At 71.2% G+C, this 228016-nt stretch carries 193 protein-coding genes and 9 pseudogenes (2 of these 202 cut by a window edge); 88 read left to right on the top strand and 114 right to left on the bottom strand.

Annotated elements, in window-relative coordinates; all coding sequences use genetic code 11:
* On the bottom strand, positions 1 to 1264 hold the 5' portion of the coding sequence (proP, locus tag KKZ08_RS31660) for a glycine betaine/L-proline transporter ProP (protein WP_223777681.1). The gene continues 218 nt to the left of window position 1, outside the view; only the first 1264 of its 1482 coding nucleotides appear in the window; the start codon lies at positions 1262 to 1264; its stop codon lies beyond the left edge, outside the window.
* Between the two features lie 265 nt (positions 1265 to 1529).
* Between proP and KKZ08_RS31655 the strand changes: the two genes are divergently transcribed.
* Positions 1530 to 3791, top strand: a complete 2262-nt coding sequence (locus tag KKZ08_RS31655) for an alpha-N-acetylglucosaminidase (protein ID WP_223777680.1) — start codon at positions 1530 to 1532, stop codon at positions 3789 to 3791.
* Between the two features lie 43 nt (positions 3792 to 3834).
* Here KKZ08_RS31655 and KKZ08_RS31650 read toward each other — a convergent pair whose 3' ends face one another.
* Entirely contained in the window at positions 3835 to 4521 is a 687-nt protein-coding gene (locus KKZ08_RS31650) for a class I SAM-dependent methyltransferase (RefSeq protein ID WP_223777679.1), read from the bottom strand.
* Positions 4522 to 4559: 38 nt separating this feature from the next.
* Positions 4560 to 5207, bottom strand: a complete 648-nt coding sequence (locus KKZ08_RS31645; protein ID WP_223777678.1) for a DUF4360 domain-containing protein — start codon at positions 5205 to 5207, stop codon at positions 4560 to 4562.
* Between the two features lie 240 nt (positions 5208 to 5447).
* Here KKZ08_RS31645 and KKZ08_RS31640 point away from each other — a divergent pair, with 240 nt between their 5' ends.
* Both KKZ08_RS31640 and KKZ08_RS31635 read left to right on the top strand, forming a co-directional pair.
* Positions 5448 to 6299, top strand: a complete 852-nt coding sequence (locus KKZ08_RS31640) for a chitosanase (protein ID WP_223777677.1) — start codon at positions 5448 to 5450, stop codon at positions 6297 to 6299.
* A gap of 177 nt (positions 6300 to 6476) precedes the next feature.
* Complete coding sequence (locus KKZ08_RS31635; RefSeq protein ID WP_223777676.1) at positions 6477 to 7400, top strand: hypothetical protein; 924 nt, start codon at positions 6477 to 6479, stop codon at positions 7398 to 7400.
* Between the two features lie 16 nt (positions 7401 to 7416).
* On the opposite strand, the pseudogene KKZ08_RS31630 reads toward KKZ08_RS31635, so the two are convergent.
* Positions 7417 to 8246, bottom strand: a pseudogene (locus tag KKZ08_RS31630) (IS5 family transposase).
* 213 nt (positions 8247 to 8459) lie between these two features.
* Between KKZ08_RS31630 and KKZ08_RS31625 the strand changes: the two are divergent.
* Positions 8460 to 9911, top strand: a complete 1452-nt coding sequence (locus tag KKZ08_RS31625) for an NAD(P)/FAD-dependent oxidoreductase (RefSeq protein WP_263303371.1) — start codon at positions 8460 to 8462, stop codon at positions 9909 to 9911.
* Between the two features lie 513 nt (positions 9912 to 10424).
* On the opposite strand, the gene KKZ08_RS31620 is transcribed toward KKZ08_RS31625, so the two are convergent.
* The 10 genes from KKZ08_RS31620 to KKZ08_RS31575 form a co-directional block, all read right to left on the bottom strand.
* Complete coding sequence (locus tag KKZ08_RS31620) at positions 10425 to 10826, bottom strand: carboxymuconolactone decarboxylase family protein (protein ID WP_223777674.1); 402 nt, start codon at positions 10824 to 10826, stop codon at positions 10425 to 10427.
* A complete protein-coding gene (locus KKZ08_RS31615) occupies positions 10826 to 12184 on the bottom strand; it encodes a pyridoxal phosphate-dependent aminotransferase (RefSeq protein ID WP_223777673.1) in 1359 nt (452 codons plus the stop codon). The genes KKZ08_RS31620 and KKZ08_RS31615 overlap by 1 nt, the downstream gene beginning before the upstream one ends.
* Positions 12185 to 12233: 49 nt before the next feature.
* Positions 12234 to 13631: an amidase family protein gene (locus KKZ08_RS31610; protein WP_223777672.1), complete on the bottom strand. Its 1398-nt coding sequence runs from the start codon at positions 13629 to 13631 to the stop codon at positions 12234 to 12236.
* Entirely contained in the window at positions 13624 to 14277 is a 654-nt protein-coding gene (locus tag KKZ08_RS31605) for a tryptophan 2,3-dioxygenase family protein (protein ID WP_223777671.1), read from the bottom strand. The genes KKZ08_RS31610 and KKZ08_RS31605 overlap by 8 nt, the downstream gene beginning before the upstream one ends.
* A gap of 111 nt (positions 14278 to 14388) precedes the next feature.
* The gene (locus KKZ08_RS31600) at positions 14389 to 15432 is read right to left on the bottom strand and encodes an alpha/beta hydrolase (protein ID WP_223777670.1); all 1044 of its coding nucleotides are present in this window, start codon (positions 15430 to 15432) and stop codon (positions 14389 to 14391) included.
* A gap of 707 nt (positions 15433 to 16139) precedes the next feature.
* Complete coding sequence (locus tag KKZ08_RS31595; protein ID WP_223777669.1) at positions 16140 to 16325, bottom strand: hypothetical protein; 186 nt, start codon at positions 16323 to 16325, stop codon at positions 16140 to 16142.
* Position 16326: 1 nt separating this feature from the next.
* Positions 16327 to 17136 carry a class I SAM-dependent methyltransferase gene (locus tag KKZ08_RS31590; protein WP_223777668.1) on the bottom strand — a complete coding sequence of 270 codons (810 nt, stop codon included), beginning with the start codon at positions 17134 to 17136 and terminating at the stop codon, positions 16327 to 16329.
* Positions 17133 to 18620 (bottom strand): AarF/UbiB family protein, encoded by a 1488-nt coding sequence (locus KKZ08_RS31585; protein ID WP_223777667.1) that lies wholly within the window; start codon positions 18618 to 18620, stop codon positions 17133 to 17135. Before KKZ08_RS31585 ends, KKZ08_RS31590 begins: the two co-directional genes overlap by 4 nt.
* A gap of 156 nt (positions 18621 to 18776) precedes the next feature.
* Positions 18777 to 19232 (bottom strand): hypothetical protein, encoded by a 456-nt coding sequence (locus KKZ08_RS31580; protein ID WP_223777666.1) that lies wholly within the window; start codon positions 19230 to 19232, stop codon positions 18777 to 18779.
* Between the two features lie 37 nt (positions 19233 to 19269).
* Entirely contained in the window at positions 19270 to 20664 is a 1395-nt protein-coding gene (locus tag KKZ08_RS31575; RefSeq protein ID WP_223779268.1) for a wax ester/triacylglycerol synthase domain-containing protein, read from the bottom strand.
* Positions 20665 to 21710: 1046 nt separating this feature from the next.
* Between KKZ08_RS31575 and KKZ08_RS31570 the strand changes: the two are divergent.
* The 4 genes and pseudogenes from KKZ08_RS31570 to KKZ08_RS31555 form a co-directional block, all read left to right on the top strand.
* A pseudogene (locus KKZ08_RS31570) lies at positions 21711 to 22628 on the top strand (IS481 family transposase); the annotation flags it as partial.
* A 1709-nt stretch (positions 22629 to 24337) separates the two neighbouring features.
* Positions 24338 to 25711, top strand: a complete 1374-nt coding sequence (locus KKZ08_RS31565) for a hypothetical protein (RefSeq protein WP_223777665.1) — start codon at positions 24338 to 24340, stop codon at positions 25709 to 25711.
* A 126-nt stretch (positions 25712 to 25837) separates the two neighbouring features.
* Positions 25838 to 26523, top strand: a pseudogene (locus KKZ08_RS31560) (IS5 family transposase); the annotation flags it as partial.
* Between the two features lie 133 nt (positions 26524 to 26656).
* Entirely contained in the window at positions 26657 to 27544 is an 888-nt protein-coding gene (locus KKZ08_RS31555) for an NAD(P)-binding domain-containing protein (RefSeq protein ID WP_223777664.1), read from the top strand.
* On the opposite strand, the gene KKZ08_RS31550 is transcribed toward KKZ08_RS31555, so the two are convergent.
* The 9 genes from KKZ08_RS31550 to KKZ08_RS31510 form a co-directional block, all read right to left on the bottom strand.
* Positions 27528 to 28937 (bottom strand): nucleobase:cation symporter-2 family protein, encoded by a 1410-nt coding sequence (locus tag KKZ08_RS31550; protein ID WP_223777663.1) that lies wholly within the window; start codon positions 28935 to 28937, stop codon positions 27528 to 27530. The two genes, KKZ08_RS31555 and KKZ08_RS31550, sit on opposite strands and share 17 nt — an antisense overlap.
* 135 nt (positions 28938 to 29072) lie before the next feature.
* Positions 29073 to 30440: a nucleobase:cation symporter-2 family protein gene (locus KKZ08_RS31545; protein ID WP_223779267.1), complete on the bottom strand. Its 1368-nt coding sequence runs from the start codon at positions 30438 to 30440 to the stop codon at positions 29073 to 29075.
* A 362-nt stretch (positions 30441 to 30802) separates the two neighbouring features.
* Positions 30803 to 32185: an 8-oxoguanine deaminase gene (locus KKZ08_RS31540; RefSeq protein WP_223777662.1), complete on the bottom strand. Its 1383-nt coding sequence runs from the start codon at positions 32183 to 32185 to the stop codon at positions 30803 to 30805.
* Between the two features lie 76 nt (positions 32186 to 32261).
* On the bottom strand, positions 32262 to 33680 hold the full coding sequence (locus KKZ08_RS31535) for a nucleobase:cation symporter-2 family protein (RefSeq protein ID WP_223777661.1): 1419 nt from the start codon (positions 33678 to 33680) through the stop codon (positions 32262 to 32264).
* Between the two features lie 64 nt (positions 33681 to 33744).
* Complete coding sequence (pucL, locus tag KKZ08_RS31530) at positions 33745 to 34677, bottom strand: factor-independent urate hydroxylase (protein WP_223777660.1); 933 nt, start codon at positions 34675 to 34677, stop codon at positions 33745 to 33747.
* A gap of 5 nt (positions 34678 to 34682) precedes the next feature.
* Positions 34683 to 35099 (bottom strand): hydroxyisourate hydrolase, encoded by a 417-nt coding sequence (uraH, locus tag KKZ08_RS31525; protein WP_223777659.1) that lies wholly within the window; start codon positions 35097 to 35099, stop codon positions 34683 to 34685.
* Positions 35096 to 35611, bottom strand: coding sequence for a 2-oxo-4-hydroxy-4-carboxy-5-ureidoimidazoline decarboxylase (uraD, locus tag KKZ08_RS31520; protein ID WP_223777658.1), 516 nt, complete (start codon positions 35609 to 35611; stop codon positions 35096 to 35098). The genes uraH and uraD overlap by 4 nt, the downstream gene beginning before the upstream one ends.
* A 168-nt stretch (positions 35612 to 35779) precedes the next feature.
* Positions 35780 to 36157 (bottom strand): helix-turn-helix domain-containing protein, encoded by a 378-nt coding sequence (locus KKZ08_RS31515; RefSeq protein ID WP_223777657.1) that lies wholly within the window; start codon positions 36155 to 36157, stop codon positions 35780 to 35782.
* A complete protein-coding gene (locus tag KKZ08_RS31510; protein WP_223777656.1) occupies positions 36154 to 36441 on the bottom strand; it encodes a thiamine-binding protein in 288 nt (95 codons plus the stop codon). Before KKZ08_RS31510 ends, KKZ08_RS31515 begins: the two co-directional genes overlap by 4 nt.
* 125 nt (positions 36442 to 36566) lie before the next feature.
* Between KKZ08_RS31510 and KKZ08_RS31505 the strand changes: the two genes are divergently transcribed.
* The 3 genes from KKZ08_RS31505 to KKZ08_RS31495 all read left to right on the top strand — a co-directional run bounded on the left by KKZ08_RS31505 (position 36567) and on the right by KKZ08_RS31495 (position 40025).
* Complete coding sequence (locus tag KKZ08_RS31505; RefSeq protein ID WP_223777655.1) at positions 36567 to 37406, top strand: TIM barrel protein; 840 nt, start codon at positions 36567 to 36569, stop codon at positions 37404 to 37406.
* Between the two features lie 52 nt (positions 37407 to 37458).
* Positions 37459 to 38349 (top strand): 2-hydroxy-3-oxopropionate reductase, encoded by an 891-nt coding sequence (locus KKZ08_RS31500; RefSeq protein WP_223777654.1) that lies wholly within the window; start codon positions 37459 to 37461, stop codon positions 38347 to 38349.
* Between the two features lie 218 nt (positions 38350 to 38567).
* Complete coding sequence (locus KKZ08_RS31495) at positions 38568 to 40025, top strand: catalase (protein ID WP_223777653.1); 1458 nt, start codon at positions 38568 to 38570, stop codon at positions 40023 to 40025.
* Between the two features lie 382 nt (positions 40026 to 40407).
* Here KKZ08_RS31495 and KKZ08_RS31490 read toward each other — a convergent pair whose 3' ends face one another.
* Both KKZ08_RS31490 and gcl read right to left on the bottom strand, forming a co-directional pair.
* Positions 40408 to 40992, bottom strand: coding sequence for a YdeI/OmpD-associated family protein (locus KKZ08_RS31490; protein WP_223777652.1), 585 nt, complete (start codon positions 40990 to 40992; stop codon positions 40408 to 40410).
* A 110-nt stretch (positions 40993 to 41102) separates the two neighbouring features.
* Complete coding sequence (gene gcl / locus KKZ08_RS31485) at positions 41103 to 42890, bottom strand: glyoxylate carboligase (RefSeq protein ID WP_223777651.1); 1788 nt, start codon at positions 42888 to 42890, stop codon at positions 41103 to 41105.
* A 291-nt stretch (positions 42891 to 43181) separates the two neighbouring features.
* Between gcl and KKZ08_RS31480 the strand changes: the two genes are divergently transcribed.
* Complete coding sequence (locus KKZ08_RS31480) at positions 43182 to 43877, top strand: hypothetical protein (RefSeq protein ID WP_223777650.1); 696 nt, start codon at positions 43182 to 43184, stop codon at positions 43875 to 43877.
* A 64-nt stretch (positions 43878 to 43941) separates the two neighbouring features.
* A complete protein-coding gene (locus tag KKZ08_RS31475) occupies positions 43942 to 44577 on the top strand; it encodes an alpha-ketoglutarate-dependent dioxygenase AlkB (protein WP_223777649.1) in 636 nt (211 codons plus the stop codon).
* A gap of 113 nt (positions 44578 to 44690) precedes the next feature.
* Here KKZ08_RS31475 and KKZ08_RS31470 read toward each other — a convergent pair whose 3' ends face one another.
* A complete protein-coding gene (locus tag KKZ08_RS31470) occupies positions 44691 to 45854 on the bottom strand; it encodes an MFS transporter (protein ID WP_223779266.1) in 1164 nt (387 codons plus the stop codon).
* 151 nt (positions 45855 to 46005) lie between these two features.
* Here KKZ08_RS31470 and KKZ08_RS31465 point away from each other — a divergent pair, with 151 nt between their 5' ends.
* Positions 46006 to 46590, top strand: coding sequence for a GNAT family N-acetyltransferase (locus tag KKZ08_RS31465; protein ID WP_223777648.1), 585 nt, complete (start codon positions 46006 to 46008; stop codon positions 46588 to 46590).
* On the opposite strand, the gene KKZ08_RS31460 is transcribed toward KKZ08_RS31465, so the two are convergent.
* Positions 46568 to 48193, bottom strand: a complete 1626-nt coding sequence (locus tag KKZ08_RS31460; protein ID WP_223777647.1) for an AMP-binding protein — start codon at positions 48191 to 48193, stop codon at positions 46568 to 46570. The genes KKZ08_RS31465 and KKZ08_RS31460 overlap by 23 nt on opposite strands.
* Before the next feature lie 79 nt (positions 48194 to 48272).
* Between KKZ08_RS31460 and KKZ08_RS31455 the strand changes: the two genes are divergently transcribed.
* Positions 48273 to 49292, top strand: a complete 1020-nt coding sequence (locus KKZ08_RS31455; protein ID WP_223777646.1) for a DUF5954 family protein — start codon at positions 48273 to 48275, stop codon at positions 49290 to 49292.
* 25 nt (positions 49293 to 49317) lie between these two features.
* Here KKZ08_RS31455 and KKZ08_RS31450 read toward each other — a convergent pair whose 3' ends face one another.
* The 5 genes and pseudogenes from KKZ08_RS31450 to KKZ08_RS31430 form a co-directional block, all read right to left on the bottom strand.
* Positions 49318 to 52065: an NHLP bacteriocin export ABC transporter permease/ATPase subunit gene (locus KKZ08_RS31450; protein WP_223777645.1), complete on the bottom strand. Its 2748-nt coding sequence runs from the start codon at positions 52063 to 52065 to the stop codon at positions 49318 to 49320.
* Positions 52066 to 52231: 166 nt separating this feature from the next.
* A pseudogene (locus KKZ08_RS31445) lies at positions 52232 to 54241 on the bottom strand (NHLP family bacteriocin export ABC transporter peptidase/permease/ATPase subunit); the annotation flags it as partial.
* Between the two features lie 198 nt (positions 54242 to 54439).
* Positions 54440 to 55246, bottom strand: a complete 807-nt coding sequence (locus KKZ08_RS31440; RefSeq protein ID WP_223777644.1) for an HlyD family efflux transporter periplasmic adaptor subunit — start codon at positions 55244 to 55246, stop codon at positions 54440 to 54442.
* An 89-nt stretch (positions 55247 to 55335) separates the two neighbouring features.
* Positions 55336 to 55563 (bottom strand): type A2 lantipeptide, encoded by a 228-nt coding sequence (locus KKZ08_RS31435; RefSeq protein WP_223779265.1) that lies wholly within the window; start codon positions 55561 to 55563, stop codon positions 55336 to 55338.
* 417 nt (positions 55564 to 55980) lie between these two features.
* The gene (locus KKZ08_RS31430; protein ID WP_223779264.1) at positions 55981 to 57522 is read right to left on the bottom strand and encodes an AMP-binding protein; all 1542 of its coding nucleotides are present in this window, start codon (positions 57520 to 57522) and stop codon (positions 55981 to 55983) included.
* A gap of 158 nt (positions 57523 to 57680) precedes the next feature.
* Between KKZ08_RS31430 and KKZ08_RS31425 the strand changes: the two genes are divergently transcribed.
* Positions 57681 to 58517: a helix-turn-helix transcriptional regulator gene (locus KKZ08_RS31425; RefSeq protein ID WP_223777643.1), complete on the top strand. Its 837-nt coding sequence runs from the start codon at positions 57681 to 57683 to the stop codon at positions 58515 to 58517.
* A gap of 57 nt (positions 58518 to 58574) precedes the next feature.
* On the opposite strand, the gene KKZ08_RS31420 is transcribed toward KKZ08_RS31425, so the two are convergent.
* Positions 58575 to 59747: a winged helix DNA-binding domain-containing protein gene (locus KKZ08_RS31420; RefSeq protein WP_223777642.1), complete on the bottom strand. Its 1173-nt coding sequence runs from the start codon at positions 59745 to 59747 to the stop codon at positions 58575 to 58577.
* 195 nt (positions 59748 to 59942) lie between these two features.
* On the opposite strand from KKZ08_RS31420, the gene KKZ08_RS31415 reads away from it, so the two are divergent.
* From KKZ08_RS31415 to KKZ08_RS31400, 4 genes and pseudogenes are all read left to right on the top strand, one after another.
* Complete coding sequence (locus KKZ08_RS31415; RefSeq protein ID WP_223777641.1) at positions 59943 to 61055, top strand: magnesium and cobalt transport protein CorA; 1113 nt, start codon at positions 59943 to 59945, stop codon at positions 61053 to 61055.
* A gap of 390 nt (positions 61056 to 61445) precedes the next feature.
* Positions 61446 to 61985 (top strand): annotated as a pseudogene (locus KKZ08_RS31410) (winged helix-turn-helix domain-containing protein).
* A pseudogene (locus KKZ08_RS31405) lies at positions 61982 to 62529 on the top strand (transposase). The pseudogenes KKZ08_RS31410 and KKZ08_RS31405 overlap by 4 nt, the downstream one beginning before the upstream one ends.
* A 224-nt stretch (positions 62530 to 62753) precedes the next feature.
* On the top strand, positions 62754 to 63398 hold the full coding sequence (locus KKZ08_RS31400) for an SMI1/KNR4 family protein (RefSeq protein WP_223777640.1): 645 nt from the start codon (positions 62754 to 62756) through the stop codon (positions 63396 to 63398).
* Positions 63399 to 63443: 45 nt separating this feature from the next.
* On the opposite strand, the gene KKZ08_RS31395 is transcribed toward KKZ08_RS31400, so the two are convergent.
* A complete protein-coding gene (locus KKZ08_RS31395) occupies positions 63444 to 65108 on the bottom strand; it encodes a hypothetical protein (protein ID WP_223777639.1) in 1665 nt (554 codons plus the stop codon).
* Positions 65109 to 66141: 1033 nt separating this feature from the next.
* On the bottom strand, positions 66142 to 67377 hold the full coding sequence (locus tag KKZ08_RS31390; protein ID WP_223777638.1) for an IS701 family transposase: 1236 nt from the start codon (positions 67375 to 67377) through the stop codon (positions 66142 to 66144).
* Positions 67378 to 68114: 737 nt separating this feature from the next.
* On the opposite strand from KKZ08_RS31390, the gene KKZ08_RS31375 reads away from it, so the two are divergent.
* On the top strand, positions 68115 to 68369 hold the full coding sequence (locus KKZ08_RS31375; RefSeq protein WP_223777637.1) for a hypothetical protein: 255 nt from the start codon (positions 68115 to 68117) through the stop codon (positions 68367 to 68369).
* A 290-nt stretch (positions 68370 to 68659) separates the two neighbouring features.
* Here the strand turns inward: KKZ08_RS31375 and KKZ08_RS31370 are convergent, their stop codons facing one another.
* Positions 68660 to 68935, bottom strand: coding sequence for a hypothetical protein (locus KKZ08_RS31370; protein ID WP_223777636.1), 276 nt, complete (start codon positions 68933 to 68935; stop codon positions 68660 to 68662).
* A 692-nt stretch (positions 68936 to 69627) separates the two neighbouring features.
* On the opposite strand from KKZ08_RS31370, the gene KKZ08_RS31365 reads away from it, so the two are divergent.
* The 3 genes from KKZ08_RS31365 (at position 69628) to KKZ08_RS31355 (ending at position 73390) form a co-directional block, all read left to right on the top strand.
* Entirely contained in the window at positions 69628 to 70359 is a 732-nt protein-coding gene (locus KKZ08_RS31365; protein WP_223777635.1) for a DUF2071 domain-containing protein, read from the top strand.
* On the top strand, positions 70356 to 71015 hold the full coding sequence (locus tag KKZ08_RS31360; RefSeq protein WP_223777634.1) for a hypothetical protein: 660 nt from the start codon (positions 70356 to 70358) through the stop codon (positions 71013 to 71015). Before KKZ08_RS31365 ends, KKZ08_RS31360 begins: the two co-directional genes overlap by 4 nt.
* 893 nt (positions 71016 to 71908) lie before the next feature.
* Positions 71909 to 73390 (top strand): peptide ligase PGM1-related protein, encoded by a 1482-nt coding sequence (locus KKZ08_RS31355; RefSeq protein ID WP_223777633.1) that lies wholly within the window; start codon positions 71909 to 71911, stop codon positions 73388 to 73390.
* Between the two features lie 61 nt (positions 73391 to 73451).
* On the opposite strand, the gene KKZ08_RS31350 is transcribed toward KKZ08_RS31355, so the two are convergent.
* From KKZ08_RS31350 to KKZ08_RS31315, 8 genes are all read right to left on the bottom strand, one after another.
* Positions 73452 to 74195, bottom strand: coding sequence for an alanyl-tRNA editing protein (locus KKZ08_RS31350; RefSeq protein ID WP_223777632.1), 744 nt, complete (start codon positions 74193 to 74195; stop codon positions 73452 to 73454).
* 132 nt (positions 74196 to 74327) lie between these two features.
* The gene (locus KKZ08_RS31345) at positions 74328 to 74627 is read right to left on the bottom strand and encodes an AzlD domain-containing protein (RefSeq protein ID WP_223777631.1); all 300 of its coding nucleotides are present in this window, start codon (positions 74625 to 74627) and stop codon (positions 74328 to 74330) included.
* Positions 74627 to 75385 carry an AzlC family ABC transporter permease gene (locus KKZ08_RS31340; protein ID WP_223777630.1) on the bottom strand — a complete coding sequence of 253 codons (759 nt, stop codon included), beginning with the start codon at positions 75383 to 75385 and terminating at the stop codon, positions 74627 to 74629. Before KKZ08_RS31340 ends, KKZ08_RS31345 begins: the two co-directional genes overlap by 1 nt.
* A 5-nt stretch (positions 75386 to 75390) precedes the next feature.
* Positions 75391 to 77691 carry a pyridoxal-phosphate dependent enzyme gene (locus KKZ08_RS31335; protein WP_223777629.1) on the bottom strand — a complete coding sequence of 767 codons (2301 nt, stop codon included), beginning with the start codon at positions 77689 to 77691 and terminating at the stop codon, positions 75391 to 75393.
* Positions 77681 to 78610: a kinase gene (locus KKZ08_RS31330; protein WP_223777628.1), complete on the bottom strand. Its 930-nt coding sequence runs from the start codon at positions 78608 to 78610 to the stop codon at positions 77681 to 77683. The genes KKZ08_RS31335 and KKZ08_RS31330 overlap by 11 nt, the downstream gene beginning before the upstream one ends.
* 28 nt (positions 78611 to 78638) lie before the next feature.
* Positions 78639 to 80123 (bottom strand): lyase family protein, encoded by a 1485-nt coding sequence (locus tag KKZ08_RS31325; protein ID WP_263303370.1) that lies wholly within the window; start codon positions 80121 to 80123, stop codon positions 78639 to 78641.
* A gap of 4 nt (positions 80124 to 80127) precedes the next feature.
* A complete protein-coding gene (locus tag KKZ08_RS31320) occupies positions 80128 to 80841 on the bottom strand; it encodes a class I SAM-dependent methyltransferase (protein WP_223777627.1) in 714 nt (237 codons plus the stop codon).
* Positions 80832 to 82724 (bottom strand): FAD/NAD(P)-binding protein, encoded by a 1893-nt coding sequence (locus tag KKZ08_RS31315; protein WP_223777626.1) that lies wholly within the window; start codon positions 82722 to 82724, stop codon positions 80832 to 80834. Before KKZ08_RS31315 ends, KKZ08_RS31320 begins: the two co-directional genes overlap by 10 nt.
* A gap of 501 nt (positions 82725 to 83225) precedes the next feature.
* On the opposite strand from KKZ08_RS31315, the gene KKZ08_RS31310 reads away from it, so the two are divergent.
* On the top strand, positions 83226 to 86375 hold the full coding sequence (locus KKZ08_RS31310; protein WP_223777625.1) for an LpqB family beta-propeller domain-containing protein: 3150 nt from the start codon (positions 83226 to 83228) through the stop codon (positions 86373 to 86375).
* Positions 86376 to 86464: 89 nt separating this feature from the next.
* On the opposite strand, the gene KKZ08_RS31305 is transcribed toward KKZ08_RS31310, so the two are convergent.
* Both KKZ08_RS31305 and KKZ08_RS31300 read right to left on the bottom strand, forming a co-directional pair.
* A complete protein-coding gene (locus KKZ08_RS31305; protein WP_223777624.1) occupies positions 86465 to 87220 on the bottom strand; it encodes a calcium-binding protein in 756 nt (251 codons plus the stop codon).
* Between the two features lie 148 nt (positions 87221 to 87368).
* Positions 87369 to 88520, bottom strand: coding sequence for a serine hydrolase domain-containing protein (locus tag KKZ08_RS31300; RefSeq protein WP_223779263.1), 1152 nt, complete (start codon positions 88518 to 88520; stop codon positions 87369 to 87371).
* A gap of 321 nt (positions 88521 to 88841) precedes the next feature.
* Here KKZ08_RS31300 and KKZ08_RS31295 point away from each other — a divergent pair, with 321 nt between their 5' ends.
* From KKZ08_RS31295 to KKZ08_RS31285, 3 genes are all read left to right on the top strand, one after another.
* Positions 88842 to 90140, top strand: coding sequence for a phosphatase PAP2 family protein (locus tag KKZ08_RS31295; RefSeq protein ID WP_223777623.1), 1299 nt, complete (start codon positions 88842 to 88844; stop codon positions 90138 to 90140).
* A 137-nt stretch (positions 90141 to 90277) separates the two neighbouring features.
* Positions 90278 to 90823 (top strand): hypothetical protein, encoded by a 546-nt coding sequence (locus tag KKZ08_RS31290; protein WP_223777622.1) that lies wholly within the window; start codon positions 90278 to 90280, stop codon positions 90821 to 90823.
* 254 nt (positions 90824 to 91077) lie between these two features.
* Complete coding sequence (locus KKZ08_RS31285; RefSeq protein WP_223777621.1) at positions 91078 to 92349, top strand: phosphatase PAP2 family protein; 1272 nt, start codon at positions 91078 to 91080, stop codon at positions 92347 to 92349.
* Between the two features lie 121 nt (positions 92350 to 92470).
* Here KKZ08_RS31285 and KKZ08_RS31280 read toward each other — a convergent pair whose 3' ends face one another.
* Positions 92471 to 93067 (bottom strand): hemerythrin domain-containing protein, encoded by a 597-nt coding sequence (locus KKZ08_RS31280; RefSeq protein ID WP_223777620.1) that lies wholly within the window; start codon positions 93065 to 93067, stop codon positions 92471 to 92473.
* Positions 93068 to 93078: 11 nt separating this feature from the next.
* Complete coding sequence (locus KKZ08_RS31275; protein ID WP_223777619.1) at positions 93079 to 94278, bottom strand: hypothetical protein; 1200 nt, start codon at positions 94276 to 94278, stop codon at positions 93079 to 93081.
* A gap of 324 nt (positions 94279 to 94602) precedes the next feature.
* Between KKZ08_RS31275 and KKZ08_RS31270 the strand changes: the two genes are divergently transcribed.
* The 3 genes from KKZ08_RS31270 (at position 94603) to KKZ08_RS31260 (ending at position 96829) form a co-directional block, all read left to right on the top strand.
* Positions 94603 to 96033: a Vms1/Ankzf1 family peptidyl-tRNA hydrolase gene (locus KKZ08_RS31270; protein WP_346657902.1), complete on the top strand. Its 1431-nt coding sequence runs from the start codon at positions 94603 to 94605 to the stop codon at positions 96031 to 96033.
* On the top strand, positions 95924 to 96187 hold the full coding sequence (locus KKZ08_RS31265) for a DUF2795 domain-containing protein (protein WP_346657901.1): 264 nt from the start codon (positions 95924 to 95926) through the stop codon (positions 96185 to 96187). Before KKZ08_RS31270 ends, KKZ08_RS31265 begins: the two co-directional genes overlap by 110 nt.
* Positions 96188 to 96361: 174 nt before the next feature.
* A complete protein-coding gene (locus tag KKZ08_RS31260) occupies positions 96362 to 96829 on the top strand; it encodes an SPW repeat protein (protein ID WP_223777617.1) in 468 nt (155 codons plus the stop codon).
* A 76-nt stretch (positions 96830 to 96905) separates the two neighbouring features.
* Here KKZ08_RS31260 and KKZ08_RS31255 read toward each other — a convergent pair whose 3' ends face one another.
* Positions 96906 to 97355 carry a DUF6098 family protein gene (locus tag KKZ08_RS31255; RefSeq protein WP_223777616.1) on the bottom strand — a complete coding sequence of 150 codons (450 nt, stop codon included), beginning with the start codon at positions 97353 to 97355 and terminating at the stop codon, positions 96906 to 96908.
* A gap of 228 nt (positions 97356 to 97583) precedes the next feature.
* Between KKZ08_RS31255 and KKZ08_RS31250 the strand changes: the two genes are divergently transcribed.
* Positions 97584 to 98078: a DUF5709 domain-containing protein gene (locus KKZ08_RS31250; RefSeq protein ID WP_223777615.1), complete on the top strand. Its 495-nt coding sequence runs from the start codon at positions 97584 to 97586 to the stop codon at positions 98076 to 98078.
* A 473-nt stretch (positions 98079 to 98551) separates the two neighbouring features.
* Here KKZ08_RS31250 and KKZ08_RS31245 read toward each other — a convergent pair whose 3' ends face one another.
* Together KKZ08_RS31245 and KKZ08_RS31240 are read right to left on the bottom strand one after the other, a co-directional pair.
* Positions 98552 to 98779 (bottom strand): hypothetical protein, encoded by a 228-nt coding sequence (locus KKZ08_RS31245; protein ID WP_263303369.1) that lies wholly within the window; start codon positions 98777 to 98779, stop codon positions 98552 to 98554.
* Positions 98776 to 99084 (bottom strand): hypothetical protein, encoded by a 309-nt coding sequence (locus tag KKZ08_RS31240; RefSeq protein ID WP_223777614.1) that lies wholly within the window; start codon positions 99082 to 99084, stop codon positions 98776 to 98778. The genes KKZ08_RS31245 and KKZ08_RS31240 overlap by 4 nt, the downstream gene beginning before the upstream one ends.
* Before the next feature lie 59 nt (positions 99085 to 99143).
* Here KKZ08_RS31240 and KKZ08_RS31235 point away from each other — a divergent pair, with 59 nt between their 5' ends.
* Positions 99144 to 99668, top strand: coding sequence for a DUF1360 domain-containing protein (locus KKZ08_RS31235; RefSeq protein ID WP_223777613.1), 525 nt, complete (start codon positions 99144 to 99146; stop codon positions 99666 to 99668).
* Positions 99669 to 99739: 71 nt separating this feature from the next.
* Here the strand turns inward: KKZ08_RS31235 and KKZ08_RS31230 are convergent, their stop codons facing one another.
* Complete coding sequence (locus KKZ08_RS31230; protein WP_263303368.1) at positions 99740 to 101398, bottom strand: catalase; 1659 nt, start codon at positions 101396 to 101398, stop codon at positions 99740 to 99742.
* Positions 101399 to 101499: 101 nt separating this feature from the next.
* Positions 101500 to 101643, bottom strand: a complete 144-nt coding sequence (locus tag KKZ08_RS31225; RefSeq protein WP_223777612.1) for a hypothetical protein — start codon at positions 101641 to 101643, stop codon at positions 101500 to 101502.
* A gap of 268 nt (positions 101644 to 101911) precedes the next feature.
* Here KKZ08_RS31225 and KKZ08_RS31220 point away from each other — a divergent pair, with 268 nt between their 5' ends.
* The 4 genes from KKZ08_RS31220 (at position 101912) to KKZ08_RS31205 (ending at position 104638) form a co-directional block, all read left to right on the top strand.
* Positions 101912 to 102730, top strand: coding sequence for an SDR family oxidoreductase (locus tag KKZ08_RS31220; RefSeq protein ID WP_223777611.1), 819 nt, complete (start codon positions 101912 to 101914; stop codon positions 102728 to 102730).
* Positions 102731 to 102993: 263 nt separating this feature from the next.
* On the top strand, positions 102994 to 103626 hold the full coding sequence (locus KKZ08_RS31215; RefSeq protein ID WP_223779261.1) for a nucleotidyltransferase family protein: 633 nt from the start codon (positions 102994 to 102996) through the stop codon (positions 103624 to 103626).
* Positions 103623 to 103877 carry a hypothetical protein gene (locus KKZ08_RS31210; RefSeq protein WP_223777610.1) on the top strand — a complete coding sequence of 85 codons (255 nt, stop codon included), beginning with the start codon at positions 103623 to 103625 and terminating at the stop codon, positions 103875 to 103877. The genes KKZ08_RS31215 and KKZ08_RS31210 overlap by 4 nt, the downstream gene beginning before the upstream one ends.
* A complete protein-coding gene (locus KKZ08_RS31205; protein WP_223777609.1) occupies positions 103874 to 104638 on the top strand; it encodes a metallophosphoesterase in 765 nt (254 codons plus the stop codon). The genes KKZ08_RS31210 and KKZ08_RS31205 overlap by 4 nt, the downstream gene beginning before the upstream one ends.
* Here KKZ08_RS31205 and KKZ08_RS31200 read toward each other — a convergent pair whose 3' ends face one another.
* The 3 genes from KKZ08_RS31200 to KKZ08_RS31190 are packed head-to-tail and all read right to left on the bottom strand — an operon-like array spanning position 104639 to position 107489.
* Entirely contained in the window at positions 104639 to 105649 is a 1011-nt protein-coding gene (locus KKZ08_RS31200) for a glycosyltransferase family 9 protein (RefSeq protein ID WP_223777608.1), read from the bottom strand.
* Between the two features lie 24 nt (positions 105650 to 105673).
* Positions 105674 to 106687, bottom strand: coding sequence for an NAD-dependent epimerase/dehydratase family protein (locus KKZ08_RS31195; protein WP_223777607.1), 1014 nt, complete (start codon positions 106685 to 106687; stop codon positions 105674 to 105676).
* 46 nt (positions 106688 to 106733) lie between these two features.
* Complete coding sequence (locus tag KKZ08_RS31190; protein WP_223777606.1) at positions 106734 to 107489, bottom strand: SDR family oxidoreductase; 756 nt, start codon at positions 107487 to 107489, stop codon at positions 106734 to 106736.
* Positions 107490 to 107997: 508 nt separating this feature from the next.
* Between KKZ08_RS31190 and KKZ08_RS31185 the strand changes: the two genes are divergently transcribed.
* Positions 107998 to 109284, top strand: a complete 1287-nt coding sequence (locus KKZ08_RS31185) for an MFS transporter (RefSeq protein WP_263303367.1) — start codon at positions 107998 to 108000, stop codon at positions 109282 to 109284.
* Between the two features lie 218 nt (positions 109285 to 109502).
* Here the strand turns inward: KKZ08_RS31185 and KKZ08_RS31180 are convergent, their stop codons facing one another.
* The 14 genes and pseudogenes from KKZ08_RS31180 to KKZ08_RS31115 form a co-directional block, all read right to left on the bottom strand.
* Complete coding sequence (locus KKZ08_RS31180; protein ID WP_223777605.1) at positions 109503 to 110489, bottom strand: glycosyltransferase family 9 protein; 987 nt, start codon at positions 110487 to 110489, stop codon at positions 109503 to 109505.
* Complete coding sequence (gene rfaE2 / locus KKZ08_RS31175) at positions 110486 to 111874, bottom strand: D-glycero-beta-D-manno-heptose 1-phosphate adenylyltransferase (protein WP_223777604.1); 1389 nt, start codon at positions 111872 to 111874, stop codon at positions 110486 to 110488. The genes KKZ08_RS31180 and rfaE2 overlap by 4 nt, the downstream gene beginning before the upstream one ends.
* A complete protein-coding gene (locus KKZ08_RS31170) occupies positions 111871 to 112527 on the bottom strand; it encodes an SIS domain-containing protein (RefSeq protein WP_223777603.1) in 657 nt (218 codons plus the stop codon). Before KKZ08_RS31170 ends, rfaE2 begins: the two co-directional genes overlap by 4 nt.
* Before the next feature lie 691 nt (positions 112528 to 113218).
* Positions 113219 to 114529: a glycosyltransferase gene (locus KKZ08_RS31165; protein ID WP_223777602.1), complete on the bottom strand. Its 1311-nt coding sequence runs from the start codon at positions 114527 to 114529 to the stop codon at positions 113219 to 113221.
* Positions 114526 to 115491, bottom strand: a complete 966-nt coding sequence (locus tag KKZ08_RS31160; protein WP_223777601.1) for a glycosyltransferase — start codon at positions 115489 to 115491, stop codon at positions 114526 to 114528. Before KKZ08_RS31160 ends, KKZ08_RS31165 begins: the two co-directional genes overlap by 4 nt.
* Positions 115488 to 116609: a glycosyltransferase family 9 protein gene (locus tag KKZ08_RS31155; RefSeq protein WP_223777600.1), complete on the bottom strand. Its 1122-nt coding sequence runs from the start codon at positions 116607 to 116609 to the stop codon at positions 115488 to 115490. Before KKZ08_RS31155 ends, KKZ08_RS31160 begins: the two co-directional genes overlap by 4 nt.
* Positions 116606 to 117208 carry an HAD family hydrolase gene (locus tag KKZ08_RS31150; protein ID WP_223779259.1) on the bottom strand — a complete coding sequence of 201 codons (603 nt, stop codon included), beginning with the start codon at positions 117206 to 117208 and terminating at the stop codon, positions 116606 to 116608. The genes KKZ08_RS31155 and KKZ08_RS31150 overlap by 4 nt, the downstream gene beginning before the upstream one ends.
* Positions 117209 to 117534: 326 nt before the next feature.
* Positions 117535 to 118666, bottom strand: a pseudogene (locus tag KKZ08_RS31145) (glycosyltransferase family 2 protein).
* Complete coding sequence (locus KKZ08_RS31140) at positions 118666 to 120357, bottom strand: carbamoyltransferase C-terminal domain-containing protein (RefSeq protein ID WP_223777599.1); 1692 nt, start codon at positions 120355 to 120357, stop codon at positions 118666 to 118668. The pseudogene KKZ08_RS31145 and the gene KKZ08_RS31140 overlap by 1 nt, the downstream one beginning before the upstream one ends.
* A 118-nt stretch (positions 120358 to 120475) precedes the next feature.
* Complete coding sequence (locus KKZ08_RS31135) at positions 120476 to 121447, bottom strand: NAD-dependent epimerase/dehydratase family protein (RefSeq protein ID WP_223777598.1); 972 nt, start codon at positions 121445 to 121447, stop codon at positions 120476 to 120478.
* Positions 121448 to 121702: 255 nt separating this feature from the next.
* Positions 121703 to 122119, bottom strand: a complete 417-nt coding sequence (locus KKZ08_RS31130) for a CBS domain-containing protein (RefSeq protein ID WP_223777597.1) — start codon at positions 122117 to 122119, stop codon at positions 121703 to 121705.
* Between the two features lie 239 nt (positions 122120 to 122358).
* Complete coding sequence (locus KKZ08_RS31125; RefSeq protein WP_223777596.1) at positions 122359 to 122721, bottom strand: DUF6479 family protein; 363 nt, start codon at positions 122719 to 122721, stop codon at positions 122359 to 122361.
* A gap of 146 nt (positions 122722 to 122867) precedes the next feature.
* Positions 122868 to 123551 (bottom strand): UdgX family uracil-DNA binding protein, encoded by a 684-nt coding sequence (locus KKZ08_RS31120; RefSeq protein ID WP_223777595.1) that lies wholly within the window; start codon positions 123549 to 123551, stop codon positions 122868 to 122870.
* 22 nt (positions 123552 to 123573) lie between these two features.
* Positions 123574 to 125019 carry an MFS transporter gene (locus tag KKZ08_RS31115; RefSeq protein ID WP_223777594.1) on the bottom strand — a complete coding sequence of 482 codons (1446 nt, stop codon included), beginning with the start codon at positions 125017 to 125019 and terminating at the stop codon, positions 123574 to 123576.
* A 160-nt stretch (positions 125020 to 125179) separates the two neighbouring features.
* Here KKZ08_RS31115 and KKZ08_RS31110 point away from each other — a divergent pair, with 160 nt between their 5' ends.
* From KKZ08_RS31110 to KKZ08_RS31100, 3 genes are all read left to right on the top strand, one after another.
* Positions 125180 to 125833, top strand: coding sequence for a TetR/AcrR family transcriptional regulator (locus KKZ08_RS31110; RefSeq protein ID WP_223777593.1), 654 nt, complete (start codon positions 125180 to 125182; stop codon positions 125831 to 125833).
* Positions 125823 to 127028 carry a cytochrome P450 gene (locus KKZ08_RS31105; protein WP_223777592.1) on the top strand — a complete coding sequence of 402 codons (1206 nt, stop codon included), beginning with the start codon at positions 125823 to 125825 and terminating at the stop codon, positions 127026 to 127028. Before KKZ08_RS31110 ends, KKZ08_RS31105 begins: the two co-directional genes overlap by 11 nt.
* Before the next feature lie 140 nt (positions 127029 to 127168).
* Complete coding sequence (locus KKZ08_RS31100; protein ID WP_223777591.1) at positions 127169 to 128743, top strand: phenylalanine aminomutase (D-beta-phenylalanine forming); 1575 nt, start codon at positions 127169 to 127171, stop codon at positions 128741 to 128743.
* Positions 128744 to 129036: 293 nt separating this feature from the next.
* Here the strand turns inward: KKZ08_RS31100 and KKZ08_RS31090 are convergent, their stop codons facing one another.
* The 6 genes from KKZ08_RS31090 to KKZ08_RS31065 all read right to left on the bottom strand — a co-directional run bounded on the left by KKZ08_RS31090 (position 129037) and on the right by KKZ08_RS31065 (position 135426).
* The gene (locus tag KKZ08_RS31090; RefSeq protein ID WP_223777590.1) at positions 129037 to 130008 is read right to left on the bottom strand and encodes an AMP-binding protein; all 972 of its coding nucleotides are present in this window, start codon (positions 130006 to 130008) and stop codon (positions 129037 to 129039) included.
* A 95-nt stretch (positions 130009 to 130103) separates the two neighbouring features.
* The gene (locus tag KKZ08_RS31085; protein WP_223777589.1) at positions 130104 to 131531 is read right to left on the bottom strand and encodes an FAD-binding protein; all 1428 of its coding nucleotides are present in this window, start codon (positions 131529 to 131531) and stop codon (positions 130104 to 130106) included.
* 55 nt (positions 131532 to 131586) lie between these two features.
* Entirely contained in the window at positions 131587 to 132600 is a 1014-nt protein-coding gene (locus KKZ08_RS31080) for an acyltransferase domain-containing protein (protein WP_223777588.1), read from the bottom strand.
* 6 nt (positions 132601 to 132606) lie between these two features.
* Positions 132607 to 132870, bottom strand: a complete 264-nt coding sequence (locus KKZ08_RS31075; protein ID WP_223777587.1) for an acyl carrier protein — start codon at positions 132868 to 132870, stop codon at positions 132607 to 132609.
* Positions 132871 to 132934: 64 nt separating this feature from the next.
* Positions 132935 to 134158, bottom strand: coding sequence for a ketosynthase chain-length factor (locus KKZ08_RS31070; protein ID WP_223777586.1), 1224 nt, complete (start codon positions 134156 to 134158; stop codon positions 132935 to 132937).
* Positions 134155 to 135426: a beta-ketoacyl-[acyl-carrier-protein] synthase family protein gene (locus tag KKZ08_RS31065; protein ID WP_223777585.1), complete on the bottom strand. Its 1272-nt coding sequence runs from the start codon at positions 135424 to 135426 to the stop codon at positions 134155 to 134157. Before KKZ08_RS31065 ends, KKZ08_RS31070 begins: the two co-directional genes overlap by 4 nt.
* A gap of 169 nt (positions 135427 to 135595) precedes the next feature.
* Between KKZ08_RS31065 and KKZ08_RS31060 the strand changes: the two genes are divergently transcribed.
* From KKZ08_RS31060 to KKZ08_RS31050, 3 genes are read left to right on the top strand one after another with little or no spacing between them, the layout of a single operon-like run.
* The gene (locus KKZ08_RS31060) at positions 135596 to 136399 is read left to right on the top strand and encodes an SDR family NAD(P)-dependent oxidoreductase (RefSeq protein WP_223777584.1); all 804 of its coding nucleotides are present in this window, start codon (positions 135596 to 135598) and stop codon (positions 136397 to 136399) included.
* 28 nt (positions 136400 to 136427) lie between these two features.
* A complete protein-coding gene (locus tag KKZ08_RS31055; protein ID WP_223777583.1) occupies positions 136428 to 137180 on the top strand; it encodes a class I SAM-dependent methyltransferase in 753 nt (250 codons plus the stop codon).
* Positions 137177 to 138379 (top strand): thiolase family protein, encoded by a 1203-nt coding sequence (locus KKZ08_RS31050; protein ID WP_223777582.1) that lies wholly within the window; start codon positions 137177 to 137179, stop codon positions 138377 to 138379. The genes KKZ08_RS31055 and KKZ08_RS31050 overlap by 4 nt, the downstream gene beginning before the upstream one ends.
* A 72-nt stretch (positions 138380 to 138451) precedes the next feature.
* Here the strand turns inward: KKZ08_RS31050 and KKZ08_RS31045 are convergent, their stop codons facing one another.
* Both KKZ08_RS31045 and KKZ08_RS31040 read right to left on the bottom strand, forming a co-directional pair.
* Entirely contained in the window at positions 138452 to 139231 is a 780-nt protein-coding gene (locus tag KKZ08_RS31045) for an enoyl-CoA hydratase/isomerase family protein (RefSeq protein ID WP_223777581.1), read from the bottom strand.
* Positions 139232 to 139257: 26 nt separating this feature from the next.
* Positions 139258 to 140862, bottom strand: coding sequence for an AMP-binding protein (locus tag KKZ08_RS31040; RefSeq protein WP_223777580.1), 1605 nt, complete (start codon positions 140860 to 140862; stop codon positions 139258 to 139260).
* A 199-nt stretch (positions 140863 to 141061) separates the two neighbouring features.
* Between KKZ08_RS31040 and KKZ08_RS31035 the strand changes: the two genes are divergently transcribed.
* On the top strand, positions 141062 to 141514 hold the full coding sequence (locus KKZ08_RS31035; protein ID WP_223777579.1) for a nuclear transport factor 2 family protein: 453 nt from the start codon (positions 141062 to 141064) through the stop codon (positions 141512 to 141514).
* A gap of 40 nt (positions 141515 to 141554) precedes the next feature.
* Here KKZ08_RS31035 and KKZ08_RS31030 read toward each other — a convergent pair whose 3' ends face one another.
* Positions 141555 to 142325 (bottom strand): AfsR/SARP family transcriptional regulator, encoded by a 771-nt coding sequence (locus KKZ08_RS31030; protein ID WP_223777578.1) that lies wholly within the window; start codon positions 142323 to 142325, stop codon positions 141555 to 141557.
* 491 nt (positions 142326 to 142816) lie between these two features.
* On the opposite strand from KKZ08_RS31030, the gene KKZ08_RS31025 reads away from it, so the two are divergent.
* The 4 genes from KKZ08_RS31025 to KKZ08_RS31010 all read left to right on the top strand — a co-directional run bounded on the left by KKZ08_RS31025 (position 142817) and on the right by KKZ08_RS31010 (position 146810).
* Positions 142817 to 144118, top strand: coding sequence for a hypothetical protein (locus KKZ08_RS31025; protein ID WP_223777577.1), 1302 nt, complete (start codon positions 142817 to 142819; stop codon positions 144116 to 144118).
* Positions 144119 to 144405: 287 nt separating this feature from the next.
* Positions 144406 to 145473: a UDP-N-acetylmuramate dehydrogenase gene (locus tag KKZ08_RS31020; protein WP_223777576.1), complete on the top strand. Its 1068-nt coding sequence runs from the start codon at positions 144406 to 144408 to the stop codon at positions 145471 to 145473.
* A gap of 111 nt (positions 145474 to 145584) precedes the next feature.
* Complete coding sequence (locus tag KKZ08_RS31015) at positions 145585 to 146346, top strand: polysaccharide deacetylase family protein (RefSeq protein ID WP_223779258.1); 762 nt, start codon at positions 145585 to 145587, stop codon at positions 146344 to 146346.
* Positions 146347 to 146375: 29 nt separating this feature from the next.
* On the top strand, positions 146376 to 146810 hold the full coding sequence (locus KKZ08_RS31010; RefSeq protein WP_223777575.1) for an SRPBCC family protein: 435 nt from the start codon (positions 146376 to 146378) through the stop codon (positions 146808 to 146810).
* A gap of 45 nt (positions 146811 to 146855) precedes the next feature.
* On the opposite strand, the gene KKZ08_RS31005 is transcribed toward KKZ08_RS31010, so the two are convergent.
* The 5 genes from KKZ08_RS31005 to KKZ08_RS30985 all read right to left on the bottom strand — a co-directional run bounded on the left by KKZ08_RS31005 (position 146856) and on the right by KKZ08_RS30985 (position 153634).
* Positions 146856 to 148049 (bottom strand): XdhC/CoxI family protein, encoded by a 1194-nt coding sequence (locus KKZ08_RS31005; protein ID WP_223777574.1) that lies wholly within the window; start codon positions 148047 to 148049, stop codon positions 146856 to 146858.
* 45 nt (positions 148050 to 148094) lie between these two features.
* On the bottom strand, positions 148095 to 149513 hold the full coding sequence (locus KKZ08_RS31000; protein WP_223777573.1) for an NCS2 family permease: 1419 nt from the start codon (positions 149511 to 149513) through the stop codon (positions 148095 to 148097).
* 224 nt (positions 149514 to 149737) lie between these two features.
* On the bottom strand, positions 149738 to 152125 hold the full coding sequence (locus tag KKZ08_RS30995; protein WP_223777572.1) for a molybdopterin cofactor-binding domain-containing protein: 2388 nt from the start codon (positions 152123 to 152125) through the stop codon (positions 149738 to 149740).
* Between the two features lie 4 nt (positions 152126 to 152129).
* A complete protein-coding gene (locus KKZ08_RS30990) occupies positions 152130 to 152741 on the bottom strand; it encodes a (2Fe-2S)-binding protein (protein WP_223777571.1) in 612 nt (203 codons plus the stop codon).
* The gene (locus KKZ08_RS30985) at positions 152741 to 153634 is read right to left on the bottom strand and encodes a xanthine dehydrogenase family protein subunit M (protein WP_223777570.1); all 894 of its coding nucleotides are present in this window, start codon (positions 153632 to 153634) and stop codon (positions 152741 to 152743) included. The genes KKZ08_RS30990 and KKZ08_RS30985 overlap by 1 nt, the downstream gene beginning before the upstream one ends.
* Positions 153635 to 153977: 343 nt before the next feature.
* Between KKZ08_RS30985 and KKZ08_RS30980 the strand changes: the two are divergent.
* Both KKZ08_RS30980 and KKZ08_RS30975 read left to right on the top strand, forming a co-directional pair.
* A pseudogene (locus KKZ08_RS30980) lies at positions 153978 to 155650 on the top strand (PucR family transcriptional regulator ligand-binding domain-containing protein).
* Between the two features lie 203 nt (positions 155651 to 155853).
* Positions 155854 to 156615 (top strand): hypothetical protein, encoded by a 762-nt coding sequence (locus tag KKZ08_RS30975; protein ID WP_223777569.1) that lies wholly within the window; start codon positions 155854 to 155856, stop codon positions 156613 to 156615.
* Between the two features lie 448 nt (positions 156616 to 157063).
* On the opposite strand, the gene KKZ08_RS30970 is transcribed toward KKZ08_RS30975, so the two are convergent.
* A complete protein-coding gene (locus KKZ08_RS30970) occupies positions 157064 to 157756 on the bottom strand; it encodes a GntR family transcriptional regulator (RefSeq protein ID WP_320589573.1) in 693 nt (230 codons plus the stop codon).
* A gap of 165 nt (positions 157757 to 157921) precedes the next feature.
* Here KKZ08_RS30970 and KKZ08_RS30965 point away from each other — a divergent pair, with 165 nt between their 5' ends.
* Positions 157922 to 158785, top strand: a complete 864-nt coding sequence (locus tag KKZ08_RS30965) for a (2Fe-2S)-binding protein (protein WP_223777568.1) — start codon at positions 157922 to 157924, stop codon at positions 158783 to 158785.
* A 207-nt stretch (positions 158786 to 158992) separates the two neighbouring features.
* Positions 158993 to 160048: a DUF2637 domain-containing protein gene (locus KKZ08_RS30960; RefSeq protein ID WP_223777567.1), complete on the top strand. Its 1056-nt coding sequence runs from the start codon at positions 158993 to 158995 to the stop codon at positions 160046 to 160048.
* Between the two features lie 52 nt (positions 160049 to 160100).
* Here the strand turns inward: KKZ08_RS30960 and KKZ08_RS30955 are convergent, their stop codons facing one another.
* A complete protein-coding gene (locus tag KKZ08_RS30955) occupies positions 160101 to 160586 on the bottom strand; it encodes an ATP-binding protein (RefSeq protein ID WP_223777566.1) in 486 nt (161 codons plus the stop codon).
* 177 nt (positions 160587 to 160763) lie between these two features.
* Here KKZ08_RS30955 and KKZ08_RS30950 point away from each other — a divergent pair, with 177 nt between their 5' ends.
* The gene (locus KKZ08_RS30950; RefSeq protein WP_223777565.1) at positions 160764 to 163847 is read left to right on the top strand and encodes a glycoside hydrolase family 38 C-terminal domain-containing protein; all 3084 of its coding nucleotides are present in this window, start codon (positions 160764 to 160766) and stop codon (positions 163845 to 163847) included.
* Positions 163848 to 163875: 28 nt separating this feature from the next.
* Here KKZ08_RS30950 and KKZ08_RS30945 read toward each other — a convergent pair whose 3' ends face one another.
* The 3 genes from KKZ08_RS30945 to KKZ08_RS30935 all read right to left on the bottom strand — a co-directional run bounded on the left by KKZ08_RS30945 (position 163876) and on the right by KKZ08_RS30935 (position 167895).
* On the bottom strand, positions 163876 to 165618 hold the full coding sequence (locus KKZ08_RS30945) for a pyruvate dehydrogenase (RefSeq protein WP_223777564.1): 1743 nt from the start codon (positions 165616 to 165618) through the stop codon (positions 163876 to 163878).
* 97 nt (positions 165619 to 165715) lie between these two features.
* Positions 165716 to 167341, bottom strand: a complete 1626-nt coding sequence (locus KKZ08_RS30940) for a protein phosphatase 2C domain-containing protein (protein WP_223777563.1) — start codon at positions 167339 to 167341, stop codon at positions 165716 to 165718.
* A 314-nt stretch (positions 167342 to 167655) separates the two neighbouring features.
* Positions 167656 to 167895 carry a hypothetical protein gene (locus KKZ08_RS30935; RefSeq protein WP_223777562.1) on the bottom strand — a complete coding sequence of 80 codons (240 nt, stop codon included), beginning with the start codon at positions 167893 to 167895 and terminating at the stop codon, positions 167656 to 167658.
* A gap of 561 nt (positions 167896 to 168456) precedes the next feature.
* On the opposite strand from KKZ08_RS30935, the gene KKZ08_RS30930 reads away from it, so the two are divergent.
* From KKZ08_RS30930 to KKZ08_RS30920, 3 genes are read left to right on the top strand one after another with little or no spacing between them, the layout of a single operon-like run.
* Positions 168457 to 169467: a LuxR family transcriptional regulator gene (locus tag KKZ08_RS30930; protein WP_223777561.1), complete on the top strand. Its 1011-nt coding sequence runs from the start codon at positions 168457 to 168459 to the stop codon at positions 169465 to 169467.
* 36 nt (positions 169468 to 169503) lie between these two features.
* Positions 169504 to 169986 (top strand): DUF456 domain-containing protein, encoded by a 483-nt coding sequence (locus KKZ08_RS30925; RefSeq protein WP_223777560.1) that lies wholly within the window; start codon positions 169504 to 169506, stop codon positions 169984 to 169986.
* A gap of 40 nt (positions 169987 to 170026) precedes the next feature.
* A complete protein-coding gene (locus KKZ08_RS30920; RefSeq protein ID WP_223777559.1) occupies positions 170027 to 170398 on the top strand; it encodes a PPOX class F420-dependent oxidoreductase in 372 nt (123 codons plus the stop codon).
* Here the strand turns inward: KKZ08_RS30920 and KKZ08_RS30915 are convergent.
* From KKZ08_RS30915 to KKZ08_RS30900, 4 genes are all read right to left on the bottom strand, one after another.
* Positions 170334 to 171794, bottom strand: a complete 1461-nt coding sequence (locus KKZ08_RS30915) for a DNA-3-methyladenine glycosylase 2 family protein (protein WP_223779256.1) — start codon at positions 171792 to 171794, stop codon at positions 170334 to 170336. The genes KKZ08_RS30920 and KKZ08_RS30915 overlap by 65 nt on opposite strands.
* A gap of 140 nt (positions 171795 to 171934) precedes the next feature.
* The gene (gene rsgA / locus KKZ08_RS30910; RefSeq protein ID WP_223777558.1) at positions 171935 to 173080 is read right to left on the bottom strand and encodes a ribosome small subunit-dependent GTPase A; all 1146 of its coding nucleotides are present in this window, start codon (positions 173078 to 173080) and stop codon (positions 171935 to 171937) included.
* A gap of 239 nt (positions 173081 to 173319) precedes the next feature.
* Positions 173320 to 174057, bottom strand: a complete 738-nt coding sequence (locus KKZ08_RS30905; RefSeq protein WP_223777557.1) for a class I SAM-dependent methyltransferase — start codon at positions 174055 to 174057, stop codon at positions 173320 to 173322.
* The gene (locus KKZ08_RS30900; protein WP_223777556.1) at positions 174054 to 174620 is read right to left on the bottom strand and encodes a GNAT family protein; all 567 of its coding nucleotides are present in this window, start codon (positions 174618 to 174620) and stop codon (positions 174054 to 174056) included. The genes KKZ08_RS30905 and KKZ08_RS30900 overlap by 4 nt, the downstream gene beginning before the upstream one ends.
* A gap of 230 nt (positions 174621 to 174850) precedes the next feature.
* Here KKZ08_RS30900 and KKZ08_RS30895 point away from each other — a divergent pair, with 230 nt between their 5' ends.
* Positions 174851 to 176116: a cytochrome P450 gene (locus tag KKZ08_RS30895; RefSeq protein ID WP_223777555.1), complete on the top strand. Its 1266-nt coding sequence runs from the start codon at positions 174851 to 174853 to the stop codon at positions 176114 to 176116.
* A 9-nt stretch (positions 176117 to 176125) separates the two neighbouring features.
* Positions 176126 to 176344 (top strand): ferredoxin, encoded by a 219-nt coding sequence (locus tag KKZ08_RS30890; RefSeq protein ID WP_223777554.1) that lies wholly within the window; start codon positions 176126 to 176128, stop codon positions 176342 to 176344.
* Positions 176345 to 176377: 33 nt separating this feature from the next.
* On the opposite strand, the gene KKZ08_RS30885 is transcribed toward KKZ08_RS30890, so the two are convergent.
* Complete coding sequence (locus tag KKZ08_RS30885; protein ID WP_223777553.1) at positions 176378 to 178921, bottom strand: polysaccharide lyase family 8 super-sandwich domain-containing protein; 2544 nt, start codon at positions 178919 to 178921, stop codon at positions 176378 to 176380.
* 191 nt (positions 178922 to 179112) lie between these two features.
* On the opposite strand from KKZ08_RS30885, the gene KKZ08_RS30880 reads away from it, so the two are divergent.
* On the top strand, positions 179113 to 180360 hold the full coding sequence (locus KKZ08_RS30880; RefSeq protein WP_223777552.1) for a hypothetical protein: 1248 nt from the start codon (positions 179113 to 179115) through the stop codon (positions 180358 to 180360).
* Positions 180348 to 181610 (top strand): hypothetical protein, encoded by a 1263-nt coding sequence (locus KKZ08_RS30875; protein WP_223777551.1) that lies wholly within the window; start codon positions 180348 to 180350, stop codon positions 181608 to 181610. Before KKZ08_RS30880 ends, KKZ08_RS30875 begins: the two co-directional genes overlap by 13 nt.
* Before the next feature lie 16 nt (positions 181611 to 181626).
* On the opposite strand, the gene KKZ08_RS30870 is transcribed toward KKZ08_RS30875, so the two are convergent.
* A complete protein-coding gene (locus KKZ08_RS30870; RefSeq protein ID WP_223777550.1) occupies positions 181627 to 182319 on the bottom strand; it encodes a pyridoxamine 5'-phosphate oxidase family protein in 693 nt (230 codons plus the stop codon).
* 185 nt (positions 182320 to 182504) lie between these two features.
* On the opposite strand from KKZ08_RS30870, the gene KKZ08_RS30865 reads away from it, so the two are divergent.
* From KKZ08_RS30865 to KKZ08_RS30850, 4 genes are read left to right on the top strand one after another with little or no spacing between them, the layout of a single operon-like run.
* Positions 182505 to 185414, top strand: coding sequence for a glycoside hydrolase family 2 TIM barrel-domain containing protein (locus KKZ08_RS30865; RefSeq protein ID WP_223777549.1), 2910 nt, complete (start codon positions 182505 to 182507; stop codon positions 185412 to 185414).
* Between the two features lie 52 nt (positions 185415 to 185466).
* Entirely contained in the window at positions 185467 to 186228 is a 762-nt protein-coding gene (locus tag KKZ08_RS30860; protein ID WP_223777548.1) for a hypothetical protein, read from the top strand.
* On the top strand, positions 186225 to 186983 hold the full coding sequence (locus KKZ08_RS30855) for a hypothetical protein (RefSeq protein ID WP_223777547.1): 759 nt from the start codon (positions 186225 to 186227) through the stop codon (positions 186981 to 186983). The genes KKZ08_RS30860 and KKZ08_RS30855 overlap by 4 nt, the downstream gene beginning before the upstream one ends.
* Positions 186984 to 187027: 44 nt before the next feature.
* A complete protein-coding gene (locus KKZ08_RS30850; RefSeq protein WP_223777546.1) occupies positions 187028 to 187750 on the top strand; it encodes a hypothetical protein in 723 nt (240 codons plus the stop codon).
* Here KKZ08_RS30850 and KKZ08_RS30845 read toward each other — a convergent pair.
* Positions 187740 to 188171: an NUDIX hydrolase gene (locus tag KKZ08_RS30845; RefSeq protein WP_223777545.1), complete on the bottom strand. Its 432-nt coding sequence runs from the start codon at positions 188169 to 188171 to the stop codon at positions 187740 to 187742. The genes KKZ08_RS30850 and KKZ08_RS30845 overlap by 11 nt on opposite strands.
* 100 nt (positions 188172 to 188271) lie before the next feature.
* Here KKZ08_RS30845 and KKZ08_RS30840 point away from each other — a divergent pair, with 100 nt between their 5' ends.
* Positions 188272 to 188709, top strand: a complete 438-nt coding sequence (locus KKZ08_RS30840; RefSeq protein WP_223779255.1) for a VOC family protein — start codon at positions 188272 to 188274, stop codon at positions 188707 to 188709.
* Here the strand turns inward: KKZ08_RS30840 and KKZ08_RS30835 are convergent.
* Both KKZ08_RS30835 and KKZ08_RS30830 read right to left on the bottom strand, forming a co-directional pair.
* Positions 188698 to 189426 (bottom strand): annotated as a pseudogene (locus tag KKZ08_RS30835) (DUF6597 domain-containing transcriptional factor); the annotation flags it as partial. The gene KKZ08_RS30840 and the pseudogene KKZ08_RS30835 overlap by 12 nt on opposite strands.
* Before the next feature lie 10 nt (positions 189427 to 189436).
* Entirely contained in the window at positions 189437 to 190375 is a 939-nt protein-coding gene (locus KKZ08_RS30830; RefSeq protein WP_223777544.1) for an AraC family transcriptional regulator, read from the bottom strand.
* Between the two features lie 80 nt (positions 190376 to 190455).
* On the opposite strand from KKZ08_RS30830, the gene KKZ08_RS30825 reads away from it, so the two are divergent.
* Entirely contained in the window at positions 190456 to 191295 is an 840-nt protein-coding gene (locus KKZ08_RS30825; protein WP_223777543.1) for an NAD(P)H-binding protein, read from the top strand.
* 31 nt (positions 191296 to 191326) lie between these two features.
* Here KKZ08_RS30825 and KKZ08_RS30820 read toward each other — a convergent pair whose 3' ends face one another.
* Positions 191327 to 192475, bottom strand: a complete 1149-nt coding sequence (locus tag KKZ08_RS30820; protein WP_223777542.1) for a YihY/virulence factor BrkB family protein — start codon at positions 192473 to 192475, stop codon at positions 191327 to 191329.
* Positions 192476 to 192492: 17 nt separating this feature from the next.
* Here KKZ08_RS30820 and KKZ08_RS30815 point away from each other — a divergent pair, with 17 nt between their 5' ends.
* The 16 genes from KKZ08_RS30815 to KKZ08_RS30745 all read left to right on the top strand — a co-directional run bounded on the left by KKZ08_RS30815 (position 192493) and on the right by KKZ08_RS30745 (position 207574).
* The gene (locus tag KKZ08_RS30815) at positions 192493 to 194127 is read left to right on the top strand and encodes an acyl-CoA dehydrogenase family protein (RefSeq protein ID WP_223777541.1); all 1635 of its coding nucleotides are present in this window, start codon (positions 192493 to 192495) and stop codon (positions 194125 to 194127) included.
* 264 nt (positions 194128 to 194391) lie between these two features.
* Positions 194392 to 195690 (top strand): GAF domain-containing protein, encoded by a 1299-nt coding sequence (locus KKZ08_RS30810; protein WP_223777540.1) that lies wholly within the window; start codon positions 194392 to 194394, stop codon positions 195688 to 195690.
* A gap of 65 nt (positions 195691 to 195755) precedes the next feature.
* Positions 195756 to 196343 (top strand): GNAT family N-acetyltransferase, encoded by a 588-nt coding sequence (locus tag KKZ08_RS30805; protein ID WP_223777539.1) that lies wholly within the window; start codon positions 195756 to 195758, stop codon positions 196341 to 196343.
* Between the two features lie 135 nt (positions 196344 to 196478).
* On the top strand, positions 196479 to 196562 hold the full coding sequence (locus KKZ08_RS39035) for a putative leader peptide (RefSeq protein WP_320591900.1): 84 nt from the start codon (positions 196479 to 196481) through the stop codon (positions 196560 to 196562).
* Positions 196563 to 196701: 139 nt separating this feature from the next.
* Positions 196702 to 198399, top strand: a complete 1698-nt coding sequence (locus KKZ08_RS30800; protein WP_223777538.1) for a nitrite/sulfite reductase — start codon at positions 196702 to 196704, stop codon at positions 198397 to 198399.
* Positions 198396 to 198575 carry a hypothetical protein gene (locus KKZ08_RS30795; RefSeq protein WP_223777537.1) on the top strand — a complete coding sequence of 60 codons (180 nt, stop codon included), beginning with the start codon at positions 198396 to 198398 and terminating at the stop codon, positions 198573 to 198575. The genes KKZ08_RS30800 and KKZ08_RS30795 overlap by 4 nt, the downstream gene beginning before the upstream one ends.
* Positions 198572 to 199288, top strand: a complete 717-nt coding sequence (locus KKZ08_RS30790; protein WP_223777536.1) for a phosphoadenylyl-sulfate reductase — start codon at positions 198572 to 198574, stop codon at positions 199286 to 199288. Before KKZ08_RS30795 ends, KKZ08_RS30790 begins: the two co-directional genes overlap by 4 nt.
* Positions 199285 to 199854: an adenylyl-sulfate kinase gene (cysC, locus tag KKZ08_RS30785; RefSeq protein ID WP_223777535.1), complete on the top strand. Its 570-nt coding sequence runs from the start codon at positions 199285 to 199287 to the stop codon at positions 199852 to 199854. Before KKZ08_RS30790 ends, cysC begins: the two co-directional genes overlap by 4 nt.
* A gap of 91 nt (positions 199855 to 199945) precedes the next feature.
* Positions 199946 to 200884 (top strand): sulfate adenylyltransferase subunit CysD, encoded by a 939-nt coding sequence (gene cysD / locus KKZ08_RS30780; protein ID WP_223777534.1) that lies wholly within the window; start codon positions 199946 to 199948, stop codon positions 200882 to 200884.
* 2 nt (positions 200885 to 200886) lie between these two features.
* Positions 200887 to 202239, top strand: a complete 1353-nt coding sequence (locus KKZ08_RS30775; protein ID WP_223777533.1) for a GTP-binding protein — start codon at positions 200887 to 200889, stop codon at positions 202237 to 202239.
* Positions 202240 to 202503: 264 nt separating this feature from the next.
* Positions 202504 to 203607: an aliphatic sulfonate ABC transporter substrate-binding protein gene (locus KKZ08_RS30770; RefSeq protein ID WP_223777532.1), complete on the top strand. Its 1104-nt coding sequence runs from the start codon at positions 202504 to 202506 to the stop codon at positions 203605 to 203607.
* Between the two features lie 36 nt (positions 203608 to 203643).
* Positions 203644 to 204435: an ABC transporter ATP-binding protein gene (locus KKZ08_RS30765; protein WP_223777531.1), complete on the top strand. Its 792-nt coding sequence runs from the start codon at positions 203644 to 203646 to the stop codon at positions 204433 to 204435.
* Entirely contained in the window at positions 204422 to 205360 is a 939-nt protein-coding gene (locus KKZ08_RS30760) for an ABC transporter permease (protein ID WP_223777530.1), read from the top strand. Before KKZ08_RS30765 ends, KKZ08_RS30760 begins: the two co-directional genes overlap by 14 nt.
* A gap of 6 nt (positions 205361 to 205366) precedes the next feature.
* Positions 205367 to 206131, top strand: coding sequence for a sirohydrochlorin chelatase (locus KKZ08_RS30755; protein ID WP_223777529.1), 765 nt, complete (start codon positions 205367 to 205369; stop codon positions 206129 to 206131).
* An 11-nt stretch (positions 206132 to 206142) separates the two neighbouring features.
* Positions 206143 to 207000: a hypothetical protein gene (locus KKZ08_RS30750; RefSeq protein ID WP_223777528.1), complete on the top strand. Its 858-nt coding sequence runs from the start codon at positions 206143 to 206145 to the stop codon at positions 206998 to 207000.
* 43 nt (positions 207001 to 207043) lie between these two features.
* On the top strand, positions 207044 to 207574 hold the full coding sequence (locus KKZ08_RS30745; RefSeq protein ID WP_223777527.1) for a GNAT family N-acetyltransferase: 531 nt from the start codon (positions 207044 to 207046) through the stop codon (positions 207572 to 207574).
* Positions 207575 to 207587: 13 nt separating this feature from the next.
* Here the strand turns inward: KKZ08_RS30745 and KKZ08_RS30740 are convergent, their stop codons facing one another.
* The 7 genes from KKZ08_RS30740 to KKZ08_RS30710 form a co-directional block, all read right to left on the bottom strand.
* Positions 207588 to 208220 (bottom strand): DsbA family protein, encoded by a 633-nt coding sequence (locus KKZ08_RS30740; protein WP_223777526.1) that lies wholly within the window; start codon positions 208218 to 208220, stop codon positions 207588 to 207590.
* Positions 208221 to 208330: 110 nt separating this feature from the next.
* Complete coding sequence (locus KKZ08_RS30735) at positions 208331 to 208699, bottom strand: DUF4440 domain-containing protein (protein WP_223777525.1); 369 nt, start codon at positions 208697 to 208699, stop codon at positions 208331 to 208333.
* Complete coding sequence (locus KKZ08_RS30730) at positions 208692 to 209243, bottom strand: DUF1697 domain-containing protein (RefSeq protein ID WP_223777524.1); 552 nt, start codon at positions 209241 to 209243, stop codon at positions 208692 to 208694. Before KKZ08_RS30730 ends, KKZ08_RS30735 begins: the two co-directional genes overlap by 8 nt.
* A 73-nt stretch (positions 209244 to 209316) precedes the next feature.
* Complete coding sequence (locus tag KKZ08_RS30725; protein ID WP_223777523.1) at positions 209317 to 210525, bottom strand: S8 family peptidase; 1209 nt, start codon at positions 210523 to 210525, stop codon at positions 209317 to 209319.
* Between the two features lie 350 nt (positions 210526 to 210875).
* Positions 210876 to 211868 (bottom strand): CDP-alcohol phosphatidyltransferase family protein, encoded by a 993-nt coding sequence (locus tag KKZ08_RS30720; RefSeq protein ID WP_223777522.1) that lies wholly within the window; start codon positions 211866 to 211868, stop codon positions 210876 to 210878.
* A 206-nt stretch (positions 211869 to 212074) separates the two neighbouring features.
* Positions 212075 to 213292, bottom strand: coding sequence for a macrolide-inactivating glycosyltransferase (gene mgt, locus KKZ08_RS30715; protein ID WP_223777521.1), 1218 nt, complete (start codon positions 213290 to 213292; stop codon positions 212075 to 212077).
* Between the two features lie 68 nt (positions 213293 to 213360).
* On the bottom strand, positions 213361 to 213762 hold the full coding sequence (locus KKZ08_RS30710) for a MarR family winged helix-turn-helix transcriptional regulator (protein ID WP_223779254.1): 402 nt from the start codon (positions 213760 to 213762) through the stop codon (positions 213361 to 213363).
* Positions 213763 to 213942: 180 nt separating this feature from the next.
* Between KKZ08_RS30710 and KKZ08_RS30705 the strand changes: the two genes are divergently transcribed.
* From KKZ08_RS30705 to KKZ08_RS30695, 3 genes are all read left to right on the top strand, one after another.
* Positions 213943 to 215016, top strand: coding sequence for a hypothetical protein (locus KKZ08_RS30705; protein ID WP_223777520.1), 1074 nt, complete (start codon positions 213943 to 213945; stop codon positions 215014 to 215016).
* A gap of 183 nt (positions 215017 to 215199) precedes the next feature.
* Positions 215200 to 215769, top strand: coding sequence for a hypothetical protein (locus KKZ08_RS30700; protein WP_223777519.1), 570 nt, complete (start codon positions 215200 to 215202; stop codon positions 215767 to 215769).
* Between the two features lie 184 nt (positions 215770 to 215953).
* A complete protein-coding gene (locus KKZ08_RS30695) occupies positions 215954 to 216337 on the top strand; it encodes a hypothetical protein (protein ID WP_223777518.1) in 384 nt (127 codons plus the stop codon).
* Between the two features lie 77 nt (positions 216338 to 216414).
* On the opposite strand, the gene KKZ08_RS30690 is transcribed toward KKZ08_RS30695, so the two are convergent.
* The 3 genes from KKZ08_RS30690 to KKZ08_RS30680 are packed head-to-tail and all read right to left on the bottom strand — an operon-like array spanning position 216415 to position 219469.
* Entirely contained in the window at positions 216415 to 217713 is a 1299-nt protein-coding gene (locus KKZ08_RS30690) for a sugar ABC transporter substrate-binding protein (protein WP_223777517.1), read from the bottom strand.
* A complete protein-coding gene (locus KKZ08_RS30685; RefSeq protein WP_223779253.1) occupies positions 217713 to 218546 on the bottom strand; it encodes a carbohydrate ABC transporter permease in 834 nt (277 codons plus the stop codon). Before KKZ08_RS30685 ends, KKZ08_RS30690 begins: the two co-directional genes overlap by 1 nt.
* Positions 218546 to 219469 (bottom strand): sugar ABC transporter permease, encoded by a 924-nt coding sequence (locus KKZ08_RS30680; RefSeq protein ID WP_223777516.1) that lies wholly within the window; start codon positions 219467 to 219469, stop codon positions 218546 to 218548. Before KKZ08_RS30680 ends, KKZ08_RS30685 begins: the two co-directional genes overlap by 1 nt.
* 170 nt (positions 219470 to 219639) lie before the next feature.
* Between KKZ08_RS30680 and KKZ08_RS30675 the strand changes: the two genes are divergently transcribed.
* A complete protein-coding gene (locus tag KKZ08_RS30675) occupies positions 219640 to 220503 on the top strand; it encodes an aminoglycoside phosphotransferase family protein (protein WP_223777515.1) in 864 nt (287 codons plus the stop codon).
* A 4-nt stretch (positions 220504 to 220507) separates the two neighbouring features.
* On the opposite strand, the gene KKZ08_RS30670 is transcribed toward KKZ08_RS30675, so the two are convergent.
* From KKZ08_RS30670 to KKZ08_RS30655, 4 genes are all read right to left on the bottom strand, one after another.
* Entirely contained in the window at positions 220508 to 221218 is a 711-nt protein-coding gene (locus KKZ08_RS30670; protein ID WP_223777514.1) for a 3'-5' exonuclease, read from the bottom strand.
* A gap of 112 nt (positions 221219 to 221330) precedes the next feature.
* Positions 221331 to 222581, bottom strand: coding sequence for an SAV2148 family HEPN domain-containing protein (locus KKZ08_RS30665; protein WP_223777513.1), 1251 nt, complete (start codon positions 222579 to 222581; stop codon positions 221331 to 221333).
* Positions 222582 to 222685: 104 nt separating this feature from the next.
* On the bottom strand, positions 222686 to 223996 hold the full coding sequence (locus KKZ08_RS30660) for a copper amine oxidase (RefSeq protein ID WP_223777512.1): 1311 nt from the start codon (positions 223994 to 223996) through the stop codon (positions 222686 to 222688).
* A gap of 79 nt (positions 223997 to 224075) precedes the next feature.
* The gene (locus tag KKZ08_RS30655; RefSeq protein WP_223777511.1) at positions 224076 to 224867 is read right to left on the bottom strand and encodes a Tat pathway signal sequence domain protein; all 792 of its coding nucleotides are present in this window, start codon (positions 224865 to 224867) and stop codon (positions 224076 to 224078) included.
* A 157-nt stretch (positions 224868 to 225024) separates the two neighbouring features.
* Here KKZ08_RS30655 and glgX point away from each other — a divergent pair, with 157 nt between their 5' ends.
* Complete coding sequence (glgX, locus tag KKZ08_RS30650; protein ID WP_223777510.1) at positions 225025 to 227133, top strand: glycogen debranching protein GlgX; 2109 nt, start codon at positions 225025 to 225027, stop codon at positions 227131 to 227133.
* A gap of 54 nt (positions 227134 to 227187) precedes the next feature.
* Here glgX and KKZ08_RS30645 read toward each other — a convergent pair whose 3' ends face one another.
* Positions 227188 to 228016 carry the 3' portion of an MFS transporter gene (locus KKZ08_RS30645; RefSeq protein WP_223777509.1) on the bottom strand. 458 nt of this gene lie beyond the right edge of the window, so the window shows 829 of its 1287 coding nt (coding positions 459-1287); the start codon falls outside the window, past its right edge; the stop codon is at positions 227188 to 227190.

Here is a 228016-nt window from a genome sequence, read left to right as displayed (position 1 = left end):
CGCCGAAGAGCGAGACCGAGATGTTGAAGCCGATGGAGAGCGAGCCGTAGCGCACGTCCGTGGGGAAGAGGGCCGGCAGCGACGAGGACATGGCGCCCAGGTAGCAGACCAGGGCGAGGCCGAGGATCAGCAGGCCGGTGAAGACCGCCGCCGTGCCGCCCTGCTTGATGAGGAGGAAGGCCGGCAGTGACAGGACGAAGAAGCCGACCGAGCCCGCCATCAGGACCGGCTTGCGGCCGACGCGGTCGGAGAGGCGGCCCACCGAGTTGATGAGCGCCATCAGGATCAGCATGACGAGGACGATGGACATCAGGCCGCCGGTCTCGCCGAAGCCGAGCTGCGTCAGGTACGTCGGCATGTACGAGAGCAGCATGTAGTCGGTGACGTTGAACGCGGCGACCAGCGCGATGCAGAGCAGCATCGCCCGCCACTGGCCGACGAAGGATTCCTTGAAGGACTTCTTCTGGCGTTCGGCGGCGGGTCCTTCGCCCTTCTCCATCTTCTGGAAGGCGGGCGACTCGTCGAGCTTCAGCCGCAGGTAGAGGCCGATGAGGCCGAGCGGGGCCGCGGCCAGGAACGGGACGCGCCAGCCCCAGGACTGCATGGCGTCGTCGCTGAGCAGCGCGGTCAGGGTGGTGACGAGGACGGCGGCGACCGTGTAGCCGATCAGGGTGCCGAACTCCAGGAAGGAGCCCCAGAAGCCGCGGCGCTTGTCGGGGGCGTACTCCGCGATGAAGGTCGCCGCGCCGCCGTACTCGCCGCCCGTGGAGAAGCCCTGCACCATGCGGCAGAGGACCAGGAGGACCGGCGCCCAGACGCCGATCGAGGCGTAGCCCGGTATCAGGCCGATCGCGAGGGTCGCGGTCGACATCATGATCATGGTGAGCGCGAGGATCTTCTTGCGGCCGACGCGGTCGCCGAGCGGGCCGAAGAACATGCCGCCGATGGGGCGCACCAGGAAGGCCGCGGCGAAGGTCGCGAGGGAGGAGAGGGTCTGCGCGGTGTCGTTGCCGGACGGGAAGAACTCCTTGCCGATGATCACGGCGAGATAGGCGTAGACGCCGAAGTCGTACCACTCCATGGCGTTGCCCAGGGCGGTCGCCTTCACCGCCCGCTTGACCTGGGCCTCCTCGGTGACGGTGATGTCCGACTGGCGCAGGCGGGGGTGCTTGCGGCGGTGGATCGCGCGGAAGAGCGCGCGGTGGCGGGCGACGGCTTCCGGAGCGGGCGGTGCGGGTGCTTCTGGTGTTTCGGGCGCGCTCACGGTGCAGTCAGTCACTTTCTCGTTCAGGACCGGTCGGTATCGGTTGGTATCGATCAGTTGTCGTGATCGTTCGCCTGCCCTGTCGGCGTCGATCAACACCCCCGGCCGTGCGACTGTCCCGTCAGCGCGCGTGCAGCTGCCGCGTCGGCACGATCTGCTCGGCTGAGTGGCGGCGGCGCGGGGGTGAGAGTCGGGGGCGCGCGGGGGAAGAGTCACTGCGGTACGCCCTCGCCCGCCCGCGCCCCCTTCGACCGACGGAGCCCCCATGCTTCTCCCCCGCCGTACGTTCCTCACCGGCCTCGCCGGCACCGCGGGCGTCGCCGCCGTCGCCTGCTCCGGCACCCCGGCGGACGGCACCCCCACGGACGGCACCACGGTACGCCCTTACGGACCGCGCCACCGCGGACGGCGCGCCGGCTCGCGCCGCGCCGCCGCTTCCGAGGCGGCGCGGCGGCTCCTGCCCCGCCACTGGGACCAGCTCACCTTCCGGACGGCCCGGCCGGAGCGGGGCGCCGAAGACTTCTTCCGGGTCGACGGGCGGCACGGTCACATCACCGTCACCGGGACCACTCCGGCGGTCCAACTCACCGGCCTCAGGCACTACTTGAAGCACACCGCGCACGCCAACATCACCTGGGCCGGCAGCCAGACCGACCTGCCCGACCGCCTCCCCGCCCCCGCCGAGCCCCTCACCGCCCGCGCCAACGCCCCGCACCGCTTCGTCCTCAACGACACCAACGACGGCTACACGGGCGCGTACCACGACTGGGACTACTGGGAGCACGAGCTCGACGTGCTGGCCCTGCACGGCTACAACGAAGTCCTCGTCTACATCGGCGCGGACGCCGTGTACCACCGGGTGTTCCAGGAATTCGGCTACGGAGACGAGGAGCTGAGGAGCTGGGTGCCGGGCCCCGCCCACCAGCCGTGGTGGCTCCTGCAGAACATGTCGTCGTTCCCGCACCCCGTCTCCCGGCAGCTCATCGACGCCCGCGCCCGCCTCGGACGCCGCATCTGCGACCGGCTGCGCGAACTGGGCATGACACCGGTCCTGCCGGGCTACTTCGGGACCGTGCCGCCCGGCTTCGCGGCCAGGAACCCGGGCGCGCGGACCGTCCCGCAGGGCGACTGGGTGGGCTTCGCGCGCCCCGACTGGCTGGATCCGCGCACCGGCCACTTCGCCCGGGTGGCCGCCGCGTTCTACCGCGTCCAGGACGAGCTGTCCGGACCGTCCACGATGTACAAGATGGACCTGCTCCACGAGGGCGGAAAGCCGGGTGACGTGCCCGTGGCCGACGCGGCCAAGGGTGTCGAGAAGGCCCTGCGGACCGCGCACCCCGGCGCCGTCTGGGTGATCCTCGGCTGGCAGCGCAACCCGCCGAAGGCGCTCACCGACGCCGTCGACAAGAAGCGCATGCTCGTCGTCGACGGCATCTCCGACCGCTTCCCGAACATCACCGACCGGGAAGCCGACTGGGGCGCCACGCCGTACACCTTCGGCTCCATCTGGAACTTCGGCGGCCACACCACGCTCGGGGCCAACACCCCCGACTGGGCCGCCCTGTACGAGAAGTGGCGCACCAAGGAGGGCAGCACGCTCAGCGGCATCTCCCTCATGCCGGAGGCGGCCGACAACAACCCCGCCGCCTTCGAGCTCTTCTCCGAACTGGCCTGGAGAACCGGCGACCTGGACCTCGAAGCCTGGTTCGCCGACTGGTCGACGTCACGGTACGGCGCCGCCGACCCGCACGCCGCCGCCGCGTGGGACACACTGCGCCGCACCGCCTACGGCACGACGCGCGCCGACCGGTGGGCCGAGGGCGCCGACGGCCTCTTCGGCGCGCGCCCCGACCTGGCGGCGAAGTCGGCGGCATCCTGGTCACCGCGGAAGATGCGCTACGAGCCCGCCGACTTCGAACCCGCGCTCGGCGAACTCCTCGCGGTCCGCCGCGGCCTGCGGCACTCCTCCGCGTACCGCCGCGACCTGCTCGACGTCGCCCGGCAGGCCCTCTCCAACCGCAGCCGTGTCCTGCTGCCGCGCGTCAAGGAGGCGTACGACGCGGGGGACGCGGCCCGCTTCGACCGGCTCACCCGGGTCTGGCTTGAGCTGATGGACCTGCTCGACCGGCTCGTGGCGACGGACTCCCGCCACCTCCTCGGCCGCTGGGTCGCCGACGCGCGGGCGTGGGGGGCCGACGAACGCGAACGGGACCGCCTCGCGTACGACCAGCTGTCGTTGCTGACGGTGTGGGGGCCGCGGTCCGGCGCGGACGCAGGGCTGCGCGACTACGCCAACCGCGAGTGGGCCGGGCTCGTCGGCGGCCTCTACCGGCTGCGCTGGGAGCGGTACTTCGAGGAGCTGCGGGACGCGCTCGCGACGGGCCGTACGCCCCGGAAGATCGACTGGTTCGCCGTCGAGGACCAGTGGATCCGTGATCCGGGGCGTCTGGCGACGCGGCCGACCGGTGACACGTACGACATCGCGGAGCGGGTGCACGCCCGGCTGGCCGCCACGCGCGGGGACTAGGCCGTGAGGACCGAGCCAGGAGGACCGGGCTACGAGGGCCGGACTAGGAGCCGGCCTGCGTCCGGGTCATCAGCAGGTGGCCCCGGCGGAACCGCTCCCCCTCCTGCGGCTCGCGCAGCATCCGGCCGACCTCGGTGAAGCCCGCCGTACCGGCCAGCCCCGCGAGGTCGTCGATCGGCCATCGGTAGGCCGTCGTCACCTTGTGGTCGAACGGCGTGACCGGCTCGCCCTCCGACTCGAAGAAGCCGAGGAGGAGCGTTCCGCCGGGTACGAGGACCCGGCGGAACTCGGCGAGGTACGCGGGCACGTCCTCCGGCGGCGTATGAATGAGCGAGTACCACGACACGATGCCGCGCAGCGCACCGTCGGCCAGGTCGAGGCCGTCCATGGAACCGAGCTCGAACCGCAGGTCCGGATAGGCCTCACGGGCGAGGTCGATCATCACGGGCGACAGGTCGACGCCGAACACGTCGAGCCCCAGACCCCGCAGGTGCGCGGTCGTGCTCCCGGGGCCGCAGCCCAGCTCGGCGACGGGGCCGGGACCGGCGGCCCGCACCGTGTCGGCGAACGCGGCGAGCACCGCGCGGTCCAGCGGAAAGCCGTCGAGCGCGTTGCGGGCGAGGTCGGCATAGACCACGGCGATGGCGTCGTAGGCATCAGCTGTCGCGCGGTGGTGCGAGGAGAGTCCCGAGGAGGGGTTCTGGGAGAGCTTCGAGGAAAGTTCAGTCACGAGTGAGGAGACTAGAGCCTCACCGCCAGGGGCGCGGCTCAGCGCCGCGGGCACTCCTTCCACGCCATGTGGTAGACGGTGCTGATGTCGCCGTCCGTGGAGTCCATCGTCATGAAGCTGGCCTTCGCGGGGTCCGAGGTGCCCGCGTCGACGCGCAGCTCGGTGTTGATGTTGAAGTTGCGCCGCTCGCCGCAGGGCGCCCAGACGAGCTGCGCCCAGTCCGTGGAGTCCGTGGCCTGCCAGTTGTCGTTGTAGGCGCCCTTGAACTCATGGGTCTTCGCGGCCGTGCTCGGGGAGCCCTGGAAGTAGTACGAGGCCTTCTCGATGCCCTTGGCACCCGGCTGGAGCGAGGCGTAGCCGCGGTAGTCCACGCTCGCGATGGCGTAGGTGAAGCCCTGCGGGACGTGCACGACGAGATTGAGCTGGCAGTTCTTGCGGAACGCGGTGGGGTCCGCGCCGCCGCCCGCTTGGGCGAGGTAGTCGCTGTAGGTGACCGTGAAGGCGGTGTTGTCCCCGGAGACGGCCACGGCGGCGGTCCCGAGGGGGCAGCCCGAGCCGTTCACCGTGGCGACCTCGATCACGATCTTGTCCGGGGGCGGCTCCAGGATCCCCGCCGGGCCGTGCGCCGGAAGCGTCGAGCCGAACAGCGCCGCGACGGCGCCGGACAGCAGCAGTGCACCAGCCATGGTTCTCCGTTCCATTGCGAGGAGGGCGAGGGAGGGGGGTGCCGGAGAAGAGGAGAAGTGCCGTGATGCGTGAGCGAGGGGGAGCGTACGGACCAGGAGGTTCCGCGGCCAGGGCGATCTCCGGCCATTCACCGGCACCGCACTCATCGCGTCTTGACGGGTATACGCCACATCAAAACTCTGGTAGGAAACCTTCCTAACAGTACGCGGAACGACCAACTCCCCCTCCTGGAGGCCCTCGTGCAGACCCCCCACTCCTCGCACACCCGCCCGCGACCCCTCACCTCCCGCCGCACCCTGCTCGCCTTCATCGGCGCCTCGGTCGTCGCCGGCCCGGTCATCGCCTCGCAGATGACCTCCGCCACCGCGGCCCCGCTGCGGGCCGGCGGGCTCGACGATCCGGCGAAGAAGGAGATCGCCATGAAGCTCGTGTGCAGCGCCGAGAACTCCAGCCTCAACTGGAAGAACTACTACCGCTACATCGAGGACATCGACGACGGCCGCGGCTACACCGCGGGCATCATCGGCTTCTGTTCCGGCACCGGCGACATGCTGGACCTCGTCGAGCTCTACACCCAGCGCAAGCCGGGCAACGTCCTCGCCAAGTACCTGCCCGCGCTGCGCGAGGTCGACGGCACGGACTCGCACGAGGGGCTCGACCCGACCTTCACGAGGGACTGGGAGAAGGCCGCCGAGGACCCGGCGTTCCAGAAGGCGCAGAACGACGAGCGCGACCGCGTCTACTTCAACCCGGCGGTCAAGCAGGGCAAGGCGGACGGCATCGGCGTCCTCGGCCAGTTCTGCTACTACGACGCGATCGTCATGCACGGTGACGGCAGCGACTCCACCAGCTTCCGCAACATCCGCAAGCGCGCGCTGCGTTCGGCGAAGACGCCCGCGCAGGGCGGTGACGAGGTGACGTACCTGAACGCCTTCCTGGACGCGCGCGTCTGGGCGATGAAGCAGGAGGCGGCCCACGAGGACACGAGCCGCGTCGACACGGCGCAGCGCGTGTTCCTGAAGAAGCGGAACCTCAACCTGGACACGCCGCTGGAGTGGAAGGTGTACGGCGACCCGTACCGCATCGGCTGACGGGTCCCTTCGGTCCGATGCCGTCGCGCGGGGCCCCTCCGGTCCCGCGCGACCGCGTGCTCCCACGCGCCTCTTGCCTCCGGTGGGCGGGGATGGGTACGGTCCCGGCCAACTCCCCGTCTACGCGCGTCCACACGCGTGGACGCGCACCGAGATGAGAGATCCATGTTCTTTCGCATGACCGTGCTGACCGCCGCCACCGCCGCACTCGTCACGGCGGGCGCCGCCACGGCCCCCGCCGTGGCCCCCACCGCCGACGGCGGCTGGCGACAGGTGGGCGCCGACATCACCTCCGGCGTCAGCGGCCTGGCGTTCACCTCCCGTACGCACGGCACCACGCACGCGCTGGTCGTACGCGACAACAAGAAGCCCGGCCAGAACCGCGTCGCCGCGCTCACCTACCGCCCGGGCCGTTCCGCCGCCGTCGAGCCGCTGACCTGGGCGGGCGGCAGCGAGCCCATCGACCTGGAGGCCATCGAGGCCGTGCCGGGCACCCCCGGCGAGTACGTGGCCCTCGCCAGCCGCGGCCTCGTGTACCACCTCAAGGTGACCGGCACCCGGGTCGAGGTCCTGGACACCTCTCCTCTCCCGGGGATCGCCGACGGCGACGACTACGAGAGCTTCGCGCTGACCTCGAAGCACGGCAAGACGGCCGCCGTCTGGGCCGACCGGGGCGCGGGCAAGGACCGCCCCTCGACGCTGCGCGCCGCCCCCTTCACCTTCGACAAGCACGGCAACGCCGACTTCGGCCCGGTCACCACCGCCGCCCGCTACCGCGCGCCCTACCCGGCCGGACCGGTCCGGCACGCCTCGGACATCTCGATCACGGCATCGGGCCGCCTCCTGATCGGCTCGGCGTCGGACCCGGGCGACGACGGGCCGTTCGACTCGGCGGTCAGCGACGCGGGCACGGTCTCCGTCACCCGCACCGGCAAGGTCCGCCTGAGCGTCAGCAAGTCCCCTGCCCTGCTTCGGAAGTTCGAGGGACGCAAGATCGAGGCCGTGGAGTGCGTGCCGAACTCCCGCACCGCCCTTCTCGGCACGGACGACGAGAACACGGGCGGCGCGGTCGGCTCCGCGAAGCTGTGCGGAAGCCGCTAGGTTCTGTCGTCAAATGTCACGCCCACATCAGGAGTGAGGCGAGGGTGACGGCTGCTTCGTAGGACTGGGTGGTCTTGTCGTAGCGGGTAGCGATGCCGCGCCACTGCTTGAGGCGGTTGAAGCACCGTTCCACCACGTTGCGGTGTCTGTAGACCCCGCGATCGAAGGCTGGCGGGCGGCCACCGCGGCTGCCTCGCCGGGCCCGGTTGCCGACCTGGTCGGCCCGCTCGGGAATCGTGTGCGGGATGCCGCGGCGGCGGAGCCAGGCGCGGATTGCCTTCGAGCTGTAGCCCTTGTCGCCCAGGACGTGATCGGGCCGGGTGCGGGGCCGCCCCGGTCCGATCCGGGGCACCCGGACCGCTTCCATCACGGCGGTGAACCGGGTGCAGTCGTTGATGTTGCCACCGGTGACGACGAAGCCGAGCGGACGGCCCCTGCCGTCACAGGCCAGGTGAATCTTGCTGGTCAGCCCGCCTCTGGAACGGCCGAGGGCCGGGTCGCGGAGCCCCCTTTTCGAGCTCCGGCCGCATGCTGGTGGGCCCGGACGACCGTGGAATCGACCGACACCAGCCACTCGATGCCGCCCGCCGCGTCCGCCTTCGCCTGCGCGGCCCGCAGCATCCTCTCGAACGTCCCGTCCGCCGCCCACCTGCGAAAACGCGTATGCGGCGTGGCCCACGGACCGTAACGCTCGGGCACATCCCGCCAGGCCGTCCCGGTCCGGAACTTCCACACGATCCCGTTCAGGACCCTCCGGTCGTCCAGCCGCTTCCGCCCCCGCAACGACACGGGCAGCAGCGGCCGGACGAACTCCCACTCGGCATCGGACAGTTCATGGCGACGTATCACGACACCATGATCCACCAGCCGTGATCATTTGAAGACACGGCCTGGGTGTATCGACCCGCAGCGTTGTTGACGCGGGTGATGGGCGGGTGTCCATCCAGTGCGGTGTGGCAGGGGCCGGAAGGCGCCTGGGCAGGAGGGTCCGCAACTGGGATGATGACCGGGCGGGACGCGGCGATCGCCCTTGGGGAGTGACAGCTGATGAGAGCGTGTGTGGTCGGGGCCGGCCCCGGGGGAATCGTTACCGCCAAGGTCCTGCTGGAGAACGACTTCGACGTCACAGTCTTCGACAAGTACCAGCAGGTGGGTGGGATCTGGTCATCAGAGGGCTGTTACGACGGGCTGGCCAACCAGTCCGCGCTCCGCATCTTCGAGTTCGCGGACCTGCCCAACCGTTTGCGCTTCGCCAGCGCGGTGGACACACAACGCTACCTGGAGAAGTACGCGGAGACCTTCGGTGTGCTGGACCGCGTTCGGCCCGGTACCGAGGTGATCGCCATCCGGCCGGTGGAGGGACCCGGGCGGGCGGGCGTCTCCGGCTGGTCGGTCGACTCCAGGCCGACCGGGGACAAGGCGGCGGACGTTCATCGCGAGACATTCGACTATGTCGTTGTCGCCAGTGGAGCCCATCACCATGCCCGACTGCCCGAGCTGCCTGGGCGTGAGTCGTTCCGCGGGACCGTGCTGCACTCCAACGAGGTGAGAGCCGGGACATTCACGGACCGGCGCGTGGTCGTCGTGGGCGGCGGCAAGTCCGCATTGGACTTGATCACCCGCGCCGCACACGAGGCGGCCTCGGCCACGATCGTGCAGCGCAAGGTGAACTGGATGATTCCCGAGCGGTTCTTGTTGGGTCTGGTCAACTACAAGTGGATCCTGTTCACCCGGCTCGGTGAGGCGCTCCTGCCCCGCTACCACGATCCGGCCTGCGTCCGCCCCATCGACCGCATCGACGAGCGGGTCAAGCGGGCTCTGTGGTGGCTCATCACCCGCGACGTACTGCTTTCCACCGGGCTGTACCGGCTGCCAAGGCAGCTGAGGCCCGCTCCCGCACTCCCCTTCCACCTGGTCCACGCGGGAGTGATGCCGCGCGGCTACGTGCGGGCCGTCCGCCGCGGTCTGATCGCCCCCAAAGTCAGTGCCGTCGAGGCGTATACCGAGAAGGGCCTGCGACTGGCGACCGGCGAGGAAGTGACGGCCGATGTCATCGTGTTCGCCACGGGGCACCACAAAGTCTTCCCGTTCCTGGACTCGAGCGTGCGCCTGCACGATGACGACGGGCGGCTGCGCCTCTACCGAGGTATTGTGCCACCCGGCGCCGACCGCCTGGGGCTCGTCGGTTTCCGGCAGGTCTTCAACAACATTATGGGCGTGGAACTCACCGCGCACTGGCTGACCAGCCATTTCCGGTCGACCCTGCGCGACACCCCGGGTGAGCAGGAGATGCTGAAAGCCATCGACACTCGCCTGGCCTGGCAGGAGCAGGTACTGCCGGGCTCCGGCGGCTACGACTTCGGCCCCTACAACATCCACTGCGCGGATGAACTCCTGCATGACATGGGGTTGCCATCCCGCCGTGCCGGCAATCTGTTGGCCGAGTACTTGCTTCCCGCCGCAGTTGCACACCGATATGCGGGCCTGACTCGATCGAGCTCGGCGAAATGAAGGCAGAGCATGAGCGGCCTGACGCTCGGCTCACTCCGCTGAGCTGCCGAGGAACGCCCACGAGTGTGGGTTAACGGCGCCCGCTTCGGCTGAGGTGGCTGGGTCGTTTTCAAACGCCTGAGTTTGAAGGCAAAGGACACGGAGGAGGTAGTTCGCCGGGGGCCGAGGGGAAAGACCGGCCTGCGTGGGGGAAACCATGTCGACGCTGTCGGCATACGCGTGAACGGGCTCTGTCGCTGATCTTGTGATGCCGTGCTGCTGAACTTGCTGTTCGACGCGAACGGACTGTTCCTACGGGGCGGGCGGTCGAGGCAGGTGGGTCATTGCATGCCCCATGTCGTGACTCATTCGCTACCACCGTCCCAACCACCACTACCAGCGGAGAACAGGCAACCACCTGGCCTTTCTCGGGCTGGTATCCGCCCCCTGCTGCTACAAGTGGTTCCTCAAACTGACTATGGAAGATATGGCGTAAGGTTCAGTAGACCTGGCAGGTGATCCGCCCGCACCGCATCACTCTGGGCGCTGATGGTGGAGATCAGCCTGTCGCATTGAGGCGAGGATCTGCAGGCTGGTGATCACGTGCGGAAACCCGGCATAGGGGAGCATTTGAAGGAACGCCTCGGCTATCTCGTTGACTGACAGGCCTATATGGAGTGCCGAGTCGATATTTGCCCTCATGGCGGTAGCAGGAGCGCCCAGGGCAGTCAGGGCGCCCAGGCGGACAAGTGCGCGATCTCGCAGGGGCAGGGTGGAGCGGTCCCAGACATCGGCGAAGGCGAAACCCACGAGCAGCTCCTCGAAGTCGGGTGCCACAAGACGCAGTTCATCAACGAGCGAATCACCGACCTGTGGGGATATCCTGCGCATCATGGCCCGCCCTCTCTCCATACGGGACGCCTCGTCGTGGTGCATCACTCCTCCATCGTCTTCGCAGCAGAGAGACCAGCGACCGAGGGCTGGTTCCAAGTCAGGCCCGCCTCCCGTATCCGGACAAGGGCCTCGTCGAGAACTTCCGGTGCGGTCCCGAGGTACAGCCGGACGTACCCTCGAGAGTCGTTCGGAAGGCGTCCTGGGGTAGTCATGTGCGCTTCCCCGAGCAGAACCCCCGTACGTGCGAGGCAATGAACCCGAAAGTCCCTCGGCTCCCCGTGCGGACCTCGGGCGCACCAGGGTGGGATGCGCATGAGAAGGTAGGCGGCACACTCCCCCGGGAAAAAGGCGCTCTGGGGATAGCCGAGGTCATGAGTGAGGCGCCGCGTGACGTGGAGGCGCTTGGCAGCGTATTCCGCACGCTGCCGGGCCAGATATGTCTCGCTGGAGACGTCGCAGAGCCAGGCGGCCATGGCTGCTTGCAAGGGTATGGCAGACACATAGGTGTACTGCGGTAGCAGGTGCGTGACGAGACGTTCCACGGTCTCGGATCCTGCGGTCAAGGCACCGATTCCCCAGCCATTGCAGTGGAATTGTTTGCCCAGCGACCGCACCGCCAGCCACCTCGGTCGGTGTTCCAGCGGCAGAGGGTTCAGCTCTTCCAGAAGGATGCGCAAGGTGTTGGTCGGCGTGGTGTCGGGGTTGTGCACGGCGTAGTAAGCGTCGTCTACGAGGATGCACGCTCCGGTGGCGACGGCGCTGCGAATCATCGCGCGTACGGTGCTCGGATACCAGTTGGCGCCAGTCGGGTTGTGCTGGGCGTTGACGACCAGCAATACGGGTCCATCGGTGTCTCCTCGAGCCTTCCGTAGGAGGCCGTGGATCTCCTCGTGATCGGGCTGGTAAGACGTATGGGAGGTCACGTTGAAGTAGCGCATCTCGAAGCCGAGCGCTGTGTAGACGCCCGTATAGTCCCAACCCGGAGTCGAGGCGATGACGATGCGCTTGCCCGCGTTGGCTTCTTGGCTCTCCTCCACCAGGAGGCGGCCGAAGTGGAACATCGTGTTTCGGGTGCTGCACTGGGAGACGGCCACTTCGTAATCCGTTCCCAGCTCGGCGACCGTTTCAAGTTGGTGCGTGTCGGTGATGTAGGTGCGCAGCACACTGTGGAGCGCCGGGAAGCCGTAGGGACTGAGGCTGTAACCATGGCAGTGCGGGGGAAGGCTCGCCGCGAGTGCGTTGCGTAGTCCGGGCGCGGCCCGGCACCAGGTTTCACCAAGGCTGAGATAGATCACCTCCGAGAGGTCACCACCGGCTTCCCTATAACGCCGCAAGATTCCCGCGTCGTCGTAGGGGTTGGGGAGCCCTTCGTCTCCTACAAGGTCCTTCACGTCACGCATAACGCCCTTCTCCTCCCCGTGTCGAATGCGGTGCACGTCCTTGTGTCGTTCACCGGTCTTCCCGCCACAACAGCTCACAGGCCTGAGCGACGGCGAGCAGAGCGTTGTCGCTTCCGGACGGAAACTGAAGGTCGATCCCGAACGGAAGCCCCTCTTCATCCTGGGTGGCCGGCACAGTGATGGCGGGCCATCCGAGGATGCTTGACGCGTCGGTGTTGCGGACCAGAAGCGGAAAGGCGGGGACACGCCGCTCTCCGACAGCGATGCGGTCACCGGCCAAGAGCCGAGGGGCCGTGACGGGGGCTGTGGGCACGATGAGCCCGCTCACTCTGCAGTACGTCAGGAAGTCGCGCAGTGCTCGGCTCAGACGTGCGCGGTCCACGAGCGCACGTTCGTACTGTTCATCTCTCATCCTGACGGCTGCCAAGGGACGCAACAAACCGGCGACATCCGGGCTGGCGATGTGCGCGGCGACGTCGGCGAAGCGGTAACTGAGCCCGTGGTGAGCTAAGTACCCGTCGATGGCGGGAGGTGTCTCGTACAGAGCTATGGGGAGCCCGCACGCCGACATCGCTTCGTCCACTTCCACGGGCAGCTCTCGTTCCACTATTTCCACCCCGGCGCGCCGCAACACAGTGAGCCGGGACTGGAACGCAGCACGCAGAAAACTCGACATGCCGTTCTGAAAAGGCCGGTGCGGGGCGGCTAGTCGTAATCCTCGCAAGGCCTGACACACACCGACCGAGGTCGATGAGTCCGGGCGGAGGACGGCATCCAGGATCCGAACATCAGCAACACTGTGGGCCAGTAGTCCAACCGTGTCCCGCGTCCAGGAGACCGGCACCACGCCTGCGACCGGGTATCCGCCTACCGTCGGACGGAACCCCACCAGACCGCAGAACGCGGCAGGCAACCGCACCGAGCACCCGGTCTCCGTGCCGAGCGCCGCCGACACGACGCCCGCCGCGACCGCGGCCGCCGAGCCCCCGCTGCTGCCACCTGCGAGGTGATCCGGCGCCAACGGGTTGCTCACCCGCCCGAAAACGGCGTTGTCACTGGTTACCCCGTAGGCGAGTTCGTGCATATTGCTCTTGCCCAGCACCACCGCGCCGGCCGCACGTAACGCCCCCACCACCGGTGCGTCAGCCCGCGGGCGGTGCCCGCGTAAAGCCTCCGTGCCCGCTGTCGTGGCGAAGCCCATCACATCGATATTGTCCTTGACCGCCAACACCACGCCCCGTAACGGTAGGAGCCGTTCGTGGGCCCTGCCGTCGATGTGCTCCGCTTCCGCGACCGCCGCGGCGACATCCACCTGGGTGAAGTCGTGCAACTCCCGCTGGGCATGGGCCTCGGCACTCCGGTGTACCTGCTCGACGGCGAGGCAACTGCTCCCCGTACCCGCTGCCGTGGTCGCCGCCACCACCGTCGGCGCGCCCGTGTCACTCATGACGGTAGGGCTCGGGTAGGCCGCGGAGCGTCTCATGGCCCAGCGACGTGACGCGGGAACTCAGGTAGCGGGCTCCGCTGGTGCCGCCGGTCCCGCGCTGCCCGCCGATCATGGTCCTGACCACCGATACATGGTGTTCCTGCCACTCGTGCACGGCTTTCTGTAAGGCGTGGAGCGCGTAGTTCAGCCGAGGTGAGTCCACCAGTGCCCGGTTCTCAGCGAGGTTGCCGCCGACGTCACCTGCGTGCGGTCCGGTTCCGGTACGGGAGAAGAGCTCCGCGAACTGGCTTGATTGTGCGCCGCTAGCGCCCTTGAGACGGGTACGGAAGGCGGCGAACACCTGTGGCGGCAAATGGTCGAACAGGTCGAGGTGGTGATGGAGCAGCCTGACAAGCGCTTCGACCCGGCTGAGACAGGCTTCCACCTGCTCGACACAGTGCAGAGGGGTGTGGCGCAGGTATTGGTCGATCGACGTGAGATCGAGGATTGCCTGGTGCAGCAGGAGTTCGCACGACTGATGAATGACGATGAAGAAGTGCTCGGCCGCCCAGATCGACGTATCGGTCCGGGGGGTGAGAGGGCGCTGGAGTGAGAGAAGTTCCGCCAGATTGAGGTATTCCTCGTAGGGGCTGTCGTTGGACGACATGAGTTGTGGGGTCCTTCCACCTGCTGGATTGGTGAAGTCATCGATCGCGCGAAGGAACGCATGGACGCCCGGGGTGGGCCGGGTTGCGGCAGACGACGTGAGGGCGAGCAGTCACACCCGGTCCAACCAGGAGTCCAGTTGTTGAACGGCCTGTTCCGCCTGCGGAGTGGCCGGCCGGGCGAGACAGGCGTGCCGGGCGTCAGGGATCCGGTAGTGGGCGGTGGTCACACCTGCGGCCCGTAGTCGCGTGACGAAGAGCTCACCGGAGGTGCGCAGGGAATCGTGCTCGCAAGTCAATACGAGGGTTGGTGGATGGTTCTTGTGGACAGGCGCCTCACCGGGAAAGGCCTGGGGCTCTGTCAGGTGGTCGGGGCCGGCGTAGTGGAGGCAGGCGTCGGCGATGACGTCGGGGGAGAGATAGAGGTCGCCCGCGGTGCGCCGTACGACGGCAAGTTCGGCAGGGTCCCAGGGGAAAAGCCTGCTGTGCAGTAGAGGGTAGGCGAGGAGTACCGAGGCGGGGTGAGGCAGGCCGTCGTCCAGAAGGCGGCGCACGACGGAGGCGACGAGAGTGCCACCAACGCTCGCGCCACCCAGGTGAAGGCGCCAGGACGGCACACCGAAGACGTCGTGGGCGTTCGCAACGGCCCATCGCCAGCCGACCATCACGTCGTTGCCGGGAAGGGGGTAGCGCACCCCGCCGATGGCCTTGCGGTACCCCACGGTGAGTACCGGGTGGCCACGGGCGGCCAGGGTCCGAGCCACCCAGTTGGCCTCATTGGCGTCCAATGTGCCGCTGACGAACGCTCCGCCGTGCGTCCATACCAGTGCGCCGCGGGGCGGGACACCTGGACGGGTGTACAGGCGGGCGGGTGGTTGCTCTGGTCCGAGGCACACCTTGCGGACGGTGACGTCGGCCAGCGCCGGGAATCTGCGTAACACCCCTGCGGTGTCTGAGGTGTCCAGCACGAAGGACGTGGCGGGACCACCGGCCTCCACGAACCGCAGCAGGTCCCCGAATGACACCCGGGCTCCGAAGTGACGGGGTGCGAGGCCCAGCAGATGGCGCCGGGGATACGAGGGCAGGTGGCGCATAATGCGTCCCGCGATGCCGAAGCGCAGTCGTCCAGGAGTGATACGGGCTTGAGGCTTGCTCATGACGTCCTCATGGGCGGGGATGCCGATTCGTGTAGGGGGAGGCATGTGGTGAGTCGCAGGGTGGAGACGTCGGAGAAACATGTGGGCGCACTGTTCGGGTGAGGGAGCCGGCATCGCTGTCACATCGGTTGAGCAGCGGATCGGCCGTACTCGATGGCGTTGGTCGCTGTGGCGAGGAGGAGGTCGCCGTCCCGGTGGGACACGGGGGCGGCAAGGTCGCAACGGGGACGGGAGTTGCGCTGCTGGGCCGCGTGCTAGGAGAGCCCGCTTCGGCCGTAGGGGAAATCAGATCTGAGAATGAGTGTGACTGCGTGGGTTCATGTGGTGGAGGTGCTGTCGCGGAGAGGCTGACGCAGGAGGAGGCAGAGGGGCGATCGGAGGGTGCGGCAGGAGGCGGAGGCGGAATGGAGGCCGTGGGCGAGGACGCAGGAGGGGTAACCACGAGGGTGGCAGTGGCAGGTGGGGCCGAGCTCGGGAGGGGGCGGGGGGAGGAACGCGGCGGCGGCGGCGTGGTGGACGGGGTTACCGCACTCGGTACGGTGATGTCCACAGCGACACCGGGCGTCGGCGGGTGCCGGAGCGAATAGGTCAACGCCGTGATCAGGCCGGTGACGGCGACCGCGAGCGCGATGAGGACCTTACCGAGTGCCATTGCACTCCCTTCCGGAGGATGAGAACGAGGGGACGAAGCCCGCGGGAGCGGCAGATCAAGCCCGCAAGCTGTCGAAGAAGCGCCCAACGGCGTGCAGGAAACGCACGATCGCCGCCAGTGAATCGGTAACGGCATCTGCCGTGTCTACCGGGCGGGTGGCGAGCAGGAACAAGAAGACGAGGAGGAGGGCCCAGAAAGTCAGGCCGCGTCCGCGTAGAAACATCATCGTCTCCTGAATCACATCAGAGCGTTTCGACGTAGTCCGACCGTCGCGCTATGGCCAGCCCCTTCGCGTATGGCAGATCCACGGGCTGCATCCGGCTGTCACTCCGCATATGCAGCAACACGTTTCGGGCGATCTCCTGCCCCTTACCGACGTGGGGTGAATGCGTGAGACGTACGACAACAATGCCGCCGGACCGCATACGGGGCACGAGCAGATCCCAGTAGCTACGGTGATTGACCCGCTCGGCATCAATGACTGCCAGGTCCAACTGCTGTTCCACCTCGGCAGTGAGACCGCGCTCCGGAAGGGAGCTGCGCAATCCCCGGCAACCAGTGTTTGCAGGGCGTCCGTTACGGAAGTCGATGCGATCACTGATACCTGCCATTTCCGAGGCTTCTCTGGCAATGAGCACCCACTCGTCGTTGGGAGCTTCTTCCCAACTGACCAGTCGGCCGCCAGGGCAAGCCCCCATGGCAAGCGCGAGGGTCGTATAACCGGTGAACCTTCCCACTTCCACGATGCGACAGGCACGACATGAGGCTGCGAGTAGCGTCAGCAGTGTCGCCTCCGCATGCGGTATCAGTGCGGTACTCGGCGCGGGCAATTGTCGCGTGCGGGCGATGAGCCAGCGCTGTGCGGGGGTACGAGGGGTGGAGTCGAGTATCAAGGACCGGTAAGCCGGCGGCACCAGGCCGAGCATCCTGACCCCTTCGCGTTGAGACTGGTACCGCTGATGCCGCTGACCTGCGGTCTCGTCGGCGAGCTCCTGAACGTGAATTCCGCTGTGCGGCATCAATGCCTGCACGACGTCATCGTGGCCGGTCACCTCGTCCTCCGTGTGCGCCACAACAGGTAGATGATGGCCAATGGCGTCAACTGCCTCGTTCGACGGCCGCTTACCCCTGCTTCGCCGTAATGTGTAAAGGTTCGGTACGTCACATCGCGGTTGGCGAGATCGCGGACGATGTCCTGTAGCTGGCCGGGCGCAGCACTGGCGGCGCTAAGGCCCTCAAGGAGGGTACGCGTGAGCTGTACCTCCGAGACGGACTCCTTGACCAGGGAGTGCACGATGCGGTCGAGGACTTCGATGAACACGTCGATCACGGATATTTCCGGCGTAAAGTAACGCACCGCGCCGTCAATATTGGCGAAGGATTTCCCGAGCACCGATACAAGCGGACTGGTCGCGATCCCCCGCTTCGTACTGTGCTGCAGCACAGTGGCAAACAACGTGCCGAAGTTCAGTTCCTCCATGGTCGCCGTGAACACATGTGGCGTCAGCAGACTGATATCGGAGTGGAAACCAGGAAGGTCGGCCCATGGAGTGGCCTTTCCCATGGCTGCCCACGCGCGAGCGGCACTCTGTCCGTCGTTCTGCGAAACACCCAGCAGGACCAGCATCAAATGCATACTCGTCCGGCGGTCGATCTTGCCGACTGAGCCCCAGTCAATGACCGCCGCACCATATTCTGGGTCAACGAGGATGTTGCCAGGGTGGGGGTCCGCGTGGAAAAAGCGATTCTCGAAATATCCCCGCAGCATGAACCCTAGGAGGTCCCGCCCGATCGCCTCACGGTCACCGTCCTTGAAGTCCGCGCGATCAGCGTCGCGGATGTTCACCCCAGGTGCGAGGCTCTGGACCATGACCCGCTCGGTGGCATGCAGCACCTCGGGGACGGTGAGACTCTCGAACTCATGCACGTGCCGCCGAGCTGTATCCATGTTCCGGGCTTCCGAGCGGAAATCGAGTTCCGGACGAATGGCATCGAATACCACGGCTAGCATGGCAGGGAGATCCACCGTCGCGTTGAAGCGGGGTGTGCAGCGCGCGACGTGCCTGCTCGCCCGGCGCAGCAGTCGCATGTCGGCGTTCATCACTGACTGGATCCCGGGACGCTGCACTTTGACGACCACGTTCTCCCCGTTGTGCAGCCGCCCCCCATACACCTGGGCCAGGGAGGCCGCTCCCAAGGGACTGGCCACATTCAGGTAGGCGAAGTGACTGCGCCACGCCGGACCCAGGTCTGCCGCCAGAACGGGTTCCATGACCGAGAACGGCAGGACGTCCGCCCGGTCGTGCAGCTTCTCCAGCTCTTTGGCAATCGCCGGGGGGACGATGTCCGGCCGCGTCGACAGGATCTGGCCGACCTTCATGTAAAGGGGGCCCAGTCGCTCGAACGCCTCCCTCACCGCGACTGCACGTCGCTGGACGACCTCCTGTCCGTCGGCCGAGGCCCTTCGTTCGCTGACCTCACGCTTCAACAGATCGCCGACGACCCGGGTGAGCAGCCGCAGTCGTCCACTGCTCATGACATCCGGCCGCACGCTTGCCCAGCAACACACCACTCGACTTTCGCGACCCTACTTGTCACAGCGTTACTCCTTCTCGGTGCGCGCTCCCGGACGGATGTTCCCCACCACCCGGGAGCGCTCTCGTCGCCTAGGAGCGGCGGCGCTCATGAGAGGTCACTTGCCGGACTTGCCGCCTGCCGCACCGGTGGACCTGCCGCCGGAACCACTGCCGGTCGTGCTCAAGCCGCGGTCTTCGTCGGACGCGACGACTTGCCGGTCGTCACGCTCCTCGTATCGACCACTCCGGTCTCCGCTGCCCCTGTCGTACCGCAGATCGCGCTCGGAGCGCCCCTGCCGGTCATCGTCGAACTCGATGATGATCCGGCCACCGCCCTTCTCGTAGTCCCCTTCGCGTTCGAAGCGCGCCGGACGATCGGCGTCCCGTCCACGGTCCGACCTACGGCGCCGCCGGCCGTCCACCCTCACCAGTCGGACGATGCCGCGCCTCAGATCCCGTTCTGCGTCGCCTGCCCGGTCGAGGGCGTCGTCCGTCAAGTCCCGTGCGCTGTCCAGTACTTCGTTGAGGAAGCGGGTGACCGGTGTACGCCGGCCTCGTCGTCGAGTGCTCATGTCCAGCCTTTCTTCGAGTGAGCGGGATCGCGGAATGTCAGTCAGTGTTTGGATGCTCATCCGTCTGTCCGTGGCCATCCGTTCCGGCCTCTGCGGGTTGAACCTGGCACCGGAGGGGTGAAGGAGCTTGGGTGCTCTTGCCGGCCTCAGCGGTAGTGGCTTCGACTGCGTCCAGGACACTTTTCCGGATGCACCGCGCCATCTGATCCGGATCTCGAATGACCGAGGGATCGATGGTCAGTGTGAGATGGCAGCGCCCGGCGTGGGTAACCATTGCCACGGTGACTCCGCATCCCATCGTGGGAGCGACGCCGTATACCTTCGAGACGGCCACCCCTGCGAGCACTGCTGTGCGCTTTGGGCCGGGAATGCTTGTGGTGAGAAAGTCGAACGTGGCGCAGAACCTGTGGAACACCACGGGGAACCAGCTCCCTGGGATGGGGCGGATCGCCTGTGCGCCAGCGCCGAACCAGTCCCAGGAGTTGGGATTGTAGGCCCGGATCGCTCCATTGCGGGCCGCACGCACGCGGTCGGTCCAGGAGCCTGCGGCGGGCAGCCCCATCCGGATGACGAACCAGTGATTGCCCACAGGGTCGGGGTTCTGCCGGGTCAACGGCGCCCGGGCGTAGGGGGCGAGAGTGTAGAGCCTGGGCCGGTCCACGCCGATGTGCTGGTGGTAGCGGTGACAGCCGTCGGCTATGGCCGCGACGAGTGCATCCTGTTCGTTGCCTCCCCCTGCGCCGGCGGCGGCGCGCAGTGCTGTGACCGACACTTCCATACCCCAGTACCGGCGGCCGACCCCGTCTCCGTGGCCACGGGGCAGCCGGGGTGAGTCCGCCACCTGCCGGATGATCTCCGCCGCCAAGAGGCAGCGGGTGCCCCAGCGCCCCAGCCTGGAGGAACGACGCGTCCGCCGTACCTGGGCCAGCCCGGTTACCGGAGTGGTCGCGGCTGCGGACGCCGTCGTCCTGGAGGTCATGTCGCTGAGGGGGTGGCGCAGGAACATGTCCCGTAGTCGCATGCCGTCGACGATGGTGTGAGAGATCTTGAGGAGGTAGGCAGTGCGCCCGCCCTGAAGCCCGTCGATGAGGTAGGCGTCCCACGGAGGCCGGTGAGGAACAAACGGCAAAGGCGCCACAGACTCGATGAGTTGGAAGAGATCGTCTTCAGTGCCTTTGCCGTCAAGGGTGTGCTGTCGGATGTGCCGTTCGGGAGCCGAGAGTTCGTCCGGGACCCAGTAGGGGGCGGCGAACGGGTTACGTGGGGTGATCACCTTGGCTGCCATCCGGGGCACGAGACGCGCAGCCTGTCGGTGCCACGCGTACAGAGCGGGAAGATCCACGGGGCCGTCGAGCAACACGAGTAGCACGATGACCGGATACACCCGAGGGTCCTTCTCCAGGCGCCACATGAGTTGATCCTTTGGACTCATACGGTCCTTCGCCGCACGGCTTTGATGACCGGACGCGATCCGAGTGGGCATGCGAGTCCCCTTACCGGTTCGACACAGGGCATGGGCATCGGTGTGCTGAAGTGAAGAGTGCACGGGACTTGGGCCTGCCACGCTGTAAAACCATGCCCACCCTGTTGCACGTGTTGAGAGGAATCCGCAGGAACCTCGCAAGGTGGTGGCCAGCGCCGCAGAGAGTGTGCGGTTCGCCGAATCGCAGAGTCGGTCTGGGATGTCATGGTCAGTTGGGCGCCCGAGGGATCTGCTCACCTGCGGGAGGGTGACCTGCATCGGCCCTCACTCGGCTGTGGTGGGTCGTCATTCGATCACCGGCGCATGGGGAGGGTGCCGGTTGGCTGGATGCTGTGTGTCTTTACGGAGCCGGTTGAGCGCGAGAGGGCGCCAGGGCTCGCACCAGCGGGGCGAACCCCTTTCGCCGGGTGTATACCAACAGACGCCCGCTCCGCTCATGGCTGATCACGTGGACAGCTCTGCACGGTCTGAGATCCCCGTTTGTGTGGGTAGGAGTTCAGGCACTGCTGTTACGCGTGGTCGCAGCGAGGCGAGCGGTACTTGCCCTCATCCCTTCGAGTGGTGTGTGTCGTAGGAATATTCATTCCGGACACGAACCGCCATCATGAAGGCATGGACGATCCATTGTTGACGGCTGAGGTGTTTCGTCTTGCGACGCGGCCGACGATCACGTTGTCCGGGCAGCCGGTCAACACGGCGGAAATGAACGGGTATTCGCGCCGAGTGCAGTGTGCGGGCCCAGAGTCGGAGGCTCAGGGGCGCCATCGCGAGCGTCCGGGCCCCGGGGCCTCAGCGCAAGGACAAGAAGACAACGGCCAGCGCGGGTGCAGGCCGTCGTGCAGCTTCTGGGCAGTGCTCAACAGCCATTAGCTCCCGAGGCACGTAGGTGTGTTGTCCCGGGACGTTGGTGACACGCGGGGCGGGTGCTTGAACTGGGTGAGGGCCTGCTGGCTCGATGTGGATTGCGATATCCGCACCGAGACCAGAAGGCCCTCGTGCCCCACCGTGACGCCCCGTTGACCGAGACCGGACGTCTTTGTCCTGCCCGCTGTGCCGTGGACGACGGCTGGCCGCTTCGCCGGGCTGCCGAGCGATTCCAGGTCAGCCACACCACCGCGGCCCGCTGGGCCACCCGGCGCCGGCAGCTTGGCATCGCCGGGATGAGTGACCGCTCCGGCCGACCAGCCCCGGAAGACCCCGGCCGCAGTCGAAGAACACGTCCCGCGCACCGCATCGGACCCCTGCGACTCGTTGTCCGATGCGGCATCGCAGCCTCCATCGCCACGGCCTGCCACTCCTGGCAGCCCTGGTCCGGTCCACGGGTGAACCCGTGCGACGCTACGAAAGCTCCCGGCCCGGCGAACTGCTCCACATCGACGCCGCCAAGAAGCTCGGACGCATCCCGGACGGCGGCGGCGCCAGAAGGTCCTCGGCCGGGCGGCCGACAGCCCGAACAAGGACCGCCGCAACGGCGTGGGATACGCCTATCTGCATACCGCCCTGGACGACCACAGCCGCCTGGCCTACACCGAAGACCTTCCCGACGAAACCGCCGCTACCTGCACGGGCTTCCTCACCCGAGCCGTGGCCTGGTTCGCCGGCCGCGCCGTCACGTCGAGCGGATTCTGACCGACAACGCCTGCAACGCCTGGACTTACACCAAGAACACCTGGCGCCAGACCTGTCATGAGCTGGGCATCAGCCCTCACTGGACCCTGCCCTGGCGGCCGCAGACCAACGGCAAGACCCACCCCTTCCACCGCGCCCTGATCGAGGAATGGGCCTACCGACGGCCCTACACCTCAGACGCCGAACGACAGACCGCTCTCACCGAGTGGATCGACTGGTACAACTACCACCGACCGCACCCAGGCATCGCAGGCCACACACCCGCCAGCCGCGTCACCAACCTGCCCGAAAGCACACCTAGACGTACTGACCAGAGCAGCGACGGCTCCCGCAGTCCTCTGATCGCTATCGCGGCGGGCGGTCCCGGCTCCCGTTCCAAGGTGCTCAACCCGGCCGAGATGAAGCGTACTTCAGGATGCGTGGCAGGGAGGTGTACCGCCAAGCCGTGCGACGTATGCACGAGTCGTCCCTGGCGGTGAATCTCACCGGGTCGTTGACGCAGGCGAGGGCAAGGCCGGAGTGAGGGCAGGCCGCAAGCAACACGGTCGTCTCCCGTTCGTCGGCTCCCCGGAGAAGCCTTGCGCCTGGGTTCTTGCCATGTACCGGGCGAGCCGACAGGAAATCCGGGCACGAGCGGCCACGTCCAGAGATCCGGCTGCCACCAGCGCCAGATTCTCGCCGAAACTGACGGCTTCCAGACGGCCCGGTGGCGGCCTGCGTGGCCCTTCACCGGGCTCTGTGCGCGGCACACACGTTCTCCCTCACTGCCCGCAGCAGAGTTCTGACTGAAAAGTCTCCTTGGCCGGGAACCGCTTGCACCACTTCTGGACGGCGTTCCTTTCTCACCGCAGTGGCCCATCATGTCGAGGGCAAGAGCGTTGACATTTCTATCTTCCAACCGCTCGCAACTTCGTGCGTCGCAGACCTGTATGAATCGGCGGGGCCTTCGCGGGAAGACCGAACAGTCGGCCGCCTGGTCATTTCCGCTATTGCAGCAATGTTTCCTGCCGTAAACGAAAAGTCAACATGCTTTTCCGCCCAATCGGACCTCCGTGCAATCGTGACCGACCACATGGGAGCAGATCTCGCCAAATCGGGTGCCCTCTTGCCCGATGCCCGGAGGCCTGGAATTCAACAGCCTCAACAGGTGTACGGGCTTCTGCAGAACAGCATGGGAACGGGATGTGAGACGGTCTCCATCAGATTTGCTCCTCGCGAGGGCATTTCGCCGAACCGACCGACAGGAGTGATCTGATGAGCTCTTCACTTCCCTACCGTCTGGATGGATCTCGTGCCTTGGTGACCGGCGCGTCGCACGGCGTCGGTGCGGTCATCGGCCGAAGCGTTCACCGCGGCCGACGCGAAGGTAGTGCTCGCGGCGCGGATTCGGGAAGCCACTCAGCGCACGGCTGATCGGATCCAGGAGATCGCACCGGCCGGCTCCGAGGCCCATCAAGTCGCAGAGGACCTCGCCGGTTCTGCTGTGGCGCCACGGCAGAACCGGCGAGGCAGCCGATAGTCTCCGGCCCGGCGACGGTCGAGGATTGGGGGCCCGTGCTCGTGGTGAGCCTCTCGACCACGGTCGCCCTGTGCCAAGCGGCCCACCCTCGCCTGCTGGCGACTCATCCGATTGTTCCGTGACCTCAGCCCCGCAGACCACTCCAGCAATGGTGTGGAACTCGGCGATATCGTCAACAACCCCCGGGGTCGGCCTGGCCCTCAAGCGGCCCCCCTCACACCCAAGGCTGACGGGACATGAAAGGCTCGCCCGCAACGGTTACTCCGTGTTGGCCGAGGCCGCATCAGGTACCTCACTTGTACCGCTCTGGCCCGATCGCATGCTTGGCCGGAGTATTCGCCCCTGCGAGCCTCGGAACCACTAAATGAGGGGCAGTACGCCTCGCACACCTCATCGCCCGAGCTCAGATCAGTAATCCGCTATCGCGCCGTAAAGGACTGAAACTCGCCCTACACGTGTTGTCGTGGAGGACCCGTGACCGTGAAGAAGCCTGCCAACCAGTACCTGCGTGCCCTGCTCGCTGAAGCCGCCTGGACAGGCCAACAGTTTGCCCGCGCGGTCAATTCGGTGGCTGCGGAGAACGGCGTTCAGGCGCGGTACGACCGAACCTCCGTGGCCCACTGGCTTCGAGGGGTGGTCCCGCGCCCGCGGGTCCGCGTCCTGGCCGCCGAGGCATTGGGCCGCCGATTGGGCAGACTCGTAACCCCCGTCGACCTGGGCTGGGCGGCCGAGTCGCCGGACGTGTCATCGGCCGAGCAGCAAGACTGGCCTCCTGACGCCGTCACCCGTCTTACGCATTTATGCAGGGCGGATACCGATCCTCTTCAAGGCCCACGCCTGCACTGGTCGGTCTACCAGGCGATCGCTGCCGCCCCGCAACGTCATGTCCCGGTGCCCTACACGTACGAACGCGACGTCCCGTCGACTCAGTACCCAGTCGATACAGGGGCCTTGGTCCTGGGCACGGCGATCCCGTTCTTCTCCATGGCACTGGAGATCGGCGGCACACACGCCAGAATGGCCCTCGCTGCCTATCTGGGCAGTGATGTTCCCACCGGACTGCGCAAGGCCATACCACGACCCCAATCGCGTTCACTCGTCACTGATGCGGCACGCCTGCTCTACCTACTGGCCCGGATGCACAGTGACGACGCCCACGACGGTCTTGCGCAACGGTACTTTCGTGTGGCCTTCGAGCTGGCTGGCACAGTCAACGATTCGACGACGCAGGCCACCGTATTACGGGCCATGAGCAACCAGGCCGGTGCGCTGCGCCACATCGGGGCGTCTCTAGCTCTCGCCGAACACGCCTGTGAGTTGCTCCCGTCCAGTGCCCCTCCAGGGGTGCATGCCTTCGTCACATCGCAACAAGCAGTGGCTTTGGCCTTGGCCGGACAGAAGCCCGCCGCACGCACCGCTCTGCATCGAGCCGAAGCGTGGCAGCAGCAGCGGGAGTCGGCCACGCCCACCTCCCCCTGTGGATCTACGCCGGCCGACTTCTCCACCTACACGCCGGCGGCATGGTGCTTCCAGCGGGGTAGAACCCTCGTCGCTCTCGGCGAACGCACCGCCGCCGCCGCCGCATTCCGCACATCACTCGCCCACAGATCGCCACACGCCCACCGGGCGCGTGCTCTCACCCAGGCGGCACTCACCCGCCTCCTCCTGCAAACGGGCCACGTGGACGAGGCATGTGCCAGCTACCACGAACTGCTGGACATCGCCCCGTACCCACAGTCGGCGCGTGTCCGCCAAGCCCTGCTCGATTTGAAACGCATGCTGCGCCCCTTCGGTAAAAGCCCCGCTGTCCGACGGCTCTTGGAACACGCGGAACACGTGAGCAGGTAGCGAACCGGCGACTCGATGCGTGGCACGGTGCCGTGCGCCGATGCCCACCGCCAGGGTGGGGGGCCTCCTCCGCCAAGCGCTGCAGCGGAGCAATCAGGTCCTGAATGTGGGCCAGCGCCGACTGGCATGGCTCCTCCTGATTACCTGGAGCAAGAACCGCACCTGTCCGATGCCGAGTGGGAGTTCGTCCGGCCCTTGCTGCCCAAGTCGTTGCGCGGGCGGAAGCGGCTGGACGACCGGAGGGTCCTGAACGGGATCGTGCGGAAGTTCCGGACCGGGACGGCCTGGCGGGATGTGCCCGAGCGTTACGGTCCGTGGGCCACGCCGCATACGCGTTTTCGCAGGTGGGCGGCGGACGGGACGTTCGAGAGGATGCTGCGGGCCGCGCAGGCGACGGCGGACGCGGCGGGCGGCATCGAGTGGCTGGTGTCCGTCGACTCCACGGTCGTCCGGGCCCACCAGCACGCGGCCGGAGCTCGAAAAGGGGGCTCCGCGACCCGGCCCTCGGCCGTTCCCGAGGCGGGCTGACCAGCAAGATTCACCTGGCCTGTGACGGCAGGGGCCGTCCGCTCGCCTTCGTCGTGACGGGCGGCAACATCAACGACCGCACCCGGTTCACCGCCGTGATGGAAGCGGTCCGGGTGCCCCGGATCGGACCGGGGCGACCCCGCACCCGACCCGATCACGTCCTGGGCGACAAGGGCTCCAGCTCGAAGGCGATCCGCGCCTGGCTCCGCCGCCGCGGCATCCCGCACACGATTCCCGAGCGGGCCGACCAGGTCAGCAACCGGGCCCGGCGAGGCAGATGTGGGCGTGACATTTGACGACAGAACCTAGCGCACTTACCTCCGGGTGAGCACGCACTATTTAGTGCGTACTTGTGGGGCGTGACGGGTTGTTCAAGGGTGAAGGGGTTCCCCTTCACCCACCCGTACAGGAGCACCCATGAGCAGCAAGCCGGCCGTCAGCGTCATCGGGCTCGGCGAGATGGGGCAGGCGCTGGCCGGGGCCCTGCTCGCCGCCGGGCATCCCACCACCGTCTGGAACCGCAGCGCGGAGAAGGGCGACGCGCTCGTGGCGCGCGGGGCGGTGCGGGCCGGGTCGGTCCAGGAGGCCGTCCTCGCCGCGCCGTTGGTCATCGCCTGCCTGCTGGACCACGACACCACGTACACCGTCCTGGAGCCCGCCGCCGGAGCCCTGCGCGGGCGGACGCTGGTCAACCTCGCCAACGGCACGCCGGACCAGGCCCGCCGCGCCGAGTCCTGGGCCGAGGGGCTCGGCGCGGAGTATCTGGACGGCGGGATCATGGCCATCCCCTCGACCGTCGCCACCCCGCAGGCGTTCGTCCTCTACAGCGGCCGGGAGCGGCACTTCACGGCGTACCGGGAGACGTTGGAGGCGCTGGGCGGGGCCGTGTACCTGGGCACCGACGCGGGGATCGCCCCGCTGTACGACCTGGCGCTGCTGAGCGCGATGGACATGATGTTCCACGGCTTCTTCCACGCGGTCGCGCTGGCCACCTCGCACAAGGAGGGCAGCGCGGGCGGGGTCACCGAGCTGCTCGTGCCGTGGCTGAGCAGCATGCTCCAGATGCTGCCGTCGCTCGCGGCCGACGTGGACGCCGACCGGGAGTCGGGCGCCGCTCCCGGCTTCGCGCAGGGCCTCGACGTCGTGCTCGCCGGTGCCCGCAACCTGGCGCAGGCGGCGCGGGACGCGGGGGTGCGGGCCGACTACTTCGAGCGGTCGGGGGCCGACCTGGAGGAGCAGATCGCGCAGGGGCTCACGCTCTTCACGGCGCCCGAGGCGGTGCGGCGGCTCAGGGTGAACGGGTGACGGCCGTGGGGGCCGGGTCCGCGGAGGCCGTCACGGGGGCCGGATCCGGCTTCGTACCCAGGTGGTTGAAGACCAGGTTCAGCGCCACGGCCAGCAGGCAGCCCGTGGAGATGCCGGAGCCGAGGACGATCTGGGCCCAGGCGGGGAACGCGTCGTAGAAGCCGTCCGAGAGGGCGGGGGCCAGGCCCGCGCCGAGGGTGACGACGACGATCAGGGCGTTGTCGCCACGGTGCAGGTCCGCCTGGAGCAGCGTCTGGATGCCGCTGACCGCGATGGAGCCGAAGAGGAAGAGGCTGACGGCGGCCAGGACCGGCATCGGGACGACGGAGATGAGCGCCGCCGCGGCCGGGCTGAGGCCGATCAGGACGAGGATGGCGCCGCTGAGCGCGACGACGAAGCGGCTGCGCACCTTGGAGATCACGACCAGGCCGATGTTCTGCGCGAACGCGCTGGCGTGGAAGGCGTTGAAGAGGGGGCTGAGCGCCGAGCCGAGTGCGTCGGCGCGCAGGCCGCGGGCGATGGTCTTCTCGTCGACGTCCCGTTCGACGATCCTGCCGAGGGCGATCATGTCGGCGGTGGACTCGGTGAGGATCACCAGCATGACGACGCACATCGAGATGATCGCCGGGAGGCTGAACTCCGGGGCGCCGAAGTGCAGCGGGGACGGGATGCCGACGGCGTCCGCGCCGTCGAGCTTCGAGAAGTCGGCGAGGCCCATCGGAATCGCGAGCAGCGTGCCGAAGACCATCGCGAAGAGCATGCTGATCTGCTTGAGGAAGCCGCGCGTGAAGCGCTGGAGGAGGAGCATGACGAGGACCGTGGCGCCCGCGAGGCCGATGCTCTTCGGCTCCGGGGTGCCGGTCGCCGAGTCGTCCACGATCCAGTCGTACGCGACGGGGATGAGGGAGACGCCGATGAGCGTGATGACCGAGCCCGTCACCACCGGCGGGAAGAAGCGCACGAGCCGTGAGAAGTACGAACTGACCAGGAATCCGAAGACACTTGAGACGATGATCGCCCCGAAGACGACCGGCATGCCCGCCTCGACGCCGCCCTGCGTGGCGATGACCGTCAGCATCACGCCGACGCCCGCGAACGAGACGCCGTTGACGAAGGGCAGCTTCGAGCCGATGAAGGTGCCGATGCCGAGCGTCTGAAGGAGGGTCGCGATGCCCGCCATCAGCAGGCTGCCGCCCATGAGTACGGCCGTGTCCGTCGGCGACATCTTCGCCGCGACGGCCACCACGAGCGGGACGGAGACCGCGCCGGCGTACATGGAGGCGACGTGCTGGAGGCTCGCGACGAGCATGCGGCCCGGCGGCAGGATCTCGTCGACGGGGTGGACCTCGGGGCCGGCCGCCCGCGCGTCGGGGACCTTCGCTTCAGAACTCATGGGTGGCGCTTCTTCCGTTGCGTGACGCCGGAAGTCGGCCCCGTGCCGTGGGAGTTCATGAGACACGGGCGGGGCCGACCGGATCCGACTGGAAAGTAACTTCCGCCATACGGGTGGCGGCGCCACGACGGTACGTCAGTGCACCCCGGCCGCGGAAGACCCCGTCGCCGAGGAGTGCGTACGCTGCTGCGCGATCTCCCCGCCCGGCTCCATCGGCGCCGTCACCTCGTCGTCGTCGCGGCCCTTGCCGATGTGGTTGAAGACGAGGTTCAGGAGTACGGCGGCCACACAGCCCGTCGAGATGCCCGAGTCCAGGATGATCTTCGCGGTCTCCGGGAACGCGTGGTAGAACTCCGGCGCCGCGATCGGGATCAGGCCGACGGCCAGCGAGACGGCCACGATCAGGACGTTGTTGTCCTTCTCCAGGTTCGCCTTGACCAGCGTCTGGATGCCGCTCGCCGCGACCGAGCCGAAGAGGACGACGCCCGCGCCGCCGAGCACCGGGCGCGGCACGACCGCGATCAGCGAGGCCGCCATCGGGCACAGGCCCATCAGGACGAGGAAGCCGCCGCCCGCCGCGACCACGTACCGGCTGCGGATCTTCGTCATCGCGACCAGGCCGATGTTCTGCGCGAAGGCGCTGCACATGAAGCCGTTGAAGAGCGGGCTGACAGCCGAGCCGAGGCAGTCGGCGCGCAGGCCCGCCGCGATGGTCTTCTCGTCCGCCGGACGGTCCACGATCTCGCCGAGGGCGAGCATGTCGGCCGTCGACTCCGTCATCGAGACGACCATGACGACGCAGAGCGAGACGATCGCCGCGGCCGCGAACTGCGGGGCGCCGAAGTGGAAGGGCGTCGGGAAGCCGACGATGTCCGCCTCGCCGACCGGGCTGAAGTCCGTGACGCCGAACGGGATCGCGACGAGCGTGCCGACGACCAGGCCGAGCAGGACCGCGATCTGCTTGACGAAGCCGGTGGTGAAGCGGCGCAGCAGCAGCACGATGACGAGCGTGATGCCCGCGAGGGCGAGGTTCTTGGTCGAGCCGTAGTCGTCGGCGCCCGGCACCGGTCCCTGCGCCCAGCCGAAGGCGACCGGCATCAGCGAGATGCCGATGAGGGTGATGACCGTCCCCGTGACCACGGGCGGGAAGAACCGCACCATCTTGGAGAAGAACGGCGCCGCGATGAAGCCGAGCACACCGGCGACGATCACCGCGCCGAAGATGATGGGGAGCGCGTCGTCCTTGTCCTTGGTGGAGTCGACGACGGCGAGCATGGGCGCGACGCCGGCGAAGGTGACGCCGTTGACGAAGGGGAGGCGGGCGCCGATCTTCCAGATGCCGAGGGTCTGGAGGAAGGTCGCGAGCCCCGCGGTGAACAGACACGCGCCGGTCAGGAAGGTGAGTTCCTTCGCGGAGAGGCCGACGGCGGCGCCGACGATGAGCGGCGGAGCGACGACGCCCGCGTACATGGCGGCCACGTGCTGAAGACCGGTCGTCGCCATCTTCAGGGGCGGGAGCTTCTCGTCGACCGGATGCACGGCCGGGGGTATGGCGGCTTCGCCGTCGCCCTCGGACGCCTCTGGGGTGGTGCCTTGCTTGGTGAACCTGGGCTGAGTGGCCACGGTGGCTCCTCCGGTTGTTTTCCAGCCCCGGCTGGGCGCCGGCACTTTTCGCTTCTGGGAGGTGGGGGGTGGTGCGTGGTGCAAGGACTTGCTCGGTATTCGGTTGTGGTGGTGCGCCCAGGTAGTACTGACCGCCCCGGGAACGTGAAGCTTTGGGCCACGTTCCGGGGCGGCACTTGAGCAGCCCGCTCGGCTGCTCAAGTCCGGTCGAGGGCCGTCCCCCCCGACCGGAGTTCTTGGGTTCAGCTCTCGGCGGCGATCCGCGCGAGACGCTGCGCCTGCTCCCGCGTGGAGCGGGCGATGGCGTCCTCGTCCGCGTGCAGCAGACGGCCGTTCTCGACGACCGGCCTGCCGTTGACGAGGGAGAGGGTGACCGGGGCCGCCGCGCCGAAGACGATGGCGGTCACCGGGTCGGCGATCGAGGCGTGCCCGATGCCGTCGGTCTTCCACAGGACGAGGTCGGCGAGCTTGCCGGCCTCCAGGGAGCCGATCTGCGTGGCCCGGCCGAGGACCTGGGCTCCGCCGTACGTGCCGAGCCGCAGCGCCTGGCGGGCGTTGAGCGCGGCTTCCTTGTGGGCGCCGAGGCGGTTGATCAGCAGGGCGTTGCGCAGTTCGGTGTGGAGTTCGCCGGACTCGTTGGAGGCGGTGCCGTCGACGCCGAGGCCGACGGGGACGCCCGCCTTCAGCATGTCGGGGACGCGGGCGATGCCGGCCGCGAGGCGCGCGTTGGAGGAGGGGCAGTGCGCGACGCCCGTACCGGTACGGGCGAACGCGGCGATGTCGGAGTCGTTCATGTGGACGCAGTGCGCCATCCACACGTCCTCACCGAGCCAGCCCGTCGACTCGAAGTAGTCGGTGGGGCCCATGCCGAACAGCTCGTGGCAGAACTTCTCCTCCTCGACCGTCTCGCTGCCGTGCGTGTGCAGCCGCACCCCGAGGCGGCGGGCCAACTCGGCGCCCTGCTTCATGAGTTCGGTCGACACCGAGAACGGTGAGCAGGGGGCCACCGCCACCTGCGTCATCGCGTCGAAGGAGGCGTCGTGGTGCTTCTTGACGGTCTCCTCGGTCGCGGCGAGCGCGCCCTCCAGGGTCTCCACGGCGAAGTCCGGCGGCAGACCGCCGTCCTTCTCGCTGCGGTCCATGGAGCCGCGGGCCAGGGTGAAGCGCACGCCCATCTCGGAGGCGGCGCGGATGATCGACCCGGAGAGGTCGCCGGAGCCCCGCGGGAAGACGTAGTGGTGGTCCATGGCGGTGGTGACGCCGCCGCGGGCCATCATGCCGAGGGAGCCCTGGGCGGCCGCGTACGTCATCTGCTCGTCGATGCGCGCCCACGTCGGGTACAGCGCGGTGAGCCAGTTGAAGAGGTTGTGGTCGGTGGCCAGGCCCCGGGTGATCCACTGGTAGAAGTGGTGGTGGGTGTTGACCAGGCCGGGCGTGACGAGGTGGCCGGTGCCGTCGACGCGGCGTACGACGTTCTCCAGGCCCTCCGGGGCCTTGCCCGCGCCGATGGACTCGATCCTGTTCCCCGCGACGACGACGTACCCCGAGGCGTACTCGGTGTCCTGGGCGTCCACGGTTGCGATCGCGGCGTTCTCGATGACGATGCGGTCTGCCGAAGGTGCCATGGTGCTTCCTTCATGAGTGAGTGGCATGGGGGTCCCCCCTGCTCTTCAAGAGCTCGGGGGAGGGCACGGCAGGACCCTAGGGAGATTTGAGTGCCGCGGCGGTGCTCTGCGCGCTGCCACGGGTGCCGAGATGGTGGAAGAACAGGTTGAGCGTGACCGCGACGAGCGCGCCGGCGCTGATGCCGGAGCCGAGGACGGTCTGTGCCCACGCGGGGAACTGGGCGTAGAAGGTGGGCGCGGCGAGCGGGATGATGCCCGCCCCGAGCGACACCGCCACCAGGATGATGTTGGAGCTGTCGTCCAGGCCCGCCTCGGAGAGCGTACGGATGCCGCTGACCGCGATGGAGCCGAAGAGCACGATGCCCGCGCCGCCGAGGACCGGCATGGGGACGACGTTGACGACCGCGCCGAGGACCGGGAAGGCGCCGAGGACGATGAGCGTGGCGCCCGCGACGGCGACGACGTAGCGGCTGCGGACCCGGGTGAGCGAGACGACGCCGACGTTCTGCGCGAAGGCGGAGGTCGGGAAGCCGCCGAAGACGGGGCCGACGAGCGTGGCGATGCCGTCGGTGCGCAGGCCCCGGGTGATGGTCTTCCCGTCGGTCTTGCGCTCGCAGATCTCGCCGAGGGCGAGCATGCCGGCCGCCGACTCGGTCATCAGGACCAGCATGACGATGCAGAGCGAGAGGATCGCGGCGGGCTGGAAGACCGGGGCGCCGGCGGCGAACGGCGTGGGCAGCGCGGCCAGCGGCGCCGACTGCACGGAGGTGAAGTCCGCCATGCCGAACGGGATCGCGGCCAGCGTGCCGATGAACATGCCTGCCAGCAGGGCGACTTGCCTCAAGAAGCCGCGCCCGAAGCGCTGGAACATCAGGATGACGACGAGCGTGAAGGCGGCGAGCGCGAGGTACTTCATGTCGCCGAACGTCGGGTCGGTGTCGTCGCCCCCTTGCGCCCACTTGACGGGCACGGGCATCAGCGTGACGCCGATGAGGGTGATGACGACGCCGGTGACCAGCGGCGGGAAGAAGCGCAGCAGCTTGCCGAAGAAGGGGCCGACGGCGAGGCAGAAGACGCCCGCGACCATCACCGCGCCGTAGATCGCGGGGAGTTGGTCGCCCTTGGCGTTGGTCTCGGCGATGGCGAGGATCGGTGCGATACCGGCCGAGGAGGCGGCGTTCACGAACGGCAGGCGGTTGCCGACGAATCCCTTGACGCCGAGGGTCTGCAGGATGGTGGCGAGACCGGCGATCAGCAGACCGGCGGCGATCAGCCGGGTCTGGGCCACCGTGTCCAGGCCGCAGGCCTGGCCGATGATGAGCGGAGGGGTGACCACACCCGCGTACATGGCGGCGATGTGCTGGAGTGCGGCGGGGACGAGCCGCGAGGGGTGGAGCTTCTCATCCACCGGGTGACAGTCGGGAGTTGACTCCCCGTCACCTACGGGTGGGGTGGAACACGGGCCTTCTGCCGGCCCCTTTGCAGGCTGTGCCATTGCTGTTCCCTCCGGTGTGGCGCGCCCCCGCCCACTGCGGTGGGGCGGGGGCGCGCGTCCCGCGTCAGAGGTTGGTCATGTCGACCGGGATCTTCGGCTCGACGCCGTCCCGCAGGATGGTGGCCTCGATGAGGCCGTAGGGACGGTCGGCGGCGTAGTAGACGGCTCCGTCCTTCGCCTCGTTGTCGAGGCCGAAGGGCGAGAGGTCCTGACGGAAGTGGTGCTTGTTGGGCGCGGAGAAGCGGATCTCGTCGATCTCGCTGCGGTTGTTGATGACCCGCGAACCCATCTGGTACAGCGTCTGCTGGAGGGAGAGCGAGTAGGTCTCCACGAAGGCGTGCAGGATGTGCTTCTTGGCCTGCTCGTACGACCGCTCCCAGCTCGGCATGCGCTGCTCGTCGCTGGTCCAGTTGTGCCGCCACCAGGTGGACAGGGAGGTGGCGAGGATACGGTCGTAATCCTCCTGGAGCGTCGTGTACTTGTCCTTGATGTAGCCCCAGAACTCGGAGTTCGTGGAGTTCATCACGGTCAGGTCCTTCAGCCCCGAAAGAACCTCGAACTGCTCGCCGTCATAGGTGATCTGGGCGAGCCGTGTCTCCTGCCCCTTGCGGACGAAGGAGTGCTTGACCTCGTCGGCGCCGATGAACTTGGCGTTGCTGTCGGAGCCGCCGATGCGCTCCCAGGAGTACTCCTCAATGCGGATCCGCGCGCGGTGGATCGAGGGCTGGCTGTCGACGAAGTGCCGGGCGAGGTGGATGCCGTACTGCTCGGCGGACTCGATGCCGTACTCCTTGGCGAACGCGAAGCAGGTGTTCTTCGTCGTGTCCGTCGGCAGGCAGTTGGCGTTCGAGCCGTTGTAGTGGACGTCGTCCAGGTCGCCGGAGAGGGCGACGGAGACGTTCAGGTCCTTGATGTGATGGGTGTCGCCGTCCCGCGTGATCTTTACGACCCGGTTCTCAGCCTTGCCGTACTGGTTCTGTCCCAGAATGGTGGGCATGTCTGCTAGCTCCCTCGGTAAACGGAGTAGCCGAACGGGTTGAGCAGCAGCGGTACGTGGTAGTGCTCGCCCGGCGTGACGGCGAACGTGATCGCCACCTCCGGGAAGAACGCTCCGTTCGTACCGCTGTCCCGATTCGCGGGGGCGTCCTGCTGCGCCTCGGCTTGCTGGTTCTTCGTGTTCTGCTTGGCCAGGAAGTACGCCTCGGTCTCGAAGTCGAGGCGTACGTGGGTGGTGCCCTCCGGCAGCGCCGGCAGGTCCTTGCAGCGCCCGTCCGCGTCGGTCGCGCTGCCGCCGAGCGCCTGCCACTGCTCCTGGGAGCCGCTGCGGGCCGACAGTGAGATGGCGACGCCCTCGGCGGGGCGGCCGACGCTGGTGTCCAGGATGTGCGTGGACACCGACGCGGTCGATTCCGTGCTCATGCGGTGACTTCTTCTTCCAGGAGGCGGGTCAGGCGGATGCGGTTGATCTTGCCCAGCTCGGCGCGGACGATCTCCCGCTCCTGTTCGGGCGAGTTGCCGATCCGTTCCTTGACCGCGTCCCGCATCTGCTCACCGGTGCGGCCGGTGGCGCAGATCAAGAAGACGTGGCCGAACTTCTCCTGGTAGGCCAGGTTCAGTTCGAGCATCTCGGCCTTGAGCTCCTCGGAGGCGCCGGCCATGCCCCGCTGTTCGCGGGAGGAGGTCGGGTCCCCGGGCTTCGGGCGGCCGATCGGCGGGTGCCCCGCCATCGCCTCGGCCAGGTCGTCCGCGGTCAGCTCGGCCATGGCGGCGTCGCTCGCGGCGAAGAGGTCCTCGGCGGTGGCGTAGGGGCGCCGGGAGAGAAGCCTGCTCCCCCAGGCCGAAGAGGCACAGGCCTCGTGGAGCGCGGCGGTGGCCGCCGACTCCTCCAAGGCGTTGAACCGGGCGATGCCCGGTGTCGTACTCGAAGTCACGGGAAGCCTCCGTGGCCTTGTGCTGGACGGGCTGCGGAACAGCTAAGACCTTCAACAACGCAGCGTCAACACTTTGTTGAAATAACTTGAACAAAGAAGCCGCCACCCGACGACACGGGTGACGGCTCGACCGCACTGAGTGACAGAAGGGTCCGGGGCGGGGCGCCCTTAGTCACCCTTCGCGGCATTCTCCCTGTTCAGGTAGTTGTAAACGGTGAAGCGGGAGACGCCGAGGGCGCCCGCCACCGTCTCGACGCCGTGCCGCACGGCGAAGGCGCCGCGCGCCTCCAGTATCCGCACGACCTCCTGCTTCGCCTTGCGGTCGAGCTCCGAGAGCGGCCGCCCCCGCTTGCGCTCCAGGGCGAGCAGGATGTGGTCCAGCGAGTCGGCGAGCTGCGGCAGCCGCACCGCCACCACGTCCTCGCCCTCCCAGGCCAGGACCACGTCATCGGTCCCCGCCTGGTCCGGCGGGATCATCTCGCCGCCCATGGCGTCCACCAGCGGCTTGACCGCGGTGACGAAGGGGTCGTCCCCGAAGCTGGTCACTTATCCGCCTCCCCCGGCAGGTCGCGGCCTCCCGGCCGGTCCGGCTCCCCGATCACGTTGACCTGGAGCGAGACCCGGGTGGCACCCGCTCCCAGGGACTGGCGCAGCATCGCGTCGACGGCGGTCAGGACCGCGTCGACGTCGCCCTCGGCGGTGTTGCCGAACGGGCCGACGTCCACCGCGTCCAGCGGGGCCCCCTGGATGACGTCGCGGGCCACCAGCGCGTGCGCCGGGGCCTCGTCGAGGTCGAAGGGCTCGGTCGTGAACTCCACTCTCAATCGCACGCGGCCAACCTACTGCCGCGTCGGGATTTTTCGGCAGCCCCCTCTTGACAGCTTCCGCGGATCGGAGGCAGTCTTCCATCAAGCAGAAATGAACTTCCGCAATACGGAAGGAGCGCGGAAGCCCCATGGGATACTCCGACCAGCGCTTCAATGTGAACCTGTCGATCCTCTTCACCGAGCTCCCGCTCCTGGAGCGCCCCGCGGCCGCCGCGAAGGCCGGCTTCGGCGCGGTCGAGCTGTGGTGGCCCTGGGTCGACGCCCCCACCCCCGAGCAGTCCGAGCTCGACGCCCTGAAGAAGGCGATCGAGGACGCGGGCGTGCGGCTGGTGGGCCTGAACTTCTACGCCGGTCAGCTGCCGGGCCCCGACCGCGGCGCCCTGTCGGTCCCCGGCGAGGAGAGCGAGAAGTTCCGCGCCAACCTCGCGGTGGCCGCGGACTTCGCCGAGTCGCTCGGCTGCACGGCGCTCAACGCGCTGTACGGCAACCGCGTCGAGGGCGTGGATCCGGCCGTCCAGGACGAACTCGCCCTGGAGAACCTGGTGCTCGCGGCCCGCGAGGCCGACCGCGTCGGCGCGATCCTGCTGATCGAGGCGCTGAACGCCCCCGAGTCGCCGAAGTGCCCCATCGTGAGCGCGCCCAAGGCGATCGAGATCGTCGACAAGGTGAACGCCGCGAGCGGCCTCGGCAACGCCAAGTTCCTCATGGACCTGTACCACCTGTCCATGAACGGCGAGGACCTGCCCTCGGTCATCGAGCGGTACGCCGCGAAGACCGGGCACGTGCAGATCGCGGACAATCCCGGCCGCGGCGCCCCCGGCACGGGTTCGCTGCCGCTGGAGGCGCTGCTCGACCAGCTGCGGGACGCCGGCTACAAGGGCTGGGTCGGCCTGGAGTACAAGGCGGGCGACCGCCCCAGCGAGGAGTCCTTCGGCTGGCTGCCCGCCGAGGCCCGCGCCGCGCGCTGAGCGCCAACTCATAGCCGTACGAAAGCTTTAGAGCAGTCAGAGAGGCACCCTCATGAGCACCCTTCCCAAGGTCGCGTGGATCGGACTCGGCATCATGGGCTCCCCCATGTCCGAGAACCTGATCAAGGCGGGTTACTCCGTCACCGGCTACACCCTTGAGCAGGACAAGCTGGACCGGCTCTCGGCCGCCGGCGGCACCGCCGCGAAGTCCATCGCGGAGGCCGTGAAGGACGCCGACGTGATCGTCACGATGGTGCCCGCGTCGCCGCAGGTCGAGGCCATCGCGTACGGCCCCGACGGCATCCTGGAGAACGCGAGGTCCGGCGCGCTGATCGTCGACATGTCGTCGATCACCCCGCAGACCTCCGTGGACCTGGCGAAGGCCGCCGAGGAGAAGGGCCTGCGCGTCCTGGACGCCCCGGTCTCCGGTGGCGAGGCGGGCGCCATCGAGGCCGTCCTGTCCATCATGGTCGGCGGTGAGCAGGCCGACTTCGACGAGGCCAAGCCGCTGCTCGAGGCCCTCGGCAAGACCATCGTGCTGTGCGGTCCGCACGGCTCCGGTCAGACCGTGAAGGCCGCCAACCAGCTGATCGTCGCCGTCAACATCCAGGCGTGCGCCGAGGCCGTGGTCTTCCTGGAGAAGTCCGGCGTGGACCTGAACGCCGCCCTCGACGTCCTCAACGGCGGTCTGGCCGGCTCGACCGTGCTGACCCGCAAGAAGGACAACTTCCTGAACCGGGACTTCAAGCCCGGCTTCCGGATCGACCTGCACCACAAGGACATGGGCATCGTCACCGACGCCGCCCGCAACGTCGGCGCCGCCCTGCCCGTCGGCGCGGTCGTCGCCCAGCTGGTCGCCTCCCTGCGCGCGCAGGGCGACGGCGGCCTCGACCACTCCGCCCTGCTGCGCTCCGTCGAGCGCCTGTCGGGCTCCGAGCTCTAGCCACCGGGGCTCCCCAAGACTTCCGGGCCGTGGCGGCGCTGACACCTGTCCTGTCGCGCCCAGGCGCCGCCGCGGCCCGGAACCAGCACGGCACCTCCGGCCCACCGGCCCACCCAGAAACTTCAACAAACTGTTGACGTAGCTGCTCAGGGGTCCTTACGCTCCCGAACACCGTCTGCAGTCGAAGCAGTTACGTACGGAAGGTCAACCTCGCCACCATGTCGAAGCGTGTGCTCACGACCGAGTCCGGCGCCCCCGTCGCCGACAACCAGAACTCCGCCACCGCCGGCGTCGGTGGTCCGATCCTGCTCCAGGACCAGCACCTCCTGGAGAAGCTGGCCCGCTTCAACCGTGAGCGCATCCCGGAGCGTGTCGTGCACGCCCGGGGCTCCGGCGCGTACGGCTACTTCGAGGTGACCGACGACGTCACCGGCTTCACCCACGCGGACTTCCTCAGCGAGGTCGGCAAGCGCACGGAGCTGTTCCTGCGCTTCTCGACCGTGGCCGACAACCTCGGCGGCGCGGACGCGGTCCGTGACCCGCGCGGCTTCGCGGTGAAGTTCTACACCGAAGAGGGCAACTACGACCTCGTCGGCAACAACACCCCGGTGTTCTTCATCAAGGACCCGCTCAAGTTCCCCGACTTCATCCACTCCCAGAAGCGCGACCCCTTCACGGGCAAGCAGGAGCCGGACAACGTCTGGGACTTCTGGGCGCACGCCCCCGAGGCCACGCACCAGATCACCTGGCTGATGGGCGACCGCGGCATCCCCGCCTCGTACCGCCACATGAACGGCTACGGCTCGCACACCTACCAGTGGACGAACGCCAAGGGCGAGGCCTTCTTCGTCAAGTACCACTTCAAGACGAACCAGGGCATCCGCTCCCTCTCCAGCGAGCAGGCCGCCGAGATCGCGGGCAAGGACCCGAACTCGCACCAGACCGACCTGCTCCAGGCCATCGAGCGGGGCGTGAACCCGTCCTGGACGCTGCACGTGCAGATCATGCCCGCGTCCGAGGCGGCGGACTACCGCTTCAACCCGTTCGACCTCACCAAGGTGTGGCCGCACAAGGACTACCCGCTCCAGCGCGTCGGCCGCCTGGTCCTCGACCGCAACCCGGACAACGTCTTCGCCGAGGTCGAGCAGGCCGCGTTCTCCCCGAACAACTTCGTGCCGGGCATCGGCCCCTCGCCCGACAAGATGCTCCAGGGCCGCCTGTTCGCCTACGCGGACGCGCACCGCTACCGCCTGGGCGTCAACCACACCCAGCTCGCGGTCAACGCCCCCAAGGCGGCGAAGGCCGACAACTACGGGCGTGACGGCCTGATGGCCTCCAACCCCTACGGCCGCGACCGCAAGAACTACGAGCCCAACTCGTACGACGGCCCCGTCGAGACCGGTCAGCCGCTCTCCGCGCCGCTCGCGATCGCCGGCTACACGGGCACGCACGCCACCCCGACCCACACCAAGGACGACGACTTCTTCCAGGCCGGTGAGCTCTACCGCCTGATGTCCGAGGACGAGAAGTCGCGTCTGGTGGCGAACATCGCCGGTGGCCTCTCGCAGGTCTCCCGCGACGACGTCATCGAGAAGAACCTCGCCCACTTCCACGCCGCCGACGCCGACTACGGCAAGCGCGTCGAGGAGGCCGTCCGCGCCCTGCGCGAGGACTGAGCGAGCGGTGACACCCAGGCTGCGCCGATGGGTTGACGGGAGGTCAGCCCGTCGGCGCTGAGCCCGACCCGCCGTCACGGACCCGGATGAGGGGTGGTACGTGACGCGGGCGGGCGGGCACGGTCCGCGGCGGCTCTGCGAGCCAGTGCGGTGGTCAAGGTCCGTCGGCTTCCCTCTCGACCTGAGGGAGAGGAACCGACGGCCCGTCGCACCCGCCGCGGTCCCGACCCCCCTCGCACGGGGTCCATGGACTCCGCCCGGCAGCACGTATGCATGTTTCGCCAGTCGCGCGCCGTCGGGCGGCAACAACTTCACACGCTTCACCCACACGGCCGGAGCGCCGGGTACGGACGGTCCCGTACCCGGCGCTCTTCCGTGCGCCTCAGCTCACCTTGTCACCGGACTCCAGGGCCGTGATCATCCGCTCCAGGCGGGCCGCTCGCGTGGCGGCCTTCCTCGCCGTCATCAGGCGGTGCAGCACCGTGTAGCGCTGAGACCTGGCGAGGCCGTCGAAGGTCCGCCGCGCCGCCGGACTCGCCGCGAGCGCGGCCTCCAGGTCGTCCGGCACCGTGGCGTTGCGCTGCGACTCGTACGCCGCGTCCCAGCGCCCGTCCGCCTGCGCGGCGGCGACTTCCGCGAGGCCCGGTTCGCGCATGCGGCCCTCGGCGGTCAGTTCCGCGACGCGGTCGATGTTCACCTTCGACCACAGGCTGCGCGGGCGGCGGCGGGTGATCTTCTGGAGGTAGTGGACGTCGTCGTACGACTTGCGGTGGCCGGTGATCCAGCCGTAGCAGAGCGCCACGTCGTTGACCTCCACGGCCGTCACCGAGGCCACGCCCGAGTTCTTCTTGGCGAGCCTCACCCAGATTCCCGGGGAGTCGCCGTGGTGCTCGTCCAGCCACGCCGTCAACTGCTGTTCGTCGGCGAAGAACACGACCTTCAGGCCGTCCAGTGAGTCCATTCCCATCCGGCCACGCTACGGGAACACGTGTGCGCCCGCAGGGCATCCGCCGGGGCACGGCGAAGGGGCGGCCCGCCCCTCTCGGGTGGACCGCCCCGGTCACTTCAGCCGCGGTCTCAGACCTTCAGCGGACGGATGGCAGTCGGCGCGTGGCCGGGCTCCGTTGCGATCTCCTCGAACTCCTTGACCGCGCTGATGTCGGCCGTCGGGCTCATCGAGATGTTCGTGATGCGCTCCAGGATCGCCTCGACGACCACCGGCACGCGGTACTCGGCCGCGAGCTTCTTGGCCTGCTCGAAGGCCGGCAGCAGCTCGTCGGGCTCGGTGACGCGGATCGCCTTGCAGCCGAGGCCCTCGGCGACCTTGACGTGGTCCACGCCGTAGACGCCGAGCTCCGGGGAGTTCTGGTTCTCGAACTCCAGGTTGACCTGGAAGTTGATGTCCAGGCCGATCTGCGCCTGGCGGATCAGGCCGAGGTAGGCGTTGTTGACCAGGACGTGGACGTACGGGATGCGGTGCTGTGCGCCGACCGCCAGCTCCTCGATCATGAACTGGAAGTCGTAGTCGCCGGAGAGGGCGACGACCGGGCTCTCCGGGTCGGCCTTGGCGGCGCCGAGCGCGGCCGGGATGGTCCAGCCGAGCGGGCCCGCCTGGCCGCAGTTGATCCAGTGGCGCGGCTTGTAGACGTGCAGCATCTGGGCGCCGGCGATCTGCGAGAGGCCGATCGTGGTGACGTAGCGCGTCTCGGGGCCGAAGGCCTTGTTCATCTCCTCGTAGACGCGCTGCGGCTTCATGGGCACGTCGTCGAAGTGCGTGCGGCGCTGGAGGGTCTCCTTGCGCGTGAGGTGGGAGGCGACCCACTCCGAGCGGTCGGGCAGCTCACCGGCGGCCTTCAGCTCCTTCGCGACCTCGACGAACAGCTCCAGCGCGGCCTTGGCGTCGGAGGCGATGCCGTAGTCGGGGGCGAAGATCTTGCCGATCTGGGTCGGCTCGATGTCGACGTGCACGAACTTGCGGCCCTGGGTGTACACGTCCAGCTTGTAGCCGGTGTGACGGTTGGCCCAGCGGTTGCCGATGCCGAGGACGAAGTCCGACTCCAGGAACGTCGCGTTGCCGTAGCGGTGGCCGGTCTGCTGGCCGACCATGCCGGCGTTCAGGTCGTGGTCGTCGGGGATGGTGCCCCAGCCCATCAGCGTCGGCACGACAGGCGTGTTCGTGATCTCGGCGAACTCGACGAGCAGGTCGGAGGCGTCGGCGTTGATGATGCCGCCGCCCGCGACGATCAGCGGGCGCTCGGACTCGACCAGGAAGCGGATCGCCTTCTCGATCTGGGCGCGGGTCGCGGCGGGCTTGTAGACCGGCAGCGGCTCGTACGTCTCCGGGTCGAACTCGATCTCGGTCTGCTGGACGTCGATGGGCAGGTCGATGAGGACCGGGCCCGGTCGGCCCGAACGCATCAGGTGGAAGGCCTGCTGGAAGATGCCGGGGACCTGCGCGGCCTCCAGGACGGTCACGGCCATCTTGGTGACCGGCTTGGCGATCGTCGCGATGTCGACGGCCTGGAAGTCCTCCTTGTGCAGGAGGTGCGTCGGGGCCTGCCCGGTGATGCAGAGGATCGGGATCGAGTCGCCGGTGGCGGAGTACAGGCCGGTGATCATGTCGGTGCCCGCGGGTCCCGACGTGCCGATGCAGACGCCGATGTTGCCCGGCCTGGACCGGGTGTAGCCCTCGGCCATGTGCGAGGCGCCCTCGACGTGGCGGGCGAGGGTGTGGTCGATGCCACCGCCCTCCTTGAGCGCCTTGTAGAAGGGGTTGATCGCGGCGCCCGGCACACCGAACGCGTTGACGACGCCCTCGCGCTTGAGGATCTCAACTGCCGCGCGGGCAGCGGTCATACGAGCCATGGGGTTCTCCTGCTTCGACAGCTTCGACAGCTTTTCGGCTGCCGGATACGGCTGGCGGATCCGGCTCCCGTCGCGCCCCGCGGTGAGCTCCTGTTTCCGCATTATGGAAAGAATGTTCTGCTATATGGAAGCAATGTAAGGGCGTGGGCCGGAGACCGTCAAGGGACATCCGCGATCCGGCCCACCGGCCGGGCGGCACATCCGGAACGGGCGGGCGGCTTGCCCGAACTCGGCCTCGCCGGGAGCCCGTCGGGTGGAGGATGGCGGGAGACGGCGCGAGGGGTGAGGGCCATGGCGGACGGCGGCATGCCGGTGCGGTGTCCCAGCTGCCGGCGCGAGCATCTGTACGTGCCCCCTTCCCTGCCGTGCGCGTGCGGCGCCCCGCTCACCCCGCCGATGGCCCGGGGCGCGCCGCCGACGCCGGTCACCGACCGGAACTGGGCGGACGAGTGGGTCACCGTGCACTGCCGGCCCTGCGGCCGCCCGTTCCAGTGGCCGCAACCGGAGCTGGCCTGCGCCTGCGGGGCCGTCCTGCGCCTGGCGGTCGTACCGGCGCCGCGAGTGCCCAGGGCGCCGCGTACACCGGCTCCCTCGGGGCGCGCCTTCCGGCCGCCGCCGATCCACGACGCTCGTGACGCCGTGACCGTGGCCGCCCTGTACCTGCGGTGGCTCGGCTTCCCCGACACCCGCAGCGCCGCGCGGCGCCCGCCCTCGGGGGCGCGGATCACCGCCCGCGGGATGCTGGCCCAGGTCGATCCCGGCCCGCGGCGCATCACGGCCCGCGACGTCGAATGCCTGTGGCTCACCGCGATGACGGCGGCGGGCGAGACCCCTGCCGCCTGCGCCTTCTTCTGCCTGGCCGGATATACGGACGAGGCGCGCGCCCGGGCGGACGCGCTGGGGGTCGCGCTGTTCACGGTGGACCTCACGGGCACGCCGCGGCCGGTGAACGGCGCGGCGGACGAACTCGTCGCGAGCGGCGCCTGAGGCGCGGGGCCCGGCCCCGCGTTCGAATTAGTACACACATTCGAAACGGGAGTACGCTGATGTCATGGCACAGCACCAGCTCCAGCTCCAGGGGTCACTCTTCGATCAGAGCGACGAACCGCGGCTGCGTCCCCTGGACCCGATCCGCAGGACGGTGCTCGGCGACGGGGCGTGGATCGACCTCCTGCCGGGCTGGCTCACCGGCGCCGACGCCCTCTTCGAACGCCTCGCCGCGGACGTCCCGTGGCAGGCCGAGCGCCGCCAGATGTACGAGAGGGTCGTCGACGTACCGCGCCTGCTCGCCTTCTACGGCGCCGGAGAGCCGCTGCCCCACCCCGTGCTCGACGAGGCGCGGCAAGCACTGTCGGCGCACTACGCCGCCGAACTCGGCGAGGAGTTCGCGACGGCCGGCCTGTGCCACTACCGCGACGGGCGCGACAGCGTGGCGTGGCACGGCGACCGCATCGGCCGGGGCGCCCGCGAGGACACGATGGTCGCCATCCTCTCCGTGGGTGCACCGCGCGATCTGCTGCTGCGCCCGCGCCGCGGCGGGGCGACGGTCCGCCACCCGCTCGGGCACGGCGACCTGATCGTGATGGGCGGCTCCTGCCAGCGGACGTGGGAACATGCCGTCCCCAAGTCGACGAGGGCCTCCGGCGGGCGCATCAGTGTCCAGTTCCGCCCGCGGGGCGTGCGCTGACTCGGCGCCCGGGCGCCGGCTGCCTCCGCGTTCCTGTCAGGTGCGGCTGCGTGGGGGCTGGTCGCGCAGTTCCCCGCGCCCCTTACGGGGCCCGGCCTTTCCCAGGGGCGGCCTCAGGCGTCGGAGGCAGGAGACCTCACGTGGAGCACATGGCGGGTGAGGGCCAGTGACGCCAGTAGTGCCACGAGGCCGCAGACTCCCGGCCAGCCGAAGGTGTCGTAGGCGTGCGCGCCGAGCCAGGAGCCGACGCTTCCGCCGAGGTAGCCGCATGTCATGTACGCCGTGTTGAGCCGGGAGCGCGCCTCGTCGCTCAGCGCGAAGATGCGTACCTGGTTGGCGATCATTCCCGACTGCATGGCGACGTCGAGCAGCAGTGACCCCACCGCCAGCGCCGTGAGTCCCGCCGCCCCGCCGGCGCCGCCGAACAGGAGGACGGCCGCCGCCGCGAGGACCGCGAGGGTGGCGGCGAGGTTGACCGCGTCGGGGCCGCGCCGGTCCACCTGGCGGCCCGCGAGCGGCGTACTGATCATCGTCCCGGCGTTGACGAGGGCCAGCAGTCCGACCGCCGAGGCCCCGAGCCCGTACACGGGGCCGGTCATCAGCAGCGCGACGCCGGTCCACAGTGCGGAGAACGCGCCGAAGAGCATCGCCTGGTAGAAGCCGGAGCGCCGCAGCTGAGGCTCGGTCCGCAGCAGCCGCAGCGACTCGCCGAGCAGCGTCGGGTAACTCTGCCGCGACGGCGCGGTCGTCTTCGGCAGCGCGCGGGCGAGGACGAGCGCGATGAGCAGGGCCAGGGCCGCCGACAGCAGATACGGGGCGCGCCAGCCCAGCCACTCGCCGAGGCTGCCGCCGAAGGCGCGGGAGAGCAGCATGCCGCCGATGGAGCCGCTGAGCAGGGTGCCGGTGACGGCGCCGCGCCGGTCGTCGGGGACCAGGCCCGCCGCCATGGGCGCCACGATCGGGGCGATGACGGTGGTGACGCCGACGAGAACGCTCGCGGCGACCAGCGGCACCAGGCTCGGCGCGAGCCCCGCGCCGAGCAGACCGAGCCCGGCGAGCGAGAGCAGCGCGGCGATGAGCGGCCGGTAGGGGATGCGGTCGCCGAGCGGTACGAGGAGGAAGATGCCGCCCGCGTAGCCGAACTGGGTCGCCGTGACCACCAGCGTGGCGGTGTCCGCCGACACGTGCAGTCCCTCGGCGACCAGCGGGCTGACGGCCTGCGGGAAGTAGACGTTGCCCACGGCCACGCCGCACACCACGGCGAGCAGCAGCACCATGCCGCGTCCGAGGCCGGTCGGTGCGCCGGGCGCCGGGGCCGGCCGCGCCTCGGGCCGCGCGCCGCGGCCGGTGGTTCTCTCGATCACCGGCACACGATCCCCGGCGAAAGGCCGCGGCACAACCGTATTTCGCCGGGGCATACTCGCACCCATGCTGATCCGCCCCGCCACCGCCGCCGAACTCCCCGCCCTCCAGGACATCGAACGCGCGGCGGGGGAAGCCTTCCGCGCGCTCGGCATGGACGCCGTCGCGGACGACGAGCCGCCGACGGTGGCGGAGTTGGAGCGGTTCCGCCGGGCGGGCCGGGCGTGGGTCGCGGCGGACGAGGCGGGCGCCCCGCTCGCGTACCTGCTCAGCGAACCTCTCGACGAGCCGGCGGGGTCACAGTGGTGCACGCACGTCGAGCACATCGAGCACATCGAGCAGGTCACCGTGCACCCGCGTGCTGCCCGGCGCGGCATCGGGCGCGCCCTGATCGACCGGCTCGCGGAGCGGGCACTCGCCGAAGGCAGGACCGCCCTCACCCTCACCACCTTCACGGACGTCCCGTGGAACGCCCCCTACTACGCCCGCATCGGCTTCCGCCCCCTCACGGAAGCCGAACTCACCCCCGGTCTCCGGCGCATCCGCGCGCACGAGGCCGGACTGGGCCTGGACCGCTGGCCCCGCCTCTGCATGCGCCGCGCCCTGACGGCGGGACCCACGGCGGACGTCACTCCCCGTACCGCTCCCTGAGCTCGATCTTGCGCACCTTGCCCGAGACCGTCATCGGGAAGGACTCCAGGATCCGCAGGGCCGCGGGCACCTTGTAGTGGGCCAACTTCCCCTTGCAGTACGCCTGGAGCTCCGCCAGCGTCAGCGTGTCGTCGGGGCCCCGCAGGATCACGCAGGCGAGCGGCACCTCTCCGTACCGCTCGTCGGGCACGCCCACCACCTGGACGTCGGCGATCTTGGGGTGGCCGTACAGGAACTCCTCGATCTCGCGCGGGTAGATGTTCTCGCCGCCCCTGATGATCATGTCCTTGATGCGGCCGACGATCTGGACGTACCCGTCCTCGCGCATGACGGCCAGGTCCCCGGTGTGCATCCAGCGGCCGGCGTCGATGACCTCGGCGGTCCGCTCGGGCTCGTTCCAGTAGCCGCGCATCACGCCGTAACCGCGGGTGCACAGTTCGCCGGAGGCGCCGCGCGGCAGGGTGACGCCGGTCGCCGGGTCGACGACCTTCACCTCGATGTGCGGCAGGACGCGGCCGACGGTGCCGGTGCGGCGCTCCAGGTCGTCGTCGCGGCGGGTCTGCGTGGAGACGGGTGACGTCTCGGTCATGCCGTAGCAGATGGAGACCTCCCGCATGTGCATCTCGGCGACCACCCGCTTCATCACCTCCACCGGGCAGGGCGAGCCCGCCATGATGCCGGTGCGCAGCGAAGTGAGGTCGTACGCCGCGAAGTCGGGGAGGTTGAGCTCCGCGATGAACATGGTGGGCACGCCGTACAGCGAGGTGCAGCGCTCCTGCTCGACGGCGCGCAGCGTGGCGGCCGGGTCGAAGGACGGGGCGGGGATGACGATGCACGCGCCGTGCGAGGTGGCGCCGAGGTTGCCCATCACCATGCCGAAGCAGTGGTAGAAGGGGACGGGCAGGCAGATGCGGTCCCGCTCGGTGTAGCCGACCGTGCGGCCCACCCAGTAGCCGTTGTTGAGGATGTTGTGGTGGGAGAGCGTGGCTCCCTTGGGGAAGCCCGTGGTGCCCGAGGTGTACTGGATGTTCACGGGGTCGTCGCACGACAACTCCGCCTCGCGAGCGGCCAGTTCCGCGGCCGTGACCGAGGTGGCGGCTTCGAGCAGCGCGTCCCAGGAGCCGTCCCCGATGTAGTGGACGGCGCGCAGCTCACGGCAGCGGGGCCGCACCTCGTCGACGAGCGCGCGGTAGTCGCTGCTCTTGTGGGCCCGCGAGGCGACCAGGAGCGAGACGCCCGCCTGGTTGAGCACGAACTCCAACTCGTGTGCGCGGTAGGCCGGGTTGATGTTCACCATGATGGCGCCGACCCGCGCGGTGGCGTACTGCACGAGCACCCACTCCGCGCAGTTCACCGCCCAGATCCCGACGCGGTCGCCCTTGGCCACCCCGGAGCCGAGGAAGCCGCGCGCCAACCGCTCGACGGCGGCGCCGAACTCCGCGTACGTCCACCGGGTGCCCGCGGCGACGTCCACGAGGGCGTCGCGGCCGGGCCAGGCGGCGACGGCCCGGTCGAGGTTGCGGCCGATGGTGTCGCCGAGGAGAGGGGTGTCATCGGTGCCGTGGGCGTACGAGAGTTCAGCGCTGTCACGTGGGCTTCGCATGTCTGTCCTCACTCCATCACTTGAGATCACTTGCGGCATTTCGGAGCGTTCCCTCCCCCGAAGCCACAACAATGTGCGCATGGGTGATGACTGGAAGCAACGACTGAACCAGCTCCACGCCGGTTTGGTGCGACGGGACGATCCCGCCGAGCTGGTGACCGAGGCCGACGCCGTCGACGCGTCGTACCGCTATCCGCATCTCGCGGTCCGCGGGCCCGTCTTCGGTCTCGCGACGCAGGATCCCGCGGTCGGGCCCGAATGGCGGGTGCTGAAGCCGATCGTGGACGGCATGCCCCAGCAGGCCAGGGACGCGCTGAACTCGGTGCTGTGGTTCAAGGCCAAGGACGACACCGACGACCCCGCCGCGCGCCGGGACCTGCTGGCCGCGGTCGCCGTCCTCGAACGCGAGCCGGTCGACGAGCTGGAGGTCCTCGGGGTGCGCTACCGCGTGGTGCGCGGCGACGAGTTCGCCCGCACCGGCCCCGACGGCCTGGAGCCGCCCCGCCCGACGGACCCGGAACCGGCCGACCGCTCCTGGGCCGGGCGCCACCGCGCCCCGTCCACGGACCTCGGTTTCGCGCTCGACCCCGGCGAGGAGGCTCCGGGGCTGATGACGAGCGCCCTGAAGCTGGGGCTGCGGGGTTTCGCCTATGCCGGCGCGCGGTTCCCCGCCGACGTCCGCGCGGACTCCGAGCGGGCCGTCACCACCCATCCCGACATCGCTCTGCTGCCCGTCGGCTTCGGCGTGGCCGAGCGCAGCGAGAAGGGGTGGCGGCCGCGGTCCGCCCTGATGCCCACCCCGCACGACGCCCGCCGGATGCTGTACGACGCGATGACGGAATCCTGGCCGATGTTCCACGAGTTCGACGACGAGGAGAAGGCGGCGTACGCGCGAGCCGCCGAAGAGTTCAAGGCCACCCCCCGCGCCAATGAGGCGCGCGTGGGTGACAGCGTGTACAGGATCTGCCGTACGGAACGGCTGGTGCGCTGTGGCCCCGACGGCCCGGAACCGCCCCGCCCCTCGGACGTCGACTCCTACGGCCCCATGAAGATGCACCCCACGATGGACGAGGACGGCACGCTGCACTACGACGACTGAGTCGGCGCCCGGGTCGGCGACCGGGTCAGCGCATCTGGCGCCGCACCAGTTCCCGCAGCCGCCCGTCCGGGTCCGCGAGGAGCTGTGCGGGAGGCCCCTGTTCGACGATGCGGCCCTCCGCCATGACGAGGACCCGGTCGGCGTCCATGACGGTGGACAGGCGGTGGGCGATGACGACGCGGGTGGCGTTCAGGGCGCGGGTGCTGTCGATGACGGTGCGCTGAGTCGCGTTGTCCAGGGCGCTCGTGGCCTCGTCGAAGAAGAGGACGCGGGGGCGGCGGATCAGCGCCTGGGCGATCATCAGCCGCTGGCGCTGGCCGCCGGAGACCGCGCCGCCGCCGGAGATCATCGTGTGCAGGCCCATCGGCATGCGCTTGATGTCCTCGGCGAGGCCCGCCATGGCTGCGGCCTCCCACGCCTCCTCCTGCGTGAACGACTCGGCGCCGCAGATGCACTCCAGGATGGAGCCGGTGAGCGGCTGGGCGTTCTGGAGGACGACGCCGCACTGACGGCGTACGGCCGCCTGGTCCAGGGCGGCGAGGTCCTGGCCGTCGTAGAGCACGCTGCCGGAGACGGGTTCGTCGAAGCCGATCAGGAGGCGCAGCAGCGTCGACTTGCCGCAGCCGCTCGGGCCGACGACGGCCACGAACTCGCCGGGCCGGATCGCGAGGGACACGTCGTCAAGGACCAGCGGGCCGTCGTCGGTGTAGCGGAAGGACAGGCCCCGTGCCTCGATCGCGCCCTGGAGCTCACCCGGCTGGGTGCTGCCGGCCCGCACCTCCGGCGCCTCGTCGAGGACCGGTTTGATCTGCTCGAACATCGGGAGGACCGCGGCCGCCGAGATCAGCGCGCCGGTGAGCTGGGTGACGGAGGTCAGCAGCATCGTCACGGCGGTGCTGAAGGTGAGGAACTCCCCCGCCGTGAGGCTGCCGCGGGCCGGGCCCGCGAGGAGGACGAACATGACGAGCGTACAGAGAGGCAGGTAGACGGAGTTGAGGACCGTGGTCGCGTTCTTGATGCGGCCCGCGCGCCGTTGCAGCTCCCGGCTGCGCGCGAACTGTCCGGCCCACGCCGCGTACGCGAAGCTCTCCGCCCCGGCCACGCGGAGTTTGGGCAGGCCGCGCAGGGTCTGGAACGCCTGGTTGTTGAGCTTGTTGCCGAGCTCTATCAGGCGCCGCTGCCAGCGCAGTTCGGCGAGTCCGAGCGCGAGGAACACGGCGGCGATGACGGCCAGCATCGCCAGCGCGGCCAGGGCGAGGGGCACGCTGTAGAAGAGCAGCAGGGCGAGGTTCATCGCGCCGATCGTGCCGGCTTGCAGCGCGACGGGGCCGATGCCCGACAGGACGCGGCGGATGGCACTCACGCCCAGGGCCGCGCTCGCCAGCTCACCGGTGGAACGGGACGCGAAGAAGCGCGTGGGCAGCCTCAACAGGCGGTCCCACACAGCCGGTTGGAGGGTGCTCTCCATGCGGCCCTCCATCCGCAGGACGGTGAGGTTCTGGAGCAGCATGAACGCCGCGGAGACGATGCTGGTGATCATGACGGCCAGGGAGACCTGGACGATGAGGCCCTTCTCGCCGTTCGGGACGAGGACACCGAGCACCTGGCCCGTCGCGACCGGCACGAGGGCGCCGATCACGACCGTCACCAGACCGGCGAGGGCGAGGTTGCGCAGGTCGCCCCGGGTGCCCCGCAGACCGAAGCGGAACAGCCGCCACGGCGTCAACGGCCGGTCGGGCAGCGGCCGGTAGAACATGACGGCCTGCGGCTCGAACTCGTCGGCGTTCGCACCGTCGACCCGGGTGCGCCGCCCGGACGTGGGGTGCACCGCTTCGTAGCCGCCGCGCCGCCACAGCAGGGCGACCGGCGCTCCGCTCGCCGCGCGGTGGCCCACCAGCGGGCCCGCGTTCTCGCGCCACCAGCGCCCGGCGAGCCGGACGGCGCGGGTGCGCACCCGCGAGGCCACCGCGATCCGCTCCACCGGGTCGATCCGGTCGCTCACCGCACCGCTGTCCGAGAGGCCGGCCAGCGTGATGCCCGCCGCCTCGGCGACCAGCCGGCACGCGGCGTACGTGGCGTCGTCACCGCCCCGGGACGCGGTGCGGCGCGCGTCGCCCCTGCCCACGCGGCCGATGGAGGCGACCAGGGTGCGGTCGGCCTGCTCGCGGACGCTCTCGCCCGCCTTGATGCCGGCCGCCGTGCGGTCCTCGTGGGCGCGCTCCAGGCGTTCGATCCAGCGGTCGAGCGTCGAGAGCAGCCGGTACTGCTGGTTGACCATGCGCTGCCACAGCGCGGCGTCGACGAGCAGGTCACCCGCGGCCTCGGCGCTGTAGGCGGCGCCGTACTGGACGCTGCCCGGCGCGACCGGCATCCAGAGGATGTCGTCGTCGGTGACCACCTCGTCGCCCACGGTGCGGCCGTCGAGCGGCGCTTCGAACAGGACCCGGTGGCCGCGCCCGATGCCGAGCGCGAAGGCGTGCTCCAGCAGGCTCAGCGCGGTGTCCTCGGAGTCGTACTGGGTGTCGTACCGGCTGGGGTACTGCTGATCGTGGGACCAGGTGTCGCCGTGGTCGGGGCGGTACAGCTCGCGCAGCGGGACACGGCGCAGCTCGCAGCCCGCCAGGGGGCGGCCGACCAGGGTGTGCTGGGGGCCCTCGACGGGGCCGAGGAGCAGGGCGCCCGGCTCCAGGCGGCCGAGGTAGTGCCAGTGGCCCTGCTGCACGGCGTCGACGGCGAACAGGTCGAGTGCGCCCGCCACCACGAGCCACAGCACCTGCGGGCCCTCCAGGTGCACGCTGCGCAGGCCCGCGCAGTCGAGCTGCGCCCCTGACGCTGCGCAGGCCCGCGCAGTCGAGGTCCCGGCACCTGCATGTGCTGCTGACCAGCTCGGCGTACGGACCGCCCGCGGCGACGAGGTGTTCGTGGCGGCCTCGCTCCACGACCTGGCCGTGGTCGAGGACGACGATCTCGTCGCTGTCGCGCACGGTGCTCAGGCGGTGGGCGATGACGACGCAGGCGCAACCGCGGCGGCGCAGGTTGTCGATGATGAGCTGTTCGGTCCCGGCGTCAAGGGCGCTGGTCACCTCGTCGAGTACGAGGATGCTGGGGCGGCGGACCAGGGCCCGCGCGATCTCCAGGCGCTGGCGCTGCCCGCCGGAGAAGTTCCGCCCGTCCTGCTCGACGCGGCCGTGGATGCCGCCGGGCCTGCGGGCCACGACCTCGTACAGGCAGGCGTCCTTCAGAGCGGCGACGACGTCCTCGTCGGGGATGGAGGGGTCCCACAGTGCGACGTTGTCGCGGATCGTGCCCTCGAAGAGGAAGACGTCCTGGTCGACGAAGGACACGGAGGCGGTGAGCGCGCCGCGCGGGATGTCCTCCAGGCGCTGCCCGTCGATGCGGATCGTGCCCTCCCACGGGCTGTAGAGGCCCGAAAGGAGCCGGGAGACGGTCGACTTGCCGCTGCCCGAGCCGCCGACGAGCGCGACCTGCCGGCCCGGCCCCACCGACAGGGAGAAGCCCGTCAGGAGAGGCTTGTCGAGGGGGCTGTAGCCGAAGGTGACGTCTTCGAGGGTGACGTGGCCCTTGAGGCGGCGGGTGCTCGCGGCCGGTTCGGGGCGGGAGTAGAGGGGGTCGGCGGGGAAGTTCTCGACGTCCTTGAGGCGGGCGACGTCGGCGGCGAAGTCCTGGATGCGGCCCGCGACGCCGTTGAGGCGGGTGATGGGCGCGGTGAAGCGCGTGACGAGCGCCTGGAAGGCGACGAGCAGCCCGATCGACAGGTGCCCCTCGACCGCGCGCAGGCCGCCGATCCACAGGATCAGCGCGCTGTTGAGGGTCGCCAGCGTCGGCGCGACGACACCGAGCCAGGCGCTCGGCACCCCGAGGCGCTGCTGCTCCTCCAGGGTCGTGGCGTGCTGCCCCGCCCAGCGCCGGAAGTAGCCGTTCTCGCCCCCGGTCGCCTTCATGGTCTCGATCAACTGGAGGCCCGTGTAGGAGGTGTTGGTGAGCTTGGCGCTGTCGGCGCGCAGCTTCTGGGTGCCGGTGGCGCGCAGCCGTACGAAGACGCGCATCGCCACGACGTTCAGCAGGGCGATGCCGACGCCGACGAGGGTGAGCTGCGGGTCGTACGTCCACAGCAGGGCCGCGTAGAGGAGTACGACGATGCCGTCGACACCGGCGGCCGTCAGGTCGCGGGCCAGGGTCTCGGCGACCGCGTCGTTGGAGGCGAGGCGCTGCACGAGATCGGCGGGGCTGCGCTGGGCGTAGAACGTGACGGGCAGGCGCAGCAGATGGCGGAAGAAGCGGGCGCTGCCGAGGGTGGAGGAGATGATGCGGCCGCGCAGCAGGTTCGCCTGTTGCAGCCAGGTCAGCACCACGGTGAGCGCCACCATCGCGCCCATCGATGCGAACAGCGCGCCGAGGAGCGAGGTCTGATGGCCGATCAGGAACAGGTCGATGTACGTGCGGCTGAGCGCGGGCAGGGCTGCGCCGACCGCGACGAGCAGCAGGCTGGCAAGGAGCGCGGCGAGCATCGTGCCCGTGGTGCCGCGCAGCCGGGCCGGGAGGGCCTTGAGGACGCCGGGCCTGCGGCCGCCCGGCGTGAAGCCCTCCCCCGGTTCGAGGACCAGGACGACCCCGGTGAAGCTGGTGTCGAAGTCCTCCGAGGGCACGAAGCGGCGGCCCTTGTCCGGGTCGTTGACGTAGACGCCCCGGCGGCCGAGGCGGCGTCCCATGCCGTCGTAGACGACGTAGTGGTTGAACTCCCAGAAGAGGATGGCGGGCGCCTTGACGTCGGCGAGCGCGGCGGGCTCCATCTGCATGCCCTTGGCGGTGAGGCCGTAACCGCGGGCCGCCTTCAGGACGTTGCTGGCCCGTGAGCCATCGCGGGAGACGCCGCACGCGATGCGCAGTTCCTCCAGGGGCACGTGCCGTCCGTGGTGGGCGAGGACCATGGCGAGGGCGGCGGCGCCGCACTCCACGGCCTCCATCTGGAGGACGGTGGGCGTACGGACGGCCCTCGGCCGTCCGCCCTTCGGCGGGGCGCGGCGGCGTGGCGCGGCGGCGGCCGCGCCGCGGGGCTCGGGCGGTGCCTGCGGCGGCCGCCGGGGGCGGCAGCTGCTGCTGGTGTTCCGGGGAGGGGTGCGGTGCGGTCACGGAAGCAGCCAATCGATCGGGCGCTGCTCGGCGAGGTGGACGGCGCCGGTGGCGAGGGTCATCGACTCCGGTGTGAAGGGCGGTCCCTCGCCGGTCGACCAGGCGTAACCGGACTCGGTGCCGGGCGACTTGTCGAGCCGTACGAGCACGGCCACGGGTGGACCGTCCTTCGTGAACTGCCCGGCCAGTTCCTTGTCGCCGAGGAAGCCGGTGATCTTCTGCCGGGTCTGCGCGGCCCGCCCGATCGCCTTCACACGGCCGCGCAGCGTCCCGTACCGCTGGGTGGGCACGGACTGGACGGTGAGGTCGACCGGGGCGCCGACGGGCACGGTGGCCGCGCTGTCGGCGGGGACGTACAGCATCACGAGGAGCGGGTCGTCGATGCCCGCTACGCGCTCCACGCTCGCGACGTCGGCGCCGGTGGTGACGACGGTGCCGATCCTCGCGAGGAGGGTGGTGACGCGGCCGGCGGCGATCGCGCGCACCGCCTTGTCGCCGTGGTCCGTACGGACCTTCAGCACGGGGGCGCCCGCGTCGAGCCGTTCGCCCTCCTTGGCGTAGACGCCGGTGACCTGTCCGGTGACGGGGCTCTGGAGGACGTAACTGCCCTGGCCGTGGGTGAGGATGCCGGGCGCCCGGAGTGTCGAGGCGACCGAGCCGGTCACCGCCCAGACGCTCGCGGCGGCCATGACGACGAGGGTGACGGCGAGGACGAGCAGGCCCTGGGGGCGGGCGTAGCGCACCGGAAGGTCGAGTTCCTCGGGCGACTGCAGCTTGGACAGGGCCTGTTGGCGGAACTGCACGGAACGCTTTCCTTAAGGTGAGGCGTCCGTGAGCCCCGGGACCAGTGGTCCCGGGGCTCACGGATCACGCGTCTCGGTGAGCCGAAGGCTCAGAGACCGGCGGTCAGGCCGGAGGCCAGGCCCGTGACGACGCCGGTGTTCACGCCCGTGGCGCTCTCGACGGTGCCGACGACACCGGCCACGACGCCGGAGACGGGGGCGATGGAGTCGACGGTGCCCGTGACGTTGCCCGCGACGCCGGCGACGAGGCCACCGGAGACGTTGTCGAGGTCGGCGTCGGAAATCTCGAGGGTCTCGACCTGCGGGGTGTTGTTCATGGTGTGAGCTGCCCTTCTCATGAAAGTCATGAATGTTGCAAAGGTGTTTCCAGCAATGCGGAACCTGCGGTGCGAATTCCGCGTCGGCCAGGATCAAAGCACGTTCGCAGCTCGCACATCCAATCGCCCGAGCACCGGTCAGCCGCGGTTGTGACAGCGCATCACCGCTGCGTGCAGGCGGTTTCACCGCTCGGGGGCAGCTCCTTCACAAGATTCACAGAACGAAATCGAGGGCACGACGGGACTCCCTTCAACAAATCGGACACGGGCACGGCGAAAAGCACGCCACGTACCCCCTGTACGGGAATTCATGTGGGATACCCCGTGAATGGCGTGACCGGGGTGCGCATTCGGTGTGCAGGTTCATTGAAGGCGTGCCGAATCGTGGCCGAAGGGGACACCGGGGGTGCTGCGCGGTCAGTTCACGCCGCGCTCGCGCCCCGCCCAGTACGGCTCCCGCAGCTTGAACTTCTGGATCTTGCCGGTGGCCGTGCGCGGGATGGCGTCGCGGAACTCGACGCTCGTCGGGGCCTTGTAGCCGGCGATGCGCTCCTTGCAGTGGGCGATGATGTCCTGCTCCCGCACCGTCGCCCCCTCCACGAGGACCACCAGGGCCTTGATCGTCTCGCCCCACTTCTCGTGCGGCACCCCGATGACCGCGACCTCGGCGACCTCGGGGTGGCTGAAGATCGTGTCCTCCACCTCGATCGACGAGACGTTCTCGCCGCCCGTGATGATGACGTCCTTCTTCCGGTCGGAGATGGTCAGATGGCCGTCGGCCTCGTCGAACGTGCCGCCGTCACCGGTGTGGAACCAACCGTCCTCGAGCGCCGCGGCCGTCTCCTCCGGCTTCTCCCAGTAGCCTTCGAGCACGACGTTGGACCTGGCGAGGACCTCACCCGCGTCGGAGATCCGCAGCTTGACGCCGAGCGCGGGCACTCCGGCACGGGAGAGCTTGCGGGCCCGCTCCTCGGCCGGAAGCTCCAGGTCCGCGGGCACGGCCCGGTTGAAGGTGAGCATGGGGGACGTCTCGGTGAGCCCGTAGAGCTGCGTGAACTCCCAGCCCAGCTCGGCCTCCACCCGCTGGATCATCCTGCTCGGCGGCGGGGCGCCCGCGCAGACGATCCGCACCCGGTCACGGCCGGGCACCTCGCCGGACCAGGCCGCCGCCGCGTCGAGGACCGCGTTCCACACCGCGGGCGCCCCGCACATGAGCGTGACGCCGTGCTCCTCCACCCGGCGCAGGATCTCCGCGCCGTCCACCTTGCGCAGCACCACCTGCTTCACGCCGAGCCCGGCCATCACGAACGGCATGCCCCAGCCGTTGCAGTGGAACATCGGCAGGGTGTGCATATAGACGTCCCCCTCCCACACACGGGTGTGCAGGCCGAACGTCAGGCCGTTCACCCAGATGTTGCGGTGCGTCAGCTGCACTCCCTTGGGGCGCGCCGTCGTTCCCGACGTGTAGTTGATCGTGGCGGTGGCGTCCTCGTCGGGGTGGGCCCACGGGCGCGGTTCCACGCCGAAGCGCATCAGCTCGGTCTCGGTCCGCTCGCCGAGCACGAAGCGGTGCCGCGCCTTGACGCCCGACAGCGCGTCGTCCAGCTCGGGGTCGACGAGCAGGACCGAGGCGCCGCTCTGCCGCACGACGTACTCCACCTCCTCCGGCTTGAGCCGGAAGTTGACGGGCACGCAGATCCGTCCGCTCATCGGCACGGCGAACAGCAGCTCAAGGAGGCGGGCCGAGTTGTGGCTGACCACCGCCACCCGCTCGCCCTCGCCGACACCCAGCGCGTCGAGGCCCGCCTGCCAGGCGCGGACCCGCTCACCGAGGCGTCCGTACGTCGACTCCGGGACCACCGGGGCGGGTTGGAGCGGCTCGTCGACCACTCCGGGGCAGGCGGCGAAGCCCAGCTCCGCCCGGTCGAGGAAGTCCGTGACGGTCATCGGTGTCCGCATCGCGCTCTCTCCTGACATCTGGGACCACTGCTCGGGCCGGCCCGGCCGTACCGCCGTACTCATTGCCGGACGCTACGTAACATCGTGTAATCCGTGATGCGGGTCTCACTACCCCCGGACGGGGGTGTCGCAAGCCGAAGGGCCGAAGGGAGGGGCACGTGCCGGCTGACGGTGGCGAGACGTCGGAGGTGCGGGCCGCTCTGCTGCGGCTGCGCCGCGGCACGGGGCTCCCGGTCGCCTTCGGAGGCCTCCTCGAAGGGCAGCGCCAGGTGCGGATCGGCGAGCTGAGCGGCACGGAGACATACGCGCTGCACGGGCTCGCGGTGTCCTCGGGCAACGGCCTCGGCGGCAAGGCGCTCGCCCTCTCCCGGCCGTGCGCGGTCACCGACTACAGCGTGTCGCGCCACATCAGCCACGAGTACGACGCGGCGGTCGAGGCCGAAGGCCTGCGGTCGGTGCTCGCGGTGCCGGTCGTGGTGCGCCGCCGGGTGCGGGGCGTGCTGTACGGCGCGCTGCGCACCGCCCGGCCGCTCGGCGACCGGGCCCTGTCGGTGGCGGTGGCCGCGGCGCGGGACGTGGAGCAGGCTCTTGTCGTACGCGATGAGGTGCGCGCGCTGCTTGCGGCGGTCCGCGAGCCGGTCGCGGGCCCCGGGGCGTGGGAGCAGGTCCGCGAGGCGCACGGCGCGCTGCGTACGCTCGCCCCGCGCATCGCGGACCCCGCGCTGCGGGCGGACGTCCTGTCGGTGTGCGGCACGTTGGCGTCGGCGGCGACGCTCCCCGAGCGTGACCGCGAGCGCCCGGTCGCCCTCGCCCCACGGGAGGTGGACGTCCTGGCCTGCGTCGCCGCGGGCGTGACGAACGCGGTGGCGGCGGAGCGGCTCGGCCTGCGCCCAGAGACGGTGAAGGGCTACTTGCGATCGGCCATGCGGAAGCTGGGGGCGCATACGCGCCTGGAGGCGGTGGTGGCGGCGCGGCGGGCGGGGTTGCTGCCGTAGGGGGCACGGCGGCGCGGTTCCCCCACGGGGATGCGTACGCACATGTACATGCGGAGGTCAACGGCCGATGACGGCCCCGAACCGGATGTCGTACGAGGAAGGGGCCTCGGCCGCCCCGGTGATCCGCGTCAGCATCAGCTCGGCCTCCCGCGTCAATTCCTCCCGCGCGGCGCGCCCCGGGCCCCCGAACGGCTCGATGGTCAGCACGGCCTCCCCGCTCCTGGCGTCCTCCACCAGCCGCCACACCCCCGCGAGGAAGCCGTCGAGCAGGAAGACGCAGTACGCGAAGTTCCCCTGCCAGGTGCGTCCCCTGTACTCGGCGGGCACGACACGGGTCCGGTCGGCGTGGGAGAGGAGGAGGTTGTCGTACTCGGGAAGGAAGCGGGGCGGAGCCGGCGTGTCCGGGTCGGGGCGCGGCGCGTCGGGGAGGTCGAAGAGTTCGACGCCGTTCTCGTCGCGGAACGTCCGCAGCCGGGGCCGCAGGCGTTCGAAGACCTCCCGCATGCGGGTGATCCGTGCCCAGGTCTGCATGTCCTTGACGGAGGCGGGCCCGAAGGCGGCGAGATAGCGCAGCACGACGTCTTCGGGCGCCGGGGGCCGCGCCGCGTCCGCTCGCGTGTCGGGGCCGAGCCACTTCTCGACGGTGGTGAGCGCGACCTGCCCGCTGCGCCGCCACAGCCCGCGCGGGGTGACCTGGACCAGCGGCAGCGTGCACCGCGCGGCGATCGCGAGGGACTGCGGGTCGGCGTCGGGCCACCGCACGAGCAGCGTCTCGCGGAGCTGCTTCATGGTGCGGGGCTCCGCCTCGACGGCCTCGCGCGCGATCTCGGCGAGTTCCCGCAGGTCGACGCCGGCCAGTCCGGCGCGGAACACGCCCAGCTCGCGTTCGAGCGCGTCCTGAGTGAACGGCCGCAGGACGCGGGCGTCAGCGGCGGTGTGCAGGTGGATGGTGGAGCGCATCGTGACCATGCGGACCAGTTCGCGCGACTCCAGGAGCGCGGACAGCTCACGCGGGTCGAAGTCCTCAAGGCGCGCGGCGAGGGCGTAGTAGGGCGGCTTGACGTTCTGCGCCTGGAGCCCGACGAGGTGGGTGACCGCGTCCGTGACGGACAACTCGCGGGAGCGGCGCAGGAGGAGCTGCCGGTCGAGCGTGGCCCGGTTCAGCGCGCGTGTCCGGAGTACGGGGGCGGCGCCGCCGGTCAGGGCCGGGGTCCTGGTCGTCTTGGTCATGGGCCGACGCTAGCGGGCCTTGCGGACATGTACGGTCCGCGATTCATGGGGCCCGTTCGCGTCGCCGCCACTCCTGAGTCTTTTGGGGCGTATATCCTGCTCCGTGGCCATCTAGACATACGTTCGACACGACCTGGAGGCGGCCAGCATGGCGGAGCGCCGAGCCCGTCCGGCATCGACCGCGAAGAAGCACACGTGGCGGCGCACGACACGGTCCGCGGCGGCCCCGCCCCCGCGGACCCCGGCCCTGCGACGCCCGCCGGGGCCACCGCGGAGCAGCGGGAGGCGGACAGCGTCATCCAGGCCGCGCTGTACGAGGGCGGAGTCCGCGTGGCGACGCCGTCCTCCCTCGCGGACACCTTCCGGGAGCTGCGCGAGCAGCGGGACGGCATGGCCTGGATCGGCCTCGCCCGGCCGACGGAAGCCGAACTGCTCTCCCTCGCCGCCGAGTTCGACCTGCACGAGCTGGCCGTCGAGGACGCGATGGAGGCCCACCAGCGCCCGAAGCTGGAACGGTACGGCGAGACGCTCTTCGTCGTCCTGCGCGCGGCCCGCTACCTCGACGCCCCGGAGGAGGTCGACTTCGGCGAGCTGCACGTATTCGTGGGCCCCGACTTCGTCATCACCGTGCGGCACGGCGCGGCCCCCGACCTCTCGGCGGTCCGCCGCCGCATGGAGGCGAGCCCCGAGCTGCTCAAACTCGGCCCCGAGGCGGTGCTCTACGCGATCCTCGACGCGGTGGTGGACGGCTACGCCCCGGTGGTCGCCGGCGTCCAGAACGACATCGACGAGATCGAGACCGAGGTCTTCAGCGGCGACCCCGAGGTCTCCCGCCGCATCTACGAACTCTCCCGCGAGATGGTCGAGTTCCAGCGCGCCACCCGCCCCCTGGTCGGCATGCTGCACGCCCTGATGGCGGGCTTCGCGAAGTACGGCACGGACGAGGAACTCCAGCGCTACCTGCGCGACGTCGCCGACCACGTCACCCACACCAGCGAACGCGTCGACGGCTTCCGCCAGGCCCTGACCGACATCCTCACGGTCAACTCGACCCTGGTGACGCAGCAGCAGAACGCGGAGATGCGGGCGCTGGCGGAGGCGGGCTTCGAACAGAACGAGGAGATCAAGAAGATCTCGTCGTGGGCGGCGATCCTGTTTGCACCCACGTTGGTGGGAACGATCTACGGGATGAACTTCGAGACCATGCCAGAACTACGCTGGGTGTTCGGATATCCCTTCGCCGTTGCCTTGATGGGGGTTGTTTGCACCGCTTTGTACCTTGTGTTCAAACGACGAGATTGGCTCTGAGTAACCACGTCAACAACAGGGATCGTCCGTGTGCAAGATGCGGATCTGCCGCGCTCAGGCACCCCTGGGGCCCGCTGGGGAGAATCTGGGGAGAATCGGCTGGAGCCGCGGCGGCTGCAGTCGTCGCCACGGCCCCAAACCTCCAGGTGTCACTGCGTCCCACCGGGCTGTGGGTGCGGGTCATCCCGGCGTCATCGACGTCGATGGCCCAGATGTCCGGGTCCGTGTAGCGCCGCACCTGGCCGGTGGCATCACGGACCCATCCGGTCAGTGTGCCGTCCGGGGCCTGATCGAGCCACGCCTCCTCGCCGTCGGCGCCCTTGTTACTGACGTTGAAGTCGTCTTGTCGTAGGGGCTGACGGTTGATGATCGTCGCGGTATGCCGGTGGTATGAGGTATCCGCAGGGTGGGGGTCTGACCGCGGAGAGGCAAGTGTTCCGTGAGCGGGTCCGGATGGAAGCGGTCGGTATGTTCGCCGATGGGCGGGGCAGTACGGAGATCGCCAAGGAGTTACGGGTCAGTGTCCGGTCGGTCCAGCGGTGGCGGCGGGCCTGGCAGGAGGCGGGCGAGGACGGGGTTCGTTCGCGTGGTCCGGTGTCCCGGCCGAAGCTCAGCGATGCGCTCTTCGCCGTGCTCGAGGAGGAGTTGGCCAAAGGTCCGGTCGCTCACGGGTGGCCTGATCAGCGGTGGACACTCGCCCGGATCAAGACCCTGATCGGGCGGCGGTTCCACAAGTCCATGACGCTGTCGGGGATCTCCCAGATGCTGCGGCGGCATGGCTGGAGCCACCAGGTTCCAGCACGTCGGGTCATCGAGCGTGACGAGAAGGCCGTGGCTTAGCTGGGTCAGGACGTGTGGCCACACGTGGAACCACCGCGGCGGCGCTCGGGGCCTGGCTCGTCTTCGAGGACGAAGCCGGATTCTCGATGACGCCGCCGACCTCCCGCACCTGGGTAAGCCGGCGCGGAACCACACCGGTCATCCGGGTCCGCGGCCGTTCCCAACGCCGCTTCTCCATCGCAGCCCTGTGCTGCCACAAACCGGGCGAGCGTTCCCGCCTGATCTACCGGCCCAGACGGCATACCGACCATAAGAGCGGCGGCCGCAAGAGCTTCGCCTGGACCGAGTACCGCGACCTCCTCATAGCCGCCCACCAGCAGCTCGGCGGACCGATCGTCCTCATCTGGGACAACCTCAACGTCCACAAAGACCGCCGCATGCGGGCCTTCATCGACACACGACTGGATCACCGCCTACCACCTACCGCCCTACACCCGACCTCAACCCCGTCGAAGGCATCTGGTCGATCCTCCGCCGGACCAGTCAGGCCAACACCGCCTTCACCAACTCCGACCATCTCATCAGCCGACTCCGACACGGCCTCCGCCAGATCCAATACCGCAGCGACATCATCGACGGATGTCTCACCGCGACCGGCCTCACACTGACGACACCACGCCTACAAACTCAGTAGCGGCGAACGCGACGGCAGGGTCAGTCTCGTCGCCCTCGTCGTACATATCGCCGGACCATGGAGGTGCGTCATCCTCCTGACTGGGCACCATGCCCGGAGCGGGCTTGCTGCCCTTGGATAGTGCCTTAATGGCCAATCCATATCCGGTCACGACGCGCACCCTGGAGCACGACCGAATCTTGCGTCCCCTGCTGCACATGAACAGTTGGCGGTAGCGTGCTGGTATGGATGGACATGCGGCACGCGAGCAGAACATTGAGTGGCGGCAGATAGACGACGCCTGGCAGCGTATTGAATCCTGGCTTGAACGGAACGCTCCGGCGACATTCGCGAGCCTGTTGCCTGGCGCTTCCGAGGCAGAGCTCGACGAACTGCAGGAGTCCTTGGGCGTACGTCTGCCCGTTGGGCTGAGGGCGTTGTGGAGTCGGCGAGCAGGTGTGGGACCCGATTCAACGCCTTGGTTCATGCCGGAGGAGTGTGTGCTGATGTCGTTTTCCGGCGTCCGCCGCGTCTACCAGCGACAGATGTTTCTGCGTCAGCAAGATCTAGAGGACCAGCGGAGGACGGGTAGTACAGAAGAGATCACGGTGTGGCGTCCCTCCTGGGTTCCCTTTGCTGCGATGGATGCAGATGCTCTGACCGGTCTTTGCGTGGACGCTGAGACCGGAAGGATCTGGTATTGGTGTGAGTATGCGGAGCGCAGGGTTCAGTTCGAGTCTCTGACGGACTACTTGGAGGAGATGGCTGACGTCCTGGAGATTCCGGAGCTCGCAAAAGAGGCGCGGGTTGGCCTGATGAACGGGTTCTTGGTGTGGGGTGTGCCGCTGGACGAGGCCGAGCGAGCGGCATGGGAGCCGTTGGGTGGTTGACGGTGTGGGGTGAGCGTGCGTACTCACCCCACACGTCACGAGGATTTAGCTGATCTTCTTCCACGCGCAGGTGCTGCTGGTGGTGGTGCAGTGTTCGAAGCCAGGGTTACTGAGGTAGAAGGCGTCGTTGTCGAGCATGCGCCAGGCGGGGGCCGGAAATTTGTGGAAGGCCCCCTCGTTTTGAGTTTCGGAGATTGTGGCGCGGCCGCACTTCTCGGTGTTGGAGGGGCCGTTCTTGTCCTCGCGTGTGTCGGCGAAGAGGCCGAAGGAGCTCCCCGAGGGGTTGGCGTAGAGCTGTGCGCACTTGTCTCCTGAGGAGACCTGGTACTTGTTGCCGGGGTCGGGGTAGCCGCCACTTTCGTGGGTTGAGGCCATGGCGAACTCGTCGCAGGATGGTTCCCCCATTGAGGCGGCCGTGGGGTGTTTCGGCCAGGAGGTCGGGCAGACCACGTTTCGGCTGTCTTTACTAGTCCACGGTTTGCCGCTTGGGGTGGTCTTGGTGGTGTCCGGGCCGAGGTAGTGCATGGGTGCGTCGCCGGTACCGGGCTTTCCGGTCATGCGTTGCTGCATGAACCAGTAGTAGGCGCCGGCTGCCGGGTAGAGGTTTGTGTCCATCGTGTAGGTCGGGGTGTAGTACGGAAGTACACACCCGGGTGTGGCGCTGCCCGTGCTGAGATCGTCGCAGCGGACCTTGAGTTCGTTGCCACTGGTGCCGAAGTTCGCACTCGCGGCGAGGTCAAGATCGACGTCGACAGCGGCGGTGCTGTCCCAGGTGAGGCTGATAATTTCCTTGCCAGTGCCCGTCCACTTCGTGGTGGTGCTGGCCACCTGTGTCTGGCCGACCTCGTTGTCCAGCCAGTAACCCCTCTCGGGCTCTCCCGTCTTGTAGTCCGTCCAGGCCACCCGGGTACTGGTGCAGTGGTCACAGACCGTTCCTGCGTTCCAGGTGAGGCGGACGCCGAGAAGCTGTGGGTCGATGGAGGTGGGAGTGACGAACAGCTGCTGATCGAACTCCGCGAAGTCGCTGCCTCCGGATGACTTGTTCGGGTAAGTCTTCAGCCGCTGCTGGAAGTTGAACGTCGCCACTCCGAAGGGGGGCTTGGTCTGGTCTCCGCCGGAAGTGAAGATCAACGTGGCGCTGCCGACATCGTTCAGGCAAGCGTCGGTGCGGTTGATGTAGTCGTGGCCCGACGGCTTGTCGGAGCACCACGGGACGAGGTCCGGTACCTCTGCCCTGGAGGAGGGCAAAGACTTCTGCTTCTCGGATGCCGGGTGGAACTTGAGGCACATCTGGCGGCCTTGAGTATCGGCCTTCGAGCAGTTCGTTCCCCCGGGCTTGCGGATAGCCAGCGCGCCGGGGTCGCTGCGGAAGATCTCCTGTGGCTTCTGGGCTACCGGATCGATGCTTGAACTCGCCTGAGGTGCAGGGAAGGTCACATAGGGCGCGATGCGGAATTTGGCCCACGGGGACCATTTGGTCTCATACAGAGAGCCGTCGTACGCGGACGTGTGGAAGGTGTAGGTGACGCCCGGCTTCAGCTTGCCGACGGGAACGGTGACCTCGGCCGTGCTGCCGGAAGCGACATAAGGGGAGACGAGCACTCCGTGCTCATCGTCTTTCAGCTTGACTTGGTCCTTCGGCTTACCGTCGGCGTCAGTCGTCCAGACCTCGAAAGTCTGGGTGCTCTTGTCGCCGTCGGCGTCGGTCACAGTGTTGCGGAGGACCGTCTCAGGGCTGGTGACATTCCACACGCCGTTGGTCTGCTTGAACTCTGGTCCGGCCTTTGGAGTCTTGCCGGATTCTGGCCTGGCGCCTCCAGGCACGGCGCGGGACTCGGGGCCTGCTGCGGGGCGACTGGAAGGTGCCGCATTGGGGTCGATGCTTCCCTCGGCTCCGGCGGCGAGCGCCGGACTGGAACCGAGAAGGAGGGCGAGGACAGCGCCTATGGCTGCCCTTCGTAAGGATTTCGTCATTTGTATGTGTCTCAACCCATGTCTCCTCACTGGTGGGCGAGTTGTGCGGTCCTCGCCATGAGCCGTTCTATGCGGGCTGAGAGGGTCAGAGCAATGCCACAAAGTGGCCAATGGGCTTATTACTGCCGCGTGTTAGCTGTGATCGATGTCACGGTTGCCTGTGATTGCGTGAACTTCCCGTGATTGCTTGGCACCCGAAGCGCGTCACTCAGCCACCTGTTGCGACGCGTGCAACGCAACTCCATAACGTGCCGCGCGGCTGTTGACGCCGCGCACGGTCGTGAGTCCGGGCCTGTGTGTCACCGCCCTGCCCCTGCCTTTCTGTGTCAGCAGATTCCGCCCGGTTCACGCCTACGACGGGCTCTCTCCTGGTGCCACTCCTGGAGGAGCACTTTGCGGTGCGTGCTGTTCTGAGGCCACCCGCACGAATGATGAGGCCGCTCCGAACACCAGATGGCGAGCACGATGACAGCAAAGACAGCCCCCCACGGGGCCGCGTCCGGCAGGGAAACATGATCTGAGCCTTCCGACCTTGCTTGGTCGGCGGTCACTCAGGCCACAAGTACGGCGCTCCCCAGCGCACTGCGGCGGTGCCCGCCCCGGTGAATCAACACGGGGAAGGCAAAGTTGGGTCCTCTAGTAGTGCTTCGTTAGGTTCTGGGCTGTCTGTGGCTGCTCCGGGGACTGGGCAGGCGCCGACCACAGGTGGTGCAAGTACCGGTCCAGCACCTCAGCAGGTCCTGAAGAACGTCGAGGACCTGGTAGAGGGTCAGGCCGGTGTGCGGACTTTTGGGTCGAGCCGCCTGAGGGTGAGGAAGGCCTGGGCGGCGGTGACGAGGGTGACATGGTGGTGCCAGCCGCGCCAGGTGCGGCCCTCGAAGTGGTCCAGTCCCAGGCCATGCTTGAGTTCGCGGTAATCGTGCTCGATCCGCCAGCGCATCTTGGCCCACCGCACCAGGTCAGCGGCCGGTGTGGTGGCAGGCAGGTTCGATATCCAGTAGTCCGTCGGAGCATCCTGGCCGTGCGGCCATTCGACCAGGAGTGTCTGGACGGGCAGGACGCCGTCCCAACGGTTGCGGCCGCCGCCCGCCTCCTGGGCTGCGGCCAGGGACTGCTTGCCCGCGGGCCGCACTGTCAGCACCGCGAACCGTGAGGTCATCGCGCCTTTGCTGCCCTGCCTCCAGGTCACCTCGGTGAACCGCTTTGCGCCCGCCTCCGCCGCGAGGACGGAGACGGCTCGCGGTGGGGTTCGGTAGCGGGCAAGGGTGGGCGGTCCGAGCCCGCCATAAGCAGGCCGGTGCGGCTCAACATCTGCCGGGTGAGCGACTTCCTTCCCGTTCAGGGCCAGGACATAGGGCAGCCCTCGCTCCTGCAGACCGAGCCGGAAGGGGGTGCTGACGCCGTAGCCGGCGTCGGCGACCACGACCGGCGCCTTCAACTGCCAGGCCGCGAGTGTGTCCAGCAGGCCGAGCGCGATGTGCCACTTCTCCCGGTGCACCACGTCGTCGGGGACTCCTGCCCCGCGGCGCCGGTCCGGCTCGTCCGTCCACTCATGCGGCAGATACAGCTCCCAGTTCAATGAGCACGAGGCGGTGTCGGTGGCGGCATGGACACTGACCGCGACCTGGCAGTTCGCCCGCTTGCCGACCGCTCCGCAGTACTGGCGGGCCACCCCGACCGACGCCTTGCCGCACTTGGGGAACGACACATCGTCGATCACCCACACCTCAGGCGTGATCACCTCGGACAGCCGCTCGGCGATCCGCTGCCTGACCGGCAGCGGATCCCACGGCGACTGGTTCACGAACTGCTGCAGGGCCTGCATATTTCCGTCCGGCAGACGCTCGGCCATCGGCTGGATCGACTTGCGCCGACCGTCGAGCATCAGGCCCCGCAGATAACACTCGCCCCACCGCCGCTGATCCCGCCGCGGGAACGACCCGAACACATCGGCAACGAACTCCGCCAACTCACCCCGGAGCCGCCCCACTTCTCCCAACCTCACTCCGGGAAGCTGCCCACGATCAGCCGAGATCACTCAACGTGACGAAGCACTACTAGGCGGTTTCGTTTGGATCAGTGGGGCGTTGTCCGGGTATGCCGTTGGCTGTCACGCAGTGGGCGCGAATCGAGCCACTACTTCCGGACCGGACGGCGAAGCGTGGTGGCCGCTGGCGGGATCACCGTGATTTGATCGACGCCATCGCCTTCAAGTTCCAGCCGGGTACGCATTGGGTTCATCTGCCGGAGAAGTACGGCAACTGGCGTGGCATCTACAACCGGTTGCGGATGTGGGCCATCGACGACACATGGGAGCCGCGCTGATGGCCCAGGCCGACGCCGACGAGGCCGTCGGCCTGGGCCATCAGCGGACTGACCACAAAGACCCACCTCGCCGCCGATGCCCGCTGTCGGCCCCTGGCGTTGTTCCTCACCGCCGGCCAGGCCGGCGGCGCGCCTGCCTTCACTGACGTCATGGCCCGCTTGCGCGTTCCCCGATACCGTGGACGACCTCGCACCAGGCCGGACGTGGCCCTGGCCGATAAGGCGTACTCTTCCCGCACGATCCGCGACCACCTGTGCAAACGTGGCATCCGGGCAGTAATCTCCGTGCCGGCGGACCAGCAAGGTCACCGACGGCGTCGCGGCAGCCGGGGCGGCAGGCCACCGGCCTTCGACCGGGAGACCTACAAACAGCGCAACACTCGCCGACCGCCGCGCCGAGCTGACGACGACACCGACGTGCTTCGCTCGCTCGAAGCGCACCGCCTCGACAGGCTGTTCTCCGTCGCCTACAAGAAGGCCGTACGGGACCAGGGCCTCACCGCGGTGGGACCGGACACTGCGGATCATGGAACGCACGCCCGCTTCCTGGGTCTGGACATACCGTTCAAGACCGAGGTATCCGGCCCACAGGGCGGCCCCGTCCAGGTCGAGAACGTCACCACGGATGAACTAGACGCACTCATCGACCTCACCGACCCTGTCACCGCGTGACACCCCGCGACCACGAGGGCGTCGTCGCCCGCTACAAGACCCTGTCCGCTGCGCGCAAGCGCGCCATCGCCCGACAGGCAACGCCGACGCTGTGGGCAGAGCTTGCCCGCGCCGAACGCCAGCGGGCTATGGACCGCTCACCGGGCCCCTGGTCGCCCTACTCACCGGCGGCCACGAGAGAAAGCCGCACCTGGACTTGATTGACCAGACCTTCATCGACATGGCTGACGGCCGCTGCGACCGCGTCATGCTCACCATGGACCCCACGGCACGGGAAGAGTCGAGGGGCCTCACGCTGGGCCACGCTCTGGTACCTGCGGCGCAACGCCGGGCATCGCATGATGATCGCCAGCTACTCCACCGACCTGGCCGACGACCACGGCCGGTGAATCAGGGACGCCATCTACACATGGGGCGACGACCTCGGCATCCAGCTGAAGACCGGCAGCCATGCCGCCAACCGCTTCGACATCGTCGGCGGCGAGGGCGGACTCCTGGCCGCGGGTATCGGCGGCGGCCTGACCGATCGCAATGCTCACATCGCCATCATCGACGACCTCGTCCATACGGACTGGTGGCAACCCGCTCGACTGCCTCATCCAGACCCGCTGACACGAAGACGACCTCGCCAGACGCGTCCTCGCCACCGAATGCGAAGCCTGGCGCGTCGTCAACCCGCCAACCCTCGCCGACAGCCGCGACGACCCCCTTGGCCGCGCGCCCGGACGGCCGCTGTGGCCACACGCTTCGATACCACCCACCACGCCAAGACGGGTCGGCGAACGCGTCTGGGGACGCCCTCTACAGGCAGAAGCCGCGCCCCCCAGAGGGAGGTGTCTGGCAGCGCGATTCGACATGCACGCATCGTGGTCGCCGTCGACCCCGCCGGCGGAGAATCCACCGTTGACGACGAGACCGGAGGCATCGGTGTCGCCCGCGACTTCGACCGCCAGCTCTACGTTCACGCCGACCGATCCGGGCTCGACGGGCGCCAACGACTGGGGCCTCGCCGAATGCCATCTGGCCCTCGAACTCGAAGCCGACGCCATCGTGGTGGAGAAGCTACGGCGGAGACATGGCGAGACAGATCGTCACCCAGGCATGGGAGCAGCTGCGCCGCGAAGGAGAGACCGAAAGGCCTGCTGATGCCGGTGACCCTCGAAGCCACCGCAAAGGTCGGCAAACGCCTGCGCGCTGCGCCCGGCCCGAGCCTGTGCGCTGTGTGTTTCGGCGGCCGCACCAGGGGCATGGGCCCCCTATGGCGGGATACAGCCCGAATCGCCGGGTGCGCCTGCCCGCGCTGCGGGCCGCCTGGCTGACGCAGACATTCGTCCACTGGCCCTTCCGGCCGTCGGCCGTGCGGGCTCTGGTGCCCGAGGAGTTGGCCCTGGACGAGTACGAGGGGGCCGCCTGGGTGGGCCTCACCCCCTTCGTCATGGCGGATGTGCGCCTTCCCGGTGTACCCGCGGCGCTCCCCGGACTCCCGGCGTTCGCGGAGACCAACCTGCGGACCTACGTCCGCCACCGCAACGGCCGGGACGGGCTGTGGTTCCTGTCCCTGGACGTCGCCTGCCCGCTGATGGTGGCGGCCCGCACGGTCGGCGCGCCGTACCATCCGGGCACCCTCAGCGTGTCCGCGGTTGGGGACACCGTCTCGTACGCCGGTTCGCGGTGGGCCGACGGGGCTTCGTACCGCGTGGTCGTCCGCCCCGGCGACCCGATCCGGCAGGCGGAGAGGGACGTATGGATGACCGCGCGCTGGCAGGCGTACACACGCCGGCTGGGCGTGCTCTGGGACACCCCCGTCGAGCACGAGCCGTGGCCACTGGCCGACGCCGCCGTCGAGGCACTGGACGAGACGCTGACGGCCGCGGCGGGCCTGCCCGCCCCTCTCGGCCGCCCCGTGGTCCACTTCTCCCGAGGGGTCAGGCATGTACGGCTCGGCCCTTCCCGGCCGTCGGCGGCACTCCGAGCGGAGAAGAGCGGATGAGCCGCGTGTCCAGCGGGGCCGCACGGCGCCCGCTGCTGCGCTTCGAGGGCTGGATCGCGGGCATGGGCACCTCGTCCGGGACCCGCATCGTGCTGGGCCACTGGCGCCGGTCGCCGTTCGGGCCGTTCAGCGATGTGATGCTCGAACAGCCTGACGGGGAGCGACTGTTGCTGGCCCCCACCCGGGAGACAGCGGGCTTCGTCGGTGACACCTACACCTTCGACACGGTACGCGTCGTCCCGGTGGAGGTCCGCGTCGACGCCGACACGTGGACCGTGACCGCCGGCCCCCTCGGTCTGTACTTCACCGTCGGCCGTCGAGGGCTGCTGGGATTGCTGCTGCGTGCCGTTCCCGGCGCTCTCGCCCGCCGCCCCGCGTGGAGCGCCCTGACAGACCGGCCCGCCGGTCTGCTGCTGCCCGGGGTGCGCACCCGCGGCAGCGCCGGTGCGGGACGCCGCGAGTGGTACGGCGCCCGGGACCTGCGGCCCATCCGCGCGGTATCGGCGGCGTTCGAGGGCACTGACCTCGGTACGGCGGCCCCCGTTGCACCGCCCGTGCGCTTCGGGTTCAGCTCGGTGCCGAGAGAGCCCGCCCTCGTACGGGTCACCACCGTGATCGCGCTCGGTGCGGCCGCCGCACCGCCGCGACCTGCTTGAAAGCGACCTGGAGGCTGAAGGTCCCGCGAGCGCCGGCCTCGCCGGGCCACCCAGCTGAACTGGTAGTGGCTGAGCTGACGGACACGACGAACTCGCCGACCGGGCCGCGAGCCATACCTACTACGGCGTATCGGCCGGCGTCCGTGCCGCCGCCGGGTGTCCGGTGCGGTTCGACTTTGCGGGCGCGTGTCGACCCCCGGGTTTGCAGGTTCGTCGCGCGCGGTGGATGCGGAGCCCAGGAGCGGTGGGGGTACGCGGGACGCGTGAACGCCACGGTACGGGCCGCCCCGGTTCCGCCCCGGTTCCGCCCCGAACCGGCGCACCGACGCGCCTAGCACGGCACCATCCGCACGCAACGGGAACCACGCACCCACGACGAAGCCGAAACCCTGCGCCACCTGGCCCGTACCCGACACGCCCGCCCCCAGCGGCACGTCCAGTTCCGCGTCCTGCTCGACGCCGCGGTCCCCATACCGACGAACCTCGGCCTGCCGCGGCGAGCAGCGACACGACCTGTGGCACGTCTTCGACGGCGGGGCCGCCGGCGCCCGGGTGGCGTGCGGGGACAGCTGTGGCGGCGGCGCGGCGAAGAGGTCGGCCGCTCGGGGACGGCCCGCTCCTCTCGCCCGTCACAACAATCACCCCTGATAACGTACGCTCTGCGTTCGCGCCGTAACAGACAGTCGCCAACTGCTACTGCTTTTCCGTCCCTTCGGCATCGCGGCGCGCGTTTTTCTCCTGTGACGGAGAGGCCTTGTGGAGGAGAAGATCGTGGAAGCCAAGCACTCCCTGCCGGTCAACGACCCATCCGTCGGCGCGGCGGCATGACGGCGGCGTCGCGCCCTCGCCCGGCTCATGTCCACATCCAGAGCCGGGAGTGCGACCCGGAGATCTTGAAACGGCTGACCGGTGCCGCGTACTTCCCTGAGCGGCTGCTCGGTTCGGCGATCATCGACACTGTGTGCCGGTCCGAAGGTGACCTTCTGTACGTCGCCGCCCCGAGGATGGTGGACGCCGACGAACAGGTGGGCTACTACCTGGGGCTGCTGGGCGCCGACTGTGGCGAGGCTCGGGACCGGGTGCGCATCGTGAGTCTGGACGACGCGGGTTCCCGGTGGCTGAGCGAGAAGGTCCTCGATGCGGAGAACCCCCAGGCCGCACAGGTCCGCGCGGCCATCCGCGCTTTCGTGAGTGACCGTCAGCGCGCCGGTGCCGACGTCCGGCTGTGCTACTTCGAACCCTCGGCACCGCTGGAGCGCTACGCCCGGGAGCTGGGAGTGCCGGGCGACCAGCCGCATTCGTCCCGCATCCCGCTGGGCTCCAAGCACACCGGCCGCCGGCTCTTCGCCGAGGCGGGCGTGCCCGTCCCCGCCGGTTCCCCCGCACCCCGCGACACCCTGGACGGCCTCGCCGAGGAAGTGGCGCGGATGGTACGGGAGGGACACCGTGCGGTCATCGTCAAACGCGACGACCCCACCTCCGGAGCCGGCCTCGGCAACGCACTGCTCGACCTCGACGACGTGGCACCCTCGCTCGGCGCCGACGCGGATGACGACACGCTGGTCCGACGCCTGCTCGACGTACTGCCCCTGGCCACCCTGGTGGACACCAAGATCGCCTGGGATGACTACGTACGCACCCTGGAGCGAACCGGCGCCGTCGTGGAGGAGTGGATCCAGGACGACGCACTGCGCAGCCCCAGCTTTCAGGGCAGGATCACCGACGCGGCCGAGGTCGAGGCGGTCTCCACGCATGACCAGGTGCTCGCCAACTACGGCCAGAGTTACGTGGGTTGCCGGTTCCCGGCGAGCGCCGAGTACCGGCACACGCTAATCGACCACGGGTTGCGCATCGGCCGGGCGTTGCGGGACCGGGGAGTGGAAAGGGGCGACTACGGGGTCGACTTCCTGGCCAGGCGAACCGGCGACTCCTGGCAGCTTCTCGGATGTGAGATCAACCTGAGGTCCACAGGAACCAAACACGCCTTCGGCATGGTCACGGGACTCCTGGGGACACGCGCCACGCGAGACGGCCGACTGGTCGTCAGCGGCTCCGCGAGCAACGGCGGGCCCGGGGAACATGAGCGTGTCTACGAGGCATCGGACAGCATCATGGACCCGCGCTACACAGGCCTGCGGCCGGCCCAACTCATCCGCGCCGTCACCCGCTCGCCCCTGGGTTACGACCCCGAGCGTGCGACCGGCGTGGTGCTGCACATGATGAGCCCCGTCGCCGAGGTGGGAAAGTTCGGCGCCGTGTGCATCGGGGCCGACCGGAACGAGGCCGCATCGCTCATGCGGAAGCTGCGCGAACTGGCGGACTCCCTCGCCGCCGAGCCCCGCCCGGGGTTGCCGGTCGGACGTTCCCGCCGGTAGCCCTGCTGGACGGGGGCGGCGTCCATGTCCGGCGCGGGCCGCTCCCGAGTCCCCCGCCCCCTCAAGCGTCGAGCCGGATCCGCACCCTACGGTTCTGGCGGCCCTTGCTCTCCACCTTGGTGACGGTCACGTGCCCCACCTGACGGGTGGACGCCACGTGGGTGCCGCCGTCGGCCTGGACGTCCAGGCCGACCACGTCGACCACGCGGACCTCCGGCAGGTCCGGCGGCGCCACGAACTGGGTGCGGACCAGATCAGGGATCACCTGCGCCTCGTCCCGGGACAGGACCCGGACCACGATCTGCCGGTCGGCCTCGATCTCCGCGTTCACCGCGTCCTCCAGGCTCTGCTTGAAGCCGGGCGGCACCTCGGGCAGGTTGAAGTCCATCCGGGCCTCGCCCGGCTGCATGTTGCCGCCGGTCACCAGCGCACCGAAATCCCGGAACACGGTGCCGCAGAGCACATGAAGGCCCGAGTGCGTCCGCATGAGAGAGCTCCTGCGCCCGTCGTCGAGCGCGCCGGTCACCCGGGCGCCCACCGGGGGCACGGGATCTCCGGGAGCAGGCAGCAGGTAGAGGTCGTCGCCCTTACGGGTGCCGACGACGCGGGTCTGGACCCCCTGCCAGATCAGTACGCCGTGGTCCGGCGGCTGGCCCCCGCCGCCCGGGTAGAACGCGGAGCGGTCCAGGACGACCCCCGCTTCGGGATCGGCCGGGTCGGACCACAGGACGGTGCACTCCCATTCCCTGAGTGTGGCGTCTTCCCAGTCCAGACGATGTGTGCGGCCGTGATGACTGATCCCCATCGATGGTCGGAGGCGCGGCGCCCGTCGAGCGGGCCCGCCCCCCTCTCCTTTCCGTGCTCCTGTGCTGATCCGCCTGTGCGAGATGCGCACGCTGCATACCGAGAAGGCCCCGCCTTGGTTACGCCTCGCAGGTCACCACCAGAGCCTGACGAGCGCGGCGCTCCCCGCACCCAACGCCACCACCAGCAGGAAAGGCGCCCGCAACAGGGCCGCGACGAAAGCGACACCGAAGCCGAGCGCACGGGCGTCCAGCGCGAGACGCTGGTCGGTGGTGAAGGTCTGCACCGCGACGAGAGCGGCGAGCAGCCCCACGGGAAGCAGTGCGGAGACCGTCTGAACCTGCCGCCTCTCCAGGACCGAAGCCGGTACGTACAGTCCGGCGAGCTTGAGGAGGTACACCCCGGCCACCCCGAGGACGATCGCGGTCCACATCAGTTCTCACGTCCCTGTTCGCCGGCGCGGGTATCCGCCGCGTCCGCGCGGCGCCGCTTCATCAGCAGCCCGGTGAGGCACGCGACCAGCCCCGCCACCAGCACCGGCACCCCGGCGGGCAGGACGAGCGTGGTGGCGACGGCCGTCACCGCGGCCCCCACGGCCACCGCCCACAGGCGCGGCCCGCGCAGTCGGGGCATCAGGAGCGCGATGAACGCGGCCGGCGAGGCCACGTCGAGGCCGAGGACCGCCGGGTCGGGCAGCGCCTCGGCACCGATCGCGCCCGCGAGCGTGGCCAGGTTCCAGAAGACGAAGACCGCCACGCCCGTGCCGTAGAACGCCAGCCGCGACGCGCGCTCCGTCGGCCGGCCCATCGCCATGCCGGCACTCTCGTCGAGGACCAGGTGCGCGGCGAGCACCCGCCGCGCGCCGCGGACCCGCAGCAGCCGGGACAGCGACAAGCCGTACAGACTGTTGCGCACCCCGAGCAGGGTCGCCGTGGCGGCGCCGGTGAGTGCGCTACCCCCCGCTCCCAGGACCCCGATCACCGCGAACTGCGACGCTCCGGAGAACATCAGCAGCGACAGCACGCAGGACTGCGCGACGGTGAACCCCGCCGTCACGGCGAGCGCGCCGAACGAGAGCCCGAGGGCGCCGACCGCCAACCCGACGCCGACCGAGTCCCGCAACAGCGCGCTCCGCTGCCGGGGCCAGTCCGCTTCGGTCCCCCCGGGGGCGTCGACCTCGGTGTTGCTCACCAGCATCACGTATCCCTGTCCTGCACCGCGCTCGGGCCCTCCAACACCACTTCGAGTTCGGTCTGCGCCTTCGCGCAGGCCGCCACGGCTTCCTCTGCGGTCCCGGCCCGGGCGATCACGAACCCCAGCCGATGGTAGGCGTTGCGCGCGGGCCCCACCCGCTGATCCGGCGAGGCCGTCACCGTCACCTGCTGGACGCCCTCGACCGCGCGGGCCGCCTCGACTCCGTCCACCCGGGCCAGGATGCCGGACCTGTCCGTGAGAAGGAACTGGATCGCCGCGACGCCGTCCGGCTCGGGCACGGGGTGCGGCTTCCGCCCGAGTGCGATCCGCAGCTGCTGCTCCTGCATCCGCAGCCCGGTCGTCAGCCGGACCAGTTCGGGGATCATGCCGCCGGCGGGACGCGCGTTGATCTCGATCACGACGGGCCCGTCGGCGGTGAGCCGTATCTCGGTGTGCGCGGCGCCGTCGGTGAGACCGACCGCCTCCAGGGCGCGCAGGGCGGCACCGGTCAGGTGCTCCGCCGTGCCCGGGGGGAGCGGGGCGGGGAAGACATGGCCGCGTTCGACGAAGTACGGGGGCCCGGCGAGGTGCTTCTCCACGATGCCCAGGCAGTGGGTCTCGCCGTGCCGGCTGATGGTCTCGACACTGAACTCGGGCCCGTCGAGGTACTCCTCCACCAGTACGGCGCCCGCGGTGCGCTGGCCGCGTACGTTCGTCTCCTCGGCCAGGATGACCCGGGCCTGGGAGAGGGCCTGCGACACCTGCGTACAGAGCAGCACGTGGTTCGAACCGCTGTCGTCGAGGGGCTTGACGACACAGGGCAGACCGGTGCGGGCCACGGCCTCGGTGACCGCCTTCTCCAGCTGATCGCCGCGGGTCACCACGGCGGAGCGGGGCTGCCGGATGCCCGCGTCGGCCAGCCGCCGCCTGCTGCGGGACTTGTCCCGGCAGACGGCCACCGCGTCGGCCGGACTGCCCGGCAGGCCCAGCCAGTCGGCGACCTCGGCGGTGGGGAAGAGGTAGAAGTCGCTCGTGGTGGTGATTCCGGCGATCTGCTCCCGGCGGAACTCCCGCAGGATCGTGCCCCGCAGTTCGGCCGGGGAGTTGGTGTCACAGGTGATCACCTCGGCGCCGGTGTCCGGCAGGCCCCGGTACCGTGCGGGGTCGTTGGTGAGCAGGGTGGGGCGCAGGGCGAACTCCTGGGCGAGTTCGAGGGCGAGCATTCCGGTGCCGGTGGTGTTCGACTCGATGAACAGCAGCCGCTGCTTGTCGTCCGAGCGATCGATGTCCGCGGCGCGGGACCAGGTCTCGCTGACGTCCCCGGCCCGCGCCGAGATCGGTGCGGGGGACGACGACCTGGGCAGCGCGTCGATTTCCTGCGCGGCCCAGTAGTCGTCGTCGTAGATGGTGTCGACGTACCGGTCGCCGCGGTCCGGGAGGATGCCCACGATCCGGGTGCCGGGCTCGGCGTGCGCGGCGACGTGGCGCACGATGTGGTAGACGGAGCCCGAGGTGTTGCCCGCGAAGATCTGTTGCTCCCGGGCGAGTTCACGGGTGGCGGTGAGCGCCTCCCGGTCGTTGAGCCAGTGCACCTCGTGGATGAGCCGCCGGTCGAGATTGCCGGGCAGCAGACTGTTGCCGAGCCCGCTCTGCCGCCGTCCCGGCCGGTCGGGCTGGCCGAAGAGGACGCTCCCTACGCTGTCCACGCCGACCACCTTGAGATCAGGCATCGTCCTGGCCAGCGCGCGTGCCGTGCCGCAGAGCGACCCGCCGCTGCCCACGGACCCGACGAGGACGTCGAAGTCGTGCAGGTCCTGGCGGAGTTCGGCGGCCAGCGCGCGGTACGCGGCGGGGTTGTCGGGGTTCTCGTACTGGTCGGGCCAGAACGCGCCGGGCAGGTCGGCGCGCAGCTGGTGCAGGAGTTCGAGGCGGGCGCTCTGCCAGCCGCCGCCCGTCATCGCCTGCACGATGTGCACCTCGCAACCGAGGGCGCGGAGCTTGGCCAGGGTGATCCGGTCGATCCGGGGGTCGGTGACGATGTGGACGTGGTGTCCCAGCGACGCGCCGACCAGGGCGACGCCCAGGGCCATGGTGCCGGAGGAGCTTTCGATGATGGGCGCGCCCTCGGTGAGGACGCCGCGCTCGCGGGCCCGCATGATGATGTTGCGGGCGACGCGGTCCTTCATCCCGTACAGGTTCTGGAACTCCAGCTTGAAGTACACCTCCACGCCGTCCGCCGCGTCGACGGCGGCCCGAACCAGGGGGGTGTGTCCTATGGCGTCCGTGACGCTCTCAAAGAGCATGTTCGTCTCCAGCGTGGCAGGCGGGGTGCAGGGCGGATGAGGGTGCGGTCGCGTCCGCGCCCAGCGAGCGGAAGACGCTGACGGTGCCGGGCAGTTCGGCGCACCAGGCGCGGGCCCGCTCGATGCGCGCCGGGTCCTCGTCGCGGGCCTCGCCGAGCAGGATGCCGAGGTAGGTGCCGCTGTGCGCGATCACCAGGCCGAGCCCGCCCACCTCGCGGCAGATCTTCCTCATGCGGTCGAAGCGGAAGTCGGGCTGGGGCCCCAGGTGCAGCCTGGCGCCGAGGGTCGTGATCCGTCCGACCGCGGGCAGGTCACGGGAGCGGATCGCCGCGGACAGTCCGTCGAGCAGGGAAGCGTACGTGCGTCGTGTACGCCGGTCGGGTGTCGGCGCCGCACGGTTGAAGCGGACCGTGTCGACCATGCCGCCCGCGTCGTGGGCGATCACGGTCAGCGGCGGGAGGAAGCCGAGGCGCTCCCGCAGGCGCACTTCACGGTGGTGGTAACTGACGATGCCGGCGTACATCACGCCGTCGGACGGTTCGATGCCGCGCAGGAACTCCTCCGTCGTCTCTTCGTCCAGGTCCACGTCGAGGGCGTCGGCGACGGCCCGCGCGGTGGCGACCAGGTCCGCGGAGGAGCTCGCGAGGCCTTTGCCCTCCGCGAGGCCGCCGCTCAGTTCGAGGGTGCCGCCGACGTCATGTCCGTAGGCGCGCAGCATGCGGGTGGCCAGCAACCGCGACTTGGCCTTGCCCGGCGGGTACACCGAGACGCCGCCGCCTTTCGCGGCCGGTCTGAAGACGGCGGTCGACCAGGTGTCGAGGGGAAAGGTCACCAGGAAGCGCTGCGCGTCCGGCAGCATCCCCTGGAGCAGCTCGCCGAAGGTTCCGTTGGCGGCGCCGAAGCCCGCGTCTTTCAACACTGCTGTGCCCTCCCCCCGTCCGCCGTGCTCAGGCGATGCCCAGCCGGCGGTCCGTCTCGGTCATGGAGTCCTGTACGCGCCCTTGCCTCGTGTCCCATGCCGTTGCCGTGTCCCGCCAGAAGTCCGCCTGCGCCGCGAGCAGTTCGCGGACCTCGGCGGGCCGGGTCGAACCGGAAGAGCGCTTCTGCCGGATGCTCGCGGGGACGTCGAACGCCTGCGCGAGCGCCTGTTCGGGGGCGCTCAGTTCGTGGCCGTGCTCCTTGGCGACCCGTTGGAGGAGGTCGGGGCGGAGCTCCTGAGGTGCCGCCGCCTGTTCGAGCGCGGCGAGGATGTACGCGCCCGCCACCACCTGTGCGGTGCGCCAGGGCACCCCCTCGTCGAGTGTCAGCCGGTTGGCCAGGGTGAAGCCGCCGTAGTAGTCGCGGGCGCAGGCCGCGGACATCCGGTCGGTGCGGAAGCGCAGTTGCTCCATGACGGCGGTGGCCAGGGCCAGGGTGGAGCGTGCGGTCAGGAAGGCGGGCAGGATGTGGGCGCCCGCCTCCTTGGACACCTCGACCGAGTTCGAGTACGCCGTGTTCCGCTGTCCGGTGAGGGCGTCGACGTGGAACGCCGTCAGGTGCCCGGTCCTGCCCCGGATGCGTTCGAGGAGGGGGAAGTTCTTCTTCTGCGGCATCGCGGACGAGATGCCCGCGTAGGCGTCGGGCAGGTCGATGAAGCCGTACTCGCTGCCGCCCCAGGCGATGAGATCGGTGGTGAAGCGGCTCAACACCGTCCCGAACTGCGAGAGTTCACCGGTGATCCGCAGTGCCCAGCTCCGTGAGGCCACCGAGACAAGGGCGTGCGGCTGCGGCCCTTCGAACCCGAGCAGCTCGGCGGCGCCGCCCCGGTCCCAGTCCAGCTCCTGGCCCGCCATCGCGCCGGCTCCCAGCGGGCAGCGGTTGATGTCGTCGTAGGTCGCGAGCAGCCGGCGGGAGGCCGCCGTCACCTCTTCGGACAGAGCCGCCAGGTAGTAGCCGACGGTGATGATCTGGGCCGCCTGGCCGTGGGTGTATCCGGGCATCACCGTCTCGGTGTGCCTCGCGGCCACCCGGTGGACGGCCCGGCCGAAGTCCAGCAGGGTGCGCGCGGTCAGGGCCAGTTGGTGGCGGGCGAACATGACCTGCGCGCAGGCCTGGAGGTCGTTGCGGCTGCGGTCGACGTGCCAGGCGGGGACCGGGGAGGCCAGGTGGGAGTCCACCTGGCGCTCGATGGCGAAGGCGATGTCGGACATGTTGCGCTCGGGGTCGGCGGTGAGCGTGTCGGCGGTGACCCCCTGGAGGGCCACGCCGATGAGGCGGGCCTGGTCCGGCGTGAGGATGCCCATGCGCCGGTACTCGACGGCGAGGACCTTCTCGATGGCCACGTACCACGGCAGGAGGTGTTCGACCTCGAAGGCGAACTGCGGAGCGAGCACCTCGTCGTGGAGCAGCCGGTGGGGCCCGGAAGCGATCCGTCCGGTGAGTGGCGTGTCCAAGGGACTACCGGCTCCTCTTGCGGAGGGTGAAGGCGAGGCTCTCGTGCTCGTGGAAGTAGGGGCGGTACCCGGCGTGCGGGGGCTCCATCCAGCGCAGTTGCTCCACCGCGCTCACCTCGTCGCTCAGCCCGCACGCGGCGAGGTAGGCGTCCAAATCGGGGCGGTCGTAGAACTTGCAGTAGAAGTCGGCGTGGTCGCGGTACTCCTTGGGGCCGATGGCGACCATGCCGGGGTCGGCGACCTGGCAGTCCCCCATGGTCCACATGTTGGCCACGATGTGACCACCGGGCCGGCACACGCGGTGCAGTTCCTGAAGCGCCTTCTCCGGTTCGGTGAGGTGTCCCAGCAGGTCCCAGCAGAAGATGCCGTCGACGGAGTCGTCGGGCAGCCCGGTGGCGAAGACATCGGTCTCGTGGAAGACGACGTTGTCGGCGGCGGCCTTGGCGACGACCGTACGGGCGATGCCCATGGCGTTGAGGGAGGTGTCGCCGCCGAGCACCACGGTGGCGGCCTGCGCCAGCGGCGGCAGGTTGCGCCCGTCGCCGCAGGGCAGGTCGAGGACGACGAAGGCCGAGTGATCGGCGAAGAGCTTGGCGGCGTTGACCACGTAGGGAACCGGCGGGTCGCCCCAGAGGTTGGCGTGCCCGTCGAGGCGATAGGCGTCGTTCCACTGGCCCTTGGCCAGCTCGTCGGGGGCGGACGCGGAATTCACAGGCACGATGTCTCCTTGGGCGCGGGGCGTACGGGGGTGTCCGCACGCTGTTCTCGGGTGAACTGGCCGAACATGTCCGCGACGCAGCGATGGGCGTCCACGAAGGCCCGGGAGTACCCCGGGGTCGGGATGAGGTGGTTGTAGAACGTGGCCCCCTCGGTCAGCGGGCCGATCAGCCAGAGCCGCCGGTGGCTTGTGCCGTCCGGGCCCACGGGGTGCAGCGCCTCGTCGACGTCGGCGGTGGCTACCCGGTCGCTGCCGGGCAGGAGCGGGCTGAGCACCCGGCGCCGGTGCAGCGAGCGCACCAGCGGGCTCGCCGACGTCTCCAGGGCGGGCCAGGGCGCGTTGCCCGCGCACAGCCAGTCCACGCTCTCGTGGTGCGGGTCTTCGAGGCGGGTTGAGGCGAGGGTCCAGCGGCCGGTGTCCTCGCCTTGTCCCGGGGCCACGAGCGGGGCCGGCCCGAGGGGGAAGCGGACGATTCCGGCGTCGGCGAGCGCGAGGAGTTCGGCGTAGCGATCCCTCTGCGGGCCGACCACCGCGCGGTTCATCAACGGCACCGTGCGGCACAGGAACTCTTCGAGTGAGGAACCCGTCAGGCCGCGGAAGTTGACCGCGTCGCGCAGGATGTCACGTACCTCGCGGAAAGCCTCCAGGGCCGCCTTGACCGGACTGAGGGTCAGCCCCTTGTCGGCTTCGGCGAGATCGTCGCGCACGGTGTCGGTGAACCACCGCTGGTACGAGGCGCTGTCACGCCGGTCCATGGTCGCGGAGGGGTCCCAGAGGGTGGCCGGGTCGAAGGCGCCGTGCACCTGGTCGAGCAGGTCGAGCGCCGCGGTGAGTTTGCCCGAGGCGGTCGCCTGGACGAGGTCGGCGGCCACCGCCTCCTCGGCGGCCGGCCCCTCCTCGACCAGGGTCCGGCAGCGGTGGTAGGCGATCCGCATCTCGCTCATCAGCAGCGGCAGGAGCCGCTCGTCGAAGTCCAGCGGGCCGGCCGAGCGCAGCGACGCCACGACCTCACGGGTGAGGGCGACGGGCTGGAAGCGGCTGGTCATCTCCGGGCGCTTCGGCCGTACCCGGAAAGGCATACCGGACCGGGAGTACAGCACAATGCGCGGCTCGGCTCCACCGGCCAGATAGCGGACCCGGCCGGATTCCCGCGAGAATGTTCCGCCTCGCCCGACCGTCAACGCGGCGACCGTGTCCATGGCCGAGAGGCCGAATCCGGCGACGGCCACCGAACTGCCCGGTTCCACGCCCGCGACGCTCTCCGGCAGCGGATAAGGATCGGTCACGCGGCGCAGTACGGTCCCTGGATTTCCCCGCAGCTTTCCCGGCCGTTTATTGCCGACGTGCCCGAGGGTCAGAAACGCGAAGTCCGTCTCGATGAGTGTCCCGTCCGCGAGAGTAATTCTCGTGGTGTCTGTCTCCTCATCCGGTTCCAGGTCGACCGCCGCGGAACGGTGCAGTCGTATGCGTACGTTCGCAGGGGCCAGGCGGCAGGTCCGCTCGAAGAACCACTGCAGGTACTCGCCGAGCAGGCGGCGGGGCAGGAAGTCGTCCGGAGCGATGGCGCGGCCGCCCGTCGTGCTCACCGTACGGCCGTCCGGGCCCAGTCTCAGGCCGCGCTCCGTGACCCACTCGTACAGCCCCGGGCCGTCCTTGCCGGTCTCCGCGCCCACGGATTCCTCCCCCGGGAACATGGATATCTCGCCGCAGAGAGTATTGAGGAGGAGGTAGTCGGGCTGGTCGGTCGCGTGCAGCCCCTGTCCCGAGGAGGCGGGATCGACGACGTCCACACACACGGAGGAGAGGGAAGTGGAATTCTGCGCCAGAGTGCTGATCCGTTCCAAAACACTGCACCCTCGGGACCCCAACCCGACAATGCACACCCTTAACTCGGCCGCCACTCAAACCCCCCGCGATCTGGAATACCGAGAAGTAACCGAATGTCGAGAACCCGTGCACCCCACCGTACACACCGGCCTCGTCGGCGTTCAATGCCGCGATCGCACTCAGGCGCATTCGGTACCCTCGACCGGTAAATGATCTATGCCGTCGGTAAATGATCTATGTCGTCACCGTAAAGCCGACACAGTCAGCGGATACTTCCGGTACTGCCCGCCGAAATCAAGTACTCGGATTCGGCCAGAGTGGCTCCACACTCCGCTCCGGCAGGACCCAGCGGTCTCTTCCGCGAGGTCATCGCGGAATGCGCGGGTCTCCCTCCGGTCGCCCGCCCGCAGACGGATCCGGCCATACCCGGGCCGAGGGGGCCCGGAGGCGGCGCGCGGGTTCCGCCGTTCGTGGCGCTCCCCCTACCCTCCCGACTTGTCCCTGCGCCAGTGGGCAGTAGCGCACCACACGAGACCCCGGGAGCAACGTTGCCATCGATGCCACGCAGACATTTCCTCCAGAGCGCCGCGGGCACGGCGATCGCGGGAGTGGCCGTGCCCGCCGTCCCGGCAGCCGTCGCGGCCGCCGCCCCCCAGGACGCCGCGGGACGGACCGCCCGACTGCGCTTCACGGCCGCCACCAACGGCGCCGCCGCCCCGGCCCGCGAGCGGTTCCTCGCCGAGGTGCAGAACGTCCTCTGGTCGTTCGCGGACGACGGGCGGCCCGCCACCGCCCTCACCCCGCCCGACCTGGAGCCCACCCGCCCCGCCGTCTCGCCCGACGGCCGCCAGGTGGCCATGGCCTGCTTCAAGGGCGGCCAGTTCCACATCTGGGTCATGGCCGTGGACGGGACGGGACTGCGGCGGTTGACCGAAGGACCCTGGGACGACCGGGGGCCCGCCTGGTCCCCGGACGGGTCGAGGATCGTGTTCTCCTCCGAGCGTGGCGGCGACCCCGTCAAGGGCAGCCCGTACCGCATCTGGACCGTCGATCCGCACGGCGGGAACCTGACCCAACTCACTGGCCTGAAAGGGCAGTCGGGTCCCGGACAGGACGTTCCGTACGAGGACTTCGATCCCACCTGGTCCGCCGACGGCGGCCGGATCGTCTTCGTGCGAGGGCGGCTCGACCAGACGGTGCTCAGGTCCAGGACGCTGGCCGCCGTGCCCGCGGACGGCGGGCCCGTCACCGTCTGGCACGCCGAGACCGAGCCGGGCAACCTCCAGGTCCCGGTCTTCTCCCCCGCCGGCCGCAGCGCCTGGCTTCGCACGGTGCAGCTGGTCGGGAAGTTCGAGCAGGTCATCCTGGTCGTGGACGGGAAACCGGTCCCCGTCGACGGCGAGATCTCCGTGGCCCCGCCCCGCTGGCTGGACGACGAGCGGGTCCTGCTCACCGTCGACGGACGGTTCCGGATCGTCCGCACCCGAACGGGCGGTGGCGGGCACGTGCTGCCGTTCGACGCGACGCTTCCCGTCGGGCGGCCCTCCTACCGCGTCAAGAACTACGACTTCGAGCCGCGCGGCACCCGCAAGGTGCGCGGCATCCAGCAGCCGGCCCTCGCCCCCGACGGACGCTCCTTCGCCTTCGTCTCGCTGAACACCCTCTGGGTCCAGCCGGTTTCGGGCAACGGACAGCCCCGGAAGGTCGTGAGGGCGCCGGCCGGTTCCTACGTCCAGGGGCCCGCCTGGAGCCGGGACGGACGTTCGCTGCTGTACGTGGATGACCGCGACGGGCTCAATGCCGTGCGCCGCCACGACCTCGCCACCACCAAGGACACCGTCCTCGCTTCCGGCGGCCGCGTCCACGGCGCGCTCTCCCCGGACGGGACCCGGCTCGCCTGCCTCGACATGGTCGGCAACCTGCTCGTACGCGACCTCGGCAGCGGTACGGAGAAGGTGCTCGCCGCGCCGATGGGCGGCGGCGGGCTGCCGGGGCCGCCCAGCTGGTCCCCGGACGGGCGGTACGTGGCGTACTGCGACCGCAACCGCCTCAACCTCCGCTTCCGCGAGGGCTACAACCTCATCAGGGTCGTCGACGTCACGACCGGAGCCTCCCGGCTCCACCCGCTGGCCCCGTTCGCCTCACTCTCCGACCGGTACGCGTCGGGGCCCGCCTGGTCACCGGACGGCAAGTGGTTCGCCTGCGTCAGCGAGTCCGCGCTCTGGGTGCTGCCCGTGCGCCCCGACGGCACCCCGCACGGCGAACCCCGCCGCCTCGGCGACGAGGGCGCCGACCACCCCTCATGGTCCGCCGACTCCAGGACCCTGCTCCATCTCGCGGACGGCAAGCTGAAGTTGACCCCCATCGACGGGGGCGGCGGACGCACCGTGCCCGTGCGCGTCAGCTATCGGCGCCCCACACCCGTCGACACCCTCGTCCACGCCGGACAGCTCTGGGACGGCACCGGGTCCAAGCCCCGCGAGGACATCGACATCCTCATCCGTGACGGCCGCATCGCCGCCGTCGAACCGCACCGGGCAGGCCGCCGCGCCACCCGCGTCATCGACGCGTCGGACCGTACGGTGCTGCCCGGGCTCTGGGACGCGCACACCCACCCCTGGCAGTACACCTACGGCGCCCGCCAGTCCGCGCTGGAACTCGCGTACGGCGTCACCACCACCGTCTCGCTCGCCGGTTTCTCCTACGAACAGGCCCGGTTGAGGGAGGACGTCATCGCCGGCAGGCTCGCCGGGCCGCGCCTGCTCACCACCGGCGAACTGCTCGACGGTCCGCGCGTCGCGTACTCCATGGGCCGCGCGCACCGCACCCCGGAAGGGCTGCGCCGCTCCTTCGCCCGGGGGGCCGCGCTGGACTGGGACTTCGTGAAGACGTACGTCCGGGCGCCGTTCGCGTACATGGCGGCCGCCGCTCGCTTCGGCCATGACCGGCTCGGGGTGCGCTCCGGCTCCCACCTGTGCTCCCAAGGGGTGCAGAGCGGCCAGGACCTGACGACCCACCTGTCCGCCACCGAACGGACCGAGTACGGGCACGGCGCCACCTCGGGGAACCGCACCCACCAGGACACCAGGGAGAACTACACCCACGGCCGCTTCAACCTGGTGGCGACGCCGTTCAGCGCCCTCCCGACGATCCACGACCACCCGGATCTCGTCGACGACCCCCGCGTGACCGAGATGATGCCGCCCTGGGATCTGGCCACCATCCGCGCGCAGGCGGCCAAGGAGCCCACGGACGCGGAGCGGCTGATCCACCGACGGGAGCTGGCGTCCTACCGTGCGGTGGTGAAGGAGGGCGGCCTGATGGCACTCGGCACGGACACCCCGCTGACCCCGGTCGGCCTCCATCTGCATCTGTCCCTCCGCGAGCTGGTGGCCCACGGTTTCAGCCCGACCCAAGCCCTGCTGAGCGTGACCGCGGCGCCCGCGCGGGTCTTCGGCGCCGAGCGGGACCTGGGCTCGGTGGCAGCGGGGAAGCTGGGAGACCTCACGATCGTCGACGGCGACCCGTTCACCGAATTCGCCACACTCGTACGGGTCACCCAGGTCCTGGTCGGCGGCCGCCTCCACGAGCGCGCCGAGCTGGCGGCGCCGTACAGGAAGACGAAGGCCCTGAAGGACGAGGCGCCGGACGCCACGGACTGGAAGGCGGTGGGAGAGCAGATGCGCAGAGACGGGTGCTGCGAATGACGGGGGCGTCCCGGTGGCAGTGCGGAGCAGCAGGCGCGGACGAAGACGTCCGCGCCTGCCGGAAGGTCGAGCGGGTTGCCGCCCGGTGATCAGCGCACGTCGACGTAGTCGCCGGTCGTCTTGACCGGGGACGTCGTCGAGTTGCCGGCGAAGTTCCAGCGGAAGTAGCCGTCGGTGGCGGCCTTGACCGTGGTCTTCAGGTTGCCCTTGGTGTCGGACTTCGCGGTCTTCACGGCCGTGTAGGCCGAGGCGCCCTTCTTCTTGAACTCCAGCGTCACGGACTGGTTGGTGTAGCCCGCGTACTTGTGGGTCTCCCAGTTGGCGCGGGTCAGCGCGCCGGTGATGGTGAGCGTCTTGCCCTTCTTGATCGGCTCCGGCGAGGCGTTGGCCGTCAGCTTGGAGAGGCGCTGCACCTTAAAGGCACCGGCCTTCTCCGCCAGGATGGTGTCGATGTCGTTCGCCGTCACCATCGCGTCGACGTACCAGGCGCCGGCCGGGCTGTTGTCGTAGAAGTCGGTGTCGGGGTCGAGCGTGAACTTCGCGGTGCACGTCGAGGTCGTCGCGCTCGACGCCTCGCACGTGGGCGCCGACGCCGGCAGGGCCACCGCGGAGCTCGGGCCGTACAGCGTGATGTCGGCCTCGTCGATGCCCGAGTCATCCGACGCCGTCACGGAGACCGAGAAGGTCTGCGCGGCGGTGGTGCCGAGCACGATCGGCTTGCCGCCGTTGACGGTGACCTTGTCGATCGTCACGTCGCTGGTCGGGGCGGCGAAGGCGGCAGGCGCCGCGAAGCCGGTCACGGCCAGGGCCGAGCCGAGCACGGCGATACGGATGCGGTGTCGCATGGATCCCCCCACGGGATGACGCCGGGCCCCAAGTAGGCGGCCCGGCCAGGTGGTTGTGAACGCAATGACCATACGTTCTTCACCGGGACTTCATCATTGTGTTGATCGCCACGCGTGTCCCGTACAACCTTGGGTCGTACCCGCTGCCTCAGCGGTTGGTCTTCTTCCCGCAGAAGGCCGCCTCCAGCGTCCCGCCGAGCGCCGTGTTCGCCGCGCCCCGGTTCGAGGTGTTCGCCATGGCGGAGAGCGCACGGCGGCCGTCCCGGGTGGCGAAGGCGTAGGTGTAGTAGCCCTGGACGGTGCCGGTGTGTCCGTAGACCTGGGTTCCGCACGACAGGTCGTAGCGGCGCAGTCCGAGCCCGTAGAAGCGGGTGCCGGCGGTGTCGGTCGGGGTGACCGTGGTCATGGCGTCCAGCATCCGGGGCGAGAGCAGCTTGCCCCGCATCAGGGCGGTGGTGAAGGTGTTCAGGTCGGCCGGGTCGGAGATGACCGCGCCTGCCGTCTGCGCCCAGGAAGCGGTCTGCTCCGTGGAGTCCACGAGCGGTGCCCCCGCCTCGTCGGGGTGGAGGTAGCCGCGCACGTGCGTGCCCTCGATGCGGGCCCGCGGGTGGACGTAGGAGGTGTGGCTCAGTCTCAGCGGCTTGATGACGCGCTGCTCGTACTGCTTGGCGGCGGAGGTTCCCGTGATCTTCTCGATGAGCATGCCTACGACGACGAAATTGGCGTTGGAGTACTTGTAGGCCGCGCCGGGCTCGGTGGTGCGGGGTTCGGCCAGCGAGAGGTCGAGCAGCTCCTGGTAGGTGAAGACGCGGTTGCGCACGGCTTCGAAGCCGGGCACGGTCTTGGCGAACATGGCGTCGGTGTACTCGGCCAGACCGCTGCGGTGGGTGAGCAGGTGACGGACCGTGATGCGGTCGTCGGGCAGCAGACCGGGGAGGTAGCGGTTGACCGGTGCGTCGAGCTCCAGCCGTCCCTCGTCGACCAGTTGGAGCAGCACGACACTGGAGAACGTCTTGCTGACGCTGCCGATACGGAAGCGGGCGGTGGTGTCCATGGCCGCGCCGGAGACACGGTCGCGGACACCGGCGGCGCGCGTCCGGACACCGTCGGGGCCGGTGAAGCGGGCCATCGCGCCCGGAGCTCCGTTGGCCATGGCGGCGTTCAGGGCCGCGGTCACGCCGGCCATGTCGGGAGCGGGAACAGCGGGAGCTGTTGGGGCCGTGGGGGCCGCCGGTGCCGCGGAGGCCGCGGTGGCGGGGGCGAGAACGCCGGTGAGGGCGGCGAACAGGGTGGCGCTCATGAGCAGACGTCTGTGCGTCAACTGGGGCACGTGACTTCCTCGTTCTCGACTCGGCGGGACGACGGCACACGTGTGCGGTGTGCCGCGCGGGCCGGGGAGAGACGATCACCGCGTACTGCCCCGGTCCCATGGAGCATGAGTGCCAACGCCTCACGCCGGTTCCTGTCACGGGGAGCCGGTATCTCGTCCGCCAGTGATTCAATGCTCGTGCTGAAGGAATACATCTAACAAAACGGCCATACATTGATACCTATATCTGCGCGGAAAGCTCCGCGAACAGACCGCAGTGGCAGCGGGTCCGCCGCGCGGTGCGCGCCACGCGTGCTCCTGTGGGCCACGGCGGGCCTGGTGGCCCTCGGCTTCCTGATCGCCCTGGAGATCGTCGCGCGCCGCCACGGCGTGCCGGGGCCGATCACCGCCCAGGCCCGCGAGGTGATCTTCGCGCCGAAGCCGGGGCCGCTGTACGGCGGCCTCGCGTTGATGATGGTCGTGCTCACCTGGCGGCAGCGGTTCATCGCGGCTGCTTTCGCGGTCGGCGTCGACGTCGTCTTCGTGCTGGTGCGGTGGGCGGTCGACGCCGACGTGCCCGAGGACCAGTACTTCGGCAACGGCGCGCTGTGGGCGATGCTGGGCTGCGCAGTGGTCGCGATCACGCGCCGCACCGGCAAGGAACGCGTCCTGATGCTGAAGGGCGTCGGCCTCGGCCTGCTCCTGGTGACCGGCCGCAAGACCGGTGACACGTGGCTGCTCATCACGTCGAAGACCCGCCCCACCGTGCTCGATCCGTACGTGGCGATGGCCGATCACGCGCTGGGCAGCCCCTCGTGGCTGGCCGGGCGGATCCTCAGGGCCACCGGCCCGGTCGGCACCCACGTACTCGACCTGGTCTACGCCCAGCTCGCGGTCGCCGCGGTCGTCGTCGCCCTGTACCAGCTGCGCAAGGTGGCGGCCGAGCGCCGCTTCCCGCGCCACCACCTGGTGCGCACGTTCCTCGTGATCGGCCTGCTCGGGCCGGGCATCTACATGCTCTTCCCGGTGGTCGGGCCGATCTTCGCCTACGGCCCGGGCACCTCCGGCACGGGCGGCGTGGAGTGGGCGGTGGCCGACCTGTGGCCGCACACGCCGCCGCCGCTCGACGTCCCGCATCCGGTGCCGTACGACGGGATCACCCCGCGCAACTGCATGCCGAGCCTGCACACCGCGTGGGCCACCGCGATCTTCATCCACTCCCGCAAGGGGCCCCGCGTCCTGCGCTGGGCGGGGGCGTTCTGGCTGGTCGCCACGGTCGGCGCGACGCTGGGCTTCGGTTACCACTACGGCGTGGATCTCGTCGCCGGCGTGGTGTTCACGCTCACCGTGGAGGGGGCCCTGCGGGCGTTCGACCGCGGCTGGGACCGGTCGGGGATCCAGCTCGTCGCGTACGGCACCGCGGTCTTCGCCGCGCTCCTGGTGTCGTACCGCTGGCTGCCGATGGAGATGGCCGCGCACCCGTGGGTGGCCGGTCCCCTTGTCCTCCTTTCGATGGTTTCAGTGATCTACGGATACGTACGGACCACCAGAACGTGGGAACCGAGGGCGGCGCCGGTCCTGCGGGCGAAACCGCAGCCCGAACTGGTCTGATCGTGGCGGGCCGCGGGTCCGTGGCCCGCCCCGCCCCGCCGGTGAACCTTCAGGTACCGCCGCGCGTCTGATACACCACGACCGTGTGCCGTGGCTCTCCGGCGGCTCCGGCAGGAGGAGCGGAAGGACTGGGAAGTATGGCGAGGTTCGACCCGATCATGCGCAGGCTCCGGCAGCTCTTCGCCGTCCTGGACACCGACGACGACGGATTCGTCGCGTGGGAGGACCATCAGCGGATGGTGGACGCGTACGCGGAGCACTACTCGCTCGCCCCGGACGACGCACGCCTCGCGGCGCTGGCGGCGGCGTACTGGGCGCAGTGGCTGGGCCTGCTTGCGAAGTCGACGCCGGGGCGCTTCCGGCTGTCCCAGGACGAGTACGTCGCGGCGCACCGCGCGGTGGGCTACGACACGGACCGCCCCGACCTGCTCGAGAACCTGGCGAAGGCGCTCTTCGCGGTCCTGGACTCCGACGGCGACAAGAGGATCAGCAGCGACGAGTTCGCCGCGTACCTCGCCTTCCGAGGCGTCTCGGGCGAGGACGCGCCGCTGGTCTTCCAGCGCCTCGACCTGGACCGCGACTCCTACCTCTCGCAGCGCGAGATCGCCCGCTCACTGCGCGCCTTCCACCTCAACAACGACGGTCTCCACGCCCCGGGCGGCATCTTCCTCGGCATCCACTGAAGCGGCGGCCCGGCCGCCGAGGGCAGCCACCGGCCCAGGCAAACCCGCCGGGCCGCTCCGATAGCATGATCTAAGTCACGATGCCCACCCCGGCCCGCCGCCCTTCACCGGAAAACCATATTATCTGGCACGAAGAGTGAGCCATTTAACCGACATCTAACACATCGGCCATACAATTGCTAACTACATCGTCGCGAATACTCTCGCGTAAAAACTTCAGAAGTCTGTTCGTCGCATGGCGCAAGCCGAAGCCGATGCTGTGGACCGCGGCGGGTGTGGTGACCCTCGCATTCCTCATCGCCCTTGAGTTCGCCGCGCGTCATTACGGCCTGCCCGGGCCGATCACCAATCAGGCGCGAGAGGTCATATTCGCTCCGAAGTCGGGGCCGCTGCTGTACGCCAGCATGGCGCTGATGCTGGTGGTGCTGCCCTGGCGGCAGCGGTTCATCGCGATTGGCGCCGCGGTCGGCATCGACATCGTCTTCTTCCTGGTGCGGTGGGCGGTCGACGCCAAGATGATGTTCGGCAACGGCGCCCTGTGGGTGATCATCGCCTGCGCGGTCATCGCCGTCACCCGCCGCACCGGCCCGGAACGCGTCCTGCTGCTGAAGGGCGTCGGTCTCGGCCTGCTGCTCGTGGCCGGGCGCAAGACCGGCGACGCCTGGCTGCTCATCACGTCCAAGACCCGCCCGCAGGTGCTCGACCAGTATGTGGCGACCGCCGATCACGCGCTCGGCAACCCGTCGTGGGTGGCGGGCCGGATCGTCGAGGCCACCGGCGCGGTCGGCGCCCACGTCCTCGACTACGTCTACATCCAGCTCGCGGTGGCCGCGGTGGTCGTCGCGCTCTACCAGCTGCGCAATGTCGCGTCCGAGGGCCGCTTCCCCGGCCACCACCTGGTGCGCACCTTCCTGGTGATCGGCCTGCTCGGACCCGGCATCTACATGATCTACCCGGTGGTCGGACCGATCTTCGCCTACGGCGCCGACGGCGGGCACTGGGCGGTGGCGAACCTGTGGCCGGACACGCCGCCCTCGGTCGTCACACCGCAGCACATGCCGTTCAACGAGGTCACCCCGCGCAACTGCATGCCCAGCCTGCACACCGCGTGGGCCACGACGATCTTCATCCACTCCCGCAGGGGTCCACGCCTTCTGCGGTACGCGGGCGTCTTCTGGCTGATAGCCACGCTCGGCGCGACGCTGGGATTCGGTTATCACTACGGCGCCGATATCGTCGCCGGTGTGGTGTTCGCGTACACGATCGACGCGGCGCTGCGCGCGTACGACCGGGGCTGGGACCGGGCGGGAATTCAGCTGGTCGTCTACGGCACGGTCGTCTTCACCGCGTTCCTGGTCTCCTATCGCTATCTGCCGATGGAAATGGCCAGGTATCCGTGGCTGTTCGGGCCGCTGCTCATTCTGGGGATGGCCTCGGTGGTCTACGGCTATATGCGGACCGCCAGGCTGTGGGAGCCGAAGGCGGTACCGGCGAAGCCGCTCGAACCGCAGCCCGAACTCGTCTGAGTCAGGCCGGCTCAGGCCGGTTCCAGGTGTCGGGGCGAGCACTTCCGGAGGGGAGTGGGGCGTGAGCCGTCCCACTCCCCTCCACTGCGAAGCCACGACGCCACGAAGCCACGACGGGGCGTCAGCCGTCCTTCTTGGCCATCGCCTTGCGCACGGCGTCCTTCGTGCGGTCCATCAGCGCGGCGACTGGACCGAGCGCCATGTTCGCCGCGCCGGACTCCACACCGGGGTGGGGACGGGTCGGAGCCATGGCCTCCGCCGCCTTGACGGCCTTGGCCATGGCGGCGAGATTCGTGGCGTCGGTGCTGCGCCTGATGTGCGTGAACTCGTAGCGCTCCTCGGCGCGTGCGTGCTCCTGCACGTCCTTGCGGAGCTTCATCAGCTGCGGCATGAACTTCGGGTCGTCCGTGTCGGCGTCGTCGAGCGCGGCGAGTGTCTCCTTGGCGGCCCGCTCCTCGGCGAGGCGGTCCTCGACGATCTGCTCACCGCCGGGCAGCGAGCGCCGCGAGAACGGGTGGACGACCTCCTCCTCGGCGGTCTCGTGCACGGCGAGCAGCCGCACCAGGCGGCGGAAGGCATCCCGCCGCTCCTCCCCCGTGGCCGCCTCCACCTCGTCGAAGAGGTTGCGGATGTCACCGTGCTGACGCATGAGCAGCGAGACCACGTCGTTGTCGGCGGCGCGGTCGTCCCCGGCGTGGGGCGTGTGGAGCTCTGACATCTGCCGGCCCCTCACTTCTCGCGCATGGCGGGGTCGGGGTGCTCCCCCTCGGACTGGACGCGGTACTCGCGGCCGAACATCTCGTCGTGCTGCGCCATCACCCGCTCGCTCGGCGGCTTCTCGCCGCCGTGGATCTGCTCCTGCATCGCCTCGAACCGCTCGTGCGCCTCGCGGACGTAACCGGATCCGAGCGTGGTCAGGTCCATCTGCGTGTCGAGCAGCTCGCGCAGGTACTGCTTGTTCGGCTCGAAGGTGAGGACGTTCGGCAGCTGCGGCGCGAGCACTTCCTGCGGTTCGCGGCCGTCGTGCCGGCGCATCAGGTCGCAGGCGATGTGCAGGTGCTCCAGCTCCATGTTCAGGTGCAGCTCCCAGATCGCCTTGACCTTGGGATCGCTCTCCTGCTCCATGAAGGAGTAGTAGAGGTAGCACTCGTTGTACTCGTGGTTGACCAGCTGCTCCCACCACGTCTCGCCGGGGTCGACGAGCGATTCGTAGTGGGTGACGTGCTCCTCCTCGATGAGCCCGATCTCCTGGTAGAGCTGGCGGGCGATCGGCTCCATGTAGGTGGGGCCGGTGTTCATGTAGAAGTTCATCGTCTGCTGCTCGGCCGAGAGCACGGTCAGGGCGTGCAGCTTGGAGAGCGGGTCGGTGGCGTCCTTGTCGTACGGGTCGCGGACGTTGTCGACCGGGTCGCGGTGGTGGTACTTCGTCGGCCGGCCCGGCATGACCTCAGTCAGCCCATCGACGATCGACTCCGCCTTGCGGTGCTCGATCATCTCGTACAGGTTCGCGTACCGGTACAGATGGTCGAAGTCCTCCAGGACGCCGAACTGGTAGGCCTGCTTCAGGTATGGGTCCGGCTCCATGCGGGCGATCCACGCGGTGAGGTCGACGGCCACCTGCTCGTAGGCGATCGTCGTCTCCAGGACCGACGACACACCGGGCAGCAGCCAGTTCACCGCTTTCTGCTGCTGTGCCTCGATGTAGCGCACGCTCGCCAGTTTCCGCTTGACCTCCGGGTCCACGGTGTTGCGGGCGAGCTGGTGGCTGAAGAGGATCGCCTCGACCTCGATGCCGTTCATGGTGATGATCCGGCACCGGGTGTACGGGTCGCAGTGATCGGGGTCGATCGGCTGGACATTCAGCTCACGCCAGCTGCGCAGTTGACGGTCCAGGGGGATGCCCCGCTGTTCCAGGGGGTTGAACGTCATGGCACGGTCTCCTCGGTGAGAGATGTGGAGGGCGGAGTACCCCTCGCTCCGGAGATCCACCCCGGAATGTGCGGGAAGTCCGTTGTCATGCCTGCCCTCGCGTGGCGGTGACGGTCGATCGAGCGCGACAATTGACCCGACCGGTGTGGCCCGTGGGCCGCTTGCACCGCTGCCCCGGTCTCCACCGGTGGGCGAAACCGTCGGGGTATGTGAGGTAGTTTGCACCCTTTTGCGGGGGGTACCGGCTATGCAGGAGGCGATCATTTCGCTCCCTGGCCCTACGGCCAGGAGAAACGACACCACCGACTGGAACCCGGAGCCACCATGCGCCTTTCGTTTCTGCAACCGCTCCTGGACCACCCCGGCCCCTGGGCGACCGTGTACTTCGATCCCGGACAGGCGGACGAGTCGGGCGCCAAACGGCGTGAGCTCTCCGTACGGGACGTCTGCCGCACCCTGGAGCAGCAGGGCGCCGACGAAGCCACCACGGAAGCCGTCCGTGCCGACCTGACGGAGCGGTCGCCCGCGCAGGACCCGGCCGGCCGCGTGCTCTTCGCCACCGGCGGTGAGGTCGTGCTCAGCCACCGCCTGTCCCGGCGGCCGCAGTCACCCTCCGCCTCCTGGGCCCCGCTGCCGCGCCTCGCGCCCCTGCTGGAGCTGTCCGGCCAGGACCCCGTGTGCCTCGTGGCCTACATCGACCGCACCGGCGCCGATTTCCAGCTGCGGGAAGCGGGTGGCCGCCCGCAGGACTCCGGGCACGTGGAGGGCGAGCAGTGGCCGGTGCACCGCACGGCGACGTCCGACTGGTCGGAGCGGCACTTCCAGCTCAAGGTGGAGAACACCTGGGAGCACAACGCCGCGCAGATCGCCGAAGCGCTGGCCGCCGCCCATGAGGAGTCCGGCGCCGATGTCGTGGTGCTGGTCGGCGACCCGCGTGAGCGGCGCTCGGTGCACGACAAGCTCCCGGAGGAGGTCAAGGCCGTCACGGTCGAGACCGAGCGCGGCGGCCGGGCCGCGGGTTCGGGCTCCGCGGCGCTGGAAGAGGCCATCGAGAACGCCCGGCAGGAGTGCCTGCGGCGGCACATCGAACAGGCGCTCGACCGTTTCCGGGCGGGCAGGGTCGGCACCGACCGGCCGACGGACGCCGTGGAGGGTGTGCCCGCCATGGTGGACGCCGCCCGGCAGCACCGCATCGACACCCTCCTCGTCCGGCCCGGCGGCCCCGATCTGCACCAGGAGATGTGGGCGGGCCCCGAGCCGGACCAGGTGGCGGTGCGACGGACGGACGCGGAGGCCCTCGGTGACGGCTCCCCCGCCCCCGTACGCGCCGACGACGCGCTGCTGCGCTCCGCGGCGGCCACGTCCGCCGACGTGCTGATCATTCCCTTCGAGGAGGTGAGCGACGACATCCCGGCGGGAGGGCTCGCGCTGGTCGTACGAGCCGAGTGCGGCATAGGGAGACCCGGGAGACCCCGGACCCCCGTGCCCGCGAGAAAGGGAGGTGCTTGTCGTGGACCGAGGCAGCAATCCGGTGAGTCCGCGCAAGGACGACGAGTTGAAGCACGAACTGGAGGGCTACTTGCGCTCCGGTCAGCACACACACGTCGAGGAGGCGAACGACCCCGAGCCGCCGGCCGACGACGACGTGGTCGTGGACCCGGGCGGTCCCGTCCCGCCGCCGGGCGAGGAACGGGAGCGCGCCCGCTCCTTCGCCGAGGCCGAAGCCACGCGTCTGGAGCTGAGCCGCCATCTTGAGCGCAGCACGTTCCCGGCCGACCGGCAGACACTGCTGGAGACGCTGGAATCGCACCATGCGCCGGACTCCGCACTGCAAGCGGTGCGGCGGCTGCCCGAGGGTGAGACGTACGACAACGTCACCGACGCCGCACGCCCCCTCGTCGCCGGATAGTCCCGACAGCCCGGGCAGCACGGGCACGCGAGAGCCCGCACGCTGCTCCTTCAGTCCCCGTCCTGGTCCGGCCGCGCGGCGATCAGTTCGCGCGTCCCCCCGTCCGCACCATGAACCACCACTCAGCTGGAGGTGGACGTCATGTCATCAACGTCCCCCAGGACCCAGTCCTCCATGGAAACGCACCCCGACATCGTCGACATACGCGAACGCCACGAGATGGCGGAGCGCGCGGCGAGCACTCCCAAGATCCAGGCCGTCGAGACGATGGCCTTCCTCACCGGCCTCTACCTGGCGGCCTCGCCGTGGATCGCGGGCTTCAACGGCCTGACGCGCCTGTCGGTCACCAACCTGATCGTCGGCATCGCCTACGCCCTGCTCATGAGCGGCGGCTTCGGCCGGGCCTACGAGCGCACCCACAGCATGGCGTGGGCCTGCTGCGCCCTCGGCGTGTGGACGATCGTCGCCCCGTGGGTCATCGCCGGTGACGTCAGCACCACCAGGTCCGTCGTCAGCAACGTCATCACCGGTGCCGTGATGCTGCTGCTGGGCCTGGCGGCCAGCGCGGCCGCCAAGGCGGGAGGGAAGTCCGACTCCGCCGGGCACGGCAGGGCGCGGGCCTACCGGGCCGGCCCCCGCTGACCGCGCGGCGGCCGGACCACGGCGCGCCCGGCACCGCGCGTGCCGGGGGCGCGCCCCTGTCATTCGAGCTCCCCCGTCATTCGCTCGTACGCCGCAGCGGCCCCCAGGGGCCCGCCTCACGGGCCACTTCCTCGCGGGCCTCGTCGATCATCTTCCCGTCGATCCAGGCCAGCGGCTCGACGTCCCGGACCAGCGGTTCGTTGTCCGGGCCGCGGGCGCACTCGTGGCCGAGCAGGACCCAGGGGCGCACCCCGGGCCCCTTCTCGCGCGGCAGGTGCGAGTAGTCGTGCAGTCGGCGCGCCACCCACAGCTCGGCGGGCCTCTCCCACCAGGGCTCGATGTCGAGGGGGTTGGCCGAGAGGCCCGGCATGCGTACGCCCGTCAGGTCATCCCTGCTCATCACCTTGCCGAGGTCCGTCGCGGGGCCGCGGGACCAGCGCACGTACAGGCCCTGGTGCCGTGCCACGAGGCGGGCCAGCTCCCGCAGGGTGTGCAGGACCGGCAGGTCGTCGTCCGAACTGCTCATGCGAGGGGTCGCTTTCCTTGTTCCGATACGTTCACATATAGCCCGTTACGTTCCCGCGTATGTCCCGATACGTTCTCGCGTCCATGTGCGAAGAGTGCCCTGATCATCGAGAGGCAGACCTCGGGCCCGGATCGTTTGGAGGGGTGTGTCGCGGGCACTTCGGAAGACCGGCGCGCGACCATCAGTGGGCGAGCGCGACCATCCGGAACACACAGCACGAGGTAAGTCATGAGCGACCAGAACATGGCGGACGACGCCTACCAGCCCACCGGTGGCAACGAGGAGCAGGAGGACGCGGCGCCGCTGGACCTCCAGGACGCGCTGGACGAGCGCACCTACGACGACATGCTCGACGAGGGCTACTCGCCGCCGGAGAAGCCGCTGGGCGTCACCAAGACCGGCACCACGGCGGCGGAGCAGCACGAGGGCGAGACGCTCGACGAGCGGCTGCGGCAGGAGGTGCCCGACACTCAGGTGCCCGAGGGGGACGACGTCGGCGATCTGCCGGGCGGTGAGGGCGAGCCGCTCGACCCGGAGGCCGGCGGGGACCGTGCGGGCCGTCTGGTGGCACCGGACGAGGGCGCGCGCCCCGACACCACCAAGGAGGTCGTCGCCACGGACGAGGGCATCGACGGCGGCGCGGCGTCCGCCGAGGAGGCGGCGGTGCACGTCGTCCCCGAGGAGGACCTACCGCTGGCTCCCGAGGACCGGGACCGGGGCTGAGGGCCCCGGTGCGGGCGGTGGGCTTCGGCGTTTCGGGCGCTGGCGTTTCCGGCGCTGGTGTTTTCGGCTCGGGCATCCCTGGCTCGGGGGTCCCTGGCTCGGGGGTCCCTGGCTCAGGCGCCTGCGGCTCAGGCGTCCCGGGCCCGGGCGCCTACGGCTCTCGCGTCCCCGGCTCAGGCGCCTGCGGCTCTCGCGTCCCCGGCTCGGACGCCCACGGCTCAGACGCCCACGGCTCGGGCGTCCCCGGCTCAGGCGTCCCCGGCTCGGGCGCCTGCGGCTCTGGCGACCCTGGCTCAGGCGCCTGCGGCTCTCACGTCCCCGGCTCAGGCGTCCCTGGCTCGGGCGCCTGCGGCTCTCACGTCCCTGACTCGGGCGTCCCTGGCTCGGGCACCTGCGGCTCTCGCGTCCCCGGCCCAGGCGCCCGCAGCTCCGGCGTCCCCGGCTCGGGTGTCCCCGGCTCAGACGCCCACCGCTCAGGCGCCCCCGGCTCGGGCATCTCCGGCTCCGACGTCCACGGCTCCGGCGCCCGCGTCCCCCGCTCCGGCGTCGGCTCCGGCGTCGGCGTCGGCTCCGGCGTCGGCTCCGGCGTCGGCTCCGGCGTCGGCTCCGGCGTCGGCTCCGGCGTCGGCTCCGGCGTCGGCTCCGGCGCCCACAGCTATCACATCCCCGGCTCCCCGGTGCCGGTGGGCGATGTCGTTCACGGGCGCGGGTTCTCGCGTCGCCACGGGGGCCGTGCGTCGGTGCCGGTTCGGCCGGCCACGGAGGCGCACCTGCGGCACAGCCGCTGTACGCGGTCGGCGGCGCCGCCGGACTCCGGGATGGCGTCGGTCCACGGCACGTGCGGGAAGCGCGTGAGCTGCGACTTGGCGAGGGAGAGCCCGCAGACGGTTTCGTTGCGGCCGGGCTGCCACGCGTGCGCCTCGCCCGCGGGCAGCCGCCGGCGGCCCTCCTCCTCGTCGATCCACTGCCCGGAGGCCGCCACCGCGTATGTCGTGCGCCGGGCCATCGGAACCACCTCTCATCGATCGTGTCCTTGCTGAATCCACCGCACTTCCTGGAGGCGCCATGACGGCCGACGACGAAGCCCCTGAACACCGCTGCCACGGCTACCGGCGCTACGACGAGCAGGGCACCGTGCCCCTCGCGGGTTATGCCACCCTCGCCACTGCCTTCGCGGCGGCCACCGGCACCCTCACGGTGCTTGCGCGCCGACGCGGGGTCACGCTGCCGGAGCGGGTGCCGCCGTGGGACGTGCTGCTGCTCGGCGTCGCGACGTACAAGACGGCCCGGCTGCTCACCAAGGCCAAGATCACCGGCTTTCTGCGGGCGCCCGTCACCCGCCGCGTGGAGGACGCCAAGGCGGGCGAGGTCATGGACGAGCCGCTCGGCGGCAACGCCGTCAAGCAGGCGGTGGGTGAGCTGGTGACCTGCCCGTTCTGCGCCTCGACATGGTCGGCGACGGGCCTTGTCGGGGCCTACGTCCTCGCGCCTCGCGGCGCCCGGCTGGTGGGCGCGGCGCTGAGCGCCATGACGCTCGCCGACTGGCTCCAGTACGCCTGGACGTGGACCCAGGAGAACGCCGAGGGCTGAGAGAGGGCCGAGACGCGCCCGCGGCCGGCCGCATCGGCCGGCCGCGGGAAGCCCACGGAGCCCGAGAGGGCTCAGCGGGTGACGGTGTGCCGTTCGTTCGGGACGCAGTGCGTCATGGTCAGGCCGCTGACGTCGCGCGGCGGGTTCTCGCCCAGGTTCGCGAGGCGCTTGCGGTCCTCGTCGGTCAGGTCCTGGCTCGCCAGCGGCTGGAGGTGCGCCACGTCCTTGGGACTGATGCCGATGCCCTCGCCGACCTTGAGGCCCAGCTCGTTCTCCACGAGCAGGAAGTGCCAGACCATCCGTTCCTGGATCTCGCGGGGGCACTGGGAGAGCAGGTCGATGAAGTTCCGGACGAGGTCGTCGCGCTCCCACTGCTCCATCAGGCAGTAGCGCTGGCCCGCCTGGAGGTAGTCGTTGGTGAGCGGGATGCGCTTGCGCGTGAGCCTGCCGTGGATCTCCGGCCCCTGCTCGTCGTGGGTCGGGTACTGCGCCTCCTTCAGGCCGCCGGTGATGGACGGCTCGTAGTTGACGATGGGGTTCTCGCCGGCGCCGTCGACGTGATACGTCATCAGGCCGTCGCGCTGGTTGGTGCGCACGTCGGCGTTCTTGGCCTGGTTGACGGGCAGTTGGAGGTAGTTCGGGCCGACGCGGTAGCGCTGGGTGTCGCTGTAGGAGAAGGTGCGGCCCACCAGCATCTTGTCGTCGGAGAAGTCCAGGCCGTCCACCAGCACGCCGGTGCCGAAGGAGATCTGCTCGTTCTCCGCGAAGAAGTTCTCCGGCATCCGGTCGAGCACCATCCGGCCCACGGGCTTCGGCGGGAAGTCCTGCTCGGGCCAGGTCTTGGTGTCGTCGAGCGGGTCGAAGTCCAGCTCGGGGTGGTCGCCGTCCTCCATCACCTGGACGAGCAGCTCCCACTCGGGGTGATCGCCGCGCGCGACCGCCTCGTACAGGTCCTTCGTGGCGTGTCCGAGGCCCTCCGCCTGTACGTTGGCCGCGTCCTCCTCGGTCATGCTGCGGACGCCCTGCTTCGGCATCCAGTGGTACTTGACGAGGAGGGTCTTCCCCTCGTCGTTGACCCACTTGTACGTGTTGACGCCGAAGCCCTGCATGTGGCGGTAGTCCGACGGGATGCCGCGCGGGCTGAAGAGGTTGACCAGCATGTGCATCGACTCGGGCGTCTGCGACATGAAGTCGAAGATGCGCCGGGGCTGCTGCTCGAAGGTCACGGGGTCCGGCTTCAGCGCGTGGATGACGTCGGGGAACTTGATGGCGTCCCGGATGAAGAAGACGCCGAGGTTGTTGCCGACCAGGTCCCAGTTGCCGTCCTCGGTGTAGAACTTCACCGCGAAGCCGCGGGGGTCGCGGGCCGCCTCGGAGGAGTCACGGCCGCCGATCACCGTGGAGAAGCGCACGGCGACGTCCGTGCGCTTGCCGGGCTCCTGGAAGAGCTTGGCACGGGTGAAGCGGCTGATCGGCTCGTCGCCGAACTTGCCGTACGCCTCGAAGTAGCCGTAGGCGGTCACGCCGCGGGCGTGCACGACGCGCTCGGGGATGCGCTCGCGGTCGAAGTGACTGATCTTCTCCAGGAACTGGTAGTTCTCCAGCGTCGCCGGGCCACGGGCGCCGACGGTGCGCTGGTTCTGGTTGTCGTAGACCGGGTGGCCCTGCCGGTTGGTGAGCGTCCCGCGCTCGTCGCCCGGAGCGGGGCCCTTGCTCGATACGTCCGTCACGATCTGTCGACTCCTTCAGCCCGGTTTGTTCCTCTTGCTGCTGTTTTAGCGTTCTTTTGCTGCTGTTCGTCACGCTAAGCGCGTTACCGGCCGGACGCCGCTCAGCCGTTCGCGTCATCCGTGTCGTCGCGCGCCTGCTCGTCGTCGCCCTCGGCCTGTGAGGGCGTGGTGCGCTCCGGCGTCTCCCCCTCCTCACCGGTGGGGTCGCGGTCGCCTTCCGCCTGGGACGGTGTGCTCTCACTCATGTGTCCTGCCTCCGCTTCTCGCCGCTGCGGGGTCCTCTTACCTCCCATGCTCACCCCTGGACGCGTTCGTGTCCGTTCGTGGCGGAGCCACCCGGGTACCCGCCCGTCGTCCACCCATCCACCCTCCGCGTCGAGGCCGGCGCTCCCGAAGGGCACCGCGGGCCGTCATGGCCGACGCTGGACGCAGGGCGACGGGTGATCCGTCCGGCGACTCGACCCGACGCCGCTTCCCGGCAGCAGGCCGGGGCACGGCACAGAAGGAGGTTCCATGACCGCGCCCAGCGCTTCCACCGCTTCCACCGCCAAGGTGGCCGTCGTCACCGGCGCCGACTCCGGCATCGGGCGGGCCACGGCCGTCCGGCTCGCCGAGGCCGGGATGGATGTCGGGATCACCTGGCACAGCGACCGGGAAGGCGCCGAGCGGACCGCCGAGGAAGTGGGCAAGCACGGCCGTCGCGCGGCCGTCGCCCAGATGGACCTGACCCGGCTGCCCGATGCCGCACGGGTGGTCGACGACCTCGCCGAGCAGCTCGGCCGCGTCGACGTCCTGGTCAACAACGCCGGTACCGGCACCGCGACGCCCTACCTCGACCTGGGGCACGAGGACGTACGGCGCGTCCTGGACGTCGACCTCGTCGGCCCGTTCCTGTGCGGCCAGCACGCCGCGCGCCGCATGATCCGGCAGGGCGACGGCGGCCGCATCGTCAACGTGACCTCGGTCCACGAGCACCAGCCGCGCGTCGGCGCGGCCCCGTACTGCGCCGCCAAGGGCGGGCTCGGACTGCTGACCCAGGTGATGGCCCTGGAGCTCGCGGAGCACGGCATCACCGTCAACTCCGTCGCGCCAGGCGAGATCGCCACGCCCATGACCGGGCAGGAGGACACCGACGTGCACGAGGAGTCCCGGCCGGGGATCCCGCTCGGGCGGCCCGGTGACGCCCGGGAGATCGCCGCCGTCATCGCCTTCCTCGCGGGGCCCGACTCCTCGTACGTCACCGGCGCGTCCTGGGTCGCCGACGGCGGGATGGTGCGGATGGGCCCCCAGGCCGGATCGCACCTGCGCAGCGACGAGTGGCGGCGGCCCTGAGCCGTGCCGCGCGAAGAGGCGGCGCACCGGCGGCAGCGGTATAAGGGAGGTCCGGCACCCCACGCACCGGCGCGACATGGTGCCGCACAGCAACTGGCCCGTGTCGAACCCGCCGGTCCGGGTACCGGAGCTGCCTGGAGCAGGGATCGTCGGAGACCGCCGGCCCGCACGCCCGGTGCGGCGCCCGGCATCCGGAAACGGAGCAGCAGGTGACGCCGAACGCAGAAGACACCACCCCGAAGGACCGGAAGCCGATCACGGAGCTGCCACCGACGGGCGGAGCGGCCGGGGGCTCCCCGCACCACGTGGTGCCGGTCGAAGAGCTTCCGCCCGACCTCAACCAGGCCATCCTGGAGGCCACCAAGCAGGTCGCCGCCGTCCTCAAGAGGAACGACCACGACTTCGCCCTCGCCGGCAGCGTCGCCGTCTACGCGCACGGCGGGACCGGCAACCTCCAGCACGACGCCGACTTCTGCATCAAGCCCGAGGACGCCGAAGCCGTCGCGGCCACCCTGGAGCAGGCCGGTCTCGCGGTGTACGCGCCGCCGGAGGACTGGCTGCTCAAGGCCAAGTGCCTCGGCCAGGACATCGACCTCATCTTCGAGCTGGCCCATCAGCCGGTGACCGCCGAGCTGCTGGGGCGGGCCACGGAGCTGCCGGTGGACTCGGTGCGCATGCCGGTCCTGGCGCCGACCGACCTGATGCGGGCCCTGCTCGCCGCCTTCTCCGAGCATCACTGCGACTTCGGCGCCGTGCTGCCGATCGCGCGGCAGCTGCGGGAGATGGTCGACTGGGAGGCCGTGCGCGACGAGTGCGGGGACGCGCCGATGCCGGCCGCCTTCCTGTATCTCCTCGAGCGCCTGGACGTCATCGCACCGCGAGGAGGAGACCGATGAACGACCATGCCAACGTCGAGTACCGCATCGCCCACCTGAAGGAGCGGCTCGCCGCGGAGGAGCTGGGCGAACTGGGCATCCGCATCGAGCACCGCGGCTCGTCCGTGAACGTCGTCGGGACCGTGCCCACCTCGCACTGCCGCGAGGAGCTGCTGCGGACCGTGCACGACCAACTGGCCGGTCTCACGGTCCACTGCGACATCGTGGTGGCCGATGCGGCGGCCCCCGACCACCCGGAGGAAGTCGTATGATCCGCATCGCTGCCGTGGGCGACATCCACATGGGCCTCGACAGCAAGGGCCTGCTCAGGCCCGCCTTCGAGACGCTTGACGACTGCGCGGACCTGCTGCTCCTGGCCGGGGACCTCACCCGCCACGGCACGGTGGAGGAGGCGCGGGTGGTCGCCGAGGAGGTGGCCGGTCTGCCGGTGCCGGTCATCGCCGTGCTCGGCAACCACGACCATCACGACGAGCGGCCCGAGGAGGTCACCGACGTCCTGCGCGACGCGGGCGTACGGGTCCTCGAAGGGGAGGGCACGGTCGTCGACGTCGACGGGGCGCGGGTGGGCGTCGCGGGCACCAAGGGGTTCGGCGGCGGGTTCGTCGGGCGCAGTGGGAGCGAGTTCGGCGAACCGCTGATGAAGGAGTTCATCCGGTACACCCGCCGCTGCGCCGATGGCCTGCGGACCTCGCTGGACGAGCTGGCCGGGCAGGGGTGCGACACGCGGGTGGCGCTCACGCACTTCGCGCCGGTGGCGGACACCCTCGCGGGCGAGCCCCTGGAGATCTATCCGTTCCTCGGGAGCTATCTGCTGGCGGAGGCGGTGGACGGGGCGGGCGCGGACCTGGCCGTCCACGGCCACGCGCACGCGGGCACCGAGCACGGCATGACCAGCGGCGGCGTCCCGGTGCGCAATGTCGCGCAGCCCGTGATCCGCAAGGCCTTCAACGTCTACCACCTGAAGGGCGGCCGAACCGCCGGGACCGCGGCGGCCACCACCGGCAGCGCGTAGTCAGCCGCTCCTCCCGCTCAGCAGTTTCTGTACGCCGCGCACCACGTCCTGGGCGGTGACCTCGGTCAGGCAGGGGTGGCCGGGCACCGGGCAGTGACGGGCGCGGGTGGCGGCGCAGGGGCTGTTCTGGTCGCCGAGGAGGACGGTGGGCACGCCGTAGGGGCCCCGGCGTTCGGCGGGGACGACCGGGGAGAAGACGGAGACCACCGGGGTGCCGGTCGCGGCGGCGAGATGGGCCGGGCCGGTGTTGCCCGCGATGACGACGTCGGCCGCCCGCAGCACGCCCGCCAGGGTCCGCAGGTCGGTGCGCCCGCCGAGGTCCACGGCCGTGCCGCCGCTGACCTCGTGGGTGAGGGCGGCCTCGCGGGGGCCGCCGGTGACGACGACGCGGTGGCCCGCGTCGGCGAGCAGTGCGACCGCCTCGGCCGCGCGTTCGGCGCCCCAGGAGCGCGCGGGCGTGCCGGCCCCCGGGTGCAGGACGACGTAGGGGCCGTTGCCGGTGAGGCCGGTCGTGTCGGGGGTGGGCAGGACGCGCAGCCGCCCGTCGTCCGCGGGCCTCGGCAGGAAACCCAGGGCGGCGGCCGTGTCGAGCGCCGCCTCGGCGTCGTGGCGGCCGGGCAGGCGCCGGTGGGGGCCGTCGATGAGGCTGCCGGCGTCGTCGGCGCTGTCGGCCCCGATGTGGCGCACGTACGCCATCCGCAGCAGGAGCGCGGCGGGCAGCGGGCTCTGTTCGAAGGACGTGAGGACGAGTCCGACGTCGTACGACTCGTCCCGCAACCGCTCGAGGAGGCCGTCGACGTCCGCCTCGTCCACGGTCGGGGGACGTGGGCCGGTCCACGGCGCCTCCCATACGAGGACGTCGTCGACGTGCGGCAGCAGCCGCGCGGCCTCCGCGCCGCGCGGCCCGCACATCAGGGTCACGTGGTCGGCCCGGGTGGCGAGAGCGCGGACGGCCGGACCGGCCAGCAGGACCCCTGTCATGCCGTCCAGGCAGACGACGAGCGCCTTCACCGCGCCGCCTCCCCGCGGGCATCGTCACCATGAGCAGGCACGGTGTACGCCTCCCTCGGCGCTCGGCACGTTCCAGGGCCCGCTCCGCGCGGGCCGGTCGATGAGGTCGGCGACGGTGCGCTTGAGGCCGTCGCCGAGGGAGACCTTGGGCGTCCAGCCGAAGATCTCGTGGGCGAAGCCGGTCTGGGGCCCGAGTTGCTCGGCTGCGGCAGCGTCGTCGTGGGCACCGGTGAACTCCAGGCGGGCGTCGGAGCCGGTCAGGTCGAGCACCCGGCGGGCGATCTCCTCGACGGTCGCCGTCGGCTCGCCGCCGATGTCGACCGGCCGCACCGACCGGCTCGCGGCGACGAGGAGCACGCCCTCGACCGTGTCGTCGACGTAGCACAGCGAGGGTCTGCGGCTGCCGTCGCCGGGGATGGTGACGGGCCCGCCGCTCAGGGCCTGCCGGACGAGGTCCGGGATCAGCGGGCCGTCGTCGGGCGCCATGCGCGGTCCGTACGCGGGAAAGAGGCGCACTATCCCCGCGTCGGTCTCCCGCGCGCTCACGAACGCGGTGGTCAGCGCCTCCGAGAAGCGCTGGGAACCGCCGTCCGGTACGGGGCGGTCCCCGCCGGGGTGCGCTCCGGCGTGACAGGTGGAGACGAGGAGGAAGCGCGCGCCGTCCCGGTCGGCCAGGGCGAGGGCGTTGCGGGTGCCCCGGGTGCCGGCGTCGGGCGGGTTCGAGGGGCGGGGCGCGAAGACGGCCCGGGGGGCGGGGCAGGCGGGGTGGAGCACCAGGTCGTACGGTCCGGCGAGGGTGCCGGGGCAGCCGGGCCGCGCGATGTCCCGCTCCAGGTAGCGGAAGCCGGGGTGGCCCGCCAGGTGCTCGACGTTGTGCGCCGAGGCGGCGGGCACGTCGTCGACACAGTCGACGTCGACACCCGCGTCGAGCAGGCGTTCGCACAGGTGGGAGCCGAGGAAACCGGCGCCCGAGGTCACCACGGCCTTCTCCCACGGGGGCGGGACCACCGGCGCCATGGAGAACATCGCCGATGTCATGGGACGACCTTCCTTCCGCCGACGAGACGTGCGCGGTCCGGGCGCGTCACGGCCAGGACGGCTCCTTGCGGGGTACGACGACCAGCTCGGACACGGCGCTGCCGGCCGGGACCGACAGGGCGTACAGGACCGTGTCGGCCACGATGTCCGGGCTCTGCAGCATGGACACGTCGGCGTCCGGGAAGCGCTCCATGATGAACGGGGTCTCCATGCCGCCGGCGATGATCCCGGTGACACCGATGCCGACGCAGTCGCGCTGCGCCTCCTTGAACAGCGTGTGGGTGAAGGCGCGCAGGCCCGACTTGCCCGCCGCGTACGGACCGGCCTCGGTCCAGGTGCGGTTCGCGGCGGTGGACAGGATGTTCACGATGTGGCCGCCGCCGCGGGCGATCATGCGCCGGTACGTCTCCAGGCACAGGTACATCGGCCCGAGCAGGTTGGTCTCGATCACCCGGGTCACCTCGGTCGCCGTCAGGTGCTCGATCGGCTTGGAGACGTCCACGGCGGCGTTGTTGACCAGAATATCGATGGCCCCCCCGGCTTCCCCGGCCTCCTCCAGGTCCCGGAAGACGGCGGCGACCGCGGCGGCGTCGCGTACGTCCATCTCCACGAAACGGGCGTCGAGACCGTCGCGGCCCAGTTCGTCGCAGAGCTCCTGGGCCAGGTCCTTGCGGACGTCGGCGACGACGACCGCCGCGCCCGCCCCGGCCAGTCTCCTCGCGATCGAGGCGCCGAGGCCCCGGGCGGCGCCGGTCACCAGCGCCTGCTTGCCATGGAGGTCGACCTGCGCTCCGCCGCCCATGCCTGTGCCTTCCTTCGTGCGCCTGGCGGCGGCTCGCTCCCGGCCACCGCTCCGCTTCCCACTGTGACGCCGAGCGGGCGCTCCGGCACCTCGGGCCGGGCCACCCGGCGCACGGCGCGCGACTGTGGCCCCCGTCACCGGCACGGGCCCCGCACCCGTGCGCGGACCCCCGCCCGGGACCGTGTGAGCAAGCACACCAGAACCGCCAAATCGCGTACGTGACCGATGACTTGGGGCTGTCCGCCGTGGCGTCGGGCCGAGCGGCGCCCGGGCTCGTGAGCACCGTCTGTCAGCATGGTCAACGCCGTACATCCGGAACGTCCGCCCGCCTCAGCGCGCCGAGAAGACGTCCTTCCGGCGGCGCGGCGCCCCCCCTCCCAGATCCGGTGGAGCGACCGCGCAGTGCTGCCCGGTGTCCGTGCTCCTGCCGATCCTCCGCCTGGGTCCCTGCGGACCGCTTCCGAGTCTCCGAGTGCCTGTGTCTTCCTCTCCTGTCCCTGCCGCCGCCGTGGACGCCTCCCGTTCGCCGTGGCGCTCCTTGAAGTACCGCAGCATGCGCTGGTGGTCCGTCGCCAACTTCGTGTCCAACGCCGGTACGTGGATGCAGCTGACCGTGCAGAACCTCCTGGTCCTGCAGATCACCGGGTCCGCCGCCGCCACGGGTCTGTCCATGTCCGTGCAGGCCGCGCCCGCGCTGCTCATGAGCCTCGTGGGCGGCGCCGCCGTCGACCGCTGGCCCCGCAAGGCCACGGCCGCCGTCAGCCAGGCCGTCCTGGGCGCCATCGCCTTCACCACGGCCGTCCTCGTGGCCACCGGCGGGCTCAATCTGACCGTGCTCATGGCGCTGGCGGCCGTCACCGGTGTCGTCGCCACGGTCGACGGTCCCGCGTGCGCCCTGCTGGGCAATGACCTCGTGCCGCCGGAGGACGTGCCGTCCGCCATCGGCGTGGGCTCGCTCGTCCACAGCGCGGGCCGCCTCGCCGGCGCGGCCCTCGGCGGTGTCACGGTCGCCTTCCTCGGTACGGCCGCCGCGTACGCCGCCAACGGCCTGTCCTTCCTCTTCGTCGCCTCGGTGATCCCCTTCCTCCGGCCGGCGTACGGGGCGCTGCGGCAGGCAGCGCCCGCGCGGGGCGGGGCCGAGACCGGGGGCGAGGACACGGCGGCCGACATGACCGTGCGGCAGGGCCTGATGTTCTTCCTGCGGCGGCCCCGCCTGGTCGCTCTCGCGGGCGTCACCGGCATCAGCGCGGTCTTCGGACGGAACTACACGCTCACCCTGGCCGTGCTCGTCACCGGGCCGCTCGCCGGGGGCGCCGGGTCGTTCGGCACGGTCTCCACGGTCCTCGCCGTCGGCGGCATCATCGGCGCGGTCCTCGGGGCCCGGCTGCGGCGGCCGTCCGTGCGGCTCGTGGGGCTGCTGGCCGCCGCGGGCGCGCTGCTGCAGGTGGTGGCGGGGTTCTCGCCGTCGTTCGCCGTGCTGCTCGTCCTCGTGCTGCCGATGGCCGTCGTCGAGTCCGTCTCGGACACCGCGGGGAAGACCGTCCTCCAGACCGACCCGCCCGCGCATCTGCGGGGCCGGGTGCTCGGTGTGTGGGGAAGCATCAGCACGGCCTGGGGGCTCGCGGGGCCGCCCGCGCTCGGGCTCCTCATGGAACTGGCCGGTGCGCGGGGCGCGCTGGTCTCCGGGGGGCTGATCATCGCCGGGTCCATCGGAGCGGGGTTCCTTCTCCGCGGGCGCCGGAATGTCGCCGCGCCGGTGCTCCTGCGCAAGGAAGAGCTGGGCACCGCGGCCTGATCCCTCCGGGGGTTCGGCGGTCCTTGCGCGGTCGCGTCTGCGGGGTGGGGGTCTGGACTGCGGGTGCGTCGTGGTTGCTCGCGCGGTTCCCCGCGCCCCTGAAGGGGGCGATGCCGACGCCCCGTCAGGGGCGCGGGGAACTGCGCGACCAGCCACAGACATACCCGCACCCGCAAACCACGCCCCGACCGGCAGACGCGGCGGCGCCCGGCGGGGCGTCAGGCTGTCGGGGCCGGGGCCGGTAGCTCCCCTACGGCCTCCAGTACCTCCGCCACCGTGATCCGCAACAACCGCTGATCCGGGCGGAGCCCATGCGCGTTGCCGGGACGCACCCTCCCCCCATCGCCATCGGGATGCCACAGCACCCGGTGCCGCGGATCCGTCGGCGGACCCCAGAGCCGCGGTGCGACAGGACCGAACAGCACGACCGACGGAGTCCCGAGCGCCGACGCCAGGTGGGCGAGCCCCGTATCCCCCACGATCACGCACCGCGCGTACGCCACCAGCGCCGCCAGCCGGTCGAACGGCACGTCCTCCGCGCCGCCCAGCACGGCACTCGCCGGCAGCCCGGCCTCCGCCGCCACGAAGCGCGCGGTGCCCTCCTCCCCCGCCCCCGCCGTCACGACGACCTGCTGCCCGCCCCCGGCCAGCTCCCGCGCCACGGCGGCGAACCGCTCCGGGGGCCAGCGCCTGGCCCCGGCGTCGGCTCCGGGATGCACGACGACCGCGCCGGGCGCCGGGGAGGGCGTGTCCGGCACGGGGATGCCCAGGTCCGCGGGGTCCGCCGGGACGCCGTACCAGGAGAGCAGGCGGCACCACCGCTCCCGCTCGTGCTCCTCGTCCCGCCAGGCGGGGCCTTCGATGTCGGGGGTGCCCGGATGCGCGTACGCCATGAGGCGCCCGGGGCGCAGCCGCTGGAGGAGCAGGTGACTCGGGGGGCCGTTGCCGTGCAGGTCCACGGCGAGGTCCGGCGGCGGTCCCGGCCACGGCAGGGTGCCCGGCACCGCGCGGCCGGGCGCCGAGACGGGCAGCAACCGGTCCACCAGGCCGGTCGCGGCGGCGGGCGCGGCCAGCCGTTCGGGCGCCGCCAGCACGATCTCGTGGTCCGGCAGCCGGCTCCGCAGGGCGCGCAGCGCGGGTACGGCGGTCAGCAGGTCGCCGAGGCCGAGCGCCCGCAGCACCAGTACTCGGGGGCGGTCGCTCACGGCCGGGTTCCCGCCGCCGCGGCGGCCCGGCGGGCCAGCAGGGTGGTGGAGCGGCCGTCGAGGTACGGCAGGACGACCGCCTGGCCGCCCCACGCGTGCAGCGCCTGCGCCTCGGGCAGATCCTGGACGGAGTAGTCGCCGCCCTTGACCCACACGTCGGGCCGCAGCCTGTTCAGCAGCTCCTGCGGAGTGTCCTCCTCGAAGACGGCGACGGCGTCGACGCTGCCGAGCGCCTCCAGGACCCGTACGCGGTCCGCCTGTTGGTTGAGGGGGCGGCCGGGGCCCTTGCGGCGGGTCAGGGACGCGTCGGAGTTGAGGCACACGATCAGGCAGTCGCCGATGCGCCGGGCGCTCTCCAGGAGGCCGACGTGGCCGGCGTGCAGCAGGTCGAAGCAGCCGCCGGTCGCCACCACCGTGCCGCCGCGCGCCCGCACCCGCTCCGCGACGGCGAACGCGTCGGTGCCCGGTGTCTCCCGCGGACCCGAGGCGGGCATCGTCCGCCACAGGGCCGGGTTCGTGGCGCCGCCCGCCGACACGAACGCGGCGGCCTCCGCCACCGCCCGCTGGAGCGCCTCCTCCGGGAGCGAGCCGTCCGCGAGCGCCGCGGCCGTCGTGGCGGCGAAGCAGTCCCCCGCGCCGCAGGGGTCGCCGGTGGCGTGGTAGGGCGACGGTATGAGCATCGGCGTACCGGAGCCGGGTCTGGTCAGCAGGACGCCGCGCTCGCCCAGGGTCACGGCGACGCCGGCGGCCCGCCAGCGGTCGGCGAGCTCTGTGCCCCGCTCGGCGTACGAACGCAAGGTCTCGCCGTCACCCGGGCACAGGAGGCGGGTCTCCGCCGCGTTGGGGGTGACGAGGCGGGTGCCGGGGACGGGGGCGTCGCCCTTGGGGTGCGGGTCCCAGACCAGGGGGATGCGCGGGGTGACGGCCGCCAGGTGATCCCGTACGGCGCTCGCCGTGTGGCGTCCGTAGTCGGCGACGAGCACGGCGTGGGCCTGGGCCAGTGCGTCGCGTACGGCGGCGTCGGGCTCGCCCGGTGTGCCGCCGCCGCGGTCGATGCGCACCAGGGGGCGGCCGGACGCCATGACGCGGGTCTTCACCGGCAGGGTGCCGTCCAGCGGCAGCTCCACCAGCCGTACGCGCCCCTTCAGTTCGCGGCGGACGGCTTCGCTCGCGGGGTCGTCGCCGAGCGCGGTCACGAGGATCACCTCGCGGCCGCCGCGGGCCGCGAGCGCCGCGGCGAGCCCCGCGCCGCCGGGGTGGCGGCGGTCGGCGGTCACGTCGACGACCGGGGCGGGGGCGTCCGGGGAGAGTCGGGTGGCGACCCCTTCGATGTCCTCGTCGAGCAGGACGTCCCCGACGACGACGAGCGGCTTCGGTCCGGTCACGGTGTCCTCCCGTTGACGGGGACCGCGGTGGGCGGCGCGGTGCGGATGGTGGTGGTGACGGTGGCGGGTCGCTCGGTGAGCGCCGCGTCGAAGGCCTCGCAGAGCAGGTGGACGGCGACGAGGTGGGCCTCCTGGACGGTCGCCGTGGTCTCGCCGTCGACGTAGAGCCGTTCGTCGGCGGCTTCACCGAGCGGGTTGGGGCCGGGGCCGGTGAGCGCCCAGACGCGCAGCCCCGCCTTCCGGCCCGCCACGGCGGCGGTGATGAGGTTGGCGCTGCGGCCCGAGGTGGACAGCAGGATGAGGATGTCGCCGGGCCGGCCGTGCGCGGAGACCTGACGGGCGAACACGTGGTCGAAGCCGTAGTCGTTGCCGATGGCGGTCATGCTGGAGGTCTCCGCGTGCAGGGAGATGGCCGAGTACGCAGGCCGCTCCTGCCGGTAGCGGCCCACGAGTTCCGCGGTCAGGTGCTGGGCCTGGGCGGCGCTGCCGCCGTTGCCCGCGGCCAGCAGGCGGCTGCCGGTGGGCAGCGCGGCGGCGAGCCGGCCACCCCACTCCGTGATCCGGCCGAGGCTGTCCCGGCGCAGTCGGCGAAGCGCGTGCTCCAGTGACCGGCAGTGCAGATGCGCGGCATCGAGTGCAGGGGATTCATTCATGCTGATCGGGCCGCCGCGCGTCCCTGGGGACAGCGACGGGCCCGCACCTCCTTCAGCTGTCGGTGCTTCCGCGGTCGGTCGGGAACGGGGGCCGGGTCCTCCGGGGGTGCGGGGGGCTCCGAATCGGCGTGGCGGAGGCCGGAGGCGCGGCCGAGGCCGCCCGGGAGTGGCAGGGCATGCGACCTGGACCGGCGGCATATGGGGCCCACCACGGCGCCGTGGCGCCCCACGTCGGCCTGGCGGAGGCCCCGAGGCACCGAGGCTGCCCCGGAACGGCAGAGCACGCGGCCCGAACCACCGGCGCGCGGGGCCCTCCGAGGCCACGTGGTGCGGACGGACGCCCAAGGCACCGAGGCTGCCCCGGAACGGCAGAGCACGCGACGCGGACCGTGGGCACACGGGGCTCCCCGAGACCCGGTGGTGCCCCGTGTCACCCTGGCGGACGCCGGAGGCGCCGGGGCCCGCCCGGGAACGGCGAAGCACGCCGCCCGTGCCACCGGCACGCGGGGCTCCCCGAGGCCCCGTGGAGCCGCGCCCCGCCCGAAGGCGCCAAGACCGCCCCCGAGCGGCAGAGCACAGGGACCGGGCCGCCGGCCACCCACGCAGCTACGACGGCCGGGCCCATGAACCCGGCCTCCTCGGGGTGGCGGCGGCAGGACGCTCGGCGCGGTGGTGCGGGCGGGGGGCGGGGTCATACCACCCCCGCGCCCGTCGCGACGTACTGCGTGTCCAGGACGTCGCAGTACGCCGCCTCGGTGGCCGCCGCGACCCGTCCCCAGCCGAACCGGCGCAGGGTCCGGCGGCGGCCCGCCTCGCCGCACGCCTCGCGTGCCGCGGGGTCGGCGAGGAGTTCGGCGACGGCGGCGGCGAGGGCCTCGGGGTCGCGGGGCGGCACCAGGCGGCCGGTGGCCGGATCGGCGACCGTGTCCAGCTGGCCGCCGACCGCGCTGGCGACGACGGGCCTGCCGCACGCCATGGCCTCCAGCGGGACGATGCCGAACGGCTCGTAGTCCGCGGGACACAGCACCACGTCGGCCGCGCGCAGCAACGGCGGCACGTCGGTGCTCGGCACGCCGCCGGTGAAGCGGACCCGGTCGGCGACGCCCGCCTTTCTGGCGAGCGCGCGCAGCCGCTTGACCTCCGGGTCCTGGTCGAGCCGGTCCGCAGAGGGGCCGCCGACCACGACCAGCTCCGTCTCCGGCAGCAGGGCGAGCGCGGCGATGGAGACCGCGGCGCCCTTGCGCGGGACGAGGCGGCCCAGCTGGAGCAGTTGGTACCGCTCGGTGCCGCGCTCGGCGACCGGCCCGCGCGGCGTGAACAGCTCGGTGTCGACACCGCACGGCACGATGCCCGCCTTGGTGGCGGGGATGCCCATCCTGCCGAGCTCGACGACCTCGTCCCGGCACGTGGCGATGACCCGGTCGCAGCCGAACCCCACCTCCGTCTCCAGGGCGATCCGCTGCGGCGGGCTGGGGTCGGCGAGCTGCTGGTGGCGCCGCTTCACGGTGCCGAGCGCGTGATACGTGTGCAGGAGGGGCAGCCCCAGTTCACGCGTGGCCCACAGGGAGGCGAGCCCCGACATCCAGAAGTGCGAGTGCACCAGGTCGGGCGGGCGGCCGCGCCAGGCGCGGGCCAGGTAGCGGCCGAAGGCGCCCATGTGGGGCAGCAGTTCGTCCTTGGGGATCTGTTCGGGCGGGCCCGCGGGCACGTGGTGCACCTCCACGCCGTCGCGCAGCGGGACCCGTTCGGGGAGGTCGCGCGCGTCGCGGCGGGTGTAGACGGTGACGCGGTGGCCGCGGTCGGCGAGCGCGCCCGCGAGGCAGGCGACGTGCACGTTCTGTCCGCCCGCGTCGACGCCGCCGAGCGCGGCGAGGGGGCTCGCGTGCTCGGAGACGAGGGCGATGGACAGCCGCCCGGGAATGACGGGTCCGGCGCTGAAGGTCCCGGGGCGAGCGGGGGTGCCGTTGGCGCCGGGATCGAAGGGGCCGAGGGATGAGGTCATGAGCACGCCTCCGTCATCACGCGCTCCCAGTCGTGGAGGAAGCGCTTGAGTCCGTACCGTTCGAGAGCGGCCTGGCGGGCGCGGGCCCCGTCCTCGGCCGCGGCCTCCGGTTCCTCCAGATAGCGCCGGGCGGCCCGCGCCAGGACCTCGGGCCGGGTGGACAGGGTGCCCGCGCCGGGCGGGACGGCCTCGACCGCCTCCGTGGTGGCGAGCGCCACGACGGGCATGCCCAGATGCATGGCTTCGAGGAGGGAGAGGCCGAGGGAGGTCCAGCGCACCGGGTGCAGGTACAGGCGCCGTTCCGCGAGCGCGCCGTGCAGCTCGCTCTGCGGCAGGTCGGCCGAGCGGCACCGGTCCTCGGGCAGCCCGAGGTGCGCGGCGAGCCCTTCGGTACGCATGCCGAAGACGTCCAGCGGGGCCGCCTCGCTCAGGGCGGGGAGCAGGTCCGTGCCGGTGTAACGGCCGCGCCGCACGGGTTCGTTGACGACGACGGCGGCGCGGGCGAGGCGTCCGGTGTACCGGTGGCCGGGGTCGACGATGCCGTGCTCGACCACCTCGGCGCGGGTGCTGCCGCAGTCCCAGAACAGCCGGTTGAAGTGGGTGACGTGCACCAGCGTCAGGTCGTCGCGGTCCTTGCACGGGTGCCGGGTGTCGGGGACGTCGCCGTCCGGCGCGTTGTGCTCCAGGTACACGGCGGGCAGGTCCCGCCCGGGGCGGCGCCCGCCGAGCCAGCGTTCGGCCAGCTCCAGTTCGTGGGGGCGCTGGAGGACGACGAGGTCCACCTCGGTCTCCCGCAGCTGCTCCGGGGTCAGCTCCCGCACCGACGCGGGCCAGGAGAACGTCCGGGCCCGGCCGAGGCCGTCGGGGCCGCGGTCCGGGGTGACGGGAACGAGGTAGGTGTGTGGGCCCTGGACGAACGCGGTCGTCCAGGAGCCGTGCACGTGCCACAACAGGATGTTCATACGCTTGCTCCTCGTTCCCGTTCCGTCCCGGGCGTGCGGCCCGGCGCGGTCATCGGACCGGTGGGTGTCGCCGGCCGGGTGCGGCCCGCCGGGCCGGGCGCGCGGTCGGTGAGCCTTGCCACGGCGGCGAGCACCTCGGCGTCGTCGACTCCGTCGAGGCAGGGATGGCCCGGCAGCGGACACTCGCGTGCCCGGGTGTCCGCGCACGCCGCGTGCTGGTCCCCCAGGAGGACGTGCGGCACGCCGTACGGCGCCCAGCGCTCGGCCGGCACCACCGGCGCGAACAGGCAGACGACGGGTGTGCCCACGGCGGCGGCGAGATGCGTGGGCCCGGTGTTGCCGGCCACCACCACCCGCGCCCGGGCCATGACTCCGGCCAGGCGCCGCAGGTCGGTGGCCCCGCCGAGGTCCAGGGCGTGCCGCCCGGCGACCTTCGCGGTCAGGTCCCGCTCGTCGGGGCCGCCGGTGACCACGACCCGGTGACCGGCTTCGCTGAGGGCCGCCGCGGCGCGCTCGGCACGCTCGGGGCTCCAGGCGCGTGCGGGGACGGCGGCGCCGGGGTGGAGCACCACGTACGGTTTGCCGCCGGTCAGGGGCAGGGTGTCCGGTGTCGCCTCCACGCGCAGCGCCCCGTCGTCGCCGGGCGGCAGCGCGAAGCCGCAGGCCTCGGCGAGGTCGAGGGCGGCCACGGCCTCGTGGCGGTGGGGCAGCCGCTGGTGGCGCAGGTCGAGGAGGGTGCCCGGGTAGTCCTCGCTGTCGGCGGCGGTCCAGCCGACGCCGGCGAGCTTCAGCAGCAGGGCGGCGGGCAGCGGGCTCTGGTGGTAGGAGACCAGCACCAAGGCCCGGTCGAACCGGCCCTCCGTCACCTGTGTCAGCAGTTGCTGTGTCGCCGCGTGCGACACGGGCGCCGGTTCGAGTCCCACCCACGGGGCGTCGTACACGAGGACGTCGTCGACCTCGGGCAGGAGCCTGCCCGCCTCCGCGCCCTGCGGACCGCACAGCAGCGCGGTGTAGGAGGAACCGGCCGCGACGGCGCGCACGGCGGGTCCGGCGAGCAGCACGTCGCCCGCGCTGTCCATGCGTACGACGAGGCTGCGCGGCTTTCGGAACGCGGTCATCGCTCCTCCACCTCCAGCGGGCGGCGGCACGCGCCGCCGGGATCGGCGCCGAGCGCCAGGCGTACGGCGGTGAGCAGGTCGGGGGCCACGGTGTCGGCGGCCTCGATCTCCTCGGGGCGCGTGACGGGGGTGGGGACGAGGACGCCGCGGGCCCCGGCGGCGCGGGCGGCCGTCATGTCGGCCCCGATGTCGCCGATGACGGCGGTCCGCGCGGCCGGGACGCCGAGCCGCTCGCAGGCGGCGATGACCAGGCCGGGCGCCGGTTTCCGGCACCGGCAGCCGTCGTCCGGGCCGTGCGGGCAGACGGCCCAGACCTGGAACGGGCCGAGGAGTTCCTCCACACGCCGCCGCACCGCCTCGACCTGACCCCGGCTCAGCAGGCCCCGGGCGACGCCCGATTGATTGCTCACGACCCCGACCGGCAGCCCCGCCGCCCGGGCGGCGTCGACGGCGTCCCGCGCGGTCGGCATGAGCCGCACCCGGGCGGGATCGCCGTTGTAGGGCACGTCCACGACGAGCGTCCCGTCCCGATCGAAGAGAACAGCCGCAGGCAGGCCACGACGCGAGGCCGCCCCCCGCGCAACGGGCCCCCCGACCAGCCAGGGCCCGTCACCGCCGACCGCGAATCCGGCCGGGCGGAGGCCGCGGCCGAGAGCGGAGGCAACCGGGCCACCACCCGACGCGGAAGCAACCGCGACGCCGGGCGACCGGGGCCAGCCGCCGGGGGCGGAACCGACGGGCGGGCAGGACCCGACAGCACCCGCAGCCGTACCGAACGGACCACCGGCCAGCCGATGACCACCCCCGCCACGAGCGGAGGCAACCAGACCGCCACCTGGAGCAGAAGCGATCGCGACGCCGGGCGACCAGGCCCAGCCGCCGGGAGCCGTCGCCCCCGGGAACGATGTCGTCCTCGGGTGCCCGCTCATCGGCGTATCCGTTCGTCGCGGAGCGCGCGCTGTGGCATGCCCGGGGGGTGGCCCGGCGTGCCCGCGTATGGGTCGAGCGGTGCCGCCGTGCGGTACGCGATCTGGCCGCGCAGCCAGTGCCAGACGGCGGCCGGTGGGATGAGCACGCTGGTCGCGGCCATGGTGAGCACCTCTTCCCGGTCGCGTGGGCCGGGCAGGATCCTCGCCAGGGCGAATTCCGCGGTGCCTGCCAGCCAGGCCGTGGCGCATACGGTGGCGGCCGCCGGCTTGCGCAGGGCGGCGCAGGCGAGGGCCGCGGCGGCCGCCGCCGTGACGGCGAGGTGCCGGGCAGCTGCGGGGCGCGGCGGCCCTGGTCCACCAGTCGCGGCCGTGCAGGCGGGTCATGAGCACGTCGTCCGCGTTGCCCCTCTGGAGGCGTACGGAGATCCAGCGGTCGGCCGGGCGCACCGGGTGGGCCGTGGTGCGGGTGCCCGCGGTCACCGACCAGCCGGCCGCGAGCGCCCGCAGCGCGAGGTCTGCGTCCTCCCTGAAGGCGCGCCGGAACCGCTCGTCGAAGCCGCCGACGGTCTCCAGCGCCTCGCGCCGGTAGGCCATGTCGGCGGTGATCCAGCGCGCGGTGGTCAGCCCGGCGGTGTTGCGTTCCCAGTCGGTGGGCCGGCGGCCGACGGGCAGCGGGACGTCGATGCGGGCGGTGACCGCACCCACCGTGCCCGTCGTGCCCACCATGCTCGTCGTGCCGTCCTCGGCCGTCGCCGCGGCGAGGTCGAGGGCGAGGTCGTCGCACCAGGTGGGGCCGGGAACCACGTCGTCGTCGAGGAAGACGATCCACGGCACCCGGCCGGCCGCGCGCCAGCCGGTGTTGCGCGCGGCCGCCGGGCCGCGGGCCTCGCCCCTCACCACGGTGGTGAGGGGGCGCAAGGCGGCCGGGATCTCGACCGGCAGGGGTGTCGTGCCGTCCGTTCCGGGGCGGTCGTCGACGAGGACCACGCGCTCCGGCTTCGGCCCCTCGGCGTCGGCGACCGCGCGCAGGGTCGCGTTCAGGCTCGGCCTGCCGAGTGTCGGTATCACCACGGCGTACGCGCTCTCGGCGGCGCCGGTGTCGTCGGGGCCCATCGCGTACTCGGGCATCAGGCTCCCCCTCCCTCGGACGCCTGGAGTTCCGACGCCTGGAGTTCCGACGTTTGGAAGAGGTCGCGGCGGCGGATCGCGTACGGGCCGATGGCCAAGAGGTCGACGGGTGAGGAACCGAAGCACTCCAGCGCGTCGCGCGGATCGTCGACCATGGGGCGGCCCGCCGTGTTCAGGCTGGTGTTCACGACGACCGGCAGACCGGTGAGCTTCTCGAACTCACCGAGCATGCGGGCCACGAGGGGTTCGCGCGCCGGGTCCACGGTCTGGATGCGGGCCGTCCCGTCGACGTGGACGACGGCCGGGATCCGCTCCCGCCAGGCCTCGGCCACGTCGTGCACGAAGAGCATGTACGGGCTCGGCATCGGCCCGTCGAAGATCTCGGGGGCGCGGTCGGCGAGGACCATCGGGGCGACGGGCCTGAACTGCTCGCGGCCCTTGACGTCGTTGAGCCGTTCGAGGTTGCCCGCGTGACCGGGGTGGGCGAGCAGCGAGCGGTGGCCGAGGGCCCGCGGGCCGTACTCGGAGCGCCCCTGGAACCACGCGACGATACGGTTCTCCGCCAGCGCCCGCGCGACGGTCGCGGCGATGTCCGGCGGCCGCTCGAAGGCCACGGCGGCCGTCTTCAGCCAGGCTCCGAGTTCCGCCTCCGACCAGTCGCGGCCGAGGTCGGCGCCGGTCATGGGCTCCGGGTCGTCCCCGTGTCCGGCCGCGAGCAGCAGCGCGCCGCCGAGGGCCGTGCCCGCGTCACCGGCCGCGGGCTGCACCCACACCTGGGAGAAGGGTCCCTCGCGGGCTATACGGGAGTTGGCGACGCAGTTGAGGGCGACGCCGCCGGCGAGCGTCAGGACGCGGTGGTGCGTCTTGCCGTGCAGCCAGCGCGCGAGGTCCAGGAGCGTCTCCTCCAGGACGGCCTGGGCGCTGGCGGCCACGTCCGCGTGGGCCTGGGTCCACGGCTCGTCGGCGCCGCGCGGCGGGCACAGCTCGCGCCAGGGCACGGCGGTGGCGCGGAAGCCGCCGTCGCCCGTCGGGTACACGTGCCGGCGCAGCTCCGCCAGCATGCGCGGGGTGCCGTGGGAGGCGAGCGCCATCACCTTGAACTCGTCGGAGGAGCGGAGGAATCCGAGGTGCGCGGTCAGCTCCTCGTAGACCAGGCCCAGGGAGTGCGGCAGGTCCTGCGCGTACAGCGGCTGCAGCTCGTCGCGGACCCGCCGCGCCGCGAGGTGCGAGGCGCGCTCGCCCCGGCCGTCCAGGACGAGGACGGAGGAGTCCTCGGCGTCGGGCGCGGCGAAGGCGCTCGACGCGGCGTGCGCCATGTGGTGCGGTACGAAGCGCACGATGCCGGGATCGAGGCCGGGCAGCGCGGCCTTGAGGAAGCCGGGGGCCTCGCGTGCGTACGTCTGCCGCAGGTGGTCCCAGGGGTCGTCGAGCCCCATGTCGCCTGCCGGGCGGGCGAGTTCGGGGTCGTAGGAGTACGTGACGGCGTCGAGGTCCTCGGGCCGCAGATTGGCCCGGCGCAGGCACCAGGCGGCGGCCTGCTCGGGCAGTTCCCAGGCCGAGAACGGCACGGGGCGTTTCCCGTGCTTGCGTCGGGAGAACCGCTCCTCCTCCGCGGCGGCGACGGTGCGGCCGTCGATCACGAGGGCGGCGGCGGGGTCGTGGAAGAGTGCGTTGATTCCGAGGATGCGCATGAGGGGGAGCTCCCGGGCTTCTGTTGGCGGGAAGGGCGGGTCAGGGCACGGGACCGGTGCGAGGAGGCCGGGGCCTGCGCGGGTCAGTGCCCGGCAGGGAGGCCGTCGCCGGTCCGGGTCAGTGATCCGCCGTGGCGCGGAACCAGTCGATCGTGCGGCGCAGGCCTGTCACGGCGTCCACACGCGGTTCCCAGCCGAGCTTGTCGCGCGCCAGCGTGATGTCCGGGCAGCGGACGGCCGGGTCGTCCGTCGGCCGGTCGATGAAGCGGATATCCGAGCCGGCGGAGTCGGGGCCGGTGAGGCCGATGATCAGGCGCGCCAGTTCGAGCATCGTGATCTCGGCGGGGTTGCCGATGTTGACGGGGCCGCGCATGCCATGGGCGGCCACCGCGAGGATGCCGTCCACGGTGTCGTCGACGTAGCAGAGCGAGCGGGTCTGCTGTCCGTCGCCGGTGACGGTCAGGTGCTCACCGGCCAGGGCCTGGCGGACGAAGGTCGGCACGGCGCGGCCGTCGTGGCCCCGCATGCGCGGCCCGTAGGTGTTGAACAGCCGCACGATGGCGGTGTCGGTGCCCTCGGCTTCGGCGTGGGCCGTGGTGAGCGCCTCGCCGAACCGTTTCGCCTCGTCGTACACGCTGCGCGGGCCCACCGGGTTCACATGGCCCCAGTACCGCTCGTCCTGCGGGTTCTGCTGCGGGTCGCCGTAGACCTCGGAGGTCGAGGCGAGCACGAAGCGGGCGCCGGAGCGGTGGGCGAGCCGGAGGGCGTTGCGGGTGCCGAGGCTGCCCGTCTCCAGGGTGTGCAGGGGCAGGCGCAGATAGTCGGCAGGGGAGGCGGGGGACGCGAAATGGAGCACGAGGTCGGGCGGCCTGTCGATGTCGATCCCTTCGGCCACGTTCGCCCGTATCAGCCGGAAACCGGGGCGGTCGAGCAGCGGTGACACGTTCTCCGCCCGTCCGGTGCTGAAGTCGTCCACGCAGGTCACCGCAGCGCCCGCGGCGAGGAGTGCGGTGCACAGGTGCGAGCCGACGAAGCCCGCGCCGCCGGTGACGACGGCGTGTTCCCAGGTAGGCGACACAGGTGCGGTCATGCAGCTCTCCTCCGTACGCGGTGACGGCGTGCGGCGCCGGCCACCGGCCGCTCCGACGGCGCCGAGGCACCGTCCAGTCCCGCAACAGCCTCTGTCACCCGAGCGGTGACGGCTCGGCGGTGTACGGCATCCGGGTGACTCACGCGGAGTGAGGACGGGGCGGTGGCGGACGGCGGGCCGGGGGCCGGCGCGGGGCCGCACAGCGGCGGGACCCGGCGGTTTCGCCGGGTCCCGCGGGCGCCTGGAGGCGGTGGCTCAGTCGGTGGAGAGCGCTTCGAGGAGGTCGCCCACCTGGGGGTCGGGGAGGCCTCGGGCGACGTCCGCCTGGGCGACGACGCCGACGAGGTCGTGGCCGTCGATGACGGGCAGCCTGCGGACCTTGTGGGTGGTCATGGTGCGCATGATCTCCGCCGCGTCGTCGTCCGCGCCGATGGTGACGGCCTCGCCCTGGGCGAGCTCACCCGCGGTGGTCGTTTCGGGGTCCTTGCCCTTGCCGAGGACTTTCACGACGATGTCGCGGTCGGTGAGCATGCCCTTGAGTTTGTTGTCCGTACCGCAGATCGGCAGCGCGCCGACGCCGAGTTCGGTCATCTTCCGGGCGGCCAGCAGGACGCTTTCATCGGCGCCGATGCACTCCGCGCCGCCGGTCATGATGTCTCTGGCGGTTGCCATGTCACTCCATTGCTGTGAGCGGCCCGAAAAGGGCCTCTTGGGGGGGTGTGCGACGGCTTCTCGTGGGGCACGCCGCCGTGCGACTATTCTCCGGCGTGATGACGGCAGGGGAGAAAAGAAGGTCCGCCGAACGCGGCGATTCGCCGCCCCGGGTCAGGCTCACCATTCGGCGCCCGGGCCGCAATCAGTTTCCCGGACCGCAATGATTCCCAGTCCGTATTCGGCTTCCCGGGCCGTATTCAGCTGCCGAGGCCGCCGCTGCCGAAGCTGCCGCCGTCACCCTTGCGGTGGTCCTTCGGGTCCTGCGAGTCACAGCGGTGCGTACTCGACTGGCCGTACCCCTCCTTCAGTTCATGCGGCAGGAGCCGACCTCCGTCCCGGGGTACCTCGTCCGGCTCACGGTATTCCCGCTCTTCCCTGACCGGGCCTTCGTAAGGCCGTTTCGGCTGTTCCTCCGGGCTCGGCGGGCGGGATTCGCGGGCACGAACCCGTTGACCCCAGAGAAAGGCGCCGAGAAGGACAGCGACCACGACGAGACCGGCGGCCCACATCAGAAGGGAGCCGGTGTGCCCGTCAGCGAGTTCCCACTCCATGGTTTCCATACGAGTGTTGTACCCGCCCTGTCCGAAAAATAGCTGACGGTGAGAGCTGCCGATACATCCGGAAGATTCGCCCGGACGATTCGTCCGGACGTTTCAACAGGTGGGTTCAGCCGGTCACGCCGGGAAATCCCGGCGGGCGGATGTTCTCAGCCGAGAAAGCGGGAGGCCACCCGCAGGTCGGACACGAGTCCCGCGAACGCCTCGTCCCTGTCCTTCGACCGGAGTACCGCCGAAGGGTGCACGGTGGCGAGGAGGCGGCGGTCGCCGTCGCTCTCGTCCCCGGTGGCCGGCGGCAGGTCCGTGCCCGGCGTCAGGGAGAGCAGGGCGCCCCGCGACTCGGTCACCTTGAAGGAACCGCCCAGCAGCGACTTGCCGGCCGTGGCGCCGAGGGCCACGACCAGTTCCGGATCCACGCGCCGCGGCTCGGCCGCGAGCCAGGGGCGGCAGGCGGTCAGCTCCCCGAGGCTCGGCGCCTTGTGGATGCGCCGCTTGCGGCCCTCGGTGACGGGTGCGAACTTGAAGTGCTTGACCGCGTTGGTGAAGTACGCCTGGTCCTCGTCGAGCCCGGCCTCGCCGAGCGCCGAGCGCAGCAGCCGGCCCGCCGGACCCACGAAGGGCTCCCCGGCGCGGTCCTCCTGATCGCCGGGCTGTTCCCCGACCAGCATCAGGCGCGCACGGGCGGGACCGGCGCCGAACACCGTCTGCGTGGCGTTCTCGTACAACGGACAGCCGCGGCAGTCGGCGGCGGCACGGCGCAGCGCCGGGATGCCGCCCCGTGCGGGGACGTACGGCAGTGCCCCGTCGGATGCCTTCTGGTCCGAGCCCGGCATGGCGCCTCCTGCCGAAAGCGTCTCACCGCGCCCGCTTCCCGGCCATCGGACGCCCGGCCCCCGCCCCGGTCCGCTCGCGCGTCACCGGCAGGGCGAGCGCCCCCACGACCACCGCGACGAGCATCGCCGCCATGGCGAGGAACGCGCGGCCGTAGTCGTCGGAGAGGGCGGCGGGCGTGTGCCCGGAGCCGGCCGCGATCGCGACGAGTACGGCGAGGCCGACGGAGCCGCCGATCTGCCGCGTGGCGTTCATCAGGCCGGAGGCCGCGCCCGCGTCGGCATCGCTGATCCCCGAGGTCACGGTGGTGGTGATCGGGGTGATCAGCAGGCCCATCCCGGCGGACATCACGACGGCGGGGCCGAGCAGGCCGACGAGGTAGCCGCTGTCGGGGGTGGCGCGGCTCTGCCACAGGAAGCCGGCGGCGGAGAGGGCCGCGCTGAGCACGATGAGCCGCCGGGCGCCGATGGCCTCCATGAGGCGCGGCGCGAGGCGCGCTCCGGCGATGCCCACCAGGGTGTGCGGCAGGAAGCCGAGGCCGGCCTCAAGGGCTCCGTAGTGCAGGACGTTCTGCATGTAGAGCGAGAGGAAGTACCACATCGGGATGAAGCAGGCTCCGGCCAGCAGCATCACCGTATTGCCGACGGAGATGGCGCGGATGCGGAACAGGCGCGGCGGCATCAGGGGGGCCCGCGCGAATCGTGCCTCCACGGCGGCGAAGGCCGCAAGGGCGAGGACGCCGACGGCGAGCGCCACCGCGGTCGTCGGGCCGGACCAGCCGCGGCTCTCGATCTGCGAGATGCCGTAGGTGAGGGAGCCGACGCCCACCGTCGCGAGGACGGCGCCCGGGACGTCCAGGCGCTGGCCCCGTCCGCGCTCGCGGTCGGGGGTGAGGAACGCCAGGGCGGCGGCGAGGGCGAGGGCGCCGATCGGGACGTTGATCAGCAGGATCCAGCGCCACGAGAGGGAATCGGTGAGGACTCCGCCGATGAGGTTGCCCGCCGCACCGCCCGCGGAGCTGACGGCCGTCCAGGTGGCGACGGCCCGGGTGCGCGCGGCGCCTTCGGAGAATGTGGTGGTGAGGATGGTGAGGGTCGCCGGGGCCAGCACGGCCGCGCCGAGGCCCTGGACCGCGCGGGCGGCGACGAGCAGACCGGGGCTGTCGGCCAGGCCGCCCACCAGGCTCGACGCGGTGAAGAGCAGGAGGCCGAGGACGAAGACGCGCTTGCGGCCGTAGAGGTCGGCGAGCCGGCCGCCGAGCAGGAGGAACCCGGCGAAGACCAGGGCGTAGGCGTTGACGACCCACTGGAGGCCCGCGGAGTCGAAGCCGAGGGCGTTCTCGATCGAGGGCAGTGCCACGTTCACCACCGAGACGTCGAGCACCACCATGAACTGTGCCGCGCAGGCCAGGGCCAGCACGGCCGAGGCCGCCCCGCGTCGCCCGCCGCCACCGCCGCCCTCGTCGATCAAGGGGGTGGCCGCCCGTAATGAGTCGTCCGGTGAGTCGTCCGGTCCGCGCTGTGTCATGGGCCCTCTTGTCTCGGGGTCGGTCGAGCTGTCCGGGGTCGGTCTGGCGTCATTTTTAGGGTACAGGCGTATCCTAAAAGCCCCGCCACCCCGGAGGAAGACCATGCCGAAGATCGTCGACCAAGCCGAACGCCGCGCCGTGATCATCGAGGGGCTGGTGCGCCTGGCGGGCCGCTCGGGGCTCCACGCGGTGACGATGCGGTCGGTGGCGGCCGAGGCCGGGGTCTCGCTCCGCGTGGTGCAGTACTACTTCGAGAGCAAGGCCGAGCTGATGCACGCGGCGCTGCGGTACCTGGAGGAGCGGAGCGGCGCGCGCTGGGCGGCACGCCTCGCGCGGCTGCCGAGCCCCACGAGCACGCGTACGTACGTCGAGGCGCTGCTCGCCGAATCGCTGCCCACGACCGAGCAGAGCCGCGACTTCCGCCTCGTCTGGACCTCGTACGCGGTGCTGGCGATGACCGATCCGGAGCTGGCCGCTAAGCCGTTCGTCGAAGGACCCAACCGCTTCGAACGGCAGCTGGCCGACGTGCTGGGCCGGGCCCAGGCCGGGGGCGAGCTGGCCCCGGGCCTCGACGTGTCCGCCGAGGCCGCGCGGCTGCTCAGCCTGAACCACGGCCTCGGCACCAGCGTGCTGGTCGGCCAGCGCACCGCCGAGGCCGCGCTGGAGGTGCTCGGATACCACCTGGACAGCGTCTTCGGCCCGTCCGAACGGCGGGACGACACCGGGGCGCGGGAGGGGGGCGCGCATGTCCGCTGACGGGTCGTCGCTCCGGAGCTTTCCCTTCACGCCGGTCGAACGCCTGGAGGAGGAGGCGTTGTTCGCGGCCCTGCGCGAGCGGGAGCCCATCTGCCGGGTGCGCCTGCCCTACGGCGGCCCCGCCTGGCTCGTCACGCGCTACGACGACGTCAGGACGGTGCTGAGCGACCCCCGGTTCAGCCGCGCCGCCACGGCCCGCCCCGACGCCCCGCGCCTCCAGCCGGCCCCCGCGAGCGAGGGGCTCCTGATGTCGCTGGACCCACCCGAGCACACCCGGCCGCGCAGGGCCGTGGCGCGCGCGTTCACCGTGCGCGGGGCCGAGGCCCTGCGGCCCGCCACCGAGGCGATCGCGGCGAGTCTGCTGGACGGCATGGCGTCCGCGGGAGCCCCGGCGGACCTGGTGCGGTGCTTCGCCCTGCCGCTGCCGGTCCGGGTGATCTGCACGCTGCTCGGGGTGCCGGAGGCCGCCCAGCCGCAACTGCTTCGCTGGTCGGACGCGTTGCTGACGACGGCGGACGGCGGGGAGCGGGCCGTGGCCGCCGCCACCGGAGAGCTGACCGAGTACCTGCTCGCTCTCGTGGAGCGGCGGCGGAGCGAACCCTCCGATGATCTCCTCGGGGAGCTGGTGCGCGGACACGACGCCGGTGACGGACGGCTCCGTGAGGACGAGATGGTGGCCCTCGCGCGGGATCTGCTGGTCGCCGGACACGAGACGACGGCGGCCCAGATCGCCAACTTCACCTACGTCCTGCTCCACCATCCCGGCCACTGGGACGAGCTGTGCGCGCGCCCGGAGCTGATGGCGTCGGCGGTGGAGGAACTGCTGCGGTACGTGCCCCTCGGTTCCGGGGCGTTCCGGTCCCGGGTCGCCACCGAGGAGGTGGAGCTGTGCGGGGTGCGGGTCCGGCCCGGAGAGGCCGTGTTCGCCCCGACCGTCTCCGCCAACAGGGACCCCCGGGTCTTCGAGGCGCCCGCCCGCCTCGACCTCGGGCGGCGGCGCAACGCACACCTCGCCTTCGGCTTCGGCCCGCACCACTGCCTGGGCGCGCAGCTGGCCCGTATGGAGCTGCGCGTCGCCATGAGCGCGCTGCTCGCCCGCTTCCCCGGCCTGCGCCTGGCGGCCGACGAGGCGGGCATCGAGTGGCGGACCGGGCTTCAGGTGCGCGGGCCGCGGCGCCTGCCCGTGCGCTGGTGAACACGTGGCACGCTTGCTCCCGCCTTGCGCACCCCTGGATCACGTGGCGACACATTGCCGTGAGACGCACGCGGACCGAGAACCTGCAACCGGTCCTCAGCGCAACTCACCGGTCCTCACCGCAACTCAAAGGACGCAACGTGACATTCGTCGTAGAGTCCGGGGAACGTGTCCGGCTCCATCAGCTCGAGAACATCGTCAAGCAGCGCGTTCCCGTCGACCTGGCCGCCCCGGTCCGTGCGCGGGTCCGCTCCTCCCGCGAGGTCCTGGAGAAGTTCGTCGACGACGAGCGGGTCATCTACGGGGTCAACACGAGCATGGGTGGCTTCGTCGACCATCTCGTCCCGGTGTCGCAGGCCCGGCGGCTCCAGGAGAACCTGATCAACGCGGTCGCCACCAACGTCGGGGAGTACCTCGACGACACCACCGTCCGGGCGATCATGCTGTCGCGGATCGTCTCCCTGGCCCGCGGCAACTCCGCGGTCACACCCGCGAACCTGGACACGCTCGTGGCGGTGCTCAACTCCGGGATCGTGCCCTGCGTACCGCAGAAGGGGTCCCTGGGCACCAGCGGTGACCTCGGGCCGCTCGCCGCGATCGCGCTGGTCTGCGCCGGACAGTGGAGGGCCAGGCTCGGCGGCCGTACGCTCCCCGGCGCCGAGGCCCTCGCCGAGGCGGGCATCGAGCCGATGGTGCTCGGCTACAAGGACGGTCTCGCGCTGATCAACGGCACCTCCGGGATGGTCGGTCTGGGCGCCATGGTCCATGGTGCGGCCCAACGCCTCGTGGACACCTACCAGTTGATCTCCGCCCTGTCCGTCGAGGGCCTGGCGGGCATGACGAAGCCCTTCGACCCCCGGGTGCACACCGTCAAGCCGCACAAGGGGCAGCGGCTCATCGCGCGCAGGCTCTGGGAAGGACTCGCCGATTCCCGGCTCGCGGTCAACGAGCTGGAGACCGAGCAGACGCTCGCCGGGGAGATGGGCACCTCGGCCAAGGCGGCCTCGCTGGCGATCGAGGACGCGTACTCCATCCGCTGCACGCCGCAGGTGCTCGGCCCGGTCGTGGACTGCCTCGCCCGGATCGGCGAGACCCTGGAGGACGAGCTCAACTCCTCCAACGACAACCCGATCGTCCTGCCCGAAGAGGCCGAGGTGTTCCACAACGGCCACTTCCACGGACAGTACGTCTCCATGGCCATGGACCACCTGTCGATCGCGCTGACCACGGTGACGAACCTGGCCAACCGGCGGGTGGACCGGTTCCTTGACAAGAGCAACAGCAACGGCCTCCCCGCGTTCCTGTGCGACACCGATCCGGGGCTGCGGCTCGGGCTGATGGGCGGCCAGTTCATGACGGCCTCGCTCACCGCGGAGACCCGGGCCCTCACCGTCCCGATGTCCGTGCAGTCACTCACCAGCACCGCCGACTTCCAGGACATCGTGTCCTTCGGGTTCGTCGCCGCGCGGCGGGCCCGCGAGGTGCTGACCAACACGGCCTACGTGGTGGCCTTCGAGCTGCTGTGCGCCTGCCAGGCGGTCGACATCCGCGGCGCGGACAAGCTGTCCTCCTGGACCAGGCCGCTGTACGAACGGACCCGCGAGATCGTGCCGTTCCTCGACCACGACGAGACCATCACGGACTACGTGGAGGCGCTCGCCGCGGACCTGCTGACCGGTGAAGGGAGTGGCCATGGCGACCACCACCGCGGCTGAACAGCCCCTGCTCGACCTGGTGCGCGAGTGGAGCGCCGCCGAACTCGCGGGCGACTGCGTGGCGTTGGGCGACCTGCTCACCGGCGACTTCGTGGGCGTCGGGCCGCAGGGCTATCTGCGCACGCGGGAGCAGTGGCTGGCCCGCTACAGCTCCGGGGCGGTGCGCACCACCTCCTTCACGGTGGACGAGGTGCGGGTGCGCCTCTACGGCGACACCGCCGTCCTCATCGTGGCCCAGACCCAGCGGAGCACCAACAAGGGCGACAACGCCGACGGCGCCTTCCGCTTCACCCTCATCGCCGTACGGGAAGAGGGGCGCTGGCTGCTGGCGGCGCTGACAGCCCGCCGATCTTGCCGCGTCGCGGCGGTCGCGACCTGCGCACATCGCGGTCGCTGTCGCGCCGGCCGTCCCGCACAGCCAGGGACGACAGGTCCCGCCGCCGCGCCTGTGGGGTGCGCAGCATGGCGCTGTAGAGCGTCGGCACGGAGAAGAACAGCGTCGGGCGGAACCGCTCGACGGTGTCGAGGACCGCCTCGGGGGTGGGCCTGCCGCGCATCAGGACGGCCGAACCCCCGTGCCACAGCGGGAAGGTGAGCCCGTTGCCAAGACCGTACGCGTGGAAGAGCTTGGTCGAGGAGAAGTGCAGGTCCTGCTGGGTGGCTCCGAGCACCTGGCCCGCGTACCGCCGGCAGGTGGCCACGGCGTCCCGCTGGAGATGGACCACGCCCTTGGGCCGCCCGGTCGACCCGGAGCTGTAGAGCCAGAACGCCACGTCCTCGCCGTGGGTGTCCAGCGCCGGCAGCTCCCCGTCGTGGGCGTCGAGCAGCTCCGGCAGGCAGAGGGCCGCGTCGCCCCGCTCCGCGCCCGCCGCCTCGATCACCCGGACACCCGAGCGCCCGAGCGCCGCCGAGAGCGTCTCGCCGAGACCGGCCTCGGCCACGACGGCCTTCGCGTAGCTGTCCTCGGCGAAGAAGCGGAAGTCGCCGATGCGGGAGCGCGGATTGACCGGGACCGGCACGGCCCCGACGCGGAGCGCTCCGAGGAAGGCGGTGACGAAGTCCGGTGAGTCGTCCAGGGCCAGCAGGACGCGTTCCTCGCGCCGTACGCCGAGCGCGCGCAGCGCACGGCCCATCGCGCACATGCGCCGGAACACGTCGGCGTAGGTGACCTGTTCGTCCCCGCAGTGGAAGGCGGTGCGCTCGCCTCGGCCGACGTCGAGGTTCCGGTCGACGAGCGTGGAGAGGTTGAAACGCGCCAAGGGCATGGGGGCTCCTCACGGGTGGGCGGCGTGCACGAGGCCCCGGGCCGGAGAGGGAGGGGTCTCCCGCGGGCCCGGGGCGGCAGTGCGGTCCCCGGCGCCTAGCGCGGGGCGGGGACGATGTTCGCGTTGAGGCGGAAGAGGTTGGCGGGGTCGTACTCGGCCTTGAGCGCCTGGAGCCGGGCGAACTTGGGGCGCCCGTAGGAGTCCTCGGTCCGGCCGGCCTCCCCCGGGTTCATGAAGTTGACGTATCCGCCCCGGGACAGGTGGGGGCCGAAGGCCTCGAAGCCCTGGCGGGCCCAGCGGATGTGCTGCTCGTCCTCGGTGGGCTTCATCCAGGCCGAGGCCAGGTTGATGACGAAGGGCGAGCGGCGGTTGGCGTAGGCCGTCGCCTCGTCCGGGACCCGCGCCACCGCGCCCGCCAGATAGAGCAGTTCGAGCTGGGAGAAGGGCGAGGTGAGGCGTGAGGCATGAGACAGGGCGACGTCGATGGCGTCCTCGGTCAGCTCCGTCATGTACCCGCTCTTGGTGTAGATGCGGTCGGGTACGACGGCGCCGGGGAAGGAGTACGCCTGAAGCGCCCGGTAGGGCAGCGTCGCCTTGGTCAGTCCGTACGGTTTGCCGCAGGTGAGGAAGGTTTCGAGCTGCCGCTCGCCCTCGTGCGGGTCGCCCACCCAGCAGCCCATGGCACAGATGACGGGCTTGCCCCGCAGGTCTTCGGGCAGCTCGGGCAGGGGCGGGGCCAGCCGCAGGTAGCACTCCCACGACAGCTCGTCCGGGGCCTTCGCCATGTGGTCCCGCCAGGCGCGCAGCACGTGCCGTCCCTCGTCGAGGGAGAAGTAGGCGCTGGTGAAGCGGACGGGGCCCACCTCGTGGAGCGCGAACTCGAACTCCGTCACCACGCCGAAGTTGCCGCCGCCCCCGCGCAGCCCCCAGAACAGCTCGGTGTTCTCCGTGTCGGAGGCGGTCAGCACGCGGCCGTCGGCGGTGACCACCTCCGCCCGCACGAGGTTGTCGATCGAGAGGCCGTACTTGCGGCTCAGCCAGCCGAAGCCGCCGCCGAGCACCAGGCCGCCGAGGCCGGTGTGGGACACCACGCCGGCCGGGGTGGCCAGCATGTGGGCCTGTGTCGCGGTGTCGAAGGCGCCGAGGAGGCAGCCGCCCTGGACCCGCGCGCGGCGCCGGGCGCGGCTCACCCTGACCGTGCTCATGGGCGAGAGGTCGATGACGATGCCGCCGTCACAGGTCGAGTGCCCGGCCATGCTGTGCCCGCCGCCGCGCACGGCGACCAGCAGGCCTTGGGTGCGGGCGAAGCCGACGGCGGCCACGACGTCGTCCGTGCCCGTGCAGCGGGCGATGAGCGCGGGGTGCTTGTCGATGGTGCCGTTCCAGATGCGGCGGCCTTCTTCGTAGTCGGTGTCACCGGGCAGGATCAGCTCCCCGCGGAACGCCCGCCGGAATGCGGCGAGGGCCGCGTCGTCGATCGTCGTGGACGGCGTGTCTGTGGCCGGCGTGTCTGTGGACGGCATGTCTTGGGTGTCCTCCTGGGCTCGTCCCCGCGCTCGGCGGGAGGGGGGTCCGGTGTCAGCCGAGCGGGACCGGCGTGCGGGACGCGTGTCCGTGCGCCCGCAGCTGGTCCACGGTGGCGGTGAACATGTGCAGGTCGGCGCCGGGGTGCTCGCGGCGGGGTGGCAGGGTGGGCAGGGCCAGTGAGCGCCCGGTGGCCACGGCGCGGGTGCGCCTGGCCAGCGCGGTCAGGCTCTGCCCGGGCCCCGCCTCGACGAGCAGATGGTCGCCGCGGGCCAGCAGCCGCTGGAGGGCGGGGCCGAACAGCACGGGTTCGGCGGGCTGCTCCCTCCAGAACTCCTCATCGGCCGCGGTGGCGTCGGCAAGGATGTGTCCGGTGCGGGCGGAGTGGACGGGGATGCGCGGCGCCCGCGGTCGCAGCCGTGCCTCGCGGGGCCCGCTCTCCTCGGCCACGGTGCGCATGACGGGGCTGTGGAACGGCTGGAGCGCCCGCGCCCGGGCGCAGGTGAACCCGTCCTCGCGCAGCCTCTGTTCCACGTCGTGCAGCGCGGGATCGGGGCCGGCGAGCAGGAGTTGGCGCGGGCCGTTCTCGGCGCCGACCACCACGTCGTCCGTCAGGTACGGGGCGACGCGCTCCCGCGTCGCGGCGACGGCCAGCATTCCGCCGCGCGGCGCCCTGCCGTAGATCGCTACGAACTCGCGCAGATGGCGAAGGCCGCTCTCGAAGTCGAAGACCCCGGCGAGCGTCGCCGCGGCGAGTTCCCCGACGCTGTGGCCCAGCAGGACGTCGGGCCGGACCCCTGCCTCCAGGAGCAGCGTGCCCATGGCGTAGTCGATCGCGTACAGGAGGGGCTGCGCGCGGGAGATGTCGTCGTACGAGGAGGACGGCGCCGCGGCGAGCCAGTCGTCCCGGATGGCCCGGCCCGACGCGCCGAACGCGTCGAAGGCCTGGTCCATGATCTCGGTGAAGCGCGGCGAGACGCCGTACAGGTCCGCGCCCATGCGCGGGTGCTGGGCGCCCTGGCCGGGGAAGAGCAGCGCGACCTTCCTGGTGGTCGGTTCCGGCGTCATGACGCGTCAGTCCGCGGCCGTCGCCGTAGGGCGGGCCGTCGTCCTGATGTGGTCGAGGACGGCCCGCGCGGACTTCGACTCCCGGATGACGTCCTCCGGGATGTCGATGCCGTGACGGTGCTTGAGCTGCGCGGAGGTCTCGAGCAGCACCAGCGAGTCGTAGCCGAGCTCCTCGAAGGGACGGTCGGCGAAGTCCTCACCGGCGGACTCCTCGGGCTCTTCCCCGGCACATTCGGCGAGTATCAGACGGAGCTCTTCGAGGGTGATCATGGGGTGTCCTTCCGGGCGGGGGGGCAGTTGCGGGTGGGTCGGTGCCGAGACGGGTCGATCGAGGTCAGGGCATCGCCTCGGCTATGAGCGCCGTGTTGAAGCCGCCCGCGCCTCGGGCCAGTACGAGGACCGACGCGATGTCGCAGGGGCGTGGCTCCGTCAGGACCAGGTCGATGTCGTAGTCGTCGACGACGCTGTCGACGTGTACGGCCGGTGGGATGACGCCGTCCCGCATGGCGAGCAGTCCGTACACCACGTCGAGGGGGCCGGCGCCCGCCATGAGCCGTCCCACCATGGTCTTCGGGGCGCAGACCGGGACCGCGCGGGGGCCGAACACCGCACGGAGCGCGGCGGCTTCCTCGGCATCCAGGGCGGCCGTCCCCGCGGCGTCCGCGACCACCAGGTCGATCTGGTCCGGCCGCAGCCGCGCGTCCGCGAGGGCCGCGTCGATCGCCCTCCGCAGCCCGCCGGGGCGCCCCGAGGCGGGCGGCGGGTCGAAGGTCGCCGCGTACCCGGTGATCCGCCCGTACGGTGAGCGGCCGGTGCGCCCGCGCGCGGCGCCCGCGTCCTCCAGCGCGAGGATCGCCCCGCCCTCCCCCGGCACGTAGCCGTTGGCCCGGGGGTCGAACGGGAGGTACGCCTCGGTCCTGTCCCGCGCCTCGCTGACCGTGCCGGACGCCAGATGTGACACCCAGCCCCATGGGTCGAACGAGGACTCGACGCCGCCGGTCAGCATCAGCCGGGCCCGGCCCCGGCGCAGGACGCGGCGCGCGTGGCCGATCGCGTCGAGGCCGCCCGCCTGCTCGGCGACGAGGACGCCGCCGGGGCCGCGCATGTTGTTGCGGATCGAGATCTGCCCGGTGTTGACCGCGTAGAACCAGGCGAAGCACTGGTACACGCTGACGTGCCCGGGCCCCTGGGTCCACAGCTTCCGCATCTCGCGGTGCGAGAACTCGAAGCCGCCCGTCGCGTTGGAGGTGACGACGCCGCAGGTGAACTCGTCCAGCTCCGCCATCGTCACCTCGGCGTCGGCGAGGGCCCAGTCCGCGGCGACGAGCGCGAGCCGCGTGACCCGGTCGGTCTGCGGCATGAGCCGCCCCGGCAGGTGCTCCCGGGGGGCGAAGTCCCGGATGCGGCCCGCGAGGCGGGCGGAGTACGCGCTCGCGTCGTACTCCTGTGGTTCGCCGATGCCGCAGGTGCCCTCGAGGGTGGCCTTCCAGAAGTCGTCGGTGCCCAAGCCGTTGGGTGCCACCACCCCGAGTCCGGTCACGACCGTGTCGCTGCTCATCCGCGCCTCCTCGGCCGCTTCTCCAGGAGCATCGCGCTCTGGAACCCGCCGAAGCCGCTGCCCACCGTGAGCACGGCGTCGAGCCGCTTGTCCCGCGCGTGCAGCGGAACGTAGTCCAGGTCGCACTCCGGGTCGCTCTCGTGCAGGTTCGCCGTAGGGGGCACGGTGTCGTGACGCATCGCCAGCGCGCACGTGGCGACCTCGATGGCGCCGATCGCGCCCAGCGAGTGCCCGATCATCGACTTGATCGAGCTCACCGGGATGTCGTACGCGTGCCCGCCGAGGCTCCTCTTGATGGCCCCGGTCTCGTGGCGGTCGTTCTGCTGGGTCCCCGAGCCGTGGGCGTTGACGTAGTCGACCTCGGTGGGGTCGGTGCGCGCCTCGGCCAGCGCCGCGTCGATCGCGCGGGACATCTCCGTGCCGTGCGGGGTCAGGCCGGTCATGTGGTACGCGTTGGAGTGCGAGGCGTAGCCGGTGATCTCACCGTAGATGTCGGCGCCGCGGCGCTCGGCCCGCTCGCGCTCCTCAAGGACGAGCATCGCCGCTCCTTCCGCGATCGCGAAGCCGTCGCGCGTCCGGTCGAAGGGCCGGGCCGCGTTGTGCGGGGTGTCGTTGCGGCGGGTGGTCGCCGCGATGGCGTCGAAGCAGGCGACGGCGATCGGTGTGATCGGGGCGTCCGTCGCCCCGGCCACCATGACGTCCGTGCTGCCTTCCTGGATCAGCTGGTAGGCGTGCCCGATCGCGTCGATGCCCGAGGTGCAGCCGGCGGACACGACCGAGACCGGGCCCTCGGCGCCCACCGCCCAGGCCGTCTCGCGGGCCATGGAGCCCGGGACGAAGTAGTCGAAGAGGTGCGGGGACTTGTACTGCTCGTCGACGAGCCACTCCCGGCCCTCGTCGGAGAGGACGACGTACTCCCTTTCGATGCTGGTGGCCGAGCCCACCGCGGTTCCGACGGTGACGCCCAGCCGGCCCGGGTCGGTGTCCTCGCCCGCGTGGATGCCCGCCTCGGCCGTGGCACGTCGGGCGCAGGCCACGGAGAACAGGCTCGCCCGGTCGAGCCGCCGTATCTCCCTGCGGCTGAACCCCGCCGCCGACGGGTCGAAGTCGATCTCCCCGGCCACTTGTGAACGGAAGGCCGCGGGATCGAATGCCGTGATTCTGCGTATCGCACTCCTGCCTTCCGTGATCATTTCCCAGAAGCCCGCGGTGTCCGCCGAGCCCGGTGCGAGAACGCTCAGACCAGTAATGACAACTTGTCGGCTCACGGTGGGAGACCCTGCCGGGGCCCGCTAGAGCCCTGATCCAGGCGGGGTCCGGCGCAGAGCAAGGCGGTGCACGCCGCCCACCGCAGGCACACCACCCGCCGCTCACCGCTCAAGGGCGGCACGAGCGCCACTGGACCGCCGCTGCATCGCCCGCGCCGACCCTGTCCCCATGCCTACATCAGCCGAACACAGCCCGAGGGACGTCGCCCTGGTCACCGGTGGCACGAGCGGCATCGGGTTCGCCATCGCCCGCGCCCTGCTGGCGGACGGCCTCACCGTGGTCGTCGTCGGACGCGACCCGGGCAGGCTCCACTTCGCGCTCTCCTCGCTGCGCGCCGAGGACGACGCCTTCGATGTCGCCGGGTACACCTGCGACGTACGCGACCGGGAGGCCGTACAGGCCATGGTCAAGGAGGTCGTGCGGGACCACGGCGCCCCGCGGGTGCTGGTCAACAACGCCGGCCGCGGGGGCGGCGGCCCCACCGCGGAGCTCTCCGACGACCTGTGGCTCGACGTCATCGACACCAACCTCCACAGCGTCTTCTGGGTGACCCGCGCGGTGATCAACGCCAGCGAGCCGATCAGGCGTCCCGGTGGGCGCATCATCAACATCGCCTCCACGGGCGGCAAACAGGGCGTCCCCTTCGGCGCCCCCTACTCCGCGTCCAAGGCCGGGGTCATCGGCTTCACGAAGGCCTTGGCGAAGGAGTACGCGGCCACCGGGCCGACGGTGAACGCGGTGTGCCCCGGCTATGTGGAGACGCCCATGGCGCAGGACATCCGCAAGAGCTACGCGCGGCTCACCCACGTCAGCGAGGAGCAGGTGCTCGCGGACTTCGAGGCGAAGATCCCGCTCGGCCGCTACTCGACGCCCGAGGAGGTCGCCGCGATGGTGCGCTACCTCGTCGGCCCGGCGGCCGGCTCGGTGACGGCCCAGGCGCTGAACGTCTGCGGCGGACTCGGCAGCCACTGATCTCCACGACCGCAAGGGGTATGGACATATGACCGTTCAGGTACCGGCATCGTCTCTCTCGCCGGGCGAGGAGTTCGAGGGCCAGCCCTACTACGAGGAGCGGCGCCTGAGGCTGTACGACGCCGTGGTGGTGAAGGCGTCGAACCGCCTGCTGTGGCGCTGTCCCAAGGCGCGCCTGCTGGGGCACTACAACTCCTGGATCAGCTCCTCCCATCTGGAGGTGGGCCCGGGGTCCGGCTACTACCTCGACCACTGCCGTTTCCCGACGGCCGATCCCGACATCACCCTGCTGGACCTCAACCCGGACCCGCTGCGGTTCGTGGCCCAGCGGCTGAGCCGCTACGCGCCGCGCACCCGGCAGGCGGACGTGCTCGAACCGCTGCCGGACTTCGGCGGGCCGGGCTTCTCCTCGATCGCCTTCAACTACGTGCTGCACTGCGTGCCGAACCCTCCGCAGGGCAAGCAGCTGGTCTTCAAGCACCTGCGGCAGGCCCTGGCGCCGGGGGGTGTGCTGTTCGGCAGCACCGTCCTGACGCGCGGTGTCCCCCACACCCCGGTCTCGCGGGCGTTCAACCGGCTCTACCAGCGCCAGGGTTCGTTCCACAACCAGCTGGACAGCGTGCCGATGCTGCACGACGCGCTGGAGCGGTACTTCGACTGGCACTGGCTCGAAGTCAGGGGCAGCGTCGCCCTGTTCGTGGCGAAGGCGTCCCCGGCCGGCGCGGACGGCCGGGGCGGCTCCGTGCGCAACGCCCCGGGTGGCGGAGGCGGGCGCCCGTGACGTCCGGGGTGGCGTATCAGGACGTGGGGATCCCGCTCGGCGGGCTGTGGTCCTCGCCGTTCGTGAAGTGGGGAGGCTCTCTCGCCGCGGTCTCCGGCCTCGACCTCGCCGTCTGCGTCACCGACAGGGCGCTGGCGCAGCGGGGCATCGACCGGGGCGAGGTGGACGGTCTGGTCCTGGGCTGGACGGTCCCGCAGCCCGCCATCTTCTACGGTGCCCCGACCGTCGCCACCCGCCTCGGCCTGCCCGGCGTCTCGGGGCCGATGGTCAGCCAGGCGTGTGCGACGTCGGTGGCCGCCCTGCACCAGGCCGCGGGCACGGTCGCCGGCGGCGCGGGTCCGCAGCTGGTGGTGACGGCGGACCGTACGAGCAACGGGCCCCGGCTGACCTGGCCGGTGCCGGGCGCAGGGCGGGAGCCCGTGGCGGAGGACTGGGTCAAGGACAGCTTCGCGCGTGATCCCTGTACCGGCGAGAACATGCTGGCCACCGCGGAGACGGTGGCGGCGGAGTGCGGATTCACGCGCCGCGACGCGGACGCGCTGGCCGTCCTGCGCTCGCAGCAGTACGCGGCGGCCCTCGCCGACGACCGGGCCTTCCAGCGGCGGTACATGGTCGATGCCGCCGTCACTCCGGCCGACGACGGGGAGCCGGTGGTCGTCTCGGCCGACGAAGGGGTGCGGCCGGTGGAGCCCGGCCGGGCGGGGCGACTGCCCGCGGCCCGGCCGGGCGGCGTCCACACGGCCGCCTCCCAGACCCACCCGGCGGACGGCTCGGCGGGCGCACTGGTCACCACGGCCCGGCGGGCGAGGGACCTGTCCGGCGGCGAAGGGTACGTACGCCTGCTGGCGGCCGGTTTCGCGCGGGTGGCGCCGCTGCACATGCCGCAGGCGCTGGTGCCCGCGGCGGGGGCGGCGCTGAAGGCGGCGGGCCGGGAGATCACGGACGTCGACGCGATCACGACGCACAACCCCTTCGCGGTCAACGACCTCTACTTCGCCCGCGAGACGGGGGTGGCGCCGGAGGCCATGAACGCGTACGGCAGCAGTCTCGTCTTCGGCCATCCGCAGGGCCCGACGGGGCTGCGTTCCGTCGCCGAACTCGTCGAGGAGCTGCGGCTGCGCGGTGGTGGCGTCGGGCTGTTCACGGGGTGCGCGGCCGGGGACACGGCGGCCGCGCTGGTCGTCGAGGTCACCGGCTGACACGCCCGCCCCGTCCAGGGACACGAGGCAATGGTGTGGCCTCCGCCGACTCCGGCGGAGGCCACACTCCTGCTACCGGCGGGCGTCCCGCGCCGCGATGAACCGTTCGATGCCCGCTCGCGCGCTGCCGGTGTCCTCGGTGTGCCGCACGGCCCGCGTCTCCCGCCCGAGGGCGGCCTCGACCAAGTCCGGCGAGGGGCGCAGCAGGGCGAGATGGGCGGCGGTGGCCGCGCCGGGCCGGCCCCATCGGCGTACGAGGCGGATCGCGGCCGGCAGCAGATCGTCCGGTGCCACGACGTCGTCCAACAGGCCGATTTCCCGGGCCTGTTGGGCGTCGACACGTGCACTGTCCAGGACGAGCCGCAGCGCTTCGGCCGCGCCCACCAGGCGCGGCAGAAGGACGCTGGCCGCGTTGGTGACGGTCAGGCCGATGTCGTTCTCCGGGAAGTGGTACGCGGCCTCCGGGGTCCCGAGCCGGGCGTCGAAGCAGAGCGTCATCTCACCGGCGCCGCCGACGGCCACGCCGTTGAGTGCGGCGACGGTCGGGACGCGCGTCCGCAGTGCCGCGCGGGTGATGTCGTGGAACAGTTCGGCCTCAAGGACCATCCCGTTCGGCCCGGTCGCGGCCGCCTCGCGCAGGTCCTCCCCCGCCGAGAAGGCCCGCCCTGTGCCCGTGAGGACGACGCCGCACACCTGTCGGCCGTCGCCGAAGTGCCGTAGCAGCGCGGCGAGTTCGCGGCGCATGTCCCCGGTGAGGGCGTTCAGTTTCTCCGGCCGGTCCAGGGTGACCACGGCCACGCGGTCGCGTACGGATACGTCGATGTGGCCGGACCGGGGCTCCCAAGCCGTCATGGAGCACCCCCCTTTCGTGTCGGTGGTCACGCCCACGCGTCGCGGGCGGCGTCGAAGGAACCCGCGCGCTGGTCCCGTGCCGGTTCCAGCAGTTTCCGCTTCTGGATGCGCGCCGAGGGCGTCATCGGGAAGGCGTCGACGAACTCCAGGTAGGCGGGCACCTTGAACCGTGCGAGGCGCCGACGGGCGTGGTCGAGCACGCTCGTGGCCGTCCCGGCGTCGGGAACGCGGCCTGGCCGCAGCTGCACGAAGGCCTTCGGCAGCTCCTCGAAGAGCGGGTCGGGGATGGCGACGACGGCTGCGGCCAGCACGGCGGAGTGGCCCTCCAGTACGGCCTCCACCTCGGCGGGCGAGATGTTCTCGCCGCCCCTTCGGATCATGTCCTTGAGGCGTCCCGCGTGGTGGATGTATCCGGCCTCGTCACGGAAGCCCAGGTCCCCGGTGTGGAACCGGCCGCCTCTGAACGCCCGCGCCGTCGCCTCCGGGTGGTTCCAGTAGCCGTCCATCATCGGTTTGCCCCGGACGACGATCTCACCGGCCTCACCGGTCGGCAGCTGACTGCCCGCGCCGTCGACGACCAGGACCTCCTTGCCCTGGGGAGGCAGCCCCATGGCGCCGCTGCCGACGGTCTCGGCGGCGTACGGCGGGACGAACAGGTCGAGTCCGCTCTCGGTCGAGCCGTAGACCTCCCGCCACGGCGCGCCCCAGCGCTCCTCGAAATCGCGGTGCCGTTCCCGGGCGATTCCCGAACAGAGAACCAGGCGCATGGAGTTGTCGCGGTCCAGCGGATGCCGGGGCTGCTTGGACATCAGCAGGGGCATCGTGCCCAGTACGTAGGTCAGCGTCGCCCCGTGTTCGCGTACGGCGCCCCAGAAGCCGGAGGCGGAGAACCGCGGGAGCACGACGAGGGGCACGCCGCCCATCAGGCACATCAGCGCGTTCCACTGCGGGTCCATGTAGGAGAAGGCCTGTGCGGTCAGGACGACGTCGTCGGCGTGGAGTTCGGCGGCCAGCGCCATCAGCCAGGCGGTCCTGAGCCAGTAGTCGTGGGAGAGCATGCAGGCCTTGGGGAAGCCCGTGGTCCCCGAGGTGTACTGGAGGTTGGCCAGGTGCGAAGGCGCGACGCGGACGCCGGGGTCGTCGGGCCGGGTGCCGGCGAGTTCGGCGGCGAGGCCGCCCAGGGTGCACACCTCGGTGAGGGTGCCGATGTCCGCCGCCACGGCCCGCATCAGTCCGGCGCACTCCTCCGAGGCGAGCGCGAGGACGCTGCCGGAGTCCGTCAGCACATGTCTGAGGTCGGCCTCGCCGCAGCGCGCGTTGACGGGTACGGCGATGGCCCCGGCCCTGGTCACGGCGAGCCAGCTCAGCGGCCATCCGGGCACGTTGCCCATCATGATCGCCACGCGGTCACCGGGGCGCACGCCGTGCGCCATGAGGACCCGGGCCAACCGCCCGGTGTACGCCTCCACTTCGACGAAGCTCAGGGACTTCCCCGGGAAGCGCAGGAACTCCCAGTCGCCGTAGCGGTCGGCGGAGTCGCGCAGCAGCTCGCCGATGGTGTTCCAGCGCGGCTGCGCGGCGGCGCGTGCGCGGTCGAAAAGCATCGCGCCTGCGATGGGTGACGGGCTCACGGGAATACGCCTTCCGTCGCTCGAAAGGCCTGGCGGGCGGCAGGCCTCGGTTGTCCGGCACTGCATCACGCGGCGGTCGAAAGCCGAGCAAGCGCGCCTGGACCAGGCGGCGAGATCCGCCCTGTACCGCCGCTCGACCGTGCGGTGCGACGGTCACCGGGACAGCAGCCGGAATCTGGCTTCGAGGGGAGCAGGCGGCATGACAGCAGTGGAGGGTTCGGCGGGCCACATCGACACGACCGCGCTGTACGTGGAGCTCCAGCAGTTCTACGGACGCCATATGCGTGCCATGGACGAGGGCCGCGTGGCGGACTGGACGGGCGACTTCACCGAGGACGCCGTCTTCAGGACCAACGCCCGCCCCGATCCGCAGACGGGCCGCGCCGCGATCGCGGACGGGGCCGCGGCGGCGGCGCGCAAGCTGGTGGAGCAGGGGGTGCTGCGGCGGCACTGCGTGAGCGCCCTGGAGGTCGGGGCGGGGCCCGACGGGACGGTGGTCGCCAGGACCTACGCGCAGCTCATCAGGACTCCCCGGGACGGCGCTTCGGTCCTGGAGCTGTTCTGCACGTGCGAGGACGTCTTCGTCCGCGAGGAGGGCCGGCTGCGCATCAGGCACCGCCAGGTGTACCGCGACGACCTCCCGAAGGACTGACTCGGGGCGGCCGCGCGGTACGAGCGGCGTGGGCTCCGGCTCAGCCGCCCACGGTCGCCGGCCGCTCCGGTCTGCTGAGCCGTGGGTCGGCGGCGAGGATCGCCCGCTGCAACCGCTGGAGTTCCGCGGAGGGCTCCAGCCCCAGGTCCTCGACGAGCGCGCGGCGGAGCCGGTTGAAGACGTCGAGGGCGTGTGGGCGGCTGCCGCACCGGTAGAGGGCCAGCATCAACTGGCGGTGGAAATTCTCGTGTTGCGGGTGGCGGGACGCCAGTCCGCTCAGTTCGCTGAGGAGTTCATGGTGCTTTCCGAGGGCGAGCTCCGCCTCGATGCGGATTTCCAGGGAACCGGTCCTTGCCGCTTCCAGCCGTACGGTTTCCGCCTGGAGATGACAGCCGGGACGGATATCCGCCAGCGCGGGTCCAGTGAAGAGCCGTTCGGCCGAGCGGAGGCATTTCGCGGCGTTCTCGTGGTCACCGGCGGCGAATGCGCGCCGCCCGCAGCCCACGAGGTCTTCATAGCGGTGGAGATCCAATTCCCCGGGGCCGACATGGAAGACGTAACCGTTCGGCGTGGTGGCGAGTATGTCCTTGGGGGATTCCTCTGGGAGCAGATGGGCGATAAGCCTGCGCAGCTGGAATACATAGGTCTGCAAAGTGCTGACGGCGGTGGCGGGCGGGTGCTCGTCCCAGAGTTCCTCGATGAGGGTGGGCAGGGTGACCAGATGATTGGCGTTGACCAGAAGGAGGGTCAGCACCTGTTTGGTCTTCGCGGCGCTCGGCGTGACGCGCTGTCCGCCGGCGGCGAGTGACACGTGTCCGAGAACGTCGATTTCCATGGAACTCCTGATGCGAGGGGCCAATTGGGCCCTGACGGTCGAAGAGGTCTGTCAGCGCTCTGTCAGTGCAGGGGTTCTTGTCAATCTTTCGAGCAATATGAACAACTTCAGCACATCGCCGATCACTTGGTGAAGGCGGTCCAGCGGTCAGCTCGGTCAGATCGGTCAGGCCGGTCAGATTCACCGGCCGGGGTTTGGACCGGGCCCGCCATGGGGAGCAGCCGTGCCGGTTGAATTCAGTTGAATGCAAAAACACCTGGTCCGCGCCGCATCGACTACTTGCACACCCCATGTGTCCCTGATCACAGATTGACCGCATTTCCTCATGGGCAGGGCCCTTGAGGCACAGAAACCTGAGCGGGGGAGCACCGCACGCGGCCCCTTGCGCGGGTCCGCCCCCACCCCCCACCTGAACCTGTCGGCGTTCGCACCTCTGCCGAGCGCCTTGAGACCAAGGTCTGCGATCGATGAGTGATGCATCGGTGTTAGCGAGATGTCTGTCCCGACTGGCCTGGTCACCCGAGCGACTCGCCCGCGAGATCAATTACCTGTGCGGGCCGGGGACCATCAGCAGCAAGGCGCCGTACAACTGGCTCCGCGGCTCCTGCCCGCGGCGCCAGCTCCCCCACGTGGTGGCGAAGATCCTCTCCGAGCGGCTGGGGGAACCCGTCGAGGTGGAGACGATCTGGCCCCAGCACTTCGCGGCCGGCTCCCACCGCGCGAAGCCGGCGCCGCCATGCTCCCCGGGCGGCCCGACGCCGCCTCAGGTGTCGGGACGGCAGCTGGTCTCGACGGCCGTGGACTGGCTGGTGACCGAGGGACCCGCCGCGCCGTCGCGCTCCCGCGGCGAGGAGGTCACCCCCCTCGACCTCGACGTCCTGGGCGCCCGCATCCGCCAGCTGCGCCGCCTGGACGACGACCGCGGCGGACACCTCGTCCTGGACTGGACGAGACAGGACCTGCGGTGGGCGAGGCGGTTGACGGCCGAGTACGCCTACGACACCGACGTCGGCGCCCGGCTCCACCGGGCCGTCGCCGAACTCGGCCAGCTGGCCGGGTGGCTGGCCGCCGACCTAGGCCTGGAGCGGGAGAGCAGGGCCCACTTCCTGCGGGCGCTCCAGGCGGCCCGGACCGCGGGCGACCGCGGGCTCGGTGCGTACATCGTGTCCTGCATGAGCTACCGGGCCGTCTGGGCCGGGCAGGGCCATGACGCGCTGCGCCTGATCCGCATCGCCCGCAAGGGGGCGGCCGAGGGGGCGCCCGGCATCCGGCAGGCGCTGCTCGCCACCCGCGAGGCCAGGGCGCACGCGGCACTCGGCGATCAGGCGAGCTGCCAGCGCGCGCTGGACAACGCGGCGGAGCTCAGCCAGTACGACGGCGGGGAGGGCGAGCCCTGGGCCTACTGGCTGTCTCCCGGCGTCATCGTGGCCGACGCCGGGCGGGCCTGGCTCGAACTGGGGCGACCCGAGCGCGCGGAGTGGCACCTGCGGCGCGGCCTGGAGATGTTCGGCGACCAGCAGCCGCGCAACAGGCTGCTGCACTCGGCCTCGCTGGCCGAGGCGCGGCTGGCCCGCAGAGACGTCGACGGCGCGGCCACGGCGGCGATGGGCGCCCTGGACCTGGCCGAGAGAATCACCTCCCTGCGGGCCACGACCCGGCTCGCGGGGCTCCGCCGACGACTCGTCGGCCTCGACAGCGCACCGGCCCGGCACGTGGTCCAGCGCATGGACCATTTGCTCGCCCCGGCCGAACTCCGCCGCGCGAGCTGACCACCGAGTACCGCGCGGTATGCATGTGACGCACGGGCCCCGCCCGCCCCACCGTCGACTTACCACCGAGCACCGCACCGTATACATGCGACACACAGGGCCCCGCCCGCCCCACCGACAACCCTGAGCCTCGACAGCACACCAGCCCAACACGCCGTCCAACCCACGGCCCACCTACTCGCACCCGGCCCGACTCCCAACTCCGCCACGCGAGCTGACCGCCCCCGAGACCACCCGCACCGCCCCGCCGACCCCACCAACCGCCACACGAGGGAGAACCGCACCGTATGCATGTGACGCACGGGGCCCCGCTCGCCCCCCTGACGACTCTGGGCCTCGGCGGCCCGGCCGCCACGCTCGTGGAGCTGGCCGACCCGGCGGACTTCCCCGAGGTCGTCGCCCTCGTCACCGGCGAGGTGGGGCGCGCCGGGCCCCCGGTCTGTCTCGGTGCGGGCAGCAACACCCTGGTGCACGACTCCGGTTGCTCCACTCCCGTGCTGCGTATGGCCACCCGAGGCATCCGCTTCCTGGACGGCCCCCGGGCGGACCCCGTCCGGATCGAGGTCCAGGCGGGCCACGCGCTGGCGGACCTGGTGGAGGCCACCGTCGCCGAGGGCCTCAAGGGCATGGAGATGCTGACCGGCATCCCCGGCACGGTGGGGGCCACGCCGGTCCAGAACGTCGGCGCGTACGGCCAGGAGATCTCCGACTCGCTCGTCGCGGTGCGGGCGTGGGACTGGCGGACGCGCCGTCACGTCACGCTGGCCGCCGCCGAGTGCGGCCTCGGCCACCGCACCAGCATGTTCAAGCGGTCCCGGCGCTGGACGCTGCTCGGGCTCGTCTTCGCCCTGCGCCGTTCACCGCTCAGCGCCCCCGTCGGCTACCGCCAGGTCGCGGCGGAGCTCGACGTCCCGCTCGGCAGCAGCGTGCCCCTGGCCGAAGCCGCCCGGGCGGTGCTGTCGGTCCGGCGCGGCAAGGGGATGGTGCTCGGCTGCTCGGCCGCGGACGAGCGTTCGGTGGGCAGCGTCTTCCTCAGCCCCGAGATCAGCCCCGCGCAGGCCGAGCGGCTGCGGGCGCGCGACGCGCCGGTGAACAGCTTCCCGGACGGCTCCACCCGGGTGAGCGCGAGCTGGCTGATCAGGGAGGCGGGCTTCGAACTCCGCCGGCCCATCACCCCGGGTGTCCGGGTCTCGTCCCTGCACTACACGCTGGTGGCGGAGGAGCCCACCGACGGCGCCGGCGCCGCCCGCTTCCGCGCGGCCGTGGAGATCGTGCGGCGGCGGGTCGAGGGGCGCACCGGGGTGCGGCTCTCCCCCGAGATCGACTTTCTCGGCGACTGGGATTGCGCCCAATGAAGCAACGGATTGCCCATCAAGGAAGCGGATTGCTCACTATGAACTGACTGTATACGCGGCGTGTATAGTGCTCGCATGCCTGCCCTGAACACGCCTTTCGCTGCCTTGAAGATGACGCGCGGACCGAGAAGGTTGCCTCGCACCGCCTCCGCCCTCGCGGCGGGGGCGGCCCTCGTCCTCGCGCTGACCGGGTGCACCAGGCTCGACACCACCTCGCCCAGCACCGTCCGCAAGGAGGGCGCGGACCAGGGGACGTTCGGCACGGTCGACTGCCGCAAGGCCAAGTGCGTGGCGCTGACCTTCGACGCGGGGCCCAGCGAGAACACGCCCGGGCTGCTCGAGATCCTCAAGAAGGAGAAGGTCCCCGCCACCTTCTTCACGCTCGGCAAGAACCACATCGTGAAGTACCCCGAGCTCGTCAAGCAGATGGACGCCGAGGGCCACGAGGTGGCGAGCCACACCTGGTCGCACAAGATCCTCACGAAGATCGACCTGGCCGAGGCGCGCGAGGAGCTGGAGCGCCCCAACAAGGCGATAGAGAAGCTCATAGGCAAGAAGCCGACGCTGATGCGGCCGCCGCAGGGCCGCACGAACGAGGACATCAACAAGCTCTCCAAGGAGCTCGGGCTCTCGGAGGTCCTGTGGACCGTCACCGCGAAGGACTACACGACCAATGACTCCAAGCTGATCCAGCAGCGGGTCATCGACCAGACCAAGCGGGACGGCATCATCCTGCTGCACGACATCTACAAGGGCACCGTGCCGGCCGTGCCCGGCGTCATCGCCGAGCTGAAGAAGCGGGGCTACGTCTTCGTGACGGTCTCCCAGCTGCTCGCACCGGGCAAGGCCGAGCCCGGCAAGGTCTACCGCTAGCCGCAGGCAGGGGCATTAGCCTCGGTGGCGTGGCACTCTTCCGGTTCACCAGGGAAACGGCCCTGCCGCCCGCCGAGGCATGGCGCCGCCTCACCACGTGGGAACGGCACGGCGAGGCCGTCCCGCTCACCCGCGTCACGGTCCGCACTCCCCCGCCCACACGCGTGGGCACGGTCTTCGTCGCCCGCACCGCGCTCGGCCCCATCGGCTTCGACGACACGATGGAGGTCGTCGACTGGCGGCCCCCCGAGGGCGCCACGCCGGGCCGGTGCCGCCTGGAGAAGCGGGGCGGGGCCGTCATGGGCTGGGCGGAGATCGAGGTGGGGCCGGGTCCCGCCGGCTCCCGGATCGTCTGGCACGAGGAACTGCGGCTGCGGCTGCTGCCGCCGCTCTTCGACGGCGCGCTGTCCGCGGTCGCCCGGCCGGTGTTCGCGCGCGTGGTCACGCGCCTCACCAAGGCGTGACCGTGTCCGACCGCCCAGGCGGCGCCCGGACCTGCCTCCGTCGGCTCAGGCCACCGACCCGATCCGCCCCGCCGGCTTGTGCGCGCCGTCATGGTGGATCGGCGTGTGCGCGCCGGTGAGCGAGACACCGCTGCCGCCACGCCGGTTGGCAACGATCTCCGCGGCGATGGACAGGGCGGTCTCCTCGGGCGTACGGGCGCCGAGGTCCAGGCCGATGGGCGACCTCAGCCGCGCCAGCTCAAGGTCGGTGACGCCGACTTCGCGCAGCCGGGCGTTGCGGTCCTCATGGGTGCGGCGCGAGCCCATCGCGCCGACGTAGGCGACGGGCAGCCGCAGCGCGAGGCGCAGCAGCGGTACGTCGAACTTGGCGTCGTGGGTCAGCACGCACAGCACGGTGCGGGCGTCGACGCCGGTGGTCTCGAGGTAGCGGTGCGGCCACTCGACGACGATCTCGTCGGCGTCGGGGAAGCGCGCGGCCGTCGCGAAGACGGGGCGCGCGTCGCACACGGTGACGTGGTAGCCGAGGAACTTGCCGATGCGTACGAGCGCCGAGGCGAAGTCGATCGCACCGAAGACGATCATGCGGGGCGGCGGCACGCTCGACTCGACGAGGACCGTCAGCGGCGATCCGCACCGTGACCCGTCCTCGCCGATCTCCACGGTCGCGGTGCGCCCCGCGTCGAGCAGGGCGCGGGCCTCCCCGGCGACCGTGCGGTCCAGCTCCGGATGTCCGCCCAGGCCGCCCTCGTACCCGTCCTCGTACTCAGCCCCGTAGTCGCCGGAAGGTCGAACCTCGTCCAAAGGACGTACGAGAAGGGCGCGGCCCAGCAGCTCGGCCGGCCCGGCGGTGACGCGGGCGACCGCCGCCGCGCGCCCCGAGGAGGCGGCGGCGAGGGCGGCGGCGAGCACTGGTCGCGACGGGGTGTCCGCGCGGACCGGGGTGACGAGGATGTCGATGACGCCGCCGCAGGTCAGACCCACGGCGAAGGCGTCCTCGTCGCTGTAGCCGAAGCGTTCGAGGACGGTCTCGCCGTCCTCCAGCGCCTGCCTGCACAGTTCGTAGACGGCGCCCTCCACACAGCCGCCGGAGACCGAGCCGATGGCCGTGCCGGACGCGTCGACGGCGAGTGCGGCGCCGGGCTGCCGGGGCGCGCTGCCGCCGACCGCCACGACCGTGGCGACGGCGAAGTCACGTCCCTGCCCGATCCACCGGTGCAGCTCGTCGGCGATGTCCAGCATGTCGGCCTCCTCAAGGCTCTACGGGTGTGCGGAGGGCCCGGCGCCTCAGTGGACGCCCAGCCATCCTTCGATGGGGTTGAGGGCGAAGTAGACGAGGAAGACCAGCGTCAGGCCCCACATGAAGGCGCCGATCTCCCTTGCCTTCCCCTGGGCGATCTTGATGGCGACCCAGGCGATGACGCCCGCCGCGACACCGGTGGTGATGGTGTACGTGAAGGGCATGAGGACGACGGTCAGGAAGACCGGGATGGCGGTGGCCCGGTCGGCCCAGTCGACGTGCCGGGCGTTCATCATCATCATCGCTCCGATGACGACGAGCGCGGCGGAGGCGACCTCCTGGGGCACGATCGCGGTGATCGGCGTGAAGAAGAGGCAGGCCGCGAAGAACAGGCCGGTGACGACCGAGGCGAGGCCGGTGCGGGCGCCTTCCCCGACGCCGGTCGCGGACTCGACGAAGACGGTCTGGCCGGAGCCGCCCGCCACGCCGCCGATGGCGCCGCCGGCGCCGTCGATGAACAGTGCCTTGGACAGGCCCGGCATGCGGCCCTTGTCGTCGGCGAGGTTGGCCTCGGTGCCGACGCCGATGATGGTGGCCATCGCGTCGAAGAACCCGGCGAGCACCAGCGTGAAGACGATCATGCCGACCGTCATCGCGCCGACCTCGCCCCAGCCGCCGAACTCGACGTCGCCGAAGAGCGAGAAGTCGGGCGAGGAGACCGCGCTGCCGTGCAGCTCGGGGGCGCCGTTGGCCCACTGCTTGGGGTCGATGACATCCAGGGCGTTGAGGATGAGGGCGACCACCGTGCCGGTGATGATGCCGATCAGGATCGCGCCGGGGGTGTTGCGCGCCTGGAGCATGAAGATGAGGAGCAGGGTGCCCGCGAAGAGCAGGACGGGCCAGCCCGAGAGCTCGCCGGCCGGGCCGAGCGAGAGCGGGGTCGCCTTGCCGGGGTGGACGAAGCCGCCCTTGACCAGGCCGATCATGGCGATGAACAGGCCGATGCCCATGGTGATGCCATGTTTGAGGGCGAGCGGGATCGCATTCATGATCATTTCGCGGAGCCCGGTGACCACAAGGAGCATGATCACGACGCCGTACATCACGCACATGCCCATGGCCTGCGGCCACGTCATCTCGGGTGCGACCTGTGAGGCGATGACTCCGGACACGGAGAGTCCGGCGGCCAGGGCCAGCGGCACCTTGCCGACGAAGCCCATCAGGAGGGTGGTGGCCGCGGCGGCGAGCGCCGTCGCGGTGACCAGTGCCTGATGGCTCATGGTGTTGCCCGCCGCATCCTTGCCGGACAGGAGCACGGGGTTGAGCAGGACGATGTACGCCATCGCCATGAAGGTGGTGATTCCGCCGCGCACCTCGCGCGCGACCGTGGATCCTCTCCGGGATATGTGAAAGTACCGGTCGAGCCAAGACCCGCTTCCGGGACGCGTGCCACTCCCAAGGTTCACAGGGGCACCCGCGAAAGTTTGCGGGATTTGGGATGGTGCGTTGGCTGCACGACCCGGGGGACGGCCCGAGACGAACGACATCTCCCTCATGACGGACATCACGAGGGACGACGGCATCTCCCTCGTCACGACGGGGAGTTGGGTTCCGAGCGGTGTGGGCGGCGGGAAGTGTGACGTTCCTGGGAGGCACACACCGCTCGGAGGCTCTGCGTGATCCGGACGGATCAGGTACCGGTGAGGTGTTCGGGCCGTACCGGCGTCTTGGTGAGCTCAAGACCCGTCGCGTTCCTGATGGCCGCGAGGACCGCCGGGGTGGACGAGAGGGTCGGGGCCTCGCCGATCCCGCGTACTCCGTAGGGAGCGTTGGGGTCGGCCAGTTCGAGGTAGTCGACCGGGATGGTCGGCGTGTCGAGGAGGGTCGGGATCAGGTAGTCCGTGAAGGAAGGGTTCTTCACCTTCGCGGTCTTCGGGTCGACGATGATCTCCTCCATCACCGCCACGCCCAGGCCCTGGGTGGTGCCACCCTGGATCTGGCCGATGACGGAGAGCGGGTTGATCGCCTTGCCGACGTCCTGCGCGCAGGCCAGCTCGATGACCTTGACCAGGCCGAGCTCGGTGTCGACCTCCACCACCGCGCGGTGCGCGGCGAACGCGTACTGGACGTGGCCGTTGCCCTGGCCGGTGACGAGGTCGAAGGGCTGGGTGGGGCGGTGGCGCCACTCCTCCTCGATCTCCACGGCCTCGTCCTCCAGGACGTCCACCAGGGAGGCGAGGGCCTCGCCGCCGTCGGTGACGACCTTGCCGCCCTCCAGGAGGAGTTCGGCACTCGCCCACGCCGGGTGGTACGAGCCGAACTTGCGCCGGCCGATCTCCAGGACCTTCTCGCGGACGATCGAGCAGGAGTTCTTGATGGCGCCGCCGGTCATGTACGTCTGGCGGCCCGCGGAGGTCGAACCGGCCGAGCCCACCTGGGTGTCGGCGGGGTGGATGGTGACCTGCTGGACGCCCAGCTCGGTACGGGCGATCTGCGCGTGGATGGTGACGCCGCCCTGGCCGACCTCCGCCGCGGCGGTGTGCACCGTGGCGACGGCCTCGCCGTTGATGACCTCAAGACGGATCTTGGCGGTCGAGTAGTCGTCGAAGCCCTCGGAGAAGCCGACGTTCTTGATGCCGACCGCGTAGCCGACACCGCGGACGACGCCCTCGCCGTGCGTGGTGTTGGACAGACCGCCGGGCAACGCGCGGACGTCGGCGCCCTCGCTGGACTCCCACTGGCGCTCGGGCGGCATCGGGCGGGCCTTGACGCGGCGCAGCAGTTCGGCGACCGGCGCGGGCGAGTCGACCGGCTGGCCGGTCGGCATGATCGTGCCCTGCTCCATGGCGTTCTTCTGCCGGAACTCCACCGGGTCCATGCCGAGCTTCGCGGCCAGCTTGTCCATCTGCGCCTCGTAGGCGAAGCACGCCTGGACCGCGCCGAAGCCGCGCATGGCGCCGCAGGGCGGGTTGTTGGTGTAGAGGCCGATCGCCTCGATCTCGACGTCGTCGACGACGTACGGGCCGACCGAGAGGGACGCGGCGTTGCCCACGACCGACGGTGTGGACGACATGTAGGCGCCGCCGTCCAGGACGATCTTGCACTTCATGTGCGTGAGCTTGCCGTCCTTGGTGGCACCGTGCTCGTAGTAGAGCTTCGCCGGGTGCCGGTGGACGTGGCCGAAGAAGGACTCGTAGCGGTTGTAGACCATCTTCACCGGCTTGCCCGTGCGCAGCGCGAGCACGGAGGCGAGGATCTGCATCGAGATGTCCTCGCGGCCGCCGAACGCGCCGCCGACGCCGGCCATCGTCATCCGCACCTTCTCCTCGGGCAGGCCGAGGCAGGGCGCGATCTGCTTGAGGTCGGAGTGCAGCCACTGGGTGGCGACGTACAGGTCGACGCCGCCGTCCTCGGCGGGGACCGCGAGGCCGGACTCGGGGCCGAGGAAGGCCTGGTCCTGCATGCCGAAGGTGTACTCGCCGGTGACGATGACGTCGGCCTTCTTGGCGGCCTCGGCGGCGTTGCCCCGGATGATCGGCTGGCGGTGCACGATGTTCGGGTGCGTGACGTGGCCGGCGTGGTGGTCGCCGCGGTTCTCGTGGACCAGGATCGCGTCCGGCGCGAGCGCGGAGGCCTCATCGGTGACGAGGGGCAGCTCGCGGTACTCGATCCTGATCTTCGCGGCGGCGCGGCGCGCGGTCTCCGGGTGGTCGGCGGCCACGAGGGCTACCGGCTCACCGTGGTGGCGGACCTTGCCGTAGGCCAGGACGGGGGTGTCCTGGTACTCCATGCCGTAGTTCTTCGCGGCGGGCAGGTCCTCGTGCGTCAGGACGGCGTGGACGCCGGCCATCGCGAGGGCCTCGGAGGTGTCGATGGAGACGATCTCGGCGTGCGCCACGGTGGAGCGCAGGATCTGGCCCCACAGCATGTCCTCGTGCCACATGTCCGAGGAGTAGGCGAACTCGCCGGTGACCTTCAGGGTGCCGTCGGGGCGGAGCGTGGACTCGCCGATGCCGCCCTTGCTCTTGGCGCCCTGGGTGACCTTCGCGGGGATACCGGTCGTACGGGTGTCGGCCATGGCGTCAGGCTCCCTGGCTCGGAGCGGTCTCGGACTGGCGCGCGGCGGCGAGGCGTACCGCGTCCATGATCTTCTCGTAGCCCGTGCAGCGGCACAGGTTGCCCGAGAGCGCCTCGCGGATGTCCGCGTCGGTCGGGCTCGGGTTGCGCTCCAGCATCTCGTCGGCCGCGACGAGCAGACCGGGGGTGCAGAAACCGCACTGGACGGCGCCCGCGTCGATGAACGCCTGCTGGATCGGGGACAGTTCGCCGCCCTCGCCGGTCTGCGAGTCCTGCGGCTTGGCCTGCCACTGCTGGGCGTCCTGGAGCGACGTACCACCGGGGGTGCCGCACGCTCCGGTGCCGCAACCGCCGTGTTCCGCGCGCTGCTTGGCGTAGTCGGCGAGGCCCTCGACGGTGACGACGTCCCGTCCCTCGGCCTGTCCTGCGGCAACCAGACACGAACACACCGGCACGCCGTCCAGACGGACGGTGCAGGAACCGCACTCGCCCTGCTCGCAGGCGTTCTTGGAGCCGGGCAGGCCCATGCGCTCACGCAGCACGTACAGCAGGGACTCGCCCTCCCATACGTCGTCGGCTTCCTGCGGACGGCCGTTGACCGTGAAGTTGACACGCATTACGCGACTCCCTCCGTGCTGCCGCGGCCCGTGCCGCGGTACGACTCCCAGGTCCAGCCCAGCGTGCGGCGGGCCATGATCCCGACGGCGTGGCGGCGGTAGTTCGCCGTGCCCCGTACGTCGTCGATCGGGTTGGCGGCTCCGGAGGCGAGCTCCGCGAACTGCTTGGCGATCGAGGGGGTGATGATCTTCTTGCTGTCCCAGAAGCCGCCCTCTTCGAGAGCCGCGTTCAAGAATTCCTCGGCGGCCTTCGCGCGGATCGGGGTCGGCGCGGCGGAGCCGATGCCGGTCCGCACGGTCCGGGTCTCGGGGTGCAGCGCGATGCCGAACGCGCATACGGCGATGACCATGGCGTTGCGCGTGCCGACCTTGGAGTACTGCTGCGGCCCGTCGGCCTTCTTGATGTGGACGGCCCTGATCAGCTCGTCCTCGGCGAGGGCGTTGCGCTTCACGCCGGTGTAGAAGTCGTCGATCGGGATCAGGCGCGAGCCGCGCACCGACTCCACCTCGACCTCGCAGCCCGCGGCGAGCAGCGCCGGGTGGGCGTCACCGGCCGGGGACGCCGTGCCGAGGTTGCCGCCGACGCCGCCGCGGTTGCGGATCTGCGGCGAGGCGACGGTGTGCGAGGCGAGCGCCAGGCCGGGGAGCTCGCTGCGCAGCTCCTCCATGATCTGGGTGTACGGGACGGAGGCGCCGAGCCGGACCGTCTCCTCGCCCGTCTCCCACTCGCGCAGCTCGGCGACGCGGTTGAGGTCAAGCAGGTACTCGGGACGGCGGTGGTCGAAGTTGATCTCGACCATCACGTCGGTGCCACCCGCAATCGGCACAGCCGTGGGGTGCTCGGCCTTGGCGGCGAGCGCCTCCTCCCAGCTGGCGGGGCGAAGGAAGTCCATGAGGCTCTCTTCTTCGTGTCGAGGGTCGTTCGGTGCGAGGGACGGGACGGAGGCGTTCCGTATCGGCCACTCGGGCCCTTGGTCCCTCGACTGCTCGTTCATCTGCTGTTAACGCGGAGTGGGGCAAGTACACCGCCCGCTGCTCCCATGGGGTCAGTCACCGAAACCATGAAGGAGTTGGCTGGCCAAGCCGCGCGTCTTGTAGATTCGTATGAAGAACGGGTCTCAGTAACCTCGCGGAATCCCCCGGGAAACCACGGGCCCCCGGCGGCACACGGCCCCGGCCCTGACGAGCCCACCTACTTGTAGATGACATTCGAGACAGATCGGCGGCGACGACACCATGCGGCTGCGCGCACTCCTGGACACCGACGCGCTGGGCCTGCGGCTGCTCGGCGGCGAGGACGAGCTGGACCGCACCGTGCGCGGTGTGATGACCACGGACCTGCGGGACCCGAGCCGCTATCTGGCGGGCGGCGAGCTGGTCCTGACCGGCCTCGCCTGGCGCCGCGACGCCTCCGACACCGAGCCGTTCGTCCGCATCCTCGCGAGCGCGGGCGTGGCGGCGCTCGCCGCGGGCGAGGCCGAGCTGGGCGACGTCCCCGCCGACATCGTCGAGGCCTGCGCCCGCCACCGCCTGCCGCTCTTCGCGGTCAACGAATCCGTGGCCTTCGCGACGATCACCGAACACGTCGTACGCCAGGTCTCCGGCGAGCGCGCGGGCGACCTCGCGGCCGTCGTCGACCGGCACCGCCGCCTGATGACCTCGGGCCCGGCGGGCGGCGGCCCGGACGTCGTCCTCGACCTGCTCGGCACCGACCTGGACCTGCGGGCCTGGGTGCTCTCGCCCGCCGGGCGCACCATCGGGTCCGGCGCCGCGGGCACAGCCCTGCCGCCACCGTCTGCGCGCGGCTGGCCGGGGAGCACCTGGCCGCCGCCCGCACCGGGCGGCGCAGGCCGCACCGCGTGGCGGTGGAGGGGGTGACGTACTCGCTGTTCCCCGTTCGGACCAGCGGCCGGGGAGCGGGCGGCGCCTCGCGCGACGTGCGCGAGACGGTGCTCTCCGACTGGGTCCTCGCCGTCGAGGCCGACGCGGGCGACTGGCCCGAGGAGCGGCTCGACCTGCTCCAGGGCGTGACGCAGCTGATCGCGGTGGAGCGGGACCGGCGGGACGCCGCCCGCACCGTGCGGCGCCGCCTGGCCCAGGAGGTCCTTGAGCTGGTGCAGACCGGCGCGGCCCCGGCGGAGATCGCCGCGCGGCTGCGCGTCGCCGCGCCCGTGCTGCTGCCGGGGCTCGGCGCGGCCCCGCACTGGCAGGTCGTGGTGGCCCGCGTCGAGTGGGACGGCGGCGACATCGAGGGCGGCGCGGTGGCCCAGGCCCTCCTCGAGGAGATCCTCGTCGACCCCGGCGCCGCGGGGCCCGAGCCGTCCGACCGGATCGCGGTCGCGCACACCGGCGACGAGGCCATCGCGCTGGTGCCGCTCCCCGCGGTCTCCACCGAGCACGACGGCTCCGAGTCGGGGCTGCTCGCCGACGCCCTCCTGGAGTCGGTCCGCGCCCCGCTCTCGGCGGGCCTCGACGGCGACGGCCGCCTCACGCTCGGCGTCAGCGCCTCCGTCCACTCGGCGGAGGGGCTGCGCGGCGCCCTTGAGGAGGCACGGCACGCCCGCCGTGTCGCCGCCGCCCGTCCCGGCCGGGTCTGCGCGGCCGGGCACCAGGAGCTGGCCTCGCACGTGCTGCTGCTGCCCTTCGTCCCCGACGACGTGCGCCGGGCGTTCACGGCGCGGCTCCTGGACCCGCTGCGGGAGTACGACCAGCGGCACCGGGCCGAGCTGATCCCCACCCTGGAGGCGTTCCTCGACTGCGACGGTTCGTGGACGCGGTGCGCGGCGCGGCTGCACCTGCACGTCAACACGTTGCGCTACCGGGTGGGCCGGATCGAGCAGTTGACGGGCCGTGACCTCTCGCGGCTCGAGGACAAGCTCGACTTCTTCCTCGCCCTGCGGATGAGCTGAGGAAATCCGGGCGGGGCGCCCGGGAGGTCCCGGCGCCCCGAGGCCCTCCGTCGCCCGCCCTTTGTGAATTCTTTCACCCAGCCTCTTGGCCGGACGCCGCCATCCATGCTGAGATTCGCCCACGGCTCAACGCCTCTGTCTCAACGGCTCTGACTCAACAGCTCAATGGCGTGCTCGGGGAGGGCAACGTGGCGCATACCGCCATGTCTGGTACCGGAACGATTGCAGGGAACGATCCACTCCAGACCGCGGTATGGCGGCTGCGCTCGCGCGGCTGCTGGACCGACGCGGCCGCGCTGCTGGCCTCACGGACCGGGCCGACGCCGGCGCTCCAGCGGGCCTCGCTCCTCGTCGAGCGCTGCCTGTTCACCGGGGACGGCTGGGCCGAGGCCGAGGACGGGCTGCGGACCGCGGAGGCGCTGGCCGAGGACGACGACGACCGTGGTGCGGCGGCCTGCGAGCGGGGCCAACTCGCTTACGCCTCCACGGTGTTGGGGGTACGTGACCGGGCCGACGAGGCGCGTACGGCGCTCGGCAGGGCGGCCGCGCTGCTCGCCCCCAACGCTTCGGGGCGGCCACTGCTCGACTTCCGCCGGGGGCTGATCGCCGAGCACCTCGCCGATTCGCCGCAGGCCGCGAAGGCCGCGTACCGGCGGGCGCACGCGGGGGCCACGGCGCGCGACGATTCCCTGCTGCTCTCCTTCACCTGGCGGCACCTGGCCGGACTCGCCCTGCGGGACGGGGAGCTGGCGGAGGCGCGGCACGGCTTCGCCGAATCGCTGCGGATCCGGGAGGAGTTGGGGTACCTCGTGGGGACGGCACCGGCGCTGGCCGCGCTGGCGGGCGCGGAGCCGGAGCCGGAGGCCACGCGGTTGCGGGCCGAGGCCACGCGGTTGTTCCGTCTCCTCGGCGGTGTCCCCGCCTGGCTCTCCCCCCACCTCACGCCTCCGGCACCGGCGGTCTGACCTCGGGTCCCGGCGGCGGTGCGGGCCGGGCGTTGCGTGGCGTGGCGTCCCCGGGGGCGCGGAGGGCTCGGCATGGCCTTGCGTCCTGGGGGCCCGGCCGCGCGGAAGGCTCGGCGTGGCCTTGCGCCCCGGGGGCCCGGGGCCGTTGCGGGCTCGGCGTGGCGTTGTTCGGGGCGGCCTGGCCTCTCGGTCCCGGCGGTGCTGCCGGCTCGGCCCGGCGTTGTCTCCCGGCAGGCCTTTCCCACCCACCCGTTTACCCGGCAGCTTCAAGGCCGCACCCACACAGCACTCTCGAAGCCCCCCTCTAACGGGCGGGTGGGTGGGAGAGGCCCCTGCGGGAGCACACGTGACCGCACCTCACAACCCGGCCCAAGCCCCCGCACAGGCACCCGAAAGCACACGTGACCGCACCTCACCACCCCGCCCAAGCCGCGACGCCCACGCGCCCTCACCCCTCCGCCCCCGCAAAGTGCTCCCCCACCAACCTCCGGACCACCCCGAGATCCTGCGCGACCAACGCCTCCAGCAACGCCATGTGCTCCGCCGCATCCGCCACCAGATCCGCCCGCCGCCCCGAGACGGGCCCACTGACCAGCGGCCACTGCGACCGCCGGTGCAGATCGTCCGCCACCTGGACCAGCTGCTGGTTGCCGGAGAGGGAGAGCACCGCCCCATGGAAGGCGCGGTCGGACTCCGCGTAGCGCGCCAGGTCACCGCAGGCCGCCGCCGTCACGGTCGCCTCGGCCAGCGGCAGCAGCCCGGACCAGCGCGCAGCGGGCACCGTACGGGCGAGCCGCAGCATCACCGGCACCTCGATCAGCGCCCGCACCTCCGCCAGCTCCGCCAGCTCCCGGGCGCCGCGCTCGACGACCCGGAAGCCGCGGTTGGGGACGACCTCCACCGCGCCCTCGATCGCCAGCTGCTGCATCGCCTCCCGCACGGGCGTCGCGGAGACCCCGAAGCGCTCGCCGAGCACCGGCGCCGAGTACACCTGGCCGGGCGTGAGCTCACCGCCCACCAGCGCGCTCCGCAGGGCGTCGAGGATCTGGCCGCGTACGGAGTTGCGCCGTACGACCCCGGTTCCAGCCCCGGGCCCGGCCTGCTGCGGCACCCGGACCCCCCGCACTCCGGCCTGCTCCACGACGTCCACCCGCGTCCACTCGCTCCGACCCGGAGCCCCGCCCCAAAGGTCTGCACTTGAAAGGTACGACAGGCACCATAGGCGGACAGGACCGCGGTTGAAACCTCGATCACGTCGGGTAAGGTAAGGCTAACCTGCAATCGATCGCGATTCGGTGGTCCCCGCATGTCCGTTCCCACCTTGGCCGCGCCCGCCCGGAGCGCCTCCAGCGCCGTCGCGGACTCCTATGCCCGCCTCACCGAGGTGTTTCCCGGACTGCGCGTCATCGAACTCGGCCCCGAGGAGCAGGCCCCACAGGGCGGCGGCTGGGTCAGTGCCGCCCGGCTCGCGGAGGGCGGGGCCGACCTCGACGCGTTCCTCGCGTGGGACGACGCGCAGGTCGTCAAGGACTACGGCACCCGCGCCCGGCCGGACGTCGTCGCGGGCTTCGGCCTGCACCGGTACGCCTGGCCGGCCACGCTGCTGATCACGGTCCCGTGGTTCCTGCACCGCCGCGTCCCGCGCTTCCCGGTGGCGAACGTCTCCTTCCAGCGCGCCCTCGGCCGGATGGCCGTGCGCGCGGACGGCTTCGCCTGCCTGCCGGACGACCCGGCCGCCGCGCTGCCCGGCGCCCGCGTCGTGGCCGACGAAGAGGCGCTGCGCGCGGAGGTACGGGCGGCGGTCGCCGAACACCTGGGCCCGCTCCTGGACGGCTTCGGGCCGAGGATGCGGCGCCGCTCGCGCGCCCTGTGGAGCGTCGCCACGGACGAGATCGTCGAAGGCCTGTGGTACATCGCGCACCTCCTCGGTGAGGAGCGCCGTGCGATGACCGAGCTGGAGCAGCTGCTGCCCGGCGCGACGAAGCCGTACGTGGGCACGGCCGGTTTCCGGGAGCTGACGGGCCCCGACGGTCAGGCGCTGGCGACCCGTGACCGGGCGAGCTGCTGCATGTTCTACACGCTGCGCCCCGAGGACACCTGCGTCACCTGCCCGCGCACCTGCGACGCCGAGCGCGTCGCGCGGCTGAGCGCCGCCGCCACGGCCGGCTGAGCCACTCGCGAATCACTCCAACGCGTCGTTTTCCTCGAATTGATCGAACCCAACGACCGCTCCCCATAAGTCAGTTCGAGCGAAATCGGGTCCTGTGCGCTCCCTCGCACCCCCTTGGCGTTCTCTTGCCCCGAAACCCTCTTGAGTGCCGCTCCGATCGGGTCACTATGGCGCCGAAACGCCCTACCGCGACGCAAGGGACCCCAGATGAGACTGACCGACATATCGCTGGACTGGCTGCTCCCCGGCGGCGTCCTGCTCCTGGGCATGCTGGTGGCGGTGGCCGTGCTCGCGCGCGGCAGGCGAGGCCACGACAAGACGGCGAAGGCGGTCGACGACTCGTGGGAACGCACCGAGGAGCGCCGCAGGCGTAAGGAAGCCATCTACGGCACCGCGTCCTACGTCCTGTTGTTCTGCTGCGCGGCGGTCGCCGCCGCTCTCTCCTTCCACGGCCTGGTCGGCTTCGGCCGGCAGAATCTCAGCCTCTCGGGCGGCTGGGAGTACCTCGTGCCGTTCGGCCTCGACGGCGCGGCGATGTTCTGTTCCGTCCTCGCCGTGCGCGAGGCCAGCCACGGCGACGCTGCGCTCGGCTCGCGGCTGCTCGTGTGGACGTTCGCCGGCGCCGCGGCCTGGTTCAACTGGGTGCACGCTCCCCGGGGGCTCGGCCACGCCGGCGCCCCGCAGTTCTTCGCCGGGATGTCGCTGTCGGCGGCGGTGCTCTTCGACCGCGCGCTGAAGCAGACCCGCCGGGCGGCGCTGCGCGAGCAGGGCCTCGTGCCCCGCCCGCTGCCGCAGATCCGTATCGTGCGCTGGCTGCGCGCGCCCCGCGAGACCTTCGGCGCCTGGTCGCTGATGCTCCTCGAAGGCGTACGCACCCTGGACGAGGCCGTGGAAGAGGTGCGGGAGGACCGCCGCGAGAAGGAGCGCACCCGGCTGCGCAGGCGCGACCAGGAGAAGCTGGACCGCGCCCGGCTGAAGGCGATCAGCCGCGGCCACCGGGGCTACGCCCGCGGCGGCCGTCAGGTGGAGGTGCAGGCCGTCGCCCCGGCCGCGGGGTCCGCGCAGGTCGGCGCGGACCCTGTCATAGCGGCGCAGGAACCGTTGCCGGTACGCACCCGTCCCTCCCTCCAGGCCGTCAAGGCCGACTCCGAGGCCGTCGCCCCCGTCACCGTCGACCTGACGGCGGAGGACGACACCCAGGCCCTGCCCCGGCTCGACTCGCTGGAGCGGAAACTGAAGGACCTTGAGCAGCAGTTCGGCTGAGACCGGGCAGCAGTTCGGCCGAGACGCGGCGGTGGCAGGGCACTGAGCCGGTTCACGCCATGCCGCCGCCGTTCAGTTCGAACCACACCACCTTCCCCACCCCGTGGGCGCGCACGCCCCACGCGTCGGCGAGGGACTGCACGAGGACCAGCCCCCGGCCGTTCGTACCGCTGTCGGCGTCCGGTACGCGCGGCTCGGGGCGGCGTCCCACGAAGTCCCGCACCTCGACGCGCAGGCCGCGCGGGCTCAGGGTCGCGGTGACGATCGCGTCGTGATCGGTGTGCACCAGCGCGTTGGTGACCAGCTCGCTGGTGAGCAGCTCGGCTATGTCGGCCCGGGCCGGTTTCCCCCAGCGTCTGAGGAATTCCCGCAAGGCGCTCCTGACCTCGGACACCGCCGACAGGTCGGACCTCCCCAGTCTGCGCCTGAGCTGGACCCGGTCAGGGCCCGGCTGCGCTCCCTCGGCGAATTCGTCCCGTACGTTCGGTGAAGAGGCCCCGATTCCCCCGGGGCCGCCCCCACGTGACTGCCTCGTCATGACCCCCGCCCACAAAGCGATGACCGTGCCTCCCTGCTCGAACAACCTCACGCAATGCATGCCCCGGCCCAAAGACGGCACTCCTGTCGAATCATCAAACAATGGCGCGGGTGTGTCGGAGCCCTGGGGGGAAGTGAAGCGGTGGACCCCCGCCACCGAGCGTTCCGAGGAGCCCGAGTGCACGACGACAGACTGCTGGTGGAAGGCCGCCTGGAGCGGGCGCTGCGCCAGTTCATCCGCCCCGCCCAGTACCCGCACAGGGCGCCGCTCGCCCTCTCCGTCTGGCATGTGCCGGGCATTGGGGCCTCCCCTGCTCGAGCGGAGCCGAGAGCTTGGGGAACCGTGCCCGTCTCGGCCGCCCTGGCGGCCGCCTATGAGCCCTTCGAGACCGGTGCGGAATGGGGAAGTCCCTGGTCGACCAGCTGGTTCCGGCTGCAGGGGCGGGTGCCCGAGGAGTGGCGCGGGCGCCGTGTCGAGGTGGTCGTCGATCCCGGTTTCACGGGGGAAGGGCCGGGGTTCCAGGCGGAGGGCCTGGTGTACGACGCTTCGGGCGTGCCCCTGAAGGGAGTTCACCCTCGCAATCGGCATATTCCGGTGGCCTCCCCCGCCCGGGGTGGCGAGCCGGTGCATCTACTCCTGGAGGCGGCGGCCAACCCTGCCGTTCTGCACGACTTCGTGCCGACGCCCCTGGGCGACGTACTGACCGCGGGTACTACTCCGATCTACCGATTCGCGTCTGCCGATCTCGTCGTACTGGATGAGGACGTCTGGCAGTTGACGCTGGACATCGAGGTCCTGTCCGAGCTGATGGACGAACTGGAGGCGGACCGTCCGCGTCGGCACGAGATCCTCCGGGCGCTGGAGGACATGCTCGACGCGCTGGATCTGCATGACGTGCCGGGCACGGCGGCCGCGGGGCGCGCGGCTCTCGCCGGCGTCCTCGCGAAGCCCGCGCACGCGAGCGCGCACCGCGTATCGGCGGCCGGGCACGCGCACATCGACTCGGCGTGGCTGTGGCCCCTGCGCGAGACGGTGCGCAAGGCGTCACGGACCTTTGCCAATGTGACGGCGCTGGCAAAGGAGTATCCGGAGCTGGTCTTCGCCTGTTCGCAGGCCCAGCAGTACGCCTGGGTGAAGGAGCACCAGCCGCACATCTGGGAGCGCATCAAGGAGGCGGTGGCGGACGGCAATTGGGCGCCCGTGGGCTCGATGTGGGTCGAGTCGGACGCCAATATGCCGGGTGGTGAGGCGCTCGCCCGGCAGATCACGCACGGCATGCGGTTCTTCCGCGAGGAGCTGGGCGTGGAGACGGAGGAGATCTGGCTGCCGGACTCCTTCGGATACACCGCCGCGTTCCCGCAGTTGGCGAAGCTCGCGGGCATCCGGTGGTTCCTGACCCAGAAGCTGAGCTGGAACCAGTCCAACAAGATGCCGCACCACACCTTCTGGTGGGAGGGCATCGACGGGACCCGGGTCTTCACCCACTTCCCGCCCGTGGACACCTACAACTCGCAGTTCCACGGCGCCGAACTCGCCCACGCGGAGCGCAACTTCGCCGACAAGGGCCGGGCTTCGCGCTCCCTGGTGCCGTTCGGCTGGGGTGACGGCGGGGGCGGCCCCACCCGCGAGATGATGGAGCGTGCGCGGCGGCTGCGCTCCCTGGAGGGCTCGCCGCGCGTCGAGATCGAGAAGCCGTCGGCGTTCTTCGCGGCGGCCGAGGAGGAGTACGGCGCGCGGGCCCCGGTCTGGTCGGGCGAGCTGTATCTGGAGCTGCACCGCGCGACGTACACCACCCAGGCCGCCACCAAGCGCGGCAACCGCCGCAGCGAACACGCCCTGCGCGAGGCGGAGTTGTGGTGCACGGCGGCAGCGGTGCGCGACCCGTCGTACGTCTATCCCCACGACACGCTCGACCGCCTGTGGAAGACGGTCCTGCTCCACCAGTTCCACGACATCCTGCCGGGCTCGTCGATCGCGTGGGTGCACCGGGAGGCCCGCGAGACGTACGGACGCGTCCTGGCCGAACTCGACGAGCTGACCTGCGCGGCCGTACGTTCCCTCGGCGCGGGCGGGCCAGCGGTGCTGAACGCCTCGCCGTACGCCCGCGACGAGGTCGTGGACACCGGGGACGGCACGCTGGTGCGCGCCTCGGTGCCCGCGCTCGGCACGCGCGGTCTGGACGGCGCCGGAGCGCCGGGGCCGGGCGCGGTCGCGCACACGACCGGTGACACGATCCTCCTGACCAACGAGCACCTGAGCGTGACCGTCGACGCCGCAGGGCTGCTGACCTCCGTACGGGACCTGGCGGCGGACCGCGAGGTCCTCGCGGCCCCCGGAAATCTCCTCCAGCTGCACCCCGACCACCCCACGCACTACGACGCCTGGGACCTCGACCGGCACTACCGGCACCGGCACACCGACCTCACGGACGCCGAGTCCGTCGAGCTCGTCGAGGACGGGCCGCTGCGGGTCGCGGTGCGGGTGGTGCGCTCCTTCGGGGCGTCGCGGATCACCCAGCAGATCCGGCTCGCGGCGGGCAGCCGGCGCGTCGACGTCGTGACGGACGTCGAGTGGCGGGAGTCGGAGAAGGTCCTCAAGGCCGCCTTCCCGCTGGACGTGCACGCCGAACGGTCCGCCGCCGAGATCCAGTTCGGCCACGTGCACCGGCCCACGCACGCCAATACGAGCTGGGACGCGGCACGTTACGAGATCTGCGCGCACCGCTGGCTGCGGGTGGCCGAGGAGGGCTATGGCGTCGCCCTGCTCAACGACTCCACGTACGGCCACGACGTGACGCGCACGGAACACGGCGGCGCGCTCGGCACCACCGTGCGCCTGACGCTGCTGCGGGCCCCGCACAGCCCGGACCCGGAGACCGACCAGGGCACGCACCGCTTCACGTACGCGCTGCTGCCCGGGTCGAGCACGGGGGACGCGGTGGCGGAGGGGCTCGCGCTCAATCTGCCGCTGCGGGTGACCGCCGCGCCCGTCCTCGCGCCGCTGGTGAGCGTCGACCACCCGGCGGTCACCGTCGAGTCGGTGAAGCTCGCCGACGACCGCAGTGGCGATGTGATCGTACGGCTCTACGAGTCGCGCGGCGGCCGGGCCGCGGCGACGCTCGGCACGTCGTTCCCGGTGGCGCGGGCCGAGGTGACCGACCTCCTGGAACGACCGCTCCGGGAGGCGGACACGGGCGAGGCCGGCCTGGCGCTCGCCCTGCGCCCCTTCCAGATCGTCACGCTGCGGCTGCGGCCCGCCTGAGCGGCGTGGGTGCCGGGGCCGACGGGCCTCACGGCCTCGGCACGTTGCGCAGGTTCGAACGGGCCATCTGGAGCATCCGGCCCACTCCCCCGTCCAGCACGATCTTCCCGGCGGAGAGCGCGAAGCCGGTCACCATGTCGGAGCTGATCTTGGGCGGCATGGAAAGGGCGTTCGGGTCGGTGACGATGTCGACGAGGGCCGGGCCCTTGTGGGCGAAGGCGTCCTTCAGGGCGCCAGCGAGCTGCTTCGGCTTCTCCACGCGGACGCCGTACGCCCCGGCGGCGCGGGCCACGGCGGCGAAGTCGGGGTTGTGGTTGGTCGTGCCGTGGTTCGGCAGCCCGGCGACCATCATCTCCAACTCGACCATGCCGAGGGAGGAGTTGTTGAAGAGGACGACCTTCACCGGCAGGTCGTGCTGGACCAGGGTGAGGAAGTCGCCCATCAGCATCGAGAAGCCGCCGTCGCCCGACATCGAGACGACCTGCCGCTTGCGGTCGGTGAACTGCGCGCCGATCGCCTGCGGCAGGGCGTTCGCCATCGAGCCGTGGCTGAAGGAGCCGATGATGCGGCGCCTGCCGTTGGGGGTGAGATAGCGGGCCGCCCAGACGTTGCACATGCCGGTGTCGACGGTGAACACCGCGTCGTCGTCGGCGACTTCGTCGAGGACGGAGGCGACGTACTCGGGGTGGATCGGGGTGTGCTTCTCGACCTTGCGGGTGTACGCCTTGACGACACCCTCCAGGGCGTCGGCGTGCTTCTTCAGCATCTTGTCGAGGAACTTGCGGTTCGACTTGGGCGAGACGCGGGGCGTGAGGCAACGCAGTGTCTCGCGGACGTCGCCCCAGACCGCGAGGTCCAGCTTCGAGCGGCGGCCGAGGTGCTCGGGGCGCACGTCGACCTGGGCGATCTTGACGTCGTCGGGCAGGAAGGCGTTGTACGGGAAGTCCGTGCCGAGCAGGATCAGCAGGTCGCACTCGTGCGTGGCCTCGTACGCGGCGCCGTAGCCGAGCAGGCCGCTCATGCCGACGTCGAACGGATTGTCGTACTGGATGAACTCCTTGCCCCGCAGCGCGTGGCCGACCGGGGACTTGATCTTCTCGGCGAACTGCATCACCTCGGCGTGCGCGCCCGCCGTGCCGCTGCCGCAGAAGAGCGTGACCTTGCCGGCCTCGTCGATCATCTGTGCGAGCTTCTCGATCTCCGCGTCGCCGGGGCGCACGGAGGGCCGGGAGGTCACCAGGGCGGTCTCTGCGGCCTTCTCCGGGGCGGGCTCGGAGGCGATGTCGCCGGGCAGCGACACGACGCTGACACCCGATCGGCCGACGGCGTTCTGGATGGCGGTCTGCAGCAGGCGGGGCATCTGCTTCGGGCTGGAAATCAGTTCGCAGTAGTGGCTGCACTCCTGGAACAGCCGGTCGGGGTGGGTCTCCTGGAAGAAGTTGAGACCGATCTCGCTGGAGGGGATCTGCGAGGCGAGGGCGAGCACGGGCGCCATGGAGCGGTGCGCGTCGTACAGGCCGTTGATGAGGTGGAGGTTGCCCGGCCCGCAGGAGCCCGCGCAGGCGGCCAGCCTGCCGGTGATCTGGGCCTCGGCGCCGGCCGCGAAGGCGGCGGTCTCCTCGTGCCGTACCTGGACCCAGTCGATGCCCTTCGTCCGGCGGATCGCGTCCACGACCGGGTTGAGGCTGTCGCCGACGACTCCGTACATGCGCTGGACGCCCGCGCGGACGAGGATGTCGACGAACTGCTCGGCGACGTTCTGCTTGGCCATGCTGCACGCACCTCTTCATCCTTGGAACTCTCGGACCCGGTACTCGCTGTGATCGCGTTCAAACGCCGTCGGATCCATGAATTCACAGGTGCGGCGGTCATGCCTCCCAAACGGCGGCGGCCGTGCGGTCGTCCGCGTAGCCCTTCACCCGCACCTGGATGTCCGCGAGGAAGGCCGCGAGTCCCGGCGCGGGGCCCTTCAGCCACCGGTCCGTGAGGTGCTCGGCCAGCGCGGGTTCGCCGCGCAGCGGCTCGGCGAGGCCGCCGCTGCACAGCAGGAGCGTGTCACCCGGCCGGGCGACGGAGGCGCGGAAGCGGAACGGGTCGCGGGGTGGTTCGGGCGCCGGTTCGTAGGGGCTCGGGGGCGTGGTGATGCCGAGGTCCATCGTGAGGTGGTCGCCCTCCGGGGTCCGGGCCGGCGGGGAGCCGAAGCCGACCACGGCGTCGCCGGTGGCCTCGGCGACGCGGGGCTCGATGTCCTGCCAGGCGCCGTCGCGCAGCCGGAAGAGGCCGCCCGCCCCGACGCCGAAGAAGACGCGGGTACGGCACTGGGGGTCGGCGGGCAGGAGGAGGCAGCGCAGGGAGGCGGCGTACTCGTGCGGGGCGAGGCCGAGGTCGGTGGCGCGCGCCCGGAGCTTGCCGAGGCTGCGGTCGGTGAGGCGGTGCAGGCCCGACTTCAGGTCACCGCGCCGGGCGGCCCTGATGTCCTCGGCGAGCCGCTGGTGGCTGCGGCCCACGGCCCGGCCGATCCACGCGCAGGCCTCGGCGGCGGCGCGGTGGGCGCCGGGGGTGGCGCGGGCGCCGGTGGCCATGGCGACGAGCACCAGGGCGTCCTCGCCGACGCCGAAGCGGGCGGTCAGCAGGGAGTCGCGGCGCGGCTCACCGCGGTACCGGGCGGAGTCGCCGCGTACGGAGGCCGCGCGCAGGGTGGCTGTTCCGTACCGCGCCCCGTCGAGCACGGTGTCGGCGACGAGCTCGCCGAGGTCGTCCGGGTCGGCGGCGGGCAGGGCGGTGGGCTCGGCCTCGTAGGTGGGCGGCCCGTCACCGACGTGGCCGGGCACGGCCTTGGGCGTGGCGCCCCCCGAGGCTCCCGACGCCTCACCCGACCCCCCCGCCCCAAAGGTCACCGGCCCACTGGGCCCTCTGGGCGGCTCCCAGGGAGCGGGCCTCAGCGGGGCGCTACGGGCCGCGGCTGGCCGGCGTGGGCTGGGCAGGGCGGCCGCGCCTGGCGCGGCGGAGGAATTGTGGCCCGGTGGAGTCGCCGAGGCCGACCGACCCTCCCCGGCGGGCGGGTCCGGCGTCCCGCCGGGACCGGGACCGGATGAGCCGGCCGCGGCAGGCGACGTTGGCGGCCGGTAGCGGGCCGAGGGACGCGGCGGCTCGGACGACCCAGGTGAGCCGGACGGAGCGGATCGGTAAGCCCGGCGCGGCGAGTCGGCCGCACCGGGCAGGTCGGACGGCGCGGATCGGCCGGCAGGAAACGACAGGCCGGACGGCGCGGATCGGCCGGTCGGGGCCGCCGGGGCGGGCGGGCCGGATGGCGCAGATCGACCGGCCGGGAACACCGAGACGGGCGGGTCGGACGGCCCGGGCGGCGGGGACCCGTCGGCCGGAACCGGCGAGCCGGACGAGCCGACGGACGGCGTGGATCCACCAGCAGGAAACGACGAGCCAGAAGAACCGGACGGGTCGGACGGCGCGGGCCGGCCGGCCGAGGAGGACAAGTCGGACCGGTCAGCCGGGCCGGACGGCGCCGATCGACCGGTCAGGAATGGCGAGCCGGACGAGCCAGACAAGTCAGACGGCGCGGATCGGCCGGTCGGAAACGACGACGCAGATGGATCAGGTGAGCCGGACGGCCCGGGTCGGTCGGTCGGGAATGACGAGACGGACGGGTCGGACGGGCCGGAGGGCGCGGAACGACCGTCCGGGAACGGCGAGCCGGGTGGCGTCGGCCGGCCGGGTGGGGACGGTGGTGTCGGCGGGGGCAATTGGCCTTGGGGGGTGGGGGGAACCGGCGGGGCCGGTGGGCCGGATGTCATCGGTGGGGTGGGCAGGGTTGGCGGTGGGGGGGATGTGGTGTCGGGAGCGGGCTCGGGGGGCGGGGGTGGCCTTTGTCCTCCAGCGGGGACCGCTTCACCGTGTCCGCCGCCGAGGCGAACCTGTCGTCGAGGGTGTCCGGTGCGGGTGTCGGGCCCGTGTCCTGTGCGGCGTCGTCGTACAGCTGCCCCCACCAGTCGTCGTCGCGGCCGGTGCGCCTCTCCCCCTGCTGGCTCATGCCCCTATTTTCCACCGCGGAGGCCGTACGAAAACGGTGCATCCGGAAATTTTGGCCGTCTTGGCGACGAAAGGGGCCGCCGGGCGGGCCCACCCCCCACAGGAGGACCGCCCGGCGGTGTCCATGTGGCCAGCGCACGTCGTAGGCGCGGGCCACGGTCTGTGTGACGGAGCTGCCCTGAGCGTCCGTCAGGCGGGCCTGCGGCCACACCCGTTCACCGGAGGCACCCGCGTGGTCCACGGTCGCGCTCCACTCACCGGCGTGCTCGGCGGTCATCGCCGCCTTCCCTGTGTCGCCCTCGTCGTAGGAGTACGACAACTTCACCTCGGTGAGTGCACCCGGCCTGTAGCCCGCGTGCCCAGTAGCGCCGAGTTCAATCCGCCGGCCGTCACAAGCGGCCGCGGTTGGTGCCGCGGTGGCGTCACCCTGTCATCCGGCAGGGCGATGCGGGGATGATGTCCCGGGGCGGGTTCACGCCGTGGCCGTTTCCCGCCACGGCGCTGTCGGGACGGAGCTTCACGGCGCCGTCGCAACGGGAGCTTCGAGGAGGGACGTCGCCGCATGCTGGCAGCGATAGGTCTGGACGAGACGCACGAGGCGGCGTACCGCGCGCTGGTGTCGGTGGGCGCGGCCGACGTCTCCGATCTCGCCCGCAGGCTCGCCCTGGGGGAGCCGGAGACCGAGCGGGCGCTGCGCCGCCTGGAGCGGCACGGCCTGGCCGCGCAGGCGTCCGGCAGGGCGGGCCGCTGGGTGGCCGCGCCGCCCGGCGTCGCGCTCGGCGCACTGCTCACCCAGCAGCGGCACGAGCTGGAGAAGGCGGAGCTGGCGGCGACCCTGCTCGCCGAGGAGTACCGCGCGCAGGCCGCCGAGCCCGCCGTCCACGACCTCGTCGAGGTGGTCACCGGGGCGGCCGCCGTCTCACAGCGCTTCCTCCAGTTGCAGCTGGGGGCGAGCGCCGAGGTGCGCGCGCTGGTGACCGGCAGCCCCGTCGCGGTCACCGGCATGGAGAACAGTGCCGAGGAGCAGGCCGCAGGCCGTGGCGTCCGCTACCGCGTGGTGGTCGAGCGTGCCGTCCTCGACCTGCCCACCGGCCTGGTGGAGCTGTCGACGGCGATCGGCCGCGACGAGCAGGTACGGGTCGTGGACCGCGTCCCGACCAAGCTCGTCATCGCCGACGGCTCGCTCGCGATGGTGCCGCTCACCTCACGGACCGCCGAGCCCGCCGCCCTCGTCGTGCACGCCAGCGGGCTGCTCGAATCGCTGACGGGGCTCTTCGAGGCGGTCTGGCGGGAAGCGCTGCCGCTGCGCCTCGGCGAGGACCGCGGCACGGTGCGCGAGGACGCCCCCGAGGGCCCGGACGGCACGGATCTGGAGATCCTCTCGCTGCTCCTCGCGGGCCTGACCGACGCGAGCGTCGCCAAACAGCTCGACCTCGGGCTGCGCACGGTGCAGCGCCGGGTGAAGCGGCTGATGGAGCTGACGGGCGTGACGACACGGCTCCAGCTGGGCTGGCACGCGTACGAGCGGGGCTGGGTGGCGCGCCGCTCCCGCGCGCCGCAGGGGCTAATCTGACCTGCGGTTTCGCCGGATCTGCGGCACTCTGGGCAGATGGGAGCGTGGGAACTCCTGCTGGTCGGTGTGGTCATGCTGCTCGGCCTGTGCGGAGTGCTGGTGCCCGGAGTGCCGGGGCCGTGGCTGGTGTGGGCCGCCGTCCTGTGGTGGGCGCTGCAGGATCCGAAGGGGCTGGCCTGGGGTGTCCTCGTCGGCGCGTCCGTCGTCCTGCTCGCGGCGCAGGCCGTGCGCTGGCAGCTGCCGCCCCGCAGACTGCGGCAGAGCGGCGCCACGCGGCGGATGGCCGTCTTCGCCGGCGCCGGGGCGCTGCTGGGCTTCTGCCTGGTGCCGGTGATCGGCGCGGTCCCGGGTTTCATCGGCGGCATCTACACCGGGGAGCGGCTGCGGCTCGGCGGCCACGGCGAAGCGGTGGCGGCCACGCGGACGGCGATGCGGATGGGCGGGACGAGCGTGTTGACCGAGCTGTTCGCGTGCCTGCTGATCCTTGGGGCGTGGCTCGGCGCTGTCTTCTGGGGCTGATGGGCTGCTCTCGGGGAGGACGGCGTGCGAGGCTCGCCGCATGACCGAATTCAGCGAGGCCGAGCGCGCGTATCTGAAGTCCCAGCGGCTGGGGCGGATGGCCACGGTCGACCCGAAGGGACAGCCGCAGGCGAACCCCGTCGGCTTCTTCCCGCAGGACGACGGCACGATCCTGGTCGGCGGTCATGCCCTTGGCACCACCAAGAAGTGGCGCAACCTCCAGGCGAACCCGAAGGTGTCCCTCGTCGTCGACGACATCGTGACCCTGAAGCCCTGGGCGGTGCGGGGCATCGATATCCGGGGCGAGGCCGAACTGCTCACCGGTCCACACGAGTTGGGGCCCGATTTCAGCGAGGAGCTGATCCGGATCCATCCCCGGCGGATCCACAGCTGGGGCCTCGGCGAGGCGTGAGCGCCCGCTCCGCCCGCAGGTGCCACAGGGCGTACGAGCGCCAGGGGCGCCAGGCGTCGCGGACCGGCTCCGGTTCGCCGGGCAGGGCCACGTCGGGGTCGCCGAGGGCCCGGGTCCTGATCAGCGCGGCGGTACGCGCGTCAAGGCCGGGCAGGGCGAGCAGCGCCGCCTCGGAGTCGTCCCGGTCGGCGCCCGCGTCCAGGCGCAGGGCGCCGTCGGCGAGCGCCGTCGCCAGCGTGCCGAGCGGGCCGGGTTCGGCGGCCAGTTCGGCGGGTGTCGGAAAGACGTGGGTGAGCCGCCCGCACGCGGCGTCCAGCGCCTTGCCGTGCCGCTCCACGAGCCGTTGCGCGGCGGCCCTGCCGACGAGGGCCCGCACCGCGAACTCCTCCGGGTCGGCCGTGCCAGGCGAGCGCAGTCCGGGGCGGGCGGCGACCAGCGGGGCGAGGCGGGGGTCGCCGCCGAGCCGCTCGTCCACGGCGTACGGATCGGCGTCCAGGTCGAAGAGGCGGCGCAGGCGCTGCACGGCCGTGGTGAGGTCGCGCAGGTCGGTGAGGTGCAGCCGGGCGTCGAGCCACCCGCCTCGGTGCACGGCCGCGGAGCCCGAGCCGTCCCCCGCCCCCGGTGGCGGGTGCGCCTCCTCGACGGCCACGATGCCCGTGCCGTGGGGCAGCCGGAGCGTACGCCGGTAGGTGCGGGCGCCGCGCTCGCCGGTGACCTCCTCGATGCCGGACACCGCCTCCTGTCCGAGCAGGTCGAAGAGCGGCGCGGCCTGGTAGGGCCCCCGGTGGGCGAGGCGCAGCGGGATGCCGGCGGCGGGTGTGGCGCGGGCGGTGCCGCGCTTGGGGGCGGCGGCGCGCAGGGCGGTCGGCGTGAGCGCGTACACGGCCTTGATCGTGTCGTTGAACTGCCGGACGCTGGCGAACCCGGCGGCGAACGCGATCTCCGTGATCGGCAGGTCCGTGGTCTGGAGCAGTACGCGCGCGGTGTGGGCCCGCTGCGCACGGGCGAGCGCGACGGGGCCCGCGCCCAGTTCGGCGGTGAGCTGGCGCTGCACCTGCCGGGCGCTGTAGCCGAGACGTACGGCGAGTCCGGGCACGCCCTCGCGGTCGACGACGCCGTCGCCGATCATGCGCATGGCGCGGCCCACGACGTCGGCGCGGACGTTCCACTCGGCGGAGCCGGGGACGGCGTCCGGGCGGCAGCGGCGGCAGGCGCGGAAGCCCGAGGTCTGGGCGGCGGCGGCCGTCGTGTAGTAGCGGACGTTCTGCCGTTTGGGGGTGACGGCGGGGCAGCTGGGGCGGCAGTAGATGCCGGTCGTCTCGACGGCGAAGAAGAACTCTCCGTCGAAGCGGGCGTCCCGGCTGCGCACGGCCTCGTACCGGGTCTCCTCATCGATCACGCCTCCATTGTGGAGCCGCGAGGACGCCCCGGCTGGCGGAATTCGGACACGGCGCTGAGGCCGTCGGCGGGGGCGCGGGGAACTGCGCGCTCAGCCACGACCGGCCCGCAGCTCCCCGCACCCTGACCCGCCCGCGCTCAGCGCACGCGCCCCCGCTTGATCTCCATCGCGGCGCGCCCCTCCGCGCCCCGCAGCCGCCACTCGCGCCGCAGCTCCGCGCGGACCCGCGCGTCGGTCTTGGCGACGATGCGCTGGTTCTCGCGGATCAGCTTGCGGTAGCTGTCGAGGCGGCGTTCGGGCAGCGTGCCGTCCTCCGCCGCGGCGAGCACCGCGCAGCCGGGCTCCGCGGTGTGGGCGCAGTCGTGGAAGCGGCAGTTCTCCGCCAGTTCCTCGATCTCGGCGAAGACCTGCCCGACGCCGGTCTCGGCGTCCCACAGGCCGACGCCGCGCAGCCCCGGCGTGTCGATGAGGACGCCGCCCGCGGGCAGCAGCAGGAGGTTGCGGGTCGTCGTGGTGTGACGGCCCTTTCCGTCGATGTCACGGATCGCCCGGACCTCCATGATGTCGGCCCCGGCGAGCGCGTTCGCCAGCGTCGACTTGCCCGCGCCGGACTGGCCGAGGAGCACCGACGTGCCGCCCGAGACGACCGCGGCGAGCACGTCGACGCCCTGCCCGGACGTGGCGCTGACCGCCAGCACCTGCACGCCGGGCGCGGCGGTCTCGACGTCCTGGACGAGGTGCGCGAGCGTGGCGCCGTCCGGCACGAGGTCGGCCTTGGTGAGCACGACGACCGGCTGCCCGCCCGACTCCCAGCCGAGCGCGAGGAACCGCTCGATCCGCCCGAGGTCGAGTTCGGCGGCGAGCGAGACCGCGATGATCGAGTGGTCGACGTTGGACGCGAGGATCTGCCCCTCGGACCGCTTGGACGAGGTGGAGCGTACGAAGGACGTGCGGCGCGGCAGATACGCGCGTACGTAGCGGGGGTCGCCGCCGTCCGGGTCCACGGCGGCCCAGTCGCCGGTGCAGATGACCTTCAGCGGGTCGCGTGGGGTGACGAACTCGGTGTCGGCGCGCACGGTTCCGTCGGCGGTGACGAGGTCGCACTGCCCGCGGTCCACCCGCACGACCCGCCCGGGCAGCAGCCCCTGCGCGGCGTACGGCGCGAACTCGGCCTCCCACTCCGCGTCCCAGCCGTAGGGGGCCAGGGGGTGCGGGGCGGACGAGGACGAACCCAGAAGAGAGGAGGAAGAAAGAGAAGAAGACGGACGAGAGGAGGAAGACAAGGGGGACCCTTCACAGGGTGGCCCCGGCGCACGCGTACGGGGACGCGCGGAGAAGATGTTCGGTCAGCCGGTGGCCACGGAGGTGTACTTGATGAACTTCCGGATACGGGCAGCGCCCGTCGCGACGACAGCCATCGGTCACACCTCCTGGTCCTGCAATGCCGGCACCGGCGGCCGTGGAGCGGCCACCGAGGAACGAGACGCAGCTTAGATCCGGCCCCCCGCGACACGCCATCGATTTATCGGCGCGCCGGCCGCCGCGCCACGAAGACGAACTCCCGGCCCGGCCGGTCAGGGGCGTCGCGCACGTCCTCGACCACGTACCCCTGGGCCGCCAGGTCCGCCTCGATCTCCGCCCGCTCCCGGAAACGCAGCGTCGAGTCCGAGGTGAGCACCTCCCCGTCCGCCGCGAACACCAGGGTCCAGCGGAACGTCACCAAGGGGCCGTCGACTGCGGTCACCTCAAGCCAGCGTTCGAGGGCGCCTGCGCCCGCGACCTCCGTCACCTGGTGCGTGGCCTCGCGGTTCCACTCCTCCCAGGCGCGCTGGGCGGGGTCCCTGGTCTCGAACACCAGGCGTCCGCCCGGCCGCAGCGCCTCGTACGCGCCCCGCAGGGTGCCCTGCCAGTCGGCCGGGTCCGCGATGGCCTGGGCGACGTTCGCCGTCATGGTCGCGAGGTCGACCCGCAGCGGCGGGAGCGCCGTCGCGTCGCCGACGAGCCAACGCACCCGCTCCGCGCCCGGTTTGGCGCGGGCCACGTCGACGGACGCCCCGGCGGGGTCGACGCCGACGACCTCGATCCCGCGCCGGGCGAGGAGCAGCGCGAACACGCCCGTCCCGCAGCCGATGTCCAGTACGCGGCGCGCGCCGAACTCCTCGGCCATGCGCAGGTACGCGTCGAGATCGCTCCGGTCCGGGTCGAGCGGGTCGTACAGCGCGGCGAGCCGCGGGTCTCCGTAGGCGTTGTCGACGTTCACCGGAGCGCTCCCCCGGACCGCGCGGCGCGCCACTCGGGTGCGAGGACCGACCAGATCTCGGTGTCCTGCCGCACGCCCCGGTAGGGGTCGTTCTCCCGCTGTACGCCGTCGAGGCTCATGCCGAGCCGCTTGGCCACGTTGATGCTCGGGCGGTTCTCGGAGGCCACCAGCCACTCCACGCGGTGCATCCCGCGCACCTCGACCGCCCAGTCGACGACGACGCGCACGGCGCGGGTCACCAGGCCGCGGCCCGCGGCGGCCGGTTCCAGCCAGCAGCCCGCCTCACAGGTGCCGGACGCCGTGTCGAAGACCCGGAAGAGGACACCGCCGACGAGACGTCCGTCGAGTCGGATGCCGTACAGGCGGCCGGTGTCGGCGGCGGCCTTGTCGGCGTACACCTGTAGCCAGTCGCGTGCGGCCTTCAGGTCTGCCGTGGTGTCGGGAAGCCCCACGTAGCGGCCGATGAAGTCACGGCCGCGGTCCATGTGGGCGAGGAACTCCTCGGCCTGCCAGGGCTCCAGCGGGCGCAGTTCGGCTCCGTCGCCGAGGGGTATCGCGAACATCCTCTTCGTCCTCCACAGTGGCCGCCACGTGATCCTCCCGGATACTCGCACGCCCAAGAAGCGGGCACGGCGCTCGGAGGGGGCAATTCCGGACAGTTCCGCCGGCGGCGGCGATCTGGCCGGTCTTGGCGTGGACGAGATAGATGCCTGAGGCATCGAATGAGGGAACGGGCATATGCGTGAACGGGCATATGCGCATACGGAAACAGCTGCGCTTGCGAGGTACGTCCATGACGGAGTCGACCAGGTCCGGACCCATCACCACCAGCCCCACCCCCACCCGCATCCCTGACCCAGCCCCCACCAACGTCCACTTCCCTCAGGACCGCTCCTGCCCCTACCACCCGCCCACCGGTTACGCGCCTTTGCGGGAGGCCCGCCCGCTCGCCCGCGTCACCCTCTTCGACGGGCGGCCCGTATGGCTGGTGACGGGGCACGCGGTGGCCCGCGAACTCCTCGCCGACCCACGGCTCTCCACCGACCGCGAGCACGAGGACTTCCCCTCGCCGACCGAACGCTTCGCCCGCGTCCGCAAGCGGGGCGTCGCGCTGCTGGGCGTCGACGACCCGCGCCACAACGTCCAGCGCCGGATGCTGATCCCGAGCTTCTCGGTCAAGCGGATCGCCGCGCTGCGCCCGCGGATCCAGGAGACCGTCGACCGGCTCCTGGACGCCATGGAGGCCGAGGGGCCGCCCGCCGAACTGGTGAGCGCGTTCGCGCTGCCCGTGCCGTCCATGGTGATCTGCGCCCTGCTCGGGGTGCCCTACGCCGACCACGACTTCTTCGAGGAGAGGTCACGGCGGCTGCTGCGCGGCCCGAGGGCCGAGGACACGCAGGCGGCGCGGGACGAACTCGACGCCTACTTCTCCGCGTTGATCGACCGCAAGCGGCGGGAGCCGGGCGACGGGCTCCTCGACGAGCTGATCCACCAGCAGCTCGCGGAGGGCGCGGTGGACCGCGAGGAGCTGGTCAGCCTGGCCACGATCCTGCTCGTCGCGGGGCACGAGACCACGGCGAACATGATCTCCCTCGGTACGTTCACCCTGCTCCAGCACCCCGAGCGGCTGGCCGAACTGAAGGCCGGCTTCGACGCCGACGAGCCCCTGACGCCCGCCGTGGTCGAGGAGTTGCTGCGCTATCTGTCCATCGCGGACGGGCTGTTGCGGCTGGTGAAGGAGGACATCGAGATCGCGGGCAGCACGCTGCGCGCCGGTGACGGCGTCATCTTCTCCACCTCCCTCATCAACCGCGACGACGCGGCCTACGAGTTCCCGGAGGAGCTGGACTGGCACCGCGCGACCCGCCACCACCTCGCCTTCGGCTTCGGCGTCCACCAGTGCCTTGGCCAGAACCTCGCCCGGCTGGAGCTGGAGATCGCCCTGCGGTCCCTCTTCGAGCGCCTGCCGGGGCTGCGTCTCGCGGTGCCCGCCGAGGAGATCCCTTTCAAGCCGGGCGACACGATCCAGGGGATGCTGGAACTCCCCGTCACCTGGTAGGGACAGACCATGGCGGACGAGACGACGAGCAAGGTGGTACGCGTCGACGGTGACCGGTGTGTGGGTGCGGGCATGTGCGCGCTCACCGCACCGGCCGTCTTCACGCAGGACGACGACGGCTTCAGCCAGGTGCTGCCGGACCGCGAGGACGGCGGCGGCGACCCGATGGTGAGGGAAGCCGTACGGGCGTGCCCGGTACAGGCAATCAGCGTGGAGGAAGTCATCTGACCGGACATCAAGAAATCGCCCAGTAGCGGCTGTTCAGCCTCGCAGCGTCACCGTGAAGCTTCTGCCGTACGCGTGATGGGTGTCGACGTCGATCCGTGTGCCGCCGGGATCCCGGCTCACCCGCACGCCGTCGTCCGCGGTGACCTTCCGGAGGCGGCGGCCGCGGAGCAGGACCGTGATCCTGTCCCGGTCCATCGTCGGGTCGGACACGGCGACGGTGGTGGTGCCGCCGCGGCCCCGACGGCGCACGATGACGGAGGCCGGCCCATCGACGCGCAGGCCGGCGGCCTCGTGGCGCCCCGGCGTGAAGGAGTTGGCGGCCGTCAGGCCGAGACCGGAGTGCGTAACGGCCTGGAGACGCTCGGAGTTGGCGAGGACCTCGATCGGCCCCTGGCGGTGGGCGCGCAGCCGGTCCTCGGTGGCGTTCGGCACCAACGCGCAGGCCAGGCGCGCCGGTCGGGCCCCGGCGGCCCCGTGGACCGTCACGCCGAACACCGAACGCGTCACGGGCGTATCGGGGTTGGCGGTGCGCACGACCCGGCGGCTGCGCGTGACCCGCTCCAGGGTGACGCTCACCGGCGGGGCGTCGAGGAAGACGTAGCCGACGGCGGTGCCGCGCGTGGCGTTGGCGTAGCGCAGCCAGCGCAGGTCCGCGGTGCCGGGGCCGGACCAGGCGCGGCCGTCGCGGCGCGTCCCGGTGAGCGTGGTCCGGTCCTCGGGGGCGGCGATGCGGGCGTCGACGGTCGTGGTCACGGCCCGCCCCCCGGCGTCGCCGACGCCCGCGGCGAGCACCACGATCTCCTCGTCGAGCAGGAACCACGACTTCGTCGCCCGCGCGCCGCGGTACACGACGAAGTCGTCGGGGAGCAGGGCGCGGTCGCGGTAGGCGGCGTCGCTGGACTGCACCAGGCCCGCGGCGCCGTACGCCCCGAGGACCGCGCCGCCCGACCACGCGTTCGTGCCGCGCGGGAAGTAGACGTACTTGTTCTGCGACTCGGAGGAGGAGGTGAAATTAAGGGGGTGCCCGGGGTTGTCGTAGTACGCCTTGCCGTACGACTCGGGTACGGTGCGCCGCTGTTCGACCGGCGCCGTGACACCCGCCAGGCCGTACGGCGAGACCGTCGTGAAGTAGTCGACGCCGTACGCCTGGGTCTGGTCCTGGCCCGAGAGGTAGAGGTAGTGCGCGCCGTCGCCCTGGAACCAGGGCATGAGGTTCTCGCCGTTCATGTACTCGTACTTGCTGATCCGGTCGGAGCTGCGCGCGAGCGCGAAGGCGTAACCGGGCCTGCGGTGCACGGTCTTGTCCATGGCGTTGAAGGCGACGCTGCGCTCGGCCGGGTTGAGGTCGGCGGGCGGCACGGAGGCGTCGCCTACGATGTCGGCGTAGCGCACGATGCTGACCGGGGAGACGAAGCGGGCCGGGTCGAGCGCGGTGCGCGAGGTGGCCCTGATGTGCTTGACGTAGCTCTTCAGGGCGGTGGCCTCGGCGCCGGCGGCGAGCGAGGCGAGGTCGACGACGGCCTCCACGACCACCGCCACGTCGGTGTATCCGGAGTCCGTGCGCGCCACGGCCCGGCCCTTGACGATCTCCATCATCCAGCCCTCGAAGATCACCGGGGCGAAGCCGTCCCGCACCCAGTCGTACACGGTCGGCACCAGCTCCGCGCCGTGCGCGAACCCCGTGCCTTCGAGGATCTTGAGGGTCTGCACGACCCGGCTGAGCAGGCCTTTGCCGTACGAGCCCGTGTACGCGACGGAGGCGTGCTGGATGAAGGAGCCGTCCGCGTAATGGCCGTCCGTCACGCCGTGCCGCAGGCGGTAGGGGTCGATGGTGAGGAAGACCGTCAGCTGGTCGGTGAGGGCCTTGCGGATGCGGGCGTCGCCCTCGTCCTCTCCGAGGAGGGCGCCCTGGAGGATGCGGTTGGTGGTGATGTCGGCCAGGTTGGCGCCGGTGTGGAAGCGCGAGTCGAGGTCGACGTCGCCGCCGGTGCCGTTGCGGAGGTAGGCGTCCATGGAGGTGACGTAGGTGCGCACCAGGTCGGGGCGGTGGGCGCGCACCTCGTCCGCGAGCAGCGCCAGGGTCTTGCTGATGTGCTGGGAGATGCCGATCTCCCAGTGGAACCAGTTGCCGTAGTAGCCCTTGGCCTGGTCGCCGTAGTAGTGCTCGTGCAGCCAGGCCAGGCCGTCGAGCACGCGACGCTGGACGGCGGTGTCGCCGTACAGGCCGCCGGGGCCGGGCGTGCGGGTGGCGAGGGCGGTCTCGTACAGGCGGCGGTAGGCGGTGTTGAGGTTCGCCTCGTCGGTGCCGAGCGCCAGGCCTGCGAAGAGTTCGCCCTCGCCCGCGTCGTCCATCGCCTTCAGGTTCGCCCGCGCGGCACGTTCGACGGCGGCGAGCTTCCCGGCCGTCTCCGGCCGGGCGTTGGACGCGGCGGTCCCGGCGAGGATGGCCACGGTGTTGGCGAGCAGCCGGGCGCGGCCCTCCGCCGCCGTGGCGGCGTCCACCCGGCCGGCGGGGATCACCGCCAGGAGTCCGGCGGCCGACAGGGCGGACAGCAGGCGTCTGCGGGTGATCTCCATGGCGGCCTCCACCGGCGGCGTACGGGGCGTTCTGGCGTTCCTGACTGTGGACGGGCTCGGACGGGTGTTCAGGCGGCCGGAGTCAAGCAGATGCCCCCATCCGCGACAAGGGTCCCCGCGCCGACGGGCGGACCCGCATTGATACGGTCCCTCCCTGATCTTGATGCGGTACACGGGGGAAGGGGAGCACCATGCCCGGGACGGGCGCGCCGCGCGCGGCGCGACGGCGCATTTGGCTCGTGTCCGGCCTGGTGGCCCTGGCGGTGATCGCGTCGTCCGTGACGTGGCTCCTCGTGTCCCGGGCCGAGGACCGCGAGGAACGGCTCGCGGCCAACCAGCGGCAACTGGCGCGCGCCTGCGCGGGGCTGCTCCCCGCCGAGCTCGGCGCCTTCGTGCCGGACGACAAGCCCGGCGTCCTGGACGAGTTCGGCACGATGCTGCGGCCCCGCGAGGAGAGCCGCGCCCTGCTCGACTGCACACTGTCGTGGGGTGGCGGCGGCGATGCCTGGGAGCCCGACGCGCAGGCGCGGGTGCGTGCCGAGGCCGTCCTGACCCGCACCACCGGGCCCGCGCTCGACGGCTCCTTCGGGCTGCCGCTGCCGGACAGCGCGCTCGGCGCCGTGTCGACCGGCGACCGGCTGACCGGCAGCGCGGTGTCGGCCTCCCTGCTCGCCGACTGCCCCAAGGGCCTCGCCGGGCGCGTGCGCCCCTCGCGGGACCTGCTCGTCACGGTGGACCTGCCCTCGGCGTCCGACGACGAGTACGACGTCCCCCGAGCCGACCGCCTCCTCGCGTCCCGCACGGCGGTGCGCGTCGCCGACTGGGTGGCGGAGAAGCAGGGCTGCGGCGGCCGCCCCCTGAAGGCCGGAGCCGCCGCCCCGGCCAAGGCTCCGAAGCTCTGCTCCTGGCTCTCCCCCAAGGCGCTGCGGCTGGCGCCGGGCGAATGGGAGTTCGGCCGGAGCGCGGCGACGTACAGCAGGCGCACCGGCGTGTGCGGCGGCCGGCTGGACGACAGCTCGCCCGCCGGGGAGCTCGCGGTCAAGGCGGTGGGCGCACAGAGCTGGTCGGGGGTGCTCGCGGGCGGCGCGTACGACAGTCACCGGGGCGGCTCCCACGTCCCCTTTCCCGGCGACCGGGCCGAGGCCGGCAAGCCGGTGACGATCCAGGAGTCCGGTGACGACCCGCTGCTCGCCCTGTGGGCGCGGTCGCGGTGCGCGGCGGGCCCCACCTACCACCGCGTCACGGTCACCCCGCAGCTCGGCTTCACGGACGGCCCGCAGTCGGGCACGACGGTGCTGGAGCCGAAGGAGCGGCGGCAGCTCTCGCGGAAGGCACGGGCCGTGCTCGACCGCTATCTCGCGGCGCCGGACGGCTGGCCGCGGCGCGCGCACTGCCGGGACACGAAGGTCATGGGAGAGGTGGCGCAGTGGCGCGGCTGACGTGGGAGACGAGGGCGGGGCGCGTGGGGCTCACGTCCTGCGGGGTGCTGGTCGCCCTGGCCCTGATCGCGGGCGGCTACTACTGGTGGGGCGGGCCGCATGAGCGCCGCGTGGCGCAGCGGGTGCTCGACGACGCGTGCGAAGGTGTGCTGCCGTCGGACGAGATGCGTGCCGTCCTCGGCGAGGGGCCGCTCCGGAGCGGGCGCGGCCGGACCGGTCTGCGGGAGGCGTACGACGGCGAGCGCCAGGTGACGTGCGCGGTCAGCCGCAAGACCGAGCACCACGCCGGTCATCCGACGCGTGACGCCTCCGTCGAGGTCTCGGTGCAGAGCGTGCCCGAGCGGCGCGGAAGCCCTTCCGCCGAGGGCCGTGCGGCAGAACTCCCCCGCCGGTACGGCATGTTGTATCCGGAGGTGCCGGCCGAACTGCCGCCCGCCGCGCTCGGCGGGGGTTGGCGGGGCCTGTTCACGACCGGCGAGGGCTTCACGAACCTGGCCGGCCGCGACTCGGCGACGACCACGGTCCTGCTGGACTGCGCCCGCGAGGGCGGTGGCCTGCTCGTCACCGTCGGCGTGAGCGAGGAGGACGTCACGCTCGACGACCCGCGCCGCCGCGCCGCCTACGCGCGGATCGCGACGGCGACGGCCGCGAAGGCCTCGCGGACGTGGGGCTGCGACGCCCCGCTCGGCAAGCCCCCGCGCACCGTGGCCCTGCCGGTCAACGCCGACGAGGACGTGCCGCTCGCCGACGCGTCCGGCACCTGCCGCGGTGTGCCCGGCCGGGGCGCGCGGGTGTCCCGGGCGTGGGAGGGCAGGCCCTCGGGCGTACCGGTCGAGGTGTGCGTGCTCGCGGGCGGCCGTACCGGGACACCGGCCGGGGCACCGGGGGGCGAGGCGCGGCGCTACCGTCTCGTCGCGTACTACGGGCCGTACGCGGAGGCCGAGCGGCTGCGTCAGCAGGAGCGGCACGGCCGGTACTCCGAGGAGCCCGTCCCGGGCGACGACGCCCCGGCGGGTCGGCTGCCGGGCGGCGGCCACTGGGCGAGCGCCGCGTGCCACGACGGCTCCGGGCCCGCCCTGTTCACGGTGCGGCCGAGCGACGCGACGGACGGGGAGGCGTACGAGACGGACGGTGAGCGCCGCGCCCCGAAGCCGTCCGCCGCCGACTTGGCGTACGAGCGCGCCGCGCTGAAGCACTTCGCCGGGCGCTCGGCGAAGGAACACGGCTGCCCGGCGCCGAAGCTGCCCTGAGCCGCCGGGCGTCCCCTCACCCCTGCCGGGTGCCGCCGCGCCCCGTGATGTGCGGGGGCGGTTCGATCCCCGCGGGCAGCAGCGGGTCGGCGACGGGTGCGCCCCAGGTGGCGGTCAGCGGGAGGGTGCCCGCCCAGATGCCGAGCGCGGCGTCCGGGCCGTCACCGTCCTCCGGTGGCCCGACGGCCGTCTTGACGGAGGCCTCGGCGAGGGAGAGCGCGAGCAAGGTGGTCGCGGCGAGCTCCTTGCGGCTGGGGCGGCGGGCGTAGTCCCACTGGCCCGGCGTCGCGTGCTCGGTGAGCAGGCGCAGGCCGCGCAGTTTCTCGTCGGGGTCGATCACCGTGCGCGGGACGCCGTGGATCATCGCACTGCGGTAGTTGACGCCGTGTTCGAACACCGAGCGGGCGAGGACCAGTCCGTCGACGTGCGTGACGGTGACGCAGACCGGCGCCTTTGGGGCGGCGGCCAGGCTGCGGCCGGCGACGGAGCCGTGCAGGAAGAGGTGTGTGTCGTCACGGCCGTACACCGTGGGCACGACCATCGGGTGGCCGTCGACGACCACACCGAGGTGGCAGACGAAGCCCGCGTCCAGGATCGCTTCGAGGTCGGCGCGCGCCAGGCTGCCCTGTGCGCGCAGGCGTCGGTGGCGCGTGCGGTCGGTCACGGGCAGTTCCGCGGGCAGCGCTGACGGCTGTGATGCTCTGTTCACGGCAGCCCAAGTTACTGATATCGCGTGTCAGTTGCCATGCCTCTGCGGATTCAGTTGTCACGTACGGCCATGGCCACGTTATTCGCAGCCCGTCTCGCGTCCGTCCAAGCTGTGCCCGAAGAGTCCATCGACTCCCGCTCCGAAACAATTGTGAGCCGCCACCCGGGCACGGTCTGATGGAACGCATGGACCTCCGCATGGACCTCCGCGACCACGACGGCCACCTCGACGCCCACCACGAGGACGTGTCCCCCGGCACCGGCAGCCTCCCGCCCCGCGCGTGGTACGCGACGTCGGACGCCCCCGCCCTCTCCCTCAACGGAACCTGGCGCTTCCGCCTCTCCCCCACCGCCGACGCCGAGGACGAGGCGTTCGCCGCCGGGCACCACGACAGCGGGGCCTGGGACGAGATCACGGTCCCCGGCCACTGGGTCCTCCAGGGCCACGGCGCGCCCCAGTACACCAACCAGCTCTATCCGTTCCCGGTGGACCCGCCGCGGGTGCCCACCGAGAACCCCACCGGCGACCACCTGCGCGTCTTCGGCCTGCCCGCCGACTGGCCGGGCACCGGCACCGCGGTCCTGCGCTTCGACGGGGTCGAGTCGTGCGCCCGCGTCTGGCTCAACGGCACGGAGCTGGGCGACTTCAAGGGCTCCCGGCTGGCCCACGAGTTCGACGTCGGCGCGCTGCTGCGCCCCGAGGGCAACGTCCTCGCGGTCCGCGTCCACCAGTGGTCCGCGGGCTCGTACCTGGAGGACCAGGACCAGTGGTGGCTGCCGGGCATCTTCCGTGACGTGACGCTGCTGCACCGGCCCGAGGGCTGCGCGGGCGACCACTTCGTCCACGCGTCGTACGACCATCGCGCGGGCACGGGCACGCTGCGGGTCGACGCGGACGTCCCAGGGCGCGTCACGGTGGCCGAACTGGGCATCGACGTGGCGACGGGCGAGGAGGCCACCGTGCCCGTCGAGCCGTGGACCGCCGAGACACCGAGGCTCTACGACGGTCTCCTGGCGACGGCGGGCGAGCGGATCCCGCTGCGCGTCGGCTTCCGCACGGTCGCCCTGGAGGACGGGCTGATCAAGGTCAACGGACGGCCTGTCCTCTTCCGGGGCGTGAACCGCCACGAGTTCCACCCGGAGACGGGCCGCGCCCTCGACCTCGACACCATGCGCGCGGACGTTCTGCTGATGAAGCGGCACAACATCAACGCCGTCCGCACCAGCCACTATCCGCCCCACCCCGCCTTCCTCGACCTGTGCGACGAGTTCGGCCTATGGGTCATCGACGAGTGCGACCTGGAGACCCACGGGTTCCAGGCGGTGCAGTGGCGCGGCAACCCCGTCGACGACGACCGCTGGACGCCCGCCCTCCTGGACCGCGCGGCCCGCATGGTCGAGCGCGACAAGAACCACCCCTCGGTCGTCATGTGGTCGCTGGGCAACGAGTGCGGGACGGGCCGCGGCCTGACCGCCATGGCCGAGTGGATCCGCGCCCGCGACGGCTCCCGCCTCCTCCACTACGAGGGCGACAGCTCCTGCGCGGACACCGACGTCTACTCCCGGATGTACGCCGACCACGCCGAGGTCGAGCGCATCGGCCGGGGCGAGGACGCGGGCCCCGACGAGCGCCGCGAACTCCCCTTCATCCTCTGCGAGTACGGGCACGCGATGGGCAACGGCCCCGGCGGCCTCAGCGAGTACCAGCGGCTCTTCGAGACGTACGACCGGCTCCAGGGCGGCTTCGTCTGGGAGTGGATCGACCACGGCATCGCGCACCCCGCGTACGGCTACGCCTACGGCGGCGACTTCGGCGAGGAGCTGCACGACGGCAACTTCGTCTGTGACGGGCTGCTGTTCCCCGACCGGACGCCGTCGCCCGGCCTCGTCGAGTACAAGAAGGTGATCGAGCCCGTCCGCATCGACGGCGACGGCCGCGACGGCACCGTCCGTATCACCAACCTCCACGACTTCGCGGACCTCACCCACCTCGCCTTCACCTGGTCGTACGAGGTGGACGGCGTGAGCGTCGCCGACGGCGCCCTGCCGGTGCCCGCGACCGGCCCCGGAGAACGCGCCGAGGTGAAGCTGCCGCCGGCGCCGGCCCGGGGCGGGGACGCGGAGACCCGGTGGACGGTGCGGGCGGGGCTCGCCGATGACACGGCGTGGGCGGCGCGCGGCCATGTGGTGGCGTGGGCCCAGCTGGTCGACGAGGCAGGCAGGGCCGAGCCGGTCCCGCCGGGCGGCCTGGCGCCGGTGCGCGAGAGCGGCCGCGTCCTGCTCGGCCCGGCCGTCTTCGACACCCGCGGAACGCTGCTGTCCCTCGGCGGTCTGGAGATCAGGGACCTGCGCCTCGACGTGTGGCGGGCGCCCACCGACAACGACAACGGCATGCCCTGGCGCCCCGAGACGCCACCTGCCGCCCAGTGGCGCGCACTCGGCCTCCATCGGATGCAACACCGCGTGGACGACGTCGAGTTGGCCGAGGACGCCTTGACCGTACGCACCCGGGTGGCACCCGCGGCGAGCGACCTCGGCCTGCGGGTGGCCTACCGCTGGCGGTCGGACGGCAGCCGCCTGCTCCTGACGCTGCAAGTGGAACCGGAGGGCGAGTGGCGGGTGCCGCTGCCCCGCGTCGGGATCCGCTTCGGGCTGCCGGGCGCGTCCGGTCCCGTCCGGTGGTTCGGCGGCGGCCCCGGCGAGGCGTACCCGGACACCGGGGCGGCGTCGCTGGTGGGCGTCTGGGAGTCGGACGTCGACGCCCTCCAGACCCCCTACGTGCGCCCCCAGGAGAACGGCGCCAGGCCCGGTCTGCGCTGGGCGGAGATCGGCGGCCTGCGGATCGACTCGGGCGAAGGACCGGCGTTCACCGCCCGCCGCTGGACCACCGAACAGCTCGACGCAGCCCGGCACCGCGCCGACCTCACCCCAGGCGACACCGTCTGGGTCAACCTGGACATCGGCCGGCACGGCATCGGCTCGGGATCCTGCGGCCCCGGCGTCCTGCCGCACCATCAGCTGCACGCGCGGCCCGAGACGTTGCACGTCGCCTTCTCCACCGCCGTGACCCGGGGAAACGGAGCCGCCCCGCACTAGACTGGACCGGCACGCAGACCCCACGTGCCGCCCTGGGGGGAGGGAGCACCCCGTGTCACACCAGCGGCTCGGCCGCGGCCCGTCGAGGCCCGGCCCCACCCCCGGGCCCGCCCCCGACGCGCCGCCGGGGCGGTTCGTGGGGTGGCTCGGCGGCTTCGGCTGCGCCGCCGCCGGGTACGCGGTGTTCCAGTCCCTGGTCGGCGTGTTGCCGGACACGATCTCGGCGGACGCCGCGCGGTACGGCATCGCGGCAGTGAGCGGCCTCGGCGTGGGCCTCGCCGCCTGGCTGTCGGCCGCGCTGCTCCGGGCAAGGGCCGACCACGCGGGCAACACAGGTGACTCAGACAGCGCAGACAACACAGGCGGCTCGGACAGCGCAGGCGACGCAGCCGACGCGGGCAGCAGGGCGGGGCGCCTCGGCCATCCGGGGCTCGCGGGCCTGCCCCGGCCGCGCGGGCCCCGCACCGGCCCGAGGGCGCCCGCCGCGCCCGCGCCCTCGGAGCCCGCACAGCTGCCCGGCCCGCTGCCGGTGCTCCTCGCCGCCTCCTACGCCACGCTCGCCGCCGAGCTGACCACCCTCGACGACCCCGAGCGCGGCCGGCTCACCGGCTGGCCGCACGCCCTGGACGAGCAGACGAGGCCGGTGCGGCCCACACCGACGGGCACCGCCTACGGCCTGCACGCCGTCCTCGAACTGTCCGCCCCCGACGGCCGGGTGAGCGTCAGCGACCTGACGCGGACGCTGTGGCGGCTGCGGCTGCGGGACGGCGGCTGGGCGGCCCGCTCCCAGGGCACAAGGCCGCGCCCGAGGTGACGGCGCTCGCGCTCGGCGCGCTCGCCCGGGCGGGCGCGGACCCGGAGCGCGTCGCCGCCGAGGCGTCCCGCTGCGCCGCGGCCTTCACCGCGGAGCTCGAACCGTCCGGCTTCGGCCGCACCCACGTGGTGACCACGGTGCTGCGCGGCCTGCTGCGCGCGGCGCCGCACGCACCGGACGTGGCCCGGCTGCGGGACGAGCTGGTCGACCGCACGATCACGGACCCCGCCAGGGAGCACCGCCGCTGCTGGGGCGCCGTGCTGCGCGGCCCTGCCACCCGTCCCTCGCCCGTGCACACCGCGCAGGCCGTGGTCGCCCTCGACCGGGCGGCCCGCGTCCTGGACGAGGACGCGAACATCCGCGCGGCCCGTGAGGACGGCGTACGCTGGCTGCTCTCCTGCCCGCAGCCGCTCCACGAGGCCTGCGTGGACCTGACGAACACGCAGGAGGAGGTGCGCCGTCCGCACCCCGTCGACTCGTGGCGCCAAGAGGTGCTTTTCGTACGGCACTTCACCGCGGCCTGGATGGTGCGGGCGCTCCTGACGCCGGGTGCCTGGCGGGTCGCCGTGGACGACGGCCGCGAGGAGCAGTGGCGCGCGCTCCTCGCGAGCGCCGTCGGCTCGGTGTGGAGCCAGCAGGACGACGGGATATGGAACTGGGACGGGCATGATCTCGGCCGCCCGCTGTGGATGACCTATCAGGGCCTTTCGGCGCTGCGGGCACATGCCGTATGGATGTATCAGCCGGGTGCCTGAACCCCGGGCCCGGCGCGGGCGCGCGCGGACGAGGGGGAAGAGCTGTGGGTGCTCGGCACGTGCACGGGGCCAGGCGGCTGCTCGAAGCGGCACTGGACGGCCCGACGGAGGACGACCTGGTGCGGGCCGCCCGCGCCGTCGTCGCCGAACTGGGCTCGCCGGAACGCCTGTTGCCCCTGGTGGCCGAGCTCGCGGCGGGGGCCGGTGACCCCTCGGGATGCGCACTCCTGTCGTACCGCCATGTCCTCGGCTTCGACAAGCTGCTCCTGATCGACGGCGGGCCCCGGCACAGGCTTCGCGCGCACGTGTGGCATCCGGGGGCGGGCGCGCGCGAGGACATCCACAACCACCGCTCCCCGCTGGCCTCCAGCGTGGTGCGGGGCGCGCTCGGCATGGAGCTGTTCGATTCCGTCGAGGAGGCGGACGGCGGGGGCGGGCAGACGGCCGCGCGGTACCGGGAGTCCCTCACGGGGGCGGGGGGCGACTGGCTGCTCGAACCGGCGGGCCGGGCGCGGCTGCGGCTCGCGCAGAGCGCCGTGTACGCGGCGGGCAGCGGGTACGCCCTGCCGTCGTACGCCCTGCACCGGGCGTGGTGCGCGGCGCCGGACGTGACGGTGACGCTGTTCCTGGAGACGGGGGCGGGCCGGCGGCGCTACACGGACGTGTTCACCGGCCCCGCCGAACCGACGCGCGCGGTGGCGAAGGAGCCGCTGGACGTGGCGGACTACCTGGCGGAGCTCGCGGCCCTCGCGGGACTCATCGGCTGAAGGCGTTGACGGCGCTGAAGGCCTGGCGGACGATGTCGCGGTTGTAGTCGTCGATGTCGACGGTGCCGAGCTCGGCGGGGAGCAGCCAGCGGTGCTCCTGGTCGGGCAGGGGCAGCACCACGTCGAAGGAGAGCGGTTCGACGAGGAAGTTGTCCTGCCAGTTCTTCACCTCGTGGCCCCGGTAGGTGCTCAGGAACGACGACTCGCCCACCTTGCGCACCACCTTGCCGAGCAAACCGGTCTCTTCCTTCAGCTCCCTGAGGACGCCGTCGCGCGGGCTCTCGTGCGGTTCGAGCTTTCCGCAGGGCACGCCCCACACCCGGGGCAGGAACCGCTCGGTCTCGCTGCGGCGTACGAGCAGGACGCGGCCTCGATGGGCCACGACGGCCGCCGCGAGCCGGTTCTCGCCGGGATAATCCATGCCTTCCACCGTAGCGGGGAATCGGGGGTCCGGACAGTCGGGCAGGCCGTGTCCGATTCCTTCAAGACCCGGCACCGGCACGGGCCCTACGCTCTCGGCCATGAACAGCACACCCACTTCCACGTCCGCGCCCACACGCACACCGAGGTTCGATCTGATCGGGCTCGTCGTCTCCGACATGGCCGCCTCGCTCGCCTTCTACCGGCGCCTCGGCCTGGAGTTCGCCGAGGGCGCCGAGAGCGCGCCGCACGTCGAGGCGGTGCTCCCCGGCGGGCTGCGCGTCGCCTTCGACACGGAGGAGACCGTGCGGTCCTTCCACGAGGGGTGGCGTCCCCCGGCCGGTGGCGGGCGGATCGGGCTCGCCTTCCACTGCGGGACACCCGAGGGCGTCGATGCGACGTACGAGGAGTTGACGGCCGCCGGGTACAAGAGCGAGCTGGCGCCCTTCGACGCGTTCTGGGGGCAGCGGTACGCGGTCGTGCTCGACCCGGACGGCAACGGCGTCGACCTCTTCGCGCCGCTGGGGACCACCGAGTAGTTCGGTGAGCGACATACCTGTCAACTCCCGCACGTCGCGGGCCAGATGAGCCTGGTCGGCGAAGCCCGTAACGGCCGCGGTCTGCGCGTACGGCAGTCCTTCGCGGGCCAGGGTCAGTGCGCGCTTCAGGCGCAGCACCCGGGCGAGCGTCTTCGGGCCGTACCCGAAGGCGGGCAGCGAGCGGCGGTGCAGCAGGCGGGCGTTGACGCCGAGGGCGGCCGCCGTCTGCGCGACGGACCGGCCGGCGTCCAGGGACCTGACCACTGCCGTGAGGAACGGGTCGGGCGGTCCGGCGTCGGCGGCGCGCCGGAGGGCGAGGGCCTCCAGGGCGGCCACCGGATCGGGCGCGCCGTCCACCCGCCCCACCAGGCGGCGCGCCGTCGCCGCGCCCCACAGGTCGGCCAACTCCACGCGCTGGTCGCGCAGTTCGTGGGCCGGGACGCCGAGGAAGGCGGGGGCGGTGCCGGGGTGGAAGCGGATGCCGACGTAGCGGCCGCCGGACTCCGCCGCGCCGGGGACGTACGCACGGGTGTCCGGGCCCGCGACGAACAGCCGGCCCTCGGTCCACAGCAGGTCCATGCAGCCGTCGGGCAGCACGGGGCGGACGCCGTCGGGGGTGCCGGGGATGCCCGAAGCCGTGCGCGTCCACACGACCGCGCCGGTCAGCCGGGACGGCCGCTCCCGGTACGTCCTTTGGTCGTCGGTCTCGTGGGCCACGTACGGAAGGCTACGCCGCGCGGGTGCGGTGCTCCTGCGGGCTGATGCCGTGGACCCGCTTGAAGGCGCCGGACAGGGCGAACGCGCTGCCGTAGCCGACCTTGCGGGCTATCGCGCCGATCGTCAGCTCGCTGTCGCGCAGCAGGTCCGCGGCGAGCGCGAGCCGCCAGTTCGTCAGGTACGTCATCGGGGGCTCCCCCACCAGGTCGGTGAAGCGCCTGGCCAGCGCGGCCCGGGAGACGCCGGTCCTCGAGGCGAGGCCCTGGATCGTCCAGGGGTGCGCGGGATCGTCCTGGAGCAGGCGCAGGGCGCGGCCGACGACGGGGTCGCCCATCGCCCGGTACCAGGCGGGGGCCGCGGCCTCGGGGCGGGAGAACCAGGCCCGCAGGGCGGCGATCAGGAGGAGGTCCAGGAGCCGGTCGAGGACGACGTCCTGGCCGGGTTCGTCCTTGCTGATCTCGTCGGCGAGCAGCGGGGTGAGCGGGCAGTCCCACACCTCGGTGGGCAGCACGAGCAGCGGCGGCAGCGCGTCCAGGAGCCGGCCGGTGAGCTCGCCCCGCAGCTGGTAGGTGCCGATCAGCATCTCCACGGAGCTGTCGTGGGACTCGCCCCAGGCGCGCGGCCCGAGTCCGGCGTACTTGCCGGACGGGGCGCCGCCCAGCGGCACGCAGCGCTCGCCCGGCTGGATCTCGGCGAACGCCTCGGTGGTGGGGTCGTCGGCGCAGGTGTAGTGGTCGGGTCCGCGCGCGATGGCGAGGTCGCCGGGGCGGATGCGCTGCGCGGGCGCCCCGTCCTCGGGGACGATCCACGCGCTGCCCCGCACCATGATCATGACCGACAGGGGGGCCTCGTCCGCGATGCGCACGGACCAGGGCGGGTCGAACAGCGCGCGGATCATGAAGGCCCCCCGGGCGCGCGGGCCCTCCAGCAAGCCTGCGAGTACGTCCATGGCGGCAGCGTAGACGCAGGCGTATGGACGTGAGCGCCTCGGCGATGGTCCGGGCGCGGGCCGGGCGGTTGACTGAAGCCATGACGACGGACACGGTGAAGATGACGGTTCTGGTGACGGGCGCGACCGGGCGGGTGGGGCGCAGGGTGGTGGAGTCCGCCGAGGCGGCGGGGCTCACGGTGCGGCCGGCCTCACGTGCGGGCGCCGTGCGGTTCGACTGGGCGGACCGGTCGACGTGGGCGGACGCCCTGCGGGGCGCCGACGCGGCGCACCTCGCCCATCTGCCGGACGTGGGGGCGCCCGGCGCGGCGGAGGCGGTCGGCGCGTTCGCCCGCCTCGCGGTGGAGCTGGGCGTACGGCGGCTCACGCTGCTGTCGGCCCGCGGCGAGCCCCAGGCGCACGCCACGGAGCAGGCCGTGCGGGACTCGGGGGCCGGGTGGACGGTCGTACGGGCCGCGTGGTTCGCGCAGAACTTCAGCGAGGGGCCGCTGCTGGACGGGATGCGGGGCGGGGAGTTGGTCTTCCCCGGCGGCGAGGTGCTCGAACCGTTCATCGACACGCGGGACATCGCGGACGTGGTGGTGGCGGCGCTGACCGGCGGCGACCGGTTTGCCGGCCGGACCCTGGACCTCACCGGCCCCCGGCTGCTGTCGTTCCGGGAGGCGGTGGCGGAGGTGTCGGGGGCGGCCGGGCGGGACATCGCCTACGTCCCGGTCCCGGCCCGCGACTACGGGGCCGCCCTCTGGGAGTTCGGTGTCCCGGCCGCGGAGGCGGAGTTCCTGGTCGAGCTCTTCGAGACGAACCTCGACGGCCGCAACGCGGTGCTCTCCGAGGGGGTGCGGGAAGCCCTGGGCCGGGAGCCCAGGGACTTCTCGGACTACGTCAAGGAATGTGCCGGTGCGGGCATCTGGTCGGCGTGACGCCACGGGGCTCCGCCCCGGGCCCCGCTCCTCAGTCGCCGGAGGGGACGTTCTCGTCCCCTCCGGTTCCGTTCCGCTTCGCATGCGTCCGCAGCCGTGCCGTCACGTCGTCCGGCGGCAGGAAGCGGGACCAGCGTTCGGGGAACTCGGAGGGCATCTCCGGGTCGTCGGGGTCAAGGCCCTCGCGCGCGGCCGCCGCGCGGGCGATGACCTCGGCGGCCTGGGCCTCCCTTATGCGGTCGTTGGCGGCGCGCGCCGCCGCCGTGGCGACGGACGGCCAGACGCGGTCGATCGCCGCGTTGACGGCCGCGCCCACGAGGACCGCGAAGGCCGAGACGCCGATCCACAGGAGCACGGCGACCGGGGCCGCGAGCGAGCCGTAGATCGTGGGGCCCTCCACCGTGCTGGTGAGGTAGATGCGCAGCAGGAAGCTGCCGAGCACCCACATGGCGAGCGCGATCAGCGCGCCCGGCATGTCCTCGACCCACGGCGAGCGCACCGGTACCGACACGTGGTACAGCGTCGTCAGGAAGACGATGGAGAGGATGACGACGACCGGCCAGTAGAGGATCTGGACGATCGTCGTCGAGCCCGGCAGCAGTTTCACCACCGCGTCGGGCCCCGCCACCATCAGCGGCAGCGCGACCGAGCCGATGAGCAGCGCCACGATGAACAGGCCGAAGGCGAGGAGCCGGGTCTTGACGATGCCGCGCACGCCGTCGAGGCCGTACATCACGGTGATCGTGTCGATGAAGACGTTGACGGCGCGCGAGCCGGACCACAGGGCGAAGACGAAGCCGATGGAGATCACGTCGGGGCGGCCGACCTTCATGACGTCCTCCAGTATCGGCTGCGCGATCTGGCTCACCCCCCGGTCGGACAGGACCGTGCGGGACGCCTCCAGGATGTTGTTCTCGACGCTGGCGATGGTGTTCGCGCCGGTCCACCGGTCGACGTAGGCGAGCAGCCCGATGAGGCTCAGGAGCAGCGGCGGCACGGAGAGCAGCGTGAAGAACGCCGCCTCGGCCGCGAGCCCCAGGATGCGGTACTCGATGCACGAGTTGACGGTGTCCTTGAGCAGCAGCCAGGCGGTCCTGCGCTTGGAGACGTCGCGGTACAGAGCGCGGGCCCGTTTCCAGCGTCCGGAGGGCCGCCCGGGTGTTTCATTTGCCTGGTGCACCTCCTTACCGTAGCGGCATGGCAGCCACCACCCACACAGTGACCAACCAGGCTCCGCCCCTGGTCGGATATGACGTATTCGCGTCCGACCGGGCCCTCGTGGAGGGCGTCGAGCGGCATCTGGACCCGGCGCTCCTCGATTCCGCCCGCGAGGACCTCTCGGTGCTCGGCCGCAGCGCCGGTTCCGCCCAGGCGCAGGAGTGGGGTGCGCTCGCCAACGACCACCCGCCCGTGCTGCGCACCCACGACCGGTACGGCAACCGGATCGACGAGGTCGACTTCCATCCGTCCTGGCACCGGCTCCTCGGCAAGGCGGTCGGCGCGGGTCTGACCGCGGCCTGGTCGCGGCCCGGCGGGCATGTGCGGCGCGCGGCCGGGTTCCTGGTGTGGACCCAGACCGAGGGCGGCCACGGCTGCCCGGTGTCGATGACGCACGCCGCCGTGCCCGCGCTGCGCGCCGATCCCGCGCTCGCCGCCGAGTGGGAGCCGCGCCTGACCTCGACCGTCTACGACCAGGGGCTGCGGCCCGCCTCGCAGAAGGCGGGCGTCCTCTTCGGGATGGGCATGACGGAGAAGCAGGGCGGCAGCGACGTACGGGCCAACACCACGCGCGCGGCGGCCCTCTCGGAGGAGGGGACCTACCAGCTGACGGGACACAAGTGGTTCTGTTCCGCGCCGATGTCCGACGGCTTCCTGGTGCTCGCGCAGGCCGAGCAGGGGCTGACCTGCTTCCTCGTGCCGCGGGTCCTGGAGGACGGCACGCGCAACGCCTTCGCCATCCAGCGGCTCAAGGACAAGCTGGGCAACCGCTCCAACGCCTCCAGCGAGGTCGAGTTCGACGGGACGTGGGCGCGCCGGGTGGGCGAGGAGGGACGGGGGGTGCGCACCATCATCGAGATGGTCGCGGCGACCCGCCTGGACTGCGTGCTCGGCTCGGCCGCGCTGATGCGGCAGGCCGTCGCGCAGGCGGTGCACCACGCCACGTACCGGGAGGCGTTCGGCGGCAAGCTGATCGACAAGCCGCTCATGCGCAACGTCCTGGCCGATCTGGCGCTCGAATCGGAGGCGGCGACGACGCTGGCGCTGCGGCTCGCGGCCGCGTACGACGACGGGAGCGAGCAGGAGCGGGCCTTCCTGCGGCTCGCGGTGCCGGCCGCCAAGTACTGGGTGACCAAACGGTGCACGCCGATGGTCGGCGAGGCCCTGGAGTGCCTGGGCGGCAACGGCTACGTCGAGGAGTCGGGGATGCCGCGACTGCTGCGCGAGGCGCCGCTGAACTCCATCTGGGAGGGGTCGGGGAACGTGCAGGCGCTGGATGTCCTGCGGGCGCTCCAGCGTGAGCCGCAGGCCCTGAACGCGTTCCTCCAGGAGGTCGGCAGGGCGAGGGGCGCCGACCACCGCCTGGACGGCGCGATCAAGGGCCTGCTGACCGAACTGGCCGATCTGGACGGCATCGAGGCGCGGGCCCGGCGGCTCGTGGAGCGCATGGCGCTGGTGCTCCAGGGATCGCTGCTCGTGCGGTACGCGCCGGCGGAGGTGGCCGACGCGTTCTGCGCCTCACGGCTCGGCGGCGACTGGGGCGCGGCGTTCGGCACGCTGCCGCACAGCCTGGATCTGGCCTCGGTGGTGGAACGGGCCGCTCCGCGGTCCTGAACGGTGACACGGGGGTGGTGCTGCGCCGACACGGCACCACCCCCGCACTTCAGGCCCCTTGAGGAGCATGAACACCGCACGGGCGGTGTGGTGACCAGATTCAGTCACCGCACAGCCGTTCGCGAGAGTTGCATGAGGTTGCAACGTGGACGGCGCCCGACGTCACTTGATTCATCGTCGAACCATCACCTCGGGCCGCGCGTACAAGGCACGATGAGTGGACGCCTCGTACGCACTGGTCTGGCCGGAAGGGACCCAGTGGTGATGAACGCCCCTTCGACGATCGATCTCGCGCGGATCTCCGCCATGGACCTCGCGCACGCCGCGCGGCTCCTGAAGGGGGTGCGGGACGCGACGCTCGCCGGCCAGCGGCCGCGGGTCATGCCGCGGCCGGTGATCCACGAGTCCTGGGGGCGCATGCTGACCGGCGGGGTCGACCCGGACCGCGACGTCCGCTCCCGGCTGCTCGACGAGAAGGAGCTGGAGGAGCGCCGCCGCGCCTCGCCCCTCCTGCCCGTCCTGCCGGTCCTGCGCGACGCCTTGGTCACGGTGGCGGACGCCGCGCAGCACATCATGGTCGTCTGTGACGCGGACGGCCGGGTGCTGTGGCGCGAGGGCAGCTCCGCGGTGCTGCGCAAGGCGGACGCGCTCGGCTTTGAACCGGGCGCGGACTGGAGCGAGGGCGTCGTCGGCACGAACGGCGTCGGCACCCCGCTGGTGGTGCGCCGCCCCGTGCAGGTCTTCTCCGCGGAGCACTTCGTGCGGACCCACCACTCCTGGACGTGCACGGGCGCGCCGGTGACCGATCCGCGCGACGGCACGCTGCTCGGCGTCGTCGACGTCAGCGGCCCGCTGCGGACCATGCATCCGGCGACGATGGCCCTGGTCGACTCGGTGGCCAAGCTCGCCGAGGCCCGGCTGCGCGAGCGGCATGTGACGGCGCTGGAGCGGCTGCGCGCGGTGGCCGCCCCGGTCCTCGCGCGCCTGGCGGGCCGGGCCCTCGCCGTGGACGCGCACGGCTGGACGGCCGCGGTCACGGGCATGCCCGCCGCGGACCGGCTGGCCCTTCCCAAGTCCCTCGCGGCGGGCCGCGCCTGGCTGCCCTCACTGGGCACCTGCCGGGTGGAGCCGCTGCCCGGCGGCTGGCTGCTGCGTCCTGAGGATCCGCGCGAGGCGCCGGATCCGCTGCCCGCGACCCGGCTCGTGCTGGACGTGAGCGGACCGCGCCGGTGGACGCTCGCGATGCTCGGCGGGGCCCGCGACTGGACCCACGACCTCAGCCCGCGCCACGCGGAGCTGCTCTATCTGCTCGCCACGCACCGCAAGGGGCGCAGCGCGTCGGGCCTGGCCGAGGACATGTTCGGCGATCCGGCGCGGACGGTGACGGTCCGGGCCGAACTCTCCCGGGTGCGGCGCTACTTGGGCGCGCTGCTCGCCCACCGCCCCTACCGCTTCCACGAGGACGTCGAGGTGGAGCTGATCCTCCCGGACCATCCCGCGGGCCTCCTGCCGCACTCCGCCGCGCCGGCGATCCGGCGGGCGAGGAGCGTGGCGGAGCCTTGAGCCCCCCTCATGACCTTGAGCCCCCTCGTGGCACGCCGTCGCGGGGCCGTGATTCGCTGAACCCCATGAGCCTCACTGTCACCACATGGTCGCTGGAGCAGACGTCTCCCGCCGATCTGCTGCCCGCCGCCGCGCCCGACGCCGAGGTGCGGATCGTGCGCGCGGAAGTACCCTCGCCCGAATTCAGCCGGTTCCTGTACGCGTCCGTGGGCGGGGACATCAGCTGGACCGACCGGCTGTCCTATACCTATGCGCAGTGGCGGAAGCTGCTGGAGCGGCCGGGCGTGGAGACGTGGGTCGCGTACGACAGGGGGACGCCCGCCGGGTACGTGGAACTGGCGGCGCGGGGCGAGCAGGGGGACGCGGCGCCCGGCGTCGTCGAGATCGTGTACTTCGGGCTGCTGCCGGCCTTCCGGGGACGCCGGATCGGCGGGCACCTCCTCTCGTACGGGGTCGCGCGCGCCTGGGACCTGGCCGAGCGGTGGCCGGGGCTCGCGCCGACCGAGCGGGTCTGGCTGCACACCTGTTCCAAGGACGGCGAGCACGCCATGGACAATTACCTGCGGCGCGGCTTCAAGCTCTTCGACACCAAGGTCGAGCAGGAACCGGAAGTCACCTCTCCGGGGCCGTGGCCGGGGGCCGAGCGCGACTGACGTACGCCCGTCGGCACCCCCGCCGCCGCTTCGATCTCTGTGACCCACACCACCCCTGTCCATGATGCGGGACAGGGGTGTCCACATTTTGGATAATGCTGGACTGGGTCGAAAGTCCCGTGACACGCTTCCGTCATGGATCGCACTGGAATTGCCTTGGTGAGTCGGCGTCACGTCGACCTCGGCCGCATGTCCAGCGCCATGTGTCCGGCCTGCTGATCAGCTCAGCACCGCCGCACATCCCGATCACCGATCTTTCCTGATCCCTCCCTGCGCAGCGCCGCGCGCACATGTCCGCATGCGCCCATACCCGCAGGTCAGAGAGCCGCTTTTCCGCTGCCTTAAAGGACGTAGACCCATGCCCGCCACGCCAGAGAAGCCCGCCCCAGCCACGCCCCGCCGCAAGGCGAGCCGTCACCGCGGCGAGGGCCAGTGGGCCGTGGGTCACTTCACGCCGCTCAATGGGAACGAGCAGTTCAAGAAGGACGACGACGGTCTCAATGTGCGGACACGTATTGAGACGATCTACTCGAAGCGTGGCTTCGACTCCATCGACCCGAACGATCTCCGTGGGCGGATGCGCTGGTGGGGTCTTTACACCCAGCGCAAGCCCGGCATCGACGGCGGCAAGACGGCGATCCTGGAGCCGGAGGAGCTGGACGACGAGTACTTCATGCTGCGCGTGCGCATCGACGGCGGGCGGCTGACCACCGAGCAGCTGCGCGTCATCGGCGAGATCTCCGAGGAGTTCGCGCGCGGCACCGCCGACCTCACCGACCGGCAGAACGTGCAGTACCACTGGATCCGCATCGAGGACGTCCCCGAGATCTGGCGGCGGCTCGAAGCCGTGGGGCTCTCCACCACCGAGGCCTGCGGTGACACGCCGCGCGTCATCCTCGGTTCGCCGGTCGCCGGTGTCGCCGAGAACGAGATCATCGACGGCTCCCCCGCGATCGACGAGATCCAGCGCCGCTTCATCGGCAACCCCGAGTTCTCGAACCTGCCGCGCAAGTTCAAGACCGCGATCTCCGGCTCCCCGCAGCTGGACGTCGCGCACGAGATCAACGACGTCGCCTTCGTCGGCGTGCACCACCCCGAGCACGGCCCCGGCTTCGACCTCTGGGTCGGCGGCGGCCTCTCCACCAACCCGAAGCTGGGCGTGCGGCTCGGCGCCTGGGTGGCGCTGGAGGACGTACCGGACGTCTACGGCGGCGTCATCGGCATCTTCCGCGACTACGGCTACCGGCGGCTGCGCAACCGCGCCCGCCTGAAGTTCCTCGTCGCCGACTGGGGCCCGGAGAAGTTCCGCCGGGTCCTGGAGGACGAGTACCTGAAGCGGAAGCTCACCGACGGGCCCGCGCCCGAGCAGCCCGCCGGCACCTGGCGCGACCACCTCGGCGTGCACCGGCAGAAGGACGGCCGTTTCTACGTCGGCTTCGCGCCCCGCGTCGGCCGCGTGGACGGCGCCACCCTCACGAAGATCGCCGAGGTCGCCGAGGCGCACGGCTCGGGGCGGCTGCGCACCACCGCCGAGCAGAAGATGATCGTGCTCGACGTGGCCGAGGACCAGGTCGACCCGCTCGTCTCCGCCCTGGAGGCGCTCGACCTGAAGGTCAACGCCTCGCCGTTCCGGCGCGGCACGATGGCCTGCACGGGCATCGAGTTCTGCAAGCTCGCCATCGTCGAGACCAAGGCGCGCGGCGCCTCGCTCATCGACGAACTGGAGCGCCGCATCCCGGAGTTCGACGAGCCGATCACCATCAACATCAACGGCTGCCCGAACGCCTGCGCCCGCATCCAGGTCGCCGACATCGGCCTCAAGGGCCAACTGGTCCTGGACGACGACGGCAAGCAGGTCGAGGGCTACCAGGTGCACTTGGGCGGCGCGCTCGGCCTCGACGCCGGCTTCGGCCGCAAGGTCCGCGGTCTGAAGGTCACCGCGGACGAACTGCCCGACTACGTCGAGCGGGTCCTCAAGCGCTTCCAGGCGCAGCGCGCGGACGGCGAGCGGTTCGCCACGTGGGCCGCCCGCGCCGACGAGGAGGCCCTGACATGAGCGAGCGCGCGGCCCCCTTCCACTGCCCCTACTGCGGCGACGAGGATCTGCGTCCGAACGAGACCGGGCACGGCGCGTGGGAATGCGCGGCGTGCAATCGGGCCTTCCAGCTGAAGTTCCTCGGGCTGCTCGCCCGGGGCGTTCAGCGCACCGACGGTGGAAGGGACGGGTCATGACGACCACTCAGCAGAAGGAACAGCGTACGGACGAGGAGTTGAAGGCGCTCGCCGAGCGGGCCGGCCGTGACCTGGAGGACGCCTCCGCCCTGGAGATCCTCCAGTGGACGGCGGCCACCTTCGGCAAGCGGTTCTGCGTGACCTCCTCGATGGAGGACGCGGTCGTCGCGCACCTCGCCTCGCGGGCCATGCCGGGCGTCGACGTCGTGTTCCTCGACACCGGCTACCACTTCCCCGAGACGATCGGCACCCGCGACGCCGTCGAGGCCGTGATGGACGTCAACGTCCTCACGCTGACGCCTCGTCAGACGGTGGCCGAGCAGGACGCCGAGTACGGTCCGCGGCTGCACGACCGCGACCCGGATCTGTGCTGCAAACTGCGTAAGGTCACGCCGCTCGAAGAGGGTCTGGCACCATACGCCGCATGGGCCACGGGATTGCGCCGCGACGAGTCGCCGACCCGCGCGAACACGCCGGTCGTCGGCTGGGACGAGAAGCGCCGGAAGGTCAAGGTCTCGCCGATCGCCCGCTGGACGCAGGAGGACGTCGACGCGTACGTCGCCGAGCACGGCGTGCTCACCAACCCCCTCCTGATGGACGGTTACGGCTCGGTGGGCTGCGCTCCGTGCACCCGCCGTCTGCTGGAGGGCGAGGACGCGCGGGCCGGCCGCTGGGCCGGGAACGCCAAGACCGAGTGCGGGATCCACGGATGACCGCGGCAGAGCAAGAGACTCAGGAGAACCACGTGAGCGGAGCCACCGTCTGGCTCACCGGCCTGCCCAGCGCCGGCAAGACGACCATCGCGTACGAACTGGCGGGCCGCCTGCGCGAGGAGGGCCGCCGCGTGGAGGTCCTCGACGGCGACGAGATCCGCGAGTTCCTCTCGGCGGGCCTCGGCTTCAGCCGCGAGGACCGGCACACCAACGTGCAGCGCATCGGCTACGTGGCCGAACTCCTCGCCCGCAACGGCGTGTTGGCGCTGGTGCCGGTCATCGCGCCGTACGCGGACAGCCGTGAGGCGGTCCGCAAGCGCCACCAGGCGAACGGCACCGCGTATGTGGAGGTGCACGTCGCGACGCCGGTCGAGGTCTGTTCCGTACGCGATGTGAAGGGCCTGTACGCCAAGCAGGCAGCGGGTGAGATATCCGGGCTCACCGGGGTCGACGACCCCTACGAGGAGCCCGTCTCGCCCGATCTGCGCATCGAGTCGCAGGACCAGACGGTGCGGGAGTCCGCCGCGGCCCTGCACACGCTGCTCACCGAGAGGGGTGTCCTGTGAGCGACGCATGCGCGGCCGCCCGGCCGCTGACGACCACGAGGCCCGCGCCTCTGCGCCGTGCAGGCGCAGAAGCGAACGAAAGGGGTGCAGCATGACGACCGTCGCCACGACGCCCGGCGAGGGCACCAGCAGCCCCTACGCCCTCAGCCACCTGGACGCCCTGGAGTCCGAGGCGGTGCACATCTTCCGCGAGGTGGCGGGCGAGTTCGAGCGGCCGGTGATCCTCTTCTCCGGCGGCAAGGACTCCATCGTCATGCTGCACCTGGCGCTGAAGGCGTTCGCCCCGGCGGCGGTCCCCTTCTCGCTGCTGCACGTGGACACCGGGCACAACTTCCCCGAGGTCATCGAGTACCGCGACCGGGCGGTGGCCCGGCACGGGCTGCGGCTGCACGTCGCGTCCGTGCAGGAGTACATCGACGCCGGAAAGCTGCGCGAGCGCCCCGACGGCACCCGTAATCCGCTCCAGACCGTGCCGCTCACCGAGAAGATCCAGAGCGAGAAGTTCGACGCGGTCTTCGGCGGCGGGCGCCGCGACGAGGAGAAGGCCCGCGCCAAGGAGCGGGTGTTCTCGCTGCGGGACGAGTTCTCGCAGTGGGACCCGCGCCGCCAGCGCCCCGAGCTGTGGCAGCTCTACAACGGCCGCCACGCCCCCGGCGAGCACGTCCGCGTCTTCCCGCTGTCCAACTGGACCGAGCTGGACGTGTGGCAGTACATCGCCCGCGAGAACATCGAACTCCCCGAAATCTACTTCGCGCACGAGCGGGAGGTGTTCAAGCGCTCGGGGATGTGGCTGACCGCCGGCGAGTGGGGCGGCCCGAAGGACGGCGAGAGGGTCGAGAAGCGGCTGATCCGCTACCGCACCGTGGGCGACATGTCCTGCACCGGCGCCGTCGACTCGGACGCCACCACGCTGGACGCCGTCATCGCCGAGATCGCCGCCTCCCGCCTCACCGAACGCGGGGCCACCCGGGCCGACGACAAGCTCTCCGAGGCCGCGATGGAAGACCGCAAGCGCGAGGGGTACTTCTAACCATGAGCAACACCACCGCCACCGCGGAGCAGTTGGGTGACCTGTCGGCCACCACACTGCTGCGCTTCGCGACCGCCGGGTCCGTCGACGACGGCAAGTCCACCCTGGTGGGCCGCCTCCTGCACGACTCCAAGTCGGTCCTCACCGACCAGTTGGAGGCCGTCGAGCGCGTGTCCGCCAGCCGCGGCGCCGACGCGCCCGACCTGGCGCTGCTCACCGACGGCCTGCGCGCCGAGCGGGAGCAGGGCATCACCATCGACGTGGCGTACCGCTACTTCGCCACCGCCCGGCGCCGGTTCATCCTGGCCGACACCCCGGGCCACGTGCAGTACACCCGCAACATGGTCACCGGCGCGTCCACGGCCGACCTCGCCGTCGTCCTGGTCGACGCCCGCAACGGCGTCATCGAGCAGACCCGCCGCCATGCCGCGGTCGCCGCCCTGCTGCGCGTGCCGCACGTTGTCCTCGCCGTCAACAAGATGGACCTGGTCGCGTACGACGAGCAGGTCTTCGCCGGGATCGCCGAGCAATTCACGGCGTACGCGGGCGAGTTGGGCGTCCCGGAGATCACCGCGATCCCCATCTCCGCGCTCGCCGGTGACAATGTCGTCGAGCCGTCCGCGAACATGGACTGGTACGGCGGCCCCACCGTCCTTGAGCACCTGGAGACGGTCCCGGTCAGTCACGACCTGACCTCCTGCCACGCGCGGCTGCCCGTGCAGTACGTGATCCGGCCGCAGACCGCCGAGCACCCCGACTACCGCGGCTACGCGGGGCAGATCGCCGCCGGCACCTTCCGCGTCGGCGAGTCCGTGACGGTCCTGCCCTCGGGCCGCAGCTCGAAGATCACCGGGATCGACCTCCTTGGCAAGGCGGTGGACGTGGCGTGGACGCCGCAGTCCATCACCCTGCTCCTGGAGGACGACATCGACATCTCCCGGGGCGACCTCATCGTGCCGAGCGGTGACACGCCGCCCACCTCGCAGGACATCGAGGCGACGGTCTGCCATGTCGCCGACACGCCGCTGAACGTCGGCCAGCGGGTGCTGCTCAAGCACACCACCCGCACGGTTAAGGCGATCGTCAAGGAGATCCCCTCCCGGCTGACCCTGGACGACCTGTCCCAGCACCCGGAGCCCGGGCAGCTCGTCGCCAACGACATCGGGCGCGTGAAGGTCCGTACCGCCGAGCCGCTGGCGCTCGACGCGTACGCGGACTCGCGGCGCACCGGGTCGTTCCTCCTGATCGACCCGGCGGACGGCACGACGCTCGCGGCGGGCATGGCGGGCGAGGCCTTCGCCACCGCCGCCGAAGAGGCCGCCCCGGCCTCCGACGACGACGGCTGGGACTTCTGACATGGCCCGCACCGACATGTTCTCGACCTTCGCGAAGGAGGGCGGCCGCATCGGCAGCGGCGCCCTCGGCAGCGGGCAGGGCGGGGTCGCGCGATGTGCGGCGTGACGCCTGCGGCGGGGGCGGTGCACGCGCACCGCCTGCGCGCCCACGGCCACCCCGCCTTGAGGGGTGGCCCCGTACGACGTACGCGAAGACGAAGACCTGCCGACCTCCCGGCCACGACCTGACGGCGTGCGCCCGGGCCGACGAGAGGAAGACCTCCCGTGCCTGCACCACGTACCCGACGCGCCGCCCTGCTGGCGCTGCCGCTGCTGGCCCTGACACTCGCCGCCTGCGGCTACGGCTCCGAGGCCTCCGTCGACGAGGACAAGTCCAAGATCGCCGCGGGTGCGAAGAAGATCGACGGCCTGGACAGCGTGCGGATCGGGTACTTCCCGAACCTCACGCACGCCACCGCCCTGGTCGGCAACCGCGAGGGCCTGTTCCAGAAGGAGCTGGGGGGTACGGAGGCGAAGTACTCGCAGTTCAACGCGGGCCCCTCGGAGATCGAGGCGCTGAACGCGGGCTCGATCGACATCGGCTGGATCGGCCCGTCGCCCGCCATCAACGGCTACACCAAGTCCGCGGGCAAGAACCTGCGCATCATCGGCGGTTCGGCCTCCGGCGGCGTGAAGCTCGTGGTGGACCCCAAGAAGATCAAGTCCCTGGACGACGTCAAGGGCAAGAAGATCGCGACGCCGCAGCTCGGCAACACCCAGGACGTGGCGTTCCTGAACTGGGTCGCCGAGCGGGGCTGGGACGTCGACGCGCAGAGCGGCAAGGGCGACGTGTCGGTGGTGCGCACCGACAACAAGATCACCCCGGACGCCTACAAGTCCGGTTCCATCGACGGCGCGTGGGTGCCCGAGCCGACCGCGTCCAAGCTGGTCGCCGAGGGCGGCAAGGTCCTCCTCGACGAGGCCGACCTGTGGCCCGACAAGAAGTTCGTGATCACGAACATCATCGTGAAGCAGAGCTTCCTCGACGAGCACCCGAAGGTCGTCGAGGCCGTGCTGCGCGGCGCCGTGCGGACCAACGCCTGGATCGAGAAGAACCCGGACAAGGCGAAGGCCGCTGCGAACGCCCAGCTCGAGGCGGACTCCGGCAAGGCCCTGCCCGCCGAGGTGCTCGACCCGGCGTGGACGTCCATCACCACGACCGACGACCCGCTGGCCGCCACGCTGGAGGCGGAGGCGGACCACGCGGTCAAGGCCGGCCTGCTGGAGAAGCCGGACCTGCGGGGCATCTACGACCTCCGTCCGCTGAACAAGGTCCTGCGCGCCGAGGGCAGGCCCCCGGTCGACGACGCCGGTCTCGGCGTCAAGTAGCCCGTCCAGAAGCCGAGTTCCCAGGAGGTGACGACCATGGCGACCACTCTCGCCAAGGCCGCGGAGGACATCCGCACCGCGACAACGCACGCCGCCCGGATCGAGCACGTCTCGAAGTCCTTCGCCGGACCCGCCGGGTCACAGCTCGTCCTCGACGACATCTCGCTCGATGTCGCGCCGGGCGAGTTCGTCACCCTCCTCGGGGCCTCGGGGTGCGGGAAGTCGACGCTGCTCAATCTGGTCGCCGGGCTCGACAAGCCCTCGGCGGGCGCCATCACGACGGACGGCCGTCCGGCCCTGATGTTCCAGGAGCACGCGCTCTTCCCGTGGCTGACCGCGGGCAAGAACATCGAACTGGCCCTGAAGCTGCGCGGCGTACCGAAGGCGGAGCGCCGCCCGAAGGCCGAGGAGCTGCTGGAACTCGTCCGGCTGCACGGCGCGTACCGCAAGCGGGTGCACGAACTGTCCGGCGGCATGCGCCAGCGCGTGGCGCTGGCGCGGGCCCTGGCGCAGGACAGCCGGCTCCTGCTGATGGACGAGCCGTTCGCGGCGCTCGACGCGATCACCCGCGACGTGCTGCACGACGAGCTGACCCGCGTCTGGCGCGAGACGAACGTCTCCGTCCTCTTCGTCACGCACAACGTCCGCGAGGCCGTGCGCCTCGCCCAGCGCGTCGTGCTCCTCTCGTCGCGTCCCGGCCGGGTGGCGCACGAGTGGCAGGTCGGCATTCCGCACCCGCGCCGCATCGAGGACTCCGCCGTGGCGGAACTGTCCGTCGAGATCACCGAACAACTGCGTGGGGAGATCCGCCGCCATGGCCAGCACTGAGACGTCCGGTCCGGTCAGTGAGACGGTCGGTCCGCCCGGCGGGACGCCCGTGAAGGAGGACGGCCAGGACCTCGCCGGCCTGGAGGCGGGCCTCGACGCCCTGGAGACGACCGCGGGGCCCACCCGCACGCCGGTGCGCCAGGTCCTGACGCAGAAGGTGCTGCCGCCGCTCACCGCGGTGCTGCTGGTCCTGGTGGTCTGGCAGGTGCTGGTCTCCTTCAAGGTGGTCGACGACCCGAGCAAGCTGCCCTCGCCGTCCGCGGTGTGGGACGAGGTGCGCACGGCGTGGTTGCAGGGCACGCTCCTCGACTACATCTGGACGTCCGTCTCACGCGGCCTGCTCGGCTTCCTGCTCGCCCTCGCGATCGGTACGCCGCTCGGCCTGATCGTCGCCCGCGTGCGGTTCATCAGGGCCGCGATCGGACCGATCCTCTCCGGTCTCCAGTCGCTGCCGTCGGTGGCGTGGGTGCCGCCCGCGGTGCTGTGGCTGGGCCTCAACAACCAGATGATGTACGCGGTGATCCTGCTCGGGGCGGTGCCCTCCATCGCCAACGGCCTGGTGTCGGGCGTCGACCAGGTGCCGCCGCTGTTCCTGCGCGCGGGCCGCACGCTCGGCGCGACGGGGCTGCGGCACACCTGGCACATCGTGCTCCCGGCGGCGCTGCCCGGCTATCTGGCGGGGCTCAAGCAGGGCTGGGCGTTCTCCTGGCGTTCCCTGATGGCCGCGGAGATCATCGCGTCGTCGCCGGAGCTGGGCGTGGGCCTCGGCCAGCTCCTGGAGAACGGCCGCAACGCCAGCTCCATGCCGATGATCTTCCTCGCCATCTTCCTCATCCTGATCGTCGGCATCGCCATCGATCTGCTCATCTTCAGCCCGTTGGAGCGGCGCGTGCTGCGCGGCCGCGGGCTCCTCGTGAAGAGCTGACCCGCCATGCGACGTCCCGTACTTCTCGTCATCGCCCACGGCAGCCGCGACCCGCGGCACGCCGCGACCGTGCACGCGCTGGCGCGCCGGGTACGGTCGCTGCGCCCCGGGCTGCGGGTGGAGACGGCCTTCCTCGACTTCGACACACCCTCCGTACCGGCCGTGCTGGACCGGCTCGCGGCCGAAGGCGTACGGGACGTCGTGGCGCTTCCCCTCCTCCTGACGCGCGCGTTCCACGCGAAGGCGGACATCCCCGCGGTGCTGCGCGAGGCCCCCGCGTGTCTGCGCATCCGCCGGGCGGCGGTCCTCGGCCCGTCGCCGCTCCTCCTCTCGGCCCTGGAGCAGCGGTTGTACGAGGCGGGGCTCGACCCCGCCGACAAGTCCTCGACCGGGGTCGTGCTGGCCTCGGCGGGGTCCTCCGACCCGGAGGCGATCGCAGTGATCGCTGACATCGCGCGGGAGTGGCGGCACACCGGTTGGTGCGCCGTGCGGCCTGCGTTCGCCTCCGCATCTCTGCCGCGCACGGAGGACGCCGTGCGCGCGCTGCGGGACGTACCGGAGGTACGGCGGGTGGCCGTCGCCCCCTACGTCCTCGCGCCCGGCTTCCTGCCGGACCGCATCGCGCGGGGCGCCGCCGGGGCCGACGTACTGGCGGACGTGCTCGGCCCCGCACCGGCGGTGGCGCGGCTGCTCGTGCGGCGCTACGAAGAGGCGTACGCGCCGGACACCTGCCCTGTTGCTCCTCTGGCGCGGATTCCCGCACTGGCCTAGCTTGTGGGTCCATGACCCCGAGTCGTTCCCGCACGCTCTGGCTGCGGACCGAACCCCTGCACGCGGTGATCTACTTCGAGGAGCGCTGCCGCGGCCTCGGCCGGGCGGTGGGCCTCAAGGGCTTCTGGATGGGGTACTTCGCCGCCCGCACCGCGCCGATGGGCCGCGTGGGGCCCGGCGTCGCCTCGGCGGCGCTCGGCGTCTTCGCACCGGGCATGGTGGCGCGCGCCCTCCCCTCGGCCTGGGAGTACGCCTCGCCGGACCGCGTCGTCGAGGAGCGGGCCCGCCTCACGGCCCGCGCGCTGCGCCAACTGGTCCCGGACATCGCGGTGTTGACCACGGCGGCGAACGGACCACTGACGGCCCTGGTCGAGGAGGCTCCACCGCTGGCCCGCCCGCTCTTCGCCGCCAACCGCGACCTGACGGACCGCGTGGACCCGGTGGAGCGCCTATGGCAACTGGTCACCTGCGTACGGGAGTTCCGCGGCGACGCCCACATCGCGGTCCTCGCCGACCACGGCCTGGACGCCCGCGAGGCCCTCGCCCTGGCCGCCGCGACCGGCAGGGTGGACGCGGCCCGCATCCGCCAGGACCGCGGCTGGACGGAGGAGGAGTGGCAGACGGCGGCGGACCGCCTGCGCGGCCGCGGCCTGCTCGACACGGCGGGCCGCGTGACGGAACGGGGCCTGACGGAACGCGAGTTGATAGAGGACGACACGGACCGCCTGACGGACCGCCTCCTGCGCCCCCTTCCCAAGCCCACCACGGACACCCTCCTCACCGCCCTCCACCCGGCGGCCCGCGCCATCGTGAACTCCGGCATCGTGCCGTTCCCCAATCCGATCGGGTTGCCGCGGGTGGTGGGGTGAAACCGCTTGCCCCCGCCCGCCCCCGCCCCCTACCGTCTCGCGGATGACACCCGAACTGCGGTCCGAACGTCTTTCGCTCTCGGCCTATGTCGCCGCCGACGAGGCACATTTCGTCGCGCTGTTCCAGGACGAGGCCGTGGGGCGCTGGTTCGGGGACGGGGTGCAGAGCGCTGCCGAGGACCGGGCGTTGTTCGGGCGGATATTCAGCCTCATCTATGCCGAGGAGCGCTTCCCCGTCTGGGCGGTGCGGTACGAGGGGCGCTATGTCGGGCACGCCGAGATCAAGCCTTCTCCGGAGAGCTGGCTCGACGGCCACGAGATCGTCTACGGGCTGACCCGGGAGAGCTGGGGCCTCGGACTCGGGACCGAGCTGGCGCGGCTTCTGACCTCATACGGCCATGAGGCGCTGGGGCTCGCCGAGGTGCACGCGACCGTGGACTCGGAGAACACCGCCTCCCTCTCCGTCCTCAAGCGCCTCGGCTACACGCAGGGCCGCGCCGTGCCCGAGGACAACGGCAGGACCACCCTGCTGCTCACCTCCCGGCTGCCCGCCGCGCCGCCCGCCGGCGGCTGAACCGGCGGCGCCCTCAGGAGAAGTCGAGGCCGCCCGTCCGGGTGCGCTTCAGCTCGAAGAGGTCCGGGTGTCCCGCCAGGACCCGGAAGGCGTCGAAGAGCCGGGCCGCCTCCTCGCCGCGCGGGATCGCGCGCAGCACGGGGCCGAACCAGGCGGTGCCGTCGACGTGGATCGTCGGGGTACCGACGTAGCCGTCGGCCCGCGGGTCCTTGCCGGCGTCGTGGCTGCGGCGCAGCGCCTCGTCGCCGGCCGCGTCGTCCGCCGCGGCCGCCAGTTCGCCCGGCAGGCCCAGCTCGGCCAGGGACGTCGCGGCGACCTCCTGGTAGTCCTCGTTCTTGTCCTGGTGGATCCGGGTGCCGAAAGCGGTGTAGAGGTCGCGGAGGGTCTTCTCGCCGTACCGTTCGGCGACGGCCGCGGCGATCCGCGTGAGGCCGAGCGAGCGGTCGACCAGATCCCGGTACCAGTCCGGCAGGTCGTTGCCGGCGTTGTGGAAGTACAGGCTCATCACGTGGAAGCGGAGGTCGAGGTCGCGGTGGCGTTCGACCTCCAGCATCCAGCGTGAGGTGATCCAGGCGAAGGGGCAGGCCGGGTCGAAGTAGAAGTCGACGCGGGCGCGGGAGTCCAGTGGCACGGCTGTCTTGGTCATGCCGGGACATTAGCCAGCGAGTGGCGCTCGCCAGTGGGCCATTGCGGGGCTGTCCCTATGGGCCACTTCTGCGGCTGCCGAACCTCTCGTGCGCGTACGAGCCCGCGCTCTCACTCTTCGGTGAACAGCGTCCCCTGGTGGAACCAGAGCCGCCACCCGTCCTCCGTACGCCGCCACAGCGAACTGCGGTGCGCCCGGCGGCCGTTGTCGTCCGTGTCGAAGGTCAGGTGCACGACGTCGTCGGCCAGCTGGACGCCGCGCATGTGCGAGGTCGTCGTGGGACGGCTCGCGGGCGCCGGCGCGGCCGTGAGGACCCGTACGATCGAGTTCCGGTCCCAGCGCGTCCCGGAGGCCCCGAACTCGGTGAACTCGGGGTGCAGCAGCGCCTCGAAGAGAGCGGGCGAGGCGCGCACCTCCGGGTCGAGGAGGCGCAGCTCGCCCTCGATGGCGGCTTCCACGGCGGGGGTGCGGTCAGTCACGGGTCATCTCCACGAGCCGGGTGACGGTGTTCCAGTTTCGGGTGGTGGCGACGAGGCCCTTGGTCAGGGCGGGCCGCGACAGCTGTTCGGCGAGCTTGGAGCGGCCGAGGCCGTCGGGTGCGTACAGGTAGAGTGCGCGGTCGCCGAGTCTGAATTCCTCGGGGAGGCAGGAGGTTTGGTCGATGGCGGCGAAGCGGGCCGCGTCGACCGGCGCGGAGAAGTAGGTGACGTGGAGCTGCTTGCCCTGGAGTCCGGCGGCCGGGAAGGGGCAGGCGTCCGCCACCGCCCGCAGATACGCGCCGTCGCGCACCAGCACGTCGACGGCGAAGCCGAGCTCCTCCTCGATCGCCGCCCGCAGTCCCGCGGCGAGCGAGACCTCGTCGCCCCGGGCCGCGGTGAAGACGGCGTTGCCGCTCTGGAGGTACGTCTGTACGCCGCCGTGCCCGAGCCCCTCCAGGAGCGCGCGCAGCTGGGCCATCGGCACCTTCTTGTGGCCGCTCACGTTGATGCCGCGCAGCAGCGCCGCGTATCTCTTGGTCACCATGCGCACACGATAGAGCGGCCGCCGTGCCCCGTGGGGGTGGGCACGGCGGCCGCGGCTCAGCGGGCGGCGAGGATCACTCGACGACCTTCAGGAGCTTGTTGGGCGTGCCCTCGCTCGGGTTGGAGATCTTGTCCGGGGTGGCGCCGTCGGTCAGGGCCTTGGCGACGTCGGCGGGCTTGGCGTCCGGGTGGGCGGCGACGTAGAGGGCGGCGGCGCCCACGACGTGCGGGGTCGCCATCGACGTGCCGGAGATGGTGTTGGTGGCGTCGTCACCGGTGTTCCAGGCGGACGTGATGTCCGAGCCCGGGGCGTAGATGTCCACGGCGGAGCCGAAGTTGGAGAAGTCGGACTGCGCGTCGTCCTTGGTGGAGGAGGCGACGGTGATGGCCTCCTGCACGCGGGCCGGGGAGCCCTGGGAGGCGTCGGCCGACTCGTTGCCGGCGGCCACCGCGTAGGTGACGCCCGAGGCGATCGACTTCTGGACGGCCGCGTCGAGCGCTTCGTCCGCGCCGCCGCCGAGGCTCATGTTGGCGACGGAGGGGCCCTGGTGGTTCTTGGTGACCCAGTCGATGCCCGCCACGACCTGCTCGGTGGTGCCGGAGCCCTGGTCGTCCAGGACACGGACGGCGACGATCTTCGCCTTCTTGGCGACGCCGTGCGCGTCACCGGCGATGGTGCCGGCGACGTGCGTGCCGTGGCCGTTGCCGTCGTCGGCGTTGTCGTCGTTGTCCACGGCGTCGAAGCCGGAGACGGCGCGGCCGCCGAAGTCCTTGTGGCTGACGCGGACGCCCGTGTCGATGACGTACGCGGTGGCGCCCTCGCCGCCCGCGTCCGGGTAGGTGTACTTCTTGTCGGCCGCGGTGTCCGCCTGGTCGATGCGGTCCAGGCCCCACGACGGCGGGTTGTCCTGGGTGGCGTCGATGGTGAACTTCTTCGACTGGACGACCTTGCCGACGGCCGGGTCGGCTGCCAGGCGCTTGGCCTCGGTCTCGGTCAGGCCCTTGGCGGAGAAGCCATTGATCGCGGAGGAGTAGTTCCGCTTGAGCTCGCCGCCGTACTCCTCGGCGAGGTCGGACTTGGCGTCCTTGTTCACCTTCTCGTCGAGCATCACGATGTAGCTGCCGGCGACGGCGCCCTTGGCGTCCAGGCCGTACACCTTGCCCTCGGCGGGGGTGGCCGCTCCGGCGAACGAGGTGGCGAAGACCGTCACACCGACCGCGGTGGCGGCGGTGGCTATCGCGGCGGTGAGCTTCATCGTGCGAGCGCGCTTGTGTGTTGCCATGAAGAGGGGTCTCCTCAGTGCTGTGTGGGGGGTGTGGGGGGTATTCAGCTGTCTTGCCAGAGCTGTGCCACGGCGACAAGTTCGTCGCGACGCGCCCTGACGCCCGGAAGATCTCCGGGTGTTGGGACGAAACCCTGACCGATTGACGCGCGCAGATCAATACCTTCATGCAGCTGTGACTTGTTCAACAAGGTTCTGTAATAACAAACCGGCCCCGGCATGACGGAACGGACATCTGGGGACCCACCCACCCCAACTCCAGGTAACAGCAAGCGTTTTGCACCCCATACGCAACACCGGGCGGGCCGGGGGAATCCCCGGCCCGCCCGGCGTCGTACCGGCCCGTGCGGTCAGGCCGCGACCGGCACCTTCTTCTCCTCGAAGGAGTCGATGGTCCGAGTGAAGTCCCTCGTCGAGAGCAGCAGCTTGTAGATGATGGCGAGCTCGAACACGAGCAGCAGCGCGCCGGACACGATCGTCGCGGGCACCACGACGTCGAAGAGCGGGCCGATCATGAAGACGCCCATCTGGAACTCGATGCCGCTCACCAGGTGCGCGCGGATGCGGTGGCGCAGCAGGAAGGAGCGGGCCCGCAGGTAGGCCGGAAACTTCTGCCGGAACTCCTGGTGCAGGTCGATCACCTGGGGCTTGGGGGCCACCGGTGCCGCCTCCCCGTCGACACCGGTGGCCACGGGCTCCTGCGGGTCGTAGGCGGCCTCGCCCGCGGCCCGCTGGAGGTCCTGCTCGATGTCCGCCGAGGGGTTGTCCCGCAGCAGGTCCTCCATGAAGGCGAGCTCCGCCTGGTTCTGCGCGCGTCGCGCGGCCCTCATGCGCGACTTGATCTGCTTGCGCATGGAGTGGCGGATCTTGAAGATCTCCAGCGAGTTGATGTACCGCAGGGTGTCCAGCGCCACCACGACGAGCGCGAGCCAGATGTACAGGGTGTCGCCGGTGCGCTCGTACTGGCCGCCCATCAGGGCGACGCCGCACACCATGACGCGGATGCGGTCGAAGACGAAGTCGAGCCAGGCGCCGAAGACCGAGCCCTGCCCGGTCAGACGGGCGACCTTGCCGTCCATGCAGTCGAGGATGAAGCTCAGGTGGTAGATGACGGCGCCGAGGGCGAGCCACTTCCAGTCGCCGAACGCGAAGCACGCGGCGGAGCCGAGACCGAGAAGGAACGCGCCCCACGTGATCTGGTTGGGCGTGATTCTCGTACGCATCGCGGTGAACCGCACGAGCGGCGTGGCGACCGGGTCGACAAGCAACACGGTCCACCACGCGTCGCGCTTCTTCTGGGTGATGCGACGCACCTCGGCGAGGGGCGGTATGTCTCGACGCATGTGGGGTCAACTTCCTGGCGTTCGACGAAAGTTCATTTCACGCTAGGGAAGTATTCGCCCAAGGAACAAGATCTACGGAGTGCAACCTTTCACCGGGGGTAACGGTCAACTGTTCGGAGCAAGTCAATGGCCATTCCAGGACATTGGTGCGTTACCAGAGTGTTATCGAATGAGTGGAACCTCGAACCACGTCACGGAGCGTCACGTCACGACCGCTCGGCCCGCGCCTTCGCCAGCTCCTCCTCGATGAGGTCGGCCGCCATCCGGGTGCCGCCCTCCGCCGCCATCGAGGCCTGGATCCCGGACAGCCTGCGGGCGACTTCCGGATCCTCGACCAGCGCGAGAACCGCCTCGCGCAACGCCTCGGCGGTCGCCTCCTCCCTCGTCAGATGACGGGCGACGCCGAGCCCCTGCAACATGTCGGCGTTGCCGAACTGGTCGGCGGCCTGCGGCACCGCCACCATCGGTGTCGCGGTGGCGAGCCCCTCCTGACTGCCGCCCGCGCCGGCGTGCGTGATGAACGCGTCCGCCTTCCGCAGGACCGCCAACTGCGGCACCCACCGGTGCACTTCGACGTTCGCCGGCACCTCACCGAGCTCCCCCGCGTCGACGTGCTTGCCGATCTGGAGCACGACGTGCCAGCCCGGCAGGCCCCCGAAGGCCTTGACGCACTCGCGGTAGAAGTCGGGCTGTTTGGTGAAGGCCGAACCGAGCGAGACGAGCAGCACCCTGCGCGCACCGGCGGGCCGCTCCCACTCCCCCTGCTCCGCGCGCTCGCCCTGGCAGGCGCCGACGAAGGTGTGCACGCGCCCGTCGACCCGGTCGGCGAACGGCTGGAGGGCCCTCGGGATCAGCACCAGGGAGCGCGGGGGCCGGGCGACGAAGGAGTCGGGGCCCTGGGTGATGCCGTTCTCCGCGAGCCAGGAGGTGAAGCGCGCCAGGTAGGCACGGCCGCGCTCGGAGGCCCTCAGCTGCGCCTTCGTCGGCTCGGCGACCTCCTCCTCGTATCCGTCCCAGGCGACGAGGTTCGGTGAGAGGGAGATCTCGGGGACGCCCCAGCGGCGGGCCAGGACGCGCGCGGGGTAGGACGTGATGTCGTACAGGACGAGGTCGGGTTCGTCGCCCTCGTAGGCACGGGCCAGCTCCGGCAGGGCGTGGATCGCGTCGGTGAGGAACGGTTCGAGGTTGTCGACCAGTTCCGTGCCCCAGGCCTCCGGGTCGTCGTCCGGTGACGGCAGGGTCGTCTCGTAGGGTCTGGGCTCGGCGCCGGTCTCGGCGACCTTCTCCGCGAAGACGTGCGGGATGGCGTACGTGACGCGGTGACCGCGGGCGACGAGTTCCCGGAGGACTTCGAGGCTCGGGTTCACATGCCCGTGGGCGGCGATCGAGAACATGGCGATGTGGGCGGGGCGAGGCGGGGTCATGCACCGATCTTAAACGAGACGAGACGTCTCGTGCAATCCACTTCGCATCCCACTGCCGCCCCCTCCCCCTACTCGACGCCCGCCTCGCGCTCCGCGGCCTCGTTGTAGCGCAGCAGATACTCCGCGAACTGCGACAGGTCGGGCCCGCTCCAGTCCGCCAGCCGCTCCTGGAACGCCACCCTGCGGGCGGCGCCGACCTGCGCCAGCACCTCGTGGCCGCGCTCGGTGAGGTGCAGGACGTGCACCCGGTGATCGGCCGGGTCGAGCCGCCGCTCGACGAGCCCGGCCTTCTCCAGCGCCCCCACCTGTCGGCTGATCGTCGACTTGTCGAGGGTGTAGTGCGCGGCCAGATCCGTGGCCCGGCAGCCGCCCTGGTGCTCCAGATGACCGAGCAGCGTGAAGGAGACGAGCGAGAGCTCGGGGTGCATCCGGGCAGCGGTGGCGCGCGCCCGCCGGGCAAAGGCCGTCATCTCGCGCTGAATGATCTCGATGGAGTCGCCCCGCGCCCCGGCCGCCGGCCCGGACCTGTCTCGATCGGTCACGATTTCTCCCTCTCCCTAGATGGTTGTAGAGTACAACATAGAAGAGGGTTGCATATACCAACCATCTGTCTTGCTCATCTGCCCCGACCAACCGAACCGGAGTGCTCCATGTCCGCCACCGCGGAAGCCGCGGCCGCAGCCGCCCCCCGAACACGCGACGTCCTGCGCCACGTCCTCCTCCACCTGGTGACGCCCCTCCTCATGTGCCTCGGTATGGGCCTCGCCTACATGGGCGCCTTCGTCACACCCGAGCCGAACGACATGCCTATCGCGGTCGTCGGCTCGGGCCCGCAGGCCAAGGTCCTCGCGCAGACCGTCGAGGACAAGGCGGGCGACGCGCTCGATGTACGCACCCTCCCCGACCGGGAGCACGCCGTCGACGCGCTCAAGTCCCTGGACATCGCCGGGGCCTTCGTGCCCGACGCCAGGACGCCCGAGCTGATCGTGGCCTCCGCCGGATCCGACATGAGCGCGTTGGCGGCGCAGAAGATCTTCACGCCGCTCGCGGCCGAGCAGGGCGCCCCGCTGAAGGTCACCGATGTGGCGAAGCCGGTCGCCGACGACCCGACGGGGCAGGGCCTGTTCTTCCTGCTCGTCGCCGTCAGCATCGGTTCGTACGCCTCCGTGGCCGTGCTCGGCGCCGCCGGGGCCGGGCTGCGGATGCGGGCCCGTGCGGGGCTGGTCGTGGGGGTCTCCTTCGCCGTGAGCCTGATCGGCGCCGCGCTCGCGGGGCCGATCTTCCACCTGGCGCACCAGGGCCTGTGGGGCGTGTGGGCGATGTGCTGGCTCTACTCGGCCGGGGTCCTCTTCATCGGCGTAGGCCTCCACACCTTCCTCAAGCGCTGGACGACGCTGACGATGATGGTGCTGTTCGTGATGCTCAACTTCACGACGTCCGGCGGTCTGTTCCGGCCCGAGCTGCAGAACGGCTTCTTCGGCTCGCTGCACGCGTTCTGGAACGGCGCGGGCTTCGTCGAGGGCGTCCGCAGCCACCTCTACTTCGGCGGCCACGACCTCGGCTCGCACGTCTGGACGCTGGCCGGCTGGCTGGCGCTCGGGGTGCTGCTCGTCGGCGTCGCGGGGCTCTGGGAGCGGCGCGGGCGCGGGGCGGCTGTCGCGGCCGCCCGCGAGGCGGACCGGGCGGACCAGGAGGAGGAGATGGAGGAGTCGGTGGGAGTGTGACGCCCCGGGCGACACCCCCGCCTCACCTCACCGGTCACATCAGGGCCCCGTCAGGCGCGTACGTCACGCTGCCGCTGTCCGACAGCCGCGTCGGGCACGGCAGTGCGTGCCCGGCAGACCCAGGGAGTGACCGTGTCCATACGACCTTTACACGTACGCCGCGGAAGAACGAGGACGTGGGGCGTGGGGGCCGCCGCCCTCGCGGTGGTGCTGGCCTGCGCCGGACAGGCACCGGTGTCGGCCGCCGACGCCCCCGGCACCGCGGGCTTCGAGCGGGTGAACGTCGCCGGCGACGGCACGCAGGCGGACGAGGTCAAGTGGCGCGCGGACGCTCCGGCCATCAGCTCCGACGGGAGGTACGTCGCGTTCACCTCGACGGCGGCCAACCTCGTCCCCGGGGACACGAACGGCTCCCTCGACGTGTTCGTCAGGGACCGGCAGGCGAGGACGACCGAGCGCGTGAGCGTGTCCGGCTCGGGAGGCCAGGCGTCCGGTGAGGCCTCGGGGACAGGACTCGCCATCAGCCCGGACGGCCGCTACGTCGTCTTCGGGTCGAACGCGGACAACCTCGTCCCGGGTGACACCTGGACCCCAAGCCCGGACCACCGTCCGTCGCGACCCACCAGTCGTTCAGCCCCGACGGCCGCTATCTCTCCCACACCGTCCACGCGAAGGGCGGTCTCGTCCTGTACGACATGGAGACCCGCACCGGCCGCAGGCTCGGCACCTTCCACGGCGACGCCCCGGCGCTGAGCACCGACGCGCGGCGGATCGCCTTCACGTCCGGCGACACGAACCTGGTCCCGGGGGACACCAACGGCGAGACGGACGTCTTTGTATCGTCCCAATCCGTACCCACGCGGACAGGGCGGTCTACGATCCGGCCATCAGCGCGGACGGCCGCCATGTCGCCTTCGAGTCCGATGCCGCAAACCTGGTGCCGAACGACACGAACACGAGCCGGGACCTCTTCGTCCGAGACCTCCAGACCCGGACCACCGAACGCGCCAACGTGACCGACGACGGCACCGAGGAGAGCGGTCTATCTACGCGCGCAGACGCGCAGTACGTCTTCTTCTACAGCAGCCAGAACAAGCTGGTGCCCGGCTTCGACGACGACCAGACCGCCATCTACGCGCGCGACCGCGAGACCCGCACGACAAGCGTCGTGAGCGATCCCGTCGCCGCCCACAGGGAAACGGCCTTCGACCCGGTGATCACCCCGGACGCGCGCCACATCGCCTTCAACTCCAGCTCGGACAAGCTGGTGCCGGACGACACCAACGGGGACCAGGACATCTTCGTCCGTACGCGCGACTGAGCGGGGCGGCCAGGCCGGTCGTCGCGACCACGCGGCGAGGTCGGTCTCGGACCGCCCCGTCGCCGCCGTCGCACGGCCTAGCGCTGGTACCGGGCAAGCACCAGATTGCCGTCCTTCACCAGTCGCTTCCGCAGCTCGTCGAGGCCGATCGCCCCGCTGTAGTACTCCTGGAACGCGGGGGTGGCGACCTTGTCCTTCCACTCCGGATAGCCCCGCACGGACTGGGCGGGGGCCGAGCGCAGGTCCTCGGCGAGGGCCGTGCCCACCGCCCAGTCGTTCTTCTCCGTGTGCAGCGCGGGGTCCTTCAGGGCCTTCTCGCCGGTCGGCAGCATCCAGTCGCCGCGCGCCAGCTTCACCATGTTCTGCGGCTGGAGGAAGAAGTCGATGAACTCGGCCGCCGCCTTCTTGTGCGGGCTGTCCTCGGATACGGAGAGGGTCTGCGGGCTGACGCCCTGCGCGAGCCCCTCGGAGCCGGCGGGCGCGGGCAGTACCTGCCAGTCGAAGCCCTTCGGTGCCTGCTGGGCGATCTGCTGGCGGTAGGAGAAGCCGAGCGGGACCATCGCGTACTTGCCGCCGAAGAAGCCGGGCAGGGTGTCGGAGCCGCCCATGCCGAGGGTCGTGCCGGAGGCGCTGTTGTCGTCGTTGACCTGGTCGTGGACCGTGCGGGGCATGATCGCGTCGGCCTCGCCGAAGCGGACGTCGACCTTGCCGTCCGCACCGCGGTGGAACATCCGGCCGCCCGCCGACAGGGAGAGGTTGAGCGTCGCGGAGACCGGCTCCTTCAGGGGCCAGGCGACGCCGTATTTCCCGTCCTCCCCGTCGCCGAGTTCCTTGGTGACGGCCCTGAACTCCGCCCAGCTCCAGGGCTTCTGGGGGGTGGGGATCCGTACGCCCGACTTCTTCAGCCACTTCGCGTTGGCGATCAGGACGCGCGGCTCCTGGAGGAACGGCACGCCGTAGACCTTGCCGCCGAAGGTCGTCGTCTCCCAGCTGCGCTCGGGGATGTCGGACTTCAGGCGGTCGGGGAGCAGCTCGCCGAGGTCCGCGAGATAGCCGCCGTAAGCGAAGTCGGCGAGGTCGTCCGAGGCGTCGTGGATGATGTCGGGCGCCTCACCGCCCTCGAAGGAGGTGAGCAGCTGGTCGTGGACGCTGTCCCAACTGCCCTGGACGTACTCGACCTTGACGTCGGGGTGGGTGGCGTTCCACTCCTCGACCAGGGCTTTGTTGGCGTCGACGGACTCCTTCTGCCAGGCCAGGGACTGGAACTGGAGGGTGATCTTCCCGTCGTCGTCGCTGCCGGAGTCACCGGTGCATCCGGTCAGGAGCAGGGCGAGAGCCGAGGCGGCGGTCACCAGGCGCGCGCGCAGGGGGCGCATCACGCCTTCACCGCCCCGGCCAGCATGCCGCCCGTGATCCGCTTCTGGATGATGGCGAAGATGACCAGCGAGGGGATGGTCGCGAGGAACGCCGCGGCGGCGAGCGGCCCGAGGTCCGCGACGCCCTCGGCGCCGATGAAGCGGTTCAGGATGACCGGCAACGTCTGCTTCTCCGGGGTCTTGAGCAGGACGAGCGCGAAGAAGAACTCGTTCCATGCGGTGATGAAGGCGAACATCGCCGTGGCCACGACGCCGGGCGCGAGGAGTGGGGCGACGACCGACACGAACGTCCGTACCCTGCCCGCGCCGTCGACCGCCGCCGCCTCCTCCAGCTCGGCGGGGACCGCGCGGACGTACCCGACCAGCATCCACAGCGCGAAGGGCAGCGACCACACCACGTACACCATGATCAGGCCGAGCAGGGAGTTGATCAGGTGGAGGTTCTTCAGGATCAGGAAGAGCGGGATGATGATCAGGACGAACGGGAACGCCTGGCTGATCACCACCCACCCGGTGGCCGCCTTCGCCAGGCGCGTGCGGTGCCTGGCCATGACGTACGCCATCGGCGTGGCGATGACGACGGCGATCAGGGCCGCGCTGAGCGCAGCGAGCAGGGAGTTCCCGGCGGCCTGGAGGAGCGGCTGCTCGTCGAAGGCCTGCCGGAAGTTGTCCAGCGTCGGGGACTTCGGGATCCAGGTGGGGTGCAGGCTGCCCAGTTCCCGCGCGGGCTTGAAGGCCGTGGAGATCAGCCAGAGGAACGGGAAGGCGAGGAAGACGAGATAGGCGGCGAGCGCCGCGTACTGCGCGGCGCGCGTCGCCTTCTTCGTACGCATCATGCCTCGTCGCCTCCCTTCAGCCGGCCCGCGAGGTAGAACGCGAGGATCACGGAGATCACGGCGACCATCACGCAGCCCATGGCCGCGGCGTAACCGAACTGGCCGTAGCGGAACGCCTCTTCGTAGGCGAAGAGCATGGGCAGGCGGGTGCGGCCGCCGGGGCCGCCCTGGGTGAGGACGTAGACCAGGGCGAAGGAGTTGAAGTTCCAGATGAAGTTGAGCGCCGTGATGGCGAGGGCGACCGGCTTGATCGCGGGCCAGGTGACCGTGCGGAAGCGGCGCCAGGCGCCCGCGCCGTCCATCGCCGCGGCCTCGTGCAGCTCGCGCGGCGTGTTCTGGAGTCCGGCGAGGAGCGCGACGGTGGTCTGCGGCATGCCCGCCCAGACGCCGACGACGATCACGGCGAGGAGCGCGGTGCCCGTGCCGGTCAGCCAGTCCTTGCCGTCGCCGAGGCCGAGGTCGGCGAGCGTTTCGTTGAGGACGCCCGCGTCCGGGTGGTAGACGAGGCGCCACATGATGCCGACGACGACCTCGGGCATCGCCCAGGGGATGATCGCGAGCGCCCGCGCCAGCCAGCGGAAGCGGAGGTTCTGGTTGAGCAGCAGCGCCAGGCCGAGCGCCAGCAGGAACTGCGGCACGGTGACGCCGAACGCCCACAGCAGGCCGATGCGGAACGAGTCCCAGAACAGCGTGTCGTGCAGCAGGTCCTGGAAGTTGAGGGCGCCGATCCACTGGGTGGGTTCGGTGCGGCCCGACTGGGAGTCGGTGAAGGCCAGCGCGATGCCGTAGAGGAGCGGGCCGACGCTGAGGACGAGGATCGGGATCAGCGCGGGCAGGACCAGGAACCACGCGCCGTGGTCCGCGGGCGGCTGTCCCGGCGTGCCTCTCGCTGACCGCTTCGTCGCGGTCGCCAATGTCACGGAATCGGCTCCTTCGGGCGGCTCGTACGGGTCTGGCCGCCCTGGCGGCCCCCGTCATCGTGCTGATGTGATCTTGATACGTCAAGCAGCTGCGCAGCCCTCGCACGGTGGTTGGCCAGTGCGAATGCGAGACTGTCGGCGAACGGGGCACCGGGTGCGGAGGGAACGCGATGGACGAGGCACGGGCGCGGGACGTACTGGACGCGGCGGACCTGCCCATTCCGGTACGCGGCGCCGAGCTGCTCACGCTCGGCGAGAACGCGGTGTTCGGCATCGGCGAACTGGTCGTCAAGGTCGGCCGCGACGCCCCCGGACTCCTCGACCGGGCACGGCGCGAACTGGGCGTGGCCCGGTGGCTCGAGCGGGCGGACGTCCCCGCCGTGCGGGCCGCCGAGAGCGAGCCGCGGGCCGTGGACGGCCATCCGGTGACGCTCTGGCACCGGCTGCCGGCCGCCGTGCGCCCCGCCGAACCGCGTGACCTCGCCGCGCTGCTCCGTCTCGTGCACGGACTGGAACCCCCCTCCTTCGGACTGCCGCGCCGCGAACTGCTCGGCGGCGTCGAGCGCTGGCTGCGCCTCGCGGGCGACGCCATCGACGCGTCCGACGCGGACTATCTGCGTGAGCGACGGGACGGCTTCGCCTCCGCCGCCGCCGCGCTGACCCCGCACCTGCCGCCGGGTCCGATCCACGGCGACGCGCTGCCGCGCAACGTCCTGGTCGGGCCCGACGGCCCCGTCCTCGTGGACCTGGAGACCTTCTCCTTCGACCTGCGGGAGCACGATCTGGTCGTCATGGCGCTCTCCCGCGACCGGTACGGACTCGCGCCCGAGTCGTACGACGGGTTCGTCGCCGCCTACGGGTGGGACGTGCGGGAGTGGGAGGGGTGCGCGGTACTGCGCGGAGCCCGGGAGACCGCCAGTTGCGCGTGGGTCGCGCAGCACGCGCCCACCAACCCGAAGGCGCTCGCCGAATTCCGCAGGCGCGTGGCCTCGCTCAGGGACGGGGACGCCACGGTGCGCTGGTACCCCTTCTGAGGGCCTAGCCCGCCGCCCTCAGGGGCCACATCCCGTCCACCACCGCGTCCGGATTGCCCTTCTTGCGCAGGAAGTTCTGAAAGTCCGCCGCCCACTCCGCATACCACTCGATCTGGCGGCGGTGCAGCTCCGCCGGGCCGAGGGAGGCGACCTTGGGGTGGCGGTCGGCTATCGCGCAGGCGAGGCGGGCCGCGGCTTGGGCGTCGGCCGCCGCGTCGTGGGCGGCCTCCAGGACCACGCCGTACTCCGTGCAGACCGCCTCCAGATTCCGCTTTCCCTTGCGGTAGCGGTCCACGGAGCGGTCGATCGTGTACGGATCGATGACCGGGCCGGGCTCGGCGCCGCCGAGCCTCTCCCTGAGCGAGGGCAGGCCGTACCTCCTGAGCTCCGCGGAGAGCAGGCTCAGGTCGAAGACCGCGTTGTACGCGATGACCGGGACGCCCGACCGCCAGTACGAGACGAGAACCTCCGCGAGCGCGTCCGCCACGGCGTCGGCGGGCCTGCCCTCGGCCGCCGCGCGTTCGTTCGTGACGCCGTGCACCGCGACCGCGTCGTCCGGTATCGGCACTCCCGGGTCCGCCAGCCAGGTGCGGTGCCCCAGCGTCTCGCCGGCCTTGACCTCGATCACCGCCGCGGTGACGATGCGCGCTTCGTCCGGATCCGTCCCTGTCGTCTCCAGGTCGAAACCGATCAGCAGCTCCCGGTGCCAGCCCATGGCCGCCCCCTTCTTCGTGGTGCTTTCCCCCAGTGACCACCACGATCCCATGCGCCACTGACAATCCGAGGGGCGCGTTCCGCTTCGGGGGTCGGACCGGGTCGGGGGCGGTTCAGGACACCGGCCGCGAGTCCGCCCACGCCACCTCGAACTCCTCGCGGTATGTCGGGAAAAGGCCGGTATCGGCCGCATAGCCCGTATCACCCGATTTCACCACGCGTCCGCCGCCGCGCAGCACCAGCACCGGCGCCTCCATGCCACGGGTCCTGCGCAGATACGACTGGACGACCGCGATGCCGTCCGCCCCGTCCCCGTCGACCAGGTACGCGGTGAAGCGCGGCGTCTCGTCGAAGACCTGGATCTCGAAGGCGCCCGGATCGCGCAGCCGGGCCCTGACCCGCCGCATGTGCAGGATGTTCATCTCCACGGAACGGCTCAACTCGCCCTTCTTGAGGCCGAGCTCGCGCTCCCTGCGCTTGACCGCGCTGCTCGCCGGGTTCAGGAAGAGCAGCCGCACCCGGCAGCCGGACTCCGCGAGCCGCACCAGCCGGCGCCCGGAGAAGTTCTGCACGAGGAGGTTGAGACCGATGCCGATCGCGTCGAGACGGCGGGCACCCCCGAAGATGTCCTCGGCCGGAAACTGCCGCAGCAGCCGCACGCGGTCCGAATGCACGGCCACCACGTCCGCGTAGCGGTCGCCGACCAGGTCCTCGACGGCGTCGACGGGCAGGCGCCGCGCGGAGGGCGTGTCGGTACCCGCGCCGAGTATGTCCAAGAGCTTGGCCGAGGCACGCTCGGCCTGGGCGAGGACCGCCTCGGACAGGGCGCGGTTGCGGGAGACGACGTTCCGGGTGACCTCCAGCTCGTCGAGGGCCAGTTCGACGTCACGCCGGTCGTCGAGATACGGCGCGAAGCACGGCCAGTGCTGCACCATCAGCTCGCGCAGCTGCGGCAGCGTGAGGAAGCTGAGGACGTTGTCGTCCGCCGGGTCGAGCAAATAGCCCTTGCGGCGGCTCACTTCGCGTACGGCGACGGCCCGCTGCACCCACTCCTGGCCCGCGGGACCGGCGGCGGCCACCACCCACTCGTCGGCGTGGACGGGTTCGTAGACGGGACGCAGAACAGCGGCCACGACCGCGCGCAGCCGCTGTTCCACCAGGTTCAGCCAGATGTAGGCCCGCCCGGCACGCTGGGCGCGCGTACGGACCTCGCGCCAGTCGTCGGTGTCCCAGTCCAGTTCCGGTCCGATCTGAGATCCCGTCTCCATCGGCCGTGCCAACGACACCGCTCCGGCGGGTACGTCCGCGGAGCTCCCCTCGTGACCCTCGTCACCAGGGGGCAGCTCCCGCCCACCCGAGCTCACCCGCGCACCGCCTTCCGCTCCCCCGAGCCACTCCCCCGGTCAACGATCAAGGAAGGGTACTCCGGGAGCGGCGGGCGGTGCAGCCGGATGCACAGGGTGTTTTCTCAACCGCCCATCGGCGGCTGACCGTTCTGGTTCGCCAGGTCCTGCGGAGTGAGCGGGCTCATAGCGGTGACGTCGCGCGCGGCCAGCGAGAAGCCCTGCCAGTGGACCGGCATCGGCTGCTGGTCCTCGTCACGCGCGATGTGGTGGAAGCCGATGTGCACCCAGGTGATGGGGTGCGTCATGGTCTGGCCGTTCACCCACTTGTCGACACTCGACGGAGTGCCCGCCGGGCAGCCGATGTTGTTGCTCGCGTACTGCTCGCACTTCTTGTACTGGGTGAAGTACACGTCGTGCTTGGTGAAGGGCCGGCCCGCGTGCTTGTTGCTGGGCCCGGGCACGATCTCGTACGACCTGGGGTGGCCGTCCTTGTTCTTGCCCGCGCCGCTGACCACGCGCCACCAGCGCATGTCCTTGCGGTCGCCCGCCAGCTCCTTGGTGACCTTGGTGCGGGTGGTCTTCGTGGTGGGGCTGCCCTGGCCGGTCGGCGGGGTGACCTTGGAGTCGTACTGCTCGACCTTGGCCTTCGGGGAGCCGTCCAGGCCGAAGTTGAGCCGCCAGAAGACGTTGTGCGCGTGGCTCTCGGCCTTGGCCTGGTCGCCCTTGCCTATCGGCCAGCCGCGGCTGTCGCCGCCGTCGTAGTCGTACGGCGAGAGGCTGCCGGTCGCGCCCACGTTGGACGTGATGGTGCCGTCCGAGGAGAAGCGCCACTCGGTGATGTACTCGTACCAGGACGCCTTGTTCACCGTGTAGACGAGCAGGTCCTTGCCCTGGCCGGTGTAGACCTTGCCGGTGCCGCCGGTGCTCGCGTCGTCGTTCAGGCGGTACGCGTGCCCACGCGCGCGCGTGGTGGTGCACAGGCCCTTCACATTGCCCCGGTGCGGGACCTTGACGGTCTTGATGGTGCCGCCGGGGCACTCGCCGGGCGAGAGATCCTGCAGGGCCTGGCCGAAGTCGGTGCCGGTGACGTCGTCGTACTCCGCCTCGCCGTCGTCGTAGGGGACGTGCACCTGGGCGAGCCGGGCGCTGGTCAGGACGGGTATCGGCTTCGCCTCGCCCTTCGGCTGGTAGCTGATCTTGTCGAGGATCAGGCCGGAGAGCGTGTTGTAGTGCCAGCACATGCGCCAGGTCGTGCCGCCGTCGACGGTCTGCTCGATCTTGTAGGCGTCACTGCAGTCGGCCGCGGGCGCGTCGGGCGCCTTCGGAGCGGCGGAGGCGGGGGCGGCGACGCTCAGGGCGCCGCCGAGGAGCGCGGAGACCGCGATGGCCATGGTGGCCTTGTTGCGGGCGCGCGAAAGTCTGTTGACGTGCATTGCGGAATGAACTCCCTCGTACGAGGAGAAGTTGGTGTCGGTGTGCCGGGTGTATCGGCGTGGCGATGGGCCGGCGGCATCAGCCGAGGCGGCCGACCTTGCGGGTGCTCAGGTCGACGACGAGGGACCGGGTGTCGATCCACGGACCGTTCTTGACCTTCGTGACGACCTGGAGGCACCGGTGTTCGCCGCACTCGGTGAGGCGGGACGGCACGCGCTCGACGGTCTCCTTGCGGAAGACCATGCCGCTGAGCTGCAACTGGTCGGGTCCGGTCAGCTTCTTGCCGGTGGCGTGCTTGAAGTCCTGCTTCAGGCCCTTGCCGAGCGGGTCGGCGATCAGCAGCCTGGCGCCCTCGACGAGCTCCTCCTGGCTGGGCGGCGGCTGGACGTTCCGCGCGGTGGTCGTGTCGTCCACCTTGCCGGTCTCCAGGTTGACCGTCTTGGTGACGACGGCGTCCTTCTTGTAGTCGTAGTAGACGACCTCGGCCCGGCGCGGGGCCGAGGCCCCGGTGTCGCTCGGGTCCGGCTCGCTGAGGTTCGTGGACAGCAGCTGCGGGCCGCGGTCCCCCTCGACGTCCCGGGCGCTGGAGCGCAGCTGCCCGCTGACCGAGGCCTTCTCCGCGCGCTCGATCTCGTCGTCGGTCAACGGATCGCTGCCGACACCCTTCGCGCCCTCCTCGGGCGCGTCCTCCACGACGCCGTCCTTCGCGACGGCGTCCTGCTTCGCCGCTGCGGCGTTGGCCTGGCGGTCCCCCGACTCGCCCGCCTCCGATCCCGGCAGAGCGACGCCCACCAGCACGGCGGTCGCGGCCGCCGCGCCCGCCGCGCCCGCCACCACCTTCCCCAGGTGGCGTCTGACTATCTCTCGCACTACTCCCCCTACTCCCCTGGCGCCCCATTGATGGGCATGCCGAGTATGTGGTCAGACGGTTAGACGGGTTCAACTCGGGGGTGGTTGCTCCACTTTCGGGGAGACTCTGGCCAAAGTGGCCCCGCCCCGAGGGGGCATTAGTGAAAGAGTCGTATTCATGCAGGTCTGGCCTGGGCAGGCGTACCCCTTAGGTGCCACGTACGACGGAGCCGGCACGAATTTCGCGGTCTTCTCCGAGGCCGCAGAGCGCATGGAGCTGTGTCTCCTGCACGACGACGGGTCGGAGACGGCCGTCGAACTGCGGGAGTCCGACGCGTTCGTGCGGCATGCCTACCTCCCCGGCGTCATGCCGGGACAGCGGTACGGCTTACGGGTGCACGGCCCCTACGCACCCGAGCGAGGGCACCGCTGCAACTCCGCGAAGCTGCTGCTCGATCCGTACGCGCGCGCGGTGAGCGGGCGCGTCGACTGGGGCGAGGAGGTGTACGGCTACCACTTCGCGGACCCCGGCAGGCGCAACGACCTCGACTCGGCGCCGCACATGATGACGTCGGTGGTGGTCAATCCGTACTTCGACTGGGGCGACGACCGGCCGCCCCGCACCCCGTACCACGAGACCGTGATCTACGAGGCCCATGTGAAGGGCCTGACCATGCTGCATCCGGACCTCCCGGACGAACTGCGCGGATCGTACGCGGCGCTGGGTCACCCGGCGATCATCGAACACCTGACGGAGCTGGGGGTGACCGCCCTGGAGCTGATGCCGGTCCACCAGTTCGTGAACGACCACCGCCTGGTGGACATGGGCCTCAACAACTACTGGGGCTACAACACCATCGGCTTCTTCGCCCCGCACAACACGTACGCCTCCTGGGGCGACCGCGGCGAGCAGGTCCTGGAGTTCAAGCAGGCCGTGAAGGCGCTGCACGAGGCGAACATCGAGGTGATCCTCGACGTCGTCTACAACCACACCGCCGAGGGCAACCACCTCGGCCCGACCTTGTCCTACAAGGGTCTGGACAACGCCTCGTACTACCGCCTCATGGACGATCCCCGCTACTACATGGACACCACGGGGACGGGCAACTCGCTCCTGATGCGCTCGCCGCACGTCCTCCAGATGATCATGGACTCGTTGCGGTACTGGGTCACGGAGATGCGGGTGGACGGCTTCCGCTTCGATCTCGCGGCGACGCTCGCGCGGCAGTTCCACGAGGTGGACCGCCTGTCGTCGTTCTTCGACCTCGTCCAGCAGGATCCCGTGGTCAGCCAGGTGAAACTGATCGCCGAGCCCTGGGACGTCGGCGAGGGCGGCTATCAGGTGGGCAACTTCCCGCCCCTGTGGACCGAGTGGAACGGCATGTACCGCGACACGGTGCGCGACCTGTGGCGGGGCGAGCCCCGCACCCTCGCGGAGTTCGCGTCCCGCCTGACCGGCTCGTCCGACCTCTACCAGGACGACGGGAGACGCCCGCTGGCCTCCATCAACTTCACCACCTGCCACGACGGTTTCACGCTGCACGACCTCGTCTCGTACAACGAGAAGCACAACGAGGCCAACGGCGAGGGCAACAAGGACGGTGAGAGCCACAACCGCTCCTGGAACTGCGGCGCCGAGGGCGAGACGGACGATCCGGCCGTACTCGCCCTGCGCGAGCGGCAGATGCGCAACTTCATCGCCACCCTGATGCTCTCCCAGGGCGTGCCGATGATCAGTCATGGCGATGAGTTCGCGCGCACGCAGGGCGGCAACAACAACGCGTACTGCCAGGACAACGAAGTGGCGTGGGTGCGCTGGCCGGACGGCGAGAGTTCGATCCTGGCGTTCACGCGCGCGATGGCGATGCTGCGGCGCGACCATCCCGTCTTCCGCCGACGCCGGTTCTTCCACGGCCGGCCGGTCCAGGGCACGCGCGACGAACTGTCCGACATCGCCTGGTTCACCCCGGCGGGCGACGAAATGGAGGACAGCGACTGGAACGCCTCGCACATGCGGGCCCTGACCGTGTTCATGAACGGCAACGCCATCTCGGAGCCGGGGCCGCGCGGTGAACGGATCTCCGACGACTCGTTCCTGCTGCTGTTCAACGCGTCGCCGGAACCGCTGGAGTTCGTGGTGCCGGTCAACCACGGCCGCCAGTGGCAGGTGGTGGTCGACACCGCGTGCGCGGAGGGCGTGCCGGAGGGAGCGGGTCCCAAGGTGCGGGCCGGGGACCGGCTGACGCTGACGGACCGGAGCCTGACGGTGCTGCGCCGCCCGGCGTGACGCGGGCGCCGTCCCCGGGGCGGTGACTCGAACGCCGTCCCCGGGGGCGGTGGCTCAGGCCGCCGCCCCCGTGGGGGCCTCTTCAGGGGCTTCTCCGGGCTTCTCGTGACGGGCGGGGCGGGCCATCAGCGCGATGCCGAACGCGACGGCCGCGGCGCAGCTGCCCAGGGCGAAGGCGGCCCCCGCGCCGTGCGCCTCCGCCAGGCGTCCCGCCACCGCCAGCGTCACCGCCTGGCCGCCCACGAACGCGCTCGCCGCGAACGTCATGCCCTCCGCGAGCCTCTCCTGCGGCACGGCGCGCTCGGTCAGCGCGAAGCCCGTGATGAGGTTCGGGGCGTAGACCGCGCCGAACAAGGTGACCACTGCGTAGAGGCCCGCCAGGCTGTCCGTCCACACCAGGGGCAGTGACAGGAGCGCGGCGGCGGCCGTCGCCGCCCTCCAGCGCGCGAGCAGCCCGAAGCGTTCGGGCAGCGCGGCCATGGAGAGCCCCACCACGGCGCTCATGACACCCATCGCGGCATAGACAAGACCGGCCTGGCCCGGCTGCCCCAGCTCCTGCGTCAGCGCCGTGATCCCCGCCCCGCAGGCGCCGAGCAGCACGCCGAGGAAGACCAGGCCGAGCCGCACCACGTACACCGAACGCGGCAGCCGGGGCCGTACCGCCGCCCCACGCGCGCGTGCCGGCTCCCGCGCGGCGCCGCGCCGCGCGGTGCGTCCCGTCGGGTGCAGGGCGAAGGCCGTCCCGCAGCCGGCGACCAGGAGCGCCGCCATGCCGAACGCGTACGCCGGGTGGCCCGCGACGGCCGCCAGGCCCACGAGGGCGGGTCCGAGCACGAAGGAGAGCTCGTCCATGGTGCTCTCCAGGGACAGCACGGTGTTCGCG

Source organism: Streptomyces sp. 135, from assembly GCF_020026305.1.
Taxonomy (GTDB): Bacteria; Actinomycetota; Actinomycetes; order Streptomycetales; family Streptomycetaceae; genus Streptomyces.
The sequence above is the reverse complement of the archived record's forward strand: the minus strand, read 5'-3'. Positions and strand labels throughout refer to the sequence as shown.

Excerpts from the sequence above, each read along its gene's own strand:
- KKZ08_RS31655 (WP_223777680.1), top strand. The coding sequence starts at position 1,530 with ATGCTTCTCCCCCGCCGTACGTTCCTCACCGGCCTCGCCGGCACCGCG.
- KKZ08_RS31645 (WP_223777678.1), bottom strand. The coding sequence starts at position 5,207 with ATGGCTGGTGCACTGCTGCTGTCCGGCGCCGTCGCGGCGCTGTTCGGC.
- KKZ08_RS31635 (WP_223777676.1), top strand. The coding sequence starts at position 6,477 with ATGACCGTGCTGACCGCCGCCACCGCCGCACTCGTCACGGCGGGCGCC.
- KKZ08_RS31620 (WP_223777674.1), bottom strand. The coding sequence starts at position 10,826 with ATGCACCACGACGAGGCGTCCCGTATGGAGAGAGGGCGGGCCATGATG.
- KKZ08_RS31615 (WP_223777673.1), bottom strand. The coding sequence starts at position 12,184 with ATGCGTGACGTGAAGGACCTTGTAGGAGACGAAGGGCTCCCCAACCCC.
- KKZ08_RS31610 (WP_223777672.1), bottom strand. The coding sequence starts at position 13,631 with ATGAGTGACACGGGCGCGCCGACGGTGGTGGCGGCGACCACGGCAGCG.
- KKZ08_RS31605 (WP_223777671.1), bottom strand. The coding sequence starts at position 14,277 with ATGTCGTCCAACGACAGCCCCTACGAGGAATACCTCAATCTGGCGGAA.
- KKZ08_RS31600 (WP_223777670.1), bottom strand. The coding sequence starts at position 15,432 with ATGAGCAAGCCTCAAGCCCGTATCACTCCTGGACGACTGCGCTTCGGC.
- KKZ08_RS31585 (WP_223777667.1), bottom strand. The coding sequence starts at position 18,620 with ATGAGCAGTGGACGACTGCGGCTGCTCACCCGGGTCGTCGGCGATCTG.
- KKZ08_RS31580 (WP_223777666.1), bottom strand. The coding sequence starts at position 19,232 with ATGAGCACTCGACGACGAGGCCGGCGTACACCGGTCACCCGCTTCCTC.
- KKZ08_RS31575 (WP_223779268.1), bottom strand. The coding sequence starts at position 20,664 with ATGAGTCCAAAGGATCAACTCATGTGGCGCCTGGAGAAGGACCCTCGG.
- KKZ08_RS31555 (WP_223777664.1), top strand. The coding sequence starts at position 26,657 with ATGAGCAGCAAGCCGGCCGTCAGCGTCATCGGGCTCGGCGAGATGGGG.
- KKZ08_RS31550 (WP_223777663.1), bottom strand. The coding sequence starts at position 28,937 with ATGAGTTCTGAAGCGAAGGTCCCCGACGCGCGGGCGGCCGGCCCCGAG.
- KKZ08_RS31545 (WP_223779267.1), bottom strand. The coding sequence starts at position 30,440 with ATGGCGACGACCGGTCTTCAGCACGTGGCCGCCATGTACGCGGGCGTC.
- KKZ08_RS31540 (WP_223777662.1), bottom strand. The coding sequence starts at position 32,185 with ATGGCACCTTCGGCAGACCGCATCGTCATCGAGAACGCCGCGATCGCA.
- KKZ08_RS31535 (WP_223777661.1), bottom strand. The coding sequence starts at position 33,680 with ATGGCACAGCCTGCAAAGGGGCCGGCAGAAGGCCCGTGTTCCACCCCA.
- pucL (WP_223777660.1), bottom strand. The coding sequence starts at position 34,677 with ATGCCCACCATTCTGGGACAGAACCAGTACGGCAAGGCTGAGAACCGG.
- uraH (WP_223777659.1), bottom strand. The coding sequence starts at position 35,099 with ATGAGCACGGAATCGACCGCGTCGGTGTCCACGCACATCCTGGACACC.
- KKZ08_RS31505 (WP_223777655.1), top strand. The coding sequence starts at position 36,567 with ATGGGATACTCCGACCAGCGCTTCAATGTGAACCTGTCGATCCTCTTC.
- KKZ08_RS31500 (WP_223777654.1), top strand. The coding sequence starts at position 37,459 with ATGAGCACCCTTCCCAAGGTCGCGTGGATCGGACTCGGCATCATGGGC.
- KKZ08_RS31495 (WP_223777653.1), top strand. The coding sequence starts at position 38,568 with ATGTCGAAGCGTGTGCTCACGACCGAGTCCGGCGCCCCCGTCGCCGAC.
- KKZ08_RS31490 (WP_223777652.1), bottom strand. The coding sequence starts at position 40,992 with ATGGGAATGGACTCACTGGACGGCCTGAAGGTCGTGTTCTTCGCCGAC.
- gcl (WP_223777651.1), bottom strand. The coding sequence starts at position 42,890 with ATGGCTCGTATGACCGCTGCCCGCGCGGCAGTTGAGATCCTCAAGCGC.
- KKZ08_RS31480 (WP_223777650.1), top strand. The coding sequence starts at position 43,182 with ATGGCGGACGGCGGCATGCCGGTGCGGTGTCCCAGCTGCCGGCGCGAG.
- KKZ08_RS31475 (WP_223777649.1), top strand. The coding sequence starts at position 43,942 with ATGGCACAGCACCAGCTCCAGCTCCAGGGGTCACTCTTCGATCAGAGC.
- KKZ08_RS31470 (WP_223779266.1), bottom strand. The coding sequence starts at position 45,854 with ATGGTGCTGCTGCTCGCCGTGGTGTGCGGCGTGGCCGTGGGCAACGTC.
- KKZ08_RS31465 (WP_223777648.1), top strand. The coding sequence starts at position 46,006 with ATGCTGATCCGCCCCGCCACCGCCGCCGAACTCCCCGCCCTCCAGGAC.
- KKZ08_RS31460 (WP_223777647.1), bottom strand. The coding sequence starts at position 48,193 with ATGCGAAGCCCACGTGACAGCGCTGAACTCTCGTACGCCCACGGCACC.
- KKZ08_RS31455 (WP_223777646.1), top strand. The coding sequence starts at position 48,273 with ATGGGTGATGACTGGAAGCAACGACTGAACCAGCTCCACGCCGGTTTG.
- KKZ08_RS31435 (WP_223779265.1), bottom strand. The coding sequence starts at position 55,563 with ATGAACAACACCCCGCAGGTCGAGACCCTCGAGATTTCCGACGCCGAC.
- KKZ08_RS31430 (WP_223779264.1), bottom strand. The coding sequence starts at position 57,522 with ATGCGGACACCGATGACCGTCACGGACTTCCTCGACCGGGCGGAGCTG.
- KKZ08_RS31420 (WP_223777642.1), bottom strand. The coding sequence starts at position 59,747 with ATGACCAAGACGACCAGGACCCCGGCCCTGACCGGCGGCGCCGCCCCC.
- KKZ08_RS31400 (WP_223777640.1), top strand. The coding sequence starts at position 62,754 with ATGGATGGACATGCGGCACGCGAGCAGAACATTGAGTGGCGGCAGATA.
- KKZ08_RS31370 (WP_223777636.1), bottom strand. The coding sequence starts at position 68,935 with ATGGACGAGGTCGTCGATGATGGCGATGTGAGCATTGCGATCGGTCAG.
- KKZ08_RS31365 (WP_223777635.1), top strand. The coding sequence starts at position 69,628 with ATGGCGGGATACAGCCCGAATCGCCGGGTGCGCCTGCCCGCGCTGCGG.
- KKZ08_RS31360 (WP_223777634.1), top strand. The coding sequence starts at position 70,356 with ATGAGCCGCGTGTCCAGCGGGGCCGCACGGCGCCCGCTGCTGCGCTTC.
- KKZ08_RS31350 (WP_223777632.1), bottom strand. The coding sequence starts at position 74,195 with ATGGGGATCAGTCATCACGGCCGCACACATCGTCTGGACTGGGAAGAC.
- KKZ08_RS31345 (WP_223777631.1), bottom strand. The coding sequence starts at position 74,627 with ATGTGGACCGCGATCGTCCTCGGGGTGGCCGGGGTGTACCTCCTCAAG.
- KKZ08_RS31335 (WP_223777629.1), bottom strand. The coding sequence starts at position 77,691 with ATGCTCTTTGAGAGCGTCACGGACGCCATAGGACACACCCCCCTGGTT.
- KKZ08_RS31310 (WP_223777625.1), top strand. The coding sequence starts at position 83,226 with ATGCCACGCAGACATTTCCTCCAGAGCGCCGCGGGCACGGCGATCGCG.
- KKZ08_RS31305 (WP_223777624.1), bottom strand. The coding sequence starts at position 87,220 with ATGCGACACCGCATCCGTATCGCCGTGCTCGGCTCGGCCCTGGCCGTG.
- KKZ08_RS31300 (WP_223779263.1), bottom strand. The coding sequence starts at position 88,520 with ATGAGCGCCACCCTGTTCGCCGCCCTCACCGGCGTTCTCGCCCCCGCC.
- KKZ08_RS31290 (WP_223777622.1), top strand. The coding sequence starts at position 90,278 with ATGGCGAGGTTCGACCCGATCATGCGCAGGCTCCGGCAGCTCTTCGCC.
- KKZ08_RS31285 (WP_223777621.1), top strand. The coding sequence starts at position 91,078 with ATGCTGTGGACCGCGGCGGGTGTGGTGACCCTCGCATTCCTCATCGCC.
- KKZ08_RS31280 (WP_223777620.1), bottom strand. The coding sequence starts at position 93,067 with ATGTCAGAGCTCCACACGCCCCACGCCGGGGACGACCGCGCCGCCGAC.
- KKZ08_RS31275 (WP_223777619.1), bottom strand. The coding sequence starts at position 94,278 with ATGACGTTCAACCCCCTGGAACAGCGGGGCATCCCCCTGGACCGTCAA.
- KKZ08_RS31270 (WP_346657902.1), top strand. The coding sequence starts at position 94,603 with ATGCGCCTTTCGTTTCTGCAACCGCTCCTGGACCACCCCGGCCCCTGG.
- KKZ08_RS31260 (WP_223777617.1), top strand. The coding sequence starts at position 96,362 with ATGGAAACGCACCCCGACATCGTCGACATACGCGAACGCCACGAGATG.
- KKZ08_RS31255 (WP_223777616.1), bottom strand. The coding sequence starts at position 97,355 with ATGAGCAGTTCGGACGACGACCTGCCGGTCCTGCACACCCTGCGGGAG.
- KKZ08_RS31250 (WP_223777615.1), top strand. The coding sequence starts at position 97,584 with ATGAGCGACCAGAACATGGCGGACGACGCCTACCAGCCCACCGGTGGC.
- KKZ08_RS31240 (WP_223777614.1), bottom strand. The coding sequence starts at position 99,084 with ATGGCCCGGCGCACGACATACGCGGTGGCGGCCTCCGGGCAGTGGATC.
- KKZ08_RS31235 (WP_223777613.1), top strand. The coding sequence starts at position 99,144 with ATGACGGCCGACGACGAAGCCCCTGAACACCGCTGCCACGGCTACCGG.
- KKZ08_RS31225 (WP_223777612.1), bottom strand. The coding sequence starts at position 101,643 with ATGAGTGAGAGCACACCGTCCCAGGCGGAAGGCGACCGCGACCCCACC.
- KKZ08_RS31220 (WP_223777611.1), top strand. The coding sequence starts at position 101,912 with ATGACCGCGCCCAGCGCTTCCACCGCTTCCACCGCCAAGGTGGCCGTC.
- KKZ08_RS31210 (WP_223777610.1), top strand. The coding sequence starts at position 103,623 with ATGAACGACCATGCCAACGTCGAGTACCGCATCGCCCACCTGAAGGAG.
- KKZ08_RS31205 (WP_223777609.1), top strand. The coding sequence starts at position 103,874 with ATGATCCGCATCGCTGCCGTGGGCGACATCCACATGGGCCTCGACAGC.
- KKZ08_RS31195 (WP_223777607.1), bottom strand. The coding sequence starts at position 106,687 with ATGACATCGGCGATGTTCTCCATGGCGCCGGTGGTCCCGCCCCCGTGG.
- KKZ08_RS31190 (WP_223777606.1), bottom strand. The coding sequence starts at position 107,489 with ATGGGCGGCGGAGCGCAGGTCGACCTCCATGGCAAGCAGGCGCTGGTG.
- KKZ08_RS31170 (WP_223777603.1), bottom strand. The coding sequence starts at position 112,527 with ATGAATGAATCCCCTGCACTCGATGCCGCGCATCTGCACTGCCGGTCA.
- KKZ08_RS31165 (WP_223777602.1), bottom strand. The coding sequence starts at position 114,529 with ATGACCTCATCCCTCGGCCCCTTCGATCCCGGCGCCAACGGCACCCCC.
- KKZ08_RS31160 (WP_223777601.1), bottom strand. The coding sequence starts at position 115,491 with ATGAACATCCTGTTGTGGCACGTGCACGGCTCCTGGACGACCGCGTTC.
- KKZ08_RS31155 (WP_223777600.1), bottom strand. The coding sequence starts at position 116,609 with ATGACCGCGTTCCGAAAGCCGCGCAGCCTCGTCGTACGCATGGACAGC.
- KKZ08_RS31140 (WP_223777599.1), bottom strand. The coding sequence starts at position 120,357 with ATGCGCATCCTCGGAATCAACGCACTCTTCCACGACCCCGCCGCCGCC.
- KKZ08_RS31135 (WP_223777598.1), bottom strand. The coding sequence starts at position 121,447 with ATGACCGCACCTGTGTCGCCTACCTGGGAACACGCCGTCGTCACCGGC.
- KKZ08_RS31130 (WP_223777597.1), bottom strand. The coding sequence starts at position 122,119 with ATGGCAACCGCCAGAGACATCATGACCGGCGGCGCGGAGTGCATCGGC.
- KKZ08_RS31125 (WP_223777596.1), bottom strand. The coding sequence starts at position 122,721 with ATGGAAACCATGGAGTGGGAACTCGCTGACGGGCACACCGGCTCCCTT.
- KKZ08_RS31120 (WP_223777595.1), bottom strand. The coding sequence starts at position 123,551 with ATGCCGGGCTCGGACCAGAAGGCATCCGACGGGGCACTGCCGTACGTC.
- KKZ08_RS31110 (WP_223777593.1), top strand. The coding sequence starts at position 125,180 with ATGCCGAAGATCGTCGACCAAGCCGAACGCCGCGCCGTGATCATCGAG.
- KKZ08_RS31105 (WP_223777592.1), top strand. The coding sequence starts at position 125,823 with ATGTCCGCTGACGGGTCGTCGCTCCGGAGCTTTCCCTTCACGCCGGTC.
- KKZ08_RS31090 (WP_223777590.1), bottom strand. The coding sequence starts at position 130,008 with ATGCCCTTGGCGCGTTTCAACCTCTCCACGCTCGTCGACCGGAACCTC.
- KKZ08_RS31085 (WP_223777589.1), bottom strand. The coding sequence starts at position 131,531 with ATGCCGTCCACAGACACGCCGGCCACAGACACGCCGTCCACGACGATC.
- KKZ08_RS31080 (WP_223777588.1), bottom strand. The coding sequence starts at position 132,600 with ATGACGCCGGAACCGACCACCAGGAAGGTCGCGCTGCTCTTCCCCGGC.
- KKZ08_RS31075 (WP_223777587.1), bottom strand. The coding sequence starts at position 132,870 with ATGATCACCCTCGAAGAGCTCCGTCTGATACTCGCCGAATGTGCCGGG.
- KKZ08_RS31070 (WP_223777586.1), bottom strand. The coding sequence starts at position 134,158 with ATGAGCAGCGACACGGTCGTGACCGGACTCGGGGTGGTGGCACCCAAC.
- KKZ08_RS31060 (WP_223777584.1), top strand. The coding sequence starts at position 135,596 with ATGCCTACATCAGCCGAACACAGCCCGAGGGACGTCGCCCTGGTCACC.
- KKZ08_RS31055 (WP_223777583.1), top strand. The coding sequence starts at position 136,428 with ATGACCGTTCAGGTACCGGCATCGTCTCTCTCGCCGGGCGAGGAGTTC.
- KKZ08_RS31045 (WP_223777581.1), bottom strand. The coding sequence starts at position 139,231 with ATGACGGCTTGGGAGCCCCGGTCCGGCCACATCGACGTATCCGTACGC.
- KKZ08_RS31035 (WP_223777579.1), top strand. The coding sequence starts at position 141,062 with ATGACAGCAGTGGAGGGTTCGGCGGGCCACATCGACACGACCGCGCTG.
- KKZ08_RS31025 (WP_223777577.1), top strand. The coding sequence starts at position 142,817 with ATGAGTGATGCATCGGTGTTAGCGAGATGTCTGTCCCGACTGGCCTGG.
- KKZ08_RS31020 (WP_223777576.1), top strand. The coding sequence starts at position 144,406 with ATGCATGTGACGCACGGGGCCCCGCTCGCCCCCCTGACGACTCTGGGC.
- KKZ08_RS31015 (WP_223779258.1), top strand. The coding sequence starts at position 145,585 with ATGACGCGCGGACCGAGAAGGTTGCCTCGCACCGCCTCCGCCCTCGCG.
- KKZ08_RS31005 (WP_223777574.1), bottom strand. The coding sequence starts at position 148,049 with ATGCTGGACATCGCCGACGAGCTGCACCGGTGGATCGGGCAGGGACGT.
- KKZ08_RS30995 (WP_223777572.1), bottom strand. The coding sequence starts at position 152,125 with ATGGCCGACACCCGTACGACCGGTATCCCCGCGAAGGTCACCCAGGGC.
- KKZ08_RS30990 (WP_223777571.1), bottom strand. The coding sequence starts at position 152,741 with ATGCGTGTCAACTTCACGGTCAACGGCCGTCCGCAGGAAGCCGACGAC.
- KKZ08_RS30985 (WP_223777570.1), bottom strand. The coding sequence starts at position 153,634 with ATGGACTTCCTTCGCCCCGCCAGCTGGGAGGAGGCGCTCGCCGCCAAG.
- KKZ08_RS30975 (WP_223777569.1), top strand. The coding sequence starts at position 155,854 with ATGTCTGGTACCGGAACGATTGCAGGGAACGATCCACTCCAGACCGCG.
- KKZ08_RS30965 (WP_223777568.1), top strand. The coding sequence starts at position 157,922 with ATGTCCGTTCCCACCTTGGCCGCGCCCGCCCGGAGCGCCTCCAGCGCC.
- KKZ08_RS30960 (WP_223777567.1), top strand. The coding sequence starts at position 158,993 with ATGAGACTGACCGACATATCGCTGGACTGGCTGCTCCCCGGCGGCGTC.
- KKZ08_RS30955 (WP_223777566.1), bottom strand. The coding sequence starts at position 160,586 with ATGACGAGGCAGTCACGTGGGGGCGGCCCCGGGGGAATCGGGGCCTCT.
- KKZ08_RS30945 (WP_223777564.1), bottom strand. The coding sequence starts at position 165,618 with ATGGCCAAGCAGAACGTCGCCGAGCAGTTCGTCGACATCCTCGTCCGC.
- KKZ08_RS30935 (WP_223777562.1), bottom strand. The coding sequence starts at position 167,895 with ATGAGCCAGCAGGGGGAGAGGCGCACCGGCCGCGACGACGACTGGTGG.
- KKZ08_RS30930 (WP_223777561.1), top strand. The coding sequence starts at position 168,457 with ATGCTGGCAGCGATAGGTCTGGACGAGACGCACGAGGCGGCGTACCGC.
- KKZ08_RS30925 (WP_223777560.1), top strand. The coding sequence starts at position 169,504 with ATGGGAGCGTGGGAACTCCTGCTGGTCGGTGTGGTCATGCTGCTCGGC.
- KKZ08_RS30920 (WP_223777559.1), top strand. The coding sequence starts at position 170,027 with ATGACCGAATTCAGCGAGGCCGAGCGCGCGTATCTGAAGTCCCAGCGG.
- KKZ08_RS30900 (WP_223777556.1), bottom strand. The coding sequence starts at position 174,620 with ATGTTCGCGATACCCCTCGGCGACGGAGCCGAACTGCGCCCGCTGGAG.
- KKZ08_RS30895 (WP_223777555.1), top strand. The coding sequence starts at position 174,851 with ATGACGGAGTCGACCAGGTCCGGACCCATCACCACCAGCCCCACCCCC.
- KKZ08_RS30890 (WP_223777554.1), top strand. The coding sequence starts at position 176,126 with ATGGCGGACGAGACGACGAGCAAGGTGGTACGCGTCGACGGTGACCGG.
- KKZ08_RS30885 (WP_223777553.1), bottom strand. The coding sequence starts at position 178,921 with ATGGAGATCACCCGCAGACGCCTGCTGTCCGCCCTGTCGGCCGCCGGA.
- KKZ08_RS30880 (WP_223777552.1), top strand. The coding sequence starts at position 179,113 with ATGCCCGGGACGGGCGCGCCGCGCGCGGCGCGACGGCGCATTTGGCTC.
- KKZ08_RS30865 (WP_223777549.1), top strand. The coding sequence starts at position 182,505 with ATGGACCTCCGCATGGACCTCCGCGACCACGACGGCCACCTCGACGCC.
- KKZ08_RS30845 (WP_223777545.1), bottom strand. The coding sequence starts at position 188,171 with ATGGATTATCCCGGCGAGAACCGGCTCGCGGCGGCCGTCGTGGCCCAT.
- KKZ08_RS30840 (WP_223779255.1), top strand. The coding sequence starts at position 188,272 with ATGAACAGCACACCCACTTCCACGTCCGCGCCCACACGCACACCGAGG.
- KKZ08_RS30830 (WP_223777544.1), bottom strand. The coding sequence starts at position 190,375 with ATGGACGTACTCGCAGGCTTGCTGGAGGGCCCGCGCGCCCGGGGGGCC.
- KKZ08_RS30825 (WP_223777543.1), top strand. The coding sequence starts at position 190,456 with ATGACGACGGACACGGTGAAGATGACGGTTCTGGTGACGGGCGCGACC.
- KKZ08_RS30815 (WP_223777541.1), top strand. The coding sequence starts at position 192,493 with ATGGCAGCCACCACCCACACAGTGACCAACCAGGCTCCGCCCCTGGTC.
- KKZ08_RS30810 (WP_223777540.1), top strand. The coding sequence starts at position 194,392 with ATGAACGCCCCTTCGACGATCGATCTCGCGCGGATCTCCGCCATGGAC.
- KKZ08_RS30805 (WP_223777539.1), top strand. The coding sequence starts at position 195,756 with ATGAGCCTCACTGTCACCACATGGTCGCTGGAGCAGACGTCTCCCGCC.
- KKZ08_RS39035 (WP_320591900.1), top strand. The coding sequence starts at position 196,479 with ATGGATCGCACTGGAATTGCCTTGGTGAGTCGGCGTCACGTCGACCTC.
- KKZ08_RS30800 (WP_223777538.1), top strand. The coding sequence starts at position 196,702 with ATGCCCGCCACGCCAGAGAAGCCCGCCCCAGCCACGCCCCGCCGCAAG.
- KKZ08_RS30795 (WP_223777537.1), top strand. The coding sequence starts at position 198,396 with ATGAGCGAGCGCGCGGCCCCCTTCCACTGCCCCTACTGCGGCGACGAG.
- KKZ08_RS30790 (WP_223777536.1), top strand. The coding sequence starts at position 198,572 with ATGACGACCACTCAGCAGAAGGAACAGCGTACGGACGAGGAGTTGAAG.
- cysC (WP_223777535.1), top strand. The coding sequence starts at position 199,285 with ATGACCGCGGCAGAGCAAGAGACTCAGGAGAACCACGTGAGCGGAGCC.
- cysD (WP_223777534.1), top strand. The coding sequence starts at position 199,946 with ATGACGACCGTCGCCACGACGCCCGGCGAGGGCACCAGCAGCCCCTAC.
- KKZ08_RS30775 (WP_223777533.1), top strand. The coding sequence starts at position 200,887 with ATGAGCAACACCACCGCCACCGCGGAGCAGTTGGGTGACCTGTCGGCC.
- KKZ08_RS30765 (WP_223777531.1), top strand. The coding sequence starts at position 203,644 with ATGGCGACCACTCTCGCCAAGGCCGCGGAGGACATCCGCACCGCGACA.
- KKZ08_RS30760 (WP_223777530.1), top strand. The coding sequence starts at position 204,422 with ATGGCCAGCACTGAGACGTCCGGTCCGGTCAGTGAGACGGTCGGTCCG.
- KKZ08_RS30755 (WP_223777529.1), top strand. The coding sequence starts at position 205,367 with ATGCGACGTCCCGTACTTCTCGTCATCGCCCACGGCAGCCGCGACCCG.
- KKZ08_RS30750 (WP_223777528.1), top strand. The coding sequence starts at position 206,143 with ATGACCCCGAGTCGTTCCCGCACGCTCTGGCTGCGGACCGAACCCCTG.
- KKZ08_RS30745 (WP_223777527.1), top strand. The coding sequence starts at position 207,044 with ATGACACCCGAACTGCGGTCCGAACGTCTTTCGCTCTCGGCCTATGTC.
- KKZ08_RS30740 (WP_223777526.1), bottom strand. The coding sequence starts at position 208,220 with ATGACCAAGACAGCCGTGCCACTGGACTCCCGCGCCCGCGTCGACTTC.
- KKZ08_RS30730 (WP_223777524.1), bottom strand. The coding sequence starts at position 209,243 with ATGGTGACCAAGAGATACGCGGCGCTGCTGCGCGGCATCAACGTGAGC.
- KKZ08_RS30725 (WP_223777523.1), bottom strand. The coding sequence starts at position 210,525 with ATGGCAACACACAAGCGCGCTCGCACGATGAAGCTCACCGCCGCGATA.
- KKZ08_RS30720 (WP_223777522.1), bottom strand. The coding sequence starts at position 211,868 with ATGCGTCGAGACATACCGCCCCTCGCCGAGGTGCGTCGCATCACCCAG.
- mgt (WP_223777521.1), bottom strand. The coding sequence starts at position 213,292 with ATGACCCCGCCTCGCCCCGCCCACATCGCCATGTTCTCGATCGCCGCC.
- KKZ08_RS30710 (WP_223779254.1), bottom strand. The coding sequence starts at position 213,762 with ATGACGGCCTTTGCCCGGCGGGCGCGCGCCACCGCTGCCCGGATGCAC.
- KKZ08_RS30705 (WP_223777520.1), top strand. The coding sequence starts at position 213,943 with ATGTCCGCCACCGCGGAAGCCGCGGCCGCAGCCGCCCCCCGAACACGC.
- KKZ08_RS30690 (WP_223777517.1), bottom strand. The coding sequence starts at position 217,713 with ATGCGCCCCCTGCGCGCGCGCCTGGTGACCGCCGCCTCGGCTCTCGCC.
- KKZ08_RS30685 (WP_223779253.1), bottom strand. The coding sequence starts at position 218,546 with ATGCGTACGAAGAAGGCGACGCGCGCCGCGCAGTACGCGGCGCTCGCC.
- KKZ08_RS30675 (WP_223777515.1), top strand. The coding sequence starts at position 219,640 with ATGGACGAGGCACGGGCGCGGGACGTACTGGACGCGGCGGACCTGCCC.
- KKZ08_RS30670 (WP_223777514.1), bottom strand. The coding sequence starts at position 221,218 with ATGGGCTGGCACCGGGAGCTGCTGATCGGTTTCGACCTGGAGACGACA.
- KKZ08_RS30660 (WP_223777512.1), bottom strand. The coding sequence starts at position 223,996 with ATGCACGTCAACAGACTTTCGCGCGCCCGCAACAAGGCCACCATGGCC.
- glgX (WP_223777510.1), top strand. The coding sequence starts at position 225,025 with ATGCAGGTCTGGCCTGGGCAGGCGTACCCCTTAGGTGCCACGTACGAC.